Origin of the sequence: Patiriisocius hiemis, from assembly GCF_031846325.1 — a bacterium.
In the GTDB taxonomy this organism is placed as follows: domain Bacteria; phylum Bacteroidota; class Bacteroidia; order Flavobacteriales; family Flavobacteriaceae; genus Patiriisocius_A; species Patiriisocius_A hiemis.
In genome coordinates, this window is record NZ_JAVRHZ010000005.1 from 1 (window position 1) to 206,883 (window position 206,883).

Annotated in this window: 203 protein-coding genes and 2 tRNA genes; 89 read left to right on the top strand and 116 right to left on the bottom strand. The window is 34.2% G+C overall.

Annotation, left to right across the window (positions count from 1 at the left end; all coding sequences use genetic code 11):
• The 9 genes from RM538_RS08900 to alaS form a co-directional block, all read right to left on the bottom strand.
• The coding region (locus RM538_RS08900) for a tetratricopeptide repeat protein (protein ID WP_311333075.1) at nucleotides 1-1,167 on the bottom strand (1,167 nt) is incomplete at its 3' end.
• An 85-nt stretch (nucleotides 1,168-1,252) separates the two neighbouring features.
• The gene (locus RM538_RS08905) at nucleotides 1,253-2,761 is read right to left on the bottom strand and encodes an MORN repeat-containing protein (protein ID WP_311333076.1); all 1,509 of its coding nucleotides are present in this window, start codon (nucleotides 2,759-2,761) and stop codon (nucleotides 1,253-1,255) included.
• Nucleotides 2,762-2,857: 96 nt separating this feature from the next.
• Nucleotides 2,858-4,267 (bottom strand): MORN repeat-containing protein, encoded by a 1,410-nt coding sequence (locus tag RM538_RS08910; protein ID WP_311333077.1) that lies wholly within the window; start codon nucleotides 4,265-4,267, stop codon nucleotides 2,858-2,860.
• A gap of 33 nt (nucleotides 4,268-4,300) precedes the next feature.
• Nucleotides 4,301-4,696 carry a hypothetical protein gene (locus RM538_RS08915; protein WP_311333078.1) on the bottom strand — a complete coding sequence of 132 codons (396 nt, stop codon included), beginning with the start codon at nucleotides 4,694-4,696 and terminating at the stop codon, nucleotides 4,301-4,303.
• A 135-nt stretch (nucleotides 4,697-4,831) separates the two neighbouring features.
• On the bottom strand, nucleotides 4,832-5,560 hold the full coding sequence (locus RM538_RS08920) for a DUF6498-containing protein (RefSeq protein WP_311333079.1): 729 nt from the start codon (nucleotides 5,558-5,560) through the stop codon (nucleotides 4,832-4,834).
• Between the two features lie 92 nt (nucleotides 5,561-5,652).
• Nucleotides 5,653-7,524, bottom strand: a complete 1,872-nt coding sequence (locus RM538_RS08925; RefSeq protein ID WP_311333080.1) for an outer membrane protein assembly factor BamB family protein — start codon at nucleotides 7,522-7,524, stop codon at nucleotides 5,653-5,655.
• A 237-nt stretch (nucleotides 7,525-7,761) separates the two neighbouring features.
• Nucleotides 7,762-8,247: a DUF6252 domain-containing protein gene (locus RM538_RS08930; protein WP_311333081.1), complete on the bottom strand. Its 486-nt coding sequence runs from the start codon at nucleotides 8,245-8,247 to the stop codon at nucleotides 7,762-7,764.
• A gap of 82 nt (nucleotides 8,248-8,329) precedes the next feature.
• The gene (locus RM538_RS08935; RefSeq protein WP_311333082.1) at nucleotides 8,330-9,286 is read right to left on the bottom strand and encodes a GSCFA domain-containing protein; all 957 of its coding nucleotides are present in this window, start codon (nucleotides 9,284-9,286) and stop codon (nucleotides 8,330-8,332) included.
• Between the two features lie 2 nt (nucleotides 9,287-9,288).
• On the bottom strand, nucleotides 9,289-11,904 hold the full coding sequence (gene alaS, locus RM538_RS08940) for an alanine--tRNA ligase (RefSeq protein WP_311333083.1): 2,616 nt from the start codon (nucleotides 11,902-11,904) through the stop codon (nucleotides 9,289-9,291).
• 211 nt (nucleotides 11,905-12,115) lie between these two features.
• Between alaS and RM538_RS08945 the strand changes: the two genes are divergently transcribed.
• Genes RM538_RS08945 through RM538_RS08965 form a run of 5 tightly spaced genes read left to right on the top strand, consistent with a single transcriptional unit; the run spans nucleotide 12,116 to nucleotide 15,260 of the window.
• Nucleotides 12,116-13,093, top strand: coding sequence for a M23 family metallopeptidase (locus RM538_RS08945; RefSeq protein WP_311333084.1), 978 nt, complete (start codon nucleotides 12,116-12,118; stop codon nucleotides 13,091-13,093).
• Entirely contained in the window at nucleotides 13,093-13,422 is a 330-nt protein-coding gene (locus RM538_RS08950) for a MerR family transcriptional regulator (protein WP_311333085.1), read from the top strand. Before RM538_RS08945 ends, RM538_RS08950 begins: the two co-directional genes overlap by 1 nt.
• A gap of 11 nt (nucleotides 13,423-13,433) precedes the next feature.
• Complete coding sequence (locus RM538_RS08955; RefSeq protein WP_311333086.1) at nucleotides 13,434-14,024, top strand: LemA family protein; 591 nt, start codon at nucleotides 13,434-13,436, stop codon at nucleotides 14,022-14,024.
• Nucleotides 14,025-14,029: 5 nt separating this feature from the next.
• On the top strand, nucleotides 14,030-14,467 hold the full coding sequence (locus RM538_RS08960; protein WP_311333087.1) for a TPM domain-containing protein: 438 nt from the start codon (nucleotides 14,030-14,032) through the stop codon (nucleotides 14,465-14,467).
• Nucleotide 14,468: 1 nt separating this feature from the next.
• The gene (locus RM538_RS08965; protein ID WP_311333088.1) at nucleotides 14,469-15,260 is read left to right on the top strand and encodes a TPM domain-containing protein; all 792 of its coding nucleotides are present in this window, start codon (nucleotides 14,469-14,471) and stop codon (nucleotides 15,258-15,260) included.
• A gap of 7 nt (nucleotides 15,261-15,267) precedes the next feature.
• On the opposite strand, the gene RM538_RS08970 is transcribed toward RM538_RS08965, so the two are convergent.
• The 9 genes from RM538_RS08970 to RM538_RS09010 all read right to left on the bottom strand — a co-directional run bounded on the left by RM538_RS08970 (nucleotide 15,268) and on the right by RM538_RS09010 (nucleotide 26,607).
• Nucleotides 15,268-18,048, bottom strand: coding sequence for an outer membrane beta-barrel protein (locus RM538_RS08970; RefSeq protein ID WP_311333089.1), 2,781 nt, complete (start codon nucleotides 18,046-18,048; stop codon nucleotides 15,268-15,270).
• Between the two features lie 129 nt (nucleotides 18,049-18,177).
• Nucleotides 18,178-18,804, bottom strand: coding sequence for a hypothetical protein (locus RM538_RS08975; protein ID WP_311333090.1), 627 nt, complete (start codon nucleotides 18,802-18,804; stop codon nucleotides 18,178-18,180).
• Between the two features lie 126 nt (nucleotides 18,805-18,930).
• The gene (locus tag RM538_RS08980; RefSeq protein ID WP_311333091.1) at nucleotides 18,931-19,233 is read right to left on the bottom strand and encodes a hypothetical protein; all 303 of its coding nucleotides are present in this window, start codon (nucleotides 19,231-19,233) and stop codon (nucleotides 18,931-18,933) included.
• A 4-nt stretch (nucleotides 19,234-19,237) separates the two neighbouring features.
• Complete coding sequence (locus tag RM538_RS08985; protein WP_311333092.1) at nucleotides 19,238-21,097, bottom strand: T9SS type A sorting domain-containing protein; 1,860 nt, start codon at nucleotides 21,095-21,097, stop codon at nucleotides 19,238-19,240.
• A 141-nt stretch (nucleotides 21,098-21,238) separates the two neighbouring features.
• Nucleotides 21,239-22,798, bottom strand: a complete 1,560-nt coding sequence (locus RM538_RS08990; RefSeq protein WP_311333093.1) for a helix-turn-helix transcriptional regulator — start codon at nucleotides 22,796-22,798, stop codon at nucleotides 21,239-21,241.
• A 14-nt stretch (nucleotides 22,799-22,812) separates the two neighbouring features.
• On the bottom strand, nucleotides 22,813-24,114 hold the full coding sequence (der, locus tag RM538_RS08995) for a ribosome biogenesis GTPase Der (RefSeq protein ID WP_311333094.1): 1,302 nt from the start codon (nucleotides 24,112-24,114) through the stop codon (nucleotides 22,813-22,815).
• Between the two features lie 185 nt (nucleotides 24,115-24,299).
• Nucleotides 24,300-25,193, bottom strand: a complete 894-nt coding sequence (era, locus tag RM538_RS09000; protein WP_311333095.1) for a GTPase Era — start codon at nucleotides 25,191-25,193, stop codon at nucleotides 24,300-24,302.
• 472 nt (nucleotides 25,194-25,665) lie between these two features.
• A complete protein-coding gene (locus RM538_RS09005; protein WP_311333096.1) occupies nucleotides 25,666-26,127 on the bottom strand; it encodes an RNA methyltransferase in 462 nt (153 codons plus the stop codon).
• Nucleotides 26,128-26,211: 84 nt separating this feature from the next.
• Entirely contained in the window at nucleotides 26,212-26,607 is a 396-nt protein-coding gene (locus tag RM538_RS09010) for a hypothetical protein (RefSeq protein ID WP_311333097.1), read from the bottom strand.
• Nucleotides 26,608-26,954: 347 nt separating this feature from the next.
• Here RM538_RS09010 and RM538_RS09015 point away from each other — a divergent pair, with 347 nt between their 5' ends.
• The 7 genes from RM538_RS09015 (at nucleotide 26,955) to RM538_RS09045 (ending at nucleotide 34,690) form a co-directional block, all read left to right on the top strand.
• Nucleotides 26,955-28,736: a serine hydrolase gene (locus tag RM538_RS09015; protein WP_311333098.1), complete on the top strand. Its 1,782-nt coding sequence runs from the start codon at nucleotides 26,955-26,957 to the stop codon at nucleotides 28,734-28,736.
• 6 nt (nucleotides 28,737-28,742) lie between these two features.
• Nucleotides 28,743-30,188, top strand: a complete 1,446-nt coding sequence (locus RM538_RS09020; protein ID WP_311333099.1) for an amidohydrolase family protein — start codon at nucleotides 28,743-28,745, stop codon at nucleotides 30,186-30,188.
• A complete protein-coding gene (locus RM538_RS09025; RefSeq protein ID WP_311333100.1) occupies nucleotides 30,185-31,120 on the top strand; it encodes an FAD-dependent oxidoreductase in 936 nt (311 codons plus the stop codon). Before RM538_RS09020 ends, RM538_RS09025 begins: the two co-directional genes overlap by 4 nt.
• Before the next feature lie 62 nt (nucleotides 31,121-31,182).
• Nucleotides 31,183-31,611: a hypothetical protein gene (locus RM538_RS09030; protein WP_311333101.1), complete on the top strand. Its 429-nt coding sequence runs from the start codon at nucleotides 31,183-31,185 to the stop codon at nucleotides 31,609-31,611.
• A 134-nt stretch (nucleotides 31,612-31,745) separates the two neighbouring features.
• The gene (locus RM538_RS09035; protein WP_311333102.1) at nucleotides 31,746-32,270 is read left to right on the top strand and encodes a DUF421 domain-containing protein; all 525 of its coding nucleotides are present in this window, start codon (nucleotides 31,746-31,748) and stop codon (nucleotides 32,268-32,270) included.
• Between the two features lie 62 nt (nucleotides 32,271-32,332).
• Complete coding sequence (locus RM538_RS09040; RefSeq protein WP_311333103.1) at nucleotides 32,333-33,280, top strand: M28 family metallopeptidase; 948 nt, start codon at nucleotides 32,333-32,335, stop codon at nucleotides 33,278-33,280.
• A gap of 576 nt (nucleotides 33,281-33,856) precedes the next feature.
• Entirely contained in the window at nucleotides 33,857-34,690 is an 834-nt protein-coding gene (locus tag RM538_RS09045) for a universal stress protein (protein ID WP_311333104.1), read from the top strand.
• 28 nt (nucleotides 34,691-34,718) lie between these two features.
• Here RM538_RS09045 and RM538_RS09050 read toward each other — a convergent pair whose 3' ends face one another.
• From RM538_RS09050 to RM538_RS09115, 14 genes are all read right to left on the bottom strand, one after another.
• The gene (locus tag RM538_RS09050; RefSeq protein ID WP_311333105.1) at nucleotides 34,719-35,708 is read right to left on the bottom strand and encodes an NAD(P)-dependent oxidoreductase; all 990 of its coding nucleotides are present in this window, start codon (nucleotides 35,706-35,708) and stop codon (nucleotides 34,719-34,721) included.
• A gap of 2 nt (nucleotides 35,709-35,710) precedes the next feature.
• The gene (locus tag RM538_RS09055) at nucleotides 35,711-36,349 is read right to left on the bottom strand and encodes a hypothetical protein (protein ID WP_311333106.1); all 639 of its coding nucleotides are present in this window, start codon (nucleotides 36,347-36,349) and stop codon (nucleotides 35,711-35,713) included.
• A 22-nt stretch (nucleotides 36,350-36,371) separates the two neighbouring features.
• Nucleotides 36,372-36,809 carry a hypothetical protein gene (locus RM538_RS09060; RefSeq protein WP_311333107.1) on the bottom strand — a complete coding sequence of 146 codons (438 nt, stop codon included), beginning with the start codon at nucleotides 36,807-36,809 and terminating at the stop codon, nucleotides 36,372-36,374.
• Between the two features lie 10 nt (nucleotides 36,810-36,819).
• Nucleotides 36,820-37,257: a hypothetical protein gene (locus RM538_RS09065; RefSeq protein WP_311333108.1), complete on the bottom strand. Its 438-nt coding sequence runs from the start codon at nucleotides 37,255-37,257 to the stop codon at nucleotides 36,820-36,822.
• 272 nt (nucleotides 37,258-37,529) lie between these two features.
• On the bottom strand, nucleotides 37,530-37,643 hold the full coding sequence (locus tag RM538_RS09070) for an Hsp20 family protein (RefSeq protein WP_311333109.1): 114 nt from the start codon (nucleotides 37,641-37,643) through the stop codon (nucleotides 37,530-37,532).
• Nucleotides 37,644-37,920: 277 nt separating this feature from the next.
• Nucleotides 37,921-39,291, bottom strand: a complete 1,371-nt coding sequence (locus RM538_RS09075; RefSeq protein WP_311333110.1) for an MBL fold metallo-hydrolase — start codon at nucleotides 39,289-39,291, stop codon at nucleotides 37,921-37,923.
• A gap of 4 nt (nucleotides 39,292-39,295) precedes the next feature.
• Nucleotides 39,296-40,129, bottom strand: coding sequence for an ATP cone domain-containing protein (locus tag RM538_RS09080; protein WP_311333111.1), 834 nt, complete (start codon nucleotides 40,127-40,129; stop codon nucleotides 39,296-39,298).
• 3 nt (nucleotides 40,130-40,132) lie between these two features.
• Entirely contained in the window at nucleotides 40,133-40,984 is an 852-nt protein-coding gene (locus RM538_RS09085) for a universal stress protein (protein ID WP_311333112.1), read from the bottom strand.
• Nucleotides 40,985-41,049: 65 nt separating this feature from the next.
• Entirely contained in the window at nucleotides 41,050-41,898 is an 849-nt protein-coding gene (locus tag RM538_RS09090) for a universal stress protein (RefSeq protein ID WP_311333113.1), read from the bottom strand.
• An 11-nt stretch (nucleotides 41,899-41,909) separates the two neighbouring features.
• On the bottom strand, nucleotides 41,910-42,758 hold the full coding sequence (locus tag RM538_RS09095) for a universal stress protein (RefSeq protein ID WP_311333114.1): 849 nt from the start codon (nucleotides 42,756-42,758) through the stop codon (nucleotides 41,910-41,912).
• A gap of 28 nt (nucleotides 42,759-42,786) precedes the next feature.
• Nucleotides 42,787-43,632 carry a universal stress protein gene (locus RM538_RS09100; protein ID WP_311333115.1) on the bottom strand — a complete coding sequence of 282 codons (846 nt, stop codon included), beginning with the start codon at nucleotides 43,630-43,632 and terminating at the stop codon, nucleotides 42,787-42,789.
• 111 nt (nucleotides 43,633-43,743) lie between these two features.
• On the bottom strand, nucleotides 43,744-44,580 hold the full coding sequence (locus RM538_RS09105; protein WP_311333116.1) for a universal stress protein: 837 nt from the start codon (nucleotides 44,578-44,580) through the stop codon (nucleotides 43,744-43,746).
• Between the two features lie 74 nt (nucleotides 44,581-44,654).
• Entirely contained in the window at nucleotides 44,655-45,704 is a 1,050-nt protein-coding gene (locus tag RM538_RS09110) for a response regulator (RefSeq protein ID WP_311333117.1), read from the bottom strand.
• Nucleotides 45,701-47,218 carry a sensor histidine kinase gene (locus RM538_RS09115; RefSeq protein ID WP_311333118.1) on the bottom strand — a complete coding sequence of 506 codons (1,518 nt, stop codon included), beginning with the start codon at nucleotides 47,216-47,218 and terminating at the stop codon, nucleotides 45,701-45,703. The genes RM538_RS09110 and RM538_RS09115 overlap by 4 nt, the downstream gene beginning before the upstream one ends.
• 101 nt (nucleotides 47,219-47,319) lie before the next feature.
• On the opposite strand from RM538_RS09115, the gene RM538_RS09120 reads away from it, so the two are divergent.
• From RM538_RS09120 to RM538_RS09155, 8 genes are all read left to right on the top strand, one after another.
• The gene (locus RM538_RS09120) at nucleotides 47,320-47,724 is read left to right on the top strand and encodes a hypothetical protein (RefSeq protein WP_311333119.1); all 405 of its coding nucleotides are present in this window, start codon (nucleotides 47,320-47,322) and stop codon (nucleotides 47,722-47,724) included.
• A 4-nt stretch (nucleotides 47,725-47,728) separates the two neighbouring features.
• Nucleotides 47,729-48,631: an RsiV family protein gene (locus RM538_RS09125; protein ID WP_311333120.1), complete on the top strand. Its 903-nt coding sequence runs from the start codon at nucleotides 47,729-47,731 to the stop codon at nucleotides 48,629-48,631.
• A 7-nt stretch (nucleotides 48,632-48,638) separates the two neighbouring features.
• Nucleotides 48,639-49,256, top strand: coding sequence for a DUF998 domain-containing protein (locus RM538_RS09130; protein ID WP_311333121.1), 618 nt, complete (start codon nucleotides 48,639-48,641; stop codon nucleotides 49,254-49,256).
• 10 nt (nucleotides 49,257-49,266) lie between these two features.
• Nucleotides 49,267-49,563 carry a thioredoxin gene (gene trxA / locus RM538_RS09135; RefSeq protein WP_311333122.1) on the top strand — a complete coding sequence of 99 codons (297 nt, stop codon included), beginning with the start codon at nucleotides 49,267-49,269 and terminating at the stop codon, nucleotides 49,561-49,563.
• A 1-nt stretch (nucleotide 49,564) separates the two neighbouring features.
• Nucleotides 49,565-50,227, top strand: a complete 663-nt coding sequence (gene deoC, locus RM538_RS09140) for a deoxyribose-phosphate aldolase (protein ID WP_311333123.1) — start codon at nucleotides 49,565-49,567, stop codon at nucleotides 50,225-50,227.
• Nucleotides 50,228-50,281: 54 nt separating this feature from the next.
• Nucleotides 50,282-50,710: an OsmC family protein gene (locus tag RM538_RS09145; protein WP_311333124.1), complete on the top strand. Its 429-nt coding sequence runs from the start codon at nucleotides 50,282-50,284 to the stop codon at nucleotides 50,708-50,710.
• 54 nt (nucleotides 50,711-50,764) lie between these two features.
• Complete coding sequence (gene deoD / locus RM538_RS09150; RefSeq protein ID WP_311333125.1) at nucleotides 50,765-51,466, top strand: purine-nucleoside phosphorylase; 702 nt, start codon at nucleotides 50,765-50,767, stop codon at nucleotides 51,464-51,466.
• An 80-nt stretch (nucleotides 51,467-51,546) separates the two neighbouring features.
• Nucleotides 51,547-52,002, top strand: a complete 456-nt coding sequence (locus RM538_RS09155; RefSeq protein ID WP_311333126.1) for a pyridoxamine 5'-phosphate oxidase family protein — start codon at nucleotides 51,547-51,549, stop codon at nucleotides 52,000-52,002.
• Between the two features lie 58 nt (nucleotides 52,003-52,060).
• Here the strand turns inward: RM538_RS09155 and RM538_RS09160 are convergent, their stop codons facing one another.
• From RM538_RS09160 to RM538_RS09185, 6 genes are all read right to left on the bottom strand, one after another.
• Nucleotides 52,061-52,894, bottom strand: a complete 834-nt coding sequence (locus tag RM538_RS09160) for a universal stress protein (RefSeq protein ID WP_311333127.1) — start codon at nucleotides 52,892-52,894, stop codon at nucleotides 52,061-52,063.
• Nucleotides 52,895-53,206, bottom strand: coding sequence for a ribosome hibernation-promoting factor, HPF/YfiA family (gene hpf, locus RM538_RS09165; RefSeq protein ID WP_311333128.1), 312 nt, complete (start codon nucleotides 53,204-53,206; stop codon nucleotides 52,895-52,897). It abuts the gene before it with no gap.
• A gap of 115 nt (nucleotides 53,207-53,321) precedes the next feature.
• On the bottom strand, nucleotides 53,322-53,735 hold the full coding sequence (locus RM538_RS09170; RefSeq protein WP_311333129.1) for a DUF6691 family protein: 414 nt from the start codon (nucleotides 53,733-53,735) through the stop codon (nucleotides 53,322-53,324).
• Nucleotides 53,736-53,738: 3 nt separating this feature from the next.
• On the bottom strand, nucleotides 53,739-54,296 hold the full coding sequence (locus RM538_RS09175; RefSeq protein WP_311333130.1) for a YeeE/YedE family protein: 558 nt from the start codon (nucleotides 54,294-54,296) through the stop codon (nucleotides 53,739-53,741).
• Between the two features lie 72 nt (nucleotides 54,297-54,368).
• A complete protein-coding gene (gene cydB, locus RM538_RS09180; RefSeq protein WP_311333131.1) occupies nucleotides 54,369-55,406 on the bottom strand; it encodes a cytochrome d ubiquinol oxidase subunit II in 1,038 nt (345 codons plus the stop codon).
• 2 nt (nucleotides 55,407-55,408) lie between these two features.
• Nucleotides 55,409-56,803, bottom strand: a complete 1,395-nt coding sequence (locus tag RM538_RS09185) for a cytochrome ubiquinol oxidase subunit I (protein ID WP_311333132.1) — start codon at nucleotides 56,801-56,803, stop codon at nucleotides 55,409-55,411.
• 368 nt (nucleotides 56,804-57,171) lie between these two features.
• On the opposite strand from RM538_RS09185, the gene RM538_RS09190 reads away from it, so the two are divergent.
• Nucleotides 57,172-57,720: a fused DSP-PTPase phosphatase/NAD kinase-like protein gene (locus RM538_RS09190; protein WP_311333133.1), complete on the top strand. Its 549-nt coding sequence runs from the start codon at nucleotides 57,172-57,174 to the stop codon at nucleotides 57,718-57,720.
• Between the two features lie 50 nt (nucleotides 57,721-57,770).
• Here the strand turns inward: RM538_RS09190 and RM538_RS09195 are convergent, their stop codons facing one another.
• The 15 genes from RM538_RS09195 to RM538_RS09265 form a co-directional block, all read right to left on the bottom strand.
• On the bottom strand, nucleotides 57,771-58,376 hold the full coding sequence (locus RM538_RS09195; protein ID WP_311333134.1) for a class I SAM-dependent methyltransferase: 606 nt from the start codon (nucleotides 58,374-58,376) through the stop codon (nucleotides 57,771-57,773).
• Nucleotides 58,373-58,825, bottom strand: a complete 453-nt coding sequence (locus RM538_RS09200; protein WP_311333135.1) for a methyltransferase family protein — start codon at nucleotides 58,823-58,825, stop codon at nucleotides 58,373-58,375. The genes RM538_RS09195 and RM538_RS09200 overlap by 4 nt, the downstream gene beginning before the upstream one ends.
• Nucleotides 58,825-59,571, bottom strand: coding sequence for an acetolactate decarboxylase (locus tag RM538_RS09205; protein ID WP_311333136.1), 747 nt, complete (start codon nucleotides 59,569-59,571; stop codon nucleotides 58,825-58,827). Before RM538_RS09205 ends, RM538_RS09200 begins: the two co-directional genes overlap by 1 nt.
• Nucleotides 59,572-59,577: 6 nt before the next feature.
• The gene (locus RM538_RS09210) at nucleotides 59,578-60,057 is read right to left on the bottom strand and encodes a Dps family protein (protein WP_311333137.1); all 480 of its coding nucleotides are present in this window, start codon (nucleotides 60,055-60,057) and stop codon (nucleotides 59,578-59,580) included.
• 6 nt (nucleotides 60,058-60,063) lie between these two features.
• Nucleotides 60,064-61,392, bottom strand: a complete 1,329-nt coding sequence (locus RM538_RS09215) for an MBL fold metallo-hydrolase (RefSeq protein ID WP_311333138.1) — start codon at nucleotides 61,390-61,392, stop codon at nucleotides 60,064-60,066.
• Between the two features lie 83 nt (nucleotides 61,393-61,475).
• Complete coding sequence (locus RM538_RS09220) at nucleotides 61,476-61,679, bottom strand: YgaP family membrane protein (protein ID WP_311333139.1); 204 nt, start codon at nucleotides 61,677-61,679, stop codon at nucleotides 61,476-61,478.
• A 103-nt stretch (nucleotides 61,680-61,782) separates the two neighbouring features.
• On the bottom strand, nucleotides 61,783-63,090 hold the full coding sequence (locus RM538_RS09225) for an NAD(P)/FAD-dependent oxidoreductase (RefSeq protein ID WP_311333140.1): 1,308 nt from the start codon (nucleotides 63,088-63,090) through the stop codon (nucleotides 61,783-61,785).
• A gap of 90 nt (nucleotides 63,091-63,180) precedes the next feature.
• Complete coding sequence (locus RM538_RS09230) at nucleotides 63,181-63,696, bottom strand: hypothetical protein (RefSeq protein ID WP_311333141.1); 516 nt, start codon at nucleotides 63,694-63,696, stop codon at nucleotides 63,181-63,183.
• 12 nt (nucleotides 63,697-63,708) lie between these two features.
• Nucleotides 63,709-64,428: a DUF2490 domain-containing protein gene (locus RM538_RS09235; RefSeq protein WP_311333142.1), complete on the bottom strand. Its 720-nt coding sequence runs from the start codon at nucleotides 64,426-64,428 to the stop codon at nucleotides 63,709-63,711.
• A gap of 134 nt (nucleotides 64,429-64,562) precedes the next feature.
• Nucleotides 64,563-65,243: an aspartate/glutamate racemase family protein gene (locus RM538_RS09240; protein WP_311333143.1), complete on the bottom strand. Its 681-nt coding sequence runs from the start codon at nucleotides 65,241-65,243 to the stop codon at nucleotides 64,563-64,565.
• Nucleotides 65,244-65,297: 54 nt separating this feature from the next.
• Nucleotides 65,298-65,543 carry a thioredoxin family protein gene (locus tag RM538_RS09245; RefSeq protein WP_311333144.1) on the bottom strand — a complete coding sequence of 82 codons (246 nt, stop codon included), beginning with the start codon at nucleotides 65,541-65,543 and terminating at the stop codon, nucleotides 65,298-65,300.
• Nucleotides 65,544-65,565: 22 nt separating this feature from the next.
• Nucleotides 65,566-66,435, bottom strand: coding sequence for a DUF3365 domain-containing protein (locus tag RM538_RS09250; RefSeq protein WP_311333145.1), 870 nt, complete (start codon nucleotides 66,433-66,435; stop codon nucleotides 65,566-65,568).
• Between the two features lie 125 nt (nucleotides 66,436-66,560).
• Nucleotides 66,561-66,836 (bottom strand): heavy-metal-associated domain-containing protein, encoded by a 276-nt coding sequence (locus RM538_RS09255; RefSeq protein WP_311333146.1) that lies wholly within the window; start codon nucleotides 66,834-66,836, stop codon nucleotides 66,561-66,563.
• Nucleotides 66,837-66,840: 4 nt separating this feature from the next.
• Nucleotides 66,841-67,215: a rhodanese-like domain-containing protein gene (locus RM538_RS09260; RefSeq protein ID WP_311333147.1), complete on the bottom strand. Its 375-nt coding sequence runs from the start codon at nucleotides 67,213-67,215 to the stop codon at nucleotides 66,841-66,843.
• 185 nt (nucleotides 67,216-67,400) lie between these two features.
• Nucleotides 67,401-68,060 (bottom strand): peroxiredoxin, encoded by a 660-nt coding sequence (locus tag RM538_RS09265; protein ID WP_311333148.1) that lies wholly within the window; start codon nucleotides 68,058-68,060, stop codon nucleotides 67,401-67,403.
• Nucleotides 68,061-68,180: 120 nt separating this feature from the next.
• Here RM538_RS09265 and RM538_RS09270 point away from each other — a divergent pair, with 120 nt between their 5' ends.
• Nucleotides 68,181-68,768 carry a class I SAM-dependent methyltransferase gene (locus RM538_RS09270; protein WP_311333149.1) on the top strand — a complete coding sequence of 196 codons (588 nt, stop codon included), beginning with the start codon at nucleotides 68,181-68,183 and terminating at the stop codon, nucleotides 68,766-68,768.
• Between the two features lie 56 nt (nucleotides 68,769-68,824).
• On the opposite strand, the gene RM538_RS09275 is transcribed toward RM538_RS09270, so the two are convergent.
• The 5 genes from RM538_RS09275 to RM538_RS09295 form a co-directional block, all read right to left on the bottom strand.
• Nucleotides 68,825-70,243 carry an MBL fold metallo-hydrolase gene (locus tag RM538_RS09275; protein ID WP_311333150.1) on the bottom strand — a complete coding sequence of 473 codons (1,419 nt, stop codon included), beginning with the start codon at nucleotides 70,241-70,243 and terminating at the stop codon, nucleotides 68,825-68,827.
• A 12-nt stretch (nucleotides 70,244-70,255) separates the two neighbouring features.
• The gene (locus RM538_RS09280; RefSeq protein WP_311333151.1) at nucleotides 70,256-71,668 is read right to left on the bottom strand and encodes an MBL fold metallo-hydrolase; all 1,413 of its coding nucleotides are present in this window, start codon (nucleotides 71,666-71,668) and stop codon (nucleotides 70,256-70,258) included.
• Between the two features lie 105 nt (nucleotides 71,669-71,773).
• On the bottom strand, nucleotides 71,774-72,574 hold the full coding sequence (locus tag RM538_RS09285) for a sulfite exporter TauE/SafE family protein (protein ID WP_311333152.1): 801 nt from the start codon (nucleotides 72,572-72,574) through the stop codon (nucleotides 71,774-71,776).
• 60 nt (nucleotides 72,575-72,634) lie between these two features.
• Nucleotides 72,635-73,261, bottom strand: a complete 627-nt coding sequence (locus RM538_RS09290) for a Crp/Fnr family transcriptional regulator (protein WP_311333153.1) — start codon at nucleotides 73,259-73,261, stop codon at nucleotides 72,635-72,637.
• A complete protein-coding gene (locus RM538_RS09295) occupies nucleotides 73,245-73,547 on the bottom strand; it encodes a DUF983 domain-containing protein (protein ID WP_311333154.1) in 303 nt (100 codons plus the stop codon). The genes RM538_RS09290 and RM538_RS09295 overlap by 17 nt, the downstream gene beginning before the upstream one ends.
• Nucleotides 73,548-74,409: 862 nt before the next feature.
• Here RM538_RS09295 and xerA point away from each other — a divergent pair.
• The 4 genes from xerA to RM538_RS09315 all read left to right on the top strand — a co-directional run bounded on the left by xerA (nucleotide 74,410) and on the right by RM538_RS09315 (nucleotide 78,142).
• Nucleotides 74,410-75,393: a site-specific tyrosine recombinase/integron integrase gene (gene xerA, locus RM538_RS09300; RefSeq protein ID WP_311333155.1), complete on the top strand. Its 984-nt coding sequence runs from the start codon at nucleotides 74,410-74,412 to the stop codon at nucleotides 75,391-75,393.
• Between the two features lie 60 nt (nucleotides 75,394-75,453).
• Nucleotides 75,454-75,993 carry a TPM domain-containing protein gene (locus tag RM538_RS09305; RefSeq protein ID WP_311333156.1) on the top strand — a complete coding sequence of 180 codons (540 nt, stop codon included), beginning with the start codon at nucleotides 75,454-75,456 and terminating at the stop codon, nucleotides 75,991-75,993.
• Nucleotides 75,994-76,166: 173 nt separating this feature from the next.
• Nucleotides 76,167-77,162 (top strand): AbiH family protein, encoded by a 996-nt coding sequence (locus tag RM538_RS09310; protein WP_311333157.1) that lies wholly within the window; start codon nucleotides 76,167-76,169, stop codon nucleotides 77,160-77,162.
• A gap of 167 nt (nucleotides 77,163-77,329) precedes the next feature.
• A complete protein-coding gene (locus RM538_RS09315; RefSeq protein ID WP_311333158.1) occupies nucleotides 77,330-78,142 on the top strand; it encodes a CPBP family intramembrane glutamic endopeptidase in 813 nt (270 codons plus the stop codon).
• 352 nt (nucleotides 78,143-78,494) lie between these two features.
• On the opposite strand, the gene RM538_RS09320 is transcribed toward RM538_RS09315, so the two are convergent.
• From RM538_RS09320 to RM538_RS09330, 3 genes are all read right to left on the bottom strand, one after another.
• Nucleotides 78,495-78,818 (bottom strand): hypothetical protein, encoded by a 324-nt coding sequence (locus RM538_RS09320; protein WP_311333159.1) that lies wholly within the window; start codon nucleotides 78,816-78,818, stop codon nucleotides 78,495-78,497.
• A 309-nt stretch (nucleotides 78,819-79,127) separates the two neighbouring features.
• Complete coding sequence (locus RM538_RS09325) at nucleotides 79,128-79,997, bottom strand: SDR family oxidoreductase (RefSeq protein ID WP_311333160.1); 870 nt, start codon at nucleotides 79,995-79,997, stop codon at nucleotides 79,128-79,130.
• A gap of 5 nt (nucleotides 79,998-80,002) precedes the next feature.
• Nucleotides 80,003-80,896, bottom strand: a complete 894-nt coding sequence (locus tag RM538_RS09330; RefSeq protein ID WP_311333161.1) for a nuclear transport factor 2 family protein — start codon at nucleotides 80,894-80,896, stop codon at nucleotides 80,003-80,005.
• Between the two features lie 154 nt (nucleotides 80,897-81,050).
• Here RM538_RS09330 and RM538_RS09335 point away from each other — a divergent pair, with 154 nt between their 5' ends.
• The 9 genes from RM538_RS09335 to RM538_RS09375 all read left to right on the top strand — a co-directional run bounded on the left by RM538_RS09335 (nucleotide 81,051) and on the right by RM538_RS09375 (nucleotide 89,020).
• Nucleotides 81,051-81,497, top strand: a complete 447-nt coding sequence (locus RM538_RS09335; protein WP_311333162.1) for a winged helix-turn-helix transcriptional regulator — start codon at nucleotides 81,051-81,053, stop codon at nucleotides 81,495-81,497.
• A gap of 207 nt (nucleotides 81,498-81,704) precedes the next feature.
• The gene (locus tag RM538_RS09340) at nucleotides 81,705-82,199 is read left to right on the top strand and encodes a hypothetical protein (protein WP_311333163.1); all 495 of its coding nucleotides are present in this window, start codon (nucleotides 81,705-81,707) and stop codon (nucleotides 82,197-82,199) included.
• 156 nt (nucleotides 82,200-82,355) lie between these two features.
• Nucleotides 82,356-83,198, top strand: a complete 843-nt coding sequence (locus RM538_RS09345) for an AbiJ-NTD4 domain-containing protein (protein WP_311333164.1) — start codon at nucleotides 82,356-82,358, stop codon at nucleotides 83,196-83,198.
• A 275-nt stretch (nucleotides 83,199-83,473) separates the two neighbouring features.
• Complete coding sequence (locus RM538_RS09350) at nucleotides 83,474-84,646, top strand: hypothetical protein (RefSeq protein ID WP_311333165.1); 1,173 nt, start codon at nucleotides 83,474-83,476, stop codon at nucleotides 84,644-84,646.
• A 280-nt stretch (nucleotides 84,647-84,926) separates the two neighbouring features.
• On the top strand, nucleotides 84,927-85,259 hold the full coding sequence (locus RM538_RS09355; protein ID WP_052405163.1) for a helix-turn-helix domain-containing protein: 333 nt from the start codon (nucleotides 84,927-84,929) through the stop codon (nucleotides 85,257-85,259).
• A gap of 3 nt (nucleotides 85,260-85,262) precedes the next feature.
• The gene (locus RM538_RS09360; RefSeq protein ID WP_099570527.1) at nucleotides 85,263-86,312 is read left to right on the top strand and encodes a DNA cytosine methyltransferase; all 1,050 of its coding nucleotides are present in this window, start codon (nucleotides 85,263-85,265) and stop codon (nucleotides 86,310-86,312) included.
• A complete protein-coding gene (locus RM538_RS09365; protein ID WP_311333166.1) occupies nucleotides 86,309-87,151 on the top strand; it encodes an NgoPII family restriction endonuclease in 843 nt (280 codons plus the stop codon). The genes RM538_RS09360 and RM538_RS09365 overlap by 4 nt, the downstream gene beginning before the upstream one ends.
• 270 nt (nucleotides 87,152-87,421) lie before the next feature.
• Nucleotides 87,422-88,306, top strand: a complete 885-nt coding sequence (locus tag RM538_RS09370) for a hypothetical protein (protein WP_311333167.1) — start codon at nucleotides 87,422-87,424, stop codon at nucleotides 88,304-88,306.
• 210 nt (nucleotides 88,307-88,516) lie between these two features.
• On the top strand, nucleotides 88,517-89,020 hold the full coding sequence (locus tag RM538_RS09375; RefSeq protein WP_311333168.1) for a hypothetical protein: 504 nt from the start codon (nucleotides 88,517-88,519) through the stop codon (nucleotides 89,018-89,020).
• 269 nt (nucleotides 89,021-89,289) lie between these two features.
• Here RM538_RS09375 and RM538_RS09380 read toward each other — a convergent pair whose 3' ends face one another.
• From RM538_RS09380 to RM538_RS09420, 9 genes are all read right to left on the bottom strand, one after another.
• On the bottom strand, nucleotides 89,290-89,961 hold the full coding sequence (locus RM538_RS09380; protein ID WP_311333169.1) for a hypothetical protein: 672 nt from the start codon (nucleotides 89,959-89,961) through the stop codon (nucleotides 89,290-89,292).
• Nucleotides 89,958-91,577 carry a tyrosine-type recombinase/integrase gene (locus tag RM538_RS09385; RefSeq protein ID WP_311333170.1) on the bottom strand — a complete coding sequence of 540 codons (1,620 nt, stop codon included), beginning with the start codon at nucleotides 91,575-91,577 and terminating at the stop codon, nucleotides 89,958-89,960. Before RM538_RS09385 ends, RM538_RS09380 begins: the two co-directional genes overlap by 4 nt.
• 55 nt (nucleotides 91,578-91,632) lie before the next feature.
• Nucleotides 91,633-91,705 (bottom strand) — tRNA-Met (locus RM538_RS09390).
• Nucleotides 91,706-91,763: 58 nt separating this feature from the next.
• On the bottom strand, nucleotides 91,764-92,129 hold the full coding sequence (locus tag RM538_RS09395; protein ID WP_311333171.1) for a SpoIIAA family protein: 366 nt from the start codon (nucleotides 92,127-92,129) through the stop codon (nucleotides 91,764-91,766).
• A 45-nt stretch (nucleotides 92,130-92,174) separates the two neighbouring features.
• A complete protein-coding gene (locus tag RM538_RS09400) occupies nucleotides 92,175-92,351 on the bottom strand; it encodes a CPXCG motif-containing cysteine-rich protein (protein WP_311333172.1) in 177 nt (58 codons plus the stop codon).
• Complete coding sequence (locus tag RM538_RS09405) at nucleotides 92,351-93,709, bottom strand: TolC family protein (RefSeq protein WP_432279803.1); 1,359 nt, start codon at nucleotides 93,707-93,709, stop codon at nucleotides 92,351-92,353. Before RM538_RS09405 ends, RM538_RS09400 begins: the two co-directional genes overlap by 1 nt.
• A 3-nt stretch (nucleotides 93,710-93,712) precedes the next feature.
• Nucleotides 93,713-96,967, bottom strand: a complete 3,255-nt coding sequence (locus RM538_RS09410) for an efflux RND transporter permease subunit (protein WP_311333173.1) — start codon at nucleotides 96,965-96,967, stop codon at nucleotides 93,713-93,715.
• A gap of 5 nt (nucleotides 96,968-96,972) precedes the next feature.
• Complete coding sequence (locus RM538_RS09415; protein WP_311333174.1) at nucleotides 96,973-98,121, bottom strand: efflux RND transporter periplasmic adaptor subunit; 1,149 nt, start codon at nucleotides 98,119-98,121, stop codon at nucleotides 96,973-96,975.
• 101 nt (nucleotides 98,122-98,222) lie between these two features.
• Nucleotides 98,223-100,130: an ABC-F family ATP-binding cassette domain-containing protein gene (locus tag RM538_RS09420; RefSeq protein ID WP_311333175.1), complete on the bottom strand. Its 1,908-nt coding sequence runs from the start codon at nucleotides 100,128-100,130 to the stop codon at nucleotides 98,223-98,225.
• A 399-nt stretch (nucleotides 100,131-100,529) separates the two neighbouring features.
• On the opposite strand from RM538_RS09420, the gene RM538_RS09425 reads away from it, so the two are divergent.
• Complete coding sequence (locus RM538_RS09425; protein ID WP_311333176.1) at nucleotides 100,530-100,901, top strand: DUF983 domain-containing protein; 372 nt, start codon at nucleotides 100,530-100,532, stop codon at nucleotides 100,899-100,901.
• A 138-nt stretch (nucleotides 100,902-101,039) separates the two neighbouring features.
• Here RM538_RS09425 and RM538_RS09430 read toward each other — a convergent pair whose 3' ends face one another.
• The 8 genes from RM538_RS09430 to RM538_RS09465 form a co-directional block, all read right to left on the bottom strand.
• Nucleotides 101,040-102,083: an NAD(P)/FAD-dependent oxidoreductase gene (locus RM538_RS09430; RefSeq protein ID WP_311333177.1), complete on the bottom strand. Its 1,044-nt coding sequence runs from the start codon at nucleotides 102,081-102,083 to the stop codon at nucleotides 101,040-101,042.
• A gap of 83 nt (nucleotides 102,084-102,166) precedes the next feature.
• Entirely contained in the window at nucleotides 102,167-103,069 is a 903-nt protein-coding gene (gene porN / locus RM538_RS09435) for a type IX secretion system ring subunit PorN/GldN (protein WP_311333178.1), read from the bottom strand.
• Between the two features lie 21 nt (nucleotides 103,070-103,090).
• Nucleotides 103,091-104,662: a type IX secretion system motor protein PorM/GldM gene (gene porM / locus RM538_RS09440; protein ID WP_311333179.1), complete on the bottom strand. Its 1,572-nt coding sequence runs from the start codon at nucleotides 104,660-104,662 to the stop codon at nucleotides 103,091-103,093.
• A gap of 41 nt (nucleotides 104,663-104,703) precedes the next feature.
• Nucleotides 104,704-105,348 (bottom strand): type IX secretion system motor protein PorL/GldL, encoded by a 645-nt coding sequence (gene porL, locus RM538_RS09445; RefSeq protein ID WP_311333180.1) that lies wholly within the window; start codon nucleotides 105,346-105,348, stop codon nucleotides 104,704-104,706.
• A 56-nt stretch (nucleotides 105,349-105,404) separates the two neighbouring features.
• Nucleotides 105,405-106,784 (bottom strand): T9SS ring complex lipoprotein PorK/GldK, encoded by a 1,380-nt coding sequence (gene porK, locus RM538_RS09450; RefSeq protein ID WP_311333181.1) that lies wholly within the window; start codon nucleotides 106,782-106,784, stop codon nucleotides 105,405-105,407.
• Between the two features lie 115 nt (nucleotides 106,785-106,899).
• Entirely contained in the window at nucleotides 106,900-108,063 is a 1,164-nt protein-coding gene (locus RM538_RS09455) for a formimidoylglutamase (RefSeq protein WP_311333182.1), read from the bottom strand.
• A 57-nt stretch (nucleotides 108,064-108,120) separates the two neighbouring features.
• Complete coding sequence (gene topA / locus RM538_RS09460; RefSeq protein WP_311333183.1) at nucleotides 108,121-110,616, bottom strand: type I DNA topoisomerase; 2,496 nt, start codon at nucleotides 110,614-110,616, stop codon at nucleotides 108,121-108,123.
• Between the two features lie 109 nt (nucleotides 110,617-110,725).
• The gene (locus RM538_RS09465) at nucleotides 110,726-111,487 is read right to left on the bottom strand and encodes a hypothetical protein (protein ID WP_311333184.1); all 762 of its coding nucleotides are present in this window, start codon (nucleotides 111,485-111,487) and stop codon (nucleotides 110,726-110,728) included.
• 89 nt (nucleotides 111,488-111,576) lie between these two features.
• Between RM538_RS09465 and miaB the strand changes: the two genes are divergently transcribed.
• From miaB to groL, 7 genes are all read left to right on the top strand, one after another.
• A complete protein-coding gene (miaB, locus tag RM538_RS09470) occupies nucleotides 111,577-113,058 on the top strand; it encodes a tRNA (N6-isopentenyl adenosine(37)-C2)-methylthiotransferase MiaB (protein ID WP_311333185.1) in 1,482 nt (493 codons plus the stop codon).
• Nucleotides 113,059-113,080: 22 nt separating this feature from the next.
• Entirely contained in the window at nucleotides 113,081-114,352 is a 1,272-nt protein-coding gene (locus RM538_RS09475) for a sigma-54 interaction domain-containing protein (protein WP_311333186.1), read from the top strand.
• 27 nt (nucleotides 114,353-114,379) lie between these two features.
• A complete protein-coding gene (locus tag RM538_RS09480; protein WP_311333187.1) occupies nucleotides 114,380-114,886 on the top strand; it encodes an LptE family protein in 507 nt (168 codons plus the stop codon).
• 5 nt (nucleotides 114,887-114,891) lie between these two features.
• Nucleotides 114,892-115,782, top strand: coding sequence for a DUF8458 domain-containing protein (locus RM538_RS09485; RefSeq protein WP_311333188.1), 891 nt, complete (start codon nucleotides 114,892-114,894; stop codon nucleotides 115,780-115,782).
• A gap of 1 nt (nucleotide 115,783) precedes the next feature.
• The gene (secG, locus tag RM538_RS09490; RefSeq protein WP_311333189.1) at nucleotides 115,784-116,110 is read left to right on the top strand and encodes a preprotein translocase subunit SecG; all 327 of its coding nucleotides are present in this window, start codon (nucleotides 115,784-115,786) and stop codon (nucleotides 116,108-116,110) included.
• Nucleotides 116,111-116,260: 150 nt separating this feature from the next.
• On the top strand, nucleotides 116,261-116,536 hold the full coding sequence (locus RM538_RS09495; protein ID WP_311333190.1) for a co-chaperone GroES: 276 nt from the start codon (nucleotides 116,261-116,263) through the stop codon (nucleotides 116,534-116,536).
• Between the two features lie 127 nt (nucleotides 116,537-116,663).
• Nucleotides 116,664-118,295: a chaperonin GroEL gene (groL, locus tag RM538_RS09500; RefSeq protein WP_311333191.1), complete on the top strand. Its 1,632-nt coding sequence runs from the start codon at nucleotides 116,664-116,666 to the stop codon at nucleotides 118,293-118,295.
• 103 nt (nucleotides 118,296-118,398) lie between these two features.
• Here groL and RM538_RS09505 read toward each other — a convergent pair whose 3' ends face one another.
• From RM538_RS09505 to xrtF, 7 genes are all read right to left on the bottom strand, one after another.
• Nucleotides 118,399-118,758, bottom strand: a complete 360-nt coding sequence (locus RM538_RS09505) for a heavy-metal-associated domain-containing protein (protein ID WP_311333192.1) — start codon at nucleotides 118,756-118,758, stop codon at nucleotides 118,399-118,401.
• A gap of 76 nt (nucleotides 118,759-118,834) precedes the next feature.
• Nucleotides 118,835-121,069, bottom strand: a complete 2,235-nt coding sequence (locus tag RM538_RS09510; RefSeq protein WP_311333193.1) for a TonB-dependent receptor — start codon at nucleotides 121,067-121,069, stop codon at nucleotides 118,835-118,837.
• The gene (locus RM538_RS09515) at nucleotides 121,066-121,779 is read right to left on the bottom strand and encodes a heavy-metal-associated domain-containing protein (RefSeq protein ID WP_311333194.1); all 714 of its coding nucleotides are present in this window, start codon (nucleotides 121,777-121,779) and stop codon (nucleotides 121,066-121,068) included. Before RM538_RS09515 ends, RM538_RS09510 begins: the two co-directional genes overlap by 4 nt.
• An 83-nt stretch (nucleotides 121,780-121,862) precedes the next feature.
• Nucleotides 121,863-122,270 (bottom strand): HYC_CC_PP family protein, encoded by a 408-nt coding sequence (locus RM538_RS09520; protein WP_311333195.1) that lies wholly within the window; start codon nucleotides 122,268-122,270, stop codon nucleotides 121,863-121,865.
• 51 nt (nucleotides 122,271-122,321) lie between these two features.
• Nucleotides 122,322-122,864 (bottom strand): DUF3347 domain-containing protein, encoded by a 543-nt coding sequence (locus RM538_RS09525; protein WP_311333196.1) that lies wholly within the window; start codon nucleotides 122,862-122,864, stop codon nucleotides 122,322-122,324.
• Between the two features lie 41 nt (nucleotides 122,865-122,905).
• Nucleotides 122,906-123,331 carry an exosortase F system-associated membrane protein gene (locus RM538_RS09530; protein WP_311333197.1) on the bottom strand — a complete coding sequence of 142 codons (426 nt, stop codon included), beginning with the start codon at nucleotides 123,329-123,331 and terminating at the stop codon, nucleotides 122,906-122,908.
• Nucleotides 123,324-123,872, bottom strand: coding sequence for an exosortase family protein XrtF (gene xrtF, locus RM538_RS09535; RefSeq protein ID WP_311333198.1), 549 nt, complete (start codon nucleotides 123,870-123,872; stop codon nucleotides 123,324-123,326). Before xrtF ends, RM538_RS09530 begins: the two co-directional genes overlap by 8 nt.
• Before the next feature lie 91 nt (nucleotides 123,873-123,963).
• Here xrtF and RM538_RS09540 point away from each other — a divergent pair, with 91 nt between their 5' ends.
• Nucleotides 123,964-124,419, top strand: coding sequence for a GAF domain-containing protein (locus RM538_RS09540; RefSeq protein WP_311333199.1), 456 nt, complete (start codon nucleotides 123,964-123,966; stop codon nucleotides 124,417-124,419).
• Between the two features lie 70 nt (nucleotides 124,420-124,489).
• Here RM538_RS09540 and RM538_RS09545 read toward each other — a convergent pair whose 3' ends face one another.
• Complete coding sequence (locus tag RM538_RS09545) at nucleotides 124,490-125,746, bottom strand: ABC transporter permease (RefSeq protein ID WP_311333200.1); 1,257 nt, start codon at nucleotides 125,744-125,746, stop codon at nucleotides 124,490-124,492.
• A gap of 242 nt (nucleotides 125,747-125,988) precedes the next feature.
• Between RM538_RS09545 and purH the strand changes: the two genes are divergently transcribed.
• The 6 genes from purH (at nucleotide 125,989) to rodA (ending at nucleotide 133,178) form a co-directional block, all read left to right on the top strand.
• Nucleotides 125,989-127,521, top strand: a complete 1,533-nt coding sequence (gene purH, locus RM538_RS09550) for a bifunctional phosphoribosylaminoimidazolecarboxamide formyltransferase/IMP cyclohydrolase (protein WP_311333201.1) — start codon at nucleotides 125,989-125,991, stop codon at nucleotides 127,519-127,521.
• A gap of 66 nt (nucleotides 127,522-127,587) precedes the next feature.
• Nucleotides 127,588-128,616, top strand: a complete 1,029-nt coding sequence (locus tag RM538_RS09555) for a rod shape-determining protein (protein ID WP_311333202.1) — start codon at nucleotides 127,588-127,590, stop codon at nucleotides 128,614-128,616.
• A 13-nt stretch (nucleotides 128,617-128,629) separates the two neighbouring features.
• A complete protein-coding gene (mreC, locus tag RM538_RS09560) occupies nucleotides 128,630-129,454 on the top strand; it encodes a rod shape-determining protein MreC (protein ID WP_311333203.1) in 825 nt (274 codons plus the stop codon).
• Nucleotides 129,441-129,956 carry a rod shape-determining protein MreD gene (locus RM538_RS09565; RefSeq protein ID WP_311333204.1) on the top strand — a complete coding sequence of 172 codons (516 nt, stop codon included), beginning with the start codon at nucleotides 129,441-129,443 and terminating at the stop codon, nucleotides 129,954-129,956. The genes mreC and RM538_RS09565 overlap by 14 nt, the downstream gene beginning before the upstream one ends.
• Before the next feature lie 26 nt (nucleotides 129,957-129,982).
• The gene (mrdA, locus tag RM538_RS09570; protein ID WP_311333205.1) at nucleotides 129,983-131,920 is read left to right on the top strand and encodes a penicillin-binding protein 2; all 1,938 of its coding nucleotides are present in this window, start codon (nucleotides 129,983-129,985) and stop codon (nucleotides 131,918-131,920) included.
• Nucleotide 131,921: 1 nt separating this feature from the next.
• The gene (rodA, locus tag RM538_RS09575; RefSeq protein WP_311333206.1) at nucleotides 131,922-133,178 is read left to right on the top strand and encodes a rod shape-determining protein RodA; all 1,257 of its coding nucleotides are present in this window, start codon (nucleotides 131,922-131,924) and stop codon (nucleotides 133,176-133,178) included.
• A gap of 26 nt (nucleotides 133,179-133,204) precedes the next feature.
• On the opposite strand, the gene RM538_RS09580 is transcribed toward rodA, so the two are convergent.
• The 3 genes from RM538_RS09580 to RM538_RS09590 are packed head-to-tail and all read right to left on the bottom strand — an operon-like array spanning nucleotide 133,205 to nucleotide 137,313.
• Complete coding sequence (locus RM538_RS09580; protein WP_311333207.1) at nucleotides 133,205-134,023, bottom strand: DNA/RNA non-specific endonuclease; 819 nt, start codon at nucleotides 134,021-134,023, stop codon at nucleotides 133,205-133,207.
• Nucleotides 134,024-134,026: 3 nt separating this feature from the next.
• A complete protein-coding gene (locus RM538_RS09585; RefSeq protein WP_311333208.1) occupies nucleotides 134,027-135,130 on the bottom strand; it encodes an ABC transporter permease in 1,104 nt (367 codons plus the stop codon).
• A 50-nt stretch (nucleotides 135,131-135,180) separates the two neighbouring features.
• Entirely contained in the window at nucleotides 135,181-137,313 is a 2,133-nt protein-coding gene (locus RM538_RS09590; RefSeq protein ID WP_311333209.1) for a carboxy terminal-processing peptidase, read from the bottom strand.
• Nucleotides 137,314-137,522: 209 nt separating this feature from the next.
• Between RM538_RS09590 and surE the strand changes: the two genes are divergently transcribed.
• The 5 genes from surE to RM538_RS09615 all read left to right on the top strand — a co-directional run bounded on the left by surE (nucleotide 137,523) and on the right by RM538_RS09615 (nucleotide 142,383).
• Nucleotides 137,523-138,299: a 5'/3'-nucleotidase SurE gene (gene surE / locus RM538_RS09595; RefSeq protein WP_311333210.1), complete on the top strand. Its 777-nt coding sequence runs from the start codon at nucleotides 137,523-137,525 to the stop codon at nucleotides 138,297-138,299.
• A gap of 1 nt (nucleotide 138,300) precedes the next feature.
• Nucleotides 138,301-138,588, top strand: coding sequence for a hypothetical protein (locus tag RM538_RS09600; protein ID WP_311333211.1), 288 nt, complete (start codon nucleotides 138,301-138,303; stop codon nucleotides 138,586-138,588).
• 1 nt (nucleotide 138,589) lies between these two features.
• On the top strand, nucleotides 138,590-139,702 hold the full coding sequence (lpxB, locus tag RM538_RS09605; RefSeq protein WP_311333212.1) for a lipid-A-disaccharide synthase: 1,113 nt from the start codon (nucleotides 138,590-138,592) through the stop codon (nucleotides 139,700-139,702).
• Nucleotides 139,703-139,802: 100 nt separating this feature from the next.
• The gene (locus RM538_RS09610) at nucleotides 139,803-140,303 is read left to right on the top strand and encodes a C40 family peptidase (RefSeq protein ID WP_311333213.1); all 501 of its coding nucleotides are present in this window, start codon (nucleotides 139,803-139,805) and stop codon (nucleotides 140,301-140,303) included.
• Nucleotides 140,304-140,361: 58 nt separating this feature from the next.
• Complete coding sequence (locus RM538_RS09615) at nucleotides 140,362-142,383, top strand: ComEC/Rec2 family competence protein (RefSeq protein WP_311333214.1); 2,022 nt, start codon at nucleotides 140,362-140,364, stop codon at nucleotides 142,381-142,383.
• Between the two features lie 29 nt (nucleotides 142,384-142,412).
• Here the strand turns inward: RM538_RS09615 and RM538_RS09620 are convergent, their stop codons facing one another.
• The 4 genes from RM538_RS09620 to RM538_RS09635 all read right to left on the bottom strand — a co-directional run bounded on the left by RM538_RS09620 (nucleotide 142,413) and on the right by RM538_RS09635 (nucleotide 147,415).
• Entirely contained in the window at nucleotides 142,413-142,946 is a 534-nt protein-coding gene (locus RM538_RS09620) for a thioredoxin family protein (RefSeq protein WP_311333215.1), read from the bottom strand.
• Nucleotides 142,947-142,958: 12 nt separating this feature from the next.
• Nucleotides 142,959-143,504, bottom strand: coding sequence for a thioredoxin family protein (locus RM538_RS09625; protein WP_311333216.1), 546 nt, complete (start codon nucleotides 143,502-143,504; stop codon nucleotides 142,959-142,961).
• Nucleotides 143,505-143,582: 78 nt separating this feature from the next.
• Nucleotides 143,583-145,172, bottom strand: coding sequence for a peptide MFS transporter (locus tag RM538_RS09630; protein WP_311333217.1), 1,590 nt, complete (start codon nucleotides 145,170-145,172; stop codon nucleotides 143,583-143,585).
• Between the two features lie 29 nt (nucleotides 145,173-145,201).
• On the bottom strand, nucleotides 145,202-147,415 hold the full coding sequence (locus RM538_RS09635; protein ID WP_311333218.1) for a S9 family peptidase: 2,214 nt from the start codon (nucleotides 147,413-147,415) through the stop codon (nucleotides 145,202-145,204).
• 185 nt (nucleotides 147,416-147,600) lie between these two features.
• Between RM538_RS09635 and RM538_RS09640 the strand changes: the two genes are divergently transcribed.
• Nucleotides 147,601-148,914 (top strand): hydroxymethylglutaryl-CoA reductase, degradative, encoded by a 1,314-nt coding sequence (locus tag RM538_RS09640; protein ID WP_311333219.1) that lies wholly within the window; start codon nucleotides 147,601-147,603, stop codon nucleotides 148,912-148,914.
• Entirely contained in the window at nucleotides 148,911-149,813 is a 903-nt protein-coding gene (locus RM538_RS09645; protein ID WP_311333220.1) for a GYDIA family GHMP kinase, read from the top strand. Before RM538_RS09640 ends, RM538_RS09645 begins: the two co-directional genes overlap by 4 nt.
• A gap of 54 nt (nucleotides 149,814-149,867) precedes the next feature.
• Here the strand turns inward: RM538_RS09645 and RM538_RS09650 are convergent, their stop codons facing one another.
• The 7 genes from RM538_RS09650 to RM538_RS09680 form a co-directional block, all read right to left on the bottom strand.
• A complete protein-coding gene (locus RM538_RS09650; protein WP_311333221.1) occupies nucleotides 149,868-151,964 on the bottom strand; it encodes a peptidylprolyl isomerase in 2,097 nt (698 codons plus the stop codon).
• A 92-nt stretch (nucleotides 151,965-152,056) separates the two neighbouring features.
• Nucleotides 152,057-153,250 carry a hemolysin family protein gene (locus RM538_RS09655; protein WP_432279805.1) on the bottom strand — a complete coding sequence of 398 codons (1,194 nt, stop codon included), beginning with the start codon at nucleotides 153,248-153,250 and terminating at the stop codon, nucleotides 152,057-152,059.
• 158 nt (nucleotides 153,251-153,408) lie between these two features.
• Nucleotides 153,409-153,609: a hypothetical protein gene (locus RM538_RS09660; protein WP_311333223.1), complete on the bottom strand. Its 201-nt coding sequence runs from the start codon at nucleotides 153,607-153,609 to the stop codon at nucleotides 153,409-153,411.
• On the bottom strand, nucleotides 153,599-154,168 hold the full coding sequence (gene lptC / locus RM538_RS09665; RefSeq protein WP_311333224.1) for an LPS export ABC transporter periplasmic protein LptC: 570 nt from the start codon (nucleotides 154,166-154,168) through the stop codon (nucleotides 153,599-153,601). Before lptC ends, RM538_RS09660 begins: the two co-directional genes overlap by 11 nt.
• Nucleotides 154,169-154,170: 2 nt before the next feature.
• Nucleotides 154,171-155,532, bottom strand: a complete 1,362-nt coding sequence (locus RM538_RS09670; RefSeq protein WP_311333225.1) for a tetratricopeptide repeat protein — start codon at nucleotides 155,530-155,532, stop codon at nucleotides 154,171-154,173.
• A gap of 22 nt (nucleotides 155,533-155,554) precedes the next feature.
• Nucleotides 155,555-156,796, bottom strand: coding sequence for a BamG family beta-barrel-assembly machinery protein (bamG, locus tag RM538_RS09675; protein WP_311333226.1), 1,242 nt, complete (start codon nucleotides 156,794-156,796; stop codon nucleotides 155,555-155,557).
• Entirely contained in the window at nucleotides 156,796-157,524 is a 729-nt protein-coding gene (locus tag RM538_RS09680) for a type III pantothenate kinase (protein ID WP_311333227.1), read from the bottom strand. Before RM538_RS09680 ends, bamG begins: the two co-directional genes overlap by 1 nt.
• 141 nt (nucleotides 157,525-157,665) lie before the next feature.
• On the opposite strand from RM538_RS09680, the gene RM538_RS09685 reads away from it, so the two are divergent.
• A tRNA-Phe gene (locus RM538_RS09685) sits at nucleotides 157,666-157,738 on the top strand.
• A 78-nt stretch (nucleotides 157,739-157,816) separates the two neighbouring features.
• Here the strand turns inward: RM538_RS09685 and RM538_RS09690 are convergent.
• Nucleotides 157,817-158,038: a hypothetical protein gene (locus RM538_RS09690; protein ID WP_311333228.1), complete on the bottom strand. Its 222-nt coding sequence runs from the start codon at nucleotides 158,036-158,038 to the stop codon at nucleotides 157,817-157,819.
• Between the two features lie 209 nt (nucleotides 158,039-158,247).
• On the opposite strand from RM538_RS09690, the gene RM538_RS09695 reads away from it, so the two are divergent.
• The 17 genes from RM538_RS09695 to RM538_RS09775 all read left to right on the top strand — a co-directional run bounded on the left by RM538_RS09695 (nucleotide 158,248) and on the right by RM538_RS09775 (nucleotide 174,290).
• Entirely contained in the window at nucleotides 158,248-159,000 is a 753-nt protein-coding gene (locus RM538_RS09695) for a DUF481 domain-containing protein (RefSeq protein ID WP_311333229.1), read from the top strand.
• 112 nt (nucleotides 159,001-159,112) lie between these two features.
• Complete coding sequence (locus RM538_RS09700) at nucleotides 159,113-159,442, top strand: arsenosugar biosynthesis-associated peroxidase-like protein (protein ID WP_311333230.1); 330 nt, start codon at nucleotides 159,113-159,115, stop codon at nucleotides 159,440-159,442.
• A 72-nt stretch (nucleotides 159,443-159,514) separates the two neighbouring features.
• Entirely contained in the window at nucleotides 159,515-160,582 is a 1,068-nt protein-coding gene (arsS, locus tag RM538_RS09705; protein WP_311333231.1) for an arsenosugar biosynthesis radical SAM (seleno)protein ArsS, read from the top strand.
• Entirely contained in the window at nucleotides 160,583-161,266 is a 684-nt protein-coding gene (locus RM538_RS09710; RefSeq protein ID WP_311333232.1) for a DUF2064 domain-containing protein, read from the top strand.
• A gap of 72 nt (nucleotides 161,267-161,338) precedes the next feature.
• On the top strand, nucleotides 161,339-164,533 hold the full coding sequence (locus RM538_RS09715; protein ID WP_311333233.1) for a SusC/RagA family TonB-linked outer membrane protein: 3,195 nt from the start codon (nucleotides 161,339-161,341) through the stop codon (nucleotides 164,531-164,533).
• Nucleotides 164,534-164,544: 11 nt separating this feature from the next.
• On the top strand, nucleotides 164,545-165,987 hold the full coding sequence (locus tag RM538_RS09720) for a SusD/RagB family nutrient-binding outer membrane lipoprotein (RefSeq protein WP_311333234.1): 1,443 nt from the start codon (nucleotides 164,545-164,547) through the stop codon (nucleotides 165,985-165,987).
• Nucleotides 165,988-165,997: 10 nt separating this feature from the next.
• On the top strand, nucleotides 165,998-167,332 hold the full coding sequence (locus tag RM538_RS09725) for a sodium:solute symporter family transporter (RefSeq protein WP_311333235.1): 1,335 nt from the start codon (nucleotides 165,998-166,000) through the stop codon (nucleotides 167,330-167,332).
• Nucleotides 167,317-168,144 carry a metallophosphoesterase family protein gene (locus RM538_RS09730; RefSeq protein WP_311333236.1) on the top strand — a complete coding sequence of 276 codons (828 nt, stop codon included), beginning with the start codon at nucleotides 167,317-167,319 and terminating at the stop codon, nucleotides 168,142-168,144. Before RM538_RS09725 ends, RM538_RS09730 begins: the two co-directional genes overlap by 16 nt.
• Nucleotides 168,145-168,171: 27 nt before the next feature.
• Entirely contained in the window at nucleotides 168,172-168,687 is a 516-nt protein-coding gene (locus RM538_RS09735) for a rhodanese-like domain-containing protein (protein ID WP_311333237.1), read from the top strand.
• A gap of 2 nt (nucleotides 168,688-168,689) precedes the next feature.
• Nucleotides 168,690-168,887, top strand: a complete 198-nt coding sequence (locus RM538_RS09740; protein ID WP_311333238.1) for a hypothetical protein — start codon at nucleotides 168,690-168,692, stop codon at nucleotides 168,885-168,887.
• On the top strand, nucleotides 168,887-169,579 hold the full coding sequence (locus RM538_RS09745; protein WP_311333239.1) for a TIGR04282 family arsenosugar biosynthesis glycosyltransferase: 693 nt from the start codon (nucleotides 168,887-168,889) through the stop codon (nucleotides 169,577-169,579). The genes RM538_RS09740 and RM538_RS09745 overlap by 1 nt, the downstream gene beginning before the upstream one ends.
• Before the next feature lie 7 nt (nucleotides 169,580-169,586).
• On the top strand, nucleotides 169,587-170,399 hold the full coding sequence (locus RM538_RS09750) for a purine-nucleoside phosphorylase (RefSeq protein WP_311333240.1): 813 nt from the start codon (nucleotides 169,587-169,589) through the stop codon (nucleotides 170,397-170,399).
• Nucleotides 170,400-171,284 (top strand): sterol desaturase family protein, encoded by an 885-nt coding sequence (locus RM538_RS09755; RefSeq protein ID WP_311333241.1) that lies wholly within the window; start codon nucleotides 170,400-170,402, stop codon nucleotides 171,282-171,284.
• A 29-nt stretch (nucleotides 171,285-171,313) separates the two neighbouring features.
• A complete protein-coding gene (locus RM538_RS09760) occupies nucleotides 171,314-172,180 on the top strand; it encodes a DUF547 domain-containing protein (protein WP_311333242.1) in 867 nt (288 codons plus the stop codon).
• A gap of 3 nt (nucleotides 172,181-172,183) precedes the next feature.
• Complete coding sequence (locus RM538_RS09765) at nucleotides 172,184-172,990, top strand: DUF547 domain-containing protein (RefSeq protein WP_311333243.1); 807 nt, start codon at nucleotides 172,184-172,186, stop codon at nucleotides 172,988-172,990.
• Nucleotides 172,991-173,026: 36 nt separating this feature from the next.
• Nucleotides 173,027-173,785, top strand: a complete 759-nt coding sequence (locus RM538_RS09770) for a TIGR04283 family arsenosugar biosynthesis glycosyltransferase (protein WP_311333244.1) — start codon at nucleotides 173,027-173,029, stop codon at nucleotides 173,783-173,785.
• A 67-nt stretch (nucleotides 173,786-173,852) separates the two neighbouring features.
• A complete protein-coding gene (locus RM538_RS09775; protein WP_311333245.1) occupies nucleotides 173,853-174,290 on the top strand; it encodes a hemerythrin domain-containing protein in 438 nt (145 codons plus the stop codon).
• Between the two features lies 1 nt (nucleotide 174,291).
• On the opposite strand, the gene RM538_RS09780 is transcribed toward RM538_RS09775, so the two are convergent.
• The 4 genes from RM538_RS09780 to RM538_RS09795 all read right to left on the bottom strand — a co-directional run bounded on the left by RM538_RS09780 (nucleotide 174,292) and on the right by RM538_RS09795 (nucleotide 178,421).
• Nucleotides 174,292-175,518, bottom strand: a complete 1,227-nt coding sequence (locus tag RM538_RS09780) for a POTRA domain-containing protein (protein WP_432279806.1) — start codon at nucleotides 175,516-175,518, stop codon at nucleotides 174,292-174,294.
• A gap of 23 nt (nucleotides 175,519-175,541) precedes the next feature.
• Nucleotides 175,542-176,552, bottom strand: coding sequence for a glycoside hydrolase family 113 (locus RM538_RS09785; RefSeq protein WP_311333247.1), 1,011 nt, complete (start codon nucleotides 176,550-176,552; stop codon nucleotides 175,542-175,544).
• Nucleotides 176,553-176,604: 52 nt separating this feature from the next.
• The gene (locus RM538_RS09790; RefSeq protein WP_311333248.1) at nucleotides 176,605-177,525 is read right to left on the bottom strand and encodes a hypothetical protein; all 921 of its coding nucleotides are present in this window, start codon (nucleotides 177,523-177,525) and stop codon (nucleotides 176,605-176,607) included.
• 179 nt (nucleotides 177,526-177,704) lie between these two features.
• Complete coding sequence (locus RM538_RS09795) at nucleotides 177,705-178,421, bottom strand: DUF547 domain-containing protein (RefSeq protein WP_311333249.1); 717 nt, start codon at nucleotides 178,419-178,421, stop codon at nucleotides 177,705-177,707.
• Nucleotides 178,422-178,631: 210 nt separating this feature from the next.
• Between RM538_RS09795 and RM538_RS09800 the strand changes: the two genes are divergently transcribed.
• The 5 genes from RM538_RS09800 (at nucleotide 178,632) to RM538_RS09820 (ending at nucleotide 184,300) form a co-directional block, all read left to right on the top strand.
• Nucleotides 178,632-179,930, top strand: coding sequence for an NAD(P)/FAD-dependent oxidoreductase (locus RM538_RS09800; RefSeq protein WP_311333250.1), 1,299 nt, complete (start codon nucleotides 178,632-178,634; stop codon nucleotides 179,928-179,930).
• 4 nt (nucleotides 179,931-179,934) lie between these two features.
• Nucleotides 179,935-181,524 (top strand): 4Fe-4S binding protein, encoded by a 1,590-nt coding sequence (locus tag RM538_RS09805; RefSeq protein ID WP_311333251.1) that lies wholly within the window; start codon nucleotides 179,935-179,937, stop codon nucleotides 181,522-181,524.
• Nucleotides 181,525-181,614: 90 nt separating this feature from the next.
• Complete coding sequence (locus tag RM538_RS09810) at nucleotides 181,615-182,118, top strand: toxin-antitoxin system YwqK family antitoxin (RefSeq protein ID WP_311333252.1); 504 nt, start codon at nucleotides 181,615-181,617, stop codon at nucleotides 182,116-182,118.
• Nucleotides 182,115-182,810, top strand: coding sequence for a glycosyltransferase family 2 protein (locus RM538_RS09815; protein ID WP_311333253.1), 696 nt, complete (start codon nucleotides 182,115-182,117; stop codon nucleotides 182,808-182,810). The genes RM538_RS09810 and RM538_RS09815 overlap by 4 nt, the downstream gene beginning before the upstream one ends.
• Nucleotides 182,807-184,300 carry a cellulose synthase family protein gene (locus RM538_RS09820; protein WP_311333254.1) on the top strand — a complete coding sequence of 498 codons (1,494 nt, stop codon included), beginning with the start codon at nucleotides 182,807-182,809 and terminating at the stop codon, nucleotides 184,298-184,300. The genes RM538_RS09815 and RM538_RS09820 overlap by 4 nt, the downstream gene beginning before the upstream one ends.
• Here the strand turns inward: RM538_RS09820 and RM538_RS09825 are convergent.
• Nucleotides 184,297-185,532: a M20/M25/M40 family metallo-hydrolase gene (locus RM538_RS09825; RefSeq protein ID WP_311333255.1), complete on the bottom strand. Its 1,236-nt coding sequence runs from the start codon at nucleotides 185,530-185,532 to the stop codon at nucleotides 184,297-184,299. The genes RM538_RS09820 and RM538_RS09825 overlap by 4 nt on opposite strands.
• Nucleotides 185,533-185,563: 31 nt before the next feature.
• Here RM538_RS09825 and RM538_RS09830 point away from each other — a divergent pair, with 31 nt between their 5' ends.
• Nucleotides 185,564-186,694, top strand: coding sequence for a TolB family protein (locus RM538_RS09830; RefSeq protein ID WP_311333256.1), 1,131 nt, complete (start codon nucleotides 185,564-185,566; stop codon nucleotides 186,692-186,694).
• Nucleotides 186,695-186,707: 13 nt separating this feature from the next.
• The gene (locus RM538_RS09835) at nucleotides 186,708-188,177 is read left to right on the top strand and encodes an MptA/MptB family glycosyltransferase (RefSeq protein WP_432279804.1); all 1,470 of its coding nucleotides are present in this window, start codon (nucleotides 186,708-186,710) and stop codon (nucleotides 188,175-188,177) included.
• A gap of 14 nt (nucleotides 188,178-188,191) precedes the next feature.
• On the opposite strand, the gene RM538_RS09840 is transcribed toward RM538_RS09835, so the two are convergent.
• From RM538_RS09840 to RM538_RS09885, 10 genes are all read right to left on the bottom strand, one after another.
• Entirely contained in the window at nucleotides 188,192-188,968 is a 777-nt protein-coding gene (locus tag RM538_RS09840; RefSeq protein ID WP_311333258.1) for an RMD1 family protein, read from the bottom strand.
• Entirely contained in the window at nucleotides 188,968-189,942 is a 975-nt protein-coding gene (locus RM538_RS09845) for a deoxyhypusine synthase family protein (RefSeq protein WP_311333259.1), read from the bottom strand. The genes RM538_RS09840 and RM538_RS09845 overlap by 1 nt, the downstream gene beginning before the upstream one ends.
• A complete protein-coding gene (gene speB / locus RM538_RS09850) occupies nucleotides 189,932-190,867 on the bottom strand; it encodes an agmatinase (RefSeq protein ID WP_311333260.1) in 936 nt (311 codons plus the stop codon). The genes RM538_RS09845 and speB overlap by 11 nt, the downstream gene beginning before the upstream one ends.
• Nucleotides 190,857-192,254 (bottom strand): arginine decarboxylase, encoded by a 1,398-nt coding sequence (locus tag RM538_RS09855; RefSeq protein ID WP_311333261.1) that lies wholly within the window; start codon nucleotides 192,252-192,254, stop codon nucleotides 190,857-190,859. The genes speB and RM538_RS09855 overlap by 11 nt, the downstream gene beginning before the upstream one ends.
• 87 nt (nucleotides 192,255-192,341) lie before the next feature.
• Complete coding sequence (locus tag RM538_RS09860; protein ID WP_311333262.1) at nucleotides 192,342-192,518, bottom strand: hypothetical protein; 177 nt, start codon at nucleotides 192,516-192,518, stop codon at nucleotides 192,342-192,344.
• A 95-nt stretch (nucleotides 192,519-192,613) separates the two neighbouring features.
• The gene (locus RM538_RS09865) at nucleotides 192,614-193,453 is read right to left on the bottom strand and encodes a pseudouridine synthase (RefSeq protein ID WP_311333263.1); all 840 of its coding nucleotides are present in this window, start codon (nucleotides 193,451-193,453) and stop codon (nucleotides 192,614-192,616) included.
• 77 nt (nucleotides 193,454-193,530) lie between these two features.
• Complete coding sequence (locus tag RM538_RS09870) at nucleotides 193,531-194,478, bottom strand: carbon-nitrogen hydrolase family protein (RefSeq protein ID WP_311333264.1); 948 nt, start codon at nucleotides 194,476-194,478, stop codon at nucleotides 193,531-193,533.
• A 63-nt stretch (nucleotides 194,479-194,541) separates the two neighbouring features.
• Nucleotides 194,542-195,447 (bottom strand): geranylgeranylglycerol-phosphate geranylgeranyltransferase, encoded by a 906-nt coding sequence (locus RM538_RS09875; RefSeq protein ID WP_311333265.1) that lies wholly within the window; start codon nucleotides 195,445-195,447, stop codon nucleotides 194,542-194,544.
• Between the two features lie 31 nt (nucleotides 195,448-195,478).
• Nucleotides 195,479-196,417: a mevalonate kinase family protein gene (locus RM538_RS09880; RefSeq protein WP_311333266.1), complete on the bottom strand. Its 939-nt coding sequence runs from the start codon at nucleotides 196,415-196,417 to the stop codon at nucleotides 195,479-195,481.
• 65 nt (nucleotides 196,418-196,482) lie between these two features.
• The gene (locus RM538_RS09885; RefSeq protein WP_311333267.1) at nucleotides 196,483-197,583 is read right to left on the bottom strand and encodes a diphosphomevalonate decarboxylase; all 1,101 of its coding nucleotides are present in this window, start codon (nucleotides 197,581-197,583) and stop codon (nucleotides 196,483-196,485) included.
• 128 nt (nucleotides 197,584-197,711) lie between these two features.
• On the opposite strand from RM538_RS09885, the gene RM538_RS09890 reads away from it, so the two are divergent.
• The 7 genes from RM538_RS09890 to RM538_RS09920 form a co-directional block, all read left to right on the top strand.
• The gene (locus tag RM538_RS09890; RefSeq protein WP_311333268.1) at nucleotides 197,712-198,836 is read left to right on the top strand and encodes a hypothetical protein; all 1,125 of its coding nucleotides are present in this window, start codon (nucleotides 197,712-197,714) and stop codon (nucleotides 198,834-198,836) included.
• A gap of 53 nt (nucleotides 198,837-198,889) precedes the next feature.
• Complete coding sequence (locus RM538_RS09895; protein WP_311333269.1) at nucleotides 198,890-199,462, top strand: RNA polymerase sigma factor; 573 nt, start codon at nucleotides 198,890-198,892, stop codon at nucleotides 199,460-199,462.
• Nucleotides 199,462-200,190, top strand: coding sequence for a tetratricopeptide repeat protein (locus RM538_RS09900; protein WP_311333270.1), 729 nt, complete (start codon nucleotides 199,462-199,464; stop codon nucleotides 200,188-200,190). The genes RM538_RS09895 and RM538_RS09900 overlap by 1 nt, the downstream gene beginning before the upstream one ends.
• The gene (locus tag RM538_RS09905) at nucleotides 200,183-203,425 is read left to right on the top strand and encodes a CHAT domain-containing protein (RefSeq protein WP_311333271.1); all 3,243 of its coding nucleotides are present in this window, start codon (nucleotides 200,183-200,185) and stop codon (nucleotides 203,423-203,425) included. The genes RM538_RS09900 and RM538_RS09905 overlap by 8 nt, the downstream gene beginning before the upstream one ends.
• 127 nt (nucleotides 203,426-203,552) lie before the next feature.
• A complete protein-coding gene (locus tag RM538_RS09910; protein WP_311333272.1) occupies nucleotides 203,553-205,292 on the top strand; it encodes an FG-GAP repeat protein in 1,740 nt (579 codons plus the stop codon).
• A 189-nt stretch (nucleotides 205,293-205,481) separates the two neighbouring features.
• Nucleotides 205,482-206,330 carry a phage tail-like protein gene (locus RM538_RS09915; RefSeq protein ID WP_311333273.1) on the top strand — a complete coding sequence of 283 codons (849 nt, stop codon included), beginning with the start codon at nucleotides 205,482-205,484 and terminating at the stop codon, nucleotides 206,328-206,330.
• The coding region (locus RM538_RS09920; protein WP_489753169.1) for a phage tail-like protein at nucleotides 206,320-206,883 on the top strand (564 nt) is incomplete at its 3' end. The genes RM538_RS09915 and RM538_RS09920, both read left to right, overlap by 11 nt.

Genomic DNA, 206,883 nt, shown 5'->3' on the forward strand with positions numbered 1-206,883 from the left:
GATTTGAGCTCTTTGCTGTAAAATTTTATTCTCTTTTTCAGATAATTTAAATTTTGTTTCAAGAGTTGCAATACTCTCAGCATTTTTAGAAGAAAAAATACTGTCTTTAGCAGCAAAAGCTTTCTCAAAAAAAGCAGCTCCTTCCTCAGCATTACCAGATTTATAATTTGTTGTTGCAGCAAGTTTATAAAAGTTAAAACTCGCGTTTTCTAGTTCTGGAAATTCATCAATCAATTTTTCACCAGCTTTAATATATGTTGATGCATTTTTTAAATCTTTATTCTCTAAATAAATTTCAAGTAAACTCTCAATATTATCTAGATTTGCTTTTCTATCAATATTAAGTTGGTTTCTTTTCTCTATAGCTTCTTCAAAGGTTAATATTGCTTCTTTATGATTGTTTTTTTGTTTTAAGATATCTCCTTTTATATTAAGAGCAGTAAGATATTCTCTGGTTACTTTTTGTTTTTCAGAAACTATAAGCGACTCTTCAACATACAAAAGAGCATCTTTAAAATTATTTTTTGCTTTTAGAATCTCTGCTATATTATTTAAAGAAATTGGAATTTCATTTTTAAGCCCTTCCTCTCTTCTAATGGTTAGTGCATCTTCATGATATTTTAGAGCTTTTTCATACAAGCCCATTTCTTGATAAATTAGGCCAATATTACTTAATGATGAGGTTAGTTCTTTTCTAATTCCATTTTTTCTATCTTTTTCTAACGAAGAGAAAAAGTATTTTAACGCATCTTCATACTCCTTCTTATTCCAATGATACATCCCAAGATTATTAGTTACATTGGCCTCTACAGTTTTAATGTTATTTTTTGTAGCAATATCAAGTGATTTCTCAAAGTAATATTTTGCAGAGTCTGAGACGCCAGATATATCCATATATATACCATACGTACTATTCATTGCTGCTTCCCAATAAACTATGTTTTTTTGCTGGGCTTCTTTTAGGCCTTTATTAATGTAGTATTGTGCTTTTGGCAAATCATTAAAAACATAATGAAACCCAACTCTATTGAGTATTGCTAATCTAGTAGAATCATCTACTTTTTCGGCAACTATTAGCATGCTATCAATCTGCTGTTGGATTGATTGTTGCGAGACAGAATAAAAAAAAGAGAATGTAAGTACGAAAACGAGGAGAATTTTCTTCATAATTAGTTAGTTAATAACTACTAATTTACATAAATAAGACATGATCTTTTATACCATGTCTTATTTGTGCATTCTATGTGAGTTATTATAGTGACTTTATGAAGTTTCCATTACTCCATTCTCCTACTTTATCATCTGCAAGTGTTTTACCTTGAAGGTACCCTCTACCATGATACTGTCCATTTTTCCAGAAACCTCCATAATAGTCTCCATTTTTAAAGAAAAACCGACCCATACCGTTGTATTGATTTTGTGAATTAAAGCCACCTTCATACTTATCACCATTAGCAAAGGTGTAAATTCCCATTTTTAAGTTTCCATTTTCAAAAAAACCTATATATGTATCTCCATTATCCCACTCGTACTTACCAAATTTATTAGTACAATCACCAATAGTACATCCTTTTGTAACCGCAGAATTATTGAAGAAATTATAGGCTGTTACTAAGCTTCCATTTTTATAAACCCCTCTCTTAAACACCCCGTTTTTAAGTTCTTTCCCTATACCATTTAATTTTCCATTTGAATAATTACCAGAAACTTGTGTTTTTGAGTCTTCAGAAAAATAAACTCCATAACCACTCATTACATCATTATCCCATGCGCCAATATATTTTCCATTTCCGGTCCATACATATACTCCATATCCTTTCTTCTTTCCATTCTCCCAAAACCCTGTATAGCTTCCACCTTCATAAGTTTTTTTACCCCAACCATTATTACAATCACCATAGGCACATCCTGTAACAACCGTATTGTTTCTAGGTTGTCCAGGTTTTTGTACACTACCAGGCTTACGCTCTATGGTTGCCTCCTTATTAGAAATTGTACCATCATAATAATACAAAGTACGCTCTCCATAGAACTTTCCATTATCATTTATCTTTTGAAAATAATTTCCTTTAGAGTCGTACTTAACAGACCCATTACCAGTATTGGTTATTTGTACGCCATTAGAATCATAATACATAGTACTATTAAATGTTTTATTATCTGAAGTGTAGAGCGTAGTTTTATCTACTTTGAGATTATTTCCAATAGTCTGATACTTAAAATCTTGGGTAGAAGACAATGTATTAGCGTTATAGTTATAAGTTTCTCTTTTAATAATTCTGCCTAAATTATCATAGGTAAATTTTTCTTTTAGATTGTTTGTCTTATGATCTATAGATTCTACCCAAAGCCCTTTACTATCATAAATAAATTTAGTCCCACTTCCATCATTATAAACTCTAGAAATTATTTTATCATTATCATATTTAAAATTGCACGTATAACTTGTTCCTCCTTTATAGGTAACAGTTAAAGAGTTTAATCTATTTGAACTATCATAGTTAAAGATTTTTTTACCAGTAATGGCATTATCTTCATTAACTAAATATCCACTTGTATTAAACTCTTGGGTGTCTTCACCCATAAAATCTTTTAGATGCATTTTTTTAATATCTCCTTTATAACCCCAATGTGCTTTAGTATATTTTTCTGGGATTGGATTTAAAGGTGCTTTTTTGAAGTCTACCTTATATTGAGAATAACCAAGTGTCGTGCTTGTTATAAAAATAACTAGTGTTATTAAATTTTTTAAAGTCTTCATAATAGTTTGGTTTTTTACGTATATCAAAAGTGGGAAAACATAAAGCAAAAAAAAATACGGCAGTTGCCGTATTTTCTTCAGAAGTGTATCAAGTAATTATTTCATAGGAGTTACTAAAACGCCATCTTTCCAGATTCCTATTTGCTGTACACCATCCTTATCATGGTAATAACCTTTACCATCATATTTTCCATTTGTCCATCGCCCATTATAGATACTTTTATCTACAAAGCTAAATACTCCCATATTATCAAACTCATTTTGAGCATTAAAGTATCCTTTGTAATTGTCATCGTTGGCAAACACATATTCTCCCATATATAACCTTCCATCTTTAAAGAATCCAACAAAGCTGTCTCCATTTTCCCAAACCATATAACCAAATTTATTTTGGCAGTCTCCACTCACACAACCTGTTTCTTTATTATTTTTAAAAAACTCATAAGCTACTGAAAGCTCTCCGTCTTTATACAACCCTCTTTTCCACTCTTCGTTAGTATAAGTATACCCTAAACCATTTAATTTTCCGTTTTCCCACTCTCCATATTGATATGTCTTATCATCGCCATAGTAAACTCCATATCCGTCCATAGTATCATTTTCCCAATTACCCACATAACGACCAGATCCATCCCATATATAAGCGCCATAACCATTTTTCTTACCATTACTCCAAAAACCATCATAATATCCATTTTCATAGTTATATTTTCCCCATCCGTTTATACAGTCTCCTTTTACACAACCAGAATTGCTTGCGCTAGGTTTTGTATTTACTAAACTAGCATCGTATTTAAGAGCAGGTTTTATTGTATAACTAGCTATAGTATAAAATCCTTTTAAAATATAGGTAGGAGTATTATTTATGTTAACAATTAAGTCGTCCCCACTAGATTTTGTAGTTACTGTAGAGTAGTCTATTGTATTTCCTTCCTTTATAAAAATATATTTAGTCCCTTCAGTTTTTAACCAATAAGAATTATCGTATGTAGCATCTAGCTTATTTACTTGTCCAAAATGCCAATCTGCAGTTGTTCTATAAGCATTTTTAAGAGTATAACTTTCGTTAAGAGCTGGGACAAATTTTATATAGTCGTTCTTTACTCTTACAAAGTCTCCAGATTCATAATTATCATTTATGTAAGACGCAACTCTATACCTGTTAGACAAAACAAAATCCTTTGGTAAGTTTTCATAAATTTTAACAACATTCCCCGTTGTTCCTACTGAAGTATTGTGTGCATCTGGTAAAAGATATACTTTTCTAGAGCTTTTATCTAGATAGGGTATTGAGTCTGAATTTAACCTACTTAATTTTTGAACATTTGTAAGTTTAGTTCCATTTTCATTGGTAAGCTCATAGTTTGCAACACCTACTTTTTTCCATTTTAGGGTTCCAGATACAGGTGTAGTATTTGTTGGCTTATTTACAACAGGAGGTGCTGGAACTTGTCCCATTGTATTACTAAATATAGCAAGACAGAATATTAATAATAGTACTCTCATAATGTAAGTTTTTCGTGTTATTTTTTTATTGAATTACTCTTCAAATTCTGAAGCTCCTTCAATAGGTATTGTTTTTAAAGTAGTAAATGTGTTATCGCATAATTGATAGTTTAAAGGTGCTCCATCAAAAACTTCTTTAGATAATAAAAATCCTAATGCTTTGAAGCTCATTTCCATACTCTCATCATTCTCTAAACCTTTCTGGATAACCATTCTAAAATTATAAACACTATCCTTAGTTATTTGGACAGATTTTGGTGTACCATCTGTAAATTCTATTTCTTCAAGATAGGCACCAACTTGGTCTGCCTTTTCTTGTAACACATTGTCTTTATAATAAATTTCTGTTCCGTCGTATACCACTTTGTCTCCATAATTAGAGCAAGAAAGTAGAAAAAGAGTAAATACTAATACTAGTAAATTTTTCATAATGAGGTATTTAAGTTAGTTGTAAAATTAAATTATAGTCCCGTGTAAAAACATAGGGCAATTGTCGTATTCTTATTATTTACTATAAATGTACACTATGGAGAGACACAAAACATCCCTTTATTCTGGTATTTTTCATTCTGAATATTTCTGGTATTCTTCTTTCATTTTTAAATAATGCTCATAAGAATTAGAATGTTTTTTAACGAAAGATTCAAAGGGTTTTGAATCTTTTCTAATTGAAACTATAGACAAGTCAATAATGAGTCTAAAGCCTATTAATAATATGGCAGCTGCCATATCTGCGGCAGTAAGCACAAAAAAGAAACCAGCTAAAATCACAACAAATTGTTGTATAAAAATTCTACCGTAAGGTTTAAACAGTAAAGACGAAGGCTTGTAATCTTGATACTTTTTATGAATTAAAAAGTTATTGTAAAAGTAGCTTAGATTGGTAATGAAAAGTGAAGCAACAATAATTTGTATTCCTTCTTGAGATAGCAAATAACTGTAGTTTTCAATTAAATTAAATCCGCTTTTAATTTCTGGAATTTTACTATCAAAAAAGCTAAAAGCAAAAATGGATTGTATGGCTACAAACATTCCATAATGAATCATAAAGAATGGTATTATACCATATCCCGAAACACCATTTTGGTTTTCTGAAGAATCTGACTTACCATACTTTACACATAACCAAAGTTTAATAACATGAAGTATCCCAATGATTATTGTTTCAAGAAAATAGGCAAAAACTATAGTTAGTGCATCTGCTTTATCTAGCAATAATAATACAATTAAGAACGCAGCATTTACCCAAATTAAGTAATTATATTTTGTAAAAGAAAAAATGTTCTGTACCATAATTTTATAATTTATAGAGCCCCAATTATGGGGCTCTATAGGGCTATAAACTCCTCAACTTATAACCAACGTAAATAACTTGGTTAGTTAATTTACTTCTTTAAATCGTATGCAAAAATTGAATTGTTATCTGCTTGATAGTATAAAATCCCTCCAAAGTCGTCTACCTCATATACTGGCTTTTTATCTTTCAATATTATTTCTTTTTCTTTTGCACCAGTATCCTTATTTAATTTAACAAGACCTACTCCTTCATCTAATTTTGTTAAAATAAATTGAGCATCTTGAGTAGCAGCTGTTGCTTTAAATCGTTTAAGCATCTCTGCAACAGAAGCACCACTTGCAGCTGCCATACCATCACCTAGATCTGCGTAACGTTGTCCTCTATCTGTATACTGTCCTAGTTTATTTCTATTTTGGTTTGCTGCATTATAAGACGCTACTGCAGTAGCAGCCGTTGCAACCGCTGTAACACCAGCTATAATCGCTCCTAAAGCACTTTTACCTGGCGCTCTATAATACTCATGCCAATTCTTACTTCCCTCCCAATCTAATAACATCATATTTTGGTCACTAGTAAGTAAGATACCTCCATCGCGTACCTCAACTCCAGTTGGATCTTCTTTACCGTCAAATTTTGACTCTGCAAGAGTAGATACATCACCAGAATTAGCATCGATAGAAAACAACTCATCATCTGCACTAATTAAGTATCTACTATTTTTACTATCATAAGCAGAGCTTACTGCATTTGCACGTTTGTATTTTAATGGTTTTTTCCAAACTTGATCACCAGTCTTTAAGTCTACAATATTTGCATCTGAAGAAGTAATATAAATTAATCCTTGAGGTGTTTCGGCCATTGTTAAAATATTCTCTCCCGTTTTTAAAGGCTTCTTAAATAGTGTTTTTCCGTCGTAAGAAACCTTATTGATTCCCCCTTGTTGTATTCCGAAGAGAATCCCATCTTCCATAATATAAAAATGCTGTACGTACCCTTTTGTCTTTGGAGCTTTACCCCATAAATCCTCTCCATTAGCGGCTCCTAGCATAGCTATTTTAGACTCAGATTTTCCAGCAAGAATACTTTTTCCTTCATTATATGTATTACTAACTACGGCAAGCCCTTGTGGTAATATCTGGAAGTTTGTTACGATACCTTTTACTTTTGCCTCATCTGTCCAAAGTTCTTGTCCAGCAGTACCTACTTTATAAATCTTAGTATTTGTTTTATTATCATTTACATCAAAAGCATAAATATCTGTTTCACTTTCATTCGCAACCATCCAATTCACATTTTTAATCTTACTTTCCCACAACGTTTCTCCGGTTGGTTTTTTTGCCATAATTCCTTGAGAAGTTGGCACCAATACTTTGTCTTTTAATAATAATGGAGTACCAGTAACCGCAAAATGTTTCATGGAAGTTTTTCCAGGCTCATTTAAGAAGAATGAAAAATCTTCTTTTCCAGTATTTAAATCATAAATAGCTACTCGTTGTGTATTCTTTTCAGCCATATCACCATCTTTTCGTAACCCGCTTACTATTAATTTGTTTTGTGGCATAGCTACGTCTAGTGTAGATACTATTTTCCAATCATTACCTTCAGTACTAAATAAAACTTTACCTGAGATATAGTCTATTACAGTCTTTTTAGATGATAAATTTGCAAAACCTCCTTGTGCAACAATTACATAAGGAGCTGCTGGAACAAAAGTTAACTCTTCTGGTTTTACTCGGCCATATTCAGTAAAGTTGAATAACAGTTCGTTGCTTCCTGGCTTAATACCTACCAACCCATCATTGGTGGCAACAACCATAGTCCCTCCTTGAGTGAGTGTCATGTCGTTTATCTTGGCACCTACATCATATCGCCAATCTGGCGTTTCTGCTTTTTGAGCTTGTACTGCTACTGTTACTAATAAAGTACATACAAGCAATCTAATTGTGTTTGAAATCTTCATAATCGTGGTTTTTAATTTGATATGGTAAAGGTGAAAAATGAATACGCTCATATCAATACGGCAATTGACGTATATTGTTGAAATTCTATGTTTTAAAATTGAAAGAGGTTATACCTTTTAAAAAAGAATCTTGCCTTCGCAGGAATGTAAAAAACCGGAAGAAAGCCATAATGACTCGCTCCCGGCTCCACGTAAAAACCTCAACACTTGAGATTTTTTTTAATGTGGTTAATTAGTTTAATAATCGATATTAAAAGCTCCGTTAGTTACAGTTACTGTATCTGAAGGATCTTCAGCATTAGTTCCTACAAAAGAGAAAGTACCCTTCATATTGCTACCCGTATCCTCAGAGATATTTAACTCACCATCAGAGATAGAAACATAAGCTACTGCAGATCCTTGTGGGTCATTTGGGTCTGTAACTATTCCATAAGAAGCTACATTGCTTGGCGACATATTATACGTTCCAACTCCAGAATATCCATTTATATTAAATTGAATTGTTTCCTGAGCTTTTGGGCCTGTTATAGCCACAACATTACCGTTGTTTAATATCTGAATTTGAGTTAAAGATGGATCTGACTCAAAAGAGTTACCATCTACTGTTGCTGTTAAACTTCCTTCTCCATTACTTGGATTATCCCCTCCATCATCATCACTCTTACAAGCGATAATAGCTAGAGATATGAAGAATAAAAATGTTAGTTTTTTAATTGTTTTCATAATTGTTGGATTTTTATGTATTAGTTATGCTACAAAGATGCCTCACTAATACACGCCCAACAATACGGCAATTGACGTATAATTAAAATTTAATTTTTGGAAATTGAGCTTGTAATCGCTCTATTTTTATCTGAAGGTTTTTCTTGAATGCTTTGTGAGCTTCACTATGCTCGTTAAATGGTTTATGCGATAGTCCTTTTTGAATGGTAGCTACTTCTTGTAGTGTAGTTTCAGTTTCTGAAGCTACCCAGACATTTTTAAATCGCTCCCAGATAATTGTGATTGCTGTTTCATTAGGATGCAACATGTCTTGCTTGTAAAAACGATAGTCACGTAATTCATCGAGCATAATTTCAAAAGAAGGGAAATAGTACAAACCTCTAGATTGTTCTCGAGGAGACAATGTATTATGGATTGCAACCACCAGATGTGCTTTACTCTGTGTGTTTTCAATAAAACCATCTTTAAGGTGACGTACTGGAGATACTGTAAAAATAAAATTCGTTTTACTATTTACTTTTTTTATCTCATTACAAACACCTGTAATAGTATTAGATATGACTTCAACCGGAAGAATTTTTTTATCAAATTCCTTTTGTGGAACCTTATGGCAATTTGCAACTACTGTGTTATCCTGTTTTGTATTATACACCCAAGAAGTACCATAAGTAAAAATAATGTGAGTAGCTTCGGTTATATACTTTAAAAGCAAGTCAAGTTTAGCATTAAGATCGCTTATAAACTTCTCTTTATTATCGCTACTTAACTTAGAATGTATTTCAAAGCAATGCCATTGTTCATTATGATAAAAAACATCTTTTTCAGAAAATTGTTTTTTCTGAAGGGCTCGTTCTATTAAAGTCTTTATTGAAACAGGATTAAAAATAATTCCAAAAGGATTTACTAAACAATCAAACTTGTAGTAACCAAATTTTGTTCCTATATTTTCAGTAAAACAGCTCCCTAATAACAAGACCTTACTAGAATAATCTATTTGATTTTCTTGAGGCGTTAATGGTATTTGAGTTTGTAATTTCAAGCTTAAGAAATATAGTCTTTCACAGCTTCTAGAGCGGTAGTAATACCATCTGGGTTTTTACCTCCCGCTGTTGCAAAAAACGGTTGGCCACCTCCACCACCTTGGATGTGTTTGCCTAATTCACGAACAATTTGCCCGGCATTGAGTTGTTTTTCTTGTGCTAGATCTTTAGAAATATAGCAAGTTAGTAATGCTTTGCCATCATTGTTTGCTCCAAATAAAATAAACAGATTATCTACTTCACCACCTAACTCAAAAGCAAGGTCCTTTAATCCTCCGGCATCTAGCGAAACTTCCTTTGCTAAGAAATTAACTCCATTAATAACCTCAATTTCATTTTTAAGATCTCCTTTAATGTTTTTTGCTTTGTCCTTAAGTAACCCTTCTATCTGTTTTTTTAGTGCTACGTTCTCATCTTGAAGGCTTTGCAATGCTTTTACTGGTTCTTTTGCATTGTTAAGTAGGTCTTTCATTTCAAAATAAGTCCTATTATTCTCATGATAAAAATCTTTTACAGCATCACTAGTAATGGCTTCTATACGTCTTATTCCAGATGCTACAGCGCCTTCAGAAACAATTTTAAAGTGCCAAATATCTCCTGTGTTTTCAACATGAGTTCCTCCGCATAATTCAATAGACTGCCCAAAACGTACTGAGCGTACCGTATCTCCATATTTTTCTCCAAACAATGCCATTGCTCCCTCATCAATAGCTTGTTGCATTGGGATATTTCGTTTCTCTTGTAAAGGAAGTTTTCCGTCAATACGCCTGTTTACAAAGTTTTCTACTTCTCGTAACTCATCTACTGTTACTTTAGAGAAATGAGAGAAGTCAAAGCGCAAGTATTTCGAATGCACAGCACTCCCTTTTTGCTCGACATGAGTTCCTAAAATTTCACGTAGTGCTTGGTGTAATAAATGTGTTGCTGTATGGTTGCATTCCGTTCTAAAACGTTGCTTTGCATCAACAGTAGCTTTAAATTTTTCATTAAGATGCTTAGGTAGGTCTTTTGCAAAATGAACAATTACATTGTTCTCTTTTTTGGTGTCTACAATATATATTACATCTCCATGTGTGTCTTCTAAATATCCTTTATCACCAACTTGGCCTCCACCTTCAGCATAAAAAGGAGTAAGATTAAAAACTAACTGATATAGTTCTCCATCTTTTTTGGAGACTACTTTCCTATAGCGGGTAATTTTTACCTGAGCTTCTAGCATATCATACCCAACAAACTCTTGCTCTTCATCTTCAATTAAAACAGTCCAATCATCAGATTTTAATTCTGATGCTTCTCTACCTCTATCTTGTTGTTGTGCTAGCTTTTCTTGAAATGCAGCTTTATTATAGGTAAATCCTTTTTCTTTTAGAATAAGCTCTGTTAAGTCTTCAGGAAATCCGTAGGTATCTTTTAATTCAAAAACTTTTGCGCCCGCTATTTCTTTTTCAGAAGCAGTAGCAACTATTCTGTCTAAAAGCACTAACCCTTGTTCCAGAGTTCTTAAAAAAGAAGTTTCTTCTTCTTTAATTACATTTTCAATAAGCTGTTTTTGTTCTTTAATCTCGGGAAAAGCAACTCCCATTTTTTTAACTAGTACGTCCACTAGCCTGTATATAAAGGGTTCTTTTTTATCAAGAAAAGTAAAGCCATAACGTACTGCACGACGCAAGATTCTACGTATTACATACCCTGCTCCATTATTACTAGGCAACTGTCCATCTGCAATAGAAAAAGCAACCGCTCTTACGTGGTCTGAAATTACTCTAATGGCAACATCTATTTTCTCTTCTTTGCCATAATCCTTGTCTGTAATAGTTTCAATCTCTCTTATTAAAGGGGTAAAGACATCTGTGTCATAATTTGAAGTCACTCCTTGTAAAACCATACATAAGCGCTCAAACCCCATCCCTGTATCAATGTGTTTATTTGGTAAGTTTTCTAAGGAGCCATTTGCTTTACGATTGTATTGCATAAAAACAAGATTCCAAATCTCAACTACTTGTGGATGATCCATATTAACAAGTGACTTCCCGTCTACTTTTGCTTTTTCTTCAGCAGAACGAATGTCCACATGTATCTCACTACAAGGTCCACAAGGTCCTTGATCGCCCATCTCCCAGAAGTTATCTTTTTTGTTTCCTTTTAAAATTCGGTCTTCGGCAATGTATTGCTTCCAGATATCATATGCCTCTGTATCCATCTCCAGATTATCGGCATCGTCGCTCCCTTCAAAAACGGTAACATATAGAATGTCCTTATCTATTTTGTAAACTTCAGTAAGTAGCTCCCATGCCCAAGCAATCGCTTCTTTTTTAAAGTAATCACCAAAACTCCAATTACCAAGCATTTCAAACAAGGTGTGGTGGTATGTATCATACCCAACCTCTTCAAGGTCGTTGTGTTTCCCACTTACGCGTAGACACTTTTGTGAGTCTGAAATACGATTGTTTTTAGGTTGTGCATTTCCCAGGAAATACTCTTTAAAAGGCGCCATCCCAGAGTTAACAAACATTAACGTTGGGTCATCTTTTAAAACCATTGGAGCAGATGGAACAATATCATGCTGTTTTGATTTAAAAAATTCTAAAAATTGAGACCGTACTTCTTGAGATTTCATTCGTATAAAATATTTAATAAATAAGAAGATGGAATGCCTTTAAAATAATCATCTTCAGTATTTTTTATTATAATAAATTAGGCATTTTACAGCAACTATTTAATTCAGAAAAATGCTTAAATAGCTAGGTTAACAAACAATTTCTATCTTTGTGTAACGTTTGTGCATGCAACACTACCTATCAACGAGCAAAAATAAGTTTTTTTAGTTTATGTCTAAGGTTAAATATTACTACGATAGTGAAACGCTCTCTTACCGAAAAATAGAGAAAAAGAAAGGGCGTAAACTTGGAATATTTCTATTAAGTCTAGTAGGAATGCTACTTAGTGGATTTTTATTATTGCTAGTTTATCTTAATTTGCCCTACGTTGAAACTCCTAAAGAAAAGGAACTAAAACGGGAACTTGCTAATATGGAGTTTCAGTTTGAGTTACTGAACAAAAAAATGGAGCAAGCAGAAAATGTACTTGCCGAAGTAGCAGAACGTGATAATAACTTATATCGTGTTTATTTTGAAGCTAACCCAATTCCCGAAGAACAACGTAAAGCAGGTTTTGGTGGAGTAAACAGATATAAAATTTTTGAAGGTTTTGATAATTCTAAGTTAATTACAGAATCTAATAAGCGTCTTGATATATTAACACGCCAAATTGTAGTACAGTCTCGTTCACTAGACGAAATAGCAAACCTAGCCGAAGAAAAAGAAGAATTACTCGCTGCAATACCAGCAATACAACCTGTTAAAAATGAAGATTTAACCCGTATGGCATCTGGATACGGATACAGGACCGACCCATTTACTAAAGCCAGAAAGTTTCATTACGGGATGGATTTTACTGCGCCACGAGGAACGCCGGTATATGCCTCTGGCGATGGCGTTGTAACTAGAGCAGACAATACTGCATCTGGATATGGAAATCATATTCGTATAGATCATGGGTATGGATATGAAAGCTTGTATGCACATTTGTACAAGTACAACGTTCGTTCAGGACAGCGCGTTAAAAGAGGTGACCTAATTGGTTTTGTAGGAAGCACAGGTAGGTCTGAGGCACCACATCTTCATTACGAGATTTTTAAAGATAATGAGCGTATTAACCCAATTAACTTTTACTATGGAAACCTTTCTCCTGAAGAGTTTGCAGATATGCTTGAAAAATCTAAACAAGAAAACCAATCACTTGATTAATGCATATAGAGCTTCCTGAAAAACGATATTATAGTATTGGCGAGGTTGCTGATGCATTTGATGTAAACGCGTCATTAATTCGGTTTTGGGAAAAAGAGTTTGATGTTTTACAGCCAAAAAAGAATGCCAAAGGAAACCGAAAGTTTACTCCTCAAGACATTAAAAATTTAGAGCTTATTTATCACTTAGTAAAGGAGCGTGGTTTTACACTAGAAGGTGCAAAAACACACTTAAAAGAGAATAAACAAAAAACACTTTCTAACTTTGAAATTATTAGCAAATTAGAGACTATAAAAGCAGAGTTACTTAAAATTAAAGACCATCTTTAAACACATATATTATGAAAAAATGGATACCCGTTTTAGCCATCCTTGCTATTGTAATTTTTTGGGGAATAACTAGTTATAATGGCTTAATAAGTAAAGACGAAAACGTTGCATCGCAATGGGGAAATGTTGAAAGTTCTTATCAACGTCGTGCCGATTTAATTCCAAATATTGTAAATACTGCTAAAGGATATGCAGAATTTGAACAAGAAACACTCACCAAGGTTATAGAAGCACGTAGCAAAGCTACATCTGTAACAATAGACCCAACTAACATTACACCGGCTCAATTAGAACAGTTTCAAGAAGTACAATCTGGCTTAAGCTCTGCACTTGCTAGGTTATTAGCAGTATTTGAACGCTATCCAGATTTAAAGGCAAACGAGAATTTTAAAGAGCTCATTAACGAGTTAGAGCGTACCGAAAATAGAATTAATGTAGAACGTAATCGCTATAATGAAGTAGTGAATCCTTATAATACCTCAGTTAGAAGCTTTCCTACGTCTTTAATTGCTGGTATGTTAGGGTTTGAGAAGAAAGCCTATTTTGAAGCTGAAGAAGGAACAGACCAAGCTCCTGAAGTAGAATTTGATTTTGGAAGCTAAACTATATGTCTAAAGTTGAAGACTTTTTAACCCAAGAAGAAGAGCTAGCGGTCGTTGAAGCTATTAGAACTGCCGAAAAAAATACCTCCGGAGAGATACGAGTGCACCTTGAAGCACATACAGATAAAGATGTCTTTGACCGCGCTGCCGAAGTTTTCAATTTTTTACACATGGATAACACCAAACAAAGTAATGGAGTGCTTATCTATGTAGCTGTAGAAGACAGAACGCTTGTAATTCTTGGAGACACAGGAATTAATAACCTAGTACCTACCAATTTTTGGCAAAGCACCAAAGATATTATTATAGGGCATTTCAAAAATGGAGCTATTAAAGATGGATTGGTAGATGGTATTCTCAAAGCTGGTGAGCAATTAAAAAAACACTTTCCATATAGAACAGGAGATACCAACGAACTAAGTGATACCATTTCAGTAGGATAATATGAAACTAAATTTTCAGTACATAAAAATTATACTTCTCTTTTTAGGGATTGTTTTTATTTCTGAAACTGTTAGAGCGCAATATACTATTCCCAAAAAGCCATCAAAAAAAGAGCAGACTTCGTTATATGATGAAATAAATCTTTTATCTACATCACAACAAAATGCTTTAAAAAACAAGTTACTTAACTACGCAGACTCTACCTCAACACAAATTGTGATTGCTATTATAGCTACTACAAAAGGAGAAGATATCTCGTTCTTAGGTGCCAAGTGGGGTCAAAAATGGGGTATTGGACAGGCAGATAAAGACAATGGTATTTTAATCTTACTCGCCAAAGATGACCGTATGGTAGATATTAATACAGGTTATGGTATTGAAACTATTGTAACAGATAGAATGGCAGAGCAGATTATAAACCGAGAGATGATACCCTATTTTAAGTCTGGTGATTATTACTCAGGTTTGGATAAGGGAGCAAATGCTTTAATAGACGCACTAGCAGGCAATTATAAAGAAGATAGATCCTTTAAAAAAGAAGGAGATAGTACAGGTTTTATTATTGCGGTTATTATTTTCTTTATCATAATAATTATTCTAAGAAGTAGAAATGGTGGACGTAATGGAGGTGGCGGAAGTGGTAGTTTGCTAGATGTCATTATTTTAAGTAATATGGGGCGCACAGGAGGTTTTGGCGGCTCAAGTGGCGGCGGGAGCTTTGGAGGAGGTAGTTTTGGAGGAGGCTTCGGTGGCGGAGGCTTTGGCGGCGGCGGTGCATCTGGAGGATGGTAGGTAATTACTAATCAAAAAAGAAACCTCTATTACTCGTTTCTCCTTTTTTACCAAGACTATTAAATTTCCAACTAAAACTTAACATAAAATATTGTTGCAATACTAAACTTTGAGAATCTTGTATAAAGTTTTGAGTAGCGGTCCTTCTAGCATTGTTATTCTGTTTTAAAATATCATACGCTTTAAGAGTAATTGTACCTTTATCTTTTAAAATTGAATAGGCCAATGTACTATTCCAGAACCATACACTCCTTTGAAATACAGAAGCAATATTGGGGTTGTAATTAAAATTAATGTCGTTACGCCACTCCAGCTTTTTTGGTAAAAAAGTAGCAGTTTCAATCCCTAAGTTATGTGTAACAAATTCTACATTATCAAAGGCATCTAGATCAAAAGTATTAATAGAGTAATTAATTCCGTATGAAGGCTCGATTTCAAAAACTTTATCCCATGTAAATGTAAGTCGTAAGTTAGGGTTTAAGGAGTTAGTTTGTGAATTGTATTTTTCACCATCAAAAAAGTTTACAGATTGATTGGTATTAGCTCCTAGTCTCACTCTCCACCTTAGGTTTCTAATGGTATCTAGTTTAATATTTTTACTGTAGCTTCCTGAAACATACCCGTTATAATTTCCATCTACATTTTCAAAAGTAGTAGTTCGTACAAAGTTTTCATCTACTACAGTTTTTGAAGTAGGCCTATCATAACTCACATTAGCACCAATATAAAGGTTAAACCCTGTTCTTTTTTGCCAGTCATATGCGTTAAATCCTGCATACATTCTGTGTTCATTAGAAGGGCGCAAATTAGGATTACCCGTTACAATATTAAGAGGGTCACTTACATCTTGAAAAGGTTGCAGTTGTGTTACACTTGGAGGTGTATTACTAATATTATAGTTTACATACATAGAAACTTTTTTATTAAACCTGTAGTTTCCATATACACGAGCTTCTATGGCATCAAAATCGCGCTCAAAGGTTGTTTCTGGCCTTAGAGCATCTTCATTTTCAAGCGTACGTTTTACATAGGTAGAACTAATATTTATAGATGCTTTTTCACCTCTATATCTAACTCCTAATTTTGGAGAAATCCTGCTATTAGTATATTTAAAATTGGTACTTAAGTCTGAATTAAAAGAAGAATACTCCATTGTATTTTCATCAAAATCAAAAGTACTTTCTATATTTTCTCGAACATCATTACGATAACTAAATTCAGAATACACAAATAACTTTTTGGAAATAATAGGATGTGTATAATTTACGCTTCCATAAAAACTTCTAAAATCTTGTTCGCTATCTGTAAACTGGTCTCTTACTATAGTTTCTGGATTGTCACCAAAGACATTGGTTGTAGATTGTATAAAGTCTTCGCCTTCTTGTTTTTCAAATTCATTTGTCATAGAAACTCGCAAAGAAGCACCATCGCTTCCAAACTTTTTTGTAACATCTAGATTGTTGTTAAAGTTTCTGTTTTCTCCTTCGTCAAACTGTCGTGTATCACTATTGTTTGTAACTGTGTTTTCTTCGTTTAGGGATTCTTCGGTTCTAGAAAAATTACGATTGTTAGTTGTGTATCTAGCAGAAGGCCTAATATTAATTAAAAGTGTACTGTCAATTTTTATGTCAAACTTTGCGTTAATGCTATGATTATCACTATCACTAGTGCTACGTGTGCTGCTATTGGTGAAAAAGCGCCTATCTGGCAAGATGTTTTCACGCTGTGTACTAGTTCTATCCTCGCTACTACCTCCCCCGTAAAAATAATCGGCAGAGACATCTAAGCCTTCGCCAAAATTATCGGCATAATTAGCTCCCGCATTTCTTGAGGTTACTATACCGCTACCTCCACCAAAACTTCGTCCGTCTATATTAAAGGATCCATTACTACTAACCGAAATACTATTAGCTCCTCCAAACATTTTTCTAATCTCTCCAAAACTAAACCCAGACTCATTTACATTATTACCTCCAGCTAATACACTTATGCGTTGGTCGTTATCAAATCTATTAAAAAGACCTGCTCCCATGTAGCGTTCGTCCGTACCGCCACCTGCTGCGACACGTCCAAAAACACCTTTATTGTTTTCTTCTTTTATGGTAAGATTAATGGTTTTATTTTCACCATCACTATCCTCTCCCGCAAAAGCTTCGGCATCCGTTTTAGTATCTGTCACTTGTACTTTTTCAATAATCTCTTTGGTAAGGTTTCGAGTAGTAATGGTAGGGTCATTTCCAAAAAATGGCTTTCCATTTACTAGAATTTTGTTTACTTCTTTCCCATTTACTGTAATTTTTCCTTCGGCATCTACTTCAACTCCCGGAAGCTTTTTTAATAAGTCTTCAACAGTAGCATCTTTTTTAGTTTTAAAAGACTTAACATTAAACTCTAAGGTATCTTTCTTTATAGTAATTGGTGCTCTAGAAGTTAGCACCACCTCATCAAGTGCATTGGCGTCTGGTTTTAATTTAATATTCCCTAAATCTATTTCTTCTTTATCAATTTTTATATTCTGAAAATAGGTCGCTAAACCTACATAAGATATATAAATGTTTAAATTATCGTCATAGGTTTTATCTTCCATAAAAAACCTTCCTTCTTTATCTGAAATTGTGTAGGTAACCAAACTACTATCTTTTACTCTTTCTAAGTAAATAGTGGCAGCTTCTAGAGCTTGGTTTTCAACCTCAGAAATTACAGTTCCCGAAATTTTAAATGATTTGTTTTGTGAAAAGACTGAAACAGAGCATACTACTAGAAGTAGTAGGAATAGTTTATTTTTCATGCAATTTGTTAGTTAGTTTTGATTGATTGAATCTATTTTGTTAACGACTCATACCTGCCATTATTTCAAGAAGCAGTTATAAATAATGCATCAAAAAAGATACCGTAAACACAATTTTAATCTAAGTAACTACGAATCAGACCCTAAGGCAGCAAGCAAAAATTCTTGTTTTATAAAAGATATATCGCTTTGTATTTGAGTAAGTTTTGTTATTGAAGCAATAAGTGGAAAACCTTTAAAATGATATTCTAACCATTCTACATCCATCCCTGAAGCATTTTTTACAGGGCGTGTGTCAAAGGTTTTTAAGACAAATTGATAGGTTTGGGGGCTTATTTTTTTAAGTTCCTTGGTAGATTGTTTATACTTCTTAATATTTTCAACAAACAATAATCCTTCCTCTGAAAGTGTTGAGCCATTAAAAAATAAGGTGTCAAAATAATTGGAGGTGTCCATTTTACTAAAGTCATCATTGAAACCCCGAGTTGCACCATTTTTTAAATCTTCTATATAGGAAGTTAACTCCTGTGATGCACTATCAAGTTTTTTTATTCTTTCGGCATAAATAGAATATGATATTACTTTTTCTTGCAACGAATCTATTTCTATAGATCTCGTGGTATTATTCTCTATCATTCTTTCATTTAATGTATTGAAAGACTCTAGCACTTCAGTATTACAAGCTCGTAAAATAAACATAACTCCTAATGCTAGCAGGAGACCAATTACCATTAAGACTAAATAACTTTTTTTCATTAATTACTTCTTTGTACACAAATAAGAACTCCTGTAAAATCAAATTCTTATTAATTAAATATAATAAAAAAAGACTGCCCTAAGGCAGTCTCACAAAACTTAAAACTAGTTTTATCATGAAAAAAATCATTTTTTCTTTACTTCGAAAACACTAATAGGATTTGCTTTATTGCATCTATTTTTCATTTTGAGAGGTCTAAATTTAAAAGCGATTTTTATATCATTCTTTTTAAAATCATCTTCCAGGTTGATGGGATCATAAAAAACTTCTTCATTTTTATTTGTAACTTTAATTGTATAGTTACAATCGTTCTCATCTACAGAGTAAACAATGGTTCCAATAGTAAAGCCATTAGCCATATCCTTTTTCCCTGAACAACAAGAAGTCACTATTCCAAGTAATAAAATAACTGTTATACTAATTTTCATTTTTTTATTTTACAATTATCTTCTTTGTTAATTTAGTCTTTGCATTACCTATCTCAACAATATAAGTTCCGCTACTTACAGAGGATAAGTCTATTCTTGAAAGGTACACTCCACCAACTTCCTTAGTAACTTGGTTTTGATATACTTTTTTACCGCTAATATCAAAAACTGAAAGTTTCAAAATATCGGAAGTTGTTTGAGTATCTAATTGTAAGTTAAATATATTGTTATCACTTGAATATATCACCAAGTTTGATGTAGCAGCATCAAGTTCATCTACTGAAAGTGTTTCAGAAATTTTAAAAGATGCTATTCTTGTCTTTCGAGGTTCTCCAGAGTATTCCCCAGTAAACCAAAAAGTCAAATCGTCTTCAGGGTCTCTTACTAGTTGAGAATAATCACCGTATCTAGCATTGGAAGTTATAGAATTATCACCTTCAACAATTACTGTTTCTGCAATTGTCATTTGCCCTAAAACATCATCATCAAATCTTCCAGTATAATATAATGAAGGAAAAGTAGTAGCTCCAGTTTTAGTATACCCCAAACCAATATTACCCTCTTGATCCATTGCTATAGCTGATAAAAACACACTTTCTCCTCCAGCATCTTGATAAGTTCCTTCTTGATAAAGCGTCCACGGCGCAGCAGATGTTAATCTCCTTAGTTCTACCCATCGTATTCCAGATATTCTACTACCATCTGTTACTTCAACAGGAAAGTTAAATAAAATAGACTCGTGAGTACCAAAATTATATCTATGGGCTTGAAAGTACATCGCAAATACTATTGGGTCTATTCTTTGAGTAGTCCCTGGTTGCTCTAATACTGCAAAACTATTTCCCCCAGTACCTTCTAAAAAAGAATCGAAAGCCGATAATGGTATTTCAAGTGGTGTTGAAACTGTAGCAGCACCTGGGTTTGACCAATCTATATCAAAATCCCATACTTTAACATGGTCCACAGTTACTCCTGGCCATGCATCATCTTGAAACCAAACAATTGGGGCAGGTCCAGCTGCAACACCTGCTCCTTCTGAATGTACTGGCTGGGGAGCTTGAAAACCCCCAGTTCCAACATAATTAGGCAAAGTTAATGTTGCAATCTCTGCAGTAGGATCCCCATCCAACATTTTCTGTCTATTAAATGCAAAAAAGGTTCCTGAATCTGTTGGGCTAAAATTCCCAGTTACAACATAACTATTTCCCCATATACCATAATGAGGGTAATCGTTTTCTACTACATCATAACTATAAACAGCATAACTACCTGTTGGGTCTGATGTTGTTGAAACCGCAATTTTAAATTGGTTATCGTCTGGTAATTGAAATTGAGAGATAAACCATCTGTCTGCTTCTCTATCATACAATACTACTGGGTCACCAGAGATAACTCCGCCTAGAGGATCATTAATATCCTTTGGAAAGCCTGTAGCTTCAACTCCATTTTTATCATAAACAGTCCAAAGACCATTAGTCATTTGTACAATATGATTTGGACCAACTGCTGCTGAAGGGTCTGGCGGACTAACATCCAAATTAATGCCGTCAAAGTTTTCTATAGGTGTTTTTCCTGATATAGAGCCAGGTTCATTCTGAACTAATGGGTCTTGTGTAGAGCTACTTTTCGATATAGTATTAATAAATTTAACTTTATTATTGTTTTTAGAACTAACTCCATTACGAGGCACTTCTCTTTTTTGAATTGACTCTGGATTAACTTGCGGATAGCTAGTCATGGGTGCAGTTACAAAAAAATCGTCAGGCTGGTTTACCTCAACAATATTCCCGTCATTCTCTGTTTGTGAAAACAGAAATAGTGTACTAAATAGCGCACTACATAAAAAGTAATTTCTTAGTTTCATAATTAATGTAATTTATAGTCTAATGTGATTTTTGAATATCAACCAAATATCACTTATGCAAACTATAATAACACTAACAACAACTACTCACTTACTACGCACACTAATAAAAAATTTAAAAATCTATTCCAGAAAGTTATTTTATCTATTAAACTTTCGGTTTAAAAAATCTTTTAGAGTTTCCTTACTGCTATCAACACCTAACTTTTTTGCAACTCTATATCTTTTACTTTCTATAGCTCTTAAAGAGCGCTTAGTGAACATTGCAATTTCCTTATTTTTAAAACCAGTTAGTAAGTAGTAGCAAATTAAAACTTCAAGGTCATCTAACTGAGGAAAATCCTTTTCGGCTTGTAGAAAAAAGTCTTCATTAATAGAACTAATTACTTTTAGGTGATCATCACTATTAACAAAATCGTTTTGACTTAAATGAATTTTTTTATAAAGATTATTGATGCTCTTTCTTTGCTCATTTAGGGAATCCATCAATGCAATTTGTTTCACATCTTTTCTAACAGAAACAAGAAACTCTTCTAGTTCTACATTTTTTACAGCTAATTTTTCTTGTTTAGATCTTAAGTTTTGAAAGCTGCTACTTATATCTGATATCTGATACTCTTTCTTTTTAATCTTTTTAAAATATAAAATGAGTAATACCAACAGCAGCGCTATACCAGCAAGTAAAAAATAAATATATCTTCTTGTTTTTTGTTTATTAATCGATTCTTCGTTTAACACTAATTGCGTTTCAGAAAGTTCCTCAATCAAATTAACAGAAGAAACACTTGCCTTTTCTAAGAGAGATTTGTTAAACCTCCCTAAAGAATCTAGATAAATTTTTTCCTTTTCCAGATTGTTTGTAAGTCGATAATACTTTATGTAATCTTCATACAATTGTTTTTGTACATTAATGTCCTTACTGCCTTCCTTTAGGTAGATTCCATCTAAATAATATTTTACAGAATCTAGATTTTGATACTTGAAATAGTACTCGACAAAACAAGTTTTGATTGAATTATTATAGGTTAAATAGTAATATGGCTCGATATATTCATTTCCTTCTAAAGATTTATAGATTGAATTATATTCGTGAGCCTTATCAATATCTCCAAGGTGCAAATAATTTGATGTTAAAAGAAAAATTGCAAACGAATAATACATTTGGTCGTTTTCAACATTCTTATAGGTTTCAAGGTCTTCTAGAACCATCGAAATGCTTTCTTCCGCCTCTGAATTCACGTACTTTGCATAGGCTGGAAACTGCATAACATCTAATAGGCCAGAAGTATCTTTGATCTTGGTATAGTATCTTTTAGCTTTTTCAAGATATGTATCTGCCAAAGAATCTTTTTTTATTAGATAAAAATTAGAAGCTAAATAGCCAGAAGATTGAGCTGCCACTTTATACTCTTTGTACTTTTCTGCGTATTGTAGTGATTTAGCAAAATTCAGCACAAAGGCTGTGCGGTCATAATCTTGATCTGCAATTTTACCTCGTAAGAAATAGTATGTTCCCAGTAGACTTTTTAACTTAGCTTCGGAAGGATTACTAATGGAATCTAAATAAGCTCTTGCAAGTTCAGGTTCATTATCAATGTTTTCAGCAGCTAAAGCAACATAACGCTCCTGTTTCTGATCAATTTGAAATGCATATCCAGTACTAAATGAAATAATAAAAAGCGTAAAAAAAACAGATTTCATCTTACTGGTTTGTTTTACTTCTTTCGCATATAAATGGTAATAGGAACGCCCGTAAAATCAAACTCTTTTCTGAGTTTATTTTCTATAAAGCGCTTATAAGGGTCTTTTACATACTGTGGTAAATTTGCAAAAAATGCAAAGCTTGGATAAGGGGTTGGTAATTGTGTGCAGAACTTTATTTTTACATATTTCCCTTTGTACTGTGGTGGTGGTGTTGCTTGTATAATAGGCAACATAGTATCGTTTAAAGCACTTGTTTTTACCTTTTTGCTTCGGTTTTTATAAACCTCAACAGCAGTCTCTATTGCTTTATAAATACGTTGTTTAGTATGAACAGACATGAATACAATAGGCACATCTACAAATGGCTCACATTGCTTTTTAATGTACTTTTCAAACTCTTTTACACTATGATTATCTTTTTCAATTAAATCCCACTTATTGGCTAAAATTACAATTCCTTTATTGTTACGCTGTGCCAACCAAAAAATATTTTGCACTTGCCCATCAAAACCCCGCGAGGCATCAAAAACTAAGATTACAACATCACAATGCTCAATGGCACGCACACTTCGCATTACGGAATAAAACTCAAGATCTTCTTTTACTTTACTCTTTTTACGAATTCCAGCTGTATCTACGAGATTAAACTCAAAACCAAAACGATTGTATTTAGTATCTATACTATCTCTAGTAGTACCAGCAATATCTGTAACGATATAGCGCTCTTCTCCAATAAGTGCATTAATAAAAGAAGATTTTCCAGCATTGGGTCGTCCTACTACAGCAAAACGAGGCAAGGTATCTTCTTCTTGCTCTGGCTCATCTGGAAGCACTTTAACTAAGTCATCAAGTAAATCTCCTGTACCACTACCATTAATACTTGATATAGTATAATATTTTTCTACACCTAGTGAGTAAAACTCTACTGCATCATTTTCTCTACTGGAACTATCTACTTTATTTACTGCTAAAAAATAGGGTTTCCTGGATTTACGAAGTAGCTCTGCTACTTCTTGATCCATTCCTGTAACTCCATTTTCAACATCTACCATAAAAACAATAGCATCTGCTTCATCTATTGCAAGTTCTACCTGCTTATCAATTTCAGCTTCAAAAATATCATCGCTTCCTACTACATAACCTCCTGTGTCTATTAACGAAAACTCTTTTCCATTCCAGTCACTTTTTCCATAATGACGGTCACGAGTAACCCCACTTACAGCATCTGTGATAGCCTCACGACGTTGTATTAATCTATTAAATAAAGTGGATTTACCTACATTGGGTCTTCCTACAATGGCAACTATACTCATGGTGGTGTGTTTATAACTTGCAAAGGTAGTACTTTAATGCAAAAGCATTGATTTAATTAGAACGAAGTTATCTTTTAAAAATCCCAAAGAAATTTCAAAATTTAAAAGAAGCTCATAAAAAATAAAAGAATAAAAATATATGAAGTCTGCTTGTACTATTTATGTTATTTGGTATTTGATTTTTTTTATTTCTGGTTGTATCCAAAACGTTTTAACTGTCTAGCATCACTTCGCCAGTTTTTATTTACTTTAACGTAGAGTTCAAGGTGAATTTGTTTTCCAAAGAATTTTTCTAAATCTTTTCTAGCTTCCATTCCAACTCTTTTTAACGCACTCCCCTTATGACCAATTATAATTCCTTTTTGGGTCTCACGCTCAACCATTATTATACTTCTAATTTTAATAATATTCTCTTCTTCAAAAAACTCTTCGGTATCTATTTCAACAGAATATGGAATTTCTTTCTTGTAATGAACTAATATTTTTTCACGAATAGATTCGTTTACAAAAAAACGTTCTGGCTTATCGGTTAATTGATCTTTAGGATAAAATGGAGGAGATTCTGGAAGTAATTCGATTATTCTATTGAAAACTTCAGTTACTCCAAAATTTTTCAATGCAGAGATGGCAAATATTTCTGCATTAGGTACTTTTTCTTGCCATAGCTTTACAGCATCTGCAAGTAAGGCTTCATTTCCTTTGTCTATTTTATTCAGCAGTAATAAAACAGGTATTTTTGAGGAAGTAATCTTTGCAAAAAAAGCTTCGTCTTTTAATTCTTTTTCGCCTAGCTCAACCAGATAAAGTAATACATCTGCATCATCGAAAGCAGATTTTACAAACTCCATCATACTTTCTTGAAGTTCGTAGGCAGGTTTTATTATTCCTGGAGTATCACTTAGTATAACTTGAAAATCATCTCCATTAACAATACCTAAAATTCTATGTCGAGTAGTTTGCGCTTTGCTTGTAATAATAGATAATCGCTCTCCAACAAAAGCATTCATCAAAGTGCTTTTCCCAACATTTGGGTTTCCTATAATATTTACAAATCCTGCTTTGTGCTTGGGTTGTACCATAATACAAAGGTAGTAGAATTATTATGCAGTTTACAGCATTAGGTTATTGTTATTTAAAATAAACAAGAACTAACGATACGATTGATATAACTAATGAAAGTATTATGAGAGTATAATTCAATTTTGTGTAAAGCTTACCCGAAATAATTTTTGAACCCCTCCAAGTAAATAATGCAGATACAACTAGACTGGGAATTGAATAAAGTAGCACAAACCAATACACCCAAATATAACTAGTAAGAATTGCAAATACTGCAAACACACTAGCAATAACATTATATACAACAAACTGTTTTTTCTTGTTTGTATTCTGTTTAAAAATCAAATTATCTAATAGTAAGTAACAACATATTCCAAAACCTGCAATAAGCAATCCCAATAATAATATTCCCATATTCGTGTAGATTAATTATATCAAAAATGGAAAAAATGCAACATATAATCAATACGCTAATTGCCTTATTAAGAAATACTAGATTTTGGGTTTATTTCTAGTTCTGTCATACATCACTATACTTCCAGCAACAGCCACATTAAGACTATACTCTGAAGGAAATTGAACTAAAAAGTGAGATTTCTCAATAGCTTCCTTAGACAACCCGTGGTCCTCGGCACCAAGTAGATATACGCACCGTTTTGGGTGATTAAAACTCTCTAACGACGATGCCTCTTCTGTTTTTTCAACACCTACAATTCTAACTCCTTTAGGTAGGTGTTTAAAGAAGTCTGCAAAAGTTTCATAATGAAAATAAGGTAACGATTTTACTGCATTGTGTGTATCACTAGCTTGGTTTGCATAGCGCTTACCAATTGTAAAAATATAACTTGCCCCAAGGTTTTGAGCGGTACGCCATAACACACCTAAGTTTTCTGGTGTTTTTCCATGAAGAATCCCAATACCAAAAAACTCTGTTGTAAAATTGTTAGGTTGCATAAGTTAGAGGTTACCTTCTAGGTAATTTACCAGGTTAACCCCAAAACTAAATAAAATTTACATTTACAAAAAACAGGTAGTTTATTATGGCATTCCACCAACTAATTCCATTTTCACAAACTTTCCAGATTGTTTTAGTGCCTTAACGGCTTTATTGAGGTTAAGTGTAGCCCTTAATTTTGTAGCAACAGATTGTTTTTCAATTTCATCCACAATATCTGGGACGCTATCTATCATGTTATTAATTTGCTCTTCTAACATTTCTAGTTGGTCTTTTTCTGCAGTTGTTTCTGTATCTTCAGCTTCTTGTGTCGCACCATAATGAAAGTCGAAGGTTGTATTATAAATAGTAAAAGCAGATGTAACAAAGTTATCTACACTTTCAACCTTAGTACTCTTTTTAGGTGGTTGTAATCTCTTTTGGGAAAATGCAGTCCCAAAAACCAGAAATGCAATTAAAATTAGTAGTATTTGTTTCATGGCCTAATGTGTTAATTATAAGCGCAATGTAATCACAACAACTAAAGAAAGTATCTATTAAATCTATTACAAAGTAAAAATGTATGATTTCTAGTAGAGAAAGAAAAGAAAGTGATTAAAATAAAAAATCTTTGAAAAGTTAACGGGTTTTAAGGTTTTGAAACTCCAAGATTACACTATTTCTGTAATTTTGTGTACACCTACTATAATGTAACCTTTTGCAAAGGCCAACCAAAATCACATTGAAAGGTTAGGCTAGATATTTGAATAAGAGTATGCAAGCAAAAAAACAACTAGATTTGGTTTGTGTCAAATTTATAATAGTAGGATTATAAAATATTCAATTTATGAAAATAAAAATTTTACCACTAGCATTCATTTTTTTATCCACTTGTCTTTTTGCTCAAACCACTCTGGATGAAAAAAAACTTGATAAAAAACTAGAGGCTTTACAGGAGGCTACACAAACAGTTGGGTTTTCAGTTGCTATTGTTCAAGGCAACAAATTGGTTTATGCTAAAGGATTTGGGTATAAAGATTTAGAGAACAAGTTAAAAGTAGATGAAAACACTTTGTTTCCCATTGGTTCCACTTCAAAAGCCTTTACAACTGCTTTATTGGGAATCATGGAAGATGAAAAAGGGTTAAAATTTACAGATAGTCCAAAAAAGTATATTCCAGAGTTAGAATTTTACAATAACGATTTAAACAACAACATTACCATAGAAGATATGGTGAGCCACAGAACAGGCTTGCCAAGGCATGATATTTCATGGTATTTATTCCCTACAGAAAGTAAAGACAGCCTCTTGGCACGAGTAAAATATCACAAACCTTTTACAGGAATTAGACAACAATGGTATTACAACAATTTTATGTACTTGGCACAAGGCTTAATTGCAGAAAAGTTAACAGGTAAAAGCTGGGAGGATAATATACGCGAGCGATTTTTTAAGCCTTTGCAAATGCACTCATCCAATTTAACAATTAATGAATTAGAGCTATCGGCGAACCGTTCCAGAGGATATGCTTTAGAAAATTTTACAACAAATAAAATTACGCCCTATTATAATATAGCAGCTATAAGTCCTGCAGGAAGTATAAATAGTAGTGCGAAAGAAATGGCAAACTGGGTAAAAGTCTGGCTAAATGAAGGTAAATTTAATGGCGAACAAGTCCTTCCAGAAGCTTATGTTAAAAAAGCGATTAATCCACTAATGCTTGTAGGCAAAGGTATTGCAGATGAAAAATTTCCAGACCAACATCTTAATAGTTACGGGTTCGCTTGGTTTACTTCATCCTATAAAGGCCACTATAGATTAGAACACGGAGGAAATATTGACGGTTTTTCAGCAAATGTTTCGTTTTTTCCAACCGATAACTTAGGTATCGTAGTGCTTGCAAATCAAGATGGATCTGCCTTACCAATACTTGTAAGAAATGCGATTTCAGATGAATTACTTAAATTGAAAAAAACAGATTGGGTAGCTTATTATACTGAAAAAATAAGCGAAGTTAAAAAGCAACAAGAAGAAAATAAAAAAACCGAAGAAGAGACTAAAATTTCAAACTCAAATCCAACACACAGCTTAGTAGAATACACAGGTAAGTACAAACACAAAGGCTATGGCACAATTAATCTTGAAGTGAAAAACGATTCACTATGGGCGAAGTTTACCCGAGAGAAAGCATATTTAAAGCATACGCATTATGACATTTTTAAACCTCATTTAGTTAAAAACAATAAAGTAAATATTGAAGGTGGACTAGGCTTTAATTTCAATTTTAAAACTAATGATTTAGGCGATATTGATGGCGTACATATAAAATTAGAACCCACTCTAGAACCACTCTTTTTTAAAAGAAGTCCAAATGAAGTATCTGTTTCTGAAGCTGAATTAAAAAAATATGTTGGGAGTTATTACCTTTCTGGAGCAGAATTAAAAGTTTCATTGAAAAATAAAAATCTAACACTTCTTGTACCACAACAACCGGAATACACCTTGATTCCCGTAAAGGAAAATGAATTTGTTATCAAAGGCTTATCGGGGTACAAGGCAGAGTTTAGTGGCAAAGACCTTATTTTACACCAACCTAGCGGAACTTTTACTGCCACAAAAAATAACTAGTTTATTATGAAATCTCTTGGCTATGTTTTAATACTATTCATTTTTTTGTCTTGCGGGCAAAAAAAAGATACTAGCAACACAACTTATGATATTGTTATTGAAAACGCCAGAGTTATCGACCCAGAGACTAGTACAGATCAAGTTTTAAACGTTGCAATTTCTGGAGATAAAATAGCAGAAATAAGCACCCATAAGCTAGCGGGTAAAAAAATGATAGATGGGAATGGTAAAATACTATCCCCCGGCTTTATAGATTTACACGCACACGGGCAAACCAATAAAGAGAACGAATATCAGGCTTTTGACGGTGTTACAACAGCGCTAGAATTAGAAATTGGTATTGACACACTTAAACAGTATTATCAAGCCAGAAAAGGAAACGCTTTAATTAATTTTGGTGCATCTGCTTGTCAATTAGCATACAGAAACAAAGTTATTGCCAATAGCGACAGGGTTTATAGAACTATTTATGAAGAGCTAAAAGATTCTGCTGCAACTGTTGCATTACCTAAAAAGAAATTTAATACACTTAGAAGTAAACTAAAAGATGCTTTAAACAATGGTGCTATAGGAATTGGAGTACCTGTAGGTTATTTGCCAAACGCATCAATTGAGGAAATTGAAGACATTTATGCTTTTGCGGGAGAACATAATTTACCCGTTTTCTCACACATTCGAGAAGGAGGAGCCATTGCATTTCAGCAAGCCATAAGCGATGCCATTTTAAACAAAACGCAATTACATCTTTGCCACTTACCTAGTATGGCTCGAAAGGATATTGATTTCTGTTTACAAGCAGTTGAAAAAGCACAGGCATTAGGTTTTCCTATTACTACCGAATTGTACCCCTACACCGCTGGCAATACTGAAATTGGTTCAGCAATTTTTAATGAAGGTTGGCAAGAACGACTAGGCTGTGTATATAAAGACCTACAATGGGTTGAAACAGGCGAGCGTCTAACCCCTGAAACATTTAAAAAATACAGAAAACAAGGCGGCTCTGTAATTGTACATATGATGAAAGAAAATTGGGTAGATGGAGCTATAAAATCAAGTTCTACAATGATTGCTAGTGATGGTGGCGGCTACTCACCCTTAGGACACCCCAGATCTTCAGGAACTTTTTGTAAAACAATTAGAGAGTATGTAAATGAAAAGAATATAATAAGCATTAATTCTGCTATTGAAAAAATGACATTAATGCCTGCGCAAGTGCTTGAAGATATTGTTCCAGATATGAAATTAAGAGGTAGAATACAGGTAGGAAGCTATGCAGATTTATTACTTTTTGAACTAAACAAAGTAAAGGACAATGCTACTTATACTAGCGGTTTTGAAAAATCATCAGGAATGAGTTACGTGATCGTAAACGGGAAAATACTCATTAAAGAAGGAGTGTTACAAGAAAAAACATTTCCAGGGAAAGCCATAAAAAGTGACGTACAGCTATGAAATCGGCAACAGTTATCGGTTGTGGAATTGTCGGGTTAACTACAGCCATTAAATTACAAGATGAGGGTTTTAACGTTAGGATAATTGCAAAGGAACGTTTCAACAAAACCCTTTCAAGCAAAGTAGGAGCAATTTGGTTTCCTTTTGAAGTTTTTCCTAAAGAAAAAGCAAATCATTGGGCAAAACTCGCTTACGAGGAATACCAGCGAGACATTAAACCCGGAAATGGTATTGCACTAATTCCCTTTATAACAGCCTACAACAATGAAAGCAATACAGATTGGACACTAATAATGCCCAAAGGCACAACCAAAAAAGCATCTAAAGATGAACTTCCTAAAGGAATACAAAAAGCTTTTATTTCAATAGTTCCCTTAGCAGAACCCCAATTGTATTTACCCTATCTTTTTCAACGATTTACAGAGAACAATGGGACTTTCTTACAACAAGAAATTTCTGATTTGGAAGAAGCATCAAAGCTTGATAAATTAGTTGTGAACTGTACAGGCTTGGGTGCAAAAAAGCTTTGTAACGATGATGATTTACAGCCTATGCGAGGACAAATTCTACGTTGTAAAAAAATGGATATTCCCTCATGTGCAGATTCCACGAAGCAGGGCGCATTGAGTTACGTGATAAACCGAACGGAAGATTGTGTAATTGGTGGCACAGATTATATTAATGATTACAATTTAAATGTAGAGCAAAGCGATACACAAATTATCATTAATAGACTTTTAGATAACGGGTTATCACATCAAACACCAGAAGTTATTGAAGAGATTGTAGGTCTTCGGCCTAAAAGAAGTGTGGTTCGTTTTGAATTTGATTCGCAATACGCAAACATTTTTCACAATTACGGACACGGGGGTGCCGGTTTTACTGTAGCTTGGGGCTGCGCCATTGAGTTGGCAAAACAAATATTAAAGTAGTTTGAATAGGTGTTTAACCTACTTAGCGAGACAATACACAAGATTGCTAGATATATTTTAAGATGAATGACGAAACCAGAATAAATATAAGGAACAGATGGGTTAAATTGATATTTGAATTGGCTCATTCTGAGTTTCAAAACCGATTGTGGATTGAGGCTGATTATGAAGATTTAGTTGGAGATTATAACGAATGTGTTTGTGGATATTTTGACGATTTGGATTTAGAAAATGGATACACTAACTTTATTGTAAACAGGATTATATCAGAATTCGAATATAATATTGTTAAAGAACTTCACTCTGAGTTTAAAAAATATACAGAACGGATTGAAAAGCAGAATTTATCGGACAAAAATATTCTTAAAGATGTGGAGTGGATTAATATTACAAACATCGGAATAAATACTTGGACTGAACTAAAAAGGAAAACACAATCAAATCTTGATAAAAAATTAATGGCTGAATTGGAAAATAAATATTTGAAATAAAAAACGCCACCCGATATTGTATAACTATAATAACGGCAATATCAAACCGAAAATTAACGTATATTACTTGTAACTGTTGGTTATAGGTAACAGTTAAGAACAAACTATTAGATTAAGAAATACCAGATAAATAAATGGAATGGATATATAATTTTAAAGACCCAATTTTAGAAACAATTGGTGGTAGTATTTTAATTTTTGTAGCAGTTATTTTTTTAACAAGAATAATCGGATTAAGGTCTTTTGCAAAATTTACAGCTTATGATTTTGCATTTACTGTCGCTATTGGAAGTATAATTTCCTCAACTTTAACATCAAGTACCACAATTGTACATGGCTCTATTGCCATTGCTAGTTTACTTGCTCTAACTTTTATTTTTTCTTATCTACAAAGATTATTTCCAACACTCAAATCTATAATCTCAAACCAACCTTTATTACTAATGGATGGAAGTGAAATCCTTCATGATAATCTTAAATATGCAAGAATTGAGAAAACACAACTAATTGCTAAACTAAGAGAAGCCAATGTTATGGACTTTAATCAAGTTCAAGCTGTAGTACTAGAATCTACAGGAGATATTTCTGTTCTTCACAAATCGGATTCGGAATTAAACTTTAACACCGATTTACTTGAAGGTGTAAGGCGAAAACCCTGATAACAAAAAAAGTTAAGTCAATGTAACTAACCACACACAATACGTTGTAGTCCTTTTACAAAATGAAAAATATTCTTAAAATATTACTTCTTAGTCTAATGGTAATTTCCTGCCAAGACAAAGTAAATAACGGAGTTTTACTTACCGAAAATTTACCAAATAATAAAGCTGATTATCAAAAGACCATAATAGGTCAGTTATCCGGTAAATACACATTGGGAAATAATACAACTATAAAAAGTAGGTGGTCTAAAGACGAACGTGAATTAACAAAAAGATACCTTAAAGAGCTAATCTCTACTTTAGGAATTGAAGCCAAAGAACACAAATACACATCACCAAATCTTAATCCGGGAATTGATTTAATCTTTAACCCATTTAAGGGGTCAAATATTTATGGTATTCTTCCTTCCACTAATAATAGTTCTGATTATGTTATTCTTGGAGGACATTATGATAGTGGAAAACGAAATGCACCCGGAGCCATTGACAATGCAACTGGAATAGCACTTATATACAGTGTAGCGAAAGAACTTTCAAGGCTTCAACGTAGAAATAAAAATATTGTTATTGTCTTTTTTGACCAAGAGGAAGAAGAGCTAATAGGCAGTAAAGCCTTTGCCAGATTACTAAAGAAAAAATCATGGAACATACATTCTATCCATTGTTTTGACATGGTAGGTTGGGACGGCGATAATGATAAGGCTATGGAAATATTCTCGGGTACAGAATCCCTAATTAACCTATATAAATCTATAGCTGACCAAAAAGGGATACCAATTAAAGACATAAAAATTAACCCTGTGGGTTATGACAACAGTTCAACAGATTTTGACGTATTTGTCCCTTTCGGTTTTAATGTAATTGGCGCAGGTGAGTGTTTCTATCATAGAGATTCAACCCCATATAAAGACAGCCCAGATGACACCTATGAAACAGTAAATTTTGAGTACCTTTTATCTTGTACAAACCTAATTGAGAACATCGTCGAAAAAATAGTTACAGAATGAATACCACACAACGAAATATTTTAGGCGTTTTAAAGAAGCATTTCGTTTATACGGCCGTATTAGCTATATCATTATTATTCTTTCTTTACAAGGGGTTGACTTATTTAATAATAGGCAGTTATGTTCCGTTTGTCTTAATTTCAGTAGTCGTTATGCTGTTTATTCTTAGTTCTCGTAAATCAGAAAAGTCATTCAAAAAAATTATTACTACTTGGGGAGTTTTGATTATAATTTGGTCTTTTGTCAGGTTATTATTGAGTATAGTGAATCACTTTGTAAAACCTATTCCAGAAAGCCACATATCTAATCAGCTAGGCATTTATAGTTTCATACTTAGTATTCTATTTCTATCTGGGGCTATTTACTTATTAAAATATAAAAGGAAGCTATTTAATAAATAAAGGTATCAGCGTTTTTATAAACCACCTTCAATATGATTCTATAAGGTATAAAATTGTAAAAGGAATCAACAACGTAACTGTTGATAACTCAAAAATACAGGAGTTTATAAGTATGACATATCTCATTCTTTTTAAACCCTTACTCCCCTACATTTGTTATATAATTCTTAACAAGATGAAAAATATACTTTTACCTACGGACTTTTCAGAAAACTCAATGAATGCTATTGACTACGCAATGCGCTTTTTTGAAAATTGGGAATGCAACTTTTATATTCTAAACGTGCAGAAAATTTCAGAATACACCACTGACGATTTAATGACCGCTGCACCTACAGAAACAATTTATCAAAGTATTGCTGTAGATAATAAAAAGTTGATTGATCAACTGGTAAAAAAATTGAGTAAAAAATTTAAATCGCAAGCCTATACCTTTCACGGCTTGTTTGACTATGACGATTTTTTAGATTCTATAAAACAAGCAGTTCAATTTCATAAAATAGACCTTATCTTAGTAGGTTCTAATGGTGCAACAAGTGCTAAAGAACAGCTTTTCGGTAGTAACACATTACAGATTATTCGCAATATCAACTGTCCTACCCTTACCATACCGGACCATTATACATTTTCAAACATTAAGAGTACATTATTTTCCACACAAAAATGTGAGGACTTTTCTTTTCAAGGAATTAATGCATTTAAAGAAATCCTAACGATACATCAATGCGAATTAAATGTTCTGGAGCTTGATGATAATGCCTCATATAAGTCTAGAAGAGAAGATAGTAGTTGTCTTAAGAAACTTTTTCCAGAACACCCCTATACCTACTATAGCTTAAACACCATACCGGGACTTATAGCTGTTAATACTGCAACCCAATTACTGAAAGTAGATTTGCATGCTGTATTTGTTGAAAAAGAAAACTTCTTAGAGCGATTGTTTTTTGGGTCTGAGAATTCGAAAATCCTATACCAAACTTTGGTTCCGTTACTTTTTTTACATAAGTAGAATTATAATGCTGAAGAAATTTATTAAATCAATAAATTTCATTGACCGAGTGCTTCCCAATTGACCAGAAATTTAAATTTTCTATAGTTGTATCTGCAATATTCTTCAGCGCCTCATTGGTTGCGAACGCCTGATGAGGAGTAAGCAATACTTTAGGATGACAAAGTAATGAATGAAGTAATGGGTCTTGAGGCTTATTTTGAGAACGATTATAGAAGAAAACCCCGTGTTCCTTTTCATAGACATCTGTAGCGTACCCACTAATCAACTCGCTGTCCAAAGCTGTCAAAACTGCTTTTGTATCTACTATTGCACCTCTAGCAATATTTACGATAATAGGCTTTTGTTTCAATTTTTGAAAGAATGGCATATTAAATAAGTGATGTGTTTTTTCGGTCAAGGGCAAGCACACAAAGATTATTTCTGCTTCCATGCAAATTACTTCTTTTGAAACATATTCCACATCATAAGAACTGACCAATTTGGCATTACTAATAGTATCATTGGCTAAAATGTTACAGCCAAATCCATGTAAGATTTTCACTAAAACACTACCAATACTTCCAGTTCCTAATATCCCCACATTCTTCCCGAAAAGATTAAAACCTATTAGGTTATCCAATAAAAAATTATATCGAAGTGTTTGGTTTTGTGCATTATTTATTTTTCTGTTATAAGCCATTAATAATGTTATGGCGTGTTCTGCAATTGCATTAGGCGAATAAGCAGGAACGTTGGCCACCCTAATTTTAAGCCTGCGAGCCTCAACCTTGTTTACATTATCATGTCCAGCTGAACGTAAGGTAATATACTCAACACCAAAAGCTTTTAACTTTTCTAGAACTACACTAGAAGCATCATCTGCAGAAAAGACGGAAACAGCATCCTGTCCTAAAGCCATCATTGCAGTTTCTGAGGTAAGCCGCTTCTCAGTAAAGCTTATTTGATGAACACCGGAATTGGCTTTTTTAAGCAATGGTTTCTCAAAAGGTTTTGCGCTATATACAAGTACTTTCATTTCTACAGCAATAATAATTTGTTCTCTTGAAGAGTTTCAAAGAGTATCTTAATATAGGAATTTATGTTGCGGTTTACTTTATCTGCATCCACTACCTCTATTTCCCCACGCCATAATAGTTCACGATCCTTTCCTGGGCAAATGCAGAACAAGGAAGTTTCTGTTTTATATACTTGGTAGCGCTCTTGTTGTTCTTTGTAATAATGGTGTACATTATCGTAAAAGTAATCGTCGAATCTCTGGTAGGCTTTAGCAAAACTTCTGTAGGCATCTACAACCGTTAGTCTACTCTCGCTACCCGTTACCTTAGTAAATAATATAGTATCAAAACCAGCATCTAGTAAACGCTGCTCGATATTATCCAATTGTTCAAGCGATTGTTTGTTATTTGTAAAGGAAGACTCAAAAAAGTCGATACTCTTTACTGCGATGACATCTTTTTTGTCCAACGCATCGGTCATTTTCTTTTCATAAGTACGACGTAGCTCTTTGTCTGCTGTAATACCTACCACAAGAACTTTATTAGCTTCAAAGTTTACTGTCTCTGGATTTTTATACTCTTGTACCAGTTTTGTTGATCCACAACTATTAAGCAAAAAGAGGGAAATTGCGAGACTTACATACATAATTGTCTTGTTCATAATATTGCTTTTTAAAAGTTTATTAATTAAGTAAATGACTTCGCTTTTCGCTTTTCATCAACTTCTTGATTTTTTTAAATAGTGCCTTTTTAGTTTCACGATATTTATTGGCATACATAAATACATCAACTTTCAAATAGTAGTGTATCTCTTTGAATGCAGCTCCTTTAAGTTTATCGGTTGTGTTATCCTGCAAAATTTCGATGGTATTGATATGATCTTTTACCCGTTTTAGTAACTTGGACAGTTCCTTTTCTTCGGTATTTAATTTTCCTACAAGTTTTAAAGAATTGTTATATGCTTCTTCTATAATAAGAGACAAGGTATATTCTTTAATAAGTTTGTCCAGAAAACGCTGTTCATCTTTAATGAATTGTAATTGTGATGCCCATTCCAGGCATTCAGTATGCAATTCTTCAGAAGTGCTCCATTGAACTATTTTATAGGTTATATTTTTCATCTCTGAAATTTTAACGCATTTTTTTTTGTTTACTCTCTTTCATCATAGAGCTCATCATCTTAAAAATTTTGTGTTTGGCATTTTTTACGTCTGAGTGAAAATCCATTACCTCAATCATTAATTTATAATGTACATTCTTGTAGTCTTGCAATTCGTTAGGAACATCAATATCATCTGTCAACACTTGTAAATTGTTCGAGTGTATCACAAGGTTTTTTAATAAGTTCTTCAATCTGTTATCAAAGGTGCGAAGTTCTGCACCTATCCTAACAGCTTCTTCGTGAGGCTTTCCATAAATAAGTTCTAATGTGTGCTCTGCCACAAGGTCTTTTAAAAATTGTAGCTCGTCTTTTAGAAATTTAAGATCTGAAATGGCATTTACAGAATCTGCGTGCAATCCTTTTGTATCACGCCACTCTACATATTTAAAGTTAGTTCTTGTATTCATAATAATAGATTTTAAAAGGCAGAAAACAGCTCCTATTTGCCCGCTTTCAGCCTTTTCAATTAAGAAATTAAACTATCTCAATTATTTTTTTAGGCGGCTCTAAGGCATCTTTGCTTTTAACAAGCTCCATTTTAAGAACCTCGATAGGTAGCTTTTACCTATTTCTCGGTTTACCGAGGTAGGAATTTGAAGTTTACGGTCAAAGGATTTATAACTAAATTCCTTACGAGTATAACCCTCTTGGTTTTCTTCTACCTCTTTATTATGATTTTCTATACACACACGTGCAGTACATCATTTTCTAAGGACACCTCAATATCCTTATTTGAAAAGCCTTGTAGCGCAAATTCAATCTCAAAATTTTCTGGGTTTTCCTTTACATTCATTGCAGGCAAGTTGGCTTTTCTTGTAAAAAAGTCATCTATAAAAAAGTCGTCGGTATCAAACTAATTTGTTATCCCATCACTTATCAAGGGAAATCTTCTTCGGTTAAGCTTCACTAAAGACATAATGCTGAATTTTTATAGGGTTATATGTTATTTTACACTATAAAAATAGCTCTGTACCACAATGTAAGAAATGATAATTATCAGTTTTGTGCTAAATATTATAAAATAGTACCCATTACAAAAGAGCTGTTTTTAAAGTGGGTTTTATATAAAATTAGGCTATGACAGTAACCACATCATTCAAATTTGGCACCGTTACACTCCAAGAAGATATAGCTTCCAGTTTTACCCTGAGTGCTTGTAATGAAGTAGGCTCGCCGTGAATTAAAAATGTGTTTTCAGGTACATTTTTAATTTCGCTCAACCAATCTAATATACCGTTTTGGTCTGCGTGCGCAGAAAGGCTTTCAATGTGTTCAATCTTAGCTTTTACTGGATAAAATTTCCCGAAAAATTTCAGTTCATGTGCACCTTCCAACAGTTGTCGGCCACGAGTACCTTCAGCTTGATAGCCTACCATTAAAATGGTAGTAGATGGTTCATCAATCAATTGTTTTATATATGTTAATACTCGACCTCCCGTTATCATTCCACTTCCTGCAATCACTATTTTTGGTCGTGGATCATCTATAGTTTTCCAGGTTTCTTTGTAGGATTCTATAATATTCATACGATGCTTCATAGCATTGAGCTCTGTTGGAGAGATTTTATGCCAACTGGCAAAGCGTTCAAAGACACTTAAAACGTTATTCCCCATTGGGCTATCTATAAAAATAGGAAGATTTGGGATGCGTCTTTTATTATATAATTTCCAAAGTAAAAACATTAAGGTTTGTAGACGTTCTACGGCAAAAGAAGGGATAATTAAAGTTCCACGATTGTGCACGGTTCTGTTTATGAGTGTAATTAATTTTTCTGAAACACTTTCTTTTGGATGTAATTTTCCACCGTAGGTGCTTTCTAAAAAAAGATAATCTGCCCATTCGGGTTTCTCTGGTGGAAACAACAAAAGGTCATCTTTCCTGCCCACATCTCCAGAAAAAACAAATGTTTTACCATACAATTCTAATTCAATGAAAGTAGCACCAATAATATGACCATTATATCGAAATCGATATTTGATATTTTCTGATAACGAATGCCAAGCGTCTTTTTCTATTGGAACAAATGTCTTAATGGTCCGTTCTGCATCTTCAACACTATAAAAAGGTAATGCCGGTTGGTGTTTAGAATAACTTTCCTTATTGGCACGTTCTGCATCTTCTTCATTTATTTTTGCGCTGTCTAGTAGTATGATTTTAGCGATTTCCAAAGTAGGTGCAGTACCAAGGATTTTCCCTGTAAACCCTTGTTTTACCAGTCTAGGTAAATAGCCTGTATGGTCTAAGTGACCGTGGGTTATCAAAACCATATCTATATTTGAAACGTCAAAACTCAGATCCTTCCAATTTTGTTCTCTTAGCTCTTTTAGTCCCTGAAACATGCCACAATCTATCAAGATATTCTGTTCGGGTGTCTCTAATAAAAATTTGGATCCTGTTACAGTTCCTGAAGCACCTAAAAAATGGATTTTGATTGTATTCACTTTATTATGAATTACATAGCATTGAAATTTCAGAAAGTATCTTAGATTTTCGGTTTTCAGAAATCCCCAAGTGATCTAGGTAAAAGACATCATTTGCCAGTTGTCGACACAAAACGATGTCCCTACTCAGTAAAAACTGCTTTTCCCTGTTTGTCAATAATGTTGAAACTGTGATTGGGTATAAACCCAACCTATCAATACGGTCTTTCAGTCCATTTTCTTTGGGATAATCCCAACTTAGCAAATGAAGTCCCACGCAACTACCATAAGTAAGCGCATCTGCTGTAAAACGAGTATTGGTCACTACCCAACCTTCGTTAGGGCATTTGGAAGTGTTTTTATATTGTCCAATAATATCCCGATATCGCGAATTAATATATAAAGGAATCTTTACATTACAGGTGGTTGTTTTCTCGCTATGAAATTTACACTCAGCTACAATATGTTGTCCATTTTTTGAAGCTATAACATCTACTTCGTGAAGTACGCATTTACCCTGTATAATCTTACCAACCTCTACTTGATAACCCGAATATTCCATTAATGCACCAATAAAATTCTCAAACGGAAATCCTGTAGGACCCAGTTCATATATGGCCTTTTTCAACTTGTACTTAGAAGCATAAATAGATTTGCTTTTTTTCAACATCGCAAATGCCCTATTATAGATTTCTTTGGTAGAAATACCTTGGTACAATTCATCACGGACCACGTTGATGATATTATCAACGGTAACTTCACCGGCTCCACTTCGGTATAGACTATTTCTCAATTTTGAAATAGAGAAGTCTACTTTTTCGCCAGACGACTTTATAATTTTAAAACTTTCCCTTTTCATAAATTAATTACGTAAATCGTGCAATGCTAATACTGGCACCTTGGAATTAAACCCCAATTCCTTAACCATTGGCTTTGAGAAAACAGAACCAAAAAAGTTGTGTTTTTTATTTATAAAAGCAATCATCTCACTATTACGGCTTTGCACAAATATATCAAGCCCTATTTGTATACTGGCATTTTCAAGTATGTGAAAGGTATATTTCAAGCCCTCAAAACACTCTTCAAGTAACGCCTTTTTCTCTTTCTGTTCATCAGAAAGTTTATCTTCTTTTAAAATGTGCAATATTCTTATCGGCGCGTTAGTAATCTTAGCGATTTCACGTAGATAGTTAAGTTCTCTACGTTTATAATGCGTTTTAAAACTTGTAGGGAATACAATTTCATTGGGCTCCTTAAAAGAAATATTTGCCGGAATCATAAATACTGGGCAGTTTCGTACTTTTTCCATAAAATCGATACTGTTACTCCCTATTATGGTATTTACATCATCTGTTTCTCCCTTAGTGGATGCAATAACTATATCTATGTCTTTGTCTTCTACAAGAGTCTTTACCGCCTCAAGAGGTGTATTCAAGACAGACTTTGTAAAGTAAGTATGATTTAATGGAACTTCCAGGGCTTCAATATCTTTAAGTAGTTTTTTGATTGAAGATTCTGAGCGTGTTTTGGCTTGCTCATACCACTGCTCGCCAGGTTCTGGCACCATCATATTATCCAGAGCAAAATTGTTTGTCGTAAACGCATTAAGTATATAGAAATCTACTTCTTCGTTTTTGTATAATTCGCTTGCATAACGAAGTGCGTTCCAGGCATTCTTCGAAAAATCTGTGGGTAATAATATCTTCCTTTTCATCGTACTGGTTTTAAAGTTTATAGATTAAAAATAATGCGGCACGATGGCAACAACTATGATATATATCAGCTCTTGGATGGTAGAATCAAAAATGGTACTGGACTGTATTCGGCTATGTTTTTTACCACAGCTTCACGAAAAAGCGAGATAAAAAAGTTGTGTTTGTAATAGACCATTGCCAGTAGTTCAACATTTTCTTTATTGAGATATGAAGTTACTGTATAATACTTGTCTGTAGTATCGTGCAACCAATGTAATTTTGGTTTCAAGGGTTTTAACAAATCAAGTAATTGGTGTAGGTGCGCCCGTTGATTTTCTATCATTTTTTCTTTTTCGCGAATATGTACAACTTTTACAATTGCATTTTGACTTTCTCCAATAGTTACCAAAGGGTGTAACTCCTCAGCGGTATAGTCTCGTTTAAAACCGGTAGTAAATGCTATCTTTTTTATGGGTGTAAAATTTAATTCTTGAGGAATAATTAATAAAGGTGTTTTTTTGATTTTTTTAATCATCCTTAGGGTGTTGCTACCTATAAAGACCGAAGCGGCTCCTGTAGCTCCCTTGCTGCCCATTACAACAAAGTCTACGTTTTCCTTGAGGACCAATCTATTTATTGCTCTGGCTAAACTTAGCGAAGTAGCAATGGTTTTATATGTATGTTTATTGTTTGGATTGTCCCTTATGATGGCGTGCTTCACTCCATCACATTTCTTTTCATAAGTGTTATAGAGTTCATTAACAATGGCTTCTGTTTTACCAATGTCCACCCTGCTTGAAAGATTACTAACCTGATTTTCAAAAGAGTGTAATATAATAAATTCACAAGTTTCATTTGAAAAGAGTTGTGTTGCATAGTGCAATGCACAATATGCATTTTTAGAAAAATCTGTGGGTATAAGAATTGTTTGCATAATAAAATGATTTATTGCCTGTTTATGGAAGGGATTACCAAAAACGGGACATTAGTATGGAACACAATTTGATTAATTACTGGTTTAAAAAGGATATTCTCTAAAAAGCTGTGTTTGTTGTGAACCATAACCATAAAGTTGATTTTATTCTTAATCTGAAATTTTTCAACTGCTCCCAAGACGTCAGTTCCTTCAGCAATATGGAATAGGTGTGCATTAGTGCCAAAAAAAACGTCTAAAAATTCCTTCGTCTCTTCTTGCTCATCACTTATTGGGGTACCGTAATAGGCATTAAGAATGTGTAATCTTGATAGGTGTGTTTCGCATATGTCTTTAATTAAATCTAGATAGCGATTATTCTTCAGCGCTTTATAATCTGTAGGGAACAGTATTTCTTTAGGTTCTTCAAAACTGAAATTAGCAGGAACTGCCAGTACAGGGATTTTCATTTTTTTAATGGCATACATTGTATGTGTGCCAAGAATTATTTCTTTGGCACCAGTAGCGCCTTGTGTACCCATTATCACAAAGTCAATAGCTTTTTCTTCGGTTATTCGCTTCATTTCAGAAATGAGCATATTAAAGCTAGCTACAGTTATAAAGCTGTGCTTGGAGTTCTTGAAATTGTCATCGAGTTTTTCTTTCAGAGAATTCAATTTTTTCTCGGCATTCTCTTGAGCTACCTTTTGAAGTGTTAAGGCAGAATAACTATCTATCATACTACCTGCACCTACAAAGGCTGGGGTATAGGTATGTAGTAAATAGAATTCGCAAGTTTCATTTTTACATAACTGAAGCGCATATACTATAGCATTGTATGCGTTTTCTGAAAAATCTGTGGGTAGCAATATTCGTTTCATAGTAATCAAGTTTAAATTATACATTTGGTCATCTTGGTAGATTTTGAAGAACCAAAAAAGGTATTTCTATTTCCAAACCTATCTTTTCGATGGTAGAGCGATACAGGATGTTTTCTAAATAAGAATGCCTATGGTTTACCATAACTAGCATATCTATGGAATTATCTTTCAGGCTCTTGTTTACGACAGCTGTAATATCTTCGCCTGGTGCTATTATGTAAGAAGTTTTAACATCTTCGAAACAACAGGAAGTAAATGATTTATTGTCTTTTTGCCGATGTGTTAGCTTCTTTACGTTGGAAATATGAAGAAAATGAACCATCGTGAAAAATCGTTTTACCAATGTATTAATAAGCTCTAACTCCCTTCTCTTAAATGGAAGCATGTAGTCTGTTGGGAAAAGAATATTTTCTAGTGGATACCCATGAAAACCAACAGGAACCACCAGTACAGGGCAACTTACATATTTAATTACCTGTAGTGTCTGGCTGCCAAAAGCTACGTCGTCCTTGTTGGACTTTCCTTTAGTACCCATTACAATAATATCTGCATTGTGTTTATTGGCCAAATAATTAACTTCATCTACCAAACTACCAAAACTTGCTACATATTCATAGGTATGTTTTGGATTTGGCGAGACTTCCAATATTTCGGCAATCACTTTTTGCAATGCTTTTTTGGTACCTTCCTCGCTCTTCTGTTTGTACTCTTCAAAAAAATCACGATCCATTTCAACCGTGTTTTTATAAACCTCATCTGCAAATGCATTCATTATAATGAAGGTACTCTTTTCATACTTAAAGAGTTCAACAGCATAGCGGATGGCATTCTCGGCTGTTTCTGAAAAATCGGTAGGAATGATAATGGTTCTCATAGCATTAGTTTTATGTTTCAATACCAAATCTACTATTAGAAACACCCTTATAAAATGATATTTATCAGCCCTATGGCCAATCATATCAATTATTCAATATGTAGATGGAGGCTATTCGTGTAAAACCAAGAAAGGTATCCGGGTGTGATAGCTTATCTTTTTGACACGAGGATTGAATAAAATACGTTGGAAAAGATTGAGGCTTTTTGCTATCATCACTACCATATCAATCTTAAAAGAACTTATAAAGGATTGTAGTGCATCTTCCAGATTATTGTCCTTTACTACATGAAAGCTATGATCTATCTCAGCAAGGCAATCCTTTAAATATAGCCTATTGGTATTCTGAAAATCGTTTAAAGGTTGTTGATTTTGTGCTACCCTAAGAACTTTGACCGTAGATTGGTGTGGTTTTGCCATACTTAGCAAAGCATGTAGCACTTTATTAGTGTAGGGAATGTTAAAATCTGTAGGGAATCCAATATTTACGGGAGGTGTAAAAGTAGCTTCTTCCGGGATGACTAAAACTGGACACTTCACCTTGGTAATAACTGCTCCCGTGCTACTTCCCACGGTAATTTCTTTTATGCCAGAAGCTCCCTTGGTACCCATTATAATTAAATCTATGGTATTGGTTTTTATATATTCACGAATGCGCTCAATAAAACGCCCTTTAACCGTAGAAGCGATAATTCGATGATTTTTTTTCCTTTTTTTGGCGCTTGCTTGCTCCAGCAGCGTAGCCATTTCGTCTTGTAATTCGTTATCTATTTCATATAAAGATAGGAAGCCCGCTGTATGTAAGTTTTCATCTCTGGGTATGGTGTGGGAAGTCTCAACGTGAAATAAATGAAACGTAATATCTTCATCATTAAAAAACTGAAAGGCATACTCGATAGCATTCCAAGCGTTTAGGGAATAATCTGTAGGAATTAAAATATGTTGCATTACTGTTACTTATAGCACAAATGTATTGGGGAACTATCCAGTAAAGAATGACAATTATCAGTAATTGGAAATAATTAAACCATCATTTCAAGCGCTTTCAAGTTTCTGATAGTAATATTGCGCCCTTCTATTTCTATAAGATTTTTCTTTTTGAATTCAGATAATGTACGTATCAAGCTTTCTGTGGCTATCCCAGCTACACTTGCCAAGTCTGCACGTGAAATCTTGATGGCCTCATCTGGTTTTTTATTGAGAATCTGTGAAAATTGCAAAATAGTCTGAGCCGTCTTTTTACGTACAGAGCTGTATGCCATCTGTAAAAGCTGTTCTTTTATCTCAGATACAGTATCGCTCAATACATTTACCAAGGCAAGGGATACTTTTTGGTTTTTGCCTAAAATATCCTTCAATTTATTTTTTGAAATGCTCGTCAATTCCGTTTCTTCAACAGCAGTAGCAGTTTCTTGATAGGGTATATTATCCTCAAAAGAGGTAAATCCTAAAAAATCATCTGCTTTATGCAATGCTGTAATGAGTTCTTTCCCACTTTCGTCTAATTTATGACTCTTAACAACTCCTTTTAAAATAAGAAAGATATTGTTGGAACGACTTTGTTCTTCATAAATGATTTCCCCTTTTTTATAGGTACTTATATCGCCATTATCATCAAAAAAATTCTTAAGTTCGTTTAAGTCCCGAAGGTCGCCTTCACCTTCTACTTTTTTTGAGGGTTGGGAAATGGCCTTTGCCAAGATTTCTGCTTTTGCCAACCTACTTTCAATAGCACTCATCAACTCATCTTCCTCAAAAGGTTTAGTAAGATAATCATCAGCTCCAAGATCCATCCCCTTTCTTATCTCTTTGTGCTCCGTTTTGGCAGATAAGAAGATAAAAGGTATATGTGAGGTTGTTTCATCCAATGACAAAGCTTCTAAAACTCCGTAACCATCTACTTCTGGCATCATAATGTCGCAAACAATGATATTCGGGATATTATTTTTGGCCATATTGATACCAATCCTACCATTTGGAGCAGTTAAAACATTATAGTCAGCAAGTTCTAAAAGTTCTGCGGTATTCTCACGTAAGGCCGTATCGTCCTCTATTAATAGGATGTTTTTCATAATTCATTTTTGATATTTAACGGCACAGTAAAAGTAAAGGTAGACCCTTCATTTTCAACACTTTTAAAGGTAATAGTGCCTCCTAAATTTTCCAAGTGGGTCTTTACTATGTTAAGTCCAATTCCTGTTCCTTGGTTCAAAAGGGCGTTTTCTGCTCTAAAGTATCGGTTAAAAATATGCTTTTGTTCTTCTTTTGGAATTCCAATTCCTTCATCAGAAATCAAAACTTTTAGTTTTTTATTAATAATCTCGGCTACAATCTTTATAGTGGTGTGCTCTGAAGAATATTTGATAGCGTTATTGATTAAGTTGGTTAAGACCAGCTCTAAAATTTTTTCATCAAAATCTATTACAATATCGTCTATACCTTCAGGATACGCTATAATTTGTCCTTCTTTAAGCAACATATTGGCATCATAAATAACTTCGTTCACTACTTTAATCAGGGGGAAAGTGGAAAATTTATAGCTTACATTCCCGCTTTCTAACCGCTCAATAGAAAGAAAATCATTGATAATATTATTGAGATATTTTACTTTACTGGTAATGGTTTTTAGGTGCTTGTCCCGTTTTTCCTGCTGGTCTGTCTTTGTATATTTTCCAGCTAAGGTGGCTGAAGTTAAAATTCCACTCAAGGGTGTTTTAAATTCGTGGGAAACTAGCGACAGGAATTTTGTTTTTAGTTCTCCCAACTCTTTTTCTTTAGTTAAAGCATCTTGCAACTGTCGTGTGCGTTCTAAAACTTCCTTCTCTAGCTTATCTGTGTATTTAACACTTTCGGTAATATCCAGGATTATGGCAACCAAAGTGTCTTGATTGTCTCTTACTGTTTTCTGTAAATGCACCTCTACAGGATAGATAGTTCTATCTTTGCGTTGATGTATTGTGTTGAATTTTAACTTTTCTTTGTCACCATTAAGTAAGGGTTCAATTGTATTACGGAATGTTGTCTCATCAAATTCGGGTTTTATATCTACTGGTGTCATACTTCTCAATTCATCGAGTGTGTACCCCATATTTTTTTGTGCACCTCTGTTTACGTCCAGGAATTTTAACGTAGTCACGTCAAATATGAAAATCTCATTGAGCGACTCGTTAAAAATTTCTGCCCAATGCTTTAGCTCTTGCTCTGCCTTTTTTCTTACTGTAATGTCTATGATGAGTGCCATCACATAGTCATTGTCGTAAATAGTAAAAGGATTGAGTCCTGCTTCTACCGGAAATTGAGTGCCGTCTTTTCTTCTACCGTATAAATCACGGCCGTGACCCATTTTCCTCTTGTCGCTTTTTTTTAAAAACCCACTTACGTGTTTATGGTGGTTATTATGATATTTTTTGGGAATTAATATATCCAGATGTTGACCTACTATTTCGCCCTCTGGATACCCAAAAAGTTCGTTGGCAGCCTTGTTCGTAGCCACTATAATTTGTTGCTTGTTTACAATTATGATTCCTTCAGAAACAGCTTCAGAAAGAATTCTAAATACATTGCTATCTTTTTTAAAGACTTCCATAACGTAAAAATACCGAATTTATATGGATAGTATTAACTGATAAATATCATAGTCTTAACAATTATCTGAACTTATTTTTATCCTGTTAAAATTTCAGAAATATGAATAAAGTAGATACGCCAGAATTATTATTCTATCAAAAAATAGGTAAACTTTTCTACGCTGTAGCCGCCTCAGACAAAGTGGTACACAAATTAGAATACGACACCCTAGCAAAACTGGTAGAAGGTGAGTGGAAAAAGATGGATAAAATCAAAGACGCCTTTGGCACCGATGCGGCTTACCAAATAGCCATTGTTTTTGAGTGGTTTGACTATGAGCAAATGAACGCTCAGGACTGTTACAATGATTTTGAAGACTACTATAAAGAACAAAAAAATCTTTTCTACGGATGTAGAAAAGATCTTATTGTACGAACAGCCCGAAATATTGCCAATGCCTATAGAGGCAGTAATAAAAGTGAATTGATAATGCTTACCAAACTAGAACTGTTATTTAAAGAATAATATTATGAAAACAAGAACACAAATTGTACTGGTAATAATTTCAATATTACTTCTCTCTTGCAAAGAGGACCTAAAACAGCTCCGTAAAGACCAGCGTAATGTAGAAACCATACCGCAGACTGAAAATTTTGAAGATGTTTTGCCTTTTGATTCAATACCACAAGCAACCAACATAGAAATCAATAAGACCAAACAAGTTATTTTTAAGAGACAGTCGCTTATAAATAAAGAAGATGATGCTAAACAGTTGCAAGAGCTTATTATCCAAAAAACATTTAAACGCGATGAGGATCTATATTTAATCAATTTTAACTATCCGTATTTAAATACATCATTAAAAGAATCCTATCAAAATTTCAATGAATATCTGGAAGAAACCTATATGGATATAGCTGGTGTGGAAGCAAGCATACTGGAAGATAAAGAAATGATCTGTGATACGTTGCGCATCAATAGATTTAAGGAAAAGCGGCTGGTAGATTATAAAATTTACAACTTAAACAAAAACCTAATAAGTGTCCTCTTCTACAAAGAAAACTATTACTCTGGTACCTTGCACCCTACATATTCTTTTGACTGTCTCAACTTTGATTTAGACCGTTCTGTTTTTATGAATTATGAGGATTTCTTCAATGAAAGTACAGAAGAGGAAATGACACAAATCTTGAATGAGGTCTTACGAGAAAAAATCAATTCTGGCGACATTTATTACGATTGCTGGGAAATAACTTTTGACGACTTCTTTGAATACAAGGACAACTTTGTGGTAGATGATTATAAAGTTGAATATTACTTTGACGATTGTGTTATTTGTCCATCCTATACTGGGACTTTCTCAGTAGAGATTCCGTTAGAAAGACTCTTGCCCGTATTAAGGAAATATAAGCTAAACCCTTTATTGTTATAAAGTGAGAATGTATGCTAAAATATATCTTTTTACGTATGCTTTGTTTGTGGCAACTATGTTTGTACTTCCTTTATTTTCTTTTGAAGGCTACACAATAACAAAGAATACAATTAGTGAACTTGGGTCACAGAAAACCTCAGGCAACTGGTTTGCAAATTTAGCTGTCATATTGTTGAGTTTTGCTGTTGTGTCTCTGGGGACTAAACAGCTACGACCATTCTGGAAACAATTGGCAGCACTATATTTTTTTAGTGTATGCTTTTTCTTAACAGGAGTATATCAACTCGCGGGTCTCGATGCACATACCTATATCTTCAATTATACGGATGATGCATTGCATTCCCTTTTTTCTATGCTAACTAGTTTTGCCTTTTGTTTATTTTGTTTCACTTTTATTTTTATTGTTGAAAAAAGAAACCACAAATGGCAAACATTTGTAGCCTTGGCACTTTCATTGATATTACCCTTGCTTATATTCCTATATCCGGAATATAGAGGTATCCACCAAAGAATACTGTTTTTGGGAGCTTTTGGCTGGTTGTTCTATGCATTCGCATTATACACTTTTAAAAAACAAGTTTCAACAACATCAAGAATGAAGCGTTATAAAAAACAAAAAAAATAGTTTTGTACAGATGATAAGTAATTTCAAAAAAATAATAACCTCTGAAACACCTGTCTTAGTCGATTTTTATGCTGAATGGTGTGGCCCCTGTAAAGCACTCGCTCCCATTTTAAAAGATGTCAAGGCTGAAATGGGTAATGCCGTAAAAATCGTGAAAATAGATGTGGACAAAAATCAACCTTTAGCCAACCAGTATCAAGTGAGAGGTGTTCCTACCCTGTTACTTTTCAAAAACGGAAAACAAGTATGGCGACAGAGCGGTGTGATACAAAAACAAGAACTTATTAAAAGAATTCTATCTAAATAAAATGAAAAACCTCCACACCTATATAGAACATACATTACTTAAAGCTACAGCGACGACTGATGATATTGTTGCTTTATGCGATGAAGCAAAAAAATATGATTTCTATGGTGTTTGTGTAAATAGCTGTTATGTGTACTTAGCTACAAGTGAGCTTAAAGACTATCTTACAAAAGTGATAGCCACCATTGGGTTTCCATTAGGCGCATCGTCTACGAAATCAAAAATTGAAGAAGCTAAACAAGCTGTAAAAGATGGTGCAGATGAAATTGATATGGTCATTAACCTTGGGTTATTAAAATCTGAAATTACGAAGTCCGTGAGTGAAGAAATACGGGCCGTTAAAAAAGCTATTGGTCGCAGAAAGCTTAAAGTAATTATTGAAACCTGCTATCTCACTCAAGCTGAAACTAAATCTGCTTGTGAATTAGCAAGACTCGCAGGAGCAGACTTTGTTAAGTCAAGCACAGGTTATGGTACACGCGGTGCTTCAGTAAAAGATATAATTAACATTAAAAAGACGGTGGGCAATACAATGGCAATAAAAGCCTCGGGCGGTATTAAAACTGCTGAGAAAGCGATTGAAATGATTAATAGTGGAGCAAATAGAATAGGAACTTCCAACGGCGTGGAAATCCTTAAACACTCAAAAATTAAAAAAGAATGAGAACTCATACTTTGTTTATCATACAGAGATAATATTTTATAATAAAAACTACTTATGTCTTATTCAATTTCTGCTACAGCAGCTCCTAAAAAAGAAGGTGTGGTCAATTTAAATGAAACCTTTACTCCATTTGGCATTAGCAAAAATGTACAACAAGCACTCCCAAGTCCAGCACATCTTTTCCTGGGATCACTCGCTGCTTGTATACTTAAAAATATACATAGGTTTTCAATAATGATGAACTTTGATTATCAAGAAGCTACTATAATCGTTTCTTCAAACTATGCTCAAAAACCTTCTAGGTTAGAAAACATTAACTATAAAGTTGAAATTGTAAGTAATGAAGATAGAATCAATACATTATTATTACAACGCAATCTTTCAAAATTTGGAACAATATATAATATGATAGCGAGCTCTACTGAAGTTTCTGGAACAGTAACTCATAAAAGAACACAAATTGGCCTCCATAAAGAGAGTTAAATACCATATAAACACCAAATATCTACATCTTATACACCCCAAAAAATATAAAATATGAGTACACATATAGAAGCAAAAAAAGGTGAAATAGCAGATAGTGTATTACTTCCCGGAGACCCAATGCGAGCCAGATGGATTGCAGAAACTTTTTTGGACCAACCAAAGTTGTACAACGATGTTAGGGGAATGTTGGGTTACACAGGCTCCTATAAAGGCAAGCCAGTATCAGTTCAAGGAACGGGGATGGGAATTCCCTCAGCTCTTATTTATTGCCACGAACTTATTAACGACTATGGCGTAAAAAAATTAATTCGTGTAGGGAGTGCGGGTGCATACCAACCAGATATCAATCTGCGGGATATTGTAATTGCAATGGCAGCTTCTACTACTTCCGGCATTAATAATTCTCGCTTTATCAATGCTGACTATTCACCTACTGCAAATTTTGAGCTTTTTATGAAAGCAGCCCTATATGCAAAAGAACATAACATCCCTATCAAAGCTGGCAATGTGTTGTCAAGTGACGAATTTTATGAAGATGATTTTGACAGCTATAAGCAGTGGGCCGAGTTTGGAGTGCTATGCGTAGAGATGGAAGCTGCTGGACTCTATACCATCGCAGCAAAATACAATGTCCAAGCATTAACCATTTTGACAGTTTCAGATTCATTGGTAACAAAAAAGGCACTTCCCGCAGATGAGCGTGAGACTAGTTTTTCTACAATGATCGAGATTGCCTTAAACACCTTGCATTAAATTTAATTAGGTGCTGATTAATATCATTCTTTCAGCGAGTTAAGTACCGTAACTTTACAAATAAATTTATATAGAATGTTATGATTAAAACCTTAAACAATAAAGAAAAAATGTTATTGCTCAGCACAAACTACATTGGCAGTTTGGGTTATATCTTTCAAAATAGATCTTTTGTAGTACCTATTACCTATTTCTATAACGAAGAAAAACATAACATTATTGGTTACTCTGCTATGGGGCACAAGGTTAATGCAATGCGAAAAAATAACGTAGTATCACTATCGGTAACGGATATTGACTTGGTTAATGATTGGAAATCTGTATTGATATTAGGCACCTATAAAGAAGAAGAAGGATCTAATGCCAGAGCTTTGTTACATCAATTCTCATTAGGAGTAAAAGAACTTATACTACGGAAAGAGATGCGAGAACTGGACTTTATAAGTCAGTTTTCCAGCAAGGTCTACAAGGATGATATTCCCATAGTATTTACCATTAGTATTGAAGAGATTACCGGAAGAATGCGGAAGTTTTAAGCAAATAAAAGGGAACTCTTTTACAAGGCTCCCCTTTTCAATTACAATGCATTGTCACTTAGACCCTAAAAGTCATAATAGGTAAGTCGCTATGATTAACTATAGCTTCGCCAATATTCTCAGAAAAGAAATGTGCAAGGCCTCGTTTTCCGTGTGTAGGAATCACAACCATATCTGCATCAACCTCGTCACTATAGCTATAAATACCATTCTCTAATCTATAGTCGCAGTAATAAACAGTATTATCATACACATCTGTATCTTCCACACCACTATGCAACATAAACTTAAACGCTCGCTCCTGCATTTCTTGATTGCTCAAAAATTTCTCTGGGGTATTAATGAAGACCACTTGAAATTCTGCATCAATCTTCTCAAAGAAATCCCAGGCTTTTTGGAATGCCTCTTTAAAATCCATATTAAAGTCGCAGGCAAATACCACCTTGCCCATTTTAAATTCTTTAATTTGGTGTTTTATGACCAACACAGGAATGTCTGAAGTTCGAACTACCTTTTCAGTATTGCTTCCAACGAACACCTCCTTGAGACCGCTGGCACCATGCGAACCCATTAATATTAGGTCAGCCTCAAAGTCCTTAGCAACATTGTTTATCTCGTGAAATTCTTTATAATTTTGTACTGTAACCTCTACTTTTACATCTTTTAAATAGTCTTTATCCAAAAACTCGTTAAAACGTTTTTCAGCTAATTTCATATAATAAATGGCTTCAAACATTTCTTGTGATTCATCTTTAGTCAAGACAGCTTCGGAAAGTCCCATCATATGAAGGACAATCAAGGATGCATCGTGTTTTTTAGCTAGTGTGGCACCTACTTCAAGGGCATATTCAGAGTGTTCTGAAAAGTCTACGGGTATGAGTATTTTTTTCATTTATGACGAGATATTTTGTTTCGTAAATTTTGCTTTTCGCTTTTTCAGTTGCTTATCCAGGTCACCTATGGTTTCCTTTACTGCCATTTCATAATTTTTCTCATTAGAAACGGCAAATATTTTTGGACCAGGTAAACTGAGTTCAATTTCACAGATATGTCCTCTTTCAGTAGGATCGTTTTCAATTTTAAAAAATACATCTGCCCTAATAACCCAATTGTACTTTTTAGCTAATTTTTGAAGTTTCTTGGTTACATATGAAGACATAGTCTCACTAGTCTTCATCTTTACAAATTGAATGTTAATTGTCATAAATTTTAATTTTATAACTCAAATGTAATGTGATGCTATCAGTAATACTATGACATTTATCAGTCAAGAAAATGCGTAGGGCTTAATAGAAATTCTAAATGTAGAGAAGAGTATATTAGTGAGGTAATTTCTTTTTTATAATCCCATATAAGAAAGTCCCGACCATAGCTCCAAAAATCACTATTAAAATAGACATATAACCTGCACCTGCAAGAACATACATTGGACCTGGGCAAGCTCCTGCCAATGCCCAACCCAAACCAAAGATGATACCGCCGATAAGATAACGAGCTATGCTCTTATTTTTAGGATGTAAACTCATCTCGCTACCATCCAAAGACCTAATATTCTTTCGCTTTATAACTTGAACACCTATTACACCCAGCATTAATGCAGAACCTATAATGCCATACATATGAAAGCTACCAAACTGGAACATTTCATAGATACGAAACCACGATGCAGCTTCAGACTTGAACATTATGATTCCGAAGAAAATACCGATTATTAAATATGTGATATATCTCATTGTTTAAAAAATTAAGGGGTATATTAAATGAATCATTAACAGCCCACCGATAAAAAAACCTATTACAGCAATCAATGATGGCAATTGCAGATTACTCAAACCAGAAATGGCGTGTCCTGATGTACAACCGCCTGCATAACGTGCTCCAAAACCTACCAATAGACCCCCTATTAATAGCACGGTAATTATAAAGGGATCGCTCAGCGCATCCGTTGCAAATATCTCTGGTGGTAAATAACTTTCGCCTCCACTCTTAATGTTGTAATCATCTGCGAGATGTTGTGCGATTTCAGAATTGATTTCTACCTTACCGTCGCTCATATAATTTGATGCGATAAATCCACCAATGATGGCACCCAGCACCACCATTAGATTCCATCGTTCTGCTTTCCAATCAAATTTGAAAAAACCTGCTGCCTTTCCAGCGCCTACAGCTGCACAAGCCGTACGAAGATTTGATGACATCCCAAATTGCTTACCAACGAGCAATAAAACGAACATTACAAGTGCTATAAGAGGTCCCGCCACATACCAAGGCCACGGGTCATATATCCAAGTCATAATAATTATTTTGTGCAAATATGGCACTTTCAAGAAAACTAAACAGTAACCAATGTTACAGAAAACTAAGTTTTAGTAGCTATGGTCGTCCAGCTTCACTTTACCAGCAAAGGTTTTGTAAACAAAGTAGGTGTAACCCAAAACCAACGGCCCACCTATGGCTACCATTGTCAGACTAATCCCTAATGATTTATCTGACGACGCAGCATTATAAACCGTAATACTGTATTCTGGGTCAATGGTTGAATATAGCAAAACAGGATAAAGCTCTATGGCTACCAATGCCATCATCAAGGCAATGGTTAATGCCGAGAAAAAAAATGCCAATTTAAATCTTCGCTTACTTGCTAACCTTGGGATATTGGCAATACTCAAAAAAGTTAATACAGGGAAGATGAACAAAACGGGGTTTGCCTTAAAATCATCACTCAAATGAGGAATATAAATAAGTGTATATAATGTGGTTATAAGAAAGAATATGATAAACAAGATAATTCCTTTCTTCAACAACCCTTCTAGTTTATCAAACAGTTTCCCTTTGGTCTTGAGCAACAAGTAAATTGCACCATGTGCCATAAACAAAAATAACGTTGTAAATCCAGTAATGATGGCATAGGGATTTAAAAAGCCTAAAAACGGACTTCCATCATATTCCAAATCGGAATCAATGGGGATACCCTGCAAGACATTCCCCAAAACCACGCCTAACAAAAAGGCTAACATAATACTGCTCACACTATAAGCAATATCCCACATCTTGCGCCACCATTTCATTTCTTCCTTACTTCGGAATTCAATCGCAACCGCCCTAAAAATAATGAACATTAAAAACAGCATAAAAGGGATGTACATTCCTGAAAAGAACGTGGCGTACATCACAGGAAATCCTGCAAATAATGCACCACCGCCTATGACGAGCCATACTTCGTTACCATCCCAAACAGGCCCTACGGCATTGAGAGCAACCCTTCGGCTCAATTCTTTTTTAAAAAACAAATGCCACGCACCTGCGCCAAAATCAAACCCATCTAATATGGCGTAGCCAGAAAACAAACCACCTACTACTAAAAACCAAAGGGTTGGATAATCTATACCTAAAAATGTTTCCATAGCTATGCGTTTATTGTTTTAGTGACTTCGCCCGCGATTTCTTTGGTGAACGAGCGTTCTTCCATACTTGTATCATCTTCGTCATAAGGCCCGTGCTTGATTTTCTTGTTCAAGAGATACAAGAAAAGGAATAGCAACAGCGCATAAACCACGAAGAATAGGATAAGGGAAAAAAGGATTTGATTAGCAGACACCGCTTGTGAAAATGCTTCTGAAGTTCTCAAATGGCCATACACCACCCAAGGCTGTCTTCCCATTTCGGCGGCAAACCAACCTACTTGATTGGCGATTTGTGCAAGTAGAACAGACCAAACAAAAACCTTGAGTAACCACCGTTTATCAAACAGTTTCTTGCGCCACCAGAGATAACTTGCATAAAGCGTAAGTACTATGAAAAACATTCCAATCGCAATCATAATGTGATAGAATTGGAATACAGCGTTAACCTGTCCTGGTCTATCTTCTTCTGGGAACGCATTTAAGCCCGTAACGGGTGCGTCAAAATCTTGGTCTATTAAAAAGGACAGGCCACCTGGGATTTTCAATCCTGTGACCTCTTGGGTTTCATCGTTTACCCATCCAAATAAATACATATCTGCTGGGCCATATTCGTCGTAATGTCCTTCCATTGCAGCGAGCTTTGCAGGTTGGTTTTCAGCAACACCATCTGCAGAGCTGTGGCCAGTTACGAGTTGCATTAATGAAAATACGGTTGCAACGCCCAAAGCTATTTTAAACGCCATTTTTGAAATCTCGACATAGCGACCTTTCAGTAAATAATAAGCGTGAACACTCAATACTAAAAATGCGCCAGCAAGAAAAGCGGCAAACCACGTATGTGTTAACCTATCTACACTTGATGGATTGAAAACCATCGCCCAGAAATCAATAATCTCTGCACGGGCGTTCATTCCTTCGCCCACAATGTGATATCCGGCTGGTGTTTGTTGCCAACTATTTGCCACCACAATCCAAACCGCAGAAAACATCGAGCCTAAAAACACGCCAATGGTTGAAACAAGATGTACCCAAGGTTTCACACGGTTCCAACCGAAAAGTAAAATGCCCAGAAAGCCACTTTCCAAGGCAAAGGCAAAGATACCTTCAGCTGCGAGTGCGCTTCCAAAGATGTCGCCCACATAGCGCGAATACGTTGCCCAGTTGGTGCCGAACTCAAATTCCATTACGATACCAGTAACAACACCAATACCAAATGTGAGTGCAAAAATCTTGGTCCAGAATTTGGCAAGGATATGGTATTTTTCATTTTTAGTACGTATCCAAAGGCTTTCCATAATGACCATAATCAATCCCAAACCTATACTCAAAGGTGGATAGATGTAATGAAAAGCAATAGTAAATGCGAACTGGATACGGGCAAGAATTTCGGTTTCCATAGACTTTGTAATTAATGTTGCAAAGATAAAAAGGAAGCGAAATCTTCTGTGTTACAAAGGTTACTTGGCTCATTATAAATTGATAAAAGATTCCCTTTCGCGCCTGTAAGCCAACTTACGCAGAAAAGCTTATAAGTTGTAGTTGTGTGACAAAAGTCACTTTTCTTCTGTTTACAGATTGATAATTTTGTTATGCGAAGTTGTTTTCTATCAAAAAGAATGGCATTACGGTTTTTAAAACTATTTGATGAAACCTACAACAACCACCTGAATTTTTCATTTGTGAATCAAGCAAATTTTGGTCGCCTACCCATCAATGACCCAGGTCGAAATTTTTCAATATTCGCTCAATACAAATTTTAAAAAAGATGAATAAAATTGGCTTCATATCGATGGTTTGTTTACTAAATTTTGGATTAAGCATTGCCCAAGATTTAGATAGTTTAGAAATCAACTCAAAGCATTTTAAGAATATTAGTCAAATCAATGATTCTCTTTACCGTTCTGAACAACCGAGCAAAAAGGGATTTAAAGCACTTGAAAGTGCTGGCATTGAAACCATCATTAATTTTAGGCGGTTTAGAAACGATTCTTCAAAAGCAAAAGGTACCGATTTGGAATTGGTACACTTACCGATGCGAACCGCAAAACTTGAGGAAGCCGACATCGTCGAGGCATTAAAAGCTATCAACGATGCACCAAAACCCATATTGGTGCATTGCTGGCACGGTTCAGATAGGACTGGTGTTGTAGTGGCTGCTTATAGAATTGTGTTTGAGGATTGGTCAAAAGAAAAAGCCATTGTGGAATTCAGAAAGAAAGAGTTTGGCTATCACGAAAAGTGGTATCCGCACCTTGTAGGCATCTTGGAAAATTTGGATGCTGAAGCGATAAAGCGAGAATTAGGATTGAATTAAGTGAATTCTAATCAAAAAGAAAGAAAGCCCTTCATATCCGAAGGACTTAATTATTTTTTAATCCCTACAAAACGAATTACCTCAGATTTCCCTTTGTGATGTTTTCCTTCGGAAAGCTCAATGGTTGCTTCCTTTAAAAACTGAAATTCTAATTGTGGAAATTCATCCTTGATTTCTTCTAATGAAAATAGCATTGCTTCATTTTTAGGACCACCAGATGGGTTTCCCAGTTGCGCTTTCGCGAAAGCTTCAAAAATCACAATGCCATCAGGTTTTAGGAACTCCATTAAATGATGATGTGCCTGTTTACGGATGTTTGCAGGAAAATGGGCATAGCACAAACCGATGGCATCAAATTTTACATCGCTCTGAAATTCCAACACACCCGAAATTTCATAATGGACGAATACTTGCTTCTCTTTAGCCAAACCCGATGCCTTTTCTTTACCTTTTTCACTTATGTCAAAGGCAACCACATCCCAACCTTGGGAAGCGGCATACACAGCATTACGACCTTCACCTTCAGCAGGCATAAGAATGCTTCCAGGTTTTAATTTGTCAATCTGTTCTTTAAAGAACGAATTTGGCTCTTTACCATAGATATATTTTTCATTACTAAAGCGCTCGTTCCAAAATGCTGCTGGATAATTTTTCATAGAAATCGTCGTGTTTTCATTTGGTACTGTTTGTACTCGGGAAATTTTTGCGAAAGCAGGTGTTCTTCATACTTCGATTTGAAATAGAACAGAATGAGTAACAAACCTGTAACAAGAATCTTCAATACGGACTCTTGATGTATTGCATAACCTAAACCGGCTAAAACTAAGGCAGTATAAATAGGATGCCTGGCGATGCCAAATGCACCATTTGTGAGTAGTTTGCTATTTGAAACTGGTGTTGGAAAAGGGGAAAGCTTCGTGTTGATTTGTACCAAGGCAGTTACACCCAAAATAATTCCAAAAACTACCAAAACCAAACCCGAATAGCGTAACCATTCGGGAAGATTTAAAGTTGTGAGTTTAAAAGGGACTACATATCCAGCAAATAGCAACAGCTGAACACCTACAAATATATAGTCCTTATATTTTGGCGTGTTTATACTCATTATTTCATAGGAAGGTACAATGTTATATTTTCAAAGATTGCGTGGTCAAGATGCCCCATTTTTGACCTGTCTTGAGTAATTAAATGTAGGTGCATAAACGTATCGTGATGAGTAAAAACAGTTTGATGTTCGGTTGAAAAAAAACCTACAATATCTACGGCTTCATCCTGTAACGTATAATCTGCTTGCCCTACGTGCGCTTCCTGTGGGGACGAAACTTTTGAACCAGGCGGTAGGTTTTGAATATGGATTGTGGCATCACTTACCCTGCCTGAAACTTTAAAAGCAAATGGTCGTTTCATCTCTTTGGACTGCTCATCAACAAAGGTTTCAAGTGCTTTCATATCTGTAATTGTTTCAGGTATTTTTACTGACTTCCATTCTTTCACATTTCCGAAGACAAAAAATGGTGCACCTGTTTTGTAGGTTTCCTGAACGGTCATAGTTGAATCAGATACTACTTTCGACACATAACATTTACCGTCTATAATGAGTAGCTCGCCCGTGAGTTGGGTTTGAGGCCCTAAACCGTACAAGCCGTTTTTATCAGAAATGGTATCAAGGTCAATCTTGCTATATAATTCACCCTTGAACATTGCATCCTTCATCGCACCCACCACGTAAATATCTGGATAGGTATGTGCTGTTTCCTTTTTCTTTTCTTTAATATTACAGCTAACAATACCAGTAAATAGCAAGGTAACTATCGATTTTAGAATTAAAGATTTCAACTTTATTGGAATCATTCCAGTTTAACTTTTAAAAGCGGAAAGCATCCAAACCAATTTTTCTTGCTCAACGATGTAATCACTCATCAAAGCTACGGTACCTTCATCATCCGCTTCTGAAGCCATAGTTAATATCTTTCGTTCTTTTGCCAATAGCGTTTTTAGAGCTTCAAGGATTTTATCAATGGCCATTTCGCCATCAGTTACATCTTCAACCGATTTAATTTTGGTAGTATCCAGATATTTTTTAAAGGAATGAAACGGCGTTTCACTTAAAGTAAGTATACGTTCTGCGATTTCATCTACTTTAATCAATGCATCATTATATAGCTCTTCAAATTTAAGGTGCAATTCAAAGAATTTCTTCCCTTTGATGTTCCAATGAAATCCTCTCAAATTCATATAAAATAATTGATAATTTGAAAGTAAATCATTTAGGCTTTCAGCAACATTTTTTGATTTTTCTATATCTAAACCAATGTTATTTGTGTTTTTAGTTTTCATAATCTCTTATTTAAAATCGTTAATATTTTCACTTAAATCATAAATGGTCACACCATCCATATTTTTCTCAAGAATACTACTTCCCGCAGCGCTTCGGTACCCTCCCGCACAATGTACAACAATAGGTTTGTCTGTGGGTATTTCATTCGCTGTTTCTCGCAATTCATTGAGAGGATGCGGGATAGCATTGTCAAAGAATTTGCCTTCTTCAATTTCACTTTTATTTCTAATATCGACAATCGTGTACTTTTCAGGGTGGCTTTTGAAATCTGCCAAATCCAGTTTTTCGGTTGTTACCAAATGCTCATCTGATAGCGTTATCACTTTATTGAGTAGTTTTTCATAGCCGATTTTTGCCACGCGGTGCAACATCGTATCTTTGTTTTCTTTGCTATCAATAACCAGCGTAAATGTATCTTCTGGCTTGATAATAGAACCTAACCAGGTTTCAAATTTTGCGTTTTCAGAAACCGCCTGGATGTTGAAACTTCCCTTTAAATGTCCTTTCTTGAAGGTTGCTTCATCACGCATATCGACGATGAGACCTTCGGTTGTTGAGCTTTCAGAAAATGCGATTTTTTCAATTGATGGTTTTAAACCATCTGCGCCTACCTTATTGGTATCAACATCAAACCCAAAATAGTGCGGAATAAATGGCTGCCCATCGAGGATGGTATCCATAAACTCTTCTTTGGTTTGGTCTTTAAATGCCCAATTACCCATACGCTCATTGCCCAAGGTACTACTATTATCATCACTCAAATTCTTGCCACAAAGTGAGCCTGCACCGTGAGCTGGATATACCAATGCATCGTCTGGTAAGTCTGTAAACTTATTTTGTATGGTGTTGTACATCATCTCTGCCAGCTCTTCACGCTTGGCTTTCATATTACCTGCCTTTTCACGTAAGTCGGGACGGCCTACATCGCCTATAAATAAGGTGTCGCCAGTAAATAAAGCGGTTTCATTTCCTTCAGTAGCCACAACGGTAATGCTGTCTGGCGAGTGGCCTGGTGTGTTAATAGCCTTAAGCGTCACACTTCCAATCTGGATACTATCGCCTTCATCAAAAGCGGTGTGTGGATAATCTGCACCCAATTTTTCACTATTGTAAATGGTGGCACCGGTCTCTTTGTGCATCTCTAAATGCGAACTCACAAAATCGGCGTGTGGATGGGTTTCAATTACCGCAATAATTTCTGCATTGTTCGCTTTCGCGAAAGCGTAATATTGCTCGGGATTACGTTCTGGGTCTATAACTGCCATTTTCCCAACGCTTACAATAGCGTAGGAATAATGCGCAAGTGGTTTGTATTCAAATTGTTTGATATTCATAATTTCTAAATTTTATATAAAAATAAAAAAGGTTACAACCAATTGCTGTAACCTTTGATACATAAATCCAATTTATTATTGTGCTATCTTCTTGGACAAGTATTAAGCCCCACTAATTTGTATAATGGACAAAAGCTCACAAAGCTGGTCAACAGGAAAACGGCGGCAAGTCCCTTTAATATATAAGCCAAGGTTCCTTCTATGATACCCTGCCAATAGAGTGCACCTATTATAACAGCAATGATAATTCTAATTATGCGGTCTGCTCCGCACATATTTTTTTTCATAATATTCAGTTTAAAAATTCAATGAATAGAACCACAGCAGTTATTATGATGAGACATAACACACATACTAAAAGAAGCTTTTTTATCTTCTGCTTATCCAATGCTATACATCCTTACCTTTTAGCATTTTATTCCAATATAGATAGGGAAGACCATATTTCTTCAACATCCATAAACGCCAATGCTCTTTAGAACTATCTGAAATGAACAGGTTTTTTAGTTTTGGGTCTGGAATAAAGTTTTTGTCATAGTCAAACTCTGCCAAAACCATTTTTCCGAAGTCCGTAACCAAAGGACACGAAGAATACCCATTATATGATTTATTCCCCATTTTATCGTGCTGAATCAATAAATCCAGATTATCTACCACCACGGGAACTTGCTTGCGGATTGCTGCACCGGTTTTTGCAGTTGGCACACCTGCCACATCGCCAAGTCCGAAAATATTTGCATATTTATTATGCTGCATTGTATGCTTGTCCACATCTAACCAGCCAGCATCGTTAACAAGATTTGACTGCTGTACAAACTTAGGTGCAACTGAGGGTGGTGCGGTATGAAGCATATCATAGTGAATGCCATAGCGACCATCCTTTACTGTAACTTTTACGTCTTTATAATTGTGTTGAAAAGTCTTATCAATTCGCTCATTGCCTTCCTGTTCTGCCATTACCACACAACCACCAGCTGATACATCTTTGGTCAATTCATACCAAGCAATTTGATTCTCGGCATCCACTTCGACCAATTTATGATTAAAACGTAAGTTGATATCCTTTCGGTCAACCACTTCCATCAATGTTTTAGCAATTTCCTTTACACCAAAGATTACCGTTCCTGCGGTTGCAAAAAGCACTTCACTTTTTGAACGCGTCTTACTTTTTGCCCAATGACTTTCTGCCAAGTACATTATTTTTTGTGGTGCACCACCACATTTAATAGGTGTTGCTGGCTGTGTAAATAAGGCCGTACCACCTTTAAAATTCTTGACTACATTCCACGTGTGCAATGGGTCTGTATAATTGCTACATACCACACCCTTGTCCATAGCCTCGCCGAGGCCTGGAACCAAACTAAAATCATATGCAAGTCCAGGTGCAACGACCAAATAGTCGTAGGTAATATCGCCGCTTACCTCCGTTTTTACGGTATTATTTTCGGCGTCAAAACCTGTGGCTTTGTCCATTATCCATTCAACACCATTAGGCATTACGTCTGCCATAGGTCTTCCTGTTTTATCATAGTCATAAGTGCCTGCGCCTACGAGTGTCCAAGCAGGTTGATAATAATGGGTGCTTGCTGGTTCAATAATTGCGACACTATTGGATTTTTTTTGTTCTAAGAGTTGTGCTGCGGTCATAATTCCGGCTGTTCCGCCGCCTATGATGAGCACTTGATGATGCGTTGCCATATTATGTATGTTTTAAAATCTTATAAACTTAATGAGATAGAATGGTCAAGTTTGTAACTGTTGTTACAGAACTGGCAATTTGCTGTTTCTTTAAAAGGAATGTCCTACACCAAGCCCAATAGTTGTTGTACTAAATCCGTCAAAACGCTGGTCGTGAAAAAGCGTAGGCATTAGGTAGAAGTTCTTGTTGATTTCATATTCATATTCCAACCCAATGCGAGCCAAGAAAAAGGATTCGTTCTTTTCCAGCTCGACACCTGGCCCTATACTCATCACAAAACCATTGCCTATATGATAAAGCACATCGAGCGTAAATACCAAGGGATTTTCACGTTCAATGACTTCAGCATCATCTCTTTCCACTATAAAATTTTCAATTTCAATGTCATTATGTAGCCCAATACCCCATTTGTGATTGAACCAGTAATCTATGTCCAGTCCCCAAGATGGGATGTATAAATTTCCGTCCACACCATCACTATTAATATAGGTATGACCTAACACGGTGGCGATACGCAAGCCTTGACCAGAAGTGTGTTCTTCGTAAATATCTTCTTGTGCTACCATATTGGTAATAGCTAAGAGTACAATTAAGATAGTGAGCATAAACTTTTTCATTTATAAGGTGTAGATTAAACTGGTTTCCCAGACGTGATTTGTAATAGTGAAATTGTCCCTTGAAATATTTATATTATGGTAACCGGATGTAATAGTAATGTGTTCGCTTTCGCGAAAGCGAAATCCTATAAATATCCAGTTTTGATTCAGGTTTTTAGGTTGTAATCCCTTTTCAAAATCGAGAAAAACTTCATCATAAGCAACTACTGAAATGTCCTGCTGTATAAGAATGGGAACTGTGACTATAAATCGATATCGAAGTCTGCCAGAATAGTCCGTTCCTGAAATCGCCGACAGATTATCGACACTACCTACTTGTTCCTGAAAGCGCTCTTCAAATCGAATTCTGTGCGAGATATCGAAATACTTGACGTCCTGTTTTAGAAAGAGCTGTTGCCAGAGGTTGTTTTCTCTTGTATTTATTGGTGTACTAAACGCTGCATAGCTGTAGTTCTGAATGTTGGTATAGCCTACGGCTGCGGTAAGGGCGTCATCCAATTTGTATTGAATCGAAGGTCGTAAGACGATTTGTTCCCAATCTTGAAGAAAATTAGTTCTGCGGAAGTTGAACTCGGTTTTTAGAAATAGCTTCTCATTGAGATTTGCTTTTACAGTTATGGTGTTCCAGCTACTCGAATGTGTGAAGTCTTCACTTTGCCCAAGTAGCGTTTTACTTGCAAACAAAACCAAAATGAAAATGATAAGATTTGTTGTATTCATATTCGCCTACAAAATTAGGCGGCCATCACTACGCTTGCAGTAACTGGTGTTACACAAACGTAATTAAGTCAATAATTTTTAAAAGGATAACTACAGAGAAAAACGCTCTTTATCTATTGAATAAAAGATATTGGCTATTCGAGAATAAAATCAACCGCCATTTGCACGTGAAGATCCGTAGTGGAAAGTAGTTGTAGGTCACTATCATCTTTTTTGATGAGTATAGGTAGCTCGGTGCAACCCAATATGATACCGTCTGCTCCACGTTTTTTGAGCAATTGCATTTGGTTGAGAAAGAAGCTCTTTGCCTTCTCTGAAAAAACACCCTGCGTTAGTTCTTTTGAAACATACGTATGTGCCTGAGAGAGGCAATGTGCTTCTGGGATAATTGTATGAATTTGATATTTTTCTTTTAGGATTTTTGGAATAAATCCTTTGGTCATCGTCGGTTTGTTACCCAACAACCCCAATTTTTTAAGCCCAATTTTTTTGGCTGCTTTCCCTATAGCATCTGCAATATGAAGCATGGGAATATTTATTTTAGGCTGGACGTACTCATAAACCATATGAGGCGTGTTGGCACAAATAACAATAGCTTGTGCTCCTGCGATTTCTAACTTTTGGGCAATCATAAGATATTCCGAATTAATTTTATCTACGTCCTGAGAACGCATCAGTTCAATATTCAAACTGTACAATAACAATGGTGGATTGCCTTGTGTTCCTATTTCCTTTACCACCAATTCATTTATCATTCTATAATAAACAATGGTCGAGTGGTATGAAGTTCCGCCTATGAGTCCAATAAGTTTCATACTTAATCTATATTAGTGATAACAGCAGAAACAATTTCTGCATTTGACAACAAATTACGAATGCCATTTTATCTCTCCTTTCTGAAATAGCAACATTGTAGCCGTGCTATGAATTTGACATTGCTTCGCAATATCTTGATTTTCGTCCAGATTTATTTGAAGCACGTCCACACGTTTACCCAAATTGTTCTTTGCGTGTTTTAACACTAGGGTCAACATTTCACACGGGTCGCACGTAGTATTGAAAAAGTCGATTAAAACTGGTGTTTCTTGCGAAATGATGTTTTTGAAATTTTCCATATTATTCGCTTTTTTACTTTTCTTATTCCGTCTCGTCAAATTCTATCGCCCACATTCCGCGCACCTCGTTACTATCATAACCTGTCGCTTTATCATTAGGATATAAATCCTTAATAGTTGTAAGCACTTCAGGTTGTATGCTTTTATTAGGAATACCGTGGCATTGCAAACACATAGAATTTGTGGTTATGGGATAATAGAATGTATTGCGTCCGTTTTCCACTTCAGTTACAGGTTGATAGTCTTCGCCATTAGCAACTGCCTCTTTAAACTGTTCGATGATTTTTAGTTCTTTTGCACTAGCCAGATTTTTAGGATTCCGAGGTTTATCGCTTACCCGCTTTATGGTAGCATTTTGAGCCGTTGCCATACTATCTGTAAGGGGATAGGCGCGCACATTGCAAAATGTAACTGCCTCAACAGTTCCCTTTTTCTGAATGGTGCCCATAAGGTTTTTGCCCAATTCTTTTTTGGTGTTTAAGGCATATTCCAGACCTTTTTCTGCCGGTGATTTCTTTTCTTCAGCATTGGTAGCACCCATCTTTTTTCCATCATTGCGATACTTCATTTTGCCATTGCTTTCTTCCTCTATATGTTTTTTGAACCATTCGGGTTCATCAATTTTATAATCGTACATATAGGCTGCAATTTGACGGATTTCTTCTTCATTAAAAGGTTGATAAGGCATTACTCCAAACCTACGGACCGCACCTCTCATTTTAGACTTTTCTTCACTTGGTTTTTGTACAAATTTCCATATGGCATCGGTAAATTTTTCTTTAGTGATATTATCGGTCAGGTAATGCGATTTTATAGCCACCATGGGTGGTGCAATGCGCGCATCGTGATTTGTACTCGGGTTGTGGCATACATAACATTGGGTTTCCATCAATTTTTTTCCAGCATTACCTTGACTAACAATAGTATCAGTCAGATTAGCTGTTTGATACATCTGCGTCTTTTTTTGATTACAGCCTATGAATAGCAAAAGTGAAATACCTATAAAAAAGAAATACTTCATAAACTCAAGTTCATTTTTCCTGTCGCACAGCTAACAAAGGATTTTGCTTTATTCCTAATAGTATTCTCTAGTCCTTCTGGTGGATAACCCATTTGGGTAAGTGTTCGCTCTACAATTGCAAGGTCATTTACCGTCTCGTACGTGAAAGAAACTTCAGAAGAGCCATCACCTATCTGCACATCGTTTATGCCTGAAATTTTTAGTAATCGCACAGCAATACCATTTGTGCAACCACCACATTTAACATTTTGTAATTTGAGCGTTGTTTTCATCTTTTTAATTTTTATAGGGCCATTTCATATAGCCACCTTTTAAATCATAAATTTCTTTAAAGCCCATTACTTCCAATTTTTTAGCTGCCTGATAGCTTCGGTTACCGGAACGACAGTAGAGATAAACAGGTTGATCCTTATCTAACTTTTCAAATTCGCTTGTAAAGTTGTCTTGTTGAAAGAAGTCGATATTTAAAGCGCTTTCAATTGCGCCTTGATTGAATTCTTGAGCGGTTCTAACATCGACCAATTGAACATTGTTTTTCTCAATTGCTTTGTTGAAATCTGATGCGGCAAGAATTTTTATTGTGTCTGATTTTTGTGCATTTGCTCCAAATAGTGTACTAAATAGTGCCATAATTAAAATTATATTTTTCATTAAATGTGTTTCTTTTTCATTGTAAAATTAAGTAGCATAGAAGCAAGAGTCCGTAACCAATGTTACCATAGTCAAAAAAAAGCGACAATTACTTGCCGCTTTTCCACTAACCAACCATTGAGCCTATTTAAGAATCTATTGATTGAATTTTAAACAAGCTCGAACTAAAAACCAACCTTATTTAATTACAATGATTTTTTCGCCAGATAGAAGTCCACTTTCTCACAGCTTTCATCCTCCATTCTTGCTTTCATTTCGTCGAGTGTTTTTGGCGGTGGTACGATTACCTTGTCGCCTTTCTTCCAATCGAGAGGCATTGCTACGCCGTGTTCATCTGAGGTTTGTAGTGCTTCCAACGCTCTTAAAATCTCATCCATATTTCTACCTACGTTTAGTGGGTAGTACATTATCAAACGGATTTTCTTTTTAGGGTCGATAAAGAATACGGCACGTACTGCGGCTGTTTCGCTTTCATTGGGCTGTAGCATTCCGTAGAGCTTTGATACTTTCATATCAATATCCGCAATGATGGGAAAGTCAAAATAAACGCCTGTTTTTTCCTTGACGTTGCTTACCCATCCCAAATGCGAGTGTATGCTGTCTATGCTCAATCCCAGCAATTCTGTATTGAGCGCAGTAAATTCATCTTTACGAACTGCAAAGCCACTCATTTCGGTTGTACACACAGGTGTAAAATCGGCTGGATGCGAGAACATCACAATCCATTTATCCTTTGCAAAGTCGGCCATTTGCATATCCCCTTTGGTTGTTTTTGCTTTAAAATCGGGTGCTTTATCGCCTATTCTTGGCATTGTTTGCACTGTAGTTGTTTCCGTGTTTTCCATAATATTGTTTTTATTTATTGGTATAAAAGTATTAAGATTACTTTCCGAAAACAGTAACAAGCGTTACACAAACAAGGAATAGTTTCGGTTATTTTGCAGAAGCGCTATATCAACTTATATATGGATTACAAAACTACTTTTGACACATTGGGAAACGTTGACATTTATGTCATCGACCAAATATTGAAGGGTCGTTATCTAAATGGCCAATCTATTTTAGATGCTGGTTGTGGTAAAGGCCGAAATCTGAAGTGGTTCTATCAAAACGATTTTGAACTATTTGGAATAGATGCAAATTCTGAATTTTTATTAACTGCTAAACAAAATTACCCTAAAGCAGCTGAAAATTTGACGGTTGGCACATTGGATAATTTGCCTTACGGCGAAAACAATTTTGACCATATTTTATGCTGTGCCGTGTTACATTTCGCGGAAAGCGAAACCCATTTTACGACTATGTTTTCAGAATTGATACGTGTGCTGAAACCTGGTGGAATGCTGCTCATTAGGATGGCATCAAATATAGGGTTGGATGGCAATGCTCCTGAAATCAGATACAAGGAAAATGGAAAAAAAGGCACTTATTATTTAACGCGGGAACGTATCAATCAACTGATTATAGAATTTAGCCTAACACTTCTCGAATCTGTAAAGACGACTAATGTGCAGGATGTGCGGGCCATGACTACTTTGGTTTTGAGCAAATAAAAAAGTGACCGTTTCCAGTCACTTTTCTACTAATCAACTTAACTAAAAACCAATGTTTATTTCAATGTTGAAGGACACACATAGTCCGTGGTTTCAACGCCTGCTTCTTTAATGGCTTTAAAACCACCTTGTACATCTATTAAATTATGAATGCCGCGACTTTTCAAGATAGATGCAGCAATCATACTACGATACCCTCCAGCACAATGCACGTAAAAGGTTTCATTATCTGGGAACTCTGCAAGATGCTCGTTGAGTTCAGAAAGCGACGTGTGATGTGCGTTTACAACGTGCTCGCTCTGGAACTCGCCCGGTTTTCTCACATCAAAAACAGATACTTCGTTTTCTGAATCGTCCGTCACTTGTTTAAATTCGGCAGCAGGAATAGATGTAACCATATCGTATTCTTTTGACGCTTTTTTCCACGCCTCAAAACCACCATCTAAATAGCCTATTGTATTATCAAAACCAACTCTTGATAATCTTGTAATGACTTCTTCGATACGGTCTTTTTCTGCTATTAATAAAATAGGTTGTTTCACATCTTTGATTAAATCGCCCACCCACGGTGCAAAGCTTCCGTCTATGCCTATAAATATGGAACCTGGGATATGTCCTTTTGCAAAATCGCTCTGGTGTCTTGTGTCCAGCATTACTGCACCCGTTTCATTTGCAGCAGCCTCAAAGGCGTTTGGTGATAGTGCATTTTCGCCTTGAGCGATAACTTCTTCAATATTTTTATAACCTTCCTTGTTCATCTTTACGTTCAGCGGGAAATAGGCTGGTGGTGGTAACAGACCATCGGTTACTTCTTTTACGAACTCTTCCTTGGTCATATCGGGACGCAAAGCGTAATTCATTTCTCTTTGATTTCCCAAAGTGTCCACCGTTTCCTTCATCATATTCTTACCACAGGCAGAACCTGCACCGTGCGCTGGGTACACCGTAATGTCATCTGGTAAAGGCATTATTTTGTTGCGAAGGCTATCATATAGCGTTCCAGCCAATTCTTCCTGCGTCATATCTGCTGCTTTCTGCGCTAAATCCGGTCTTCCTACATCGCCAAGGAAAAGTGTATCGCCAGTAAATAAGGCGTGGTCTTTGCCATATTTGTCCCTAAGCAAATATGTGGTACTTTCCATCGTGTGTCCTGGTGTGTGCAGGACGACAAAAGTGAGCTCACCCAATTTGAATTCCTGTCCATCATTTGCTGTGATTGCATCAAAATTTGGATTCGCATTCGGTCCATAAATGATGGGTGCACCCGTTTTTTCTGATAAGGTTACGTGACCCGATACAAAGTCGGCGTGAAAATGGGTTTCAAAAATATATTTAATTTTTGCTCCAGCAGCTTCAGCCTTATCAATATAAGGTTGTACTTCACGTAATGGGTCAATAATGGCTACTTCGCCATTACTTTCAATATAGTAGGCTCCTTGTGCCAGACATCCTGTATAAATTTGTTCGATTTTCATACTATATTATTTTTAAAGTAACGTGGTAGGACAGATATATTCAGATTTTGGAATTTCTGTTTCTGCAAGTGCTTTGAAACCACCACGAACGTCAGTAATATTGTCCCAACCACGCTGTTTCAATATGGAAGCGGCAATCATACTGCGATAACCACCAGCACAGTGCAGATATACTGGACCATCTTTAGGAATTTCAGATAAATGCTCATTAATTTCATTTAGAGGAACATTCTCTGCTCCAATAATATGCTCCGAATCAAACTCGCTTTTCTTCCGTACATCAAAAATTACTGGTTTTTCTTCATATTTAGAAGCAATTGTTTTTACATCAATTCTTTCTACTGTATTAAAAGACTTATCGGCCTTATTCCAACTTTCGAAACCATCTTGTAAATATCCAATGGTGTAATCGTAACCCACTCGTGAAAGACGTGTAATGGCTTCATCTTCTTTCCCAACGTCTGTAATCAACAATATCTGTTGCTTTACATCGGGAATCAATTCGCCTACCCATTGCGCAAAGTTACCGTCCAACCCTATATTGATACTGTTTGGGATGAAGCCTTTTGCAAATTCTTCGGCATCTCTGGTGTCGAGCATTAAAGCACCTGTCTCATTTGCAGCTGCTTCAAAAGCTTCTGGATTGAGCGGTGTTTCTGCGCGATTCTTTACATCATCAAGACTATCATATCCCTTAATATTCATCAATACATTTTGTGGGAAGTAGCCCGGTGGTGTAGTGAGGCCTGTAAGTAATTCTTTAATGAATTCTTCTTTGGTCATATCCGGACGCAAGGCATAATTGTATTTTTTCTGGTTCCCTAAAGTATCTGTTGTTTCCTTACTCATCATTTTTCCGCAAGCAGAACCAGCTCCGTGATTAGGGTAAACGATTAAATCATCACTCAAGGGCATAATTTTATTACGAAGTGAATCATATAGGTGTCCAGCTAATTTTTCTTCAGTAAGTTCAGAAACAACATGCTGTGCAAGGTCTGGACGCCCAACATCTCCTATAAAAAGGGTATCTCCAGTAATGATGCCGTGTTCATTCCCTTTTTCATCTATAAGAAGATAAGTTGTACTCTCCATAGTGTGACCTGGTGTGTGGATTACTTTCACTTTATAATCTCCCACCTCAAAAACCTGATTATCTTCAGCCGTTATGGCTTCATAGGCAGGTGCAGCACCTGGACCAAAAACAATATCAGCGTCCGCTTTTTTATGAAGGTCTAAGTGACCACTTACAAAGTCTGCGTGAAAGTGTGTTTCAAACACATACTTAATTTTTGCATTGTCGTTTTTGGCGCGGTCCAAATAAGGTTCTACTTCGCGCAATGGATCAAAAATGGCAGCTTCGCCGTTGCTCTCAATATAATAGGCTGCGTGTGCCAGACATCCGGTATAAATTTGTTCTACTTTCATAATGTTTGAATTTATGCTTTCGCTTTTGTGGTTATTACACTTTCGCGAAAGCGAGATTATAAGTGTAAAATTAACTTGTCAAATTCTTTTTTTTGGTAACACAAGTTACATTACGAGCTCTTTATAAATAATGTAAACCCCCATAACCAGCACAAACCAACCAAAGGCCTTCTTGAGTTTTTTTCCGTCTATAAATTTGTTTAGCCAAATACCAATGAATATTCCCACTACCGAAATAGCTGTAAATATTAAAAGAAATGGCCAGTCGATATCGAGATTTTGTACGTCACCTAAGAAGCCTATGAGGGACTTGATAGCGATAATAAATAATGAGGTCGCCACGGCTTTTTTCATTGGTAGTTTAGCCAGCAAGACCAATGCAGGAATGATTAAAAACCCCCCACCTGCACCTACAATTCCTGTTATGATTCCTACAACGAGGCCTTCTATTATAATGAGTGGATAATTGTAGACTATTTGAGTATCTTCATCTATTTCCTTTCGCTTGTTGCGAATCATTGAAATTGATGCCAATAGCATTATAAAGGCAAAAAATAACATTATAGCCAAGTTCTTAGTGACCATAAAATTACCTATGTTGAAAAGTTCTTCAGGAATTATGGGGATTAAAAATGCTCTGGTAATATAAACTGCGATAAATGCCGGGATTGCAAATATGATGGCAGTTCTGAAATCGACCATTCCTTTAAACATATTTTTTATGGCGCCTACGAGAGATGTAGTTCCTACTACAAAAAGTGAGTAGGCTGTCGCAATCACAGGATTGAGCGTTAGGGCATATACCAAAATAGGTACAGTAAGAATAGAGCCACCACCACCAATTAAACCTAAAACGAGCCCTATTATGAGTGCTCCTATATATCCTAAAACTTCAACAATTTCCATTTGTCATTTTAATTATAGGACAAATATACTTGTAGGTTTAATTAGTGTTTGTAACCGATGTTACAGGACTTCGATAAAATTGCGGTGTAATTTTATTTTCTTATTATTTTCCATCTTTTTGAGTAGTCTTGAAACTACAACGCGACTTGTATGTAAGTCGTTAGCAATCTCTTTATGAGTAGTGTAGAGATGCTTGCTATTTAAAATTTCGATTTTATCCTGAATATAATTTTCCAAGCGATCATCCATATTGTTAAATGCTATGTTGTCAATACTCTCAAGCATTTCCATCATACGGTTATGATAGCTCGTAAATACAAAGTTTCGCCAAGTTTTATATTTACTGGACCATTCTTCCATTTTGCCAATTGGAATCATTAAGAGTTTAGCAGGTGTTTCGGTTATGGCGTGTATCTCACTTTTGGTATTGCCCATACAGCAGGTCATGGTCATCGCGCAAGTATCGCCTTTTTCAAGATGGTATAATAGTAATTCTTCGCCTTCATCATCTGGACGCATTATTTTGATACTACCAGATAGCAACAAAGGCATCGATTTTATATACTGTCCTGGTCTCATTAAATCTTGACCTTCTGGCACTTCCATAAAAGTACCTACTCGATTTATTTCTTCTATAAGTGCTGGCTCAAATTGTCCACCATAGTATTTTTTAAGTTCTTGAATCATTGTTTACTTGCTTTGCTATTGTAGGTTTGTACTTGAAAAAGAAATGCGCCCAGATTGATTTTGAGACTGCTCCAATGTAGGGCATCAATAAAAATAATCCTAGTACAATATAACCAAATATTGTAAGAGGGTGACTTGCCAAACCTGTAAAGTAAGTGAGCACGAATATAGCCACGCCCACCGCAATGCCTACAGCATAGGAAACATACATAGAACCCGTATAAAATGCAGGCTCAATTGAATATTGTAAACCGCATTTGGGACACTTTTCCTTAACCTTATTCATATTGGAAAGCCTGTACGGGTGTGCTTCGAGAAACTTTCCTTGTCGGCATTGTGGACATTTTAGAAACAATAAACTATAAAGATATGTTCTTTTCAAAATAATTTTGGATTTGAATACAATAATATGAGGAATTGAATTGATTGTTAGTAACAGTTGTTACAGAAAATGAAAAGAACATAAGTTATTCTCAAAAACGAAAGCGCTAAAAAAATATCTTACCTCGAAAAATGATAAATGACTCTGCAAACTTATCTCAAAGCATTAATTTTTTACTGAGAATCTAGAGCTTATAAGGTGAAAAGAAAGGTACAGGAGTTAGTATTTCCAAAGGTTTTAGTCGTGAACTAAAAAAAACAATATCTAACTAAGAAAGTAAATCGTTTATTTGAGCTAAAAGCAAGTATAGCAAAAGGTATAAAGGGTACTAAAACGAAGAAAGACAGCAAAAATGCTGACTTTCTTCTCTAGTAGCGGGAACTGGACTCGAACCAGTGACCTTCGGGTTATGAGTTCAAAGTTGAACACAAAAAAGGCATTTTTAACGCATTGCAACCCCCGCTATTATACTATCGTGTTCAAAAACGTGTTCAGTTTGGTGTTCGATAGATTAATAATAATTCAAATATACATTTAAAAATTAATTTATATATTGATATTAATTAATCATAATTTTAATTTTATGGTTTCAGTTAGTTTAGAACCAATTATTCATAGATCGAAAAACTGCATTGCTGTAAGTTTCAAATTTGATTTTAACACCAAAGAATACATTAAAAAATTTGACGGTATTTATTGGTCAAAAACCTTAAGGACATTTTACTTTTATTTTCAAGAATCTAGACTTGATAACTTTAAAAAACATTTGAAGAAAGGGGGCATTCTTCTAATAAATGATTTGACTACTAATGATGATTTCACGATAAAAAAAAGTGAACATCAAGGTTTAAAACCTTTAAATAAAGAAAAAAGAATATTATTTCAACACTTTGTTAAGTTCTTAAAAGGAAAAAGGTTTAGCGAGAGTACCGTTACAACTTATAGTGGATTTGTTCAAAATTTTTTACGCTTTACAACTAACAAAAGTCTTAGTGAACTAAATGAAAATGATGTTAGACTATATATAGAATGGTGTGTTGGAACTTTAAATTATTCTGTAAGTACCCACAGGCAAATGGTAAGTAGTTTAAAACACTTTGCTTACTTTTATCCTGCTTGTTCGATTAATGTTGAAAAAATACACATGCCACAAAAGGACAAAAGACTTCCAGTTGTATTAAACTTTAATGAAGTTTTAAGCCTATTACAAACCACTAAAAACTTAAAACATAGAGTTGTAATTGCAATGCTATATGGTTCGGGGCTTAGAGTTGGAGAACTTATAAGTTTAGAATTAAAAGATTTTGACTTTAAAAGATTGCAATTGCATATTAGAAATTCTAAAGGAAGAAAGGATAGATATGTAACGATAGCCAAATCTATTTTTCCACTAATTAAAAATTACTACAATTCCTATAGTCCTAAGAAATATTTTATAGAAAATCCAAAAGGTGGAAAATATAGTGCATCCTCAGTTAGAGCATTTTTAAAACAGAGTTGTAAACTAGCAAATATTACAAAAAGAGTAACTCCTCACACACTAAGGCATAGTTATGCAACACATATGCTAGAAAATGGAATTGATATTAGATACATACAAGAATTACTAGGTCATAGTAGACCAGAGACTACTATGATATATACTCATGTTACGAAAAAAGATTTACAAGAAATTAAAAGTCCGTTGGATAGTATAGTAACAAAGTTATCTTTACAGGATAACGTTAACAAAAAACTCACGTTATCCTGACATAGTTACGGGATAACGTTAATAAATATAATCATATAACACGTTGCCAACAATACGAAAATGAAAATCGGAACTAAAATATTAATCCTTTTCTTAACTTTAAATTTTCTTTCCTGCAAAGGAATTGCTCAAGAAACGGAAACTAAAAAAACGACAACTGAAATTGATTTTTCGAACACAGAAAAAAGTTCTATTCCAAAACCAATTGGAATTATAAATGATTACGGAAAAATTTTCACGGAATCACAACGAACTGAATTATCGAAAATACTTTATGATTACGATATTGAAACGACAAGACAAATTGTTGTGGTTACAGTTGACAGCATAAAACCATATAACGATATCCAAAAATTCGCAACGGATTTAGGACAAACTTGGGGAGTTGGAACGGCTGAAAAAAATAACGGATTGACAATAGTTGTGTGTAATCCTTGCAGACAAATCGGAATTGCAACTGGAACTGGAACTGAATTGATTTTGACTGACGAAGTTTGTAAAAAAGTAATTGACGAAAAAATAATACCTGAATTTAAAAACGGAGAATTTTATAGCGGAATTAAAAAAGGTGTAATAGAATTAATAGAAAAGTGGAAATAAGTACTGTTGGCAACACCGTATATAATTTATTGCTGGTTCTAGCCTACTTACGAAAATCCTCGCGGATTTTCTATTCGGTTTTTATTTGCTAAATTACGTGCTAAACCACGCAACAAACCATATACAAACACGTTAGCAACAAGGCGAAAGAAACCAATTAAAACCAGAACTGAATGCAAATACTTTACATCATTGGAAACGGATTTGACCTAAATTTAGATTTGAAAACAAGTTACAATGACTTTTACAAGTATTATGAAACAGTTGAATCTAAAAACCCAAATGTTCAGAAACTTAAAGAACATATTTCTAAAACTTATGATAGTTGGGCAGATTTAGAATTGGCTCTCGGCGATTACACTCAACATTTAAAAAAAATTGAGGAATTTGATGATATTACTCTAGACATAGGAGAAGAACTTTCTAAATATTTACGACTTGAGGAACAGAAGTTGGAAAATTACACATTCGACCAACCAAAATTTTTTCAATATTTAAGCTATCCGGAAAATCTTTTCTTACCTGCCGACAAGGAAGTTCTTGTTGCTAAAAAACGGAAATGGGCAAATCATCAATGGGATTTAAATATCTTTACTTTTAACTACACTACAGTAATTGAGAAAATATTCGGAGAGAAAACACAAAATGTTTTACTTGCAAATCACAATGGTAATGCTTCCATTAAACTTGGACAAATAAAGCATATTCACGGTTATTTGGACAATGATATGGTACTTGGGGTGAATGATATTTCACAAGTTTCAAATCAAGATTTTCATAAAGACCGTGATATTTTAGAGTCTCTGATAAAAAGTGAATGTAATAAAGCAAATAGAAATAATATTGACCGACAATTTACAGCCAAAATTAATTCTGCAAACTTAATTTGCATTTTTGGCTCATCGATTGGAGATACAGATAATAAATGGTGGGAATTAGTTGGTAAAAGACTAAAAGCAGAAGACTGCCATTTAATAATTTTTACTAAAGGAGAAGAAATACCACCACGAATTCGCCATATGCAAGCTCGAGCAGAAAGAAACTTCAGAGATTTGTTCTTGAATAAAACAAATTTGTCTGAAAAAGAAATGGAGTTAGTTGAAAATAAAATTTTCATTGGGCTGAATACAGGAATATTCGACGGAATTAAAAAGAAAAAAACAAAATAAAGCCCAGTTGCTAACACCGTATAAAATTAATTGCTAGTGCAAGCTTACTTACGAAAATCCTCGCGGATTTTCTATTCGGTTTGTATTTGCTAAATTAGGTGCTTAAAACACGCAACTAATCTTATACAAACACGTTAGCCTTTATTAAAAAATACTGTGAACAATAAATGAACTTATCTTTACCAAAACCTATAATACGTAATCAAGAGAATCAGACAAAATTCCGATGGAAAACCTTTTGGTGCTTATTAGTTATGTTTGTTGTAGCAGCTATTGTTAATATACCTCATTCTAGAGCTGTTAAAGAATTAACTTCTAAAGCTAATGAGTTGGAGAACTCTTCAATGCTTCAATCAATAGTTTCAAATGGAATTACGGCTTTAATTTTGGGTTCTATCCTTATTTGGATTGGATTATGGATATCTTCTAAAGCAAACCTTGGAGCACCTTTAATTGTAGAAAAATTATCTGGAAAAACATTTTCTCAGGTTTTTAATAAAAAAATAATAACTACAAGCATTCTATGTGGCATTATTTTAGGAATAGTAATTTTAGTATTACTTAAAATTCAGGAATTAATAATTCCAATGGGAGTTCCAAAAGCCAAACATCCTTCAGCAATACCTAGCCTATTCGCTTCTTTTTCAGCTGGAATTACTGAAGAGATAATATTCCGTTTAGGAATTATGTCTTTAATAGTAACTGCAATTAAATACATTATTAAAGCAAAAACTGCTTTCAATGGAATAGTATGGACTGGGAATATAATAACTGCTTTTTTATTTGGACTTATACATATTCCAATGTCAAGTAATTATTTCGACCAGACACCAATCGTAATCGGAACTATAATATTAGGAAATGTAATTACAGGAACAACATTTGGTTGGATATTTTGGCGTTATGGTCTGGTTATGGCAATGTTAGTGCATTTTATTTCTGATATTGTCCTTCACGTAATTGGTTCACCATTTGGCTAAAAAAAGAATAAATTATGAAAAAAACAAAGGCTAACACCGTATATAATTTATTGCTAGTTCTAGCCTACTTACGAAAATCCTCTCGGATTTTCTATTCGGTTTGTATTTGCTAAATTAGGTGCTTAAAACACGCAACAAACCATATACATCACGTTGTACACAATACCAAAACAGAACGTGAAACAACTGACAAACGAGGAAATTGATAAAAATATTACACCACTATTATTAGGAAATTTTGAAATGCATATTGCACAAGCTATTAGAAAAGGAAATATGTCTGAAATAGAGATAGTGGAATATCACTTGAAAATGTTAAAAGGGGTCGAATATATGGTAAAAAATTATAACCCTAAAGACCATCAACGTAAGTCTTATGTAAATTTTCAAATTCATTACTCATTTGAGAATATGTTTGATTAAGATTGAAATTTACAACATTGTTAGGATGTTGAATAACAACACCATTGACAATTTTAGACTCTTGTGAAGGAAAATTTTTATCTATATATTTAACCAATCTGACTTTTTTAAGTTCTATCTCATTTTTGACTTCGGATTCTTTATAGTCCTCTGACGAAAGTTCATCTAAATACTCTGAAAAGTCTTGTAGAACGGAATTAAAAAGCTCTTTAAATTTAGTCACTTCTTTTTCTAATATTTCTTTATCAGTCATAATTAAATATTTTCTGACTAAATTAGAAAACTAAATCGGACTGACAAGCGAAGTGGAAAATAAAAGTACTGTGTACAACACCGTATATAAAAAATAAAGGCAACAGTTCTCTGCCTAAAGTGAGAGCAAATATTTAACAGCAACAACGTCCGAAAAGCATTGAAAATCAACCCTTTACTTTTCATATACAAACACGTTGTAGCCAATTTGACAAAAATCCAGCATTTTAATTACAAACAAGGCTGAAATAAAAAAATCACAAGTGCCGAAACCTTTGTGATTATATTTGATTATTTGAAAGTGGATTGGTTATGCTGAAACGCCACCAAGTACATTTTCTAACTGCATTTCTTTAAGAACTCTATCTTGAATAGGTTGTGTCAATTTGTTAATTTCATCAACGCCCCAAGTAATTCCAACGACCGTTCGAGTTGGACGACTGCCAAAAGGCGTTTCGGCTAATTTCAGATAAGCATCCACTACCCATTGTGGGTCTGGAGCATCTTCACTTTGCAACATTTGAGCAAAATTTTCGCCCATTGCAGCTGGTACACCTGCCAATTCACCGTAAGTATCAAGAACTTCAGAATGTGCAGGAGCCTGACCAGAAGCCAACAATCCTGTTCCAAAAGGTCCAGGTTCTACCATAACGACATCAACGCCAAACGAAGAAACTTCATAACGTAATGCTTGCGAATATCCTTCCAAAGCGTGCTTTGTAGCGGTGTAAGTTCCAAAGAACGGTGGAGACATACGGCCAACTAACGAAGATGTGTTTATTATTAAACCTTTGCCAGCTTTACGCATACTTGGCAAAACTGCTTGAATGGTTCTGATTGCACCAAAATAATTGGTTTCCATTTGAAATTTTGCTTGCTCAACGCTATAGGCTTCCGTAATGCCGATGTACATAATACCTGCATTATTAATTAGAATATCAATATTTTCTGCTTCCGAAAAGATTGTATTCATTGCATTTGTAACAGACATATCATTGGTTACATCCATATCTACCACTTTTATGTTAGATGAATATTCTTCCAATTCTGTTTTAACCTTAAGGTTTTTTCCGTTTGGATTTCGCATTGTTGCGAATACCTTGTCGCCTTTATCGGCAAAATCTTTAGCGGCTTTTAGTCCAAAACCACTACTACTTCCTGTGATAATTATATTTTTCATTTCTATTAATTTTTAAAACCAAACATTCCGTTATTATGAGCCAATCCTTCGGTTGGTATTTCTTGAATCACATCCCAATGTTCTACGATTTTACCATCTTTCATTCTGAACAAGTCGTAAAATGCGTGTTTTTTACCACCATTCCATTCACCTTCGCTTACTGTGAGCACGAAGTTGCCTTCACCTAATACTTTGTGGATTTTGGTATATTTAAACATATTATTTTGAGAGGTTAGATATTCAACGGCTTCCACAATTCCGTTTAATCCATCTTTAATTTGTGGGTTGTGTTGATCGTATTGTTCTGCACTTATGTATTCAGTTATCTTGCTGGGATTTTTACCCATCAAAACATCTTCAATAAGGGAAACTGCCAAGGCTTTATTTGCTTCTGTTTTATCTAAATCTTCAACGGTTGTTGGACCATCAGTTTGTGTTCTTCCACTCGCCGTTTCTTTACCCAAAACAGTCATTGCATCCCAATGCTCTGCTACTTTTCCGTTTTCATCAACACGTATAATATCAAATGCTACCATTTCATCTGCACCAAATGGTTTTGCATTATGCCAAATGTTATGCATAAATACATAGTTACCGTCTTGAAATAGTCGAACGTTTTCAGCGTATGTTCCGTTTTCTTTTAAAACTGGCAATAGACCTATAAATGGTTCAAGTCCTGTTGGAACGAATGGATTGTGCTGTATATAATCTGCATTGGCAAATTTTCGCATTTTCTCTGCATCTTGTTTGGCTACAGCACCCAAGAAATTGCCTACGATTTCTTTGTTGTTCATTGTTTTTTCTTGTGATTGATTACTCTCGCTTGTTGCATTTGTTTTAGATGTGTTGCAGGAAGCAAGAATACCTGCTAACACAAATACGGTGAGTACCTTTTTCATTGATTTCATTTTTTATTAATATTTATTACTTGTAATTCGCAAGCAAAAATATAACATTACTTTTAAAAAGCAAGTAATTAATTAAATTAATTTCATTTTGCAAGTAAAAAATATAATTTGTTACCTTTGTAGCCGATAAAAGGAATAAAAGAGAATGGAAACAAAATTTAGATGCAATTGCCCTTTTACTTCGGCTTTAGATATTATAGGCGATAAATGGATGTTGGTTATCGTGAAACAGATGCTTATAGAAAACAAGCAAACTTTTAAAGACTTTACAGAAAGTGATGAAGGAATTGCTACCAATATATTGACTGCGAAATTGAAACAACTTGAGGAGTTTGGAATTATTATCAAAACCAGACTTCCGAACAATAAGAAATCTAATATCTATCTTTTAACCGAGAAAGGATTGGCAATGATACCAATAATCATTGAACTAGGCATTTGGAGCGACAATCATTTAAGAGATTTGAATCCGACTATCGTAAATGGAAAAGGGATGGAATTATTAAGAACCAATAAAGCGGAATTTGGAAGAGTAATTGAACAGCAGTATCGAGAAAAACTGGCTACAACAACGTATATAACTCATAGCTAGTCAGTTGCTTTGACGAAGTTAATGCATATTTGCCAGTCCGCCAAATTTTTTAATTTGGCTTATTGAGAAAAAAGGTAATAAGAAAAATTAAAAAATTCGGCTCGTGCTCAATCCGAAAATATTTTCATAATTTGCACGTTACGAGCCATATACAAAACCGTTGTGCGGCATGCAAAAACGACCGACAGAAATTAGAAGAAGTCAAATATGAGCAATCAAAAAATAGACCTTGACAAAATGATGGTTGATGAATGGCGAAACCTTGGCTTCTATTACGACCGTGACGACAGAATAGATGTTAATCAATGGAGATTTTATGGTAGCAAGAAAGGATTTCAAAACTTTGTGAGTCTGCTAGAAAAGTACACGAATAACCCTCAAAACGAAATTATTTCGGAACACGGCCATTTTGGACCTTATAGTTATCTTAAAATAATGACTTGGGACAAACCTGTAATAACAGAAGACTACATTGCCGGAACTATTCAGGATTTGAAAAATTTACAACAAATTATTGCAGATAAACTAAGCACTTCGCGACCAGGTCAGACTTTTAACATTGACAAGGATTATGGACAAGACAATACAATCACAGCAAAGTTTTTTGTGATGTCAGATGATTTTGACCCATATACAATGGACGAACTCATTGTTTCAGGTCGTCAAAATATTGTGAACGAAAATATGAACCAGAAAAAATAAAAAGCACGACCGCACAACATCGGCTATAGCAAATGCGGGCTGACTGCTTAAAAATGAAGATATTACAACTAAATGGAATCACGGTAGGCGGACAAGAAAGCGGCTTCGAAATCCCGCACTTGCCATAGCCAGGGCCGTTGGCAATAATTTATTTAAATGAAATTTTCACAAAGAATTGGAAAAACAGATGTTCGAGAATCAATACAAATTGAGTCTATCGATGAAAAATTATCTAATCGCCTTTGGAATACCTTATTACGAGATTTTTTCAACCACCTTAGCACTTACTCAGATCATTCCTCCGATTCATATAAGGGAAAAGTATTATTAATGATATGGACAGAATATTTTGGCAATCGCTCAGATAAAATTGAATCTTTTGATAACGGATATGTCTATACCGCTGGAACCATGAATTATATAAGTCAATATTTTTTTAGTGCCAAATGGTATGAAAAATATGATTTTATAGAATTTATGGCAGCACTCGATGAAGCAATAACTAACTATGGCTTGACCGTCCATTTAAATTCAGCATTGGAACAAGAAATGGCTGGTTATAGAATTGTTGAAGATAAAATTATTCAGATTACTTCGGCTGAGGAAATTTCGGCAATAGAAGAAGCCATTAACAATTCGCAATGGGAGCCTGTAAAAAAACATTTAAGTTCTGCTTTGGAGTTTCTTTCCCATAGAGAAAATCCAGATTATAGAAATTCAGTAAAAGAATCTATTTCCGCTGTAGAGTCTTTGTGTATTATTATAACGGGAGATAAGAAAACAACACTTGGAAAAGCTTTAAGCATTATAGAATCAACGTATAAAATTCACGGGGCATTAAAACAGGCCTTTTCTTCGTTATATGGTTACACAAGTGATTCAGGAGGTATAAGACATTCACTTCTCGAAGACGATATTGAGGTAACTATGGAAGATGCAAAATTTATGTTAGTATCATGTTCTGCTTTTATCAATTATTTAAAAGTTAAAATTAAATAATAAACTATTGCCAACAATGCATATAGCAAAGCGGTCACTCTCGGCTCAAATTAAATTCCCTAACTTTATCAAAAACAAATAAAACGGATAGAAACGTATTGGCGGCGCCACTGCCCTAGCTGATTCGCACGCAGAGACAAGCTCTGCTGCCAGCATCCCGCTGAAGCGGGATCGCCCTTCCGAATCAGCCGCGCGGCACCCGCCTAGCCATATGCAAGACCGTTACCTGCAAGCAAATGAACAAACTGCAAATCATCATCATCCCGCTTTTATTGTTGGTTCAGACTATATTTTCTCAAACCAAAGAAATAAAAGGAGATACTGCTTATTGGTACAAAAGGAATGTCGAATTTCATAAGACATTGGACTTAAAAGATTTTGAAAAATCAGAAAATGACTTCAATTTTAGATTTTGGAATCACGGACAGGTAATTGAAATATCAAAAGATAGTTCTGTTATAAATGGAGCAATTGTAAATTATATTTATCATACCAAAAAAGCTAACAGAAGTAAAACCAAAACATTTACGAATAAAATTCTACTGACATTAAAACAATCACTAAGCGTCTATAATATTATACAAAATTCCAAAATCTTAGAACTTCCGTCCGATAAGGATATAGAAAAATGGAGTCAAGGAATGGATGGAATCACATATATTATAGAGCATTCGGATAAAAAAAATTACTGGTACAAAAACTATTGGACACCATCTTCACAAGATTCAATTCCTGAGGCAATTATAGTTTTAGGCTTAGTAAAAAAACTGTCCGATACTTTAAAGCTCAAAGAGGTCTACAAAGAATTTAAAGAAACACTACCAAAAAAAGGTTGTTACAATTCTGGAGGAATGATAAATATGTGTTACATATCAAATTCTTTAGAATTAGGATATACTGGAGCTACAAAATTACCTTTAGGTTTTTACACTTCTTATTCTGCGACATACATAGGTAAAACAAAAATTAACGGAAGTAGCTCGTTACAGTACAACTTCGATAACAACGGATTTCATCATCTAAATTTTCGAATAGCCAAATGGAATATATTTCATAAAAAATCTAATCTTTCAGATTTTATAGCATATAATTATCAGAATAGAAATGTCAATATAGATGACAAAAGAAATAAATTTGAAAATCATCAAATTAAATATGGATTAAATCTTAAAAAGAACTTTGGTCTAGGAGTTGGATTAGATTATTTGACTAGGAATAATAATATAGTCGGAGGTCATTTTTATGCTTCTAAATGGTTTTCAAAACTAAAAATAAGCACGACATTTGAAACATCAGTATTTAAAAATCAAATTAATTACAAAACTGAAATTTTCAAGGCTATTAATTTTAATAGCGAATTTCCAGTAAATAGAATTTCTTTTGGAATTGGTTACGAGGATTTTATGGAATATAAAGATTTGTACTTTAGCTTTAGAATACTGATTTGAGAAATGCCAGCAGGTAACACCGTATATAATTTATTGCTAGTTCTAGCCTACTTACGAAAATCCTCGCGGATTTTCTATTCGGTTTTTATTTGCTAAATTACGTGCTAAACCACGCAACAAACCATATACAAACACGTTGTGTTTCATACTGACCAGCCGCAATTTTAGCACTTTCGGTTTTTGCCAAAGCTCAATTCCAACGCTAGAAAAACCAAAAGAGCTAAAATTTCCCAACGCTCGAATTGAATATTCCAATTAAAATATTTAGATTTGTCAAAAAATGACAAGTCTTATGAAAACCACATTTGGAGAATACATCCGACTTTTACGAAACGAAAACGAATTGACTTTAACTCAACTTGCAGCTAAACTAAATTTAGACTCTGCAAATTTGAGTAAAATCGAAAATGGAAAGCGAGATTTTGACGAAAAACGCTTACCAAAACTTGCGAAAATCTTCAAACTGAATCTTACAGAATTGCGGAATGAATATGTGACTGACCAAATTGGAAAGCATATTTACGAGACAAATTGCACAAAACAGCTTTTACAAGTTGCAGAGGAAAAAGCAGAATATCGCAGAACACTTAATAAATCACTTCAAACACAATAAAATATGAAAATAGTATCTTTCTTCGCAGGAGCTGGCGGACTTGATTTAGGCTTTCAGCAAGCTGGTTTTAATGTTATTTGGGCAAACGAATATGACAAAGAAATTTGGGAAACTTATGAGAAAAATCATCCAAACACGATACTTGACAAAAGAAGTATTGTAAATATACCAGCTGATGAAGTTCCAGAATGCGATGGAATAATTGGAGGTCCTCCTTGCCAAAGTTGGAGTGAAGCTGGAGCAGCAAGAGGAATTAAAGATAAAAGAGGTCAATTATTTTATGACTTCATAAGAATATTAGAAGCTAAACAACCAAAATTCTTTTTAGCAGAAAATGTTAGTGGAATGTTGATTTCTAAACACACAGAAGCTTTAGAAGGAATTAAAGAACTTTTTAGAAATGCAGGAATAGGATATGAACTTTCTTTTCAAATGCTTAACGCATCTGATTATAATGTTCCCCAAGACCGAAAAAGAGTTTTTTTTATCGGAATTAGAAAAGACTTGAATTTTAAATATCAATTCCCAACTGAAACTTTCCCAAAAATACCGCTTGAAGATGTTATATCTGATTTACAAGAAGGTGTTTTACCAGCTTTAGAATACAACAATACCAATGGAGATAATTGTGCAGTTCCAAATCACGAATATATGATTGGAAGTTTTTCAACAATCTTTATGTCAAGAAATAGAGTAAGAAGTTGGGATGAGCAATCTTATACAATTCAAGCAGGTGGAAGACACGCACCTATTCATCCACAAGCCCCAAAAATGAAGTTTATAGAAAAGAATAAAAGAATTTTTGTTCCAGGAAAAGAACATTTATACAGAAGATTAAGTGTAAGAGAATGTGCAAGAATTCAGACTTTTCCGAACGACTTTATTTTCCATTATAAAAAAGTTGCAGCAGGTTACAAAATGATTGGAAATGCTGTCCCTGTCAATTTAGCAAAGTTTTTAGCAAATAGCATTATGGAACAAATTAAAGCTAACGATAAAACGAATAAAGCAGTCAAAAAGACTCAAAAACTAAAAGAAGCAATTGCAGTATGACAAATATTTTAGAAGCGATTTACAATATTGTTAATCATAAAAATTTTGCTATCCGCGAATTTTATTCAGGTAGAAATAGAGCGAATAGTATGGGAGAAGCTCTTGAAAACTATATTAAAGATGCTTTTGCTGACACATTTGATTCTGATGACGAGCAAAGTCGATTAAAAACTTATAATCAAGAGTTTTCTTGGTTGGGTTCTCAAAACAATCCGCCAGATATTATGATAAAAGGTGGAGATGCAATTGAGGTTAAGAAAACTCAAAGTGCAAACAGTAGTTTGGCTTTAAACAGTAGTTATCCTAAAACTGATTTAAGGCATACAAGTCCGATGATAACAAGTGAATGTAGAGATTGTGAAAAATGGACAGTAAAAGATTTAATTTATTGCGTTGGACACACATCTGACACAAACATTAAGTCTTTATGGATGGTTTATGGAAGTTCTTATGCAGCAAAACACGAAACTTATCAAAGAATAAAAACAACCATTTCAGATGGAATAAAAACTATTCCTGACGTTGTTTTTGCTGATACAAAAGAATTAGGCAGAGTTAATCAAGTTGACCCATTAGGAATAACCAACTTGAGAATTAGAGGAATGTGGCAAATTGAAAACCCAAGAAAAGTGTTCAATTATTTACACGAACCAACAGACAAAGACTTTGAATTAGTTTGCATAATTCCATTAGAGAAATATAATAACTTTCCGAATGAAAGTAAAAGTAAACTTGAAGGAATAACTGAAAAAGGATTTAGTATTGAGGATAAGCAAATAAAAAATCCAAATAATCCTGCAAAATTAATGGACTGTAAACTGATAAAATTATGTGTGTAAGCCAACGCTAAAAGCCATACACATTTGCAATTCGCTTCAGCCAACACACAAGCCAAAAATTGCAAAAGAGTATGTCTTTGCCAACGCTACAAACTGAACGAAAAAAGTACGAAAACACAACAACGTGTATAATTAATTGCTTATTTATTAACTATTTACGAAAGTTTTCGCAGACTTCAAATATAGTTTTTATTTACTAAATTCCGTGCTTAAAACACGCAACTAATCATACACAAAACCGTTAGGCAACATTTAAAACCAAAACCGAAAATGCACGCTATTGACCAACTAAAAGAACTTGATTTAAGTGAATATCCAATTGCGGAATTAGACAAATTGCTGACAAGTTTAGGTCCTTTAGGAATTATGCTTACCGATTATCACAAAACACCAGAAGGTCAATACTCAAAGGAAATAGAGCGAGCAGTAAACAATACAAAAGAAGAACCTGAATTTAATAAGGTTTCACGCATTTCATTTAAACCTGCAGAATTTAATTCGAACTATTTGAGAGCGAGTACACCAAAAAATACTATGTTTTATGGTGCTGTAATTTCAGAAAAAGATTTTGACAAGGAAGAAATGAAGTATCCTAGAATTGTTGGCACTTCAGAGATTTCTAGTTTAATGAGAAACTCTGATGTAATCGAAGGTTGGAGCCGTTTGACGTATGGAAATTGGGAAGTTATTGAAGGTATCTCGTTGGCAACGATTATTGACCCAACGATTGAGTATGAACATCCTTATTTGAATAGTTTGAGAAATCAATATGTGGAATTTTTGAAAGAAATACCAAAAGATGTTAGGGAGAACACAATTAAATGTCTTAAGTTTTTATCAGCGGAATTTTCCAAATATGTTTCAGGTGGTAATAATCACGAATATTTAATTTCATCAAAATTCACGGAGATTTTCACAAAAACCTCTAATTATGACGGAGTTGTTTATCCAAGTGTCCAATCAAAAGGTTATGGATTATGTGTTGCGATTCACCCAAGAGCAATGAGCAAATTAAAACTAACTAAAGTTTTACAATGTAAACTGACCAAAAAAGTCGGAGAAGACGGAGAAAACAATTTTCAACTTTTGAATGAAAAACATTGTCTAGTTGAGGATGGTGCTGAAACATTTGAATTAAAAGAAATAGATAAATAAAAACGTTGCCTAACACCGTATATAGCTCATAGCTAATTAGTTGCTTAAACGAAGTTAAGGCATATTTGGAAAGTCGTCAAATTTTTAAATTTGACGATTTCCAATAAAAAAGATAAATAGTAAAATTTAAAAATCTGGCTTGTGTTTAATCCGAAAATAATTTTCTAATTTGCACGCTACGAGCCATATACAAAACCGTTGTGCATAATTATGAAAAAAACGATATTAATAATATTTGTCTTACTGATTTCTATTAAATCTTTCGCTTGTAGTTGCGAATGTACAGGCGATTGCTCGTTTAGTGCGATATCGGATAATCAAAACTTTGTTGCTTTGATTAAGGTAATCGAATACACCGACTTTTTAGAAGATGAGATTTACGGTTACGATGGTAAAATGCCATATTCAATGACAGTAGAAATTGTGAAAAAATATAAAGGATCGGAATCAAAAAAACGAATAAAAATTTGGGGCGATAACGGAATTCTATGCCGACCATACATCTCGAATTTCGAAGTTGGAAAATATTATCTGATTGCACCGAGCATCATTGAGAATGACTCTCAAACTGGAAAAGCAAATGATTACGATTTTTTTGCGTGTTGGACGGATTATCTCGAAGTCGATTACGAAAAGCAAATCGCGTACGGAAAATACTCGTGGTGGCGAAAAGAAATTAGCCTTGAAAAGTTCGAAAGAAAACTGGAAAAATAACTATGCACAACAACGTATAAAAAACATAAGCCTGTATAGTATAAATATTTTTCCTTCTAGACAGTTGCAACTGCAAAATTATTAATTATCACTCCTTTTTTAGTTTTCGTTTTGTCCGTTGCAACCGTACCGTTGCAACGGTTACACTTTCTTACTGTTTAATTAACTTCTGTAGTACGTCTTTCTATTGCTATTATTGACTTCACACCTATCTATTGTACCATTGCAATGCGGTTGCAACCGTACGGTTGCGGAATTGGTAAACTTAATTACTGTTTTATATGGAATACTGTTTTTAATAGGAAACGCTCTGCTTCTTTATCTGTAATTAATTGCTCTTTTTCTGTATTAGTATTACCCGTTGCAACGGCTGGTTGAGTTTCGGTTGCAACCAAAGGTTTATTTTCTGCAATTGCTTCTAAAAAAGAATAGCCTTCTGAAAAGCTAGGTACATCAAAAACATCAAATGGTTTTAATTCTTGATATTTAAATATATCTTTAATTGTTGTTGAATACTTAACAAAAGCATTTCGTTGTATCTCAAACATTCTTACTAAAAGCTCTACGTTTTCTGTCATCAACTTATCCACATTATCTAAGAGCAAATTGGAATAAAAGCAGGACATATTTGCCCATTGCATGTGTCTATCTAATACTATTTTAAAGTTCTCTTCTTTTAATTCATCTCTAATTGAAGTTAACTTCAAAAGGTTACTTTCTAAATGATTCTTTTTGTTAATCACCTTTTGAAATGTTTCTTTTTCATCTACTATAGCTATTTCTAGACCTTCTTTAAAGTAAATAACCTTGTTTAGGTAAGATTCCATAGGAATATCAAACAAATAGCTTACAACCTCTGTATTGTCGGCTATAATATAAAAGAACATATCGGTTGCAACGGCATGTACTAATTCCCAATGTATGGTTTCTAAATCTTTCATAACATATCTGAATAATCTTCTGGTAGTTCGGCGTCTATCTGTCTGAGGTATTTCTCTAAAGCGGTCATAGTGGTATGTCCTGTAATTAGCATGAGTTTACTCTTTGCAGCATAGGGAGCGTGTTCTTTTATGAGTTGTCTATACAACTTGGTGACATAGGTATGTCTAAAACTATAGAGTCCATAGTTCTCATCAAAGTCAAAGGTGTCTTTTACTACTTTCTTAAAGCGTTTTGAGAAATAGTCTCTTCTGCTTTCTACCGTTGCAACCCACTCTTTTCCTAGTCCTTCAGGGGTAAATAGTACGTTTTCTTTTTTTAGGTGGCTTATATCTCCTAAATCGTCCAACAGGAGTTGTGGTATCATTTTAATTTTATGTGCTTTGTTCTTGGCTTGGAAGTGTAGTGTTTTATTGTTTAGGTCTATATCTTTTACTTTCAGCCTACAAACTTCAATAGGACGTAAAAAGGCATAGGAAATACATTTTATGTATAGTAGAAGTACAGGGTCTTTTGTTTCTAGATACTTAAATATGCGTTCTTGTTCTTCTAGGGTATATCTTCTATTGCGTTTGGGTATTGATTTTAGTTTGGATATTTTCTTAAAGTAGTTTTCTGTGACTACTTCATTTTCTTTTAGTACTTCAAAAAGGCTACTTAGGTTTACTTTGTGGTTGTTTCTGTTTCTTGCACTACTTCTGCTTGCTATACTATTAAGATAAGCAATGCAGGTCATTCTATTAATATCTGAAGCCTGTTGCAACTCGCTCTTATGTATTTTAAGCCATTCAATAAAAGTATTTGCGCTAGAGGTATAGTCTCTTAGTGTTCTAGGGCTTATCACTTGCTTTTTAAGTGATAGTGCAAATGCCATTTCTTCTTTAAGTTTAGGTGTAGTATTCCCCGTTGCAACGGAAGTTGGTTGAGCCGTTGCAATCGGGGGTGTTTTTTTAGGTGTATTTATTTGTGATTTATCTTCACCTCCTACTATTTCTGGGTTTTCAGAGGTTGCACTAGTTGCTTTTACCGTTGCAACGGTACTTGATATATCCGTTGCAACGACTGTTGAATTTTTGATTGAAGTAGGTATTTCTTCTATTGAGGATTCATCATCTACATTAGATTCTGGTTGCAACCTATCGGGTTGCTCGTTGCAACTGGCTAGATTGGTGTCTAGTCCTGCATGGTCTTTGGGTGTTTCAGTTCCGTCAAAGTAGGAACTATAGGGTATTTCTTCTTCATTTCCTTTTTGGATGGATTGCAACCTACGACGTTGCTCGTTGCAACTGGATAGGTTGGTGTGTAATTCACTATTATCTTCAAAAGGGCTATAGCCTTTTTTAAGTAATCGTATTAAGTTTATACGATAGCACGTTAAAACAGTCATTCTATCTTCTCTAGTATCAAACTTATTGGCAATACCGTATATATTTTTCATTCGTTGCAACTTACCCGTTGCAGGGTTGCGAAAAGAAAAATAAACATACCAGCGTTTTGATAAATCGCCTTTTGCAGAATAGATTTTAGGAGTGGAAAATTGCTTTTTGTGTTCCAAAGTGTGTTCTAAATCGTGTTCAATTTGATTCTCTAAGGTAACAAAATCATAAATAATAGACATAAAAAAAACGGTTTAGTCGAAACCAAACCGTTTATTTTAAAGCATTTAAGCGTAGTAGCGGGAACTGGACTCGAACCAGTGACCTTCGGGTTATGAGCCCGACGAGCTACCTACTGCTCTATCCCGCGATATAGACCGCAAAGATACGAACCTTTTTAGAGTTTACAATAGTAAAGTTTAAGAAATTTATTTAGAATCTGTTTCAGCAATCCAAGAAATTGCTTGTAATCTATCTTTTATTTTAAAACTTCTTACAGAAGTGCTTAAAAATAAATTATCTAGAAAACAACAAAGGTGAATCCAGTTTTTATCACTCACAATTGCAATCTTATTAATTTTTTTTGAATTTCTAATTTTGAAAGCGCAATTTGATATCACAGAACGTATTCTATAGTCAACAATAGAAGCATCTTCCATGTAAAGATTTACTTTATTATGTCCTTTAAACCTCTCAAAGACTTGCTTTTTAAGATTTCGATTGGTTTTTTCATCCAAAACGCCATCAATTAAAAAGCCTATTGTATTATCCGAAAAACTAAAAGAGGCTAACATATTATTATTATTTTAACACAAAAATTACAATAAAGATACTTATTATCAAATTTTATTTACAATAATTAACTTAATACTGTTTTTTTTAGAATATACAATAATTTCGATTGGATTGCAACAAACTTCGCAATCTTCTATGTACGTTTGATGGCTTATAGATAAATCAAATAACATTGAAATCTGTTCCCAACAGTATGGACATTGAAAAAAATGTTCTTCCACTAAAAATCTGTATTTAATAATTGGCCTGTGAGACGCAGTAATTCAAGCTCAGCAAGCTTGGCATCATACTTTGCTAAGTTTTTACTTGTCTCTGCATTTATTAAGTTTATTTGAGCTTGTCTAAACTCGATGGAGCTTATTTGACCAAGCTTTAATCGTTCTTGGGAACGTTCTAAATTATTTTTATTAGTAACTACATTTTGCTCTTGTATGTTATATATCTCTAACAAATTCTCGTATGTCCCCTTTGCATTAGCAATATCGCGATTTACTTCTAACTCAAATTGTTTACGTTGCAGTTCTTGAGAGTCATATAATATTTTAGCATTTTTTAAACCAACAATACTCCCTCCTCCATCAAAGAGGTTCCAAGTGAGATTTGCTCCAAGGGTTAAATTCTCGCCTTGAGAAATAGAACCAGGAAAAAATGCAGAAGCAGGACTATTAATCCTATTCCACCCATAGCTACCAGTTAACCCAATTGTAGGTAACAACAATGACTTAGCAGATTTTATTGCATAATCGCTAACCTTCATCTGGCTTTCACTTTGCAATAAAGTAACGTTATTTTCTTTACTATTTGCCACATAGCCTTCTAACTGTAATTTGTTAGTAAAGCTTACAAGTGTATCCACTTTAAAACTAGCGTTTAAATCTCTATTTAAAACTACATTTAAGTCTCTCTTTGCATTAGCTAATTGTTGTTTTGCATTTAATACATTAACACTATCTGTTACTACATCAACTTCAGCTTGAAGAACTTCTAGTTTTGAATTTTGCCCATATTCAAATTGGTATTGTGCTCTAGTAACACGTTCTTTGGACACTCGTAATGCTTGTTCTAACACTACTACATTTTCAGTCTGCCTAGCTACTTCATAATACACAGAAAAAAGTTGTAGCATTGTGTTTTCAATAGTTTCTCTTACTTGTAATTCGGTTAGATTATATTGTTCTTTTAATTGTTTATAATCATAGTACCTACCTAAACCATCAAAAAGTACATAATTTACATTAATGCCTGCGTTATATCTTTGTGTTTCTGCATCTTCGATAACAACATCTGGTCTTGGATTTCCATCTTCATCTAAAGACCCCGGAAAGGATCTACGGTCACTAGCATTGTCGTATTGTGCACTTGCTGTTCCTACAACTGTTGGCAAATACCCAGAATTTAAAATACTCTTGTTATTTGATGCAATTTCCAATTCATTTTGTGCTAATTGAATCCCGAAATTATTTTGAAGCATTTCTGAAATAGCTTCAGATTTTGAAAGTACATTTTGCGCAATAGATTGCTGAAGCATTCCTAACAGGGACACTAAACATAGAAAGCTTTTAAATCTTATGTAACTCATAATCTATTTATATGAATTTTTTTGAACAGAAAGCACAGGTTCTAACGAAGGTTCTTGGCCATGTGCTTTCTCTTCTTTTTGTTCTTTTATAGCCCTTTCAACCTCTTCCTTTTCAATTTTTCCACCTGTTGCAAGCCATTTAACCCAAACCTTTATAGTATTACTAAAACTTAAAAATAATGGTAGTAATACCAAAGTTAAGACTGTTGCAAATCCAATTCCATAGGCAATAGAAATTGCCATAGGTATTAAAAATTGTGCCTGTCTACTTTCTTCAAAAATTAGTGGAGCAAGTCCTGCAATAGTAGTTAGAGAAGTTAAGAAAATAGCTCTAAAACGTGATCTACCTGCCTCATAAATTGCATCATCAAAGTTCATTCCCTCTCGTAAATTACTATTAAACTTACCTATTAAAACCAATCCATCATTAACCATAATACCAATGAGAGCAATAATCCCTAGCATAGATAATATGTTTACTGGAAAACCATGAACCCAATGCCCCCAAGCAACCGCAGGTAATGAAAATGGGACTAATAAAATTAAAAGCAAAGGTTGGCTATAGCTTCTAAAAGTAAAAGCTATTGTAACATATATAAGCAACAACACGATACCTCCTACTGGACCAAGAGAGTTTGTTAATTTATTGGCTTCTCTATTTTGCCCTTCATAAGAAGGTGTAACGGAAGGGTACTTTGAGAGTATATCTGGCATTACATCATTTTGTATGGTAGCCATCATATCTGTTGCACTAGTAGTCTCAACATTTTTAATATCTGCTGTAATTTGTATTTCTCTCCTTCCATCTAAGTGATTTATTGCAACATCTCCTCGCTCAATACTATAAGCTGCTATTTCACTTAAAGGAACACGTTGTCCAGAAGGTGTGGTAATACGCATATCGTCTAGATTCTTAAGCGAAGAACGATTTTCCCTGTCGTACCTAACCCAAACCCTTATTTCATCTTCACCTCGCTGAAAACGTTGCGCTTGAGCTCCAAAAAATCCTGCACGAACTTGAGACATTATAGTTTGCAAGTTAAGCCCTAGCGCATAGGCATTGTCCTTAAGCTCTAATCTAACTTCCTTTATTCCAGCTGGGTCGTTATCTGCAACATCCTTAAGCAATTGGTTACTCTCCAAATACTCTTTTAATTCTTGTTTTACAGCTTTTAATTCAGAGATATTGTTACCCAAAAGTGATACTGCAACCGGACTCCCTCCAAAATTTCCTCCGCCTCCGTAAACTAAACTTTCTGCTCCATAAACAGGACCTACCTTTTCTTTTATCATATTTCCAACTAGGTTGGAACTTATTTCGTTTGGTCTATCTTCTCCAGGCAGTAAGTTAATTGATAAAGAAGCTGTTGCAGACCCGGGGCCAATATTCTTAATAATATTTTCAAAAAGCATTGTATCTAAGACAGCCTCATATTTTTGCGTGAGTTCATCATTTACTTCCCAGGCTTTTTCTTCAATAAGTGATATTATACTGTCTGTAGTTCTTTCATTAGTTCCATTTGGCATATTCAAATTAATAGAAACTCGATCACTAGCTATCTGTGGAAAAAAAGCTCCTCTAATAATTCCGCCCTGAAAACTTCCAAGCGTTAGTAAAACAAAAACTATAAATAATGAAAAAGTGAAGATTTTATTTTTTAGAGCGAACCTTAAAACTGGACTATATAAATTATCTCTTAACCAACGCATTATCTTATCACCGAAAGTATTAATGTACCTAAGCTTAGAAAATAACTTACCAATAGTTGTTTTTGGAGTTTTTCCCTGTGCCCTAAGAGCTTTTGAATGTGCTAAGTGGGCTGGTAAAATAATTAATGCCTCTATAAGCGAAACAGCAAGCGTTAAAATTACAATAACAGACACTTCCCCAAAAAAGTCTCCAATACGACCATCGAGAAATAAAAAGATAGAAAATGCTAAGATAGTTGTTATAATAGCCGATAAAATAGGAGGAATTACCTCCATAGTTCCATCTATAGCCGCTTGTACTGGCGTTTTTCCTTTTTCATAATGCTGATAAATATTTTCTGCAATTACAATCCCATCATCTACCAGAATACCAATTACAATAATCATCCCGAACAACGATAACACATTAATGGTTACATTAAAATAGGGTGCTAGCATAAACATTCCTAAAAAAGCGACTGGCAGTCCAAAAGCCACCCAAAATGCTAATCGAGTATTTAGGAACAGGGACAAAAATATTAAAACTAATAGCATCCCAATTACAGCATTTTCGGTAAGGAGTTTAGTTCTTTGAACTAAGGTAGTTGAAGAGTCACTTACAATATCTAATTGGACAGCTGTGTATTTTTGATTAAAGGTTTTAATGTATTCTTTTGCGCTTTCTGCTGAAGAGATTAAGTCTTCAGTATTTGTACTTGTGATGGTTACATTTACTGAAACGTTTCCATTAAAATAACTCGCGTTGGGAGTTTCAGAAAAACGATCACGAACATCGGCAACGTCTTTTAAATAAATTGTCTGTCCTGAAGCTAATGTTATTAGGGGAGTATTTCCTAGCTCCTGAGCATAATACGACCTATTATTTGCTCTAATTAAATACTCTTCAGCATCTGTTTTAATAGTTCCTCCGGTTGTTAATAAACTACTGTTGTTTACAGCTTGTGAAACTTGAGCAAAACTTAAATTATAAGCCAATAATTGGTCTTCATTTATAGCTATTTCTATTTCTTCATCTGGATACCCACTTATAGCTACTTGAGAAATACCTTCAATACCTCTTAAATCGTTTTCAACCTCTCTACTTATTTGCTTTAAGGTAGTTAGTGGAACATTATCTCCACTTATTGAAAAAGAAATAGTTTGTCGTATAGCCTCCTGTTTTGCCACTACAAGTGGCTCCATGCCAGAGGGAAACGTTGGAACTCTATCTACTGCATTTTTAACTTCAAGCAGCATAAAGTCAATATCTTTTCCTTTTTCAATTTCAACATTAATAGTACCGCTATTTTCTCTAGAAGTTGATGTTACTCTTTCTACTCCATCCAGCCCTTTTAAATTGTCTTCAACCTTTAAAACAATTCCTTCTTCTACTTCTTGAGGCGAGGCTCCAGGGTAAGTAATACTAATATTTATGTTTTTAGAATCTACAAGTGGAAAAAAAGAAGACTTTAAAGAAAGTGCACCTATAATTCCTAAAAGAAAGAAAGCAATAACCACTACATTTACTGCAACATGATATTTAATAAAGTAAGCTATTAATTTACGCATTGTGATTACTCGCTTTTAGACGCTTCTGTTTCTTGGTTTACTTTCTCTTCGCTATAAACTTTAACCAACATTCCAGCATATCCACCAGTTATTGGTTTTGACACTATAATCTCTCCTTCTGGCACATCTTTTATCACAGCTTGAGTATCTGAAAAATAAACAGGAGTTACCTTAATGGTGCTTAGAAGGCTATCTTTAACAACAAAAATTTCATTTCCGTTTTGCAACAGACTTCTATCTATAGCAATTGCATTGTCTTCATTTTTTGCAGTTACATTGGCTTCTAGATACATCCCTTCTTTTAAGGTGTCATCTTTAACTTCAATAAACACTTTTACAGATTGAGTGGCTTGATCTATTTTACCATTTACTCGCGTAACAGTACCTGTATAATTTTTTGTTTTTTCAAGATTTTGAAGTGCAACTTTTTCACCTATTTTAAGTAAGTCACTATATTCTTTACCAATCGAAACCTCCATCTCATACACACTACCATCAATAAATTCTCCTAATTTTTGTCCTCCAGAAATAAGAGTTCCTTCGGTTACTAACGCCTCTGTAAGTATTCCTGAAAAAGGAGCTGTAATTCTATATTTTCCTAGGCGTTGTTCTAGATTTTTTATATTGTAGTAAGAGGTTACAATCCCTCTGTTATTAATAAAATACTTTTCTTTTTCTGAAGTCATCTCTGGTAATGCAGGTAATGACTTGTCAATATTTAAGTTATTGAGATAGGATTGCCATTTTGGGAATGCCTCAGGGTAATCTAACCTTAAATCTGGCATTATAGAAGTAATAGAATTGTAAAAATTACTTTTTGCAGATTGAACTGACGCATAATATTCTGATGCATCAATGGCTATTAATGTTTGCCCTTTTCTATATTCTTGTCCAGGTTTAAAAAGTTTACTTCCTTGCCTAAAGACACCTTGTACTTCAGAAAACAACTCGATGCGTCGCTTGGCTATTAGATTTCCATTTGCAGGGATTACAATTGGGACAGATGTATTTTTTACGGTATCTACAAAAACTGTTTTAATTACTTTCTGCGCCTTAGGCTTTATCTTTTGTTTACTATCTGCAATAAGTTGAGAGCCAAAAAAAGCAGCTACAATTAAAACAGCTGCTAATATGTAAAGTATAATTTTCCGCATAGGCGTTTTGCTAATTAAAGTAAAGCACAAAGCTATTTACATTATGAATGCGAAGGAGTTAAAGAAGTCCTAAATTAAAACTTAGAAACAATAAACTAATATTACTGTAATTTTTCAAAAGTAACCTCCCATTCTTTCATGAGTTTTTGGAGCGTATCTTTCTTTTGCTGATAACTATCAAAAAAGTTGGGTTGAGCAATTGTTTCTTCATAATTAATCTGAAGCTCAACATCTATTTCTTTAATTTCTTTTTCTAGTTTATTAATAGCTGCTTCTGTTTTGCTCAATTTATTTTGGAGTGATTTCTGTCTTTTTTGAGCTTCGTAAGATTCTTTCCCAGAAGGTTTTTCTTCTTTAACTTTCTTTTCGTCTATTGTTTTCTTTTCAGCTTCACGTAAATTTTGAAGGTTGCGTTGTTCCAAGAAATAATCTATATCTCCAAGGTATTCTTTTATTTTTCGGTCTTTAAACTCGTAAACTTTATTTGTTAGCCCTTGTAAAAAATCCCTGTCATGTGAAACCAGTATTAGCGTCCCTGAAAAATTATTTAATGCTTCTTTTAATACATTTTTAGATTTAATATCAAGGTGATTGGTAGGCTCATCCATTACCAAAACATTAAATGGCTGCAATAGTAATTTTGCTAACGCCAGTCTATTACGCTCTCCTCCTGAAAGCACTCTAACGTATTTATCAACCTCTTCTCCTCTAAATAAAAAAGCACCTAAAATATCGCGTACTCTAGGACGGGTTTTTTCGTCAGCTGCATCTAGCATGGTATCCTCTACTGTTTTGGAACCATCTAGATAGTCTGCCTGATTTTGAGCAAAGTATCCAATCTGTACATTATGACCTAGCTCAATACTTCCTTCAAAATCAACTTCTCCAACAATCATTTTTGCTAAGGTAGATTTTCCTTGTCCGTTTTGACCTACAAAAGCTGTTTTGCTATCCCTTTCAATTAGTAAATCTACTTGGTTTAAAACTTCTTTTTCACCATAGCTTTTTGAAGCATCCTCAGCAGTAATTACAACTTTACCTGGAGTAACAGAAACTGGAAACCGAAGCGTCATCACACTAGTATCATCTTCGTCAACTTCAATTTTATCCATCTTATCCAACTTCTTGATAAGCGATTGCGCCATAGTTGCTTTGCTAGCCTTAGCTCTAAATTTTTCAATTAAACGCTCTGTTTGGTCTATTTGCTTTTGTTGGTTTTTTTGTGCTGCTAACTGTTGTTCTCTCAGCTCTTTTCTTAATACCAAATACTTTGAGTATGGCTTGGGGTAATCATAGATTTTTCCTAGCGAAATTTCAATTGTCCTGTTAGTTACATTGTCTAGAAACATCTTATCGTGAGATACCAACACTACTGCGCCAGGGTAGCCTTTTAAAAACTCTTCTAACCATAAAATACTTTCAATATCTAAGTGGTTGGTGGGCTCATCGAGTAATAGTATGTCGTTATTTTGAAGTAATAATTTTGCCAACTCTATTCGCATACGCCATCCACCAGAGAAGGTTTCGGTTACTTTATTAAAGTCTTCTCGTTGAAACCCTAAACCTTGTAAAATTCGTTCTGTCTCTCCTTGATAATTATAGCCTCCATGAATCTCATATTGTTGCTGCACTTCGTTTAAATCAATCATTAATTGATTATAACTTTCACTTTCGTAGTCAGTTCTCTCAGCGAGTTGTGTGTTAATATCTTCAAGTTGTTTTTCTAGTTCTTTAATAAGCGTAAATGCTTCATACGATTCTTCAAGAACAGTTCTTCCTTTTGTAAAATCAATATCCTGTTTTAAGAACCCAATGGACACTTCCTTATCCATTGCAATTTGCCCTTCGTCATACTCCTGTTCACCAGAAATAATTCTAAGCATAGTAGATTTTCCAGCACCATTTTTACCTACTAAACCTACACGATTTCCAGGTGTTAATTGAAACGTAATCCCTTCAAATAAGTATTCTCCTTGAAATGAAACCGAAAGGTTATGAATGTTAAGCATGCCTATTATAAAAGTTTATAGAAAGATGTTAAAATACAATGCAAATATCCTTATTTTCTTCTGAAAGCAAATTACTTTTGAGGTATAATTTAGATTGATGTTATTAAAAGTAATGGTCTTTTAATTAATTTTATCCATTCATTTTCTTTGCTTGTCCAAAGAAACCGAATCAAAAGAAAAGACATCTTTTCAGAGGAATTTTCCATCCTTAATTAGCGGGATTAAAACCATTTGACAAACTCTGCGTCGTTCCGAGTTTTTTCGAAACTCCTGAGTCTCAGAATTTGTCTGCATCATTGTACTGAAAAGGAAACTCAAAGCTACGCTTTGATATAGTTATTTGCTTAACTAAATAATTTTAATCATTAAAAGATATCTCTGCTTTCGCAGGAAACAAATATGAAAGGCACTAAACTCTACAGTATTTTCACAGGCACTTGCCCAGTATGTCATACAGGAAAAATGTATCAATCTAAGAATGCATACAGAGTTTCTGAAACATTAAAAATGCATGAAACCTGTTCGCATTGTAATACAAAATTTAAAATTGAACCTTCATTTTTTTATGGAGCCATGTATGTAAGTTACGCTGTTGGGGTTGCTTTTGCGGTTGCAGCTTTTATTATTTCTTATTTTTTTATTGGCTTAGGAAGACTCCATACCTTTTTCTTTATAACTGGTGTTTTGCTTATATTTCTCCCTGTAATTGTTAGACTTTCTAGAAATATTTGGATTAATTTCTTTTTTAAGTTTGATAAAGACAAAGTATAAATTACAAAATCTAAGTACCAAAATCCAAGTATCAAGTTTCAAAAATTTTGCTTGTGATTGGTTTTATACCATACTCCTTACTGGCATGATGGTTTATAGTCTATGATTAGAGTACTAAACGCATCTTTCAAAACTGGATTAATTCATTCTTGAAATATCAATTTCTGAAGGCAAATCTGCTTCGTTTTCTATATAATCCACAAGAGTGGAAGCCAACCAAGGTGCTCCCATAATACCGCGCGTACCCAAACCATTTAAAAAATAATAGTTTTTAAATTCATTATGTTTCCCAACCAATGGCTTTCTATCTTTTGTAGTAGGGCGTATTCCTGTAATTTGATCTATTACCTCAAAGGGGCAAGAAATCATTTTTGATAAACTGGTAAGGATTTTCTCTTTAGCCGCTTCTGTCTTTTCAAAAGTACTTACTCCACGCTCATAAGTAGCTCCCACCTTGTAACAATCATCACCTAGCGGAATAACAAACATGCTACCCTTTAAAATACTTTTCCATTGCAACTTTGGCGCTCTAATAATTAGATACTCGCCTTTATTGGGTATTAAATACTCTTTTGAAAAGTAAGGATTATGGATTGCTGCTGCACCTTCCGAAAATATAAGCTGTCTTGCCTCAATATTTTTGTAGACAACATTAGAGGCATTATGAATAAGTTCTTGATATTGAAAAATTTCAGTAAGTAGCGCATCTTTTTTATTTAAATAGCTTCTGTAGGATTTAAATAAGAGTGCGGTATTAATTTTTCCAGAATGTATTACTTCACCAAAACCAAATGGTGCATTAATAGCGTTATTTCCATTTTTAAGAAGCTTAGTAGAAAGATAAGAAGCTAACTCTTTCTTATCGCTTGCGATTATCCAGTTATTTTGCTCTTCAATACTATTAAAAATACGGTAGACTGGAGTATTCTCTATTATTTCAACTTGTAACTTTTTTGAAAGTGATCTATAAAAAGGAATAGCAGTATCAAGCAATATAGCTCCTCTCCAAGCTGGAGTGAAGCGTTTTAAGACAACTGGATTAAATACACCACCGGAAACTAAAGTTGCTGCGTTAGCTCCTTTATCGATTACTACAAAGCTTTTATTTGCTTTTAGAAGCGCTTCACATAAACTTAACCCAGCAATTCCTAAGCCAACTATAATGTAATCTACTTTTTTCACATTGCAAAGATACGGTAGGTAGAAACAAAAATCCCTACTGTTAACCAATAGGGATTTTTATATTTATTTAAATGGGTCTTGTCTTAGTAATTCCAAAGATCAATTTCCATATTTCTAATTTGCTCTTTTATACGTTGTGACTCTAACAACTGCATTAAGGCATTGTCGTTAATATACTCATTAACGGCTCTATCTCCTTGTACGTTATCTTCTTTATACACAACACCATCAAAGCGCCTAGAGTTTAATAAATGGTCATATGAGATAGGTTGTGATGTATTTTCACGGTTGAAGGCTTTCCACTCGTGTAACACACCTCTAGCAGCTGGGAACCACACCCAAAAAAGCTCTACCTTACTATCTATATTATCATCTGGAAATGCTTTAGAACGAGCTTCATTAGCTACTGGGCAAATTCCCAAAAGACGGTAACGTAAATCACCTTGTCTTTTATCTAAATACCAGATTCCACGAACTCTCCACTCTTCTACATCGCCAGCGTCTAAGTCAAATTTACGGATGTATTGCTCATCTACTCTACCTTCTGCGTTAAATTGGTTAATACCAACCTCCGTAGTATCTGTATATTGTAAAGAAGCTCTAATATCATCTAAAGTTCTTTTTTCAGTAAAATATGAATCTGCATAAATATGTTCTATTTTTCCATTTTTGATATTTTTTACCAAAACATCGTATAAAGAACGTCTATCTGCACCAATGTTGTTAGTGTCTATAGGATAGTATAATGGGAAGTTTACACGCTCATCAAGATCTATAATCTCCCAAGTTGTCTTAGACCATAATACGTCACGGTCATCTACATATCCATACTCTAACGGGCCATCGTTATCATATTCAATTTGTGCTTCGGTCTTTTTACCAATCTCATCTGGAGTCTTGGCATTAAGAACATTTAACTGTGCTTGTACAGTAAACGCTCCTAACAAAAGAAACACACTACATAAAACAACATTTTTAAAATTCATATTTTTTAAACTTTTATCTTCTTAGTTTGTTAACTCGATAACAACCGGAGCTGTCTTAGGTAACTTAACGCTACTTCCAGATATTTTAGTATTAATATCGAAAATTTGTACTGCATCACCACGTCTAGCTCTTCCTAGCGCAGATTTTGCAGCTCCATTTAAACGTGTACCACTAACAATAACTGTTGGTTGTCCAGATACTTTAAAACTAAATCCTGTTACATTAAGGTTAAGATCAAAATCAAAATCTTTAAGCAAGGCTCCAATTGTTGAAATTTCAAGACCTTGACGTTGCATACGTACAATACCATCTTCACCACGTACAGTACCTACAGGAGCAGGAATTCCTTTAATACGGAACTCTGCATTAGAGCTTACTCGTTGTCCATCTGGTAACGTACCACTAGCTGTAATAGTTACATTATTTCCACCTTGTGGACGCATAACATATTTACTACCACTAACTTTAGAAAGACCTGTACCAGAAGCACTAACTTTATTATCTGGGATACCAGGGATAGAAACCGTCATAGGGTTATCTACACCACGATATACAACATTCATCTTATCTGCTGCAATTACAGCAGCGTTAGGCTTAGATATAGTTGCAAAACCAGTATTTACTGGAACTTCTACTCTTTCTCCACCTTCACCATACACTAAATTACCTTCAATCTTATGGTCACCAGGGCTACCTGCACCAATACTTAATACTATTTTACCACCTTGTATAGAGTATTGATCTTCAGATAGTGGTCTACCATCTAATGTAAGATTTACTTCTTGCGGAACTGTACTAGCATCTGTTCTACCTAGCACAATAGAACCATCAAAAGTCTCACCAGAATAGTAAGCTGATTTTGTAGTTTCCATTAAAGTTGAGTAGTTACTAAATGAAAGTGCTGCAGCTTGTTGTCCAGAAAGCATTTTCTGTAAAATTTCACTTTGATTTGTCTTTACATCATTTTGTAAAGAAGTCATCTTAGTTAAAGAAGCAATTAATGGGAATCCCTCATAGTGATAGTTTAACCAATCTTGTGTTGTTCCTTCATCTTTTTTAACTTTACCAGTATCAAAGTTTTCATTAATACTTTTAATGATATCTTGTGCACCAGCTACCTTTTTTGCAACAGCTGTGTCAGAAAGAATTTCTACCATACTAGTACGGTAATTATTCATTTGATTAATAAAATTTTGACCTTCTTCTTTTAGATTTTCTCCAGTAAAAAACAAATTATTAAAGTAATCTGCTTTATCCATTACCTCATAATCATTAGGGTCTTCTATTCCAGCTACAGCACCAGCTTTTAATCCTTGAATATAAGAATCAAACTCTGAAGTTATAGTAGAAATCTCATCAGCTTTTGCTTTTACAGCAGAATATTGTTCTGGCTCGTCATTAGCTTTAGTAGCTAAACCATCCATAAACGCAACATTTCTTTGCGCTGCTGCTGTATTTGCGTCACTTATTTTTTCGTTTAATAATCCAAATGCAGATAATACCTCTTTGGACATATTAAGGGCTAGCATTGCGATGAAAACCAAGTACATTAGGTTAATCATCTTTTGTCTGGGGCTTTGTCCTCCTGCCATATTATTTTCTTTTTAAATTAATAATTAGGTTAAGACTACGGTTATTTACCGCCCATTGCAGACAACATTCCACCATACACTCCATTTAATGAAGATAGGTTAGTTGCTAAGTGTTCCATTTGCGCTTTTAATTGCTCAGCGTTTTCTGCTACACGCTCGTTCACTTCAGTTTGACGGCTTGTAGATTCTACTTGAACTTTATATAAGCTATTTAATGATTCCATTTGTGCAGCAGCTAGTGCCATTTCTTCACTATACTTTTTAGTAGAGTTCATAGCATCTGCTGTTGGAGCCATTCCTTTTGCAGCACCTTCAAAAGAACGGATACTGTCGCTAAGACTATTCATTAATTCTGAGTCAATACGTGCATCTTTTAACATTTCATCTAACTTTTTAGATAAAAGTCCTTCAGCATCTTTAGGTTGCTCAGCTTTCTTTCCTTTTGTTTGTCCTCCAGCTAATTCTGGATACACTAATGACCAATCAAGATCATCGTCTACTGGTTCAAAAGCAGAAATAGCAAAGATAATTGCTTCGGTAATTAGACCTACTGCTAATAATATACCACCATTAAGTGGTCCTATTTCCCAGTGTAAGATTTTAAATAATGCTCCTAATATTACAATAGAAGCTCCAAGCCCGTAGGCCATATTAAACAGTTTTTTGGATGATTTTGACTGTGCCATAATACAATAATTTGAGTTAAGTTAAATTTAGGTTATTTTAAATATTTTAAAAGGGATTAGCGTGCGTCACCAAACTTTTCGTTTAGTACCACGTCTGTTCCCATATAGTCTTGTACTGTTCTAAAACCAATATAGCTTCGAGCAGAATCTGCGTACTCATAGTCACGAGTACTTACTTGTAAGAAATATGCAACGTCTTTCCAAGAACCACCACGTACTACTTTACGCATGTTTTCTTTGTCATTAACGTTAGGGTTCATTGTTGAAGAGTATTCATAAGAACCTGGGTCGTAAGAAGAGGCTACCCACTCGCTTACATTACCAGACATATTATATAAATTGAAATCGTTAGGCTCATACGCATCTGCTTCTACTGTATATAAAGCCTGATCTGCTGCATAATCTCCACGTAAAGGCTTAAAGTTTGCTAAGAAACATCCTCTATCGTTTTTTGCATATGGTCCACCCCAAGGATAGGTTGCAGACTCAAGACCTCCACGAGCGGCATATTCCCACTCTGCTTCACCTGGTAATCTAAACTGATTAACATGCTGTCTTCTTCTAGACTTTTGGTATGCGTTTTTATATAAGGTTCTCCATGCACAAAAAGCTTTTGCTTGTTTCCAAGTTACACCTACTACTGGATAGTCTCCGTAAGCCTCGTGCCAAAAATAGTCGTTATGCATTGGCTCATTGTAGGAGTAATTAAAGTCTTTAATCCATACCGTTGTATCTGGATAAATGTTTACTTCTTCTTTTATGATGAAATCTTTTCTTCTTTTTCCTTGTGCTTTTGCTCTAGCCGCTGCTTGAATATCCATATAAGTGTACTGGAAGTTCAATTTGCTTACATCAATTGTACGTTGCCCGTTGTATGCTTCTTCAGCAGGGATATACATTGTATCCATTACTTCTGAGTAGTATTCATCTGGGAATTCTGAAGTATCCCAAATTAAATCAATATCACTATTAATTTTTCTACCAGCATAGAAGTCTTCTCCCATACCATAGTAATTATCGTAGTTATATTGTTCCCAAGCTGTCATTTCTTCATTCTCTTGGTCTACAAATGCAAATTCACCAATACCTTCGTCACCAGGAGTGGCTCCTACTTCGTCAGCAAGGATAGCAAGCTTTAAACGAACCGTAGAGTCACGTACCCACTCTACAAATTGACGATATTCTGCATTGGTAATTTCAGTCTCATCCATGTAGAACGAACGTACTGTTACAGTCTTGGTAGGGGCGTCATTAACGGCAACAAAGTCGTCATCAGACTTACCCATAATAAAAGAACCTCCAGGAACTAGTGTCATTCCATAAGGTTTCTCAGGGTACCATTTTTTTCCTTTTGCTCCAACAAGTTCTCCTCTGTCTCCAGAGTTACAACTGAACAAAAAGGCAACAATCGCAGCTAATGCAATAAGCTTCTTCATAGGTAATTAGGTTAAATTTCCGAGATTCAAGGGCGTAAACCTATTTATAAATTTTTAAAAAAGCAACTATTTTCTTTAAAAATACCTTGTATCTCTTAGTGTTTAGTTTGTTTGATTATACTTCATTCTTGCGGCGGGCTTTATACCACCTTTCAGGAATTTCCTGATTTGTTGCACCCAAATAATCGCCATAAGTGCAAGGTAATAACGTATTACTTTTTAATTTATTATTAACATTTGAAATAAATGGCAATTCTATCCACCATCTACCTGTTTTATTACTTTTTTTAAATACCAGCACCTCTTCATCTACAGGTACACTATAAGTAGTAAATTGTGTTTCGTCGTCAAAGGTATCATCTTCTACTCTAAAATTTACACCTTCTACAAAATACCATACTATTTGAGCAACTAGCATAGTGGCGCTACTTTCGTCTGCATAATCATTCAATTCATAAATTCCAAAAGAGCTTACTCTATTACTTATGCCTGCATAACGAGCTATCGCACATATCTCTCTACCATCAAATCCATTTGGGCTTTCGTTATTCTTATAACTTATTTCCGAGCTTTTTATTGCAGTTATGTCTAAAGCAACAAGATCTGCGTCTCTTAGAATAGGTTCAGTAACAGTAATATCACCAATAACCTCTCCTAGTCTGTAGGCATCAAAATACAATTTATCCATCAAGGATATCTCTTGTGGCGCATTAAAAAAAGATTGATACCCAAGGGTACTATAGTTAAAAAGGTTATATGGCTTGTCTACAATTATTTTGCCTACATATGATTTGCTAGTTATAGGCTGGTCTGCATCACCAAGATCAAAACGGGTATCTATATTAACAAGGTTAATCATTTTTTTTAACTTATCATACGCTCTATAATGTGTGTATAATAAATCTTGACTATCACCAAACACTATTGGAATAATACCTTTTTTTATAATGGCAGCGATTACTGTTTTAGCAGCAAAGTAAGTATCCTCTACTGTATCGCCTTTTTCTATGTCTCCTAAATCAACTATTTCACCTGACCAGTTTCCAGGGTATAAACTGTAAAATGATTTTCGGATGCCATCAAAGCAAGGCTCCATACCTATAAAATTTACAGCACGCCTATTTTCTTTAATACCAAAAAGGGCAAATTTTACATTGTTTAATTCTGGTAATTCTCCTTCTACTTTATGAATTTTAACTTGTTTTCCTATTACACCAGCAGGCAACACTTCTCGATGCGCAATAACACTTTTTGAAACTGGGGAAAGAAATTCTATCAAAATTGTAATTTAGGGATTAGGGGGTTAGTATATAAAAAAACTCTTTTACTACTGCTTTTACTTCTTCTTTGCAGTAGTTTTTTTCTTTCTAGTTTTCTTTTTAGGTGCTTTTTTCTCTAACAATTCTTTTGCTTGTTCAAGTGTAATTTTGTCTGCCTTTGTAGTTTTAGGCAATTCTACTTTTGTTTTTCCTTTTATTAAGTTGAAACGACCCCAACGTGCTTTTTCTAATCTAATTCCTTCTTCTGGCCACTCATTTATTAGTTTATCAATTTCCTTTTGCTTTTTGTCTTCTATTAACTCAATAATATCTTCTTCTGAAAGATTATCAAAGTCATACTTTTTATTCACGTTAATAAACATGTTGTTCCACTTGATGAAGGGACCAAATCTACCCTTTCCCTTTTGAACAGGTAAATCTTCATACACGTAAATAGGTGCATCTGCCTTTTTCTTTTCTTCAATCATTTCTTTTGCCATTGGCATATCTACATCTAATGGGTCCATCCCTTTAGGTAATGAAATGAACTTCTTACCAAAACGAACATAAGGTCCATACCTTCCATTATTTACTTCTACTTCTTCTCCATCATAAATCCCTAATGTTTTAGGAAGTTTAAACAAGTCCATTACCTCCTCAAACGTAACTAAATGCAATTGTTGGTCTGGACGAAGGCTAGCAAATCTCTTTTCTTCATCATCTGGGGCACCAATCTGAGCCATAGGACCAAATTTTCCAAGTCTAACCAAAACAGTTTTTCCGGTTTCTGGATCTTCTCCTAATATACGCTCTCCACTTTCCCTTTCAGCATTTTCTTGTACATCTTCTACATGCGGATGAAACTTCTTGTAGAAATCTCTCATCATCTGCGTCCACTCTTCTTTGCCTTCTGCTATATCATCAAAATCTTCTTCAACTTTAGCAGTAAAATTGTAATCTAGGATATTTCCAAAATGCTCAACCAAAAAGTCATTTACAATCATCCCTATATCTGTTGGAACTAACTTCCCTTTATCACTTCCTACAGTTTCTGTTAGGTTTTTATCTTTTACCTGCGCTTCTTCAAGCACCATTTGTAGGTACTTACGCTCTACACCTTCAATGGTTCCTTTTTCTACATAATTTCTATTAATTATTGTTGAAATTGTAGGTGCATAAGTTGATGGTCTTCCTATTCCAAGTTCTTCAAGCTGTTTTACTAAGGATGCTTCAGTAAACCTATATGGTGGTCTAGTAAATCGTTGTGTAGCGGTGATATATTCTTTATTTAAGTCTTCACCTTTTGTAAGCTGCGGAAGCATTCCGTCTTGTTCTTCATCTTCAGTATCTGTACCTTCTAGATAAACTTTTAAGAATCCTTCAAACTTTATCATTTCGCCATTTGCAGAAAACACTTCGCTAACTGGGTTATTACCATTTACTGCAATTTTAACATTAGTTCGTTCTAATTGTGCATCACTCATTTGAGATGCAATGGTACGTTTCCAAATTAAATCATACAATCTAGCTTGGTCACTATCTATGTTCACACTATGGCGAGACATATCGGTAGGTCGTATTGCTTCGTGTGCTTCTTGAGCTCCTTTAGATTTCCCCTTGTAATTTCTTAGATTACTATAAGATTCTCCATAGGATTTTTCAATTTCCTGCTTTGCTGCTTTTTTAGCATCTTCAGATAGATTAACACTATCTGTTCTCATGTATGTAATTAAACCGGCTTCATATAAACGTTGCGCAATGGTCATTGTTTTTCCTACTGAAAAGTACAGTTTACGCGATGCTTCCTGTTGCAAAGTAGAGGTTGTAAAAGGAGCTGCAGGCGACTTTTTTGCAGGCTTTTTGGTTAAATCTGAAATTTTATAGGTAGCCCCAATGTTATTTTCAAGAAATGTTCTTGCTTCTTTTTCAGTACTAAAATTTTTAGGGAGCTTGGCTTTAAACTTGCTTCCGTCTTTCGTTATAAACTCTGCATCTATTCTATAAGAAGCTTCAGCAGTAAAATTTTCTATTGCGCGTTCACGTTCTACAATTAAGCGAACGGCTACACTTTGCACACGCCCAGCCGAAAGTCCACCTTTTACTTTTCTCCATAAAACTGGAGACAATTCATACCCAACTAACCTGTCAAGTACACGACGAGCTTGTTGTGCATTTACGAGGTTGTAGTCTATTTTTCTTGGGTTTTCAATAGCCTTAAGAATAGCATTCTTAGTAATCTCATGAAATACAATTCGTTTTGTATTTTCATCTTTAAGGTCTAGTTCTTCGGCAAGGTGCCAAGCAATAGCTTCTCCTTCTCTATCTTCATCACTTGCTAACCAAACCGTTTCTGCAGCTTTAGATAATTTTTTTAAATCCTTTACAATGCTTTTCTTATCCGGAGACACAATGTATTTAGGTGTAAAGTCACCATCCACGTCCACTCCTAGTTCCTTAGAAGGAAGGTCTGCAATATGTCCAAAACTAGAAGTTACTTTAAAGTCTTTACCTAAAAACTTCTCTATGGTTTTTGCTTTCGCAGGGGACTCAACAATCACTAAATTCTTTGCCATGTAGATTTTATTTTGGGGTACAAAAGTATATGATTTTTTTTATACGAAAATCTAAGGCAGTCTTTTTAAGCTTGAATTAACAGTTATTGGGTACTTTAAAGAGCATAATTTAATTGACGGTTTCAGGAGTTTCGTCAAAACCTATAACCTCTTTATATCCTACATAAGTTGCCACATATGTAAAAGGCATAGTAGCCATAATACCTATATAACACGCAATCATTCCCACCGAAGCTACAAGAGAAACAACGATACCTATACCAACAAAATGTAACCAGTATTTATTTCCTATTTTAAATGCTGCTTTTATAATTTCTGAAACCGATAGTTTCTCATTAAAAATAAAGATTGGAAACAGCCAATGTAGAGGAACTATTACATAAAATATTGGCAAATAACATAATAGCGTTGCTCCAAGTGCAATACCCATAGAAGCTAAAGTAAGTACTAGCATTTTTTTCCAATGTTCTTTAAGTATTGTAAAATACCCTCCTTCATCTTCATTAGTACCTAGATCTTCCTTTTTTAAAAACTTCAGAAATCTACCTAATACTGACATATTTAATAGCTGTATAGCAAAGGACAAAACAAAAACTAAAATAAACCAAACTATCATATAAAAGAATCCAAACTCTTCTACAAATGAAGGAGTATAGTAGGGGTCTCCAGCATTTTGAAGCGCTTCAACATAAATTGGAATTATTGGTATGTAAACTAATAAAATTAGTGGCAATGCAACCGCTACTGAAATAAGGCCATGTATTAATCCTTCTTTAAAATACTTTTTGAATAAATCGAAACTTTGAGATAAGATATCACTAAAATCTGGTGTTTTAGCGTTTTCTATTTTCTGAAAAATATCATTTTGCATAACTCTTAGTAAGGTTAGTTAATAAGTGGTAAATATAACAAAAAAGATACTGTCACTTTGTCACAAAGGCAATTAAATTGTACCTTTGTATGCTTAATTTTATTGAAGGCATATTAATTGACGTAGCAAGGCTACAACACATGGAAGAAAAAGTAATAGACGAAACAAAACAAGGAGAAACCTTAGTTCTTGATGCTAAGGAAGGTAACACAAAAAAGCTTTTTATTGAAAGTTATGGGTGTGCTATGAATTTTAGCGATAGCGAAATCGTAGCTTCTATTTTAACAAAAGAAGGCTTTAATACCACCAATACTCTTGAAGATGCAGATTTAGTATTGGTAAATACCTGTTCTATACGTGATAAGGCAGAACAAACCGTAAGAAAACGTCTAGAAAAATATAATGCAGTAAAAAGAATCAATCCAAAAATGAAGGTTGGTGTCTTAGGCTGTATGGCAGAGCGTTTAAAAAGCAAACTACTTGAAGAAGAGAAAATTGTAGATATGGTTGTAGGCCCTGACGCCTACAAGGATTTACCAAACCTTCTTAAAGAAGTTGATGAAGGTCGTGATGCTGTAAATGTAGTCTTATCAAAAGATGAAACTTATGGAGATATTGCACCCGTAAGATTAGGAGGAAATGGAATTACCGCTTTTGTAAGTATTACTAGAGGTTGTGACAATATGTGTACGTTTTGTGTTGTGCCTTTTACAAGAGGCCGAGAACGTAGTAGAGACCCAAAGAGTATTATTGAAGAGGTAAACACACTTGCAAATCAAGGGTACAAAGAGATTACTTTATTGGGGCAAAATGTAGATAGTTATTTATGGTATGGTGGCGGACTCAAAAAAGACTTTAAAAAAGCTTCTGCTATGCAACAAGCAACAGCTACAGACTTTGCACAGCTACTAGAAATGACAGCCAAAGCACAACCTAATATGCGCATTCGTTTCTCCACTAGTAACCCACAAGATATTAGTGAAGATGTGATACATACCATGGCAAAGTATCAAAATATTTGTAATCATATTCATCTTCCAGTACAAAGTGGAAGCGACCGTATGTTGAAAGAAATGAATCGCCAGCACACCCGTGAAGAGTATGTAGCTTTAGTAAAAAAAATCTGGGAAATTATACCAGACTGTGCTATCTCACAGGACATGATTACTGGTTTCCCAACAGAAACAGAACAAGACCATAAAGACACGCTAGATTTAATGGAACGCATTAAGTATAATTTTGGTTATATGTATAAGTACTCAGAACGCCCTGGAACAATGGCATCCAGAAAAATGGAAGATGATGTGCCTGAAGAAACCAAAAAAAGAAGATTGACTGAAATAGTTGATTTACAACAAAAACATAGCGCGTATAGAACAAAAGCGTTTTTAGGTAAAGAAGTAGAAGTGTTGATAGAACGTGAGTCTAAAAAAAACAAAGAGGAATGGAGCGGAAGAACACAACATAATATTGTTGCTGTTTTTCCGAAGATGCATTACAAGCCTGGTGACTTTGTAAAAGTTAAAATAACTAATTGTACTACTGCTACTCTAATTGGAGAGGCAATTTAAAATCCTTTTAAAGGGAATTAACATGGAAAGCGTACAAGCAACAAAACAACGATTTGGAATTATAGGGAACGACCCTAAACTTAATCGTGCTGTAGAAAAAGCAATACAAGTTGCTCCTACAGACATTTCGGTATTGGTTACTGGTGAGAGTGGTGTGGGTAAGGAAAGTATCCCTAAAATTATTCACTCTCTTTCGCATAGAAAACACGGAAAATACATTGCGGTAAACTGTGGAGCTATCCCAGAGGGAACCATAGATAGTGAACTCTTTGGACATGAAAAAGGAGCCTTTACAGGAGCTACCTCCACTCGTAGTGGCTATTTTGAAGTTGCAGATGGCGGTACTATTTTTTTAGACGAAGTGGGAGAACTACCCCTCCCTACTCAAGTGCGTTTATTACGTGTTCTTGAAAACGGGGAGTTTTTAAAAGTTGGGTCTTCAAAAATTCAAAAAACAGATGTAAGAATTGTAGCAGCTACCAATGTAAAAATGGTAGAGGCAATCGAGAAAGAAAAATTTAGAGAAGATTTATACTATCGTTTAAGTACCGTAGAAATTAACCTTCCTCCTTTACGAGAACGAAGCGAAGATATACACTTACTTTTCAGGAAATTTGCATCAGATTTTGCTCAAAAATATAAGATGCCAACCATTCGGTTAGATGACAATGCAGTAAATTTATTATTGCAGTACAGATGGGGCGGAAACATTAGACAGCTTAGAAATGTAGCCGAGCAAATTTCAGTTTTAGAACAAGATAGAGCCATTAGTTATCAGACCTTACGTCATTATTTACCTGATGTTGGTAGCACCCTGCCTGCAGTAATTAATAACAAAAAAAGCGAAGGCGATTTTAGTAGCGAGCGCGAAATATTATACAAGGTATTGTTTGATATGCAACGTGATGTTAACGACCTTAAAAAATTAACTATGGAGTTAATGAAGTCTGGTAACGCATCTAAAGTAAAAGAAGAAAACTCAACATTAATAGACAAAATATATTCTGAAGACCACGATCACGAAGAACAACTAGCATCTATAGTAGAAGACGAGAACAATACTTCTACTCCAGTTGAAGTCTTAAGTATTCCAGACAATCCATCAGAAAAAGAAGACAAATACGATTTTGCTGAAGAAATTGAAGAAGAAGAAAATTTATCGTTACAGCAAAAAGAGCTAGAACTCATTAAAAAATCTTTAGAAAAATACGGTGGCAAACGTAAAGATGCTGCTGAAGAGCTAGGCATTTCAGAAAGAACATTATACAGAAAGATTAAACAATACAATTTATAATTGAAAGTTTTATCTTTCAAAGTTTATATGAAAAAACTCAAAAATATATTTTTATTAGTCTTCGTTTCAGCAATTATAGCTGGATGTGGTGTGTACTCATTTACCGGAGCTGATGTTGGTAATGCAACAACATACCAAGTCAATTTTTTTAAAAATAACGCTCCTATTGTAGAGCCTGGAATTGATAGAGACTTTACACAAGAGCTACAAGATTTAATATTAAACCAAACAAGCCTAGACCTTGTAAACAATAATGGTGATTTGGTTTATGAAGGAGAGATTGTAGAATATTACATTGCTCCTATTACTGCAACCTCACAAAGTACCGCAGCACAAAATAGACTTACAATAGGTATAAATGTTCGTTTTTTTAATACGTTAGAGCCTGAGAAAGATTTTGAACAACGCTTCTCTTTCTATTTTGATTATACAGGAGGGACTCAATTAACAGGTTCGCAACTAGATGATGCCATTGCAGTAATTTATGAGCGTATTACACAAGATATATTCAACAAATCGCTCGCTAACTGGTAATTTTTTTGACAACACAACAATATACATATCTTTTAGGCAATCCAAACTCTATCTCACAACCAGAGCTAGAGGAACTTACTGCTGTGCTAGCTCGTTATCCTTATTTTCAAAGCGCTCATGCATTATATCTAAAAGGCTTAAAAGAATCTGAGAGTTACTTGTATAATGATGCCTTAAAGCTTACTGCAGCACACACTACAGATAGAAATATTCTTTTTGAATACATTACTTCAAAAACCTTTTCACAACATAAAATTTCGCAGTTAATTTTACAGCACGACCCTTCAGTTTTAGCTATTGAAGTCTCGCATGAAGATATTTCGGCTCAAACAAGTTTGGCTATAGATGAACAATTAAAGGCAGAACGAGAAAAAGCAGATGCAATACTAAATCCAGACTTATTCCTTCGGAAAAAAGAATCTATCAAAGAGTTGGCTATTTCTGATAAAAAAGAACAAAAAAGCAAAACTCCAGAAGAAGAGTTAGAGCTTGATAAACCCCTTAAGTTTACAAAAAAAGACACCTATTCTTTTGGAGAATGGTTAAAACTAAGTAAGGCAGTACCAATTGAAAGACAAGAAGAAACCAACGACACTCCTCAAGAAGATGCCTCTAAAACAAGGGAAGAAAAGTTTAAATTGATTGAAAAGTTTATACAAGACACCCCAAAACTAGAACCAACAGATACTGGGAAGAAAAACAAAAACCTAGCAAAACCTTTTACACAAGCTCCGGAGTCCTTGATGACAGAGACTTTAGCAAAGGTTTACATGCAGCAAAAAAATTATAAAAAAGCAATACAAGCATATAAAATTTTAATTTTGAAAAATCCCGAAAAAAGTGGTTTCTTTGCAGACCAAATTCGGGCAATTAAAAAATTGACAAACAAAGAATAACATGAGTGCATTTTCAATATTTATAGGATTAATTATAATAGTAGCATTTTTACTTGTTGTAGTTATTATGGTACAAAACCCAAAAGGTGGAGGATTATCGTCTTCTTTTGGAGGCGGTGGAACACAGCAACTAGGAGGAGTAAAGAAAACTTCAGACTTCTTAGATAAAAGTACTTGGACGTTATCTATCCTACTTATCGCATTAATACTATTATCAAACATTCCAATTATGGGGGGTACAGGAACAGGTGAAGATTTCTTTGAAGGTACAGACGTACCTCAACAAGAGGTACCAGTAAACCCAACTGGAACGGATACACCAGAATAATTTTTAATAAAACTTACTTTAAATGCCAGCTTATGACAAGCTGGCATTTTTTGTTTAACAAAGTGTCATAAAAATTGTATTGGCATTATTTATGCCTTATTGGGAACAAACATTTAAACTAAAGTTTAACAACTAAAAAACATATTGAAAATGGCATTAAAAATTCAACCACTTTCAGATAGAGTTTTAGTAGAACCTCAAGCTGCTGAAACTAAAACTGCATCTGGGATATATATTCCAGACTCTGCAAAAGAGAAACCACAACAGGGCAAAGTAGTTGCCGTAGGAAAAGGAAAAAAAGATCACGACATGACTGTAAAAGTTGGTGATACTGTTCTTTACGGAAAATACTCTGGTAGCGAGTTAAAACTAGAAGGTAACGATTACCTCATTATGCGTGAGGACGACATACTTGCAATTATTTAAGTACTACGTACTTTAAAATTACTCGAAAATCTCAAAAAACAAATAACAAACTCCAATAACAATCTAAGTCCCTTTCTCGGAATTTAGATTTTGAAATTTGGAACTTAATTTTCAAAGAAAACTTATTATGGCAAAAGATATAAAATTTGATGTAGAAGCACGTGACGCAATCAAGCGTGGTGTAGATGCATTAGCAAATGCAGTAAAAGTAACGTTAGGCCCAAAGGGTAGAAATGTTATTATTAGTAAAAGTTTTGGAGCACCTCAAGTAACAAAAGACGGTGTTTCTGTAGCAAAAGAAATCGAACTTGAAGATGCACTTGAGAACATGGGTGCTCAAATGGTTAAAGAAGTAGCAAGTAAAACAAATGACCTTGCTGGTGATGGTACTACAACAGCTACTGTTCTTGCACAAGCAATTGTAAAAGAAGGTTTAAAAAATGTAGCAGCAGGAGCAAATCCAATGGATTTAAAAAGAGGGATAGATACTGCGGTTGATGCAATTGTAAAAGACCTTGAAAAGCAATCTGCGAAAGTAGGTAACTCTTCAGAAAAAATTGAGCAGGTAGCTTCTATCTCTGCTAATAACGATGAAACTATTGGAAAACTAATTGCAAAAGCTTTTGGAAAAGTTGGTAAAGAAGGAGTGATTACTGTTGAGGAAGCAAAAGGAACTGACACATATGTTGATGTTGTAGAAGGAATGCAGTTTGACAGAGGGTATCTATCGCCATATTTTGTAACTGATAGCGAAAAAATGCAAACAGAAATGGAGAGCCCAATGATCTTGTTATGTGACAAGAAAATCTCTTCAATGAAAGATCTAATGCCGGTTTTAGAACCAGTAGCACAACAAGGGAAATCATTACTTATTATTGCTGAAGATGTTGACGGAGAAGCATTAGCTACTTTGGTTGTAAATAAACTACGTGGATCACTAAAAATTGCAGCGGTTAAAGCTCCTGGGTTTGGTGATAGACGTAAAGCAATGTTAGAGGACATAGCAATCTTAACTGGAGGTACTGTAATTTCTGAAGAAAGAGGCTTTACGCTAGAGAATGCTACTTTAGAGATGCTTGGTACTGCAGAAAATGTTACCATAGATAAGGACAACACAACAATTGTAAATGGTGCTGGAAAAAGTAGTGATATAAAAGCGAGAGTAAATCAAATTAAATCTCAAATTGAAACTACTACAAGTGACTACGATAAAGAAAAGTTACAAGAACGTCTAGCTAAGTTAGCAGGTGGTGTAGCTGTATTATATGTAGGTGCTGCTTCTGAAGTTGAAATGAAAGAAAAGAAAGATCGTGTAGATGATGCATTGCATGCTACTCGTGCTGCTGTAGAAGAAGGTATTGTTGCCGGTGGTGGTGTTGCCTTTGTAAGAGCACAAAAAGTACTATCAAAATTGGCTACAGATACAATGGATGAGGCAACTGGAATTCAGATTGTTTCTAAAGCTATAGAAGCTCCACTACGCACTATCGTTGAAAATGCAGGAGGTGAAGGTAGTGTAGTAATTAACAAAGTACTAGAAGGTAAAAAGAATGAAGGGTTTGATGCCAAAACGGAAACCTATGTAGATATGTTAAAAGCTGGTATTATCGATCCAAAGAAGGTAACACGTATTGCACTTGAAAATGCTGCTTCTGTTGCCGGAATGATTTTAACTACGGAGTGTGCCTTAGTAGATATTAAAGAAGATACACCTCCAATGCCTCCAATGGGTGGTGGCGGAATGCCAGGTATGATGTAGGTCGCAGCGCGACAGGCAATAAATTCACTATAAAGTGAAAAAAGACTCCCGTTAATAACGGGAGTCTTTTATTTATTAGTAAGATTGAAAATCTGCAAATTAACTAGTTTTCTTTTTTATGCTCTCCTATCACATCTGGGTCTCGATATAAACAGCAAGGATGCACACTATTGTATGCTTCATCAGTTGCTTTTACTTCTTTTGTGTCGTGTCCTACAGCGGCAATATTTTTGTTAATGATTTCAAGATTTGTTTTTCTTTCATCATAAATAATACTCAATTGCTTTGAGACAATATCCCAATCGGCAAACTTCACACCTTTAGTTTTAATAGTTGCTGTTTCAATTCTTTTTTTACACATTCCGCAAATTCCATCTACCTCTAGTGTAGCTTTGGCATTTTTATCTTGAGCAAACGTTACTGTTGTTGCTAGTAAAGTGAATATTACAATTAGTTTTTTCATAATGATTATTGTTTTATGTCTGGTTGAGCATACTAAAGGATTATACACCTTAAGTATGCTCGATTTGACTGTATTATTAATTTAATTTATATCGTAATCCCATATAATAGTTACTACCAAATATTGGTCCGTATACAAAAGTACTATCAAAATTTGAACCAAATGGGTTTTCTGCATCAAGTATAGGGTTTTCTTGCCTAACATTGGTAAAGTTTTCTGCCCCCGCATATACTTCAAAAGCAGAACTAAAAACTTTTGTTACTTGTGTAGTAAGGGTTCCAAATGAAGGTGAAAACTCAGAAAGCCTAAATGCCTCTGGGTTAGTTTCAGTAGAGGCAAAACGCTGCTCTCCTAACCAATTATATGTTAAATCAAACTTCCATTGTGATCCTTTTGTTTCATTTAAGTTTGTCTCATAGGCTATATTAGCAAATACTCTATGGTTTGGTGTTAATGGTTTTTGAAGCCTTCCGCTAGCATAATCGGTTTGTACATCGTAATACTTATAAGCTGTTCTAACATCAAGATTTTTTAGTAATTCATAATTGAGCTCTACTTGAAAGCTATTTGCAAAGCTTTCTCCGTCGAGATTATAAAACCTTATTTGGTTTGGGTCTTCATAATCTACCACTACTTGGTTTTCAAAATCGGTTCTATAAAAATCTAAAGCGATATCTCCTTTTCTCTCGAACAATTTGAAACCTTGCAAGAATGACACTCCATAGTTCCAGGCTATTTCAGGGTTTAGACCGTAAATTTCTCCATCATCTTGAACAAATATGCTACGTGAACTTGAGAAAAAGCCTTGGTTTTCAGCAAAAATATTAGCACTTCTTTTCCCTCTTCCAATAGAGGCACGCAACACTCCTTTTTCCCAAAGTGAATAACGCGCATGCGCTCTAGGTGTAATAAATGTTCCTAATAAATTATGGAAATCAACTCGCAGTCCTGCCGTTAATGTTAGATTAGAAAGATTATCATAACTATACTCATAAAAAGCACCCACAGAACGTTCTGTTCGGGCATAGTTAGTTGTTTCCACTAACTCTTCATAATCATCATAAGTAGCACTTAACCCTGTTTTAAAGGTGTGTCTAGAATCACTTATAATAGAATTAAACAAAGCATTAGCGTACAAACTTTTATGTGATATATCATAACGTCGTAGTCCAAAATAAGATTCTTGTTCATGGCTACTATATGCAACTTGCAGCCCCATACTTTGATATGGAATTTCTGGAAACACATACCCAAATTTTGTTGCAATACTGTATCGCTCTGTATCTATCTCTCCGCCCCAAGCATTAGTGGTAAACTTGTCTAATTCTGGATTAAAATTAGTTTGCCCTATTTGCTTACTATCATTAAGGTAATTAAGGTTTATAAAACTTACAAAGCCTTTTTCAGTATCTGTATATTGCCAACGATTCATAATATTTATTTGCTCTGCCAGAGGAGTATCAAGAAATCCATCTTCGTTTCTATCATTTTTTTCTCCCCTGTAGTTACCATGCAAATACAAGCCTGTTGACCATTTGTCTGAAACCTTGGTGTTAAGATGCGTGTTAAGCTCAAGTCGTCCATTTGCCGCACCATAGGCATTAACAAATACTTTTTTGTCTGTTGTAGGCTTTACAAGTTCGGTATTTATTTGCCCAGCGATACTTTCAAAACCATTTACAACACTTCCCGCTCCTTTAGTTATTTGTATACTCTCTACCCAAGTTCCTGGGATAAAACTAAGTCCATAGGTTTGTGCCGCACCTCGAATGGCTGGGATATTTTCGGTGGTAATTAAAATGTAAGGGTTTGTCAAGCCTAACATTCGTATTTGCTTTGCTCCTGTTGTTGCGTCTGAAAAATTTACATCTATAGAAGGGTTGGTTTCAAAACTTTCAGAGAGGTTACAGCATGCGGCTTTTAATAGCTCTGCACTACTTACATTCATTATATTCTGTGAAGAAATAAATGAAATAGATGTTGCCTCTTTTTCTGTGTTAATAACAACTTCATCCAAGGTGCCTTTAGATTCTAACCTGTGTCTAATGTTTCTTGGACTTGAGACTGTAATGGTATCTGTTTTATACCCTACATAGCTAATTACTAATTTATCGTATTCTGAAGTATAAGGTATAGAAAATAATCCCTTAAAATCTGTTACAGCTCCTACTTGAGAGTCTAACCAAAAAACATTGGCTCCACTTAATGGCACTTCTTTTCCATCTACCACTTCTAGTACAATACCCTCTACTTTTTCTTGAGAAAAAGAGACTAAGGGCAGTAATAGTAATACAATTAATAACTGTCTCATATAGCATAGTTTTTAAGAAGTAAAACAACTGCCATAATAATCATGATGGCATTTTCAATAAAAGTAGCTTCGGTCATTGGTAGATTTAAAGTTGTTCCCAAACAAGCACATTTAATATTATTTTTTGAAAGCAAACTCTTGGTCACACCAATGGTGGTTATTCCTAAAAGTATAATGGTTACTATTAAAAGTATTGAGACCTCAAAACGTATTAAAAACAAAAAGCCTACTATTAGTTCTAAAAAAGGATAAAACATTCCGTAAACGGGTATTTGCTTTGCTAATGGGTCGTACATTGAAAACGAATTTGCAAATCCTTTAAGGTCAAAAAACTTGAATAAACTAAAGAAAAAGAAAAACAAGCCCATAAAGTCGAGCATTGCATTTTCTAGATTCCAAGTATTGAAGTTTATCGCAATAGTTATTGCTACAATAAAGCTAAAAATGATAAAGAGTGGTTGTAATTGCTGAAGTTTTGTTTTCTCGTTTGTATCATTTAAAACTGAAGTTTTCTCAGAAACTTTATACTTCTCTGGTAATGCTTCCCTTAGTATTTCGATGTTAATGTGATCTTGCATGGTAATAGTCGCTTCTTCCGAAGCTAAATCTACCGAAACATTTGTCACACCTTTAATTGTGTTTAATTTTTCTTCTACGGAAGCTTTACACCCATTACAGGTCATTCCGTAAACTTTATATGTATGTGTCATTGAATTTGTATGAATTAATTTGTTCTTATTCTGAATTTATTATACCGCCAATTTGACGATTGCCATCTATTTTCAGAAAAAAATCAAATTAAAAAAGTCTCATACAATATGGGGAGGTCTTCTATGATGGGGGGTGGACTATAGTCCTTATAACAATCCTCTTGTTGTGTAGTATCAATTTGCTTCTGCAACACAAATACTTCTACAAATGTTGCTAGAAATTGAACATTAAAATCTATATCGAATGAAGCCTTAGCAAATGCATCATCAGTAGAAATAGCTATGTAGTTATTATCACAACAGCTATGCTCTTCTTTTTTATCATCTTCACAGCCATCAGCTTCCACGACCATTCCACAAGAAAGGTATTTCTCGCCAATGGTAATCTCTTCTAGCATTTTATAACTTCCACAATAATGCTGTGCATAGGTAAGCCCACTAGTGCTTCCTAGTAGCAAAAATGCAAGTAGTATGGAAATTATTCTTTTCATTATTGCAAAATTATCTAATAATCACTTTAAAGCTACTAATAATTTGTTAAACTACTCTATTTTAGCGTCAATACGGCCACAACGATACATTTTATCACCAAAATAAGGATTGGCAATTTTATCACTTTCACTCAACCAGTAGCCACCATTGTTATTGAATGCCATCGGGCAATATTGCTTAAAATAGTTTCCAGAAGTAATAGTCCCATTATTAAGCATTTTTTCAACCTCAGCAGTTACTACCACAAAGGAAGCTCTTTGTTCTTCAACATTATCACTTTCTACAATATTTTGTGCTGCTTTAAGTGCTACATCTTCAACACCAATATTGGCAAATGCTGTCATTAAGTTAGATGCATTTGCAGAGGTTTTTGCAGCATCTGTATTTATTAGTGCATTTTTTACAGCTACATATTCTTTAAAAACGGTGTTTAATTTTTCATCTTCAAAGGTAACAGCAATATCTTCGCCTTCATGATTAAATGTTTCCTTACTAGTTTCAACCGTTACAACTTCCGTCTCCTTTTTTTCGTTTTTACATCCTACAAATACAAGGGTTAAAATTGCTGTAATTACTAAGTGGTTTGCTTTCATCTTTTCTGAAATTTTAAAGTACAAAGATACCCATTTTGTTGTTATTTTTCTTTCTGAAAATAAAATGCTGGTAATAAAATAAGTAAAAATAGTGGTTGAATTAAAAAGCGTCTCACATAAAAAAGCAGCATATTATTTCCCGCTTCTGAAGTGCCTAACAAATACCAAAAAAACAATAATAGGATCACAAAGGAAACGCCATATAAAAATGCTGAAACTTTGAGAGTACCAACCTTCCTAAAGGCCACCCAAAGAATTAAAAGCGATATTCCGGTATTTAACATAAATCGAAATGCTACATTGGTTAACAGTCTAAAAGTATTTACTTCTGGCAGTCCCTGCGTACTGTGGTCTGTTTTAAAAAAAGCTATTAATGGATCATAAAATAGTATACTCTCAAACATACGTATGCAAGCCAGTACTCCAAAAAGGACCAAAATGAGAAGTATTTTTAATGCTTTACTCATCTCGTGCTTCTTTTTTAAGCGTTCTAACCCATACCATCCAAAGCAAAAAGACCATCCCGTAGATTAATGCAGGAAAGATAACTCCATGTAAGATTTCTTCATGTTGTGGATATTCATATAACGAAATTGCTAAGATTACAATCCGTAAAATATTAATGCTATAAATAAGTGTCACTCCTGCAAGCAGAAAGAAGAATGTTTTTCTAAATCCTTCAGCAAAAGCAATTATAAAAGCGATAAATAGAATAATAATACTAATAGCATTACAGCCTTCTACAATCTTAGCCAAGTATTTATCATTGACTGTTAAGCGCATGGTAGGCTCAATTTTGTTGGGACTCACTTGGGCGTCGTATCCAAAATTTGAAATTAAATTGCTACTCTGCTTTGCAACAAGGTTGGTTATAAAGTCTGGTTTATAAGCAGCGTCTTTAGATACATCTAAATACAATCCATACAGCAAGCTTAGCAAGATATAAACTCCAAGAAAGAGCAATACAAAGCGAATAACTGGTTTATATTTTTTAAGTAAAGAAGTCAAATAAAGAGCGGCATAGTTTTAACAAAAATAAAGGATTTTAAATCCATCGCATATTCTCATTTTGAAATACTTTTGTCAAAAAAAATAATTCATGTCTTTACAGAGTCTAAAACCAAAAATAACTAACATCCTTTCTTCAACTACTATTGATACTGAAGATAAGATGACACAGGTTTGTGAAGTGCTACAAAACAGCATTTCTTATTATGATTGGGTGGGTTTTTATTTTGCAAATGAAACTGAAAAAACACTACACTTAAAGGCATTTGCGGGGGAACCTACAGACCATACCGTTATCCCATTTGGAAAAGGTATTTGTGGGCAAGTAGCTGTAAGCAACCAGAATTTTGTAGTAGAAGATGTAAAAGCGCAAGACAACTATATCGCTTGTAGTATTTACGTAAAGGCCGAAATTGTTATTCCACTTTTTAAAGATGGTAAAAACATCGGGCAAATAGATATTGACTCACATACCATTGACCCATTTACTAAAGAAGATGAAACATTTTTAGAATGGGTAAACAAGCAAGTTGCAGAGATTCTATAACAAGTATAAATTTCAAAAAACAAAATTCTAAACTCCAAATATTTTCTTTTTAAGATTTGCATTTTGATGCTTACATCCCTGTCCTAATAGCCTCTACAGGGTCTAATTTTGAAGCAGAAATAGCTGGCAATATTCCTGAAATAAGTCCAATAACTGCGGAGATTGCAGTACCAATAAACATGTTTTTAAGAGACAGAACAAACTCGAAGTCTCCAGTAAATTGAGATGCTAATAAAGAAACAAAGAAAACTAGAACAAGACCAATTAATCCTCCAATTACTGCTAGGATAACAGCTTCAAATAAAAACTGAAGCAAGATAAACTTGTTTTTTGCTCCTAAAGATTTCTGAATACCAATAAGGTTAGTACGTTCTTTTACACTAACAAACATAATATTAGCAATACCAAAGCCCCCAACTAGCAATGAAAACCCACTAATAACTAAACCAATAATATTCATCTGTCCAGTTATATCATCTATAAAATCTGCAAATCCTTGTAATTGATTTACAAAAAAGGTGTCTACCTCATCTGGTTTAAGCCCTCTTGACAACCTAAGTTTTTGTTTTAGTAACGCAATAAATTCTGCATTATCTACATCTTTCTCTGGCTTTACAATAATTTGAGGAAAGGTAGAGCGGTTATTATCTCCATAGATTTTTCGCACAACATTAACAGGGAGCAGCATTGCTTCATCTTTAGAGTTGCCAAACAAGCCAGAGCCTTCTTTTTTAAGGACACCAATTACAGTAAATTTTTGTCCGTAAATTCTAGCTTTTTTTCCAATAGCTGCTTGAGCAGAACCAAATAGTGTTTGTGCAATTTGATCTCCAATTACTAATACATTAGAGCCACTAATAGATTCAGACTCGTTAAAGAAACGACCTTCGGCAATTTGTAAAGCTTCAATGTCATAATACTCATGTGTAATAGCTCCAATTTCGGCATTAGAAATTGTCTTATCTTCGTATTTAATTGTTTCTGAAGGAACATTAAGTGCAAAAGAAGCTGCCTCAACATTAGGAACATTTCTTTTAATGTACTGATACTCGTCATAGGTTACATCTGGAAACTGTTGCCATTTCCAACGAGGTATCTCTGTAGGGCCAAAAGAAAAACGCATTACTATAATTGTACTATTATCTAGCGAGCTTATACTTCCTTCAATCTCTTTTTTAAGTGAGTCTACAGCTGCTAAAACTGCAATAATAGAGAAGATACCAATAGTTACACCCACAAGTGACAAAAAGGTGCGTAACTTATTGTTTTTTAAAGCATTAATAGCAAAATTAAAACTTTCTTTTAATACTCTTAGGTAGATTAGCATGCCTTTGGTTTACCTTTTACAGAATGGTTAATTTATAGTTTATAACAGTATTGTTCATAAAGTTATAAAAAGTAAGACGCTTTCTTATATATTCTGTTACAAATTTCTAGCACAAATCCTTATTTTTGCGCCTTAGTAAACTACCTCGGGACAATCCCACGAGATATTTACTAAGTAACTTAATTTTAATTTCGAGGCAAGCCTTTGGATATTATACCCTTTGGCAGCACCAATAATCTACTATGAGCGGCAATAAAAAAGTAACATCTGCATTAATTTCGGTATTTCACAAAGAAGGGTTAGCACCTATCGTTCAAAAATTGGACGAACTAGGGGTTACGATTTATTCTACCGGAGGCACTCAAAAATTTATTAATGACCTTGGAATTAAGGTAATCCCAGTCGAGGATGTAACAGACTACCCCTCTATTTTAGGGGGACGTGTAAAAACATTACACCCTAAGGTTTTTGGCGGTATCTTAAACCGACAAGACAACGATAGTGATGTAAAGGAAATGGGACAGTTTAATATCCCACAGCTAGATTTAGTGATTGTAGATTTATATCCTTTTGAAAAAACAGTAGCGTCTGGTGCTAGCGAGCAAGATATTATTGAAAAAATTGACATTGGTGGTATCTCCTTAATTAGAGCTGCAGCTAAGAACTTCAAAGACACGGTTTGTGTATCATCGGTAGATGATTATGGAGATTTACTTACGTTACTTTCAGATAAAGATGGAGAAACATCATTAGCAGACAGAAAACAATTTGCTGCTAGATCTTTTAATGTTTCATCGCATTATGATACCGCAATCTTTAACTACTTTAATGTAGACCATGAGATTGCTTCTTTAAAGATTAGCGAAACCAATGGTAAAGTGTTGCGATATGGTGAAAACCCACACCAAAGAGGATTCTTTTTTGGAGATTTTGATGCAATGTTTAATAAACTTCATGGAAAAGAGCTAAGCTATAACAATTTACTGGACGTAGATGCTGCCGTAAATTTGATGAATGAATTTAAGGGAGAAGCACCAACCTTTGCTATTTTAAAACACAACAATGCCTGCGGAATTGCACAGCGTGACACAATACTTGCTGCTTATAAAGATGCATTGGCTGGCGATCCTGTTTCGGCTTTTGGTGGAATCTTAATTAGTAATACTGAAATTGATGAAGCTACTGCCAATGAAATTCACACACTATTTTGCGAGGTAGTGATTGCCCCATCTTTTTCAGAAAAAGCAATTGAAATTTTAAAAGGAAAGAAAAACCGAATCTTACTTGTACAGAAAGAAACGAAACTTCCAGAAATGACAGTAAGAACTTGCTTAAATGGTGTTTTAGTTCAAGATAAAGATCATAAAACAGACGCTGAACAAGATTTAACAAACGCTACTAACAATAAACCTAGTGCAAAAGAGTTAGAAGATTTAATGTTTGCTTCAAAAATATGTAAGCATACCAAGTCTAATACTATTGTACTAGCAAAAAACAAGCAATTATGTGCAAGTGGTACAGGACAAACATCAAGAGTTGATGCATTAAGGCAAGCAATAGATAAAGCAAATGGCTTTAATTTTAATCTTGACGGAGCAGTAATGGCAAGTGATGCGTTTTTTCCCTTTCCTGACTGTGTAGAAATTGCAGATAAAGCAGGGATAAAAGCTGTAATACAACCCGGAGGCTCTATAAAAGACCAGTTAAGCGTAGATTATTGCAATGCTAACGAAATAGCAATGGTATTTACAGGCACACGGCATTTTAAGCATTAAAATTTAGTACCTTTGCGAAAGTGCTGATGCACAACACGTTTAATCATAATATTACCAAGATACCGTATGGGATTTTTTGATTTCTTAACCGAAGAAATAGCCATAGATTTAGGGACTGCAAATACACTTATTATTCACAATGATAAAGTAGTTGTAGATGCACCTTCCATTGTTGCCAGAGATAGAACTACTGGAAAAATTATTGCTGTAGGTCGCGAAGCCGCGATGATGCAAGGAAAAACACATGAAAATATTAAGACAATTAGACCTCTTAAAGATGGTGTAATTGCAGATTTTGCTGCTAGTGAGAACATGATTAACATGTTTATAAAAGACATTCCAGCTTTAAAGAAGAAATGGATTGCCCCTTCCCTACGAATGGTAATTTGTATTCCTAGCGGTATTACAGAAGTTGAGATGCGTGCGGTTAAAGAAAGTGCAGAGCGTGTAAACGGAAAAGAAGTATACCTCATCCATGAGCCAATGGCAGCGGCAATAGGTATTGGAGTAGATATCATGCAACCTAAAGGAAATATGGTTGTAGATATAGGTGGTGGTACTACTGAAATTGCCGTGATAGCATTAGGTGGGATTGTATGTGACAAATCGGTTAAGATTGCTGGAGATGTCTTTACAAACGATATTATTTACTACATGCGTACCCAACATAATTTATATGTAGGTGAGCGTACTGCCGAAAAAATAAAAATACAGATTGGAGCTGCTACTGAAGATCTAGAACTACCTCCAGAAGAAATGGCTGTACAAGGTAGAGATTTATTAACTGGAAAACCTAAGCAAGTACAGACTTCTTATAGAGAAATTGCAAAAGCACTAGATAAATCTATTTTAAGAATAGAAGATGCTGTTATGGAAACTTTATCACAAACACCTCCAGAACTTGCGGCAGATATTTATAATACTGGAATTTACTTAGCAGGTGGGGGTTCTATGCTACGAGGTCTAGACAAGCGTTTATCACAAAAAACAGACCTTCCAGTTTATATAGCAGAAGACCCACTTCGTGCTGTAGTACGTGGTACTGGAATTACACTAAAGAATATTAACAAATACAAAAGTGTATTGATTAAATAGAGGAGCTTAAAACGTGCGACAGATTATATTTTTCTTCATAAAAAACAAGAACTTTCTGTTGTTTGCGCTTCTGTTTACAATTTCAATAGTACTTACAGTACAATCCCATTCGTATCACAAAAGTAAATTTGTAAGTTCTTCAAACTTTATAAGTGGAGGTTTATATAGCTTTAAAACTTCCGTTACAGAATATTTCAACTTAAAAGAGAACAACGCTATTCTAATAGAAGAAAACACTCGTTTACGAAAAGAAATAAACCAACTAAGAGACGTCTCATCTTCCTCAGAAAAGGATAATAATTCAAGTAATTTTCAATTTGAGTATGTAAACGCATCTGTAATAAATAATAATTACAGTAAAACTAAAAATGAAATTACTATAAAAAAACAGCCCAACACTACAGTAAAAGTAGACCAAGGAGTGATAACTTCAAAAGGAGTAATTGGCATTATTAACGATGTTTCAAAAAATTATGCTACTGTACAGTCTATTTTAAATACTAAGAGTGAAATAAATGCAAAACTTAAAAACTCTGGACATTTTGGCTCCTTAAAATGGGACACCAAAAATCCTAATATTGTTCAGTTAGAGGAGATACCTCGCATTGCTAAAATTGCAATTGGAGACACTATAGTAACTAGTGGTAAGTCCACTATTTTTCCAGAAAATATATTAATTGGCTCTGTTAAAGATTTCACTTTAACTGACCAAGACAGCTATCTAATTTCAGTAGATCTGTTTAATGATATGACTAGTTTAAAGCATGTGTATATTGTAACAAATAAAGATGCTGAAGTAATTAAAGCACTAGAAAGCCATAGCGATGTTTCAGAATAACTTTGTAGTAACAAATACATTTCGTTTTATAGTTTTTGTAGTACTTCAAGTACTCATCTTAAACCATATAAATTTTTTAGGGTATATAAACCCATATATCTACATTATTTTTATTTTACTATTCCCTTTTGCAGGCAATAAAAGTTTACTTCTTTTTTTAAGTTTTTTACTCGGACTCACAATAGATATGTTTTGCGACTCTGGTGGTATTCATGCTGCAGCTTCTGTAACTATTGCTTTTTTACGCCCTCTAGCACTTAGATTTTCGTTTGGAGTAAGCTATGAGCACAACAATATAAAACTCTATAAAACTCCCTTAAATGAGCGATTACGGTACATTACGTTGTTAGTATTAATACATCATTTTATTTTATTTTCTTTAGAAATTTTTAGCATTCAAAATATAATCTTAATCCTAAAATCTACGTTATTTTCAAGTATATTTAGTATACTATTAATTACATGTATTTTAATGCTTTTTGGACGAAGTGATTCTAAATAAATAATCGCTTTAGTTGAGTATCACTAATGAGAAAATTTTTACTACTTATTTTAGTTTTAGTAACCGGTTGTGTTTTTGCTGGAAGGCTTTTCTATTTACAAATTCTGGATGATTCTTTCGAAAAGCTTTCAGAAAACAATGCCATTAAAGTTGAGTATGATTATCCACAACGGGGTCATATTTTTGACAGAAATGGAAAATTATTGGTTTCTAATCAGCCTTCTTATGATGTCATGGTTATTCCTAGAGAAGTAAAAGAACTCGATACCTTAGAGTTTTGTTCTCTTTTAAAAATAACAAAAGAGCAATTTGAAACGAAACTAGAAAAAGCAAAAATATGGTCTCCTAGACTCCCTTCGGTTTTATTACCTCAGCTCACAAAAGAAGAATATGCTTATCTGTCTGAAAAAATGTATAAGTACACGGGGTTTTATATCCAGAAGAGAACCTTAAGAGATTATCAAGTAAGTCATTCGGCAAATGTACTGGGATACATACGCGAAGTAGATGAGCGTATTATTAAAAAGAACCCAGAGTACCAAATGGGAGAGTTAATTGGCGCACAAGGTATTGAACAGCAGTATGAAGATATTTTACGAGGTAGAAAGGGTATTAAGAGGTTTCAAAAAGATAGATTTAATAGAATTTTAGGTCCCTATAAGGAAGGTATTTTTGATACACTTCCTAAACGAGGTAAAGATATTACCTTAACTATTGATGCCGAACTTCAAAAATATGGTGAAGAACTCTTTGTAAACAAAAGAGGCGGAATTGTTGCCATTGACCCAGCAACTGGAGAAATTTTGGCACTTGTTACAGCTCCTTATTACGACCCAAAATTATTAGTTGGTAGAGAGCGCTCAAAAAATTACACCAGATTGTATTACGATAGTATAGCAAAGCCATTATTTGACCGCGGATTACAAGGTGAATACCCTCCTGGCTCTCCATTTAAAGCCTTGACTGCTCTTATTGGTTTACAAGAAGATGTTATAGATATAGATGAAAAAGTTTCTTGTAGAGGTGGCTATTATTACGGTTCTCGTGGCAGAAAAATGGGATGTCACCACCATCGTAGTCCCTTAGCTATGGTAGGAGGAATTGCAAACTCATGCAACGCCTATTTCTGTACGGTGTATAGAAGAGCTATTGAAAAGTACCCTTCTCCTCAAGAAGGTATTAATAATTGGAAAAAACATCTTACAAGTTTTGGCTTAGGAGATTTTATGGGCTATGACTTACCTAGTGGTCGTCCTGGTAAAATACCAAGTGCTAAAACATATAATGCTATATATGGATACCCGGACCGAAAATGGTATGCTACAGCCACTATATCTAATGCTATTGGACAAGGAGAATTAGCATTAACCCCAATGCAAATGGCGAATTTTACTGCAGCAATAGCCAATAGAGGTTGGTATTACAAACCCCATATTATTAAGAATATTGATGGAGTGGATACGATACCTTCTATTTACACCAAAAAAATAAAAACGACTATAGACCCAGAGCATTTTGACCCTGTTATTGATGGTTTGTATGGTGTTTATACTATTCCAGGTGGAACTGGTAATAGTTTGCAAGTACCCGATATTGAAATTTGTGGTAAAACAGGTACAGCAGAAAACTATACTAAAATAGATGGTAAAAGAGCACAACTTACAGATCACTCTACTTTTATAGCATTTGCCCCAAAAGACAATCCAAAGATTGCTATTGCTGTTTTTGTTGAAAACGGATATTGGGGGTCAAGATGGGCCGGAAAAATAGCTAGCTTATTAATTGAAAAACACATAAAGGGAGAAATTACTCGAAAGGATCTTGAAAATTATGTACTTAACGGGAGCCTTGAAAATGAGTATGAAAAACCATTACTTGGCACTCCTTTTCCTATTAACGACGGAAAGCAAATAAGTGCTAAGTTTTTGTTAGAAACCGAACCCTCATCAGAATCAATTAAGTAAAATGGCAGAGTTAAAAAAGTCAGCTCGTTTTGATTGGGTAACTATACTTCTATTTCTAGCTCTTGTATGTATTGGTTGGGTTAATATTTATTCTGCTTCTTTACCAGAAGAAACAACTTCTTTTTTTGATTTTAGTCAAGTGTACACAAAGCAGTTGGTGTTTATAGGGTTAACTTTGCCTCTAATTATTTTTATTCTTGCCATAGAAGATAAATTTTACGAACGCTTTTCCAGTATTATTTACCTCGTAGCCCTATTATCATTATTGTTTTTATTTCCCTTTGGGAAAACAATTTCTGGAGCTACATCTTGGTATGGGTTTGGAAGTTTTAGTTTACAGCCTAGTGAATTTGCAAAAGCTGCAACAGCATTGGCTCTTGCAAAGTATTGTAGTGACATACAGGCTAACATGTCTGAGTTTAAACACCAATTAAGAGCATTTGTAATTATACTAATACCAGCATTACTTATTGTCCCGCAACCTGACCCTGGAAGTGCATTAGTATATGGAGCATTATTATTCCCTTTATATAGAGAGGGGCTCCATTTTTTATATTTGTTAATTGGCTTTTTTGCAGCTGCATTATTTGTGAGTACATTACTTTTTGGGGTGTATTGGATGGCCTTTGGAATTCTGGCAATCGCAATACTTTTATTTTTAAAAAATAGAAAAAAAAGACCTTCTATTTTTAAGTATAGTTTAATTGCTATAGTAGCTATTGGTTTTTCATTTTCTGTAAATTATATTTTTGAAAATGTCTTTGAACAAAGGCATAGAGATAGATTTAATATTGTACTTGGTAAAGAAACAGACACCAAAGGGATTGGCTATAATACCAATCAAAGTGAAATAGCCATTGGAAGTGGTGGATGGACTGGAAAGGGATGGACACAAGGCACACAAACCAAAGGAAATTTTGTGCCAGAACAGCACACCGATTATATTTTTAGTACCGTAGGTGAAGAATGGGGGTTTATAGGGAGTCTTATCGTAGTTGCTCTTTTTATAGGGTTAATTATTAGGGTTTTAGTATTATCCGAGCGTCAGAAAAATCAATTTTCCAGAGTATATGGTTATAGCGTTGCAGCTATTTTGTTTCTACATGTTTTTGTAAATATTGGAATGGTAACTGGATTACTCCCTACTGTTGGTATCCCCTTACCCTTTTTTAGTTATGGAGGCTCTGGCTTATGGGGTTTTACCATATTACTATTTATTTTTGTAAGGCTCGATGCTTCTAATTATTATTATACCTAGACGAAGATGAAGATAAATAAGCCTTTTTACTTATTTCTCCCCCAATCCTTTAAATTATAGCTAGCTTCTAATTCTCTTTCTGTTTCATTATTCATTTCAGAAAAGAAGTCTATTCCTGTACGTTTTTCTACTTCATCAATTGTGGTTACGTAATCATAAAAAGAATGGGTTGTTTCTTTATTTGGGATTATGAATGCAAGTGCTTTGGGTTTCTTTTGAGAATTATCTACAATTATCTTATAAAAGGCATCTGGCACACTTACTCTTTCTATCCCAATTGTGGGAAGTCCTTGTCGTAAAATTGGCCCTGTTACTACATACACGCCATTATATTTTTTAGCCCAATAACGAGCTTGTTGTTCTAGCTTATTCCATACTCCTGCGTTAAAATCATTGTTTTGAGGACTTATATTACTAGTCAAAAAAGTTTCATGATACGCCTCTTTAGAGAAACGTCTATCTCCCGCTGGACATAAATGACCTCTATCATATCCAGAGTTTTTATAACTACGCCAATCTGCAGATTTTGTTTTTACGCTTCTATCTTCAACAAAATAAGGTCTTTTAAAATCGTTTGAAGATAAATGTGATTTTAGTAAGGGATATGCTACCCACTCAGCTTGTTCATGTTCTTCATCATAAGAAAGTGTAAAGTATCTGTGTTTTACAATGGTTCCTGTTGTTGAGGTTGGCAGCCAGTCACCAGCAAACTCCTCAGAACTTGTCTTCATTCTTTCATTAGACGTGTCTGGATAGGCTTCAGTTTCCCTATTTACATATTGCTCTGCATAATACAGACCTACAATCACAACTATAGTAAAAATGGGATATATGTATTTTCTCATAATTTACGATTTCACATCTAACGCATCTCGCAATGCATTTCCAATTAACATAAATGCAGTTACTAAACTCATAATTGCCAACCCAGGAATAATAGCTAGATAGGGTTTTCCAAGAATTATATAAGCGTAGTGATCTTTTATAATACCCCCCCAGCTTGGCATAGGTGGTTGTGCTCCAATACCTAAAAAGCTCAATCCGCTTTCAATTAAAATAGCACTTGCGAAGTTAGCAGCACTAATAATAATAACAGGTGCCATTATATTTGGAAGTATATGTTTTGTAATAATCCTAAAATCTTTAAATCCTAAAGCTCGTGCTGCAGTTACATATTGCATTTGTTTTACGCCCATAACTTGTCCTCTAACTATTCTAGCAACTTCCACCCACATAGTAAGTCCTACTGCAATAAAAACTTGCCAAAAACCTTTTCCAAGTGCAAGTGTGATTGCAATTACAAGTAATAATGTTGGGATAGACCACGTCACATTAATTATCCACATAATGATGGAGTCTACCTTACCTCCATAGTAGCCAGCCAAGGCTCCCATTGCGATCCCTATAAGCAGGGAAATTAATACGGCTACAAAACCTATGGCAAGTGAAATACGGATTCCTATAAGCATTCTACTTAGCAAATCACGTCCATATTTATCTGTACCTAATAGAAATTTTTTATCTGAAAGATAGTGCTGCGGAATTTCTTCTACTGTATTTGCCTTTGGGAAATTAGAAAGCTTGTATTCTTTTTCGAGTCCTAATGTATCATCTGGGGTGTATTCCTTTATACTTATTCCGTTATCTAAAAGTGTATAGCTCGAAATAGGAACTTCAGAGGCAGTTGTTGGTTTTCCGAAGAAAAAAGTAATAATACCCTCTTCTTCGTTTACAGTTGAAGGAATTGTAAGAATTTGGGTTGTAAAACCAGGTGATTTTGAATGGATAGACAAGTGCATCTGGTTTGCATTTCTAGAATTATCTGGAGCAATCGCATAAGCAAAAATAGCTACAAGTACACAGAGCGTTAAAAAAACTAAACTAAAAACGCCCCAAAAGTTTTTTTTAAACTTTTGGAGCGCAATTTTAGTTAATGAGGTTGCTTTTTTCACATGTTAAAAATACATAAAACTAAGCATACCTTATGACTGAAATAGGAGAGTTAATTTTTAATATCTGCTACTTTCCCAGTTCTTATATTATTAAGTTTTAAGTCCTGTAGTACATTAATAGCTTCTTCAACATAAACATCTTTTGCTAAATTTTTATGCCATCTTTTACGTTTTTCTCGAAGCGTTGTGTCTTGTCGCATCATTTCGATTTCATTTGGTAAAGAACGGAAGTCCATCTTGTTGTCATATTTGCTAATCGCCTCAAACTTTTCAGACTCTTTTTTACGTTTTTCAATTTCAGCTTTATATCCTTCAAAATTTAAGTCTACTTCAAGGTCATCTCTACGTGACTTAATATATCTAGCATTTTCTTCAATTAATGCTAATTGCTCACTTTTTGCAATACGTTCTCTACTTTTTTCAATAGTTTCTTCGAAATCTGTATAGCCATCCCATACTTTGTAATTAGCAGGTGCAATTTTATCATACGGTAAAGGATTATCATAATCACGCTCACCTACGTCGATAAAACTGTAACGGTCTGGCATTACCACATCACTTTTAACACCTTCTAATTGTGTTGAGCCACCGTTAATACGATAAAACTTTTGTGTTGTTAGTTTTAAAGCACCCATATCGCCCATATTATTTTGACGCATCCATTGGTTAAGGTCTACTAAGTTTTGTACGGTACCTTTTCCATAGGTTTGCTTACTACCAATTATAATAGCACGCTTATAGTCTTGCATTGCAGCAGCTAAAATCTCTGATGCAGAAGCAGAAAGCTCATTTACTAAGATTACAAGAGGGCCATCCCAAACAACATCATTATTAGTATCTTTAAGTACCTCACTTTTATTTCCTGTTGTGGCAACTTGTACCATTGGTCCGTTTTTAACAAAAAGACCTCCTAAATCTATAGCTGCTTTTAAAGACCCACCTCCATTATCTCTTAGGTCTAGCACTAGCCCTTCCATTCCTTCTTCCTTTAAACGCTCAATTTCTTTACGGATGTCACTTGCTGCATTTCTTTCTTTATAGTTATCCATATCAAAATAGAACTGTGGGAGATTAATTAATCCAAAGTTCTTGCCTTCTTTTCCAATTACAGCAGACTTAGCATAGGTTTCCTCTAGTTCAACGACATCGCGAGTAATGGTTTCGTCTTCTATAGACCCATCTACTCTTTTTATCGTTAAGGTTACTTTAGTTCCTTTAGGTCCTTTAATAAGCTTAACTGCATCATCTATTCGCATACCAACAACGCTTACGGCTTCTTCCTCGTCTTCTTGCTTTACTTTTAATATCGCATCACCTACTTCTACGTGTTCGCCTCTCCAAGCTGGACCACCACTAATTACTTCGACAATGTTGATGTAATCATTCTTTTTTTGAAGCCTTGCTCCAATTCCTTCTAGTTTTCCTGACATACGTAAATCAAAACGGTCTCTGTCTGGCGGTGCAAAATAGTTGGTATGTGGGTCAAACTCTTCTACTATAGTTGTTAAATATATTGCGAAGTAGTCTTTGCGCTCTAAGTCTTCAGTAAGGTCAAAATACTCTTTTAATGAGTTTCTAATTTGCTCCCTTGCTTTCTCTTCTAGCTCTTTTTCTGATTTCTTTTTGTAGTCACTTTCGGTTTCAGCTTTTGTTTTTTCATCTTCGGTTATGTCATATAATGAAGAAATAGTAGAAAACTTTAATTGCTGTCTCCATCGCTCTTTTAATTCTTTTTTGCTCTTAACGTAATCTATAGCATCATAATCCACATTAATACTTTCGTTTTCAGAAAAATTAAATGGAGTTTCTAATACATTTTGATATAGTACTTTAATTTCTTCTTGTCTTTCTGAAAAACGACTATATACTAGATTAAAAAAAGTAAGTTCTTTGTTTTTAAGCTGGTCGTCAATTTGAGTTTTGTATTGACTAAACTCTTCTATATCTGAAGCTAAAAAGTAACGCTTTAATGGATCTAATGCATCAATAAAATCTGTATAAACCCCTTCAGAAAAAGTATCGTCCATGTCTGCAGGGTTGTAATGCCCCTTTTTAATAACATAGGATATTAAATCTATAAGTGTTTTATCTTTATCGGGGTCGTTAAATTCTTTTGTAGTGAAACTACAAGAGGCTGCTGCTATAAAAACAGCAAGAAATAAAAATTTTAAATTCTTTATCATAATACGCATATCTCTTCTTATTTTTTTTCAGTCTTCTAAATTATATAAAAAACCATGCCAACTGGACTTTTAGGTACTAATTTTTTGTTAAACGACAGGCTTTGAGCAAAATCTAGAATTGCAAAATACAAAATAAGGTAATTTGTTGAGGGTTACTGTACCTATTTCCTAAGTAAATAACTGTATTTTTGTGTAAATGTTACAAATAAATGAGTAAGAAAAAACCATTAATTCTAGTTACTAATGACGACGGAATTACAGCGCCCGGTATTAGAACTTTAATTGAAGTAATGAATACTATTGGAGACGTATGTGTTGTAGCTCCAGATACGCCTCAGAGCGCCATGGGTCATGCAATTACTATTAATGACACATTGTATTGCAATACCGTGAAAGTACATGAAAATGAGCCCCAAAAAGAATATAGCTGTAGTGGAACACCTGTAGATTGTGTAAAACTTGCAGTAAACGAAATTTTAAAACGCAAGCCAGATTTATGCGTAAGTGGTATTAATCACGGTAGCAACTCATCTATTAATGTAATTTATAGCGGTACAATGAGTGCTGCAGTAGAGGCTGGAACTATTGGGATTCCTTCTATAGGATTTTCTTTGTTAGACTATTCTTTAGAAGCAGACTTTACCCCTTGCAAAAAATTTATTAAAAAAATGGCGTTAGAGTGTCTTGAAAAAGGGCTTCCTAAAGGTGTGGTTTTAAATGTTAACTTTCCTAAGCTAAAAGAAAATGAAATCAAGGGCGTTAAAGTTTGCAGGCAGGCAGATGCTCATTGGGTAGAAACATTTGATAAGCGTACTAACCCTCTTGGAAAAGATTATTACTGGCTTACGGGAGAGTTTATAAATGAAGATAAAGGCGAGGATACAGATGAGTGGGCGTTAAAAAATGGATATGTTTCTGTTGTGCCTGTTCAGTTTGATTTAACAGCACATCATGCCATACGTACTATAAATTCTTGGGATTTTTAAAATGAAAAAAGAAATTGGCAAAGGTTTTTTAGTTGGCTTGATCTGCAATGTTGTAGGAATAGTACTTACAGTATTTATTATTTCAACTATAAAAAATACAGGATTTGAAAATACCTTTAGAATGTATCTTGAGTCTAGTAATTTATGGATGATTATAAGCCTTGGAGCGCTTCCTAACTTGGCAGCTTTTTTTGGGTTTTTAAGGATAAATAGAGAGTATAGAGCTCGCGGAGTATTATTAGCTACATTTTTAGCAGCAATAACCACCTATTTAATTTATTTTTTCTGATATGAAATACTACATCATTGCTGGAGAAGCTTCTGGAGATTTGCATGGCGCTAATCTCATTAACAGTTTGCGCAAGCAAGATGACAAGGCTACATTTAGATGCTGGGGAGGTGATTTAATGGAAGAAGCAGGTGGCACACTTGTGAAACATTACAGAGATTTAGCTTTTATGGGCTTTATTGAAGTAGTATTTAACCTCTTTACCATCCTTAAAAATATCTCTTTTTGTAAAAAAGACATTGAAGCTTTTAATCCAGATGTTATAATTTATATTGACTACCCTGGGTTTAATCTTCGTATTGCAAAATGGGCAAGGAAGAAAAAGTATAAAAATCACTATTATATCTCTCCGCAAATTTGGGCTTGGAAAGAAGGACGTATTAAAGACATAAAAAGAGATGTTGACCAACTCTATGTGATACTTCCTTTTGAAAAAGAATTCTATGAAGAAAAGCACAATTTCCCTGTTCATTTTGTAGGTCATCCACTTATTGATGCTATTGCAAATAGACCTCAAGTAAACCCCCTTACATTTAAAAAAGAACACAATCTTGATGATCGTCCTATTATTGCTCTACTTCCAGGAAGTAGGAAGCAGGAAATAAAGAAGATGTTAAGTGTGATGCTATCTATCACTAACGATTTTAAAGAATATCAATTTGTAATTGCAGGCGCACCAAGTCAAGAAGACTCTTTTTACCAGCCCTTTTTACAGAACAAGAACATACGCCTAATTGCAAATAAAACCTATGATTTATTAAGTATTTCTAATGCTGCTTTGGTAACTTCTGGAACAGCCACTTTAGAGACCGCTTTGTTTAAAGTACCACAAGTGGTTTGTTATAAAGGTAGCAGAATCTCTTACGAAATAGCCAAACGAGTAATTAATTTAAAATACATCTCTCTCGTTAATCTTATTCTAGATAAAGAAGTAGTAACCGAATTAATACAAACCGATTTTACAAGCAAAAGACTTAAAGAAGAACTTACCAAAATTCTTGATGACTATAATAGAGCTAGGTTGTTTTTGGACTACTATGAATTAGAGAAAAAACTAGGTGGAAAAGGCGCGAGTGATAAAACAGCGAGATTGATTATTGAAGAAATACAATAGAGATTTTAGACCGCTGCGCTTTTAGAACAAACATTTATACTTACACAGAATGTAATGTACTTAATTTAAAAATAAGAATTTTATTTCTACTTTAGTGATGATGAAAAAAACATTCCTACTTATTTTTCTCGGGCTCCTTTTAACTTCTTGTGGAAGTAAGAAAAAAGTAGTTGCCAAAAAATATCCTGTAACCACAAAAATCACAAAATCATCCAATAAGAGCACTCTAGAAAGTGTGATAGATCACGCTATATCCTATAAAGGTACTCGGTATAAATTTGGCGGTACTACAAGCAAAGGGATGGATTGTAGCGGTCTTGTCTATACAGCCTTTAAAGAAGAAAGTGTCTTGTTACCTAGAGTTTCTAGAGATATGGCAAAAAAAGGGAAACAAATTAAGCTTAGAGAAGCTACAAAGGGGGATTTAGTTTTTTTTCAAACCAATAAAAACCGAAAAGTAATAAACCATGTAGGGCTTGTTGTTGAAACTAAAAACGGGATTCAATTTATTCATGCAACCACTTCTAGAGGTGTTATAATTTCATCTTTAGATGAAAAGTACTGGAAAAACGCTTTCGTCGAAATAAGACGTATTATCTAAAATTTATTAAATTGTAACACCGAATTCTCCATCTTAGATACCCCGAGTATATCTAAAGATGAAGTTTTTAAATCACGTAATACTACACTTTTCTATTGCACTTACCCTTGGTATTGTAGTAGCTTATTTTACTAATCTTTCCATTCTAGGGCTAGGGGCTTTAGTAATCATAGCTATACTTTTTCTTTGTGTTACTGGGTATATTTCCAACAAAAAACTACAACCCTCCATTCTCTTTACTGTTGCTGTTTATGGCATTTTTTTCTCCATCGGAATTACAAATTATCAATTGAGATTGCCTCATCATCTTGATAATCATTATATAAACACCAGTACTTCTGAAGCATCTCATCTTCAAATAAAAATTACTGAAATTTTAAAACCGGACATCTATAACACAAAATATATTGGTGAAGTAGTTGCCATAAATGAAAATAAGTCTAAAGGTAAAATCCTAGTTTCAATTAGAAAAGATAGTATAAAAACCCGCTTAGGAATTGATGATGTAATTCTAGTTAAAACTGAAATTAAGCCAATACAAAGTCCTTTAAACCCTCATCAATTTGACTATGCTAAATACATGAAAAATCTAAACGTATATGAGCAAATAAGGGTTAACAAAGAAGAAATAGTATATAAATCTAATGGCCAACAAACCTTAAGAGGTATTGCAGACGGAATACGAAATCATTTAATAGAAAAGCTTAATAATGCTCCAATATCAGTAGATGAACGAAGTGTTATCCAAGCACTAGTATTGGGTCAAAAAAGAGATATTGATAGGGATTTATACCGCGATTATGCAGCAGCTGGAGCCATACACATATTGGCAGTATCTGGTTTGCATGTAGGGATTTTATATTTCCTGTTTTCATTTATTCTTCGTCCAATTAAAGTTATAAAACATGGCAATTATATTCAGCCAATTATAGTTATTATTTTACTTTGGGGGTTTGCACTTTTAACTGGGATGTCACCATCGGTCACAAGAGCAGTAACAATGTTTTCATTTTTTGGATTAGCAAAACTCTTAAATAGACCAACTAGTACAGTAAATACATTATTTTCCTCATATTTTATTTTACTACTTATTTTTCCGAAATGGCTGTTTCATGTTGGGTTTCAATTAAGCTACTTGGCTGTATTATCTATTATTTTAATTCAACCTAAGTTGTCAAGCTATTTTAAACCTAAAAATTACATTTTAAGAAAGGGGTGGGATATATTAACTGTTACCGTTGCCGCCCAAATTGGCTTGCTACCTTTAAGCATCTATTATTTTCATCAATTCCCCGGGTTATTTTTTATTACAAATCTTGTTGTGTTACCCTTTTTGGGTATTGCTTTGGGATTTGGGCTTTTGGTAGTAGTTTTAGCAGCATTAGAAGCCCTACCAGGTTGGCTGGCTATTGGATACAGTTATGTAATTGAAGCCTTGAATAATTTTATTCGTTGGGTAGCGCAGCAAGACGTTTTTATAGTTAAAGACATCTCATTTTCAATTTATACACTACTACTCTCTTATGTACTAATAGCCTGTATACTTTTGCTTTGGAAAAAATATTCTTATAAAAAATTAATAGCTTCGCTATGCTCCTTTTGCTTTTTAATTGGTGTTTTTATTTGGGATGTTTACAGAACCTCTGGAAGTGAGTTAGTGATTTTTAATAAAACAGCACACACTATTATAGGTGTAAAAAATGCTTCAGAATTAAGGCTATTTAAAACTGACACTACTAGTTATAAAGATAAATTTCCTATTCAATCGTATAGAGTCGCACAACATATTAAAACCTATTCAGAAGAAATACTTCCTAACTATTTTATTTATAAGAGCAAAAAGATACTCGTAATAGATAGCTTAGCTGTATATCCTAAAAAATTAAGTATTGACATTGTGATTTTAACCGAAAGCCCAAAAATGCATTTAGACAGAATACTTGATAGTCTGCAACCTTCAAGAGTGATTGCAGATGGGAGTAATTACAAGAGCAGTATAAGTCGTTGGAAGGCTACATGTGATAAAAGAAAACTCCCTTTTCACCATACAGGCACAAAGGGAGCTTTCATTATTGAGTAGCATAACACTTAAAAACTACTCTTTCTTTTTTAAAACGTGCTTTTAAAATTATCTTGATATTTTTGCCAAGCTTCTGCCGTTGTTAACTTTTTATAATCATCATTGGCAATCATTTTTAAATAAATTTCTAATTGCTTAGGTGTTTTGTAACCAGGAATTGCTTGAATTAGCTTTCCGTCTTCTTCAAAAAACACAAGACTTGGATAGCCACTTAAACGCAGAGCATCTGCAAAATAGTGTGTGGTATTTCTTCCTTTTCTATCGGGTTGATATCTAGGGTTACGATAGGTAAAGTCTTGATATGTTATTTCTTCATTTCCTTCTCCATTAAACTTAACGGCATAGTAATTTTCGTTAATGAATTTAATAACTTTTTTATCACTAAATGTATTTTTGTCCAGCAACTTACAAGGGCCACACCAAGTGGTATAGACATCCATAAAAATCTTCTTAGGATTTTCGGCTTGTGCAGTTAGTGCTTCATTCATCGTCATCCAGTTTATTTTTTGTGCAGATACAAGGGTGGCACAACTTACTAGTAAAAAGGTAAAAAATAACTTCATTATATAAATTTTCTATTCGGTTTTAAACTCATATTCAAAACTTGAATAGTATTGGTCAAATTTTTCTTGTGTGTTTACAGTTTTCCATAGGTCTGTTCCATAAAGCTTTAAAAAAGGTTCTAATTGCTTAGGGCTTCTGTATCCTTTTAAAGCCGTAATTAATGAACCATCGCTATCTATAAACAAAACAGTAGGATAGGCAGACACATTCATGTACCTCGCAAATTGATGTCTTGAGTTTCTCCCAAAAGCTCTTGCGGGTTGATAATTAGGATTTGTAAATGTCTGAGAACTCAGAGTAACTGTTTCATTGCCTTCTGCATTAAACTTTACGGGATAAAAGTTTTTATTAATATATGCTGCAACATCTTTATTGCTGAAGGTTCTCTTATCATACAGCTTACAAGGTCCACACCAAACGGTGTACATATCTACAAATATCTTTTTAGGTTTTTTTTGTTGTGCCTGTATAGCCTCGTCCATAGACATCCATTGTATTTCTTGTGCAGAAATAGTAACACAAAAAACAAAGGACAGTAATAGTAAAATATGTTTCATAATCACTTGTATTGCAACAAAAAACGTTCCACAAAATGGAACGTTTTTTTAAGTTGTGTATTGTATTATTTAAATGAATTAACGGATTCCGTGCATCATAGATACTAACTTTTTACTAATTAGCAACATAACTACACCGGCACCTACTGGAATTAGAGTAAATATTAAGAAAAATGTACTCATCCCATAATCCTCAACAATTGGGTCAATATAACTACCTGTTATACCTGCAGCAAAGTTTGCAATGAAGTTTGCCACAAACCATACTCCAAACATTAATCCTACAAGTTTTAGAGGAGCTAATTTACTAACATAAGACAGCCCAACAGGAGACACACATAGTTCTCCTAAAGTATGGAACAGGTAAGCAAATACTAAAAACATCATACTTACTGCTGCCGTTTTTGCACCTAATGGAATACCCATAGAACCATACGCTAAAATTCCAAATCCTAGACCAAGTAGTATTAGTCCAATAGCAAATTTTACAGGTCCTGACGGATTTAATTTGCTTTGCCATATTTTAGAGAATAAAGGAGCAAATGCAATAATAAAGAAGGAGTTTAGAATACCAAACCAAGAAGCTTTTACTTCTGCTACTTCAACAGAAAACTCTCTATAAAGCATCCAAATTACAATTGCCCAAATAATTACAAAACTGGTTCCTAAGAAAAAATTTGATAATGCATACTTAGCAAATGTTTGTTTAAATAACATAGCTAATACCCATGTTATAATTATCATAGGTACTATGGTGAGTAGGGTATTAAATATTTTAAAAGTTAAAGCTCCACTTCCTTCTAATACTCTATCAGTATAATCTGCGGCAAAAATTGTCATAGAACCACCAGCTTGTTCAAATGCCCACCAGAAGAAAATTGTAAAAAATGCAAAAACTCCAATTACTATTAATCTATCTCTAGTTACTTTAGATTTCTTAGCATCGTCCATTACATCCTCTATTGCCTCTTTGGTATCCTCAACAGAATCTTCTATTGCATCGTCTAAATCTTCAGAATCCTTAGGAGATAAACCTATATTTCCAAATATCTTTTGAGCATAGTAAAACTGTAACATTCCAAAAAACATAAAGATACCAGCTAGACCAAAGCCCCAATGCCATCCAACAGATTCTCCTATATACCCGCATAATAAAATTCCTAAGAATGCACCTGCGTTAATACCCATATAGAAAATAGTATATCCTGCATCTTTTTCTTTTCCTTGTGTTTTGTATAGTTGACCCACTATAGAAGAAATATTCGGCTTAAATAAACCATTTCCAATAATTAGCAAACCTAGACCTATGAAGAAAAACATGTCTGCAGTTACTTCTAGTGCCATAGATGCGTGACCTAGAGTCATTAATAAGGCTCCAAGTACTACAGCTTTTCTATATCCCGTTATTTTATCTGCAATTAAACCTCCAAAAATTGGAGTTACATAAACAAGACCTGTATACCAAGCATATAAAACTAAGGCATCAGCTCGTTCCCAACCCCATCCTTCATCAAGTATAGATGCAACGAGAAATAGCACTAATAAGGCACGCATTCCGTAGTACGAAAAACGCTCCCACATTTCAGTAAAGAAAAGTACAAACAGTCCAGATGGATGTCCTAATACTGTTTTTTGGTTCGTTTCAGAACCTCCAAATTTAAATTCCATAAAATCTAATATTAGTTAATAAAGTTGTTTTAGTTTTTAATCATTTGTAGGGTTTCTTTAGGTTCTCCTAGAGATTCCTTAACAAATTTTGTCATTTTTCGGTATAAATGTAAGCGTGTATTGCCGCCATAAATCCCATGGTTTTTGTCAGGATATACTGCCCAATCAAAATCTTTGTTTGCTTGCACCAATGCTTCTACAAGACGCATAGTGTTTTGTGCATGTACATTATCGTCTGCGCTACCATGTACTAATAAAAAGTCTCCTTTTAATTTATCTACGTGAGAGATAGGTGAATTACTATCATAACCAGACGGATTTTCTTGTGGCGTAGTCATATAACGTTCTGTGTAAACAGTATCGTAAAACCTCCAACTACTCACAGGAGCAACAGCAATTGCCATAGAAAAAGTATCTGCTCCTTGAAATAATGCGTTAGAGGACATAAAACCTCCATAACTCCACCCCCAAATACCAATTCTGTCTTCATCGATATAAGGTAAATTGCCTAATTTTTTAGCAGCAGCGATTTGGTCTTCAACTTCATACTTCCCTAATTCTAATTGTGTTACTTTTTTAAAGTCTCTTCCTTTTAAACCAGTTCCACGACCATCTACACAAACAACAATATAGCCCTCTTGTGCTAACATCTGGTGCCAATAATCATTAGTACCATTCCATCTATTTGCTACATTTTGAGAACCAGGTCCAGAATATTGATACATAAACAAAGGGTACTTTTTGTTAGGGTCAAAATCCTTTGGTTTAATGGTGTACATATTTAAATCGTTTCCATTAATAGTAATAGTTGAAAACTCTTTTGGTGACATAGTATACCCTTCTAGTTTTTCCTTTAAACCACTATTGTCTTTTATGTCTCTTAACTTTTCTCCTTTTTTAGATTCATGTAATGTAAAGGTATAGGGTGTTTCAGTATTATGAAAGGTATTGATATAAACTGAAAAATCTGCACTAAATGAAGCACTATTAGTTCCTGTTTTATCACTTAAACGTACTTTGTTTTTTCCTGAACGTAATACAGAGTAAACATCTCTATTAATACTACCATTCTCCGTACTTTGATAAAAAATGCGTCCTGTATTTTGGTCAAAGCCATAGTAATTAGTCACTTCCCAATCTCCGCCCGTAATTTGGTTAATTAATTTTCCATCCTTTCCATAGTGATAAATATGGTTCCAACCACTTTTCTCACTCGTCCAAATAAAGCTATTGTCATTTAAAAAAGTAAGATTGTCTGTTATATCAACATACGCTTTGTCTTTTTCTTGAAGTACTAGTCTAGATGAATTTGCTGCAGCATCAATAAATACTAAGTCTACTGTGTTTTGCTTTCTATTTGTAAGTTGTGCGCTTAAAACGTTGTTATCTTTTGTCCATTCAATTCTAGGGATGTAGTAGCTATTGTATTGAGAAAGGTCTACATTACTTGTGTTACCAGAAGCTAAGTTGTAAATGTGTAGTGATACCTTCGCATTTGCTTCTCCAGCTTTAGGATACTTAAACACCTGCTGTGTTTGGTATAATTCTTTCCCATAAATATCCATAGAAAATTCTGGGACTTCTGTTTCATCAAATCTAATGTAAGCAATACGGTCTCCGTTTTTACTCCAATCAAAAGCACGAACAAAAGCAAATTCTTCTTCATATACCCAATCTGTAATACCATTAATGATACTATTCTTTTTACCATCTGTAGTAATTTGTTTTGTGGCACCAGATTGTAAATCTTTTACATACAAGTTATTCTCATAACCGTATGCTATTTTACTTCCATCATTTGAAAATGTAGGCTCTTGTATCTTATTTTCTGAAACTAATGTAAGTGACTTAGACTCTAAATCGTAAACATAAAATGTTCCTAATGAAGAACGACGATATACCTGCTTAAGCTGTGTTGCTAATAATAATTTAGATTCATCATCACTAAACTCATAAGAGATTATATAATCTATTCCATCTAAGTCTTTACTAGAGAGCAATGTTTTAACTTTACTACCGCTTCTATAATCATAGACATCTATAGTAGATGCTTTAGCAGAGCGGTCATAATTTAAAACAGAATATTCTTTTCCGTTATCAAGAGACCGCAATACATCCAGACCTTGTGTTCTGAATTCTCCTCCCCAAATTTCTTCTAAAGTAATGTCTTTTTGTTGTGCCGAAAGTGAAGTTATCCCAAGGATAAATAGCACAAAAATGCGTTTAAGAACTAGTGTATTCAAAGTGTTAAAATTTTGTTACGCCAAGTTTACTAAAAATTCGCCAAAATGCACCAGATTTTATGTTAAATACACTACTATTTTTTTGTTTTTTTTCTCCTATAACCTAGAATATGCAATGGTTATCACATATTATTATTTAAATATAAACGCAGTAAACTTTATATTTGTAAGATATCTTTATAACTATGCCTAAACCCGTTAGTGGATTTTCAAAAAAGAACAAAGAAGAGAAAATAGATTGGCTACTAAGCAATTATCTATCACATCTTCCTGAAGCTAAAAATACTCTAAAGAAATATTGGAATGCAGATTCAGAATTACAAAAACTGCATGATGATTTTATAGAGAATACCCTATCAAATTATTACCTTCCTTTTAGTATTGCTCCTAATTTTTTAATCAACAACACACTTTATGCAATACCAATGGTAATAGAGGAGAGTTCCGTTGTTGCTGCAGCTAGTAACGCAGCAAAATTTTGGTTAGACAAAGGAGGGTTTTCTGCTGAAGTGATTTCAACCCAAAAAAATGGACAAATACATATTAATTACTATGGCGATACTAAAAGTCTAAAAAACTTCTTTAATGAAATAAAACCACTTCTTATTCATGCTGTAGATAATATAGCCGAAAACATGAAAAAGCGTGGCGGTGGTTTGTTAGACATTGAACTATTAGATGCTTCGCAAACACTTGAGGGTTATTACCAACTCCATTGCACCTTTGAGACTTTAGACGCAATGGGTGCAAATTTTATAAATAGTTGCTTAGAGACAATTGCTAAAACTTTTGAGACAGAAGCTAGAAAGCATAGTGAATTTAAATATGAAGTGTATCCAGAAGTTGTAATGAGCATTTTGTCAAACTATGTTCCAGAATGCTTGGTGAGAGCAAAAGTTAGTTGTCCTGTGACACAACTTTCTCAAGGAAAAATAGACGGGAAGACCTTTGCTGAAAAATTTGTTCGAGCCGTTAATATTGCAAAGTCTGAAACTAGAAGAGCTGTAACCCACAATAAAGGAATCATGAATGGTATTGACGCAGTTATTTTAGCAACAGGAAACGATTTTAGAGCAGTTGAAGCAGGTGTACATGCATACGCAGCAAAAAATGGCTATTATAGCAGCCTAACACATGCCACAATTGAAGATGAGACTTTTAATTTCTGGATAGAAATACCACTTGCTTTGGGGACAGTAGGAGGACTAACTTCATTACACCCGCTAGTAAAATTGGCATTCGAAATTTTACAAAAACCTAATGCTAAACAGTTAATGCAATTAGTAGCGGTTGCTGGATTAGCACAAAATTTTGCTGCCATTAGATCCTTAGTTACCACGGGGATTCAAAAAGGACATATGAAGATGCATTTAATGAATATTTTAAATCAATTAGGTGCTACAGAAGAAGAAAAAAGAAAGACTGTACAACATTTTAAGGATACAACAGTATCTCACACAGCTGTAGTAAATTATCTAGAAAACATTAGAAACTCTTGAAGCAAACTTTTTACAGTAATGGAAAATTACTTCTAACTGGAGAATATGTAGTCCTTGATGGCGCTACAGCATTAGCTATTCCAACAAAATTTGGCCAATCACTTACAATCACTCATACTAATGATAAGAACATTCATTGGAAAAGTTTAACCAATGAAAATAAGGTTTGGTATGAAGAAGCATTTGTAATAGAAAACCTAGAATACTCAAGCCAAACAAATCTTTTTTCCGAAACACTTCAAAAAATCTTACATGAAGCAAAAAAGCTAAATCAACGTTTTCTTTCAGAATCACATGGCTTTACAGTTGAAACAAAACTAGACTTTCCAAGAAATTGGGGGCTTGGCACCTCTTCTACACTGCTTAATAATATTGCCCAATGGGCAAAGGTAGATGCCTACGAGTTATTAGAAAAAAGCTTTGGTGGGAGCGGTTATGATATTGCAACTGCACAGCACGATTACCCTGTTTTATATAATAATAAACGCACACCAAGAGCTAAAAAAGCACACTTACCATGGGAGTTTACTAACAACTTATTTTTTGTGTATCTTAATAAAAAGCAAGATAGTAAAGAGGGAATTGCACACTACAAGTCACAAAATATAGACCCAAAGACTATTGAGAAGGTAACAGACCTTACAAATAAACTATTGCTTTGCTACGACTTACCTTCTTTTGAAAAAATCATTACAGCGCATGAGTTACTTATTTCAAAAACTATTAAGCAAGCTAAAATTAAAGAAAAACTATTTAGCGACTATCCACACATTATAAAAAGTTTGGGCGCTTGGGGTGGAGATTTTGTGTTGGTTGTTGGAGATAAGAAAAACCAAGACTATTTTAAAAATAAAGGATATAAAACAATTATACCTTTCTCTGAAATGATAATAAATTAAAAAAGCCTCTCATTTCTGAAAGGCTTTATATATAAGCTTTATCTCTAAATACTTTTAGTAAATTGAAGCTCTGTTGTCTTCAATATCAGCAGCATTTTTAAGTGCTGTGTTTACTTTATTATTTATTTGAGGTACAATCTTACTGTTTAATTGATTTGCAAAAGAAGAATAGTTATCAAGTTCTGGTGCTGCATTTACCGAAAGCACTCTTACTTTAAATACACCATTATTACCCTCTATTAATCCCGTCTCACCATTTGTTCCTACTCCAAATGCTGCTCCAATTACTTTAGGCTCTGCTCCTGCTCCTGGGATAGTAGGTGCCGCCATTGTAATAGCGGTAGCACTTTGTACGCTTACCCCCTTGCTTGTAGCAACTTCTTGAAGTGTTGTTCCAGAAACTGAAGCTTTTATTTGCTCTGCCTTCTTTTGCTTTCTTAAGATAGGTGATATAGTTGCAGATGCTTCAGATGGACTCATTAATCCTTTTTTAGCTCTACGTGTTAATTGAGCAATTACATAACCATCATTTACTTTAAACTTGCTTACATCTCCAATTGAAGTTTCTTCATTATAAGCCCAAGTAACAATGCTTCTGTTTGCGCCAATACCTGGTATGTTTTCATCTAATTCACCTATTTTATTAACTGGTTTAAGAGATAAGTTTTGATCTTTAGCAACAGCTTCAATATCACCTTCTCTAGCCGCTACTTCAAAATTAGCTGCTTGTGAGAAAACTTCGTTTAATGTCTCTTCTGAAGCTTCAATATCTTTAACTAGTGTAGCAACTTTAACAACAGGCTGTACATTTTTTTGACCTTCAATCTCAATGATGTGATAACCAAAGTTTGTCTTCACAACCTCCATATCACCCACATTGCCCTCAAAAGTGAAGTCTCTAAATTCTTGTACCATCGCTTGGTATGGGTACCAGTCATAACGTCCTCCATCTTTATGACTAAAATCATCACTAGACATACTGTTTACTAAGTCTGGAAACTTAGATTTATTAGCTCTTACTACTCGTAAAACACTATCTGCTGTTTGTTTAGCTTGCTCGTCTGTTCTTGTAATACTATCGGTTTTATTAAACCCTATTGGAATTAAGATGTGTCTTGACTTTACAGAATCTGGCAATTGTCTTGCAGCAACTAATTTTGATACATTGTAAGTGTTATCTACTTTGTAAGCACCATATGTAGCTCCTACAGGCATCTTGAAAATTGTATCTTTTATTGCAGCAGGAACGTCTTTTTCATACATCCAGTTTCCAGCATAATCATCATCTGAGTACTTATTAATAAAGTCTGAAACATCCTCCGTCGTAGTAAAACCTTTTACAGTTTCTCCGTTATCATTAAAATCGGTTAATAATGAGTTTATTTCTTCTCTAGCGTTATCAATGTCATCTGGTGATGGAGCTTCAGAAAAAGAAACATATTGTATATCTACCTGTGCATCAACTTCATATTCTTTAGGGTGTTTTGTAATGTAATCCTTAATCTCAGCATCTGTTACAGCAACATCTGCATCTGGAACAGAACTATAAGGAACGTACACATACTCGATATTTACTTTATCATTTTCAAAACGGTACTCTTGTTCTCCTTCAGCAAGGGTAGAAACTAACCCTCCTTTTACCATGTTTAGGTATGTAGTTTCAAGAATGTTTCTTTTAGTACTATTTACATAGTCTAACCATTGCTCATATTGTTGTGGGTTTGCCTTAATACTCGAAATATACTCTTGTAATCTAGCTTCACTAAATAAACCTGACTCGTCTTGAAATGTTGGGTTATTAGCAAGATTTGTGCTAAAATTATCCATTAATTGGTCTTCACTAACTGTTAGACCTAAAGACTCGTATTGTTGCTTTAATAAAGTACTTCTTACTTCCTGATTCCAGATTGTAGTCATTGCCTGTGAAGAAGAAATATTAGGCCCAACTTGACGCTCATATGCATCTACTTTTTTACTAAAATCTAGACGAGAAACATCTTCCCCATTAATGGTTGCAACTGTTTCTTGTGCTTTGTTTGTAGAGAAGCCTCCATTTCGTATTACATCTGAAACTACGAAAGCAAATAATGCCAAAGCAATAATTGCTATAAGAAATACACTTCTCTTTCTAATATTGTTTAATACTGCCATCTTTCTTTCAAAAATTATTAGTGGGCGAAAATACCATTTTCCCTTCATTAATGAAAGAGGGATTTAAAAAAATTTAAGCTATTTGTATAAATCTAGTCTTTAGGAGTTAATGAGAGCAATACTAGTTCTATTTTGGTATTAGAAACTTCTAGTATTTTTATAATAAAGTTATCTATTTCTATAAGCTCTTCAGGGTTTGGAATTCCTTCAGTTTTATTAACTATAAGCCCTCCTAGTGTTTCATAATTTTCACTTTCTGGAAGGTCTAATTTGTAGGTTTCATTAAGATAATCTACTTCGTGCCTAGCCGAAAATTTAAATTCATCTTCTCCTAGTTGCTCTTCTATTAAGTCTGGAGAATCGTGTTCATCTTCAATTTCACCAAAAAGTTCTTCAATAATATCTTCTACAGTCATAATACCCGAAGTCCCTCCGTATTCGTCTATCACTACTGCTATGCTCTTTCGTTTTTTTATAAGAATGTTAAGTACGTCTTTTGCTAACATAGTTTCTGGAACAAATACAACCGGCATTAGCACTTTTTTTACGCTAGCTGGTTTTTTAAACAGCTCAAAAGAGTGCACATACCCCAAGATATCGTCTATATTTTCTTTATAAACTATTATTTTTGAAAGTCCCGTTTCTGTAAAAATCTTGCCTAATTCTTTAGGAGTTATCGAAATATCAACAGCCACAACTTCGGTACGAGGCACCATGACTTCTCTAGATTTTACTTCGGAAAAATCTAATGCATTTTGAAATATTTGTATCTCGCTATCAATTTCTTCGGTTTCTTCAACCGTGTCCATTTGCTCACTTATATAATTACCTAACTCTAGTTTACTGAAACTGAGTTGAACAGCATCTCCTTCGGTCTTAAAAAACACCTTAAGTACTAGGTCTGAAATCCAGATGACAAATTCAGAAATAAATGAAAACAGAACATAAAAAAAGTAGGCAGGGATAGCAAAAATCTTAACTAAGTTGTTAGCATAAATCTGAAAGAAAACTTTTGGTAAAAACTCTGCAGTTAATAAAATTATTAAAGTAGAAATTACTGTATGAATAACTAGTCCTGTAAAACCATCTATTTCTATATACTTCATTAATAAGTCTCCCATAAAGAAACCATAGACAACTAAGGCAATATTATTACCCACCAGCATCGTGGCAATAAATTTTGAAGGACGCTTAGTAATACGTTGCAGTATTTTTGCTAGAAAATCGTTTTGCTTTTTCTCAATCTCAATATGTATCTTATTGGAGGATACATACGCTATTTCCATCCCAGAAAAAAAGGCTGAGAAGAGCAAACTTATGATTATAATTATGATACTGAAGTCCAAGATTGTTTATAAAACAAATTTATAATAGTAGCCTTTCCTAAATCTTAAGAAGTTATTGACCAATATTATGATTAACTAATTTAATCATAATAAAAATACTATTTTTTATCGTTGCGGTTTTCTAATTTCTTACGGAAGTTTCTTTTAAAGAAGAACATAAAAAGAGCTACTACTATAAAAAAGGCAAATAGATAAGCTCTGTTTCTGTTGGTATCCCAGTTTGTATATACTAAATAAGCCGAAAATAATGCCATAACGATGTATGCATATTCAAAAAGGCGATATATTTTACTTCCCATTGTTTTCTTGTTCTATTATTTGCACTCCTTGGTTATTTCGAGACAAAAAGTTAGTGAATTCTTGATTAGAATCAAAACGAGCTCCATCATTAAAGGAGCCATTTTTAAATTTTATTTGATACGGCTTGTTAGTAAACACCCATTGGTTGCGTTTGTCCCAATAGAGTTGTTCTGCTCTAAGAACTGTGCTATCGCTCATTTTCAATACAACATTTTCACGCAAATCTATTAACTCTGTATTAATGAAATTAATTGCGTAATCTGAGGTTATAGTACTCTTTTTATTCTCTTCGTCCCAAAATCTAACCTCAACTCCCTTTGGGAATTCTTGATAGCCAAATTCAAAATTAGAGTAGTCTTTAAGCTCTGGAGTGATTAAGTTATATACTACTCTACCCGAGTCTGTATATTTTAAATTAATGTTTTTGCCTTCGGCAAGTGGCGCATTATCTGTAATAGATAGCCGCTGTATATTTTTTTTATTTCCCTCACAAGCAAAAAGCGTGATGACTAAAAAAATAGTCATCACGCTTTTACTTATATATAAAAGGTTTTTCATCCTTATAGGTTAGGGACTCTTACGCTACCACCAACCCAACAGTTAAAGCTAACTGTTTTTCCAGCCATTCCTTGATTAAAAATATCTGACTTTGAAGGTGCTCTTTGTCTATAGCTACTTGCAGCAGCTCTTGCGTTACTTGCTAGTGAAGCATCTACTCTTGCAGCTCTATCTGCAAAGTTTGCTGCTTTCCAGTTTACTGCTCTTTTCTCAAAAGGTGTACTTCCACAACTGTTTGAGCTACTAGCAATCATTTGTGCTATTTTTAAATAGGCAATCCCAGCAGATGGCTTAACTTCTAACATTTTGTTGTAAAAGTTTCTAGCAGTACTAAAGCTTCCTTTTTTACGTGCACTTTCTGCTAATCTATAATAGATATCTGCTTTTTTATTTGGGTTTGTTTCTAAATCTACTGCTTGGTTATAGTACTCGTTTGCTTTTGAAGAATTTCCTTCTTTTTGTGCAATATTTCCTAAGTACAATAATGTTCTAGCAGATGGCTCTAAAACATTTAATTGCTCAACCAATCTAACAAATAATGGCGTTTCACAGTCCTTACCATTTAATCTACCTGCTGCGATACGCAACCAGTTAATGTCGCCTTTCTTTTCATCAAATTGCTTTTCGTATAATGGAATAAGGTTGTCACAATCTGCTAAACTTCCTAGCAACGAGTTTATACTTCCTTTAATTTTACCATAGCTTTCTAGGTTTTTCTCAACAGCATTTAGCTTCTTCTCTTCCTTCTTATCTAATGCAGTACCATTTTCTTGCTTTTCTAGCAATTGTTTTAGGATTGCAGCCATATCATTTTCTTTCCCTTCAATCTTATCGATAAGAATATCGTTTAATTCAAAGATGTCTTGTAAATCTTTTTTACCAGACTCTTGCAATTCTATTGCAAGTCTAAAGTAAGTATAAACACCTTTTGGGCTTGTAAAATTTTCTGGATCTTGTTTTTGAGCTTTGTCAAAAGCAGCAAACTGCTCTTCTTTAGTACCCATATCATTATCATACATTGCTTGTGCAATGTCTCCTAATACATCTCCCTCTTTTGTTTTAGATGGGTAATGTTGTAGTCTAAGCTCATAGTTTTTAATCAACTTGGGCAACATTGATTTATCACCATTTTTAATAAAATGCTTAAACATTTTTTCTCCATATTGGTATGTAGCTAAGCTGTACTTTGGGCACTCTGTCACTACTTTATCGTAATGCTTAATTGCCTCGGTATAATTTTTTGCTTTGGCTGGTTCTACAAATAAAGAACCTGTGATAGTACAATCATCAGCCATTTGAGAAAAAGCTGAGTTTCCAATTGTCATCGCTAGTACTGCGAGTACTAAAATTGCTTTCCTTTTCATTGTATTAGTGTTTATTATTGTGTTAATCATAGTATCGTTTTTCAAACCATCTATCATTCAATGACAGACTTAAAAATGCATTAAAGAAATTCTCTTGTACCAATCCAGCATTCTTTGTTCCTCTTCTTCCAACTTCTAACCCTAGGTTAATATTTGAGAAAATTCTCCCTACTGGCACTCCTACTCCAAAAGATATGCCAAACTCATTAATATCCTCGCCGTTGATGTTTAAGCCAGATTCTTCAAACCTAACTCCTGCTCTATATACCACTCTTTTCCAATAGTTACCAATAGCGTTGTAATTAGGAATATAAAACCCTCCTAAACGATATTTTGCTGCATCATTAAAGGTCACATTTTCAATTTCAAATGTTTGGTTAGAAAAGTTACTTGTTTTTTGGTCTGTATATTCTGCTCCAACAAACCATTTTTTTGGTTTCCCTATTCCAAGACCTACAGTAAATTGAGAAGGAAAAGTAAATTCTGAATCTTCTACATCCACATCTCTACTATCTATTGGTATATTTCCTGTATTACTAACAAATATAGTTCCTATCGTCCTTGAGTTTTCTGAAGTAAAATTAGTTTCTGGTGTGTAGGTAATTGATCCTGAAAATTCAAGGTTTTCTGAAACCATAGTTCTGTATTGCGCCCCAAAATTTAAACTCAATCCAGAAACATTAGACCTGTTGGTTTCTTGTGTTCCCCTTTCAATATCTGCAATTGTTGTAACAGAGGTGTTTTCAATTCTTCCAAAATTATAATCTGCATCTACACCAATACTGAAACCTTTAAATATTTTAGTACCTAGTGCAAGAAAAACCCTATTAAGGCCTCCTTCACCGTTATATTGAGTAGTGCTATCATCACCTTCATCTAGAATACTATACCCAACAGATGTGTAGGGTAATACACCAAAGCTTGCCCCAACACCTTTTGCTATTGGAATTCCTATTGCTAAGTAATCAAATGAAGTAGTTTGTAGCTTTTGTGTTTCGTTGTCCGTTTTTTCTGTATCTCTCTCGTGGCTTGCACTTATTGAATAATTAACTAAGCGTAGTTCTGAAAGTCCAGCGGGGTTTTGAAGATTTAAATGAATACTATCTGAGTGCACACTTATGCCCCCCATAGTTCTATTTTCTGCAGTACCTCTAAAGTTTAACGATCCTATTCCATAAAAAGAATAAGGTGATGTGGTTCCTTCTTGTGCCACCGAAATACTTGAAATAAGTATAAAAAATCCTACTAATATGCGTTTCAACATCAATCTTTATTATGTTCTAAAATGTAGTGTAAACCTTCTAACAGAAAATTTGAGTTCGCAAAGATGTCATTTTTTAAGCTATCTCGCAAAAAATGAGCATCTCCACCTGTTAAAATAACTGTTAAATCGTCGTATTTTTCTCTATATGAACGAATAAAGCCTTCAATTTCAAAAATAACACCATTAATAACTCCAGAATGTATAGCATTATTGGTACTATCTCCAATAACTCCATCTGGTGTTTCTTTATCTAATAAAGGTAAGTTTGCAGTAAATGCTTCTAACGATTTATATCGTAAGCCAATACCAGGTGCAATAGCACCGCCATAGTACTCATTTTTTGATGAAAGAAAATCGTACGTAATACAACTCCCTGCGTCTATAAGTAAACAATTAACTTTAGGGAATTGTACTGCAGCCGAAGCCACAAGTGCAATTCTATCTACCCCTAATGTCTTAGGTGTGGCATATTTATTAGTAAAAGGGATTTTTGTTTTATGATTTAATTCTAAAACCGAATAGCTTTCTTTTAAAAAAAGAAGATCTTTCTTATTGAGGTTTCCAACCGAGGAAACAATACATTTTTTAATGTTTGGATACTGCTCACGTATTGCTACTAGTGCATTAGTAAAAGTTTCTTTTGCAGAAATGTCTTTGTACTCAAGCTTATTTGCTTTAAATACTGCAACCTTTACTCGTGTATTCCCAACATCTATTATTAAATTCATTTCGGCTTAAAGACGATAAAAATACAACTTCATTTCAATACTTGTGTTACTAGACCATTAAATGAAAAACAAAGAACAAATTTTTATTGAATTATATTTTGCAAAAGCTAAAATAGATTTATATTTGCATCCGCTTTGCGAGGTACCTTAGCTCAGTTGGTAGAGCAAAGGACTGAAAATCCTTGTGTCCCTGGTTCGATTCCTGGAGGTACCACAAAGTTTAAACCCACTCAGTTTGAGTGGGTTTTTTAATTATATGAAAAACCCCAAAGAAATTCTTTGGGGTTTTAACTTATGCTGCCTGTCTTCCTTTAAGGCGTTTTTCTATTTTTTGTTTTATTACTGTTAAACGCTTCATTAAGTCCATTAACTCTGCATCTTTATTTTCTTTGTAGATTTCGTTGATTCCAAGAATCAACTCTTTAACTTTTCTAGAAGCTACAATTCTATCACTAGTAGTTTTAAAACTTGTAGGCTTTTTTTCAAACTCAAGAGCTTCTTTTATTATATCCATGTTCTAAAATTTATTTTTACATCACATACAAAAGTATAAGATATGTGAGATTAATTTAATTTGCTCGTATACAGCATTTTAAAAAATTACTGCTGTATTTAATGGGCTAATATAGTATTGTTTAATTACCAAACAACGCATTTAAGGAAAAATTTAACACAGATTGTTTTATATTTATCGTATATGGCAATTAACTAATCAAAACTAAAATGAATAAACTAATTTTCTTTTTATTCCTAACGTTACCCTTTACAATAAACTCTCAAATTCTTAATGCAGAATCCCTCCGAAAAGTGACAGACACCTCGGGATGGTCTGGTGCTGCAAGTGTAAACTTTGCGCTTAAGAGAAATGCAAACGACTTTTTTACAATCTCAAGCAACATTCATCTTCAATATAAAATGAACAAACACCTTGTGTTGTTTAAAAATGATATTGCTTTTCAGAAAATAGAAGGAAATAAATTTGAAAATAGCGGTATCCAGCATATAAGATACAATTATAGGTTTCATCCCAAAATTGCTTGGGAGGTTTTTGGGCAAGCGCAGTACAATAAAGTTACGCTTATAGACTTTAGAGGTCTTCTTGGCATAGGACCTCGATTTAAACTTACCAATTCAGAAAAATACAAACTCTACCTTGGTACATTAATAATGTATGAACATGAAGAAGTTGCAGATGGTATTACACCTATACAGCGAGATTTTAGAGGAAGCTCTTATTTTTCATTTAGCCTCTATCCTAGCGATAGAATAAGCATTGTAAGCACAACTTATTATCAACCCAGACTAGATGCATTTAGTGATTTTAGGATATCCAGTCAGTCTTCATTGCTTATAGACCTTTTTAAAAATTTTGCGTTTAAAACTACATATACATTTATTTATGATGCATTACCCGCCGTTGGAATACCAAACTCTCAATACGACTTTACCTCTGGCGTAGCATATACCTTTGATTAACGCAAACAAACTTCTGTAAGGTTTCTTTTTAAAATAAGACTACTTGGCTATATTTACGTTTTGTAGCAAACCAAACATTGCTATCTTACGTACTTATAATATATATACTTTTATGTCATACTACGACCCTAAAGACCTTAGAAAATTTGGTAATATAACAGAATGGAGCGAAGAACTAGGCTCCAAATTTTTTGACTACTATGGTAAAGTCTTTGAAGAAGGCGCTCTTACCGCAAGAGAAAAATCTTTAATCGCCCTTGCCGTTGCTCACACAGAACAATGCCCCTATTGTATAGATGCATATACTAAAGATGGCTTACAACGTGGTGTAACCAAAGAAGAAATGATGGAGGCAATACATGTGGGAGCGGCTATAAAAAGTGGTGCTACCCTAGTACATGGTGTCATGATGATGAACAAAGTAAATAAACTAGACGGATAACGTTTTAACAACCATTACTTATCCTCAAGCAAAACTATTAACAAAAAGAGTATCCGTTTACGGACACAATTTATGGGAAAACTTAAAACACAAAGCTTACAAAAAAGAGATAGTGATTTAGCTCAATCTAATAGACAACTAGAAATTCTCTCTAATGGAATTTTTAAATCTGGTGAGTTGCCCACTTTCGCAAAAAAAATAAAAGAAACAAATCAGTTTCCCTTACGTCCTAAAAAGCTTGAAATACTACAAATTAACGTTGGGTATATGTGTAATCAGGTTTGCGAACATTGTCATGTAGATGCTGGTCCAGATCGTAAAGAGATTATGACATGGGAGACCATGGAACAATGCTTAGAAGTAATTAGAAACACAGGAGCGCACACTTTAGACTTAACTGGAGGAGCTCCAGAAATGAACCCTAATTTTAGACGTTTTGTAGAAGAAGCTAGTAAAGCAGGAATTAAAGATTTTATTGTTCGTAGCAACTTAACAATCATTAGAGCCAATAAAAAATACTACGACTTACCAGAATTCTTTAAAAAACATAACGTACATGTAGTAAGCTCCATGCCGCATTGGACTCGAGGCAAAACAGATAAGCAACGTGGCGAAGGTGTTTTTGATATGTCCATAAAAGCATTACAAGAGTTAAATGCTGTTGGCTACGGGATGCCAGATAGTGATCTCCGCTTAGACTTAGTTTACAATCCTAGTGGTGCCTTTTTGCCAGGTGACCAAGATGCGATGGAAAAGGACTTTAAAAAAGCATTAATGGAAGATTTTGGGATACAGTTTCACAATCTTTTTGCTATTACCAATTTACCTATTGCTCGTTTTCTTGACTATCTAATTGCTAGTGAAAATTATGAAGACTATATGTATCAATTGGTGGATGCCTATAATCCTGCCGCTGTAGAAAATGTAATGTGTACCAATACTATTTCTATAAGCTGGGATGGTTGGTTATACGATTGTGACTTTAACCAGATGCTAGATTTAAAAGTAGCTAGTAAAGTACAGCACATTAGTGAGTACAATGAAGATTTATTAAATAACCGAAACATTATAATTTCACAGCATTGCTACGGTTGCACTGCAGGAGCAGGAAGTAGCTGCCAAGGTGCCGTTGCCGAATAGATGAATAACAACACCGCCATATTAATTTTTGCAAATTCTGCACAAACTGAAAGTGCTAGAAAGTCTTTCAGCAAATCAGAAGTTTTGTTTGACGAGCTTAACCGTCAAACCCTTGCTAAGGTTAAAAAGAGTGGTTTACCCTATTTTTTATCTTCTGAAAAAGAGCAGCAAGGAAAAAACTTTGGTGAGCGGTATGTAAACGCTATACAATCTGTATATGATAAGGGTTTTGAAAATGTAATTACCGTTGGTAACGACACCCCTCATTTACAAACAGCTCAACTCCTAAAAACTGCCAAAACACTAGAAAAAAATCCTATTGTTTTAGGACCATCCTTAGACGGTGGTTATTACTTAATGGGACTACATAAGTCTCAGTTTAATTCAGAAATATTTTTAAAGCTCCCTTGGCAAACTTCAAGATTAACAGTAAGTATTACACGCTTACTTTCAGCAAAAAAGATTAAAGTTTTTTTCTTGAAAAGACTTCGGGATATTGACGAAGTTGTAGATGCAAAAAAAATACTTCACTCTTTTAAAGACTTTTCAAAAGCAATTAGAAACATTCTACTTGCCATATTCTCTTCAGAAAAAAGAATATATAATACAACTCCTATTTTAGTTTCTTCTGTCACAAAAGAAACGCACTACAACAAAGGTTCTCCTAATACACTTCATTTATAGTAGTTACTTGTGAAGACAAGTAAATTAATCTCTCAAAAACTGAGAGCCAACTTTAATTTTAATAAATAATAAATGAAGCAATTATACATTGCCATATTGCTACTATTTACAGCATATGGTTATTCTCAAACAACAATTACAGGTACTGTTTCTAGTGCCGAAGACAACACCCCTATTGCATTTGCTAATGTAATTTTAAACAATGGTGAAGATGCTACCATTACAGATGAAGACGGAAAATTCTCTATTGTTAGTAATGCTCCAACTGATGTTTTACAATTTTCGTCTATTGGTTATAGTACACTACGCTATACAGTAGGGAATAACACAGAAATTTTTGTTCAACTTCCAATTTCTACTGAAGGGCTAGACGAAGTAGTTGTTACTGCACTTGGGCTCAAGCGTGAAACAAAAGAACTTGGATACGTAGTACAATCTATTGATGCAGAAGCAGTTTCTAGTGTAAAATCGGTTAACTTCTTAGATAACCTTTCTGGAAAATTAGCAGGAGTTACTATTTCTCAAGGAGCTACGGGAGTAGGTTCTTCTTCAAAAATAACTATTAGGGGAGAAGCCTCTTTTTCTAACAACAATCCTCTTTTTGTTGTAGATGGCGTCCCTATTAACAACGAAACAGTTTTTAATTTCACCAATGAAGCTGCTGCTGGATTTCAAGAAGTAGATTTTGGGAATGGCGCAATGGAAGTAAATCCAGATGACATTAAAAGTGTTACAGTTCTTAAAGGGCCAAGTGCCGCTGCTTTATATGGAACAAGAGCTTCTAATGGAGTAATTGTGATAGAAACTAAAGACGGAAGCAATAAAAAAGGCATAGGGATTAGCATTAACTCGTCTATCTTTTTAGATACTGCTTTTAAGCTACCAGATTTTCAAAACGAATTTGGACAAGGACAGGGCGGTGTGTTTGAATATGTTGATGGCCTTGGTGGCGGTATTAGCGATAATATAACCTATTCGTGGGGACCACGATTGGATGTTGGTAATTTAATTCCGCAATTTGATAGCCCTGTAGTTTTACCAGATGGCACCATTGTAAGAGGGGGAGATACATCATTATATACTGGACTTCCTATTACTCCTACTCCATTTGTTTCAAACCCTGATAATTTGAAAGATTTTTATGAAACAGGCGTAACTACTATTAATAATGTATCTGTATCTAATGGTTTTAACAATGGAGACTATAGGCTCTCTTTTACAGATTTACGAAGTGAATCTATTATTCCGGGAGTAAACCTAGATAGACAAACCGTTGCTACTAAACTTAATTTTAAACCAACTAGCAAAACTAAAATCACAAGTTCTATTAGCTATGTAAATAGTAGTAGTGATAACCGCCCCTCTAATGGATATGGTAGTGAAAATGTAAACTACAGTCTTGTTGCTTGGGGACCACGATCACTTAATATTAATAACTTACGTGACTACTGGCAACCAGGTTTAGAGGGTGTACAACAGTATTCATTTAACTATACTTTTTTTGATAATCCTTATTTTATTTTACTTGAAAACCGAAATAGTTTTGACAGAGATAGAGTTTTTGGGAATATTTCAATAAATCACAAGTTTACAGAAAACCTTAGTGTAACCCTTAGAAGCGGAATGGACTATTCTTCTGAAAAGCGACAGTTTTTAAGAAACTTTAGTAGCAATAGATTTCAAAATGGAGGGTATGCAGAACACGATGTCATTTTTAGAGAAGTAAATACCGATTTCCTAATTAATTACAACAATACTTTTGGAGACATTTCATTAGATGCTTCTATTGGGGGAAATAGATTAGACCAGAAAGCATCTACCAAACAATCACAAACTGTAAATCTTGCACAGCCTGGTATTTTTAGTTTAAATAATGCAGCTTCACCTATCGAGGTTTTTCAGTTTGAATCACAAAAGAGAATTAACTCTTTTTACGGAATTGCAAAACTTGGCTACAAGGACTTCTTGTTCTTAGATATCACAGGTCGTAACGATTGGTCAAGTGCTTTAGCAACACCATTTTCGGTAGATGGCACTTCATTTTTCTACCCTTCTGCTTCAAGTAGTTTTATACTTTCAAAAGTGGCAGATTTACCAAAAGCAATCTCCTTTGCAAAACTAAGAGCAAGTGTAGCACAAGTAGGAAACGACACAGGTGCATACCAAACATCGGGTGCATTTGTATCACAAACACCCTTTTTAGGGCAACCTACTTTTAGTGACCAAAACTTCATCCCAAATGCAAACTTAAAACCAGAAAGAGTAACCTCTTATGAGTTTGGTTTTGACTTAAGGTTTTTAAAAGATAGGTTTAATATTGATTTTACCTACTACAATGCATTAACTCAAGATCAGATAATTTCATTACCCATTGCTATCTCTTCAGGGTATAATCAACAGGTAGTGAATGGTGGAAAAGTAAGAACACAAGGAGTTGAAATCATCACCGGAATTACGCCTGTAAAAACAGCTAATTTTCAATGGAACTCTACGTTTAACTTTAGCACAAGCAAAGCTATTGTAGAAGATTTACCACAAAGTGATGGGCGCTTAACATTAGCTTTTAGTAGAATTTACGATAGTGCTAACCAAACGGTATTTTTTCAAGTAGAAGAAGGTGGCGAAGTAGGGGATATTTACGGGACAGGCTATTTAAAAAACGAAAATGGCGATTTTATTATTGATGATAATGGTCGTTTTATAGCAGACAACGAACTTAAAAAGCTAGGAAACTATAACCCCGACTTCATGCTAGGTTGGAGTAATGATTTTGCTTACAAAAAATGGAACTTCAGTTTTCTATTAGACTGGAGACAAGGAGGCGAGATAGTCTCAAGAACAAGAGCTTTAGGTAATGTTGGAGGACAATTGGCTGAAACTGGCTTTAGACCCGAAGAAGGTATCATTGCGCAGGGTGTTACACAAGACGGAACTCCAAATACAGTAGCCGTTTCTGCAGAGAGTTATTACCGTCAGTTTTATGATAGAAACCATGAAGAAAACAATATTTATGACGCTTCTTTTTTAAAGTTGCGACAGTTTTCTATCGGTTATTCATTTGATATCAGTCCAGGCTTTTTAGGTTTAGATGAAGGAGCAGACTTACAATTATCACTTATTGGCAGAAACCTTTTTGCTATTACTGAAAATCCCCACTTTGACCCAGAGCAACTTGCCGTGCAAGGAAACACTTTTATAAGTGGTGTAGAAGACATGAGTTATGCAACTAGTAGAAGTTTTGGTTTTAAAGCAGGGCTTAACTTTTAATACAACAAATGATGAAAAAAATACTATATATATTCGGAATAATTAGTCTTATTACAGCATCTAGTTGTACAAAAGACTTTGAAGAAATTAATACAAACCCCAACGCTCCTAATAGCGTACAGCCTAGTTTATTATTACGACAAGTAATCTATGACTTTGGAGAACAAATGAGTTATGAAGGGTTTGTAGCGGGAGATCTATTGTCACAACACCGTACAGCTCTAGACTTTAATTTATTTGACCGTCATGCATTAAAATCACCACAATTAGGTGGAAATCCATGGCCTATATTTTACACAAACTTAAGAGATAACGAGATTATTCTTTCACAAGCAAGAGAGACAGAAACGTTTGCAGTTTATGAAGGTCCGTCACTTATTTTAAAAGGATTTATCGCTGCTGGTTTAACAGATCTTTTTGGCGATGTACCCTACTCAGAAGCTTTTAACGGGGTTGATGGTACAGTAACACCTAAGTATGATTTACAAGAGGATATCTATCAAGCCGAAGGTGGAATTCTAGACAACCTAGACAAGGGAATTGCTGCCATAGAAGCCTATGACGATGTTATCCCATTAGAAGGGGATATTCTTTTTGGCGGTAATCTGGACGCTTGGGTCACTTTTGCAAATTCTATTAAGATTAAAGCGCTCCTGCGTATTAGTGATAAGGTAGATGTTGCCCAACAAATGCAAGCAATTTTTGATAGTGGAAACTATTTTACTTCAAATTCAGAAAATGCTATTTTTAATTTTACAAATACGGACCCTAATAGCTTTCGTTTAGCACAATTACGTATTGGAGATTTCAACAACTTTGTGCTTTCTGAAACTATGGAAGAAATACTTGAAGAGTTAAATGATACTCGTATTGAAGAATTTTTCCGTCCGTTTGAAAATTCAGAAAATGGAGAATTTGAAGGATTAATAAACGGAATTGATGCTTCGAGCACTTCCGTAGAACTAGCAAATTTATCCTTAGCAGGAACTGCTTTTAGAGAAGACACTTCAACATTAGACGCAAATTTTTTAACAGCATGGGAGACAGCATTTAACCTTGCCGAAGCTGCTGAAAGAGGTTTAATTACCGCAGACGGACAAACACTTTATGAAATGGGAGTTGCCCTTGCTTTTGAGTATTGGCAAACCGAATTGCCATCAGATTACCTAACTGGCCCTGCTGGATACAATGCAGCTGGAACAACACCTATCCAGCAAATTGTAACACAAAAATGGATTGCAAATATTATTAATGGATACGAAGGCTGGGTAGAATGGAGGCGTACTGGTTTTCCAGCATTTAAACCCGTACAAGCAAGTTTAAATAATGACTTAATTCCTGTTCGTATGCCCTATCCTGCTGAAGAAGAAGCATTAAACTTTGAAAATTACCAACAAGCTGCAAATGCTACAGACGGCAATAGTATTAATGTTCCTGTTTGGTGGGATGAATAAAAAATAGGGTATGGACGTAACAATTTGGCAATGGGGTTTAATTATAGTATCAAGTTTGATACTGTTTTTCCTATCCCCATTGGCAAAATCCAAAGACCAATTTTTTAAAGCCACGCATCGAAAAAAGGCACCCAATGTCTTGATGCTTACTGGGAGTTTAATTATCTCTTGGATATTTGCAAAAAGCATTACAAATGCAGCAAATTTAGGCCTTGATTTTGGTATTGTTGGAGGTGTTGCGTATGCTGGCTATTACCTTTCCTTCGCTGTGGCTGGGGTTATTATTTACCAACTAAGAACAAAAGGTGGATTTACAAGTATTCATCAATTTTTGACTACTCGTTTTGGCAAAGGAGCCATGGCACTATTCTCTATTCTTATTGCTATTAGACTTTTTAATGAAGTATGGAGTAACACCATGGTAATAGGAAGCTATTTTGGAGAAATGGGAACAGATACCTACTACCTTGCAATATTAGTCTTTACAACTTTGACCTTAGCGTACGCCATTAAAGGAGGACTAAGCAGTTCTATTTTTACAGATGTAATACAAATGGTATTGTTTTCGGTACTTCTAATTGTAATTTTAGGAGTTATTTTTTCTACTGAAGATTTTACTGCTAAAGAAGTCGCTACATCTGGAGTTTGGAGTTTTGAGCTGGGGTTAAATTTATTCTTTGCTGCGATTATTCAGTCATTTAGTTATCCTTTTCATGACCCAGTTTTAACAGATAGAGGTTTTTTAAGTAGCCCAAAAGTGACCAGAAAGAGTTTTTTATGGGCAAGTATTCTGGGAGCTGTATGTATTGTGTTATTTAGTATTATTGGAGTATATGCACAATCTCAAGGAATGAAAGGACAAGCAGCTGTTGAAGTGGGTAAAGCATTTGGAGTGATTATTTTATTAGTGATTAATTTTATAATGATTACCTCTGCTGCTTCTACTTTAGACTCTACCTTTTCATCTTTTTCAAAATTACTTGCTGTAGATTTAAAGCTAGGAGACAATTTAACATTTGGTAGAGCCTCCATGGCTGGGATTGCTATTTTAGGAACCATTCCGGTATTTCTAGATGCCGAAATACTAAGTGCAACTACTATCTCTGGAACTATGGTTATTGGACTAACACCTATTTTTGTTTTCTGGAAAGTAAAAGCAAATTCTTTAAGTTATTATTTAAGTGTTATTTGCGGCCTTGTTTTTGGTTTTTTACTAGTCTTTGATGTATTTCCTACTTCTTTAATTCTCACTTCTGGAAAATACGCAGGGTTACTCTGGGTAAATGTCTGGGGAGTGCTATGTTGTACCATTTTATACTTAATACCCACATGGATAAAAAAATAGAACATATAGATTCTGTAACAGGGAAAGTATTACTCTTTGGAGGAGTGTATAGCAACTTACAAGCGTTAGAAGCACTTAAAGTAGTTGCAGGAAAAGAAGGCATCCCGCCAGAGAATTGCCTTTGTACAGGAGATATTGTTGGCTATTGTGCGCAACCAGAAGAGACAGTACAACTATTTAAACTCTGGGGTGCAAAAAGCATTGTAGGCAATGTAGAAATACAACTTAGAGAAGGTGCCGAAGATTGTGGATGTGATTTTAGAGAAGGTTCCCGTTGTGATAGTTTTTCCCAATTATGGTACCCATATGCACAAAGCAAGCTTTCTAAAAGTTCATTAAGCTTTATAGGAGAGTTGCCAGACCACATTACATTTACCTATGCAGGTAAAAAGGTCATGGTAGCACATGGTTCGTATAGTAATGTCTCTGAGTTTATATATAAATCTACCCCGTGGAATATAAAAGCTCCTCATTTTAAAAATTCGGGAAGTGATGTAATTATAGCTGGACATTGTGGACTACCTTTTAAACATGAAAGAGGAAACAAACTCTGGTTAAACCCTGGAGTAATAGGAATGCCTGCAAATGATGGAAGCCCTCAAGTTTGGTATTGTATTATAGACGATAGTGATGGCACATTTACATACAATCATTATAATCTAGATTATAATTATAGACTCACTAGCAAGCTCATGCAAAACGGATTATTACCACAAGAATATGCTAGAACTATTATAACAGGTATATGGGATAACACCGAAATTTTACCAGCTGTAGAATCTGGATTACAAGGATTTGGAATACAATTGTGACGTTAAGAATTCCTAACTTTACAAAAAATGAAACAACTTTTAATACTACTACTCTGCTTATTACCAATAAGTGTTTTTTCACAAAAAACACTAGATGATTTATTAAGCCAATATAACACGAGAAGTGTTCCATATATTTCGGTTGAAGAGTTACGAATGCTTCAAAAAAATGAAGATGTTATTATTTTGGACACCAGAGAAGAAGAAGAGTTCACGGTAAGTCATATTGCTTCGGCAAAATATATTGGGTTTAACACTTTTTCTACTGAAGAAGTTAGCTCTAAAATAGCAGATAAAGACACCCCTATTATTGTATATTGCTCGCTTGGAATTCGCTCTGAAGAGATAGCTGAAAAACTAAAAAAAGCTGGGTACAACAATATAAAAAATCTTTACGGCGGTATTTTTGAATGGAAAAATAAGGGCTATCCTGTTTTAAATACCTCGGGAAAAGAAACCGATAGCATCCATACGTTCTCAAAAGTTTGGAGCAAATGGTTAAAAGAAGGTGTTTCAGTAAATTCAATCAAGAAAAACAACTAAAGATGAATAAAAAGTTAGTTTTTAAAGTGCTTTTAGGGCTTTTTATAGTTCTATTACTCTTCAACATAAGTTTGATAGATTATAGCAATTTAAATTCAGAAAAAAACATTCCACCTTACTTAGGAGGTGCGGCAAACATCCTTTTTATAGTGACGATGGCAATTTTTATTAGAGGAATGAATAAAAAAGAGAAAAAATAATGGCAATTTTAGGTTCAAAAAATAGTGACCAAAAAGAAAATAGTAAAGAAGTGTTTCATTACCCTACTTCAAAAAACGCATTATTAATTTTTACTCGTAATCCAGAATTAGGAAAATGCAAAACACGACTTGCAAAAACTGTTGGTGATGAAGCCGCCTTAAACATCTACGAGTTTTTATTACAACACACAGTAGCTATTACAACTCCTTTGCAGGTAGATAAGTTTGTGTACTATTCGGTTAAAGTAAGAGAAAATGATGTTTGGGATGCGAGTATTTTCAGGAAAAAACAACAAAAAGGAGATGACTTAGGAGTACGTATGCAAAATGCTTTTACAGAAGTTTTTGAAATGGGCTACGAGCGTGCTATCATAATTGGTAGCGACATGTTTGATATGACTGCTAATGATTTACAAAACGCTTTTTCGCAGTTAGAACAAAATGATTTTGTAGTAGGACCCGCAGAAGATGGAGGCTACTATTTATTAGGAATGAAGACTGTAAAACCTTCGGTTTTTAATAACAAAACATGGGGAACAGAAACTGTATTAAAGGACACATTACAAGATTTAAAATCTGAAAAAGTAAGTATCCTAGAGGAGAAAAATGATATTGACTACTATGAAGATGTTAAGGATATTGAAGCTTTTCAGCAATTTTTACCTATACATTTAGATAATAAAATAGACTAAAAATATTATGAAAAAATATATTAAAGAAGCTGTAGATTTTTTAAAACAACGTGGTTTTGAAGCTCCAGAAGTTGGAGTAATTCTAGGAACGGGATTAGGGCAAATTATAGAAAAAGTGAGTATAGAAGCCGAGATGAGCTATAACCATATTCCTAATTTTCCAACAGCTACCGTAGAGTTTCATAAAGGGAAATTAATTTACGGGACCCTTTCTGGCAAAAAAGTAATTTTAATGCAAGGACGTTTTCATTTGTACGAAGGATACTCTTTAGAAGATGTCACTTTTCCAGTTCGAGTGATGCATGCCTTAGGAATTAAAAAACTATTGGTGAGTAATGCTTCTGGAGCAATTAATCTTGCTTTTAAAAAAGGACAGATTATGCTTATTGAAGATCATATTAATCTTCAAGGAGGATCACCTTTGGCTTTTAAGGGAGTTGAAAAAATGGGCGAGCGTTTTGTTGACATGAGTGCTCCTTATGATGTTGACATGAATCAAAAAATTGAAGAAATAGCACGTGAACAAAAAATAACACTTCATAAAGGTGTCTATGCAAGTGTGGTTGGCCCTCAATTAGAAACGAGAGCAGAATATAGATACCTAAAAATAATTGGTGCAGATGCTGTTGGGATGAGTACCGTTCCAGAAGTTATTGTGGCTAATCATTTAGAGTTACCTGTTTCGGCATTATCAGTCTTAACAGACGAATGCGACCCAGATAATCTAAAGCCAGTAGACATTCCAGAAATTATAGAAATGGCTAGTAAGGCAGAGCCATATATGATTACCATTTTTATTGAATTATTAAAAAATATATAATTGGAAAAATATCTAGACATATTTAAGAACTCCTATAGTGGGTATTGGAACTATTTAGTTTCTGAGGTGTCTAGTTTCCATTGGGAAAATTACTTTTATGGGCTTATTATAGTTTCGCTAGTTGTTTGGGGCTTAGAACTATTATTTCCTTGGAGAAAAAGTCAAAAAGTATTCAGAAAAGACTTTTGGTTAGACACATTTTACATGTTTTTCAATTTTTTTTTATTGAACCTCATTGTCTTAATCTTCCTATCAAATACAGCCGAACAACTATTTAATGATATGCTTGGTTTTACAGGTATCAATCTTCAAGATTTTCAGCTTTTAGATTTAAATACACTACCCTTTGGTTTAGGGCTTATTGTGTTTTTTATAGTTTCGGACTTTGTGCAATGGAATACACATAGGTTACTGCATCGTATTCCTTTTTTATGGAACTTTCATAAAGTACACCACTCTGTAAAAGAAATGGGGTTTGCTGCCCATTTACGCTATCATTGGATGGAACCCATTGTGTACAAGTCCATATTATACATACCACTAGCAATTATAGGTGGTTTTGAGGTGCAATCTGTTGCTATCGTGCACTTTTTTGCTCTCACAGTTGGACATTTAAACCATGCAAATTTGGGTTGGGACTACGGAATTTTAAAGTATGTGTTTAACAATCCTAAAATGCATATTTGGCACCATGCAAAAAACTTACCTTCACATGTAAAGTATGGGGTTAATTTTGGACTAACGTTAAGTGTGTGGGATTATATTTTTGGCTCTAATCACATTCCAAAAGATGGTCGTGATATAGAGTTAGGGTTTGCAGGAGACGAAGATTTCCCTAAAGATTTTGTAACACAAGAAATCTACCCCATAAAAACCAAAAAATAATTTGCTGCGTACATAGAGAAACAACAACTATGAAGTATACTTTACTAGCATACATAATTACCGTATTCTTTTTTTCCTGCGGAACAACAGAAAAAGTAATTTCTGAAACTACCCCTGTTGTTGTAACCAAAAATGAAGATGAAATTGAGGTCGAAGAAGAAATCGAAATTGATTATGAAGAAACCTATGAGACTAATGTAATAGAAAAAACCGATGATGAAGAAGAAGAGGTAACTTCAGTTGTAATTAAGGAAGCCTTTAATCATTCTATATGGAATGCGCTTTTACAAAAGTATGTAACCAAAGAAGGGAATGTAAACTATGAAGGTTTTAGACAAGAAAGAGGAATCTTAAGAGAATACATTGCTTCACTTGGCGCACAAATACCTGCAGAATCTTGGACTAAAGAAGATAAACTGGCCTATTGGATGAATGCCTATAATGCAATGACAGTAGATTTAATACTTAGAAATTTACCCTTACAAAGTATAAAAGACATTGATAAACCGTGGAACCAACGTCTTTGGAAATTGGGAAACAAGTGGTATAACTTAGATGAAATTGAGCATCAAATTCTTCGAAAAATGGACGAACCTAGAATTCATTTCGGTATTAACTGTGCTTCATTCTCTTGTCCTCCCTTATTAAATGAAGCTTTTACCAGAGAGACTGTAAATAACCAATTAGAAGGGTTAGCTTTTACTTTCATCAATGATAAAAAAAGAAACACCATTACTTCAAATACTATAGAAATTTCAAAACTATTTAATTGGTTTAGTAAAGATTTTAAGCAAAATGGAAGTGTAATTGATTATCTTAATCAATATTCAGAAATAAAGATTAATAGTAATGCTCGTAAGCGTTACAAAGACTATGATTGGTCATTAAACAATTAAAAAATGAAAAAAAACATAATAAACAGTATTCTTCTACTAAGTTTAATTGTATTATTTGAAAGTTGTGCATTACTTACAGCAGCTGGATTGAGCAGTCAAGGACAGCCTGTAAAAGAGGTGACTCCACCCTTAACCTCAACTACAGCAAATAGTGAAGTAAATGTTGACCATAGTGATTGGGATGCATTACTTAAAAAACATGTGGATGAAGCTGGGCTTGTAGATTACAACGGCTTTAAAAATGATAAAGCTGCTCTTAATGATTACCTTAACAAACTTTCACAGTTAACTCCAACAAAAAAATGGAGTGTGCAAGAGCTTTTAGCTTACTATATTAACCTCTATAACGCCTATACAGTAGATTTAATAATAGATAATTATCCTGTAAAAAGCATTAAAGATATAGATGGCCCCTGGACAAAAGCCATTGTTCCTATAGGCTCAAAAACTTTATCCCTTGGTGGGATTGAAAACGGAGTTCTAAGAAAGATGGATGAGCCTAGAATACATTTCGCCATTAACTGTGCTTCAATTTCTTGTCCAAAGTTATTAAGGGAAGCCTTTACGGCAGCAAAAATTAACGAGCAATTAGACAAAGCAGCGAGAGAATTTATTAATAGTGATAAAAATGACATCTCTCAAAATAACCCAAAAGTATCCTCCATTTTTGATTGGTATAAAAAGGATTATACTGTAAATGGAAATCAAGATGTTATTGGCTACATAAATCAATACAGTGACACAAAAATTAATAAAACAGCAACTCTTAGTTTTAAAGAGTATAACTGGAATTTAAATGAGAAAGAATAAAACTGTATAGTCTCAGTTTTCGTAAGTTTACCACATATGCTTAGTATCGTAATACCTGTATTAAATGAAGCTGAAAACATTGAAAAGCTTTTACTTCATTTAGTCCAAAATTCTAACAAAAAGGATTCCCTTGAAATCATAATTTGTGATGGAGGGAGTACAGATGGTACGCAAAAAATAATAGAAAAAGTAGGTGCTGTTTTTTCTGAAGTCACTATCACATTATTACACACAACAAAAGGGCGCGCGAAACAAATGAATGCTGGAGCCGCCATTGCTAAAGGAGACATCCTGTATTTTTTACATGCAGATAGTTTTCCACCTAAAAACTATAATGCTTTAATACGCCAAGAAGTTGAAAAGGGAAATCTTGCAGGCTGTTTTAAAATGAAATTTGACAGCAATCATTGGTGGTTACGCTTGGCCAGTTGGCTTACCAAGTTTTCATGGAGAGCCTGTCGTGGAGGAGATCAAAGCCAATTTATAACCAAAGCCTTATTTGAAGAAATAGGCGGTTACGACGAAAGCTATATTATTTACGAAGATAATATCCTAATCAATGAATTATTTGCTCGCAAACAATTTGTAGTGATACAAGAATGGATAGGTTCTTCGGCTCGTTTATATAGAGAAAAAGGTATCTGGAATTTACAATATCACTTTTGGACTATCTATGTAAAAAAATGGTTTGGCGCAGATGCAGATGAATTATATGCCTACTACTGTAAACATATAAAATCTTCAAAAAAGAAAAAATCTTCAGTCTCTAAAGAAGTAGACAAGGTTTATTCCTGACAAAATTTTAAGATTTTTTAAACAGTATCTTTTTTTATTTGATTGTAGCTTGTGAAAAAAATTAACCATGAAAACAATTTTTGAAGCAATTAGAGAAGACCATGATATTCAAAGAAATCTATGTGAGAAATTATTAAAAACGTCTGGTGACTCCCAAGAACGCAAGGAATTATGGGACAAACTTAAAATTGAATTAAAAGGACATGAAGTTGCTGAGGAACGTCATTTTTACAAACCTCTCATTGATAATGATATGATGATTAAACACGCTAGACATGGAATTGCGGAGCATCACGAAATAGATGAGCTTATTGAAAAAATTGATGATACCGAAATGGATAGTTCTGCTTGGCTAACATTTGCTAAACAATTGAGCGATAAAGTTCACCACCACTTAGAAGACGAAGAACACAGTTTTTTTCAATTAGCTGGAAAAGTATTTTCAGAAGAACAAAAAACATCGCTTTCAAGTAAATATCAAAAGGCCATGGAAGCTGAGAGGTAAACTAGAAATACTGCCCAATACCAAAAACAAACCCATTTGTAGCATCTTTAGTAATCCCGTATCCATAATCTATTCTAAATACGGTATTAAAAATACGTTTATGAATAAACCTAAGACCTACTCCTGGGTAAATACGTAGGTTTTGGTTATCTCCAAAATCTCCAAAGTCTCCTCCAGGATTTCGCCAAGAACCTCCATCCACAAACACATTACTTTGTAAGACAAACCAGTCTTTCTCAAACAATGTATGCCTATATTCTGTGTTTAATACAATAGCGGCTGTCCCTCTATCTATAGTATTTCCTACCCCTCTAATGTTTAAGTTATTATCTACTGCAAAAGGCGCAAATGGAGAATCGTTATTACTCGCAACTCCAAGACGAAGCCTATTTGCCCAATTCCCTCTTTCTCCTACTCTTTTGTAATAAATAAAGTCATTAAACCCAATTAAAAATTCGGGTAGAGCGTCACTTCTTGTGGTTACATACTGGAAGTTGAACAAACTCTTAAAACCTTCAAAATATTGATAGTACGTATCTACAGCATTAAACTCATACAAGACTTTATAAAGCAGCTTTTTTACTTTTAAATCTTGTGGCACTTCAGGGTTGGTAGCTCCTTCTATATAGTTGTAGGTTTCAGTAAAATAATTAACCCCAGCGGCAACTTTATGTTTCAAACTAAACTCATACAATCCTAAAACTTCATAAGAAGTATTATTGTATTTATAATCTGCCACGCCTTCATCTAAAAAAACAGGCTCCTGAGTAGTAAGGTTTTGATAGTTAAAAGCAATCCCTATTTTATTACTAAAAAGATAAGGCGCTCTAAAATTAATGGCATAACTATTAAAAATGTCTCGCTGAAAAAATCCGCCAAAAATTAAGCCCCTACCAAGACCATTAAACTCGTATAAACCTAACCTAAAAGCAAATTCATCATCGTTTGTAGTATATACATTTGCAGAAGGAATAATTGTAAAGTTTTCTTCAAAACCATAGACTACTTTATAGGTGCCGTCATCTTTTTTATGTACTTGGTAATAGGCGTGTGAAGAGGCTGGAAGCCTTTTAAGCCGAATGATATCTGCTTCTAATTTTGTAGTATCTAAAACATGCCCTTCTTTGACTCTGGCGAGTTTTTTTATAAAGCTAGTCTTTGTTTTTTTGTTATCCTGTATTACAATTTCCGAAATAGTTTGCGAAGCAATATTCCCCGCCAATAGCAGAAAAAAGATGGTTATAATGTACTTTATTGACTTGATAAAAATTGCTTTTTAATAACTTCCTCTACCGGTTTGTTTTGAGGTGTAAACATTGGATTGTCGTTTCCTCCTACTCTTTCGTGAGCGATAAACCATTTCCAAATAAAGCCTCCTTTAAACCAATCTTCTTTGTAGAGTTCATTAAACAAGGCTTGCGTTAAATTTTTCTGAGCTTCAAGGTTTACATCTCGCATTGTGTGGTCACTCACCCATGGTTCTTTCCCAGAAAAATCTACACTTCGGTATCCATACTCGGTAAATACAATAGGTTTGTCTACTTTTTGGGACACACCTTTCAATTCAGCCTTCCATTTTTTCCAGCCTTGCTGAGATTCTTCTAAAGTGGGGGTTTTATTTTCAGAGATTGGAAAATAAGCGTCTACTCCTATGTAGTCTAATTGCTCCCAAAAAGGCACTCTTTTATATTCATCCCAGTTAGCTGCATATGTAAGTTTTCCTTTATATACTTTTTTAATTTCAGTAATTAAGTTTTTCCAATACGTTGGTCTGTTTACTATAAACTGTTCTAGTTCTGTTCCTATACAAAACATAGCAACATCAGCTTCAGCAGCAAGTGAAGCATACTCTAAAATAAAACTGGAATACGATTTTTGTAATGCTTGCCAGTCTTCTTCAGTATTCATTTTTAGATATCCCGTAAATTCTCCTCTTCTAATCCAAATTTGCGGTTTAACCATTACTTCTATATTATTTTTATGAAGTAACTCTATGTATTGCTTAGCTCCAGCCCTCGTCTCTCCAAACCATTGCCTATCTGTATTATGAATTATTTCTGGAGTCTCTAAATCTCTTATAAATCCAAAAGGCATGACAGCAGCATAATTGGCATTTATGTTTAAAACAGGGTCTATGTTTTTTTGGGTTGCTTCTTCTCGCGAAGCAACAAAACTAATTCCATTTATTTTTTTGTTTTGCCCCTCACAACTTTGTAGTAAAAAAAAGAGAAAAAGAAATCTAACAACTATTTTAAAACGCATAGCACTATTTTTTTTGAAACTCTAAAATACTACTATTATGCAATTTAAATTGTTAAAATACCAGCCTAACGCCTAGATTAAAGGTCTCACCAAGCCCTGTATTATTTCCTCTTACAAAATTGGTGTATAAAGCCTCAACATTAACCTCATCTGTCAACTGATATTTTAGTCCACCTCCCATTGCAGTAAAATCTTGTTCAAAGTCATTACCTAAATCAATACGCTGGCTGTGCTGCGCTAAGGCTAAAACCGTAAATTTTGAAGAAGGAAAATAACTAAAGAAAACTCCAGGTGTAAGATTTATACTATTGTTTGCAAAACTATCATCTGCATCACCAAAGTTTAACTCAGAATTTAGTTCTGTAAATAACTGAAATTTGTCCCCAGGAAAAGTGTAATCATAAAAAAATCTGTTTTGCCATATAAATCCATTTTGGTCTAAAAAAACTCCATTAGTAAGTTGGTTGCCTTGCTCATCAAATATGAAATCTTCAACTTCATTATCAACCAATGGAATAAAGAATGAAGACTGAATTGAAAAATTATTTACTGAAGCAAAAGGAACAAATTTTACGCTTGGCGCAATAGAAGTAAACCCACTTCGTGCAGTACCAAACTCTCCGTCAAAACTAAAAACATCTAATGCACTTCTATCTGCAACTACGTTGCTTCTAAACTCCAATATTAGACCTAAATTAACTCTTCTATTTTCACTAACTCCTGTATAACCTTCTATAGTAGAAGTAAAAAAAGTTTCTCTTGGTTCAGTTCCTTCAGTAAAGGTACTTTCGGTTTGTGTGTATAGATTATTAAACCATTTAATATCAAACTGCCCTTTTCCAATTAGTTTTGAAGGGGTTAAGGTTTGTATTACCGAACCCGCGGGTTCGTCTTGATTGGCATCTTGTGCACAAATTGTAGTAGAAATTAAACATAGTAATCCTATTACAACTGTAAATTTTAAATTTTTCATTGTTGTTTTTTTTGGTTTGTGCTTCACCCACCAGCTTAGTAATTGGGCGTAACAACTAAGCTGGCAAAAGGGAAATCTTGATTAAAATTTACTCGAAAATAGAGTGTTAAATAGTTTGAGGTTTGCCAATAAGTAAAGGGTAGTTTCCAACTTAAATTTAATAGGCTAGCCTCGAATTTTTATTTAGAGTTTAGGCGCCAGTCGTAAGTATAGTATGTGACTTTAGCATCTGGGGATACTTTTTCATTTCTAAATTTATTTAGAAAATCTACTTCGTTTTGTCCTTTTTTTACAAAGTCTTCTTTGTACCATTTAAAAATTTCAGAAAGAGCTACTTTTCCGTTACTAATTTTTACAAATTCGTTATTAGTAAGGGCTTTTTTGGTTTGCGCTTCTAGCTGCTTATTAAGTGTTTCTGGTCTATAAGCCTTTGCAATTAGAGGTGGGCACCCCTTAGCCCCACAAACCAATACAAAATGAAAACGAGCATCATCAAACTTAGCTCTTAGCTTCTTGTTTTCAATATCATTTAAAGTAATTGTAGTCCCTCCAAGGTTATAAGTAGTCTTGTCAAAAAACCCTTTTTTATCCAGCGGAGATTTTATAGGATAGTTATCTATTATTCCTTTTATAACTGAAAGGTTGTATGCATTTATCCAAAAAGCTTGGTACGTTGCTGCATTTGAAGTTGATACTTTACTATTTTTTGCAAGGTCTAAAACTGAAGCTAATTCGGCTTCATTTTTAAACAGAGAAGCATAATCAACTTTTCCGTTGCTAACATATTTACTGAAGATGGCATCGGCTTCATCAAAAAATTGAGCTAAATTTTGAGCACTAGAATTAGTTACTGAAAATGTAATAATTGAGATTAGAAGTAAAAATGTTTTTTTCATTTCATTCGTTTTTTACAATGCATAAGTCCAAAACATTTTAAATAACTTACAGAAGGGGTATGTATTTTTTCAGAAAAACGATAAAAGCATATTTTTCCTTTAGGAACTCACATTTTTTTGAACAATAGTTAAAAATCAATGTAATGTTAGTAACTTGATTACCGACAGAACACTCGACCAATAAAAAACACCCAAAATTTGGGCACTAATATGGAACACATTGTTATTATAGGAAATGGTATTTCTGGAGTTACAACTGCCAGACATATTAGGAAGCTTTCCGACAAAAAAATTACCATAGTTTCTGCAGAAACAGATCATTTTTTCTCACGCACAGCTCTTATGTATATATACATGGGGCATATGAAATATGAACACACCAAACCGTATGAGGATTATTTTTGGAATAAAAACAACATCAATCTTAAGAGAGGTTATGTTGAGAAGGTGGACACAAAGCAGAAAACGCTTCATTTTACTGAAGGTGATACCTTACAATATGACAAACTTGTATTAGCAACAGGTTCTAAGCCTAATAAATTTGGCTGGCCAGGACAAGATTTAGAAGGCGTACAAGGTTTATATTCATTTCAAGATTTAGAGACATTAGAAAAAAACGCACCTAACAACAAAGTGTGTAATAGAGCAGTAATTGTTGGGGGAGGGTTAATAGGAATTGAACTTGCCGAAATGCTTGCTTCCAGAGCCATCCCTGTTACTTTTTTGGTTAGAGAATCTAGTTTTTGGAATGGTGTATTGCCCGAAGGAGAAAGTGAAATGATTAATAGACACATTAAAAATCACCATATAGATTTACGGCTTTCAAACAATTTAAAAGAGATTAAAGCTGATGAAAATGGTAGAGTAAAATCTATAATTATTGAAGAAACAGGAGAAGAAATTCCTTGTAATATAGTTGGTTTAACAGCCGGAGTATCGCCCAATGTAGATTTTTTAAAAGAAAGTGGTATTGAGTTGGGTCGAGGAATAAAAGTAAATAGATATTTAGAAACCAATGTAGAAGATGTGTATGCTATAGGAGATTGTGCAGAGCAAAATGAGCCTATAGGAAACAGACGCCCAATTGAAGCCGTTTGGTACACAGGTAGGATGATGGGAGAAACGTTGGCTCAAACGCTGTGTGGAAATAAATTAGAATACAAACCAGGACATTGGTTTAATAGTGCAAAATTTTTGGATATAGAATATCAAACCTATGGATGGGTTTTTTCTAAACCTCGTGAAGGAGAAGTCCATTTTCATTGGAAACACAATGACGATACAAAATGCATCACTATAAATACTGAAGAAACTACTGGAAAATTTATTGGAATCAACACGTTTGGGATTCGTATGCGTCACGAAATCTTTGATAAATGGCTTACTGAAGAACGTACTACAGATTACGTGATTAAACATCTCAAACATGCAAATTTTGACCCAGAATTCTATGCCTCTTTTGAAAACGAAATTTTATCTACATACCATAACCAAACAGTAAACGCCTAACATTATGAGTTCAATACAGAGAAATATGTCATTAACAGGAGATGCATCTAATGTATTAAATGGCACACAAAAAGTAGCAACTATACTAGGCCTAGCTGGTTTGGCAATTATTGCCCTAGCAGGCTTTAATGTAGATTTTCCTAATAAAGGTCTTTGGCTTATAATCTCACTAGTTGCTATCACAGCAGGGATTGTATTATACGCAAAAGGAAGCTATAGTGGAAAACTTGAAGGAATAAAAAACCACGGCGTTTGGTTTAAATCTATTTCCAATAGAGGGTTTTGGGCATGGATTGCAGGTATCTCTTTAACTGGTTTTTATATTATTCTATACTTTTTTCCAGTTTACTTAGGCCTCAACAACGAGGGAGAGAATACTGGGGTAATTGCATTATTTGACCCCTTAAGTAAGCTTTTAAGTGGTAACCCTGCAAGCCAATGGTTTGTATATGGAACACTTTATACCATTGCTATTTTAGCTTTTGGTATAAAGTTTATGTGGAAATATAGACATAACAATTATGAAAAAATTAGAACAATTAGTGTTATGTTTTTTCAGACGGCTTTTGCTTTTTTAATTCCAGAATTTATGGCGAGGTTAAATAGCGATTCTTTTAACCTTCCCTACTATGATTTAAAAAATATATGGCCTCTTAACTATTATAACTTCGAACAATATAGGGTAGACAGCTTTATTTCTTCAGGGACAGTAGGCTTGGTACTACTAATTTTTGGGATTGTTTCAATTTTTGTTATTACACCTATTTTAACCTATAAATATGGGAAAAGATGGTATTGCTCTTGGGTTTGTGGTTGTGGCGGACTTGCTGAAACTGCTGGAGACCCTTTTAGACATTTAAGTGACAAAAGCATGACCGCATGGAAGGTTGAAAGATGGGTAATACATAGTGTACTTGTATTTGTAGTTGTTATGACTACAGCTGTTGTAAGCACCTACTTAGGATATGATGCTGACAAGTATTGGTTAACAAAAGATGTATTTCTTATTGGCGTAGCAGTATTTTTAACTCTACTTTTTTGTGCCATATGGATTTTTAAAAGACAGGAACTTGAAAAAGATGCTCGTTATGGTGCCATTGGATATCTAGTAGTAATTTTAAGTCTTGTTGGGATTCATTATTTCTCTGAAACAAAATTATTTCTTTTTGAAGCTGAAACTTTACGCACTACATACGGATTCTTAATTGGAGCTATTTTTAGCGGTGTAATAGGTACAGGCTTTTACCCAATTTTTGGGAATAGAGTATGGTGCCGTATGGGCTGTCCTATGGCTGCTATTCTTGGAATGCAACAGCGTTTATTTTCAAAATTTAGAATCACGACTAATGGAGGACAATGTATCTCATGTGGTAATTGTTCTACTTACTGCGAAATGGGTATTGATGTAAGAGCCTACGCTCAAAAAGGCGAGAATATTGTACGTTCAAGCTGTGTGGGTTGTGGTATTTGCTCTGCTGTTTGTCCAAGAGGTGTTTTAAAATTGGAAAATGGACCACTAGAAGGTCGTATTGATGGAAACCAAGTGTTATTAGGGAATGATGTAGATTTAATGAGCTTGGTGAATAATAAATAATAAAAAACTCTTTTATTAGTCCTGAATTTAAAAATACAGGGTTTTTTACCCTAAAAGTTAGGAATAGGTATTAGTTGCGTCTAAAACCCTATGAAACTATCACGGGTTACTTTTCTACTCTTCTCCGGAATATTTTTAACGACAAATGCCATTGCCCATACTTCCGTTCCTGAAAAAATGTATGCTAAAGAATACTACGAAAATGGTACATTAAAGGCAGAAGGCTGGGCACTTGGCAACAAAAAAATTAAGTTCTGGATATTTTATCATAACAATGGTGCTGTTGCATCCAAAGGGAATTATAAAAACAATAAAAAAGATGGGTATTGGTATTATTACAACACTCAAAATAAACTTATTAAAGAGGGACATTACATAAATGGTAGTGCAGAGAATTGGTGGATTTTTTACGATATTGCAAACCAAAAAAAAGCAAAATATCAGTTTAAAGACAATCAAAAAAACGGATTTGCTTTACAATACAACAAACAAAAATTAATGCGTGCCGAGAAATATGAAAACGATGAAAAAGTGGGTGAATGGACTTCGGTATGGGCATTTAAAAGGGACAATCCTGACGTATCACTCAAATGAATAAAAGGATAAAAGTTATTATTCCGGCCTTTAACGAGGAAGAGTCTATAGCAAAAGTAATTAGTGATATACCAACTATTGTTGATGAAACTATTGTTGTGAGTAATAACTCTACCGATACTACTGAAGCTATTGCAAAGAAAGCTGGTGCAACTGTTTTAACCGAAAACCGAAGAGGTTATGGATATGCTTGTCTTAAAGGAATGGAATATGTTGCTTCTTTAAAAACACCGCCAGACATCATTGTGTTTTTAGATGGTGATTATAGTGATTACCCAGAAGAGCTTACAAAAATTGTAACTCCCATAATTAAAGAAGATATAGATTTTGTGATTGGAGCTCGAACTAAACATTTACGTGAAGCTGGCTCTATGACCATTCCACAGGAATTTGGTAATTGGCTCGCTACCAATTTAATGAAGCTTTTCTTTGGAGCAAAGTTTACAGATTTAGGTCCTTTTAGAGCTATTAAGTATGATAAATTACTTGCATTACAAATGGAAGATAAGACCTATGGATGGACAGTAGAAATGCAGTTAAAAGCTTTAAAAAAGAAATATAGTTATACAGAAATCCCTGTAAAATATAGAAATAGAATAGGTGTCTCAAAAGTTTCAGGAACGGTAAAAGGTGCTATATTTGCAGGCGTAAAAATTTTGGGTTGGATTTTTAAGTACAGCTTTAAAAAATGATTTTAGAAACCATCATCATAGCAATCTATTCCATTGCCCTCATACTTATCTTTATGTATGCTTTGGCACAGCTCAACTTACTCTTTAATTATTTACGTGCTAGAAAAAAGTGTGAAACTAACGTTCCAAAGTTTGATTTATCTAATCCTGAAGAAATTCCGTATGTAACTATTCAGCTTCCTGTATATAACGAGATGTATGTAATGGAGCGCTTACTTGATAATATTTCTGAAATTGAATATCCAAGAGAAAAGTTAGAAATTCAAGTTCTTGACGATTCTACAGATGAGTCTTTTGGTGTTACAGCAAAGCACATAGCAAAACTTCAAGAAACAGGACTAGACATTCAACATGTCACAAGAGAAAATAGAGTTGGTTTTAAGGCAGGTGCTTTAAAAGAAGGGCTTAAAACTGCAAAAGGTGAGTTTATTGCTATTTTTGATGCCGATTTTCTTCCGAAGAAAAATTGGTTGCTTAGAACCATCCCATATTTTAAAGATGCTAATATTGGGGTTGTACAAACTAGATGGGGACACATCAATAAAAATTATTCCATTTTAACACGGGTTCAAGCATTTGCTCTAGATGCACACTTTACCTTAGAACAAGTGGGTAGAAATAGTAAGGGGCACTTTATTAATTTTAACGGAACTGCTGGCATTTGGAGGAAAGAATGTATTCTGGATGCTGGAAATTGGGAGGGCGACACTCTTACCGAAGATCTTGACCTTAGTTATAGAGCTCAACTTAAAGAGTGGAAGTTTAAATACTTAGAAGAGGTAGAAACACCTGCAGAGTTGCCTGTGGTAATTAGTGCAGCACGTTCACAGCAATTTAGATGGAATAAAGGTGGTGCAGAAAACTTTAGAAAAATGGCAGGTAGAGTACTAAAAAGTAGTACCGTTCCTTTTAAAACAAAAGTTCACAGTATACTTCACTTATTAAACAGCACAATGTTTTTAAACATTTTAATTGTTGCCATTTTAAGTATACCAATGTTGTATATTAAGAATGAATATGAACATTTAAAAATGTATTTCTTAGTAATGAGCTTTTTTGTAATTAGCACCATCATCTTTTTTATTTGCTACTGGTTTACATATAGGAGTATTTATGGAGGTGGTATCAAGCAGTTTTTAAAATATACAGGGATGTTTTTCACCTTTTTCTCAATTGCTATGGGCTTTTCACTTCATAATTCCATAGCAGTTTTAGAAGGACATATTGGTAAAAAAAGTGAATTTGTACGAACTCCAAAATTCAATTTAAATAAGTTTAAAGACGGTTTAAAAAGCAATAAATATATCTCCAAAAACATATCTCCAAATACAGTTATTGAAGGTATTTTAATGTTGTATTTTGCGTTTGGAATGTACTCTGCTTTTGTAGTGGGAGATCAAGGAGGCGATTTTGGTCTTTTCCCTTTTCACCTTATGCTCTTTATAGGGTTTGGGTTTGTATTTTTTAAGAGTTTAACAAGTAAGGTTTAAAAAGTTACCTCAAAAGTAATTATCTCACCACTCCTATTTACAGTAACTTCAATAGTTTGCCCTTCTTCAAAAGTAGCCAAAGCCTTCATATAACTCATCATATCTTTGGTTTCTTTGTCTCCTAATTTTATAACGACATCCCCTTTTTGTAACCCTGCTTTCTGTGCAGGCTTGTCCTCACTAATACCATCAATTCTCATTCCTTCACCCGTAAAAAGGTAATCTGGAACAACTCCTAATGCAACTTTAAAAGCGGGTACCTCTTCACTTTCATTTTTTGTTTTTCTAAAAGCTAATTTACCCGCGCCATCAAGGTCTTTTACAATACTTTCAATATAGCTTGTAATAGTTTCCATGCCATCAAAATTTAGCTTTTCAGTATCATCTGTAGGTTTATGGTAATCGCTGTGTTGTCCTGTGAAAAAGAATAAAACAGGAATATCTGCAAGGTAAAAAGATGTATGGTCACTTGGACCAATTCCACTATCATTTTCGGCAATGTTTAAGTCAAATGTATTATTAGCAAAAAGGGTTTGCTTAAAAATAGGTGAAGTCCCTACACCATAAGCCGCCAAGGTTTTTTCTTCATTAAGACGCCCTACCATATCTAGGTTTATCATGTAGTTAATTTTTTTAGCATCTACAGTTGGGTTTTTAACAAAATAATTAGAGCCCAATAAGCCCATTTCTTCCCCAGAAAAAGCTATAAATAAATAGTTGTTTTTTGGAGCAGGAAGTTGTCTTAGTCTTTCGGCTAATTGTAACATGATGGCTACACCACTTGCATTATCATCTGCACCATTGTGTATTGCATCGCCTTCTTCTCTGTATAAGGAACCCTCACCTCCTGTTCCTAAGTGGTCGTAATGCGCCCCAATTACCACAGTATGCTCAGCGTTATTATCAAGATAACCAATCACATTGGTTCCAGTAATCATTCCCTCCAAAGTTTCATTGGTATATTCTGCCTGTTCATGTGGGTTGCTACTTGGTTTAAACGAAAAGGTCTGGGTGTAAGATGCTGCAACACCTTTAGGTTGTAACCCAATGGCTTTTAAACGCTTTTCGATATAGGCAGCCGCTGCCAATTCTCCTTCGGTTCCTGTTTGCCTTCCGTTTAAAGAATCACTTGCCAAAAAGCTAACATCATCTTGCATGGTAACAGACTGTATTTTCTCTTCTTTACATGAAAAAAATAGTATTACTGAAAAAACAATTATAAAAGCACGCATATTCTTATTTTTGTACAAAATTACTGGATTTATGAGACTTATACTATCTGTTTTACTATTGAGTACATTATTTTCTTGCAAGGAAAAGCAAAAAGAACTTGAGCACAATACTGAAGGTGAAGCTACTAAAAAGGAGGCTACTGTTGTATTAGATGAGAAAACCAAAGATACACTAATCTATGCCGAAGAAACTCACTTTAAAAACATACGTCAAATCACTTTTGGAGGTGACAATGCTGAAGCTTATTGGAGTTTTGATGACAAACAGTTAGTTTTTCAATCTAATAATGAAGCCTGGGGAGTTGGTTGCGACCAAATGTTTTTAATGAATATTGAAGAATCTTTTAAAGACAAACAACCTCCTATGATAAGTACAGGAAAAGGACGTACAACCTGTGCTTATTTTTTACCAGATAACAAGCATTATGTATATGGCTCTACACATTTGGTAGACGAAAACTGTCCAGAGGTTCCGCTTAGAAAAAACGGAAAATATGTATGGCCTGTGTATGATAGTTTTGACATTTTTGTAGCAGACCTAGAAGGAAATATAACTGCACAGCTTACCAAAGAGCCTGGCTATGATGCTGAAGCAACTGTTTCCCCAAAAGGAGACAAAATAGTATTTACCTCAATGCGTAGTGGTGATTTAGAGTTATATACTATGAATATTGATGGAAGTGATGTAAAACAAATAACAGATGAGTTAGGTTATGACGGCGGTGCTTTTTTCTCTCCAGATGGTACTAAGTTAATTTTCCGTTCTTCAAGACCTAAAACAGAGGCAGAAATTAAAGAATATAAAGACTTACTTGCTCAAGGGTTAGTACAACCTACCGAAATGGAACTTTATATCTGTGATGCAGATGGAAGTAACTTAAAACAACTTACCAATTTAGGGAACGCTAATTGGAGTCCATTTTTTCATCCGAGTGGTGAGAAAATTTTATTCTCGAGTAATTATGAAGCAGAACGAGGTTTTCCTTTTAACTTGTATATGATAGACCTAGATGGAAAAAACCTTGAAAGAGTAACACATGGTGAAACCTTTGATGCATTTCCCGTTTTTTCTAACAATGGGAAATATTTAGCATTTTCTTCTAACCGAAATAATGGTGGTGGAAGAGATACTAACCTCTTTATTGCCGAATGGCAAGATTAAGAAATAGCCTTTTTTGAACTTCTTAAAAACATACAAACTACCCTTATTTTTCACTCTAGTTTGTTGTTTTCTATATTGGAGTTTTACATACGGTTTAGACAGAAGTGATTTTATAAAGCTAATCACTTTGTATGGAGCTTTATTTATACTCTCGTGGCAGCTTATAAAATTTTTAGGTCATCAATTTTGGGTGCTCGCTGGAATTGGGATTGTTTTTAGGCTTATTGCATTTCCTAGTATACCCAACTTATCACAAGACTTTTATCGCTTTATATGGGATGGTAGATTATTAGTGCAGGGAGTGAATCCCTATTTATTTACTCCAGAGCAATTTATAAATAACGTACCGCCAAAAACGCTCTTAAGCTCTTGGTCACTAGATTCTTGGTTTGCTATTACGATGCATGAAGCTGACACTCTTTTTAAAGGCATGGGAAGTCTTAACGCAAGCCATTATAGTAATTATCCACCAGTAAATCAATTATGTTTTGCCATTGCGGGATTCTTTTCAGGTAAAAGTATTTTAGGGTCAGTTATAATATTACGAATCATTACTATTCTAGCAGATATTGGTATTCTATATTTTGGGAAAAAGCTCTTGGAAAAATTACAATTACCTACAACAACTATCTTCTGGTATTTTATTAATCCATTTATCATAATAGAGCTTACAGGAAATCTTCATTTTGAAGGTGTGATGCTCTCCTTCCTTATTTGGGGATTATATCTTTTACATCAAAAAAAATGGTTCTGGGCTGCTGTATTGATTGGGCTTTCTATTTCAGTAAAATTAATACCATTATTGTTATTGCCTGTTTTTCTTAATTATTTTATTAAGAAAAATACTGTCATTCAGAATGAAGCGAAGTGTAATGAGGAATCTCAAGAATTAAAGAAAAAAATACCTTTAGGAATAACAAAACTCATTTTGTTTTATCTAGTCATCATAGCAACCATACTAATAACATTTGCTCCTTTTCTTTCCTCAGTATTTATTAAAAACTTTACCACTACCATTAGTCTATGGTTTCAAAATTTTGAGTTTAATGCAAGTATCTATTACATCATTAGGTGGATTGGGTTTAAAACAGTAGGTTGGAATATTATTGGCACAGTAGGAAAAATACTTCCTATAATTGTAATATTATTTTTACTGGGCATTAGTTTCTTCAGAAAACATAATACCACACAACAACTCATTACTGGGTTGCTTTTTGGGATTACATTTTACTTTTTGTTTTCTACAACTGTACATCCATGGTATGTTGCTACTCCATTAGTATTGTCTGTATTTACCAAATACAGATTTCCAATTGTTTGGAGTGCACTAGTAATGCTCAGCTACTCGGCGTATGAAGCCGATGGCTTTAATGAAAATCTTTGGCTGGTATCAATTGAATATACTGTAGTTATTTTGTATGCAATGTATGAAATAAGTAACTCACAGGAATTAGGGTCTGAGCAATTACCAAAATCCCTATGAGATTACTTTAATAATTAAAAGACCTTAGTTACAAATAGGTCTATAATTTCAACAAAAATTAGAATGATAATAATCCACTCTAACGTACTACTTTCTTTATGATCCCAGATATCTTTAAACAATTCTAAGTTCTCTTTCACAATTGTAATTCGATCTTGAATATAACGATACCTGTTTTTTAAATCAAAAGTGTTTTTAAGGTCAACGTCAAGTTTAGCTAATTGCTCATCTTCCCATGTTACTTCTGGAGAATCAAAAATGTATAAATTCTCATAAATACCATTTTTAATATTTAAGGTTTTGCCTATTAACCTTTTGAGTTTTATACTTGAAATTTTTAAGCGGCCCCTTTTTTCTAGGCTTTTTGTATGTACACTTGCTTCCTCTAGAAGCTTTTCGGTTATTTCTGAATATCTATCCAACGCTATAGACTGTGAGGTATGCAGCATAATTAGTCGAATCATTTCTTCATCTATTTCAGGAATAATCACCTCATCAAAAGTTACTTTAAGTGTTTTTTCTTGAATTGCTACGGAAATATCTTCAACTAAAAATTCATTTACTGAACCCTTAGAAAATGGTTTAACTTGCTTAAAGACTTCTTGCTTTTCATTTTCAGAAAAATTAAAAAAACTTATAATTCCAAACTGAAATAGATATACAAATTTTGAGTCTTCTAGGCTATAAAAAAGTTCATCACTATCTGCAAATAGTAAATTTCCCTTTATAAATTGACGCAAGGCTTTAATTGAAATGCTTTGAGCTACTTGCTGCGATTGAACTCTATACATTACATTCCTAATAAATAGGCAAATATAAGAGGGGCAACAATAGTTGCATCACTTTCAATAATAAACTTTGGAGTATTTATATCTAGTTTTCCCCAGGTTATTTTTTCATTGGGGACTGCTCCAGAGTAACTACCATAACTTGTGGTGCTATCACTAATCTGGCAGAAATAACTCCAAAAAGGTGTTTCTGTACGCTCCATATCTTGATACAGCATAGGTACTACGCAAATAGGAAAATCACCTGCAATACCACCTCCAATTTGAAAAAATCCTATTCCATTATTACAATTATGCGTATACCAATCTGCTAAAAAGGTCATGTATTCGATCCCACTTTTCATTGTTGAAGCCTTAAGCTCTCCTTTTAGCACATAACTTGCAAAAATATTCCCCATAGTACTGTCTTCCCACCCTGGACAAATAATTGGCAGGTTTTTTTCAGCAGCAGCATACATCCATGAATCTTTAATATCTATTTCATAGTATTGCTCCAATATCCCACTTAGCAGTAGTTTATACATATATTCATGTGGGAGATAACGCTCCCCTTTTTCCTCTGCGTCTTTCCATATTTTTACAATATGTTCTTGAATACGTCTAAATGCTTCTTCTTCTGGGATACAAGTGTCTGTAACCCTATTAAGGCCTTTTTCTAATAAATCCCATTCTTGTTGGGGTGTTAAATCACGATAATTAGGGACTCTTTTGTAATGTGAGTGAGCTACTAAATTCATTATATCTTCTTCTAGATTAGCTCCTGTGCAAGAAATAATATGAACTTTGTCTTGCCGTATCATTTCGGCAAAAATTTTACCTAGCTCTGCTGTGCTCATAGCACCAGCTAAAGAAACTAACATTTTAGCACCATTATCTAATTGTGCCTCATAGCCTTTAGCAGCATCTACTAGTGCAGCTGCATTAAAGTGTAAATAGTACTTTTCTATAAATTGCGATATATTTCCCTTAGTAGTCATCTTCTAACGTATTAATTTTTGATTTTCCCTTTTTAGATTCATTAAAATTGCTTTCAAAAACATCATTTTCTTCAGTATTCATGAACTTATAACTAAGCATTTTGTAATACAGTTTTGCTGCTAAGAAATCTGAAGACTTATCCAATTTATTAGGGCAAAGTTCTACAATATCAAATCCCACTACATTTTTCTCTGCAAAAACCTGCTTTAAAAAATCTAATGTTTCGTACCAAAATAACCCTCCAGGTTCTGGTGTTCCTGTAGAGGGCATAATAGATGGGTCTAACACATCTAAATCGAACGTGATAAACACATTTTCGCTTAATGTTTCAATAACATTATCTACCCAGTAATCATCATTAGCCATCTCTTCTGCAAACCAAACTTTATCTCTATCCATTACAGTTGTTTCTGAAAAATCCATACTACGGATTCCTACTTGTATCAAGTTTGTATGTTGGCTTGCTTCATAAACTGCACAAGCATGATTGCATTTTGAACCTTGATATTCTGGTCTAAGATCTGCATGAGCATCGATATGTAGTACTGTTAAATCATCAAAACATTCATTAAAAGCCCTAATAGTTCCAATAGAAATACTATGCTCTCCGCCAAATGCTGTCACAAATTTATTACGTAATATGTATTCTTTAGTAGTTTTATACACAGCCTCTACAACTGCCTCTGGCGAAGTATCTTCAGTAATTGAAGGTGCTAAATAAATACCTTGTTTATATACTTCTGTTTCTGTTTCAATATCGTATAATTCCATATTTTCTGAGGCATATAAAAAAGCTTCAGGCCCTTTATCTGCTCCTTTCTGAAAAGTGCTTGTCCCGTCGTAAGGAACAGGAATTAAAACAATTTTTGAAGTTTCTAATGCTGCATTCTCTCTTGGAATACCTGCATAAGTTCTAGTTTTCATACCCTAAAATTGAGAGCAATTGCTCGCTTGTTTGTTGTTGTGTAAAAATTTTTGTTGTTATGTTTCCGTTAGCATCTTTATCTACCAAAATATGCTTGGGTGATGGGATAAGACAATGTTGTAACCCTCCAAAACCTCCTATCGTTTCTTGGTAAGCGCCTGTATTAAAAAAGCCGATATAAAGAGGTTTGTCTTTTCTATACTTAGGTAAGTAAATTGCATTTACATGTTGTTCACTATTGTAATAATCATCGCTATCGCAAGTAAGTCCACCTAATAAAACACGCTCATATTCATCACTCCAGCGGTTAATGGCTAGCATAATAAATCGTTTATTTATAGCCCAAGTATCTGGTAAAGTTGTAATGAAAGAAGAATTAATCATGTTCCATTTTTCACGATCATTTTGTTGTTTTTGGTATAATATTTCATAAATAGCTCCACCGCTTTCACCAACAGTAAAGCTTCCAAATTCTGTAAAAATAATAGGCACATCCACATTAGCTTCAGCACAAGTAAGGTTAATTTGATTTACAATTTCATCAATCATGTATTGGTAATCATACTCAAAAGCCAAGGAGTTTTTAATAGGAAAACCTCCTCCTATATTTAAACTATCTAGTGTTGGACAGACTTTTTTAAGTTGAACATACACCTTTAAACACTTAAGTAATTCGTTCCAGTAATAAGCATTATCTCTAATCCCTGTATTAATAAAAAAGTGCAGCATTTTTAATGCTACTTGTTTATTATCTTTAATCTGCTTTTCGTAAAATGGAACAATATTTTTATAGCCAATTCCTAATCTCGAAGTGTAGAATTCAAATTTGGGTTCTTCTTCACTAGCTATACGAATTCCTACTTTAAAATTTTTATCAATTCCTTGAGAGAGTAATCCCAGTTCTTCATAATTATCTATAATTGGGATACAATTTTTATGTCCGTTATTAATGAGTCTAGAGATATTAGTAATATACTGCTCTCTTTTAAAACCATTGCAAATTACATATGTGTCGTTATTGATTTTCCCTTCTGCTTTAAGATTTTCAATAATATTAATATCGAAAGCTGATGATGTTTCAATATGGATTTCATTTTTTAATGCTTCCTGTAATACATATTTAAAATGAGAACTTTTGGTGCAATAACAATATTTGTATGTGCCCTTATAATTATGTTTATTAATAGCCTCTGCAAACCACCCTTTGGCTCTCTGAATATTTTCAGAAATCTTAGGAAGGTAAGTGAATTTTAAAGGGGCCCCGTAATTAGATACCAATTTCATTAGGTCTATATCATGAAATTGCAATTGATGATTATTTAATGAAAATTCCTCTTGAGGAAATTCATATGTTTGATCGATAAGATCGATATATTTTGTATTCATTTTTATAAGATTATTTCAAAAAATTAATAGCAACTAGCAAACACGAAATGGGAAAGCAAGCTATACTTACGAAATTTCTTATAAATATTAAATGAGTATAGGAGAAAGCCAATAGGCTACTCTATGATAGGTATCCATTGTTTTTTTAACAGGGTTTCTACCTGCAGGCACATCTATATCACAAGATATGACAACGGAAGTTAGCTTTAAATTTCGGTTGCTTATCCTATAAGCTGTTTTTGAATATGACTTCCTAATTTTCAAAAACCCGAACGTAAAAACACGGTTCAATTTGTTCAGCTAAAAGCGGCGCAAATGTAATTTATTATTTGACACCGCAAACAATTTTGTGATCTTTTTTAAAGCATACTAAAAAGTTCTACTTCTTTTTTGGTAAGAATCTTCCAACGTCCTCTTGGCAAGTCTTTTTTTGTAAGATGGGCTATAGTAACACAATCTACCTTTACTACATTATAATTTAAATGGTCAAAAATAGTACGGATAACACTATTACCCATGTGCTTAATTTTAAGCCCTATTTCTTTTTTAGGTGCATTATCTACATAGCTTATTTCTTCAACTTGAATTAACTTCCCGTCAATGGTTAGTCCTTCTTTAATTTCTTCTAGATGAGAAGCTTTTAGGTTTTTGTCTAACTCTATATGAAACAAGCGCTCCATACCTTTACTATGAAGTTTTTTAACCAGTTTATCGTCATTAGTAAATAACAATAAACCTGTTGCATTACGACCCAGTCTACCCACAGGTTTTACATCTGCGGTTGTTGCATTACTAATTAAATCCATTACAGTAAGTCCTTTACTAGTACTTGTGGTCGAGGCTACTGCTTTTGGTTTATTAAGTAAAACATAGGTATCAGGCTCTGGTGAAATACGACGGCCATCAAAACGCACATCGTCACTAAGTTGTACCTTGTAACCCATCTCGTTTATTATTTTCCCATTTACTGAAACCAAGCCTGTTGCAATGTAGGTATCTGCTTCTCTACGAGAACACACGCCACTATTTGCTATGTACTTATTAAGTCTAATACCATCTTCTTTTTTGGGAGTAGGTTGCGTTTTCTTTTTGGTGAATTGCTTTTTGAAAGGAGCTTTCCTATTCTCACCACTTTTTCCTCCGCGATTTTCTTTACCTCCAGAAGTGTTTCCTCTTTTCTTGTTGTCTTTTCGTTGCATTGTAAAATTTTTGCAAAGATACATTTAAAAGTAAGAGATAGCTTATAAGAAAATTATAAGTATTTCTAGAAAAGTTATTAATTAAATTCTACCGTAGATTGTCGTTCTCTATTCACTACCAACTTAGTAATATCAGGTCTTGAGTAATGTCCTACGGGGTCAAAGTTTTGTCGTTCCTCATACACTTTATTAAAATCTATGGTATGATAGGTATTTCCTTCTTTATTTAGTAAAGGTTTTGCTATCCATTCTCCATCTGGTCCTGCTATACAACTACCTCCATTGGCCAATATTTTAGGAGCTTTTTCAAAGATTTTCTCTAAGTGTGGCGTATCTGGCGGGAAATCTTCAATTTTCATTAAACTTGAAACCGAAATCACAAAACTTCGGGATTCTCTAGCAATAAACCGTGTAATATCCTTAGTATTGTGGTCGCTGCCTGGCCATACAGCCACGTGCAGGTTTTCTCCCTGCCCGTAAAGCGAAGCTCTTGGTAGCGGCATCCAGTTTTCCCAACAATTTAATCCGCCTACAGTAAATAACTTTAATTTATGCACTTGGAGCCCGTTTCCATCTCCTGGTGCCCAAGTAAGTCGTTCGTCATAAGTAGGTTGCAATTTTCTATGAACGGATTTTATTTTCCCTTTTGCATTTATATACACTAAGGAAGCATAAATACTATGACCGCCTCTGTCCTGGGGTCTTTCAATAATACCTAGATAAACAGCGATTTTATGTTTTTTAGCTAAGGCACATACTTCATCTAGATCTCCATCTTCTATACAAACAGCATTACGAACATAATGCGCGTGCAGTTCCTTATTTACTTTTTTATCCCACTCAGCACCATTTGTTAAAGCAAGCCAAAAGGGATATCCTGGCAATATGCCTTCTCCAAAAACAATAAGTTCTGCTTTGTTTTTACCTGCTTTTTTTATGCTCTTGTAAATTTTTTCTAATGTTTGTGATTTATTAAGCCAAACAGGAGCTATTTGAGCAAGTGCAACTTTTAAAAGATTTTCCATAACCTAAAAATAACAAGAAATACCTTAAGGTTTGTTGTAAAGAGGTTTATTACCTAATAAAAACTATAAAATCCTGTTAAGTACTAAGTCTATATTGATAAGTATAATACTAAAAACCCCTATTACAATTATTAACTTTAGGATAGTGTGTAATAATATATAGTGTAATTTTTTTGCAGATTTCCATAAAAAGAAGACAAATACTGCAAGACCTAAAAGGCTCCCATAAAAGTAAAAATACATATAACCTATTTCAAATCTTGTAACTAATAATATAACAGGAATAAGTGTCAAGATTGCTAGTATTGTTAACATTCGTTTTGAAGTTTTTTCACCATACACAACAGGAATTGTTCTATAATTTTGAACTAAATCTCCTTTTATATTTTCTAAATCTTTGGTTAACTCACGCATTGCAATTAGTAAAAACAAAAAGGTGGCGTGTACAAAAATTACTAGGTCAAAATTTCGGTAATAAATAAAAACAGCAAAAAATGGTATCACAGCTAGCGTTGAAGCTACAATATTACCAACAAATGGATATTTTTTAAGCTTATGAGAATAAAACCAAATTCCGAAGATGTATAATGAAAAGAAAATTACAGCCCTAAATGACACGTAACTTGCAATTATTACTGATAGAAAATTAAGCACAAAATATCCAGAAAGTTTAGTGTTTTGACTTACCAACCTATCTAACATAGTTTTGTGAGGCCTATTAATTAAATCTTTCTCACTATCGTAAAAACTATTAATGATATATCCTCCAGCAATAGCAGAAGCAGATGCTAATACAAGCATTAATAAATTAATATCAAATAATACTTTACGTACTGGTAAATCTGGAGCTAAGATGTATATAGATGTAAGGTATTGAGCTATAACAATAACAAGAATATTGTATCCTCTCACCACAGAAAACAAACTAAAAAACTTTACTAAAAAGTGTTTTTGTTTTCTTGTGAGCATACCAAGATTAATTAGTCTGTAAAATGAATTTCTAGAAGTTATATACTACTTCAAGTTTATGTCCTTTAAGGGCAGCTTTAGCTTTTTCTATATCTTCAGTAAAACCAAGCATATAGCCTCCTCCGCCTGAACCGCATAGTTTTAAATAATATGCGTTGGTTTCTATTCCTTTTTGCCAAAGTGTATGAAACTCTTTTGGTATCATAGGTTTAAAGTTATCTAATACAACTTTAGATAATTGTTTTACATTACCAAAAAGTGATTTCACATCTCCTTTTAAGAAGTCATGAACACAAGCATCTGTATGTTTTACAAACTGGTTTTTAAGCATATTTCTAAAACCTTCTTGCTTCATATTCTCCATAAAAATCTGAACCATAGGAGCTGTTTCTCCCGTGCTTCCACTATCCAATAAAAAAACAGCACCATTACCTGTTTGTTCCTGTGAAGGGATACCAGCTGGCTCAATATTATCTTTACTATTAATTAAAATAGGCAGGCTTAAATAACTGTTTAATGGATCTAATCCAGAAGATTGTCCGTGGAAAAAAGATTCCATTTCAGCAAAAATACTTTTTAACTGAAGAAGTTTTTCTCTCGTTAAATTTTCTAATACTGTTATTTTTTGGTTGGCATATTTATCATAAATAGCAGCAACTAATGCACCACTACTCCCAACACCATATCCTTGAGGAATACTACTATCAAAATACAATCCTTTCTCTATGTCCTCTTGTAAAGCAGCTATATTGAAAGAAACCAGTTCTGGTTTTTCCTTTTGAAGATTATCCAGATACGTCACAAAACTTTTTAAGCTTTGGTTTGAAGCATGTGTAGCTACCGTTTTGTGCTCGTCTATTTTAAGTGCTCCCTTATAAAAGTTGTAAGGTATAGATAAACCTTTGGAATCTTTTATGATTCCATACTCACCAAAGAGTAAAATTTTTGAATAAAATAAAGGACCACGCATAGGTTTTGAGGTGTTGTATGTTATAACATTCTATAACAAAAGTACAATAAAATTATGATTTATAATTATAAATAAATAGCTCCATTACCCACACAATCATGAATATACTCTTTGTTTTTACAATAGTTACTTAATTTCTCTTCAATAAATGCGGTAATAGTTTCTTTTTCGTTTTTAGGGTATAATACATGTACATTAGCACCAGCATCTAACGTAAAACATACCTTACTGTTTGTTTGTTTTCTATAAGACCAGATTTCATTAATGATGGAAAGGGTGTTGGGCTTCATTAAAATAAAATAAGGCATTGAGGTTAACATCATGGCGTGTAACGATAATGCTTCGGACTCAACTATAGCTATAAAAGTATCTACATCTCCATTTTCAAGTACAGGTATTAATTTGGAAAGGTTACTATTTGCTTGTTCAAATCGCTGGGTTGCAAATGGATGGTTGTGCATTAATCCGTGTCCCACAGTACTACTTACTTGTTTTTCGCCCTTATCTACTAATAAAATAGTGTCTTGATAATTTTTAAAAAAGTCATGAACTAAAAAGGGATATTTTGTGCCAAATAAGTTAGAACTTCCTTTAATTTTAATGTGCTCTCCCCAAACAATAAGAGGTCCTTCAATACTTCTTGATGCACTTCCTGAACCTAATCTAGCTAGAAATGATGCTTTTCTTTTCTGGTCGAGCGTAGTTGAGACCTTAGAGCCCTCAACTGTGCTCAGGGAAACAAGTCTCTTTTCCAACTCAACAAGGCACATTGCCAAGGCACTCATACCACTTGCCGAAGATGCAATACCGCTACTATGCGGAAAACTATTAGCTGTTTTAATTACAAATGAAAAGTCTTTTAAAAAAGGTACATATTGTTCTATTCGTTCAAAAAACACTTTAATTTTTGGCTCAAAACCTTCTTCTCTTTCACCGTCTAAAAAGACTTTAAAATCGTATTCCTTTGAGTTTTTTGGAGTGTATTCTAGTATTGTTTTGGTATGACAGTTAGAAAGCGTGAAGCTTATAGATGTATTTTTAGGTAATTGCTCACCATACTTCCCCCAGTATTTTACAAGCGCTATGTTACTTGGAGATTGGACCGAAATACTTCCCTTTTCTAGATTTTTAGAATAAGATTTTAGAATAAAATCTTGGTTTGTCATAGCCATGTTTTAAGTACAACAAATATACGCATTACTATAGCTTTGAAAAATTGATTAGGTTTTATTGATGATGTTTTTATACTTATTCGATGTATAATCAAAGAGCAAAAAAATAAATGTAAACCAGTATGAAAACAATAATCAACTTTTTACTTCTAATTATTTTAATAAGTTCTTCTTCGTGTATTATGGGAAGCTCTAAATCTGAAAACACAACCAATGCGTTTCTTAAAGCCGACTCTATAAATTATTACAAAGCAAAAGAAGATGATAATTTATACATAGATACTAAGCAAAACAAAGCTTTAGCTACACAAAATTTTAAAGGGCATGAAATTTATGATCAAAAAACAGGAATGTTATTTGGTAGAGTTCCCTTCCCTCAATCTTGGAAAAAAACACAAGACAAACTTTTTGCATATAAAGGACCAAACAATATAAAGGTTAGTGGCATTTTTGGAAAACAATTTTTTTATGGAAGCCCATATGGAGGACAAAACATTCCGCCTATGAGTCTACAACAAATAATTAATGAGTTTTTTATGCCAACTGCAAGGCAAACAAACAGAACCTTAACTAGTACTTACGAACTACCAAAAGTAGCACAAAAAGAAAAAAACTACTTAACAAGTCTATGGACATATGCTCCAATGCAAAAACAAGTTAATACATATGCTTTAGAGTGGAAAGACCCTAACAATATTTATTATATCACAGTCCTTTCTATTAATGACAACAAATCACAAGCAGGGAGTTATTGGACCTTTTCTGGTCAATACTTAGAAGCACCTAAAGAACACTTTAATGAAGCAAAAAAACAGTTTATTTACGGTCTTGAAAACTCATGGTACAACCCTGAATATATTTTAGCTTACAACCAAAGTGAAATGCAAAAAGCTGGATTTAGAAATGCGATGTATCAAAAAAGAGTGAGCGCTATAAAGCAACGAACTAATACAACTAAGAGTGTTGGAGAAATCTATAGTGAGATTTCAGATATAAATCATGCCGGTTATTTAAAGAGAAATAATATGAACAGTCATGGCCATTCTAAAAGCATTAGTGGTATTAATGAAACTGTAACAATCGCTAACCATAATACAGGGGAACATTATAGTGTACCTATGGGTAACAATCATTATTGGGTTGCCAATGATGGCACTTATTTTGGCACAAATAATAGCCTATATAATCCAAACTCAGATCAAAGAGTCTATGAAAAGGAGTGGTCAAAATTTGAGATTGAACAATAATATCTAAAACAAAGTATAACAAAAAATAAGTATCTTTCTCCATACTAACACCTATGGGGAAAGTCCTACAAATACAAGCGCAAGATAATATTGTTGTAGCCATACAAAACAATAATGAGCAATTGCTTAAACAATTGTATCAAGACAATTACAAAAAAATAGAGTACTACGTTTTGCAAAATAGTGGCTCAATAGACCAAGCAAAAGACCTCTATCAAGAAGCATTTTTGAGTATGTGGAAAAACGTTAAAGAGGACAAGTTTGTACCAAAAAATGAAACAGCATTGCAAGGGTATTTGTACACAATAGCAAAAAATAAATGGACAGACTATTTACGTTCAGCTCGATTTAAGAAAACCACAGGCATGCCTGGTAATTTTCAAATAAAGGAAAATGAAGAGGATAATAGCTATTTTGAAAATGAAACCAATAACAAACAAAGTTTAGTTTCAATAGCATTTAAAAAGCTTGGAGAAGAATGTAAAACAGTATTAAAACAGTTTTATTTTGAAAAAAAATCTTTAAAAGAGATTGCTTTACAATTTAATATTGGTGAAAACTCTGTAAGAAATAAAAAATACCGCTGCATTCAAAAACTAAAAAAATTGACAATTACCCCAAAGTAATGAATAACAAGAGCAACATACCAGAAAAGACATTTGAAACTATAGAGCGGTATCTCCTAAAAAAGATGACAACCGAAGAGTCCGTAGCTTTTAAATCTTCTTTAGAAACAGACACCGCGTTACAACAGCAAGTTGAAGAAGTAAAAAGTATAATTCATGGTATTGAAGAAGCTTCTTTAAAAGAAAAAATGGAAGTGTTTCATTCAGAAATGGAAACGAATACTCCCCTACAAAAGAAAAAATCTTCTTATTACTTTTATGCTATTGCAGCAGTTTTTCTAGGTGCTATTGGTTTGTTTTTCTTCTTTAATCAAGAAAGCACTAACGAAAAATTATTTGCAGAACATTTTACACCAGATCCGGGGTTACCAACCACTATGAGCACTACTTCAAATTACTTGTTTTTTGAAGGTATGGTTGACTATAAAATGGCAAATTATCAAAATGCGTTGACCAAATGGAATCAACTTCATGCTTTAAAACCAGAAAATGACACTCTAAATTACTTTATAGGGGTAGCACAACTTGCATCAGATAATGAAAAAGATGCTATAACTTTTCTTCAGAAAACAATTACAAAAAAAGAAAGTTTGTTTATTAGCGATGCTTATTTGTATTTAGGCCTAGCACACTTAAAAGCTGGAGAAAGAGATACTGCTAAAGAATTTTTAAAGCTAAGTTCTAGTGAAAAAAGCCTTCAGATTTTAAAAGAAATAAAAAATGAATAATAACTTGGACGGCAAGGCTAGATTAATTCTATTATTCCTTTTATTATTTGGCATAAGCAACGTCTATTCCCAAGAAGACACATTAACAGGAATTCCTAAACTTCGCCATCTAATTTACGATAACCAGCTAAAAGAGGCTCGATCTGAACTAACAACTCAAATTGAATATTTTAAATCCATAAAAAATTACGATACTCTTCCGTATTATATCGAATTTGTAGGTAGCTATAAGCTAGCAAATAAAAATTGGAACCTGGCCTTACAGCGAGCCGAATCTTTTGCTAATGAACTTAAAAAACAAAACGACCCTTCAATAACCAAAAACACTTTAAAAGAACTCGCTTGGATTTACGATGAAAACGGCAAACCAAATATTGCTTATAAATTAGTGGAAGAAGCACTAAAATATGCTAATCTTGAAATTGAAGAAAAAGGTGCAGATAAAGGAAGTATTATTTATAATATGGGATATTATGCAGCAGCAAATGGTGATTACATTCTTGCTAAAAAAAATTACATTAAGAGTTTAAGAGTGCTTCAAAGTTCTAAAGAAAAAGACTATGTTTTTTTTCAGCAAATCTATAATGCTTTAGGAGGTATTATGTGGCGTGAAGGTAAAATGGACAGTTGCAATTACTATTTTAAAAATTCATTAGAAGCTCTAAAAGGCGCTAAAAAAGAGCCTATAAATCAATATTTTAGACCAGCATTGGTTAAGATGAATATTGCCGTTGTTTCTAATATCTTAGGAAAGAATAAGGAGGCTATCGATTTTTCAGAAGAAGCTATTAAAAATTTTCAAAAGTATATCCAATTAGCCATCGATGAGCAAAAAAAGAATGGAGCTCAAACAAATATGTTGTCCGCCATAGACAACCTTGGCGTTTTCTATAATGCAATAGGAGAATATAAAAGAGCAGAAGAGTTAATTACATACTCTTATGGACAAAAAAAGAAGACTAAAAACCCTAATGACCCTAACTTAATTATCTCAAAAATTATTTTAGCTCAAGCTAAATTAAACACAAGAGATTTTAAAGGAGCCGAAGTGTTTTTAGATGAAGCATTGGCGCAAATTAATAAGATTCCAGGGTTCCAGTTGTATTGGAAAGCAGGAGCTTTAGGAACAAGAGGAAAAGTCTACGAAGAAAATAATGAAATAGAGAAAGCCAAAGAAATATATCTACAAGCCGAAGAACTTTATAGAAATAATTTAAATGGTAATTATAATAATGAGTTTTTGATTGAACTAAGCACCATGGCTATTTTTTATGCAAAAAATAATTTTTCTGAAAAAGCAAAGTCACTCGCCCATGAAATCTATGATGTTACAAAAAAAGGAGCTTTTAAAAATACACTTCAAGAGCAAAATCAAATACTAACCATAGCAGAAACATATTTTCAACTCAACGATTATAAAAACTCACTAAAATTTAGTAAAGAAGCAATAGACTTTAAAGTAAAGTCTGAACAAGATAAAACTGCAATAATAGATTCAATTCTTATACAGTTTTCTAAACCTAGAGCTTATTTAATAAACGCAAAATCACAATATAATTTAAACCCAAATCCGTCTAAAGAAGAACTTCTCGAAATCTTAGCTAAAATTGAAAATGGAATAGAAATCTTAGAACAAAGAAAAGCGGTAATAAAAAACTATGAAGATCTTACACAGCTAATTTCGCAAAATGACGAACTATTTAATTTTGCAAAAAAAATTAGACTAAAACTTTATGAGAAAACCAATGATAAAAACTACTTATCTCAATTAGTTCAACTTCACGAAGCAAGTATTTACAATAGAATTAGGGCGAGATTAAACTTAAGACAAGAAATTAAGTATTCAGGTATTCCAAAAGCAATTATTGAGCAAGAAAGTAAATTAAAACTTGCTTTGAGCACCTCTTTGGAAACAGCAGATGGGAAAACGCTACAAACATATTTTAAAGCTTCTAAGGAAATGGATAACTTTCTTAAAATGCTAAAAGAAAAGTTCCCTAAATATTATCAACTTAAATACGGCTCTATTAAAGTAGCCTTAACCAATATTGAATCTATTGCCCCTAAAAACACAACTGTCGTTAGATACATCTTTATAAATGATCAATTATATGCACTACTAATTAGTAAATCAAATTTTGAGTTAATAAAACTTAACTTTAATGAGATTAAGGCTCAGTTACATGACAGGCAGCAGGGTGAATTTAATGTAATGAATATAAGCCCTAAACTTCATAAAATATATCAAGTTTTATGGCAACCCATTGAACATAAAATTGACCATAAAAATGTAATCATTATACCAGATCGTGAGCTTTATAATGTAAGTTTTGAGTCATTATTAAAAAATGAAATTAGTTCTTTTTCTGAATTTAAAAATGAAAGTCTTTTAAGTGATTATGCCTTATCCTATAATTTCAGTCTTCTTTTAATTAATGAAACTGAAACATCCTCTAGCATCAAAAATGATTATGTAGCCTTCGCACCAGAATTCAATTCAAAAATGAAACAAGATTATGAAATCGCTATAACAGATTCATTATCTTTAGACAAAACGTATCTTACTTTATTACCCCAACCTTTTAGTTCAAAATTAGCCGAAAAATATGCTCGTCGATTTAATGGAGACGTTTTTACTAATGAAAATGCCTCCAAACAAGTCTTTATAAATGAAGCCAACGAAAACAAAATAATTCATATAGGAACCCACGCCGAATCGAATAATATTTCTCCCGAGCTATCAAGATTAATTTTTGCTAAAAATTTAGAAAATGATTCGCTTGTAAATAACAATTCACTCTATACCTACGAAATTTACAATTATAACCTTAATTCAGATTTAGCTATTCTAACCGCTTGTGAAACTGGAAAACCAGCTTATCAAGCAGGAGAAGGTATGATTTCTCTATCACACGCCTTTAATTATGCAGGCAGTAAAAGTATCTTAACCAGTTTATGGAAAATCGATGAAAAATCAAGTGCAGAGATTGTAGCCTCTTTTTATGATTACTTAAAAGCAGGAAACACAAAAAATGTTGCATTGCAGAAAGCCAAATTAGATTATTTATCTTCCTCTCAAGGTCGTACACTCGCACCTCAATATTGGGCTGGACTGGTACTTATTGGTGATACTACACCTATTGATTTAAATACTGGATATGCTTGGTGGGTATATGCTATTATTGGTGTTGTACTACTCGTTTTCTTATTTATTTTCTTAAGAAGAAAAAAATAATTCATTTTTTTTTGATGACATTCTTAAATCACTTCGATGTACTATTGAAGTGACCCCAAAACCACTACCCTTTTTGCCCAAAAAAGCCAAAGACTTACCTACTCATGCTTTTTAAATTTTTAAAAAAATGAAAAAAGCACTATTATTATTTGTGTTGCTATCCCAAATGGTCGTAGCCCAAGTTGGAATAAACACGACAGACCCCAAAGGTGTGCTAGACATTACATCGGTCAATAACCTTGGACTTGTTCTACCACGTGTTTCCAGTTTAGAACAAGTTACAGACAATAATGGCAACAATGCTCCTAACGGAAGTGTCGTATATGACTTATCCAGAGAGAAAACTTGTTTCAGAATTAATGAAAGTTGGGTATGCATGGGAATTGATCCAAATTCTGGCAACCCTACTTTTGATACAGAGTTAGTATATACCTGTTCTTCTTTTGACTACTTAAAACCTACAGTAACACAATTTGAAGATAGGTTTGGGTTTAAAGTAGATACTAACGCTACTGGAGATATTATTGCAATTGGTAGCCCTGGCGAAGATAGTAATGCTGTTGGAGTTAATGGAGACCAAACCAATAATACAGCAACAGATTCAGGGGCAGTTTATGTATTTGTAAGAACTGGAGGGGTATGGGTTCAAGAAGCATACATTAAAGCTTCAAATAGCGAAGCAGGCGACTTCTTTGGATATTCCATTAGTTTAAACGATGTGGGAGATAAACTAGCAGTAGGTAGTTATAGAGAAGATAGTGGAGATGCAACCATAAATGGAAATGAGAGTGATAATACTGTTCAAAATGCTGGAGCAGTTTATATTTTTAATCGTGTAGGTAGTAATTGGTCTCAAGAGGCATATTTGAAAGCTAACTTTGTGAATCAAAATTCATCTGGATTTGGTGAGAATTTTGGTGCTGAATTAGATTTTAATGGAGACGGAACTGTCTTAGCTGTAGGGGCAACTGGAGACGATAGTGCCGATACAGGTATAAACGCCGATCCTTCAATTTTTCAATCTAGAGGTTCAGGAGCAGTTCATCTTTTTAGTTATAATGGCAGCAACTGGCAATATGATAATTATATAAAAGCTGCCGTGATTGATGAAAATGACAATTTTGGCATAAGCGTTAAACTAAGTTCTAATGGCGAGCGGTTAGTTGTTGGGGCACATAATGAGATGAGTAACTCCACAACCATCAATTCAGGGGAAACCAACAACACAATAGTCAATGGAGGTGCTGTATACGTGTTTGTTAAAAATAGTGGGATATGGAGTCAAGAAGCTTACATTAAACCTTCTGCTATAAATGCACAAGATAGGTTTGGCCTGGACATAGCTATAAATAGTGATGCTAGTGTTCTTGCCGTAGGTGCTCCTTATGAAGATAGTAATGCAACAGGAATTAATGGAAATGCTAGTGATAATTCGACTAATGCTGCTGGCGCAGTCTTTGTATTTAATCGATCAGGAACTACATGGAGTCAACAAGCATATATAAAAGCCCCTTTTGCAACTTCTGGGTATTTTGGGATTGATTTAGATTTAAATAGTGATGGTGACAAATTATTAGTTGGTAGCCAATTGGAATCTAGTGACGCTTCTTGCTTTAATGGTGATTCAGCTAATACCAACAACATTAGCTCTGGTGCAGCTTTCCTCTTTTCATTTAATGGTTTAAATTGGAGTCAATCAACCTATATAAAATCCCCTAATCCAGATGCGGGTGATTGGTTTGGTGAATTTTTAGCAATATCCAAAAATGGTAACACAATAGTCATAGCTGCTAGGAGAGAAGATAGTTCAGATGGGACACAAAACAATTCTCTAACCGATGCTGGAGCGGTGTATGTTGTAGATTAAAACACTAACCTCTATTTATAAGTTCCTAAAAATAAAGAGCTTATTAACTAATTCATTATAATTAATAGTTTATTGATGACATTTTAAATTCACTTCGATGTACTATTGAAGTGACCCCAAAACCACTTCCCTTTTTTGCCCAGAAAACAAGCCAAAGCTTACCTACTCGTGCTTTTTAATTTTTAAGAAATGAAGAAAGCATTTTTAGTAATAATTTTTGTTTCGCAAATAGCTTTTTGCCAAGTAGGTATCGGTACCATAACTCCAGATGGTTCTGCTGCTTTAGATATTTCCAGTTCAAATAGCGGATTATTAATTCCTAGAATGACGGAATCTGAAAGAACTGCTATTGCAGACCCTGCCAACGGACTTTTAATATATCAAACAAACAATGGTGTTGGGTACTGGTACTACAAAATAAACACTTGGACATTCTTGTCTAAAGAGGGTGATGAAGATTGGAAAGGAAATGGAGAAAATGATGTAAATCAAAATATCTATACAAGAGGAATTGTAGACATAAGGCAATCTAGCGGTATTGCAGCATTAACAATTGGCAGTAATACAACTACGCCATTTACAGATGGTGTAATCGCAATTGGTCCTTATACTGGAATCTCTAGCACCTCAAAACTTGTAATTGGAAAAGAACGTGTTGCTACAGCTTTTGATAGTATTTACTCATGCGCAGGGGTTACTTGTTCTTGGGTAGTTTTTGCTACAGAATATACCAATAAAAATGCTTTTGAAGTAGAACAAAGTGGAGCAGTTACTATTAATTCCAGATACACTTTACCCTTAGAGGATGGTAGTTCAGGTGAGTTTTTAACTACAGATGGCGATGGAAATTTATCATGGCAAGATCCCTCTACAAGACTTCTTAATACTGAAAGTGTAAATAGAACTCAAACTACTAAAAATAATCTTGAAAAAATTAAATCCCTAGAAGAGCAGGTAGATTTATTAACTAAGAAATTAAACAAACTAGAGACTTTACTTTTAAAAAGTTCTTACAAAAGAGAAGAAAATGAAAACTAAATTTTTATACCTAACAATGCTATTCTCTTGGGTACTTTCTGCCCAAGTTGGTATTAACACAATTACACCTGATGCCTCCTCAGCACTTGATATTGTAAGTAGTGAAGGAGGAATTTTAATCCCTAGAATGACAGAATTTGAAAGAGACCTAATTGCAAGCCCAGCTACTGGTTTAATGATTTTTCAAACTGATAATACCTCAGGGTTTTATTATTACAATGGCACCATTTGGACTACCATTGCTCCTTCTGGAGGTGGAGTTGGTGAGTTTCAAAGCATTTCAGGAATAGTGCAAAACACTACAGCTGTAGGTAGTGATGATTTTGTGTTTGGAGATACAGATCTTGACGGGAGTGGAAGTAAATTCTACTTTGATACTAGCAAAGGAGCTTTTCGAGCAGGACAAATATTTGGCACAGAGTGGGACGATGCTAATGTTGGTTTTCAATCAATAGTATTAGGAACAGGTACTGCTTCAGGAACTTTAAGCTTTGCTGCTATTGCAGGGAATGCTTCGGGTAATGCAGCAGTTTCATTTCAAGGGTCCTCCTCT

Excerpts from the sequence above, each read along its gene's own strand:
- RM538_RS08905 (WP_311333076.1), bottom strand. The coding sequence starts at position 2,761 with ATGAAGACTTTAAAAAATTTAATAACACTAGTTATTTTTATAACAAGC.
- RM538_RS08910 (WP_311333077.1), bottom strand. The coding sequence starts at position 4,267 with ATGAGAGTACTATTATTAATATTCTGTCTTGCTATATTTAGTAATACA.
- RM538_RS08915 (WP_311333078.1), bottom strand. The coding sequence starts at position 4,696 with ATGAAAAATTTACTAGTATTAGTATTTACTCTTTTTCTACTTTCTTGC.
- RM538_RS08920 (WP_311333079.1), bottom strand. The coding sequence starts at position 5,560 with ATGGTACAGAACATTTTTTCTTTTACAAAATATAATTACTTAATTTGG.
- RM538_RS08925 (WP_311333080.1), bottom strand. The coding sequence starts at position 7,524 with ATGAAGATTTCAAACACAATTAGATTGCTTGTATGTACTTTATTAGTA.
- RM538_RS08930 (WP_311333081.1), bottom strand. The coding sequence starts at position 8,247 with ATGAAAACAATTAAAAAACTAACATTTTTATTCTTCATATCTCTAGCT.
- alaS (WP_311333083.1), bottom strand. The coding sequence starts at position 11,904 with ATGAAATCTCAAGAAGTACGGTCTCAATTTTTAGAATTTTTTAAATCA.
- RM538_RS08945 (WP_311333084.1), top strand. The coding sequence starts at position 12,116 with ATGTCTAAGGTTAAATATTACTACGATAGTGAAACGCTCTCTTACCGA.
- RM538_RS08950 (WP_311333085.1), top strand. The coding sequence starts at position 13,093 with ATGCATATAGAGCTTCCTGAAAAACGATATTATAGTATTGGCGAGGTT.
- RM538_RS08955 (WP_311333086.1), top strand. The coding sequence starts at position 13,434 with ATGAAAAAATGGATACCCGTTTTAGCCATCCTTGCTATTGTAATTTTT.
- RM538_RS08960 (WP_311333087.1), top strand. The coding sequence starts at position 14,030 with ATGTCTAAAGTTGAAGACTTTTTAACCCAAGAAGAAGAGCTAGCGGTC.
- RM538_RS08965 (WP_311333088.1), top strand. The coding sequence starts at position 14,469 with ATGAAACTAAATTTTCAGTACATAAAAATTATACTTCTCTTTTTAGGG.
- RM538_RS08970 (WP_311333089.1), bottom strand. The coding sequence starts at position 18,048 with ATGAAAAATAAACTATTCCTACTACTTCTAGTAGTATGCTCTGTTTCA.
- RM538_RS08975 (WP_311333090.1), bottom strand. The coding sequence starts at position 18,804 with ATGAAAAAAAGTTATTTAGTCTTAATGGTAATTGGTCTCCTGCTAGCA.
- RM538_RS08980 (WP_311333091.1), bottom strand. The coding sequence starts at position 19,233 with ATGAAAATTAGTATAACAGTTATTTTATTACTTGGAATAGTGACTTCT.
- RM538_RS08985 (WP_311333092.1), bottom strand. The coding sequence starts at position 21,097 with ATGAAACTAAGAAATTACTTTTTATGTAGTGCGCTATTTAGTACACTA.
- RM538_RS08990 (WP_311333093.1), bottom strand. The coding sequence starts at position 22,798 with ATGAAATCTGTTTTTTTTACGCTTTTTATTATTTCATTTAGTACTGGA.
- der (WP_311333094.1), bottom strand. The coding sequence starts at position 24,114 with ATGAGTATAGTTGCCATTGTAGGAAGACCCAATGTAGGTAAATCCACT.
- era (WP_311333095.1), bottom strand. The coding sequence starts at position 25,193 with ATGGTACAACCCAAGCACAAAGCAGGATTTGTAAATATTATAGGAAAC.
- RM538_RS09005 (WP_311333096.1), bottom strand. The coding sequence starts at position 26,127 with ATGCAACCTAACAATTTTACAACAGAGTTTTTTGGTATTGGGATTCTT.
- RM538_RS09010 (WP_311333097.1), bottom strand. The coding sequence starts at position 26,607 with ATGAAACAAATACTACTAATTTTAATTGCATTTCTGGTTTTTGGGACT.
- RM538_RS09015 (WP_311333098.1), top strand. The coding sequence starts at position 26,955 with ATGAAAATAAAAATTTTACCACTAGCATTCATTTTTTTATCCACTTGT.
- RM538_RS09020 (WP_311333099.1), top strand. The coding sequence starts at position 28,743 with ATGAAATCTCTTGGCTATGTTTTAATACTATTCATTTTTTTGTCTTGC.
- RM538_RS09025 (WP_311333100.1), top strand. The coding sequence starts at position 30,185 with ATGAAATCGGCAACAGTTATCGGTTGTGGAATTGTCGGGTTAACTACA.
- RM538_RS09030 (WP_311333101.1), top strand. The coding sequence starts at position 31,183 with ATGAATGACGAAACCAGAATAAATATAAGGAACAGATGGGTTAAATTG.
- RM538_RS09035 (WP_311333102.1), top strand. The coding sequence starts at position 31,746 with ATGGAATGGATATATAATTTTAAAGACCCAATTTTAGAAACAATTGGT.
- RM538_RS09040 (WP_311333103.1), top strand. The coding sequence starts at position 32,333 with ATGAAAAATATTCTTAAAATATTACTTCTTAGTCTAATGGTAATTTCC.
- RM538_RS09045 (WP_311333104.1), top strand. The coding sequence starts at position 33,857 with ATGAAAAATATACTTTTACCTACGGACTTTTCAGAAAACTCAATGAAT.
- RM538_RS09050 (WP_311333105.1), bottom strand. The coding sequence starts at position 35,708 with ATGAAAGTACTTGTATATAGCGCAAAACCTTTTGAGAAACCATTGCTT.
- RM538_RS09055 (WP_311333106.1), bottom strand. The coding sequence starts at position 36,349 with ATGAACAAGACAATTATGTATGTAAGTCTCGCAATTTCCCTCTTTTTG.
- RM538_RS09060 (WP_311333107.1), bottom strand. The coding sequence starts at position 36,809 with ATGAAAAATATAACCTATAAAATAGTTCAATGGAGCACTTCTGAAGAA.
- RM538_RS09065 (WP_311333108.1), bottom strand. The coding sequence starts at position 37,257 with ATGAATACAAGAACTAACTTTAAATATGTAGAGTGGCGTGATACAAAA.
- RM538_RS09070 (WP_311333109.1), bottom strand. The coding sequence starts at position 37,643 with ATGAATGTAAAGGAAAACCCAGAAAATTTTGAGATTGAATTTGCGCTA.
- RM538_RS09080 (WP_311333111.1), bottom strand. The coding sequence starts at position 40,129 with ATGAAAAGGGAAAGTTTTAAAATTATAAAGTCGTCTGGCGAAAAAGTA.
- RM538_RS09085 (WP_311333112.1), bottom strand. The coding sequence starts at position 40,984 with ATGAAAAGGAAGATATTATTACCCACAGATTTTTCGAAGAATGCCTGG.
- RM538_RS09090 (WP_311333113.1), bottom strand. The coding sequence starts at position 41,898 with ATGCAAACAATTCTTATACCCACAGATTTTTCTAAAAATGCATATTGT.
- RM538_RS09095 (WP_311333114.1), bottom strand. The coding sequence starts at position 42,758 with ATGAAACGAATATTGCTACCCACAGATTTTTCAGAAAACGCATACAAT.
- RM538_RS09100 (WP_311333115.1), bottom strand. The coding sequence starts at position 43,632 with ATGAGAACCATTATCATTCCTACCGATTTTTCAGAAACAGCCGAGAAT.
- RM538_RS09105 (WP_311333116.1), bottom strand. The coding sequence starts at position 44,580 with ATGCAACATATTTTAATTCCTACAGATTATTCCCTAAACGCTTGGAAT.
- RM538_RS09110 (WP_311333117.1), bottom strand. The coding sequence starts at position 45,704 with ATGAAAAACATCCTATTAATAGAGGACGATACGGCCTTACGTGAGAAT.
- RM538_RS09115 (WP_311333118.1), bottom strand. The coding sequence starts at position 47,218 with ATGGAAGTCTTTAAAAAAGATAGCAATGTATTTAGAATTCTTTCTGAA.
- RM538_RS09120 (WP_311333119.1), top strand. The coding sequence starts at position 47,320 with ATGAATAAAGTAGATACGCCAGAATTATTATTCTATCAAAAAATAGGT.
- RM538_RS09125 (WP_311333120.1), top strand. The coding sequence starts at position 47,729 with ATGAAAACAAGAACACAAATTGTACTGGTAATAATTTCAATATTACTT.
- RM538_RS09130 (WP_311333121.1), top strand. The coding sequence starts at position 48,639 with ATGTATGCTAAAATATATCTTTTTACGTATGCTTTGTTTGTGGCAACT.
- trxA (WP_311333122.1), top strand. The coding sequence starts at position 49,267 with ATGATAAGTAATTTCAAAAAAATAATAACCTCTGAAACACCTGTCTTA.
- deoC (WP_311333123.1), top strand. The coding sequence starts at position 49,565 with ATGAAAAACCTCCACACCTATATAGAACATACATTACTTAAAGCTACA.
- RM538_RS09145 (WP_311333124.1), top strand. The coding sequence starts at position 50,282 with ATGTCTTATTCAATTTCTGCTACAGCAGCTCCTAAAAAAGAAGGTGTG.
- deoD (WP_311333125.1), top strand. The coding sequence starts at position 50,765 with ATGAGTACACATATAGAAGCAAAAAAAGGTGAAATAGCAGATAGTGTA.
- RM538_RS09155 (WP_311333126.1), top strand. The coding sequence starts at position 51,547 with ATGATTAAAACCTTAAACAATAAAGAAAAAATGTTATTGCTCAGCACA.
- RM538_RS09160 (WP_311333127.1), bottom strand. The coding sequence starts at position 52,894 with ATGAAAAAAATACTCATACCCGTAGACTTTTCAGAACACTCTGAATAT.
- hpf (WP_311333128.1), bottom strand. The coding sequence starts at position 53,206 with ATGACAATTAACATTCAATTTGTAAAGATGAAGACTAGTGAGACTATG.
- RM538_RS09170 (WP_311333129.1), bottom strand. The coding sequence starts at position 53,735 with ATGAGATATATCACATATTTAATAATCGGTATTTTCTTCGGAATCATA.
- RM538_RS09175 (WP_311333130.1), bottom strand. The coding sequence starts at position 54,296 with ATGACTTGGATATATGACCCGTGGCCTTGGTATGTGGCGGGACCTCTT.
- cydB (WP_311333131.1), bottom strand. The coding sequence starts at position 55,406 with ATGGAAACATTTTTAGGTATAGATTATCCAACCCTTTGGTTTTTAGTA.
- RM538_RS09185 (WP_311333132.1), bottom strand. The coding sequence starts at position 56,803 with ATGGAAACCGAAATTCTTGCCCGTATCCAGTTCGCATTTACTATTGCT.
- RM538_RS09190 (WP_311333133.1), top strand. The coding sequence starts at position 57,172 with ATGAATAAAATTGGCTTCATATCGATGGTTTGTTTACTAAATTTTGGA.
- RM538_RS09195 (WP_311333134.1), bottom strand. The coding sequence starts at position 58,376 with ATGAAAAATTATCCAGCAGCATTTTGGAACGAGCGCTTTAGTAATGAA.
- RM538_RS09200 (WP_311333135.1), bottom strand. The coding sequence starts at position 58,825 with ATGAGTATAAACACGCCAAAATATAAGGACTATATATTTGTAGGTGTT.
- RM538_RS09205 (WP_311333136.1), bottom strand. The coding sequence starts at position 59,571 with ATGATTCCAATAAAGTTGAAATCTTTAATTCTAAAATCGATAGTTACC.
- RM538_RS09210 (WP_311333137.1), bottom strand. The coding sequence starts at position 60,057 with ATGAAAACTAAAAACACAAATAACATTGGTTTAGATATAGAAAAATCA.
- RM538_RS09215 (WP_311333138.1), bottom strand. The coding sequence starts at position 61,392 with ATGAATATCAAACAATTTGAATACAAACCACTTGCGCATTATTCCTAC.
- RM538_RS09220 (WP_311333139.1), bottom strand. The coding sequence starts at position 61,679 with ATGAAAAAAAATATGTGCGGAGCAGACCGCATAATTAGAATTATCATT.
- RM538_RS09225 (WP_311333140.1), bottom strand. The coding sequence starts at position 63,090 with ATGGCAACGCATCATCAAGTGCTCATCATAGGCGGCGGAACAGCCGGA.
- RM538_RS09230 (WP_311333141.1), bottom strand. The coding sequence starts at position 63,696 with ATGCTCACTATCTTAATTGTACTCTTAGCTATTACCAATATGGTAGCA.
- RM538_RS09235 (WP_311333142.1), bottom strand. The coding sequence starts at position 64,428 with ATGAATACAACAAATCTTATCATTTTCATTTTGGTTTTGTTTGCAAGT.
- RM538_RS09240 (WP_311333143.1), bottom strand. The coding sequence starts at position 65,243 with ATGAAACTTATTGGACTCATAGGCGGAACTTCATACCACTCGACCATT.
- RM538_RS09245 (WP_311333144.1), bottom strand. The coding sequence starts at position 65,543 with ATGGAAAATTTCAAAAACATCATTTCGCAAGAAACACCAGTTTTAATC.
- RM538_RS09255 (WP_311333146.1), bottom strand. The coding sequence starts at position 66,836 with ATGAAAACAACGCTCAAATTACAAAATGTTAAATGTGGTGGTTGCACA.
- RM538_RS09260 (WP_311333147.1), bottom strand. The coding sequence starts at position 67,215 with ATGAAAAATATAATTTTAATTATGGCACTATTTAGTACACTATTTGGA.
- RM538_RS09265 (WP_311333148.1), bottom strand. The coding sequence starts at position 68,060 with ATGGAAAACACGGAAACAACTACAGTGCAAACAATGCCAAGAATAGGC.
- RM538_RS09270 (WP_311333149.1), top strand. The coding sequence starts at position 68,181 with ATGGATTACAAAACTACTTTTGACACATTGGGAAACGTTGACATTTAT.
- RM538_RS09275 (WP_311333150.1), bottom strand. The coding sequence starts at position 70,243 with ATGAAAATCGAACAAATTTATACAGGATGTCTGGCACAAGGAGCCTAC.
- RM538_RS09280 (WP_311333151.1), bottom strand. The coding sequence starts at position 71,668 with ATGAAAGTAGAACAAATTTATACCGGATGTCTGGCACACGCAGCCTAT.
- RM538_RS09285 (WP_311333152.1), bottom strand. The coding sequence starts at position 72,574 with ATGGAAATTGTTGAAGTTTTAGGATATATAGGAGCACTCATAATAGGG.
- RM538_RS09290 (WP_311333153.1), bottom strand. The coding sequence starts at position 73,261 with ATGATTCAAGAACTTAAAAAATACTATGGTGGACAATTTGAGCCAGCA.
- RM538_RS09295 (WP_311333154.1), bottom strand. The coding sequence starts at position 73,547 with ATGAATAAGGTTAAGGAAAAGTGTCCCAAATGCGGTTTACAATATTCA.
- RM538_RS09305 (WP_311333156.1), top strand. The coding sequence starts at position 75,454 with ATGAAAATCGGAACTAAAATATTAATCCTTTTCTTAACTTTAAATTTT.
- RM538_RS09310 (WP_311333157.1), top strand. The coding sequence starts at position 76,167 with ATGCAAATACTTTACATCATTGGAAACGGATTTGACCTAAATTTAGAT.
- RM538_RS09315 (WP_311333158.1), top strand. The coding sequence starts at position 77,330 with ATGAACTTATCTTTACCAAAACCTATAATACGTAATCAAGAGAATCAG.
- RM538_RS09320 (WP_311333159.1), bottom strand. The coding sequence starts at position 78,818 with ATGACTGATAAAGAAATATTAGAAAAAGAAGTGACTAAATTTAAAGAG.
- RM538_RS09325 (WP_311333160.1), bottom strand. The coding sequence starts at position 79,997 with ATGAAAAATATAATTATCACAGGAAGTAGTAGTGGTTTTGGACTAAAA.
- RM538_RS09330 (WP_311333161.1), bottom strand. The coding sequence starts at position 80,896 with ATGAAAAAGGTACTCACCGTATTTGTGTTAGCAGGTATTCTTGCTTCC.
- RM538_RS09335 (WP_311333162.1), top strand. The coding sequence starts at position 81,051 with ATGGAAACAAAATTTAGATGCAATTGCCCTTTTACTTCGGCTTTAGAT.
- RM538_RS09340 (WP_311333163.1), top strand. The coding sequence starts at position 81,705 with ATGAGCAATCAAAAAATAGACCTTGACAAAATGATGGTTGATGAATGG.
- RM538_RS09345 (WP_311333164.1), top strand. The coding sequence starts at position 82,356 with ATGAAATTTTCACAAAGAATTGGAAAAACAGATGTTCGAGAATCAATA.
- RM538_RS09355 (WP_052405163.1), top strand. The coding sequence starts at position 84,927 with ATGACAAGTCTTATGAAAACCACATTTGGAGAATACATCCGACTTTTA.
- RM538_RS09360 (WP_099570527.1), top strand. The coding sequence starts at position 85,263 with ATGAAAATAGTATCTTTCTTCGCAGGAGCTGGCGGACTTGATTTAGGC.
- RM538_RS09365 (WP_311333166.1), top strand. The coding sequence starts at position 86,309 with ATGACAAATATTTTAGAAGCGATTTACAATATTGTTAATCATAAAAAT.
- RM538_RS09370 (WP_311333167.1), top strand. The coding sequence starts at position 87,422 with ATGCACGCTATTGACCAACTAAAAGAACTTGATTTAAGTGAATATCCA.
- RM538_RS09375 (WP_311333168.1), top strand. The coding sequence starts at position 88,517 with ATGAAAAAAACGATATTAATAATATTTGTCTTACTGATTTCTATTAAA.
- RM538_RS09380 (WP_311333169.1), bottom strand. The coding sequence starts at position 89,961 with ATGAAAGATTTAGAAACCATACATTGGGAATTAGTACATGCCGTTGCA.
- RM538_RS09385 (WP_311333170.1), bottom strand. The coding sequence starts at position 91,577 with ATGTCTATTATTTATGATTTTGTTACCTTAGAGAATCAAATTGAACAC.
- RM538_RS09395 (WP_311333171.1), bottom strand. The coding sequence starts at position 92,129 with ATGTTAGCCTCTTTTAGTTTTTCGGATAATACAATAGGCTTTTTAATT.
- RM538_RS09405 (WP_432279803.1), bottom strand. The coding sequence starts at position 93,709 with ATGAGTTACATAAGATTTAAAAGCTTTCTATGTTTAGTGTCCCTGTTA.
- RM538_RS09410 (WP_311333173.1), bottom strand. The coding sequence starts at position 96,967 with ATGCGTAAATTAATAGCTTACTTTATTAAATATCATGTTGCAGTAAAT.
- RM538_RS09415 (WP_311333174.1), bottom strand. The coding sequence starts at position 98,121 with ATGCGGAAAATTATACTTTACATATTAGCAGCTGTTTTAATTGTAGCT.
- RM538_RS09420 (WP_311333175.1), bottom strand. The coding sequence starts at position 100,130 with ATGCTTAACATTCATAACCTTTCGGTTTCATTTCAAGGAGAATACTTA.
- RM538_RS09425 (WP_311333176.1), top strand. The coding sequence starts at position 100,530 with ATGAAAGGCACTAAACTCTACAGTATTTTCACAGGCACTTGCCCAGTA.
- porN (WP_311333178.1), bottom strand. The coding sequence starts at position 103,069 with ATGAATTTTAAAAATGTTGTTTTATGTAGTGTGTTTCTTTTGTTAGGA.
- porM (WP_311333179.1), bottom strand. The coding sequence starts at position 104,662 with ATGGCAGGAGGACAAAGCCCCAGACAAAAGATGATTAACCTAATGTAC.
- porL (WP_311333180.1), bottom strand. The coding sequence starts at position 105,348 with ATGGCACAGTCAAAATCATCCAAAAAACTGTTTAATATGGCCTACGGG.
- porK (WP_311333181.1), bottom strand. The coding sequence starts at position 106,784 with ATGAAGAAGCTTATTGCATTAGCTGCGATTGTTGCCTTTTTGTTCAGT.
- topA (WP_311333183.1), bottom strand. The coding sequence starts at position 110,616 with ATGGCAAAGAATTTAGTGATTGTTGAGTCCCCTGCGAAAGCAAAAACC.
- RM538_RS09465 (WP_311333184.1), bottom strand. The coding sequence starts at position 111,487 with ATGCAAAATGATATTTTTCAGAAAATAGAAAACGCTAAAACACCAGAT.
- miaB (WP_311333185.1), top strand. The coding sequence starts at position 111,577 with ATGCTTAATTTTATTGAAGGCATATTAATTGACGTAGCAAGGCTACAA.
- RM538_RS09475 (WP_311333186.1), top strand. The coding sequence starts at position 113,081 with ATGGAAAGCGTACAAGCAACAAAACAACGATTTGGAATTATAGGGAAC.
- RM538_RS09480 (WP_311333187.1), top strand. The coding sequence starts at position 114,380 with ATGAAAAAACTCAAAAATATATTTTTATTAGTCTTCGTTTCAGCAATT.
- secG (WP_311333189.1), top strand. The coding sequence starts at position 115,784 with ATGAGTGCATTTTCAATATTTATAGGATTAATTATAATAGTAGCATTT.
- RM538_RS09495 (WP_311333190.1), top strand. The coding sequence starts at position 116,261 with ATGGCATTAAAAATTCAACCACTTTCAGATAGAGTTTTAGTAGAACCT.
- groL (WP_311333191.1), top strand. The coding sequence starts at position 116,664 with ATGGCAAAAGATATAAAATTTGATGTAGAAGCACGTGACGCAATCAAG.
- RM538_RS09505 (WP_311333192.1), bottom strand. The coding sequence starts at position 118,758 with ATGAAAAAACTAATTGTAATATTCACTTTACTAGCAACAACAGTAACG.
- RM538_RS09510 (WP_311333193.1), bottom strand. The coding sequence starts at position 121,069 with ATGAGACAGTTATTAATTGTATTACTATTACTGCCCTTAGTCTCTTTT.
- RM538_RS09515 (WP_311333194.1), bottom strand. The coding sequence starts at position 121,779 with ATGACACATACATATAAAGTTTACGGAATGACCTGTAATGGGTGTAAA.
- RM538_RS09520 (WP_311333195.1), bottom strand. The coding sequence starts at position 122,270 with ATGAAAAGAATAATTTCCATACTACTTGCATTTTTGCTACTAGGAAGC.
- RM538_RS09525 (WP_311333196.1), bottom strand. The coding sequence starts at position 122,864 with ATGAAAGCAAACCACTTAGTAATTACAGCAATTTTAACCCTTGTATTT.
- RM538_RS09530 (WP_311333197.1), bottom strand. The coding sequence starts at position 123,331 with ATGAGTAAAGCATTAAAAATACTTCTCATTTTGGTCCTTTTTGGAGTA.
- RM538_RS09540 (WP_311333199.1), top strand. The coding sequence starts at position 123,964 with ATGTCTTTACAGAGTCTAAAACCAAAAATAACTAACATCCTTTCTTCA.
- RM538_RS09545 (WP_311333200.1), bottom strand. The coding sequence starts at position 125,746 with ATGCTAATCTACCTAAGAGTATTAAAAGAAAGTTTTAATTTTGCTATT.
- purH (WP_311333201.1), top strand. The coding sequence starts at position 125,989 with ATGAGCGGCAATAAAAAAGTAACATCTGCATTAATTTCGGTATTTCAC.
- RM538_RS09555 (WP_311333202.1), top strand. The coding sequence starts at position 127,588 with ATGGGATTTTTTGATTTCTTAACCGAAGAAATAGCCATAGATTTAGGG.
- RM538_RS09565 (WP_311333204.1), top strand. The coding sequence starts at position 129,441 with ATGTTTCAGAATAACTTTGTAGTAACAAATACATTTCGTTTTATAGTT.
- mrdA (WP_311333205.1), top strand. The coding sequence starts at position 129,983 with ATGAGAAAATTTTTACTACTTATTTTAGTTTTAGTAACCGGTTGTGTT.
- rodA (WP_311333206.1), top strand. The coding sequence starts at position 131,922 with ATGGCAGAGTTAAAAAAGTCAGCTCGTTTTGATTGGGTAACTATACTT.
- RM538_RS09580 (WP_311333207.1), bottom strand. The coding sequence starts at position 134,023 with ATGAGAAAATACATATATCCCATTTTTACTATAGTTGTGATTGTAGGT.
- RM538_RS09590 (WP_311333209.1), bottom strand. The coding sequence starts at position 137,313 with ATGATAAAGAATTTAAAATTTTTATTTCTTGCTGTTTTTATAGCAGCA.
- surE (WP_311333210.1), top strand. The coding sequence starts at position 137,523 with ATGAGTAAGAAAAAACCATTAATTCTAGTTACTAATGACGACGGAATT.
- RM538_RS09600 (WP_311333211.1), top strand. The coding sequence starts at position 138,301 with ATGAAAAAAGAAATTGGCAAAGGTTTTTTAGTTGGCTTGATCTGCAAT.
- lpxB (WP_311333212.1), top strand. The coding sequence starts at position 138,590 with ATGAAATACTACATCATTGCTGGAGAAGCTTCTGGAGATTTGCATGGC.
- RM538_RS09610 (WP_311333213.1), top strand. The coding sequence starts at position 139,803 with ATGAAAAAAACATTCCTACTTATTTTTCTCGGGCTCCTTTTAACTTCT.
- RM538_RS09615 (WP_311333214.1), top strand. The coding sequence starts at position 140,362 with ATGAAGTTTTTAAATCACGTAATACTACACTTTTCTATTGCACTTACC.
- RM538_RS09620 (WP_311333215.1), bottom strand. The coding sequence starts at position 142,946 with ATGAAGTTATTTTTTACCTTTTTACTAGTAAGTTGTGCCACCCTTGTA.
- RM538_RS09625 (WP_311333216.1), bottom strand. The coding sequence starts at position 143,504 with ATGAAACATATTTTACTATTACTGTCCTTTGTTTTTTGTGTTACTATT.
- RM538_RS09630 (WP_311333217.1), bottom strand. The coding sequence starts at position 145,172 with ATGGAATTTAAATTTGGAGGTTCTGAAACGAACCAAAAAACAGTATTA.
- RM538_RS09640 (WP_311333219.1), top strand. The coding sequence starts at position 147,601 with ATGCCTAAACCCGTTAGTGGATTTTCAAAAAAGAACAAAGAAGAGAAA.
- RM538_RS09650 (WP_311333221.1), bottom strand. The coding sequence starts at position 151,964 with ATGGCAGTATTAAACAATATTAGAAAGAGAAGTGTATTTCTTATAGCA.
- RM538_RS09655 (WP_432279805.1), bottom strand. The coding sequence starts at position 153,250 with ATGGAAATAGCGTATGTATCCTCCAATAAGATACATATTGAGATTGAG.
- RM538_RS09660 (WP_311333223.1), bottom strand. The coding sequence starts at position 153,609 with ATGGGAAGTAAAATATATCGCCTTTTTGAATATGCATACATCGTTATG.
- lptC (WP_311333224.1), bottom strand. The coding sequence starts at position 154,168 with ATGAAAAACCTTTTATATATAAGTAAAAGCGTGATGACTATTTTTTTA.
- RM538_RS09670 (WP_311333225.1), bottom strand. The coding sequence starts at position 155,532 with ATGAAAAGGAAAGCAATTTTAGTACTCGCAGTACTAGCGATGACAATT.
- bamG (WP_311333226.1), bottom strand. The coding sequence starts at position 156,796 with ATGTTGAAACGCATATTAGTAGGATTTTTTATACTTATTTCAAGTATT.
- RM538_RS09680 (WP_311333227.1), bottom strand. The coding sequence starts at position 157,524 with ATGAATTTAATAATAGATGTTGGGAATACACGAGTAAAGGTTGCAGTA.
- RM538_RS09690 (WP_311333228.1), bottom strand. The coding sequence starts at position 158,038 with ATGGATATAATAAAAGAAGCTCTTGAGTTTGAAAAAAAGCCTACAAGT.
- RM538_RS09695 (WP_311333229.1), top strand. The coding sequence starts at position 158,248 with ATGAATAAACTAATTTTCTTTTTATTCCTAACGTTACCCTTTACAATA.
- RM538_RS09700 (WP_311333230.1), top strand. The coding sequence starts at position 159,113 with ATGTCATACTACGACCCTAAAGACCTTAGAAAATTTGGTAATATAACA.
- arsS (WP_311333231.1), top strand. The coding sequence starts at position 159,515 with ATGGGAAAACTTAAAACACAAAGCTTACAAAAAAGAGATAGTGATTTA.
- RM538_RS09710 (WP_311333232.1), top strand. The coding sequence starts at position 160,583 with ATGAATAACAACACCGCCATATTAATTTTTGCAAATTCTGCACAAACT.
- RM538_RS09715 (WP_311333233.1), top strand. The coding sequence starts at position 161,339 with ATGAAGCAATTATACATTGCCATATTGCTACTATTTACAGCATATGGT.
- RM538_RS09720 (WP_311333234.1), top strand. The coding sequence starts at position 164,545 with ATGAAAAAAATACTATATATATTCGGAATAATTAGTCTTATTACAGCA.
- RM538_RS09725 (WP_311333235.1), top strand. The coding sequence starts at position 165,998 with ATGGACGTAACAATTTGGCAATGGGGTTTAATTATAGTATCAAGTTTG.
- RM538_RS09730 (WP_311333236.1), top strand. The coding sequence starts at position 167,317 with ATGGATAAAAAAATAGAACATATAGATTCTGTAACAGGGAAAGTATTA.
- RM538_RS09735 (WP_311333237.1), top strand. The coding sequence starts at position 168,172 with ATGAAACAACTTTTAATACTACTACTCTGCTTATTACCAATAAGTGTT.
- RM538_RS09740 (WP_311333238.1), top strand. The coding sequence starts at position 168,690 with ATGAATAAAAAGTTAGTTTTTAAAGTGCTTTTAGGGCTTTTTATAGTT.
- RM538_RS09745 (WP_311333239.1), top strand. The coding sequence starts at position 168,887 with ATGGCAATTTTAGGTTCAAAAAATAGTGACCAAAAAGAAAATAGTAAA.
- RM538_RS09750 (WP_311333240.1), top strand. The coding sequence starts at position 169,587 with ATGAAAAAATATATTAAAGAAGCTGTAGATTTTTTAAAACAACGTGGT.
- RM538_RS09760 (WP_311333242.1), top strand. The coding sequence starts at position 171,314 with ATGAAGTATACTTTACTAGCATACATAATTACCGTATTCTTTTTTTCC.
- RM538_RS09765 (WP_311333243.1), top strand. The coding sequence starts at position 172,184 with ATGAAAAAAAACATAATAAACAGTATTCTTCTACTAAGTTTAATTGTA.
- RM538_RS09770 (WP_311333244.1), top strand. The coding sequence starts at position 173,027 with ATGCTTAGTATCGTAATACCTGTATTAAATGAAGCTGAAAACATTGAA.
- RM538_RS09775 (WP_311333245.1), top strand. The coding sequence starts at position 173,853 with ATGAAAACAATTTTTGAAGCAATTAGAGAAGACCATGATATTCAAAGA.
- RM538_RS09785 (WP_311333247.1), bottom strand. The coding sequence starts at position 176,552 with ATGCGTTTTAAAATAGTTGTTAGATTTCTTTTTCTCTTTTTTTTACTA.
- RM538_RS09790 (WP_311333248.1), bottom strand. The coding sequence starts at position 177,525 with ATGAAAAATTTAAAATTTACAGTTGTAATAGGATTACTATGTTTAATT.
- RM538_RS09795 (WP_311333249.1), bottom strand. The coding sequence starts at position 178,421 with ATGAAAAAAACATTTTTACTTCTAATCTCAATTATTACATTTTCAGTA.
- RM538_RS09800 (WP_311333250.1), top strand. The coding sequence starts at position 178,632 with ATGGAACACATTGTTATTATAGGAAATGGTATTTCTGGAGTTACAACT.
- RM538_RS09805 (WP_311333251.1), top strand. The coding sequence starts at position 179,935 with ATGAGTTCAATACAGAGAAATATGTCATTAACAGGAGATGCATCTAAT.
- RM538_RS09810 (WP_311333252.1), top strand. The coding sequence starts at position 181,615 with ATGAAACTATCACGGGTTACTTTTCTACTCTTCTCCGGAATATTTTTA.
- RM538_RS09815 (WP_311333253.1), top strand. The coding sequence starts at position 182,115 with ATGAATAAAAGGATAAAAGTTATTATTCCGGCCTTTAACGAGGAAGAG.
- RM538_RS09820 (WP_311333254.1), top strand. The coding sequence starts at position 182,807 with ATGATTTTAGAAACCATCATCATAGCAATCTATTCCATTGCCCTCATA.
- RM538_RS09825 (WP_311333255.1), bottom strand. The coding sequence starts at position 185,532 with ATGCGTGCTTTTATAATTGTTTTTTCAGTAATACTATTTTTTTCATGT.
- RM538_RS09830 (WP_311333256.1), top strand. The coding sequence starts at position 185,564 with ATGAGACTTATACTATCTGTTTTACTATTGAGTACATTATTTTCTTGC.
- RM538_RS09840 (WP_311333258.1), bottom strand. The coding sequence starts at position 188,968 with ATGTATAGAGTTCAATCGCAGCAAGTAGCTCAAAGCATTTCAATTAAA.
- RM538_RS09845 (WP_311333259.1), bottom strand. The coding sequence starts at position 189,942 with ATGACTACTAAGGGAAATATATCGCAATTTATAGAAAAGTACTATTTA.
- speB (WP_311333260.1), bottom strand. The coding sequence starts at position 190,867 with ATGAAAACTAGAACTTATGCAGGTATTCCAAGAGAGAATGCAGCATTA.
- RM538_RS09855 (WP_311333261.1), bottom strand. The coding sequence starts at position 192,254 with ATGAATACAAAATATATCGATCTTATCGATCAAACATATGAATTTCCT.
- RM538_RS09865 (WP_311333263.1), bottom strand. The coding sequence starts at position 193,453 with ATGCAACGAAAAGACAACAAGAAAAGAGGAAACACTTCTGGAGGTAAA.
- RM538_RS09870 (WP_311333264.1), bottom strand. The coding sequence starts at position 194,478 with ATGGAAAATCTTTTAAAAGTTGCACTTGCTCAAATAGCTCCTGTTTGG.
- RM538_RS09875 (WP_311333265.1), bottom strand. The coding sequence starts at position 195,447 with ATGCTCACAAGAAAACAAAAACACTTTTTAGTAAAGTTTTTTAGTTTG.
- RM538_RS09880 (WP_311333266.1), bottom strand. The coding sequence starts at position 196,417 with ATGCGTGGTCCTTTATTTTATTCAAAAATTTTACTCTTTGGTGAGTAT.
- RM538_RS09885 (WP_311333267.1), bottom strand. The coding sequence starts at position 197,583 with ATGACAAACCAAGATTTTATTCTAAAATCTTATTCTAAAAATCTAGAA.
- RM538_RS09890 (WP_311333268.1), top strand. The coding sequence starts at position 197,712 with ATGAAAACAATAATCAACTTTTTACTTCTAATTATTTTAATAAGTTCT.
- RM538_RS09895 (WP_311333269.1), top strand. The coding sequence starts at position 198,890 with ATGGGGAAAGTCCTACAAATACAAGCGCAAGATAATATTGTTGTAGCC.
- RM538_RS09900 (WP_311333270.1), top strand. The coding sequence starts at position 199,462 with ATGAATAACAAGAGCAACATACCAGAAAAGACATTTGAAACTATAGAG.
- RM538_RS09905 (WP_311333271.1), top strand. The coding sequence starts at position 200,183 with ATGAATAATAACTTGGACGGCAAGGCTAGATTAATTCTATTATTCCTT.
- RM538_RS09910 (WP_311333272.1), top strand. The coding sequence starts at position 203,553 with ATGAAAAAAGCACTATTATTATTTGTGTTGCTATCCCAAATGGTCGTA.
- RM538_RS09915 (WP_311333273.1), top strand. The coding sequence starts at position 205,482 with ATGAAGAAAGCATTTTTAGTAATAATTTTTGTTTCGCAAATAGCTTTT.